This is a genomic window from Massilia sp. P1_C10 (assembly GCF_056406475.1).
This window is the reverse complement of record NZ_JBFUAC010000006.1, coordinates 1-225,550: the sequence shown is the minus strand read 5'-3', so window position 1 is coordinate 225,550 and position 225,550 is coordinate 1. Positions and strand designations below refer to the sequence as shown.

212 protein-coding genes, 2 tRNA genes, 1 other RNA gene and 4 pseudogenes (1 of these 219 cut by a window edge) are annotated in these 225,550 nt (G+C 63.9%); 113 read left to right on the top strand and 106 right to left on the bottom strand.

Annotated features, from left to right (window positions below; genetic code table 11):
* Together groL and groES are read right to left on the bottom strand one after the other, a co-directional pair.
* On the bottom strand, nt 1-1,419 hold the 5' portion of the coding sequence (gene groL / locus AC1D02_RS15295; protein ID WP_477318300.1) for a chaperonin GroEL. The gene continues 228 nt to the left of window position 1, outside the view; 1,419 of the gene's 1,647 nt are visible here — the first part of the coding sequence; the start codon lies at nt 1,417-1,419; its stop codon lies off the left edge, out of view.
* A gap of 39 nt (nt 1,420-1,458) precedes the next feature.
* Nucleotides 1,459-1,749 (bottom strand): co-chaperone GroES, encoded by a 291-nt coding sequence (gene groES / locus AC1D02_RS15290; RefSeq protein ID WP_477318298.1) that lies wholly within the window; start codon nt 1,747-1,749, stop codon nt 1,459-1,461.
* A gap of 368 nt (nt 1,750-2,117) precedes the next feature.
* Here groES and AC1D02_RS15285 point away from each other — a divergent pair, with 368 nt between their 5' ends.
* The 8 genes from AC1D02_RS15285 to AC1D02_RS15250 all read left to right on the top strand — a co-directional run bounded on the left by AC1D02_RS15285 (nt 2,118) and on the right by AC1D02_RS15250 (nt 7,516).
* Nucleotides 2,118-2,351: a hypothetical protein gene (locus tag AC1D02_RS15285; protein WP_477318296.1), complete on the top strand. Its 234-nt coding sequence runs from the start codon at nt 2,118-2,120 to the stop codon at nt 2,349-2,351.
* Entirely contained in the window at nt 2,348-2,659 is a 312-nt protein-coding gene (locus AC1D02_RS15280; RefSeq protein WP_477318294.1) for a cell division protein ZapA, read from the top strand. The genes AC1D02_RS15285 and AC1D02_RS15280 overlap by 4 nt, the downstream gene beginning before the upstream one ends.
* 46 nt (nt 2,660-2,705) lie before the next feature.
* A non-coding RNA gene (gene ssrS / locus AC1D02_RS15275) (6S RNA) lies at nt 2,706-2,886 on the top strand.
* Between the two features lie 89 nt (nt 2,887-2,975).
* A complete protein-coding gene (locus tag AC1D02_RS15270; protein ID WP_477318292.1) occupies nt 2,976-3,452 on the top strand; it encodes an EVE domain-containing protein in 477 nt (158 codons plus the stop codon).
* Nucleotides 3,453-3,612: 160 nt separating this feature from the next.
* The gene (locus tag AC1D02_RS15265) at nt 3,613-4,155 is read left to right on the top strand and encodes a hypothetical protein (RefSeq protein ID WP_477318290.1); all 543 of its coding nucleotides are present in this window, start codon (nt 3,613-3,615) and stop codon (nt 4,153-4,155) included.
* On the top strand, nt 4,155-4,622 hold the full coding sequence (locus AC1D02_RS15260; protein ID WP_477318288.1) for a glycine zipper family protein: 468 nt from the start codon (nt 4,155-4,157) through the stop codon (nt 4,620-4,622). The genes AC1D02_RS15265 and AC1D02_RS15260 overlap by 1 nt, the downstream gene beginning before the upstream one ends.
* 322 nt (nt 4,623-4,944) lie before the next feature.
* Nucleotides 4,945-6,609 (top strand): methyl-accepting chemotaxis protein, encoded by a 1,665-nt coding sequence (locus tag AC1D02_RS15255; protein WP_477318286.1) that lies wholly within the window; start codon nt 4,945-4,947, stop codon nt 6,607-6,609.
* Between the two features lie 88 nt (nt 6,610-6,697).
* The gene (locus AC1D02_RS15250) at nt 6,698-7,516 is read left to right on the top strand and encodes a sulfite exporter TauE/SafE family protein (RefSeq protein ID WP_477318284.1); all 819 of its coding nucleotides are present in this window, start codon (nt 6,698-6,700) and stop codon (nt 7,514-7,516) included.
* A 219-nt stretch (nt 7,517-7,735) separates the two neighbouring features.
* On the opposite strand, the gene lgt is transcribed toward AC1D02_RS15250, so the two are convergent.
* Together lgt and AC1D02_RS15240 are read right to left on the bottom strand one after the other, a co-directional pair.
* Entirely contained in the window at nt 7,736-8,578 is an 843-nt protein-coding gene (gene lgt / locus AC1D02_RS15245) for a prolipoprotein diacylglyceryl transferase (protein WP_477318282.1), read from the bottom strand.
* Nucleotides 8,572-9,468, bottom strand: a complete 897-nt coding sequence (locus AC1D02_RS15240) for a LysR family transcriptional regulator (RefSeq protein WP_477318427.1) — start codon at nt 9,466-9,468, stop codon at nt 8,572-8,574. Before AC1D02_RS15240 ends, lgt begins: the two co-directional genes overlap by 7 nt.
* Nucleotides 9,469-9,593: 125 nt before the next feature.
* Here AC1D02_RS15240 and ilvD point away from each other — a divergent pair, with 125 nt between their 5' ends.
* A complete protein-coding gene (gene ilvD, locus AC1D02_RS15235; protein WP_477318280.1) occupies nt 9,594-11,279 on the top strand; it encodes a dihydroxy-acid dehydratase in 1,686 nt (561 codons plus the stop codon).
* A gap of 61 nt (nt 11,280-11,340) precedes the next feature.
* Here ilvD and AC1D02_RS15230 read toward each other — a convergent pair whose 3' ends face one another.
* On the bottom strand, nt 11,341-11,568 hold the full coding sequence (locus tag AC1D02_RS15230; RefSeq protein ID WP_477318278.1) for a TIGR04438 family Trp-rich protein: 228 nt from the start codon (nt 11,566-11,568) through the stop codon (nt 11,341-11,343).
* A gap of 184 nt (nt 11,569-11,752) precedes the next feature.
* Here AC1D02_RS15230 and AC1D02_RS15225 point away from each other — a divergent pair, with 184 nt between their 5' ends.
* Nucleotides 11,753-12,061: a c-type cytochrome gene (locus AC1D02_RS15225; protein WP_477318276.1), complete on the top strand. Its 309-nt coding sequence runs from the start codon at nt 11,753-11,755 to the stop codon at nt 12,059-12,061.
* A gap of 296 nt (nt 12,062-12,357) precedes the next feature.
* Here AC1D02_RS15225 and AC1D02_RS15220 read toward each other — a convergent pair whose 3' ends face one another.
* The 6 genes from AC1D02_RS15220 to folD all read right to left on the bottom strand — a co-directional run bounded on the left by AC1D02_RS15220 (nt 12,358) and on the right by folD (nt 18,016).
* On the bottom strand, nt 12,358-13,500 hold the full coding sequence (locus AC1D02_RS15220; protein WP_477318274.1) for a branched-chain amino acid ABC transporter substrate-binding protein: 1,143 nt from the start codon (nt 13,498-13,500) through the stop codon (nt 12,358-12,360).
* 223 nt (nt 13,501-13,723) lie between these two features.
* Nucleotides 13,724-14,005: a hypothetical protein gene (locus tag AC1D02_RS15215; RefSeq protein ID WP_477318272.1), complete on the bottom strand. Its 282-nt coding sequence runs from the start codon at nt 14,003-14,005 to the stop codon at nt 13,724-13,726.
* Nucleotides 14,002-14,427: a DNA polymerase III subunit chi gene (locus AC1D02_RS15210; protein WP_477318270.1), complete on the bottom strand. Its 426-nt coding sequence runs from the start codon at nt 14,425-14,427 to the stop codon at nt 14,002-14,004. Before AC1D02_RS15210 ends, AC1D02_RS15215 begins: the two co-directional genes overlap by 4 nt.
* A gap of 7 nt (nt 14,428-14,434) precedes the next feature.
* Entirely contained in the window at nt 14,435-15,049 is a 615-nt protein-coding gene (locus tag AC1D02_RS15205; RefSeq protein WP_477318268.1) for a DUF4124 domain-containing protein, read from the bottom strand.
* Between the two features lie 11 nt (nt 15,050-15,060).
* Nucleotides 15,061-17,145, bottom strand: coding sequence for a M3 family metallopeptidase (locus tag AC1D02_RS15200; RefSeq protein ID WP_477318266.1), 2,085 nt, complete (start codon nt 17,143-17,145; stop codon nt 15,061-15,063).
* Nucleotides 17,146-17,173: 28 nt separating this feature from the next.
* Nucleotides 17,174-18,016, bottom strand: coding sequence for a bifunctional methylenetetrahydrofolate dehydrogenase/methenyltetrahydrofolate cyclohydrolase FolD (folD, locus tag AC1D02_RS15195; RefSeq protein ID WP_477318264.1), 843 nt, complete (start codon nt 18,014-18,016; stop codon nt 17,174-17,176).
* Nucleotides 18,017-18,371: 355 nt separating this feature from the next.
* On the opposite strand from folD, the gene aceE reads away from it, so the two are divergent.
* From aceE to lpdA, 3 genes are all read left to right on the top strand, one after another.
* Nucleotides 18,372-21,068, top strand: coding sequence for a pyruvate dehydrogenase (acetyl-transferring), homodimeric type (aceE, locus tag AC1D02_RS15190; RefSeq protein WP_477318262.1), 2,697 nt, complete (start codon nt 18,372-18,374; stop codon nt 21,066-21,068).
* Between the two features lie 85 nt (nt 21,069-21,153).
* Nucleotides 21,154-22,791, top strand: a complete 1,638-nt coding sequence (gene aceF, locus AC1D02_RS15185) for a dihydrolipoyllysine-residue acetyltransferase (protein ID WP_477318260.1) — start codon at nt 21,154-21,156, stop codon at nt 22,789-22,791.
* 12 nt (nt 22,792-22,803) lie between these two features.
* Complete coding sequence (gene lpdA, locus AC1D02_RS15180) at nt 22,804-24,576, top strand: dihydrolipoyl dehydrogenase (protein WP_477318258.1); 1,773 nt, start codon at nt 22,804-22,806, stop codon at nt 24,574-24,576.
* A 142-nt stretch (nt 24,577-24,718) separates the two neighbouring features.
* Here lpdA and AC1D02_RS15175 read toward each other — a convergent pair whose 3' ends face one another.
* Nucleotides 24,719-25,369, bottom strand: coding sequence for a TetR/AcrR family transcriptional regulator (locus tag AC1D02_RS15175; RefSeq protein WP_477318256.1), 651 nt, complete (start codon nt 25,367-25,369; stop codon nt 24,719-24,721).
* A 112-nt stretch (nt 25,370-25,481) separates the two neighbouring features.
* Between AC1D02_RS15175 and AC1D02_RS15170 the strand changes: the two genes are divergently transcribed.
* The 7 genes from AC1D02_RS15170 (at nt 25,482) to AC1D02_RS15140 (ending at nt 34,572) form a co-directional block, all read left to right on the top strand.
* The gene (locus AC1D02_RS15170; RefSeq protein ID WP_477318254.1) at nt 25,482-26,603 is read left to right on the top strand and encodes an HlyD family secretion protein; all 1,122 of its coding nucleotides are present in this window, start codon (nt 25,482-25,484) and stop codon (nt 26,601-26,603) included.
* A 9-nt stretch (nt 26,604-26,612) separates the two neighbouring features.
* A complete protein-coding gene (locus AC1D02_RS15165) occupies nt 26,613-28,217 on the top strand; it encodes a DHA2 family efflux MFS transporter permease subunit (RefSeq protein WP_477318252.1) in 1,605 nt (534 codons plus the stop codon).
* A gap of 20 nt (nt 28,218-28,237) precedes the next feature.
* Complete coding sequence (locus tag AC1D02_RS15160) at nt 28,238-29,704, top strand: efflux transporter outer membrane subunit (RefSeq protein ID WP_477318250.1); 1,467 nt, start codon at nt 28,238-28,240, stop codon at nt 29,702-29,704.
* A gap of 101 nt (nt 29,705-29,805) precedes the next feature.
* Complete coding sequence (locus tag AC1D02_RS15155) at nt 29,806-31,545, top strand: dipeptidyl-peptidase 3 family protein (protein ID WP_477318248.1); 1,740 nt, start codon at nt 29,806-29,808, stop codon at nt 31,543-31,545.
* Nucleotides 31,546-31,706: 161 nt separating this feature from the next.
* The gene (locus tag AC1D02_RS15150) at nt 31,707-32,408 is read left to right on the top strand and encodes a hypothetical protein (RefSeq protein WP_477318246.1); all 702 of its coding nucleotides are present in this window, start codon (nt 31,707-31,709) and stop codon (nt 32,406-32,408) included.
* 132 nt (nt 32,409-32,540) lie between these two features.
* Nucleotides 32,541-33,653 (top strand): BON domain-containing protein, encoded by a 1,113-nt coding sequence (locus AC1D02_RS15145; protein WP_477318244.1) that lies wholly within the window; start codon nt 32,541-32,543, stop codon nt 33,651-33,653.
* Between the two features lie 79 nt (nt 33,654-33,732).
* Nucleotides 33,733-34,572 (top strand): HDOD domain-containing protein, encoded by an 840-nt coding sequence (locus AC1D02_RS15140; RefSeq protein ID WP_477318242.1) that lies wholly within the window; start codon nt 33,733-33,735, stop codon nt 34,570-34,572.
* Nucleotides 34,573-34,615: 43 nt separating this feature from the next.
* Here the strand turns inward: AC1D02_RS15140 and AC1D02_RS15135 are convergent, their stop codons facing one another.
* Nucleotides 34,616-37,741, bottom strand: a complete 3,126-nt coding sequence (locus AC1D02_RS15135; RefSeq protein WP_477318240.1) for a hybrid sensor histidine kinase/response regulator — start codon at nt 37,739-37,741, stop codon at nt 34,616-34,618.
* A gap of 251 nt (nt 37,742-37,992) precedes the next feature.
* Between AC1D02_RS15135 and AC1D02_RS15130 the strand changes: the two genes are divergently transcribed.
* Complete coding sequence (locus AC1D02_RS15130; RefSeq protein WP_477318237.1) at nt 37,993-38,334, top strand: type II toxin-antitoxin system TacA family antitoxin; 342 nt, start codon at nt 37,993-37,995, stop codon at nt 38,332-38,334.
* On the top strand, nt 38,322-38,852 hold the full coding sequence (locus AC1D02_RS15125) for a GNAT family N-acetyltransferase (protein WP_477318235.1): 531 nt from the start codon (nt 38,322-38,324) through the stop codon (nt 38,850-38,852). The genes AC1D02_RS15130 and AC1D02_RS15125 overlap by 13 nt, the downstream gene beginning before the upstream one ends.
* Nucleotides 38,853-38,915: 63 nt before the next feature.
* Here AC1D02_RS15125 and AC1D02_RS15120 read toward each other — a convergent pair.
* The 4 genes from AC1D02_RS15120 to AC1D02_RS15105 form a co-directional block, all read right to left on the bottom strand.
* A tRNA-Lys gene (locus tag AC1D02_RS15120) sits at nt 38,916-38,991 on the bottom strand.
* A 65-nt stretch (nt 38,992-39,056) separates the two neighbouring features.
* Entirely contained in the window at nt 39,057-40,865 is a 1,809-nt protein-coding gene (gene tfpB, locus AC1D02_RS15115; protein ID WP_477318233.1) for a type IV pilus assembly ATPase TfpB, read from the bottom strand.
* A 24-nt stretch (nt 40,866-40,889) separates the two neighbouring features.
* Complete coding sequence (locus tag AC1D02_RS15110) at nt 40,890-41,672, bottom strand: spermine/spermidine synthase domain-containing protein (protein ID WP_477318231.1); 783 nt, start codon at nt 41,670-41,672, stop codon at nt 40,890-40,892.
* Nucleotides 41,673-41,747: 75 nt separating this feature from the next.
* Nucleotides 41,748-42,272 carry a glycine zipper 2TM domain-containing protein gene (locus tag AC1D02_RS15105; protein ID WP_477318229.1) on the bottom strand — a complete coding sequence of 175 codons (525 nt, stop codon included), beginning with the start codon at nt 42,270-42,272 and terminating at the stop codon, nt 41,748-41,750.
* 379 nt (nt 42,273-42,651) lie between these two features.
* On the opposite strand from AC1D02_RS15105, the gene AC1D02_RS15100 reads away from it, so the two are divergent.
* The 5 genes from AC1D02_RS15100 (at nt 42,652) to AC1D02_RS15080 (ending at nt 47,751) form a co-directional block, all read left to right on the top strand.
* Nucleotides 42,652-43,050 (top strand): barstar family protein, encoded by a 399-nt coding sequence (locus AC1D02_RS15100; RefSeq protein WP_477318227.1) that lies wholly within the window; start codon nt 42,652-42,654, stop codon nt 43,048-43,050.
* Nucleotides 43,051-43,157: 107 nt separating this feature from the next.
* Entirely contained in the window at nt 43,158-43,742 is a 585-nt protein-coding gene (gene purN / locus AC1D02_RS15095; protein ID WP_477318425.1) for a phosphoribosylglycinamide formyltransferase, read from the top strand.
* A 23-nt stretch (nt 43,743-43,765) separates the two neighbouring features.
* Complete coding sequence (locus AC1D02_RS15090; RefSeq protein ID WP_477318225.1) at nt 43,766-45,088, top strand: RsmB/NOP family class I SAM-dependent RNA methyltransferase; 1,323 nt, start codon at nt 43,766-43,768, stop codon at nt 45,086-45,088.
* Nucleotides 45,089-45,106: 18 nt separating this feature from the next.
* On the top strand, nt 45,107-46,435 hold the full coding sequence (locus AC1D02_RS15085; RefSeq protein ID WP_477318223.1) for a mechanosensitive ion channel family protein: 1,329 nt from the start codon (nt 45,107-45,109) through the stop codon (nt 46,433-46,435).
* Between the two features lie 122 nt (nt 46,436-46,557).
* Nucleotides 46,558-47,751, top strand: coding sequence for a DesA family fatty acid desaturase (locus tag AC1D02_RS15080; RefSeq protein WP_477318423.1), 1,194 nt, complete (start codon nt 46,558-46,560; stop codon nt 47,749-47,751).
* 140 nt (nt 47,752-47,891) lie between these two features.
* Here AC1D02_RS15080 and AC1D02_RS15075 read toward each other — a convergent pair whose 3' ends face one another.
* Together AC1D02_RS15075 and AC1D02_RS15070 are read right to left on the bottom strand one after the other, a co-directional pair.
* Nucleotides 47,892-48,269, bottom strand: a complete 378-nt coding sequence (locus AC1D02_RS15075; protein WP_477318221.1) for a hypothetical protein — start codon at nt 48,267-48,269, stop codon at nt 47,892-47,894.
* Nucleotides 48,270-48,341: 72 nt separating this feature from the next.
* Complete coding sequence (locus AC1D02_RS15070) at nt 48,342-50,063, bottom strand: DUF418 domain-containing protein (protein WP_477318219.1); 1,722 nt, start codon at nt 50,061-50,063, stop codon at nt 48,342-48,344.
* Between the two features lie 160 nt (nt 50,064-50,223).
* On the opposite strand from AC1D02_RS15070, the gene AC1D02_RS15065 reads away from it, so the two are divergent.
* Nucleotides 50,224-52,578 carry a penicillin acylase family protein gene (locus AC1D02_RS15065; protein ID WP_477318217.1) on the top strand — a complete coding sequence of 785 codons (2,355 nt, stop codon included), beginning with the start codon at nt 50,224-50,226 and terminating at the stop codon, nt 52,576-52,578.
* A gap of 106 nt (nt 52,579-52,684) precedes the next feature.
* Here the strand turns inward: AC1D02_RS15065 and rpmG are convergent, their stop codons facing one another.
* The 3 genes from rpmG to radC all read right to left on the bottom strand — a co-directional run bounded on the left by rpmG (nt 52,685) and on the right by radC (nt 53,907).
* A complete protein-coding gene (gene rpmG / locus AC1D02_RS15060; protein WP_197422130.1) occupies nt 52,685-52,855 on the bottom strand; it encodes a 50S ribosomal protein L33 in 171 nt (56 codons plus the stop codon).
* 10 nt (nt 52,856-52,865) lie between these two features.
* Complete coding sequence (gene rpmB / locus AC1D02_RS15055; protein ID WP_305505671.1) at nt 52,866-53,102, bottom strand: 50S ribosomal protein L28; 237 nt, start codon at nt 53,100-53,102, stop codon at nt 52,866-52,868.
* Nucleotides 53,103-53,232: 130 nt separating this feature from the next.
* The gene (radC, locus tag AC1D02_RS15050) at nt 53,233-53,907 is read right to left on the bottom strand and encodes a RadC family protein (protein ID WP_477318215.1); all 675 of its coding nucleotides are present in this window, start codon (nt 53,905-53,907) and stop codon (nt 53,233-53,235) included.
* A 196-nt stretch (nt 53,908-54,103) separates the two neighbouring features.
* Between radC and AC1D02_RS15045 the strand changes: the two genes are divergently transcribed.
* The 7 genes from AC1D02_RS15045 (at nt 54,104) to AC1D02_RS15015 (ending at nt 61,386) form a co-directional block, all read left to right on the top strand.
* Nucleotides 54,104-54,559, top strand: coding sequence for an FKBP-type peptidyl-prolyl cis-trans isomerase (locus AC1D02_RS15045; RefSeq protein WP_477318213.1), 456 nt, complete (start codon nt 54,104-54,106; stop codon nt 54,557-54,559).
* 11 nt (nt 54,560-54,570) lie between these two features.
* Nucleotides 54,571-55,515 (top strand): 4-hydroxy-3-methylbut-2-enyl diphosphate reductase, encoded by a 945-nt coding sequence (ispH, locus tag AC1D02_RS15040; protein WP_477318211.1) that lies wholly within the window; start codon nt 54,571-54,573, stop codon nt 55,513-55,515.
* A 263-nt stretch (nt 55,516-55,778) separates the two neighbouring features.
* Nucleotides 55,779-56,708: a branched-chain amino acid ABC transporter permease gene (locus AC1D02_RS15035; protein WP_477318209.1), complete on the top strand. Its 930-nt coding sequence runs from the start codon at nt 55,779-55,781 to the stop codon at nt 56,706-56,708.
* Between the two features lie 14 nt (nt 56,709-56,722).
* Complete coding sequence (locus AC1D02_RS15030; RefSeq protein WP_477318207.1) at nt 56,723-57,931, top strand: ABC transporter permease subunit; 1,209 nt, start codon at nt 56,723-56,725, stop codon at nt 57,929-57,931.
* A 23-nt stretch (nt 57,932-57,954) separates the two neighbouring features.
* The gene (locus tag AC1D02_RS15025; RefSeq protein WP_477318205.1) at nt 57,955-58,728 is read left to right on the top strand and encodes an ABC transporter ATP-binding protein; all 774 of its coding nucleotides are present in this window, start codon (nt 57,955-57,957) and stop codon (nt 58,726-58,728) included.
* The gene (locus tag AC1D02_RS15020) at nt 58,725-59,447 is read left to right on the top strand and encodes an ABC transporter ATP-binding protein (protein WP_477318203.1); all 723 of its coding nucleotides are present in this window, start codon (nt 58,725-58,727) and stop codon (nt 59,445-59,447) included. The genes AC1D02_RS15025 and AC1D02_RS15020 overlap by 4 nt, the downstream gene beginning before the upstream one ends.
* Before the next feature lie 154 nt (nt 59,448-59,601).
* A complete protein-coding gene (locus AC1D02_RS15015; RefSeq protein ID WP_477318201.1) occupies nt 59,602-61,386 on the top strand; it encodes a hypothetical protein in 1,785 nt (594 codons plus the stop codon).
* A 99-nt stretch (nt 61,387-61,485) separates the two neighbouring features.
* Here AC1D02_RS15015 and phaP read toward each other — a convergent pair whose 3' ends face one another.
* Nucleotides 61,486-62,055, bottom strand: a complete 570-nt coding sequence (gene phaP, locus AC1D02_RS15010; RefSeq protein ID WP_477318199.1) for a TIGR01841 family phasin — start codon at nt 62,053-62,055, stop codon at nt 61,486-61,488.
* A gap of 353 nt (nt 62,056-62,408) precedes the next feature.
* On the opposite strand from phaP, the gene AC1D02_RS15005 reads away from it, so the two are divergent.
* From AC1D02_RS15005 to pbpG, 3 genes are all read left to right on the top strand, one after another.
* Nucleotides 62,409-63,314 carry a DMT family transporter gene (locus AC1D02_RS15005; protein WP_477318197.1) on the top strand — a complete coding sequence of 302 codons (906 nt, stop codon included), beginning with the start codon at nt 62,409-62,411 and terminating at the stop codon, nt 63,312-63,314.
* 8 nt (nt 63,315-63,322) lie between these two features.
* Entirely contained in the window at nt 63,323-64,018 is a 696-nt protein-coding gene (locus AC1D02_RS15000; RefSeq protein WP_477318195.1) for a nitroreductase, read from the top strand.
* A gap of 152 nt (nt 64,019-64,170) precedes the next feature.
* Nucleotides 64,171-65,223, top strand: a complete 1,053-nt coding sequence (gene pbpG, locus AC1D02_RS14995; RefSeq protein ID WP_477318193.1) for a D-alanyl-D-alanine endopeptidase — start codon at nt 64,171-64,173, stop codon at nt 65,221-65,223.
* A gap of 96 nt (nt 65,224-65,319) precedes the next feature.
* On the opposite strand, the gene AC1D02_RS14990 is transcribed toward pbpG, so the two are convergent.
* Complete coding sequence (locus AC1D02_RS14990) at nt 65,320-66,099, bottom strand: IclR family transcriptional regulator (RefSeq protein WP_477318191.1); 780 nt, start codon at nt 66,097-66,099, stop codon at nt 65,320-65,322.
* A 126-nt stretch (nt 66,100-66,225) separates the two neighbouring features.
* Between AC1D02_RS14990 and AC1D02_RS14985 the strand changes: the two genes are divergently transcribed.
* The 8 genes from AC1D02_RS14985 (at nt 66,226) to AC1D02_RS14950 (ending at nt 72,729) form a co-directional block, all read left to right on the top strand.
* Nucleotides 66,226-66,612: a diacylglycerol kinase gene (locus AC1D02_RS14985; protein ID WP_477318189.1), complete on the top strand. Its 387-nt coding sequence runs from the start codon at nt 66,226-66,228 to the stop codon at nt 66,610-66,612.
* 99 nt (nt 66,613-66,711) lie between these two features.
* Nucleotides 66,712-67,272, top strand: a complete 561-nt coding sequence (locus AC1D02_RS14980; RefSeq protein WP_477318187.1) for an RBBP9/YdeN family alpha/beta hydrolase — start codon at nt 66,712-66,714, stop codon at nt 67,270-67,272.
* Between the two features lie 23 nt (nt 67,273-67,295).
* On the top strand, nt 67,296-67,934 hold the full coding sequence (locus AC1D02_RS14975) for a peroxiredoxin (RefSeq protein WP_477318185.1): 639 nt from the start codon (nt 67,296-67,298) through the stop codon (nt 67,932-67,934).
* A gap of 133 nt (nt 67,935-68,067) precedes the next feature.
* Nucleotides 68,068-68,841: a sulfite exporter TauE/SafE family protein gene (locus tag AC1D02_RS14970; RefSeq protein ID WP_477318183.1), complete on the top strand. Its 774-nt coding sequence runs from the start codon at nt 68,068-68,070 to the stop codon at nt 68,839-68,841.
* Between the two features lie 111 nt (nt 68,842-68,952).
* Nucleotides 68,953-69,807 carry a sulfate ABC transporter permease subunit CysT gene (gene cysT, locus AC1D02_RS14965; protein WP_477318181.1) on the top strand — a complete coding sequence of 285 codons (855 nt, stop codon included), beginning with the start codon at nt 68,953-68,955 and terminating at the stop codon, nt 69,805-69,807.
* The gene (gene cysW, locus AC1D02_RS14960; RefSeq protein ID WP_477318179.1) at nt 69,804-70,724 is read left to right on the top strand and encodes a sulfate ABC transporter permease subunit CysW; all 921 of its coding nucleotides are present in this window, start codon (nt 69,804-69,806) and stop codon (nt 70,722-70,724) included. Before cysT ends, cysW begins: the two co-directional genes overlap by 4 nt.
* Nucleotides 70,721-71,794, top strand: a complete 1,074-nt coding sequence (locus tag AC1D02_RS14955) for a sulfate/molybdate ABC transporter ATP-binding protein (RefSeq protein WP_477318177.1) — start codon at nt 70,721-70,723, stop codon at nt 71,792-71,794. The genes cysW and AC1D02_RS14955 overlap by 4 nt, the downstream gene beginning before the upstream one ends.
* Nucleotides 71,791-72,729: a CysB family HTH-type transcriptional regulator gene (locus tag AC1D02_RS14950; RefSeq protein ID WP_477318175.1), complete on the top strand. Its 939-nt coding sequence runs from the start codon at nt 71,791-71,793 to the stop codon at nt 72,727-72,729. Before AC1D02_RS14955 ends, AC1D02_RS14950 begins: the two co-directional genes overlap by 4 nt.
* Here AC1D02_RS14950 and AC1D02_RS14945 read toward each other — a convergent pair whose 3' ends face one another.
* The 5 genes from AC1D02_RS14945 to AC1D02_RS14925 form a co-directional block, all read right to left on the bottom strand.
* The gene (locus AC1D02_RS14945; RefSeq protein ID WP_477318420.1) at nt 72,730-73,776 is read right to left on the bottom strand and encodes an aldo/keto reductase; all 1,047 of its coding nucleotides are present in this window, start codon (nt 73,774-73,776) and stop codon (nt 72,730-72,732) included.
* Nucleotides 73,776-74,816 (bottom strand): quinone-dependent dihydroorotate dehydrogenase, encoded by a 1,041-nt coding sequence (locus AC1D02_RS14940; protein WP_477318173.1) that lies wholly within the window; start codon nt 74,814-74,816, stop codon nt 73,776-73,778. The genes AC1D02_RS14945 and AC1D02_RS14940 overlap by 1 nt, the downstream gene beginning before the upstream one ends.
* A 35-nt stretch (nt 74,817-74,851) precedes the next feature.
* Nucleotides 74,852-75,580 (bottom strand): arginyltransferase, encoded by a 729-nt coding sequence (locus tag AC1D02_RS14935; RefSeq protein WP_477318171.1) that lies wholly within the window; start codon nt 75,578-75,580, stop codon nt 74,852-74,854.
* A 63-nt stretch (nt 75,581-75,643) separates the two neighbouring features.
* Nucleotides 75,644-76,372, bottom strand: a complete 729-nt coding sequence (aat, locus tag AC1D02_RS14930; protein ID WP_477318169.1) for a leucyl/phenylalanyl-tRNA--protein transferase — start codon at nt 76,370-76,372, stop codon at nt 75,644-75,646.
* Between the two features lie 3 nt (nt 76,373-76,375).
* On the bottom strand, nt 76,376-76,957 hold the full coding sequence (locus tag AC1D02_RS14925; RefSeq protein WP_477318167.1) for an NUDIX hydrolase: 582 nt from the start codon (nt 76,955-76,957) through the stop codon (nt 76,376-76,378).
* Nucleotides 76,958-77,128: 171 nt separating this feature from the next.
* On the opposite strand from AC1D02_RS14925, the gene AC1D02_RS14920 reads away from it, so the two are divergent.
* Both AC1D02_RS14920 and AC1D02_RS14915 read left to right on the top strand, forming a co-directional pair.
* Nucleotides 77,129-77,205 (top strand) — tRNA-Met (locus tag AC1D02_RS14920).
* A 76-nt stretch (nt 77,206-77,281) separates the two neighbouring features.
* Nucleotides 77,282-77,593, top strand: coding sequence for a hypothetical protein (locus AC1D02_RS14915; RefSeq protein WP_477318165.1), 312 nt, complete (start codon nt 77,282-77,284; stop codon nt 77,591-77,593).
* A gap of 297 nt (nt 77,594-77,890) precedes the next feature.
* On the opposite strand, the gene AC1D02_RS14910 is transcribed toward AC1D02_RS14915, so the two are convergent.
* From AC1D02_RS14910 to AC1D02_RS14825, 18 genes are all read right to left on the bottom strand, one after another.
* Nucleotides 77,891-78,766: a DNA-3-methyladenine glycosylase 2 gene (locus AC1D02_RS14910; protein WP_477318163.1), complete on the bottom strand. Its 876-nt coding sequence runs from the start codon at nt 78,764-78,766 to the stop codon at nt 77,891-77,893.
* A complete protein-coding gene (locus AC1D02_RS14905; protein ID WP_477318161.1) occupies nt 78,766-79,656 on the bottom strand; it encodes a DMT family transporter in 891 nt (296 codons plus the stop codon). Before AC1D02_RS14905 ends, AC1D02_RS14910 begins: the two co-directional genes overlap by 1 nt.
* 80 nt (nt 79,657-79,736) lie before the next feature.
* Nucleotides 79,737-80,747, bottom strand: a complete 1,011-nt coding sequence (locus AC1D02_RS14900) for an XdhC family protein (protein WP_477318159.1) — start codon at nt 80,745-80,747, stop codon at nt 79,737-79,739.
* A gap of 99 nt (nt 80,748-80,846) precedes the next feature.
* Nucleotides 80,847-82,055, bottom strand: coding sequence for a M48 family metalloprotease (locus AC1D02_RS14895; RefSeq protein WP_477318157.1), 1,209 nt, complete (start codon nt 82,053-82,055; stop codon nt 80,847-80,849).
* A gap of 16 nt (nt 82,056-82,071) precedes the next feature.
* Complete coding sequence (dut, locus tag AC1D02_RS14890) at nt 82,072-82,530, bottom strand: dUTP diphosphatase (RefSeq protein ID WP_477318155.1); 459 nt, start codon at nt 82,528-82,530, stop codon at nt 82,072-82,074.
* 13 nt (nt 82,531-82,543) lie between these two features.
* A complete protein-coding gene (coaBC, locus tag AC1D02_RS14885; protein WP_477318418.1) occupies nt 82,544-83,764 on the bottom strand; it encodes a bifunctional phosphopantothenoylcysteine decarboxylase/phosphopantothenate--cysteine ligase CoaBC in 1,221 nt (406 codons plus the stop codon).
* Between the two features lie 23 nt (nt 83,765-83,787).
* Nucleotides 83,788-84,306, bottom strand: a complete 519-nt coding sequence (gene lspA, locus AC1D02_RS14880) for a signal peptidase II (protein ID WP_477318153.1) — start codon at nt 84,304-84,306, stop codon at nt 83,788-83,790.
* Between the two features lie 22 nt (nt 84,307-84,328).
* Nucleotides 84,329-87,214, bottom strand: a complete 2,886-nt coding sequence (gene ileS, locus AC1D02_RS14875) for an isoleucine--tRNA ligase (RefSeq protein WP_477318152.1) — start codon at nt 87,212-87,214, stop codon at nt 84,329-84,331.
* A gap of 64 nt (nt 87,215-87,278) precedes the next feature.
* A complete protein-coding gene (locus tag AC1D02_RS14870; protein ID WP_477318150.1) occupies nt 87,279-88,250 on the bottom strand; it encodes a bifunctional riboflavin kinase/FAD synthetase in 972 nt (323 codons plus the stop codon).
* Between the two features lie 152 nt (nt 88,251-88,402).
* Complete coding sequence (locus AC1D02_RS14865) at nt 88,403-89,623, bottom strand: tetratricopeptide repeat protein (RefSeq protein WP_477318148.1); 1,221 nt, start codon at nt 89,621-89,623, stop codon at nt 88,403-88,405.
* 69 nt (nt 89,624-89,692) lie between these two features.
* Nucleotides 89,693-90,127, bottom strand: coding sequence for an ExbD/TolR family protein (locus AC1D02_RS14860; RefSeq protein ID WP_305505602.1), 435 nt, complete (start codon nt 90,125-90,127; stop codon nt 89,693-89,695).
* 69 nt (nt 90,128-90,196) lie between these two features.
* The gene (locus AC1D02_RS14855; protein WP_477318145.1) at nt 90,197-90,625 is read right to left on the bottom strand and encodes an ExbD/TolR family protein; all 429 of its coding nucleotides are present in this window, start codon (nt 90,623-90,625) and stop codon (nt 90,197-90,199) included.
* 3 nt (nt 90,626-90,628) lie between these two features.
* Complete coding sequence (locus AC1D02_RS14850) at nt 90,629-91,567, bottom strand: MotA/TolQ/ExbB proton channel family protein (protein ID WP_477318143.1); 939 nt, start codon at nt 91,565-91,567, stop codon at nt 90,629-90,631.
* 82 nt (nt 91,568-91,649) lie between these two features.
* Entirely contained in the window at nt 91,650-92,309 is a 660-nt protein-coding gene (locus AC1D02_RS14845) for an energy transducer TonB (protein WP_477318141.1), read from the bottom strand.
* A gap of 486 nt (nt 92,310-92,795) precedes the next feature.
* Nucleotides 92,796-94,322 (bottom strand): SpoVR family protein, encoded by a 1,527-nt coding sequence (locus AC1D02_RS14840; RefSeq protein WP_477318139.1) that lies wholly within the window; start codon nt 94,320-94,322, stop codon nt 92,796-92,798.
* A gap of 7 nt (nt 94,323-94,329) precedes the next feature.
* Nucleotides 94,330-95,598, bottom strand: a complete 1,269-nt coding sequence (locus AC1D02_RS14835) for a YeaH/YhbH family protein (RefSeq protein WP_477318137.1) — start codon at nt 95,596-95,598, stop codon at nt 94,330-94,332.
* Between the two features lie 77 nt (nt 95,599-95,675).
* Nucleotides 95,676-97,598: a PrkA family serine protein kinase gene (locus tag AC1D02_RS14830; RefSeq protein WP_477318135.1), complete on the bottom strand. Its 1,923-nt coding sequence runs from the start codon at nt 97,596-97,598 to the stop codon at nt 95,676-95,678.
* 238 nt (nt 97,599-97,836) lie between these two features.
* On the bottom strand, nt 97,837-98,229 hold the full coding sequence (locus AC1D02_RS14825; RefSeq protein WP_477318431.1) for a hypothetical protein: 393 nt from the start codon (nt 98,227-98,229) through the stop codon (nt 97,837-97,839).
* Here AC1D02_RS14825 and AC1D02_RS14820 point away from each other — a divergent pair.
* Both AC1D02_RS14820 and AC1D02_RS14815 read left to right on the top strand, forming a co-directional pair.
* Complete coding sequence (locus tag AC1D02_RS14820) at nt 98,173-99,180, top strand: adenosine deaminase (protein ID WP_477318133.1); 1,008 nt, start codon at nt 98,173-98,175, stop codon at nt 99,178-99,180. The two genes, AC1D02_RS14825 and AC1D02_RS14820, sit on opposite strands and share 57 nt — an antisense overlap.
* A gap of 6 nt (nt 99,181-99,186) precedes the next feature.
* A complete protein-coding gene (locus AC1D02_RS14815) occupies nt 99,187-101,718 on the top strand; it encodes an ABC transporter permease (RefSeq protein WP_477318131.1) in 2,532 nt (843 codons plus the stop codon).
* Here the strand turns inward: AC1D02_RS14815 and AC1D02_RS14810 are convergent.
* Nucleotides 101,715-102,533 carry a response regulator gene (locus AC1D02_RS14810; RefSeq protein ID WP_477318129.1) on the bottom strand — a complete coding sequence of 273 codons (819 nt, stop codon included), beginning with the start codon at nt 102,531-102,533 and terminating at the stop codon, nt 101,715-101,717. The genes AC1D02_RS14815 and AC1D02_RS14810 overlap by 4 nt on opposite strands.
* 144 nt (nt 102,534-102,677) lie before the next feature.
* On the opposite strand from AC1D02_RS14810, the gene AC1D02_RS14805 reads away from it, so the two are divergent.
* The 4 genes and pseudogenes from AC1D02_RS14805 (at nt 102,678) to AC1D02_RS14790 (ending at nt 107,282) form a co-directional block, all read left to right on the top strand.
* The gene (locus AC1D02_RS14805) at nt 102,678-103,067 is read left to right on the top strand and encodes a group II truncated hemoglobin (RefSeq protein WP_477318127.1); all 390 of its coding nucleotides are present in this window, start codon (nt 102,678-102,680) and stop codon (nt 103,065-103,067) included.
* Nucleotides 103,068-103,069: 2 nt separating this feature from the next.
* Nucleotides 103,070-104,323: a DNA recombination protein RmuC gene (locus tag AC1D02_RS14800; RefSeq protein ID WP_477318125.1), complete on the top strand. Its 1,254-nt coding sequence runs from the start codon at nt 103,070-103,072 to the stop codon at nt 104,321-104,323.
* Nucleotides 104,324-104,338: 15 nt separating this feature from the next.
* Nucleotides 104,339-105,877, top strand: a pseudogene (locus AC1D02_RS14795) (acyl CoA:acetate/3-ketoacid CoA transferase); the annotation flags it as partial.
* 76 nt (nt 105,878-105,953) lie between these two features.
* Complete coding sequence (locus AC1D02_RS14790) at nt 105,954-107,282, top strand: hypothetical protein (RefSeq protein ID WP_477318123.1); 1,329 nt, start codon at nt 105,954-105,956, stop codon at nt 107,280-107,282.
* 38 nt (nt 107,283-107,320) lie between these two features.
* On the opposite strand, the gene moeA is transcribed toward AC1D02_RS14790, so the two are convergent.
* From moeA to AC1D02_RS14770, 4 genes are all read right to left on the bottom strand, one after another.
* The gene (gene moeA / locus AC1D02_RS14785; RefSeq protein WP_477318121.1) at nt 107,321-109,198 is read right to left on the bottom strand and encodes a molybdopterin molybdotransferase MoeA; all 1,878 of its coding nucleotides are present in this window, start codon (nt 109,196-109,198) and stop codon (nt 107,321-107,323) included.
* A gap of 7 nt (nt 109,199-109,205) precedes the next feature.
* Nucleotides 109,206-110,315 carry a GTP 3',8-cyclase MoaA gene (gene moaA, locus AC1D02_RS14780; RefSeq protein ID WP_477318119.1) on the bottom strand — a complete coding sequence of 370 codons (1,110 nt, stop codon included), beginning with the start codon at nt 110,313-110,315 and terminating at the stop codon, nt 109,206-109,208.
* Nucleotides 110,308-110,475, bottom strand: coding sequence for a hypothetical protein (locus AC1D02_RS14775; protein ID WP_477318117.1), 168 nt, complete (start codon nt 110,473-110,475; stop codon nt 110,308-110,310). The genes moaA and AC1D02_RS14775 overlap by 8 nt, the downstream gene beginning before the upstream one ends.
* 261 nt (nt 110,476-110,736) lie before the next feature.
* Nucleotides 110,737-113,730: an Rne/Rng family ribonuclease gene (locus AC1D02_RS14770; RefSeq protein ID WP_477318115.1), complete on the bottom strand. Its 2,994-nt coding sequence runs from the start codon at nt 113,728-113,730 to the stop codon at nt 110,737-110,739.
* A 639-nt stretch (nt 113,731-114,369) separates the two neighbouring features.
* On the opposite strand from AC1D02_RS14770, the gene AC1D02_RS14765 reads away from it, so the two are divergent.
* Genes AC1D02_RS14765 through AC1D02_RS14750 form a run of 4 tightly spaced genes read left to right on the top strand, consistent with a single transcriptional unit; the run spans nt 114,370 to nt 117,507 of the window.
* Nucleotides 114,370-115,401 (top strand): RluA family pseudouridine synthase, encoded by a 1,032-nt coding sequence (locus AC1D02_RS14765; protein WP_477318113.1) that lies wholly within the window; start codon nt 114,370-114,372, stop codon nt 115,399-115,401.
* Nucleotides 115,402-115,459: 58 nt separating this feature from the next.
* A complete protein-coding gene (locus AC1D02_RS14760) occupies nt 115,460-116,119 on the top strand; it encodes an HAD-IIIA family hydrolase (RefSeq protein ID WP_477318111.1) in 660 nt (219 codons plus the stop codon).
* A complete protein-coding gene (locus AC1D02_RS14755; RefSeq protein ID WP_477318109.1) occupies nt 116,119-116,520 on the top strand; it encodes a Rieske (2Fe-2S) protein in 402 nt (133 codons plus the stop codon). The genes AC1D02_RS14760 and AC1D02_RS14755 overlap by 1 nt, the downstream gene beginning before the upstream one ends.
* A gap of 6 nt (nt 116,521-116,526) precedes the next feature.
* Nucleotides 116,527-117,507: a S49 family peptidase gene (locus tag AC1D02_RS14750; protein WP_477318107.1), complete on the top strand. Its 981-nt coding sequence runs from the start codon at nt 116,527-116,529 to the stop codon at nt 117,505-117,507.
* Between the two features lie 303 nt (nt 117,508-117,810).
* Here the strand turns inward: AC1D02_RS14750 and AC1D02_RS14745 are convergent, their stop codons facing one another.
* A complete protein-coding gene (locus tag AC1D02_RS14745) occupies nt 117,811-118,140 on the bottom strand; it encodes a hypothetical protein (RefSeq protein ID WP_477318105.1) in 330 nt (109 codons plus the stop codon).
* A gap of 227 nt (nt 118,141-118,367) precedes the next feature.
* On the opposite strand from AC1D02_RS14745, the gene AC1D02_RS14740 reads away from it, so the two are divergent.
* From AC1D02_RS14740 to AC1D02_RS14645, 20 genes are all read left to right on the top strand, one after another.
* Nucleotides 118,368-119,078 carry a pseudouridine synthase gene (locus tag AC1D02_RS14740; RefSeq protein ID WP_477318103.1) on the top strand — a complete coding sequence of 237 codons (711 nt, stop codon included), beginning with the start codon at nt 118,368-118,370 and terminating at the stop codon, nt 119,076-119,078.
* A 511-nt stretch (nt 119,079-119,589) separates the two neighbouring features.
* Nucleotides 119,590-122,034: an SLBB domain-containing protein gene (locus tag AC1D02_RS14735; RefSeq protein ID WP_477318101.1), complete on the top strand. Its 2,445-nt coding sequence runs from the start codon at nt 119,590-119,592 to the stop codon at nt 122,032-122,034.
* Nucleotides 122,035-122,088: 54 nt separating this feature from the next.
* Entirely contained in the window at nt 122,089-123,285 is a 1,197-nt protein-coding gene (locus tag AC1D02_RS14730) for a GumC family protein (protein WP_477318099.1), read from the top strand.
* Between the two features lie 83 nt (nt 123,286-123,368).
* The gene (gene tviB, locus AC1D02_RS14725; RefSeq protein ID WP_477318097.1) at nt 123,369-124,643 is read left to right on the top strand and encodes a Vi polysaccharide biosynthesis UDP-N-acetylglucosamine C-6 dehydrogenase TviB; all 1,275 of its coding nucleotides are present in this window, start codon (nt 123,369-123,371) and stop codon (nt 124,641-124,643) included.
* 90 nt (nt 124,644-124,733) lie between these two features.
* Entirely contained in the window at nt 124,734-125,783 is a 1,050-nt protein-coding gene (locus AC1D02_RS14720; RefSeq protein WP_477318095.1) for a Gfo/Idh/MocA family protein, read from the top strand.
* A 55-nt stretch (nt 125,784-125,838) separates the two neighbouring features.
* On the top strand, nt 125,839-126,423 hold the full coding sequence (locus AC1D02_RS14715) for an acyltransferase (RefSeq protein ID WP_477318093.1): 585 nt from the start codon (nt 125,839-125,841) through the stop codon (nt 126,421-126,423).
* Between the two features lie 6 nt (nt 126,424-126,429).
* Complete coding sequence (locus tag AC1D02_RS14710; protein ID WP_477318416.1) at nt 126,430-127,527, top strand: DegT/DnrJ/EryC1/StrS family aminotransferase; 1,098 nt, start codon at nt 126,430-126,432, stop codon at nt 127,525-127,527.
* Nucleotides 127,528-127,534: 7 nt separating this feature from the next.
* A complete protein-coding gene (locus AC1D02_RS14705) occupies nt 127,535-128,836 on the top strand; it encodes a glycosyltransferase (RefSeq protein ID WP_477318091.1) in 1,302 nt (433 codons plus the stop codon).
* A gap of 1 nt (nt 128,837) precedes the next feature.
* Nucleotides 128,838-129,857, top strand: coding sequence for a glycosyltransferase (locus tag AC1D02_RS14700; protein WP_477318089.1), 1,020 nt, complete (start codon nt 128,838-128,840; stop codon nt 129,855-129,857).
* Nucleotides 129,854-130,270, top strand: coding sequence for an acyltransferase (locus tag AC1D02_RS14695; RefSeq protein ID WP_477318087.1), 417 nt, complete (start codon nt 129,854-129,856; stop codon nt 130,268-130,270). Before AC1D02_RS14700 ends, AC1D02_RS14695 begins: the two co-directional genes overlap by 4 nt.
* Nucleotides 130,267-130,929, top strand: a complete 663-nt coding sequence (gene hisH / locus AC1D02_RS14690) for an imidazole glycerol phosphate synthase subunit HisH (RefSeq protein WP_477318085.1) — start codon at nt 130,267-130,269, stop codon at nt 130,927-130,929. The genes AC1D02_RS14695 and hisH overlap by 4 nt, the downstream gene beginning before the upstream one ends.
* A complete protein-coding gene (locus AC1D02_RS14685) occupies nt 130,922-131,722 on the top strand; it encodes an AglZ/HisF2 family acetamidino modification protein (protein WP_477318083.1) in 801 nt (266 codons plus the stop codon). The genes hisH and AC1D02_RS14685 overlap by 8 nt, the downstream gene beginning before the upstream one ends.
* A gap of 7 nt (nt 131,723-131,729) precedes the next feature.
* Nucleotides 131,730-132,869 carry an N-acetyl sugar amidotransferase gene (locus tag AC1D02_RS14680; RefSeq protein ID WP_477318081.1) on the top strand — a complete coding sequence of 380 codons (1,140 nt, stop codon included), beginning with the start codon at nt 131,730-131,732 and terminating at the stop codon, nt 132,867-132,869.
* The gene (gene wecB / locus AC1D02_RS14675) at nt 132,866-133,954 is read left to right on the top strand and encodes a non-hydrolyzing UDP-N-acetylglucosamine 2-epimerase (RefSeq protein WP_477318079.1); all 1,089 of its coding nucleotides are present in this window, start codon (nt 132,866-132,868) and stop codon (nt 133,952-133,954) included. Before AC1D02_RS14680 ends, wecB begins: the two co-directional genes overlap by 4 nt.
* The gene (locus AC1D02_RS14670) at nt 133,954-134,253 is read left to right on the top strand and encodes a hypothetical protein (protein ID WP_477318077.1); all 300 of its coding nucleotides are present in this window, start codon (nt 133,954-133,956) and stop codon (nt 134,251-134,253) included. Before wecB ends, AC1D02_RS14670 begins: the two co-directional genes overlap by 1 nt.
* Nucleotides 134,254-134,261: 8 nt before the next feature.
* A complete protein-coding gene (locus AC1D02_RS14665; RefSeq protein WP_477318075.1) occupies nt 134,262-135,515 on the top strand; it encodes an O-antigen ligase family protein in 1,254 nt (417 codons plus the stop codon).
* A gap of 107 nt (nt 135,516-135,622) precedes the next feature.
* A complete protein-coding gene (asnB, locus tag AC1D02_RS14660) occupies nt 135,623-137,584 on the top strand; it encodes an asparagine synthase (glutamine-hydrolyzing) (protein ID WP_477318073.1) in 1,962 nt (653 codons plus the stop codon).
* Nucleotides 137,581-138,771, top strand: coding sequence for a glycosyltransferase family 4 protein (locus AC1D02_RS14655; RefSeq protein ID WP_477318071.1), 1,191 nt, complete (start codon nt 137,581-137,583; stop codon nt 138,769-138,771). Before asnB ends, AC1D02_RS14655 begins: the two co-directional genes overlap by 4 nt.
* Before the next feature lie 425 nt (nt 138,772-139,196).
* The gene (locus AC1D02_RS14650; protein ID WP_477318069.1) at nt 139,197-140,480 is read left to right on the top strand and encodes an MraY family glycosyltransferase; all 1,284 of its coding nucleotides are present in this window, start codon (nt 139,197-139,199) and stop codon (nt 140,478-140,480) included.
* Nucleotides 140,481-140,714: 234 nt separating this feature from the next.
* Nucleotides 140,715-143,519: a YjbH domain-containing protein gene (locus tag AC1D02_RS14645; protein WP_477318414.1), complete on the top strand. Its 2,805-nt coding sequence runs from the start codon at nt 140,715-140,717 to the stop codon at nt 143,517-143,519.
* A 98-nt stretch (nt 143,520-143,617) separates the two neighbouring features.
* On the opposite strand, the gene AC1D02_RS14640 is transcribed toward AC1D02_RS14645, so the two are convergent.
* Nucleotides 143,618-143,974: a diacylglycerol kinase gene (locus AC1D02_RS14640; protein WP_477318067.1), complete on the bottom strand. Its 357-nt coding sequence runs from the start codon at nt 143,972-143,974 to the stop codon at nt 143,618-143,620.
* Between the two features lie 93 nt (nt 143,975-144,067).
* The gene (locus tag AC1D02_RS14635) at nt 144,068-144,289 is read right to left on the bottom strand and encodes a hypothetical protein (RefSeq protein WP_477318065.1); all 222 of its coding nucleotides are present in this window, start codon (nt 144,287-144,289) and stop codon (nt 144,068-144,070) included.
* A gap of 326 nt (nt 144,290-144,615) precedes the next feature.
* Between AC1D02_RS14635 and flhB the strand changes: the two genes are divergently transcribed.
* The 4 genes and pseudogenes from flhB to AC1D02_RS14615 form a co-directional block, all read left to right on the top strand.
* A complete protein-coding gene (gene flhB / locus AC1D02_RS14630) occupies nt 144,616-145,794 on the top strand; it encodes a flagellar biosynthesis protein FlhB (protein WP_477318063.1) in 1,179 nt (392 codons plus the stop codon).
* Nucleotides 145,791-147,902, top strand: coding sequence for a flagellar biosynthesis protein FlhA (gene flhA / locus AC1D02_RS14625; RefSeq protein ID WP_477318061.1), 2,112 nt, complete (start codon nt 145,791-145,793; stop codon nt 147,900-147,902). Before flhB ends, flhA begins: the two co-directional genes overlap by 4 nt.
* Nucleotides 147,903-148,059: 157 nt before the next feature.
* Nucleotides 148,060-148,314, top strand: a complete 255-nt coding sequence (locus AC1D02_RS14620) for a hypothetical protein (protein WP_477318059.1) — start codon at nt 148,060-148,062, stop codon at nt 148,312-148,314.
* A 56-nt stretch (nt 148,315-148,370) separates the two neighbouring features.
* Nucleotides 148,371-148,792 (top strand): annotated as a pseudogene (locus tag AC1D02_RS14615) (sugar nucleotidyltransferase); the annotation flags it as partial.
* An 82-nt stretch (nt 148,793-148,874) separates the two neighbouring features.
* Here AC1D02_RS14615 and AC1D02_RS14610 read toward each other — a convergent pair.
* The 3 genes and pseudogenes from AC1D02_RS14610 to AC1D02_RS14600 all read right to left on the bottom strand — a co-directional run.
* On the bottom strand, nt 148,875-150,071 hold the full coding sequence (locus AC1D02_RS14610; RefSeq protein ID WP_477318057.1) for a glycosyltransferase: 1,197 nt from the start codon (nt 150,069-150,071) through the stop codon (nt 148,875-148,877).
* A gap of 14 nt (nt 150,072-150,085) precedes the next feature.
* The gene (locus AC1D02_RS14605) at nt 150,086-151,618 is read right to left on the bottom strand and encodes a lipopolysaccharide biosynthesis protein (protein ID WP_477318055.1); all 1,533 of its coding nucleotides are present in this window, start codon (nt 151,616-151,618) and stop codon (nt 150,086-150,088) included.
* Nucleotides 151,619-152,239: 621 nt separating this feature from the next.
* Nucleotides 152,240-152,433: pseudogene (locus tag AC1D02_RS14600) on the bottom strand (FHIPEP family type III secretion protein); the annotation flags it as partial.
* A gap of 3 nt (nt 152,434-152,436) precedes the next feature.
* Between AC1D02_RS14600 and AC1D02_RS14595 the strand changes: the two are divergent.
* The 11 genes and pseudogenes from AC1D02_RS14595 to AC1D02_RS14545 form a co-directional block, all read left to right on the top strand.
* Nucleotides 152,437-153,092 (top strand): annotated as a pseudogene (locus AC1D02_RS14595) (FHIPEP family type III secretion protein); the annotation flags it as partial.
* A 266-nt stretch (nt 153,093-153,358) separates the two neighbouring features.
* Nucleotides 153,359-154,426, top strand: coding sequence for a dTDP-glucose 4,6-dehydratase (gene rfbB / locus AC1D02_RS14590; RefSeq protein WP_477318053.1), 1,068 nt, complete (start codon nt 153,359-153,361; stop codon nt 154,424-154,426).
* Nucleotides 154,423-155,316 (top strand): glucose-1-phosphate thymidylyltransferase RfbA, encoded by an 894-nt coding sequence (gene rfbA / locus AC1D02_RS14585; RefSeq protein ID WP_477318051.1) that lies wholly within the window; start codon nt 154,423-154,425, stop codon nt 155,314-155,316. The genes rfbB and rfbA overlap by 4 nt, the downstream gene beginning before the upstream one ends.
* A gap of 26 nt (nt 155,317-155,342) precedes the next feature.
* The gene (gene rfbC, locus AC1D02_RS14580) at nt 155,343-155,888 is read left to right on the top strand and encodes a dTDP-4-dehydrorhamnose 3,5-epimerase (protein WP_477318049.1); all 546 of its coding nucleotides are present in this window, start codon (nt 155,343-155,345) and stop codon (nt 155,886-155,888) included.
* On the top strand, nt 155,885-156,757 hold the full coding sequence (rfbD, locus tag AC1D02_RS14575; protein ID WP_477318047.1) for a dTDP-4-dehydrorhamnose reductase: 873 nt from the start codon (nt 155,885-155,887) through the stop codon (nt 156,755-156,757). The genes rfbC and rfbD overlap by 4 nt, the downstream gene beginning before the upstream one ends.
* A 204-nt stretch (nt 156,758-156,961) precedes the next feature.
* A complete protein-coding gene (gene flhF / locus AC1D02_RS14570; RefSeq protein ID WP_477318045.1) occupies nt 156,962-158,254 on the top strand; it encodes a flagellar biosynthesis protein FlhF in 1,293 nt (430 codons plus the stop codon).
* Nucleotides 158,247-159,059, top strand: coding sequence for a MinD/ParA family ATP-binding protein (locus tag AC1D02_RS14565; protein WP_477318043.1), 813 nt, complete (start codon nt 158,247-158,249; stop codon nt 159,057-159,059). The genes flhF and AC1D02_RS14565 overlap by 8 nt, the downstream gene beginning before the upstream one ends.
* 12 nt (nt 159,060-159,071) lie before the next feature.
* Nucleotides 159,072-159,800 carry an RNA polymerase sigma factor FliA gene (locus AC1D02_RS14560; RefSeq protein WP_477318041.1) on the top strand — a complete coding sequence of 243 codons (729 nt, stop codon included), beginning with the start codon at nt 159,072-159,074 and terminating at the stop codon, nt 159,798-159,800.
* Nucleotides 159,782-160,528, top strand: coding sequence for a flagellar motor protein (locus AC1D02_RS14555; RefSeq protein ID WP_477318039.1), 747 nt, complete (start codon nt 159,782-159,784; stop codon nt 160,526-160,528). The genes AC1D02_RS14560 and AC1D02_RS14555 overlap by 19 nt, the downstream gene beginning before the upstream one ends.
* A gap of 2 nt (nt 160,529-160,530) precedes the next feature.
* Complete coding sequence (motD, locus tag AC1D02_RS14550) at nt 160,531-161,280, top strand: flagellar motor protein MotD (RefSeq protein ID WP_477318037.1); 750 nt, start codon at nt 160,531-160,533, stop codon at nt 161,278-161,280.
* A 138-nt stretch (nt 161,281-161,418) separates the two neighbouring features.
* On the top strand, nt 161,419-161,937 hold the full coding sequence (locus AC1D02_RS14545; protein ID WP_477318035.1) for a hypothetical protein: 519 nt from the start codon (nt 161,419-161,421) through the stop codon (nt 161,935-161,937).
* Nucleotides 161,938-162,004: 67 nt separating this feature from the next.
* On the opposite strand, the gene AC1D02_RS14540 is transcribed toward AC1D02_RS14545, so the two are convergent.
* The 4 genes from AC1D02_RS14540 to flgA all read right to left on the bottom strand — a co-directional run bounded on the left by AC1D02_RS14540 (nt 162,005) and on the right by flgA (nt 164,882).
* Nucleotides 162,005-163,090: a M35 family metalloendopeptidase gene (locus AC1D02_RS14540; RefSeq protein WP_477318033.1), complete on the bottom strand. Its 1,086-nt coding sequence runs from the start codon at nt 163,088-163,090 to the stop codon at nt 162,005-162,007.
* 214 nt (nt 163,091-163,304) lie between these two features.
* Nucleotides 163,305-163,772 carry a flagella synthesis protein FlgN gene (locus tag AC1D02_RS14535; protein ID WP_477318031.1) on the bottom strand — a complete coding sequence of 156 codons (468 nt, stop codon included), beginning with the start codon at nt 163,770-163,772 and terminating at the stop codon, nt 163,305-163,307.
* Nucleotides 163,773-163,779: 7 nt separating this feature from the next.
* Nucleotides 163,780-164,082 carry a flagellar biosynthesis anti-sigma factor FlgM gene (gene flgM, locus AC1D02_RS14530; protein WP_477318029.1) on the bottom strand — a complete coding sequence of 101 codons (303 nt, stop codon included), beginning with the start codon at nt 164,080-164,082 and terminating at the stop codon, nt 163,780-163,782.
* A gap of 104 nt (nt 164,083-164,186) precedes the next feature.
* Nucleotides 164,187-164,882 carry a flagellar basal body P-ring formation chaperone FlgA gene (flgA, locus tag AC1D02_RS14525; RefSeq protein ID WP_477318027.1) on the bottom strand — a complete coding sequence of 232 codons (696 nt, stop codon included), beginning with the start codon at nt 164,880-164,882 and terminating at the stop codon, nt 164,187-164,189.
* Between the two features lie 184 nt (nt 164,883-165,066).
* Between flgA and flgB the strand changes: the two genes are divergently transcribed.
* The 11 genes from flgB to flgL all read left to right on the top strand — a co-directional run bounded on the left by flgB (nt 165,067) and on the right by flgL (nt 175,746).
* Nucleotides 165,067-165,486, top strand: coding sequence for a flagellar basal body rod protein FlgB (flgB, locus tag AC1D02_RS14520; protein WP_477318025.1), 420 nt, complete (start codon nt 165,067-165,069; stop codon nt 165,484-165,486).
* Nucleotides 165,487-165,488: 2 nt separating this feature from the next.
* Nucleotides 165,489-165,890: a flagellar basal body rod protein FlgC gene (gene flgC, locus AC1D02_RS14515; RefSeq protein WP_477318023.1), complete on the top strand. Its 402-nt coding sequence runs from the start codon at nt 165,489-165,491 to the stop codon at nt 165,888-165,890.
* A 19-nt stretch (nt 165,891-165,909) separates the two neighbouring features.
* Nucleotides 165,910-166,599, top strand: coding sequence for a flagellar hook assembly protein FlgD (locus tag AC1D02_RS14510; RefSeq protein WP_477318021.1), 690 nt, complete (start codon nt 165,910-165,912; stop codon nt 166,597-166,599).
* Nucleotides 166,600-166,636: 37 nt separating this feature from the next.
* Complete coding sequence (locus AC1D02_RS14505; RefSeq protein ID WP_477318019.1) at nt 166,637-168,175, top strand: flagellar hook protein FlgE; 1,539 nt, start codon at nt 166,637-166,639, stop codon at nt 168,173-168,175.
* A gap of 28 nt (nt 168,176-168,203) precedes the next feature.
* Nucleotides 168,204-168,944: a flagellar basal-body rod protein FlgF gene (gene flgF, locus AC1D02_RS14500; RefSeq protein ID WP_477318017.1), complete on the top strand. Its 741-nt coding sequence runs from the start codon at nt 168,204-168,206 to the stop codon at nt 168,942-168,944.
* Nucleotides 168,945-169,009: 65 nt separating this feature from the next.
* Entirely contained in the window at nt 169,010-169,792 is a 783-nt protein-coding gene (gene flgG, locus AC1D02_RS14495; RefSeq protein WP_477318015.1) for a flagellar basal-body rod protein FlgG, read from the top strand.
* Entirely contained in the window at nt 169,789-170,433 is a 645-nt protein-coding gene (locus AC1D02_RS14490; RefSeq protein ID WP_477318013.1) for a flagellar basal body L-ring protein FlgH, read from the top strand. Before flgG ends, AC1D02_RS14490 begins: the two co-directional genes overlap by 4 nt.
* An 11-nt stretch (nt 170,434-170,444) precedes the next feature.
* On the top strand, nt 170,445-171,548 hold the full coding sequence (locus tag AC1D02_RS14485) for a flagellar basal body P-ring protein FlgI (RefSeq protein WP_477318011.1): 1,104 nt from the start codon (nt 170,445-170,447) through the stop codon (nt 171,546-171,548).
* A gap of 2 nt (nt 171,549-171,550) precedes the next feature.
* The gene (flgJ, locus tag AC1D02_RS14480; protein WP_477318009.1) at nt 171,551-172,444 is read left to right on the top strand and encodes a flagellar assembly peptidoglycan hydrolase FlgJ; all 894 of its coding nucleotides are present in this window, start codon (nt 171,551-171,553) and stop codon (nt 172,442-172,444) included.
* Between the two features lie 71 nt (nt 172,445-172,515).
* Complete coding sequence (gene flgK / locus AC1D02_RS14475; RefSeq protein WP_477318007.1) at nt 172,516-174,513, top strand: flagellar hook-associated protein FlgK; 1,998 nt, start codon at nt 172,516-172,518, stop codon at nt 174,511-174,513.
* Between the two features lie 12 nt (nt 174,514-174,525).
* Nucleotides 174,526-175,746, top strand: coding sequence for a flagellar hook-associated protein FlgL (gene flgL, locus AC1D02_RS14470; protein ID WP_477318005.1), 1,221 nt, complete (start codon nt 174,526-174,528; stop codon nt 175,744-175,746).
* Between the two features lie 67 nt (nt 175,747-175,813).
* Here the strand turns inward: flgL and fliR are convergent, their stop codons facing one another.
* The 13 genes from fliR to fliF form a co-directional block, all read right to left on the bottom strand.
* A complete protein-coding gene (gene fliR, locus AC1D02_RS14465; RefSeq protein WP_477318003.1) occupies nt 175,814-176,629 on the bottom strand; it encodes a flagellar biosynthetic protein FliR in 816 nt (271 codons plus the stop codon).
* Between the two features lie 6 nt (nt 176,630-176,635).
* Nucleotides 176,636-176,905, bottom strand: coding sequence for a flagellar biosynthesis protein FliQ (gene fliQ / locus AC1D02_RS14460; protein ID WP_477318001.1), 270 nt, complete (start codon nt 176,903-176,905; stop codon nt 176,636-176,638).
* A 10-nt stretch (nt 176,906-176,915) separates the two neighbouring features.
* Entirely contained in the window at nt 176,916-177,656 is a 741-nt protein-coding gene (gene fliP / locus AC1D02_RS14455; protein WP_477317999.1) for a flagellar type III secretion system pore protein FliP, read from the bottom strand.
* Nucleotides 177,646-178,179, bottom strand: a complete 534-nt coding sequence (gene fliO / locus AC1D02_RS14450; protein WP_477317997.1) for a flagellar biosynthetic protein FliO — start codon at nt 178,177-178,179, stop codon at nt 177,646-177,648. The genes fliP and fliO overlap by 11 nt, the downstream gene beginning before the upstream one ends.
* Entirely contained in the window at nt 178,176-178,592 is a 417-nt protein-coding gene (gene fliN, locus AC1D02_RS14445; RefSeq protein ID WP_477317995.1) for a flagellar motor switch protein FliN, read from the bottom strand. The genes fliO and fliN overlap by 4 nt, the downstream gene beginning before the upstream one ends.
* Nucleotides 178,593-178,640: 48 nt before the next feature.
* Nucleotides 178,641-179,618 (bottom strand): flagellar motor switch protein FliM, encoded by a 978-nt coding sequence (fliM, locus tag AC1D02_RS14440; RefSeq protein WP_477317993.1) that lies wholly within the window; start codon nt 179,616-179,618, stop codon nt 178,641-178,643.
* A gap of 7 nt (nt 179,619-179,625) precedes the next feature.
* Nucleotides 179,626-180,108, bottom strand: a complete 483-nt coding sequence (fliL, locus tag AC1D02_RS14435) for a flagellar basal body-associated protein FliL (RefSeq protein ID WP_477317991.1) — start codon at nt 180,106-180,108, stop codon at nt 179,626-179,628.
* 165 nt (nt 180,109-180,273) lie between these two features.
* Nucleotides 180,274-181,587, bottom strand: a complete 1,314-nt coding sequence (locus AC1D02_RS14430) for a flagellar hook-length control protein FliK (RefSeq protein WP_477317989.1) — start codon at nt 181,585-181,587, stop codon at nt 180,274-180,276.
* Between the two features lie 26 nt (nt 181,588-181,613).
* A complete protein-coding gene (gene fliJ / locus AC1D02_RS14425; RefSeq protein WP_477317987.1) occupies nt 181,614-182,054 on the bottom strand; it encodes a flagellar export protein FliJ in 441 nt (146 codons plus the stop codon).
* Between the two features lie 33 nt (nt 182,055-182,087).
* Complete coding sequence (fliI, locus tag AC1D02_RS14420; RefSeq protein WP_477318412.1) at nt 182,088-183,488, bottom strand: flagellar protein export ATPase FliI; 1,401 nt, start codon at nt 183,486-183,488, stop codon at nt 182,088-182,090.
* Entirely contained in the window at nt 183,485-184,147 is a 663-nt protein-coding gene (locus tag AC1D02_RS14415; RefSeq protein ID WP_477317985.1) for a flagellar assembly protein FliH, read from the bottom strand. Before AC1D02_RS14415 ends, fliI begins: the two co-directional genes overlap by 4 nt.
* Nucleotides 184,140-185,135, bottom strand: coding sequence for a flagellar motor switch protein FliG (fliG, locus tag AC1D02_RS14410; protein WP_477317983.1), 996 nt, complete (start codon nt 185,133-185,135; stop codon nt 184,140-184,142). Before fliG ends, AC1D02_RS14415 begins: the two co-directional genes overlap by 8 nt.
* Nucleotides 185,128-186,801 carry a flagellar basal-body MS-ring/collar protein FliF gene (gene fliF / locus AC1D02_RS14405; protein WP_477317981.1) on the bottom strand — a complete coding sequence of 558 codons (1,674 nt, stop codon included), beginning with the start codon at nt 186,799-186,801 and terminating at the stop codon, nt 185,128-185,130. The genes fliG and fliF overlap by 8 nt, the downstream gene beginning before the upstream one ends.
* A 233-nt stretch (nt 186,802-187,034) precedes the next feature.
* Between fliF and fliE the strand changes: the two genes are divergently transcribed.
* On the top strand, nt 187,035-187,394 hold the full coding sequence (gene fliE / locus AC1D02_RS14400) for a flagellar hook-basal body complex protein FliE (protein WP_477317979.1): 360 nt from the start codon (nt 187,035-187,037) through the stop codon (nt 187,392-187,394).
* A gap of 51 nt (nt 187,395-187,445) precedes the next feature.
* Here fliE and AC1D02_RS14395 read toward each other — a convergent pair whose 3' ends face one another.
* From AC1D02_RS14395 to AC1D02_RS14335, 13 genes are all read right to left on the bottom strand, one after another.
* Nucleotides 187,446-187,736: a type II toxin-antitoxin system RelE/ParE family toxin gene (locus tag AC1D02_RS14395; RefSeq protein WP_477317977.1), complete on the bottom strand. Its 291-nt coding sequence runs from the start codon at nt 187,734-187,736 to the stop codon at nt 187,446-187,448.
* Nucleotides 187,737-187,738: 2 nt separating this feature from the next.
* Nucleotides 187,739-187,960, bottom strand: a complete 222-nt coding sequence (locus AC1D02_RS14390) for a TA system antitoxin ParD family protein (protein WP_477317975.1) — start codon at nt 187,958-187,960, stop codon at nt 187,739-187,741.
* 80 nt (nt 187,961-188,040) lie between these two features.
* On the bottom strand, nt 188,041-190,716 hold the full coding sequence (locus tag AC1D02_RS14385) for a molybdopterin-dependent oxidoreductase (RefSeq protein ID WP_477317973.1): 2,676 nt from the start codon (nt 190,714-190,716) through the stop codon (nt 188,041-188,043).
* Nucleotides 190,717-190,730: 14 nt separating this feature from the next.
* A complete protein-coding gene (locus AC1D02_RS14380; RefSeq protein WP_477317971.1) occupies nt 190,731-191,960 on the bottom strand; it encodes an NAD(P)/FAD-dependent oxidoreductase in 1,230 nt (409 codons plus the stop codon).
* The gene (gene nirD, locus AC1D02_RS14375; RefSeq protein ID WP_477317969.1) at nt 191,957-192,304 is read right to left on the bottom strand and encodes a nitrite reductase small subunit NirD; all 348 of its coding nucleotides are present in this window, start codon (nt 192,302-192,304) and stop codon (nt 191,957-191,959) included. Before nirD ends, AC1D02_RS14380 begins: the two co-directional genes overlap by 4 nt.
* Nucleotides 192,305-192,320: 16 nt before the next feature.
* Nucleotides 192,321-194,855, bottom strand: a complete 2,535-nt coding sequence (gene nirB / locus AC1D02_RS14370) for a nitrite reductase large subunit NirB (RefSeq protein WP_477317967.1) — start codon at nt 194,853-194,855, stop codon at nt 192,321-192,323.
* 11 nt (nt 194,856-194,866) lie between these two features.
* Nucleotides 194,867-196,168, bottom strand: a complete 1,302-nt coding sequence (locus AC1D02_RS14365; protein WP_477317965.1) for an MFS transporter — start codon at nt 196,166-196,168, stop codon at nt 194,867-194,869.
* 259 nt (nt 196,169-196,427) lie between these two features.
* Complete coding sequence (locus AC1D02_RS14360; protein WP_477317963.1) at nt 196,428-197,054, bottom strand: ANTAR domain-containing response regulator; 627 nt, start codon at nt 197,052-197,054, stop codon at nt 196,428-196,430.
* A gap of 40 nt (nt 197,055-197,094) precedes the next feature.
* A complete protein-coding gene (locus tag AC1D02_RS14355) occupies nt 197,095-198,252 on the bottom strand; it encodes an MFS transporter (RefSeq protein ID WP_477318410.1) in 1,158 nt (385 codons plus the stop codon).
* Between the two features lie 98 nt (nt 198,253-198,350).
* On the bottom strand, nt 198,351-199,004 hold the full coding sequence (locus AC1D02_RS14350) for a response regulator transcription factor (protein ID WP_477317961.1): 654 nt from the start codon (nt 199,002-199,004) through the stop codon (nt 198,351-198,353).
* A gap of 62 nt (nt 199,005-199,066) precedes the next feature.
* Nucleotides 199,067-199,675: a L(+)-tartrate dehydratase subunit beta gene (gene ttdB / locus AC1D02_RS14345; RefSeq protein WP_477317959.1), complete on the bottom strand. Its 609-nt coding sequence runs from the start codon at nt 199,673-199,675 to the stop codon at nt 199,067-199,069.
* Nucleotides 199,672-200,571, bottom strand: a complete 900-nt coding sequence (gene ttdA / locus AC1D02_RS14340; protein ID WP_477318408.1) for a L(+)-tartrate dehydratase subunit alpha — start codon at nt 200,569-200,571, stop codon at nt 199,672-199,674. The genes ttdB and ttdA overlap by 4 nt, the downstream gene beginning before the upstream one ends.
* A gap of 46 nt (nt 200,572-200,617) precedes the next feature.
* A complete protein-coding gene (locus tag AC1D02_RS14335) occupies nt 200,618-201,919 on the bottom strand; it encodes an MFS transporter (RefSeq protein ID WP_477317957.1) in 1,302 nt (433 codons plus the stop codon).
* A gap of 138 nt (nt 201,920-202,057) precedes the next feature.
* Between AC1D02_RS14335 and AC1D02_RS14330 the strand changes: the two genes are divergently transcribed.
* Nucleotides 202,058-202,981 (top strand): LysR family transcriptional regulator, encoded by a 924-nt coding sequence (locus AC1D02_RS14330; RefSeq protein WP_477317955.1) that lies wholly within the window; start codon nt 202,058-202,060, stop codon nt 202,979-202,981.
* A gap of 16 nt (nt 202,982-202,997) precedes the next feature.
* On the opposite strand, the gene AC1D02_RS14325 is transcribed toward AC1D02_RS14330, so the two are convergent.
* The 8 genes from AC1D02_RS14325 to AC1D02_RS14290 all read right to left on the bottom strand — a co-directional run bounded on the left by AC1D02_RS14325 (nt 202,998) and on the right by AC1D02_RS14290 (nt 210,197).
* Nucleotides 202,998-203,756, bottom strand: coding sequence for a flagellar brake protein (locus AC1D02_RS14325; protein ID WP_477317953.1), 759 nt, complete (start codon nt 203,754-203,756; stop codon nt 202,998-203,000).
* 20 nt (nt 203,757-203,776) lie between these two features.
* Nucleotides 203,777-204,103, bottom strand: coding sequence for an EscU/YscU/HrcU family type III secretion system export apparatus switch protein (locus AC1D02_RS14320; RefSeq protein ID WP_477317951.1), 327 nt, complete (start codon nt 204,101-204,103; stop codon nt 203,777-203,779).
* Complete coding sequence (gene fliK, locus AC1D02_RS14315) at nt 204,096-205,232, bottom strand: flagellar hook-length control protein FliK (RefSeq protein WP_477317949.1); 1,137 nt, start codon at nt 205,230-205,232, stop codon at nt 204,096-204,098. Before fliK ends, AC1D02_RS14320 begins: the two co-directional genes overlap by 8 nt.
* A 64-nt stretch (nt 205,233-205,296) precedes the next feature.
* Entirely contained in the window at nt 205,297-205,623 is a 327-nt protein-coding gene (locus AC1D02_RS14310) for a flagellar protein FliT (RefSeq protein WP_477317948.1), read from the bottom strand.
* On the bottom strand, nt 205,620-206,099 hold the full coding sequence (fliS, locus tag AC1D02_RS14305; protein ID WP_477317947.1) for a flagellar export chaperone FliS: 480 nt from the start codon (nt 206,097-206,099) through the stop codon (nt 205,620-205,622). The genes AC1D02_RS14310 and fliS overlap by 4 nt, the downstream gene beginning before the upstream one ends.
* Nucleotides 206,100-206,128: 29 nt before the next feature.
* Nucleotides 206,129-208,147 carry a flagellar filament capping protein FliD gene (gene fliD, locus AC1D02_RS14300; RefSeq protein ID WP_477317945.1) on the bottom strand — a complete coding sequence of 673 codons (2,019 nt, stop codon included), beginning with the start codon at nt 208,145-208,147 and terminating at the stop codon, nt 206,129-206,131.
* Between the two features lie 89 nt (nt 208,148-208,236).
* Nucleotides 208,237-208,608 (bottom strand): flagellar protein FlaG, encoded by a 372-nt coding sequence (locus AC1D02_RS14295; protein ID WP_477317943.1) that lies wholly within the window; start codon nt 208,606-208,608, stop codon nt 208,237-208,239.
* A 74-nt stretch (nt 208,609-208,682) separates the two neighbouring features.
* Complete coding sequence (locus AC1D02_RS14290; protein WP_477317941.1) at nt 208,683-210,197, bottom strand: flagellin N-terminal helical domain-containing protein; 1,515 nt, start codon at nt 210,195-210,197, stop codon at nt 208,683-208,685.
* 309 nt (nt 210,198-210,506) lie between these two features.
* Here AC1D02_RS14290 and AC1D02_RS14285 point away from each other — a divergent pair, with 309 nt between their 5' ends.
* On the top strand, nt 210,507-211,580 hold the full coding sequence (locus AC1D02_RS14285) for a glycosyltransferase family 2 protein (RefSeq protein ID WP_477317939.1): 1,074 nt from the start codon (nt 210,507-210,509) through the stop codon (nt 211,578-211,580).
* Between the two features lie 47 nt (nt 211,581-211,627).
* Here AC1D02_RS14285 and AC1D02_RS14280 read toward each other — a convergent pair whose 3' ends face one another.
* The 4 genes from AC1D02_RS14280 to AC1D02_RS14265 all read right to left on the bottom strand — a co-directional run bounded on the left by AC1D02_RS14280 (nt 211,628) and on the right by AC1D02_RS14265 (nt 215,644).
* Complete coding sequence (locus AC1D02_RS14280) at nt 211,628-213,187, bottom strand: GGDEF domain-containing protein (protein ID WP_477317937.1); 1,560 nt, start codon at nt 213,185-213,187, stop codon at nt 211,628-211,630.
* A gap of 121 nt (nt 213,188-213,308) precedes the next feature.
* Nucleotides 213,309-213,956: a response regulator gene (locus tag AC1D02_RS14275; protein WP_477317935.1), complete on the bottom strand. Its 648-nt coding sequence runs from the start codon at nt 213,954-213,956 to the stop codon at nt 213,309-213,311.
* Nucleotides 213,953-215,044, bottom strand: a complete 1,092-nt coding sequence (locus tag AC1D02_RS14270) for a sensor histidine kinase (protein WP_477317933.1) — start codon at nt 215,042-215,044, stop codon at nt 213,953-213,955. The genes AC1D02_RS14275 and AC1D02_RS14270 overlap by 4 nt, the downstream gene beginning before the upstream one ends.
* Before the next feature lie 3 nt (nt 215,045-215,047).
* On the bottom strand, nt 215,048-215,644 hold the full coding sequence (locus tag AC1D02_RS14265; RefSeq protein ID WP_477317931.1) for a hypothetical protein: 597 nt from the start codon (nt 215,642-215,644) through the stop codon (nt 215,048-215,050).
* A 93-nt stretch (nt 215,645-215,737) separates the two neighbouring features.
* Between AC1D02_RS14265 and greB the strand changes: the two genes are divergently transcribed.
* On the top strand, nt 215,738-216,304 hold the full coding sequence (greB, locus tag AC1D02_RS14260) for a transcription elongation factor GreB (RefSeq protein WP_477317929.1): 567 nt from the start codon (nt 215,738-215,740) through the stop codon (nt 216,302-216,304).
* On the opposite strand, the gene AC1D02_RS14255 is transcribed toward greB, so the two are convergent.
* A complete protein-coding gene (locus AC1D02_RS14255; protein ID WP_477317927.1) occupies nt 216,280-216,783 on the bottom strand; it encodes a DUF2726 domain-containing protein in 504 nt (167 codons plus the stop codon). The two genes, greB and AC1D02_RS14255, sit on opposite strands and share 25 nt — an antisense overlap.
* A gap of 220 nt (nt 216,784-217,003) precedes the next feature.
* Here AC1D02_RS14255 and AC1D02_RS14250 point away from each other — a divergent pair, with 220 nt between their 5' ends.
* Nucleotides 217,004-217,432 carry a YciI family protein gene (locus AC1D02_RS14250; RefSeq protein ID WP_477317925.1) on the top strand — a complete coding sequence of 143 codons (429 nt, stop codon included), beginning with the start codon at nt 217,004-217,006 and terminating at the stop codon, nt 217,430-217,432.
* Between the two features lie 173 nt (nt 217,433-217,605).
* Here the strand turns inward: AC1D02_RS14250 and AC1D02_RS14245 are convergent, their stop codons facing one another.
* From AC1D02_RS14245 to AC1D02_RS14225, 5 genes are all read right to left on the bottom strand, one after another.
* A complete protein-coding gene (locus AC1D02_RS14245; RefSeq protein ID WP_477317923.1) occupies nt 217,606-218,277 on the bottom strand; it encodes a nucleotidyltransferase domain-containing protein in 672 nt (223 codons plus the stop codon).
* Between the two features lie 19 nt (nt 218,278-218,296).
* Entirely contained in the window at nt 218,297-220,540 is a 2,244-nt protein-coding gene (locus tag AC1D02_RS14240; protein ID WP_477317921.1) for a RelA/SpoT family protein, read from the bottom strand.
* A gap of 74 nt (nt 220,541-220,614) precedes the next feature.
* Nucleotides 220,615-220,818 carry a DNA-directed RNA polymerase subunit omega gene (gene rpoZ / locus AC1D02_RS14235; protein ID WP_017878950.1) on the bottom strand — a complete coding sequence of 68 codons (204 nt, stop codon included), beginning with the start codon at nt 220,816-220,818 and terminating at the stop codon, nt 220,615-220,617.
* A gap of 42 nt (nt 220,819-220,860) precedes the next feature.
* Nucleotides 220,861-221,505 (bottom strand): guanylate kinase, encoded by a 645-nt coding sequence (gene gmk, locus AC1D02_RS14230; RefSeq protein WP_477317918.1) that lies wholly within the window; start codon nt 221,503-221,505, stop codon nt 220,861-220,863.
* Between the two features lie 101 nt (nt 221,506-221,606).
* Complete coding sequence (locus AC1D02_RS14225; protein WP_477317916.1) at nt 221,607-222,494, bottom strand: YicC/YloC family endoribonuclease; 888 nt, start codon at nt 222,492-222,494, stop codon at nt 221,607-221,609.
* Nucleotides 222,495-222,588: 94 nt separating this feature from the next.
* Here AC1D02_RS14225 and AC1D02_RS14220 point away from each other — a divergent pair, with 94 nt between their 5' ends.
* The 4 genes from AC1D02_RS14220 to AC1D02_RS14205 all read left to right on the top strand — a co-directional run.
* A complete protein-coding gene (locus AC1D02_RS14220) occupies nt 222,589-223,569 on the top strand; it encodes a serine/threonine protein kinase (RefSeq protein ID WP_477317914.1) in 981 nt (326 codons plus the stop codon).
* Nucleotides 223,570-223,584: 15 nt separating this feature from the next.
* Nucleotides 223,585-224,529 (top strand): PP2C family protein-serine/threonine phosphatase, encoded by a 945-nt coding sequence (locus tag AC1D02_RS14215; protein ID WP_477317912.1) that lies wholly within the window; start codon nt 223,585-223,587, stop codon nt 224,527-224,529.
* 21 nt (nt 224,530-224,550) lie between these two features.
* Nucleotides 224,551-225,279 carry a ribonuclease PH gene (gene rph, locus AC1D02_RS14210; protein ID WP_477317910.1) on the top strand — a complete coding sequence of 243 codons (729 nt, stop codon included), beginning with the start codon at nt 224,551-224,553 and terminating at the stop codon, nt 225,277-225,279.
* Between the two features lie 77 nt (nt 225,280-225,356).
* On the top strand, nt 225,357-225,550 hold a 194-nt coding region (locus AC1D02_RS14205; RefSeq protein ID WP_477317170.1), incomplete at its 3' end, for a transposase.

Genomic DNA, 225,550 nt, shown 5'->3' with positions numbered 1-225,550 from the left:
GCCCGAACCGGCCAACACTGCTGCAACCACCACCGATGGCTCTTCGCCGGCGTTTTGCACGATCATGCGCAGCGGCTCTTCCATCGCGCGCAGCACGATCTTGATGCCGGCTTCCTGGTCAGGGTTGTCGCCCTTGACGCTGATGTTGGCGCGAGCGCGCAGCAGGGCAACGCCGCCGCCTGGCACGATGCCTTCTTCAACGGCCGCACGGGTTGCGTGCAGTGCGTCTTCAACGCGGGCCTTCTTCTCTTTCATCTCGACTTCGGTGGCTGCGCCGACCTTGATCACTGCAACGCCGCCTGCCAGCTTGGCAACGCGCTCCTGCAGCTTCTCACGGTCGTAGTCCGAGGTCGCTTCTTCGATCTGCACGCGCACTTGCTTGACGCGCGCTTCGATCGATTCCGCCTGGCCTGCGCCGTCGATGATGATGGTGTTTTCCTTGCCCACTTCGACCCGCTTGGCCTGGCCGAGTTCTGCCAGCGTGACCTTTTCGAGGGTCAGGCCGACTTCCTCAGCGATGACCTGGCCGCCGGTCAGGACAGCGATGTCTTCCAGCATGGCCTTGCGACGGTCGCCGAAGCCCGGGGCCTTGACGGCGCAGGTCTTCAGGATGCCGCGGATGTTGTTGACCACCAGGGTCGCCAGCGCTTCGCCTTCGATGTCTTCGGCGATGATCAGCAGCGGACGGCCAGCCTTGGCCACTTGCTCGAGGATCGGCAGCAGGTCGCGGATGTTCGAGATCTTCTTGTCGCACAGCAGGACGAACGGATTGTCCTGGATGGCGACTTGCTTGTCCGGGTTGTTGATGAAGTACGGCGACAGGTAGCCGCGGTCGAACTGCATGCCTTCGACGATGTCGAGTTCGTCGTTCAGCGACTTGCCGTCTTCCACGGTGATGACGCCTTCCTTGCCGACTTTTTCCATCGCTTCAGCGATGCGCTCGCCGATCGAGTAGTCGGAGTTGGCCGAGATCGCGCCGACCTGGGCGATTTCCTTGGTGGTGGTGCATGGCTTGGAGATGATCGCCAGTTGCTCGACGGTGGCCGAGACTGCCTTGTCGATGCCGCGCTTCAGGTCCATCGGGTTCATGCCGGCGGCAACGAACTTCATGCCTTCGCGCACGATCGCCTGCGCCAGCACGGTCGCGGTGGTGGTGCCGTCGCCGGCGTTGTCGCTGGTGCGCGAAGCGACTTCCTTGACCATCTGCGCGCCCATGTTCATCAGCTTGTCTTTGAGTTCGATCTCTTTCGCGACCGAGACGCCGTCCTTGGTGACGGTCGGCGCGCCGAACGAACGCTCGAGCACGACGTTGCGGCCTTTCGGGCCGAGGGTGACTTTAACGGCGTTGGCGAGGATGTTGACGCCTTCGACCATCTTGGAGCGAGCGCTGTCGCCGAATACTACGTCTTTAGATGCCATGTTGATTCTCCGTTCTTGGGATTTGTCGGAATTCGGGGATTACTTGACCAGCACGGCCATGATGTCTTCTTCGCGCATGACCAGCAGCTCTTCGCCATCGACCTTGACGGCCTGGCCCGAGTACTTGCCGAACAGGACGCGGTCGCCGACTTTCACTTCCAGCGCGCGCACTTTGCCGTCGTCCTGCACCTTGCCGTTACCGACGGCGAGGATTTCGCCCTGGTCCGGTTTTTCGGCGGCTGCATCAGGGATGATCAGGCCGGAGGCCGTTTTGGTTTCCTGGTCGAGACGCTTGACGATGACGCGATCGTGCAAAGGGCGAAGGTTCATGTAAAACTCCTTTATTTTCAATGGGTTGAATGGCTTGCCGGGATGTCCGGCCGCCGATCCGGTACTGCGGGATGCCGCGCCGGGAAGCTGGCGCGGCTGAAAAGGGTTGTTAGCACTCTCAACTAACGAGTGCTAATTATAGGGACGATAGGGGCGTATTTCAAGCTGCTTCTTTTAACTGATTGACTTGAACGGCTCGGTTGGCCTGTTTTGCCGTGCCGCAATTTGGGGTCAGACCACGGGGGCAGACCAGTTGCCCGGACACCAGTGCGGTCATCGGAAGCTTTCTTCGCAGTATCTGCATCAAAAGTCGGCGCTAACGTCCTGAATCTGTTGACGGAAATTCCTTCCGGGTTCTATAGTTACGGATGATTTCCGAATTCCAAGACCTCTCCGACAAAATCGACCGCCTGGCCGAGATGACGGCCGCGCTGCGCCGCGAAAATGCCGGCTTGCGCCACGCCAACGCGCAGCTCGCCGCCGAGAACGCCAACTACGTCGCGCTGCTCGACGAAGCCAAGCGCCGCGTCGCCGGACTGATCGCGCACATGCCCGCCCCCGAGGCCGATTCCACCGCCACCGACGACGAGGCGCAGCAATGATCCAGCTCGATGTGACCATCATGGGCAACCCCTACCGCCTCGCGTGCAAGGAAGGCGAGGAGCGCACCTTGAAGGAAGCGGTCGCTTACCTCGACGCCAAAATGTGCGCGCTGCGCGACTCCGGCAAGGTCAAGGGCAACGACCGCATCGCGGTGATGGCCGCGCTCAGCGTGGCCGCCGAATTCCTGTCGGTGAAGGCGCCGCAAGGCCCGCTGTCGGACATGTCGATCCTCGACGTCAAGCAGAAAATCGCGGCGATGAACACGGTATTGGACAGCGCGCTGACGCCGCAAGAAAATCTGTTCTGACAGGCCAAATTCGTTTGACTTGTCGGTTCATCGGAGTAAACTCCGTTCCACCCTGCGGTGTTCGCGATTGCCATATATTCCTTGAACCATTTATGTGCACCGGTTGCGGGATTTTGTTCGATGGGAGTGAGCGTCGCTAGTCCGACGAACCCGAAATTGAACTAACTGTGACCACCTTGAACCGTTTGGTTCGGGATGCCGGCGAAAACGGCACAGGCGGGGCTGTATTCCCTAAAAAGCGGTTGTTCGCATTTATGCGCAACCGTTTTTTTTCGCGCGCGTTTTCATGCGCGCTTATATTCCAGGAGCCGCGCGCATGCAGTATTGGTTAATGAAATCCGAGCCCGATGAGGTCAGTTTCGACGACGTTCTGGCCGCGCCAGGGCAGACGGTCGCCTGGTTCGGCGTGCGCAATTACCAGGCGCGCAATTTCATGCGCGACCAGATGCAGCCCGGCGACGGCGTCCTGTTTTATCACTCCAGCTGCGCCGAACCGGGCGTGGCCGGCATCGCCGAAGTGGCCAGCGGCGCTTATCCCGACGAATCGCAATTCGACCAGGACGGCAAATACTTCGATCCGAAAGCGACGCGCGAACAGCCGCGCTGGATTTCGGTCGACGTGCATGCGCTGGAGCAGGGCCGTTATCTGCCGCTGGCCGAAATGCGCACGATGCCGGAACTCGAAGAGATGGTGCTGCTGCAAAAAGGCAGCCGCCTGTCGATATCCCCGGTCAGCGCCGGGCAGTGGAAAGCGGTGCTGAAAAAGGTCCGCCAAAAAGCCGCGAAAGCGTAAATACGGCACAACCGCCAGATCTCGACAAGCCTCTGCCACGGCTCGCTCGATTGAGCCACATCAAAGTTCCTTCAATTAGTGCGGCGTAAGCTGAAAGCTTGATGGCGACGATGCGCCGGTCAGGGTTCACGCTTTCGGCCACGCCGCGGGGAGTTCTGCGATGAGCGTACTGGTTCGTCTTGGCGCAATGATGTTGGCGTGGTTGCTTGCGTGCGCGTGGCCGGCTGCGCTGGCCCAGGACCGCCACGGGCAAGGCCAGGGTCGCGGCTACGGCCACGGCTACGGGCGCGGCGACTCCCGTCACGGTGGACCGGGTGGCCAGCACTACGGCGGCCACCGCGGCGGCGGCCAATATTACGGCGGCCAGCACGGCGGTGGTTCGTACTACGGCGGCTCGCCGCATTGGCGCGGCGACTACGGCCGGCTGCGGGGGAACGACTGGGCCGGCTGGCGCGGCGGCCATTGGCACCACGGCTATCACGGCGGCAGCCTCGGCTGGTGGTGGATCGTCGGGCCGACCTGGTATTACTATCCTCAAGCTGTGTATCCCTATCCCGGGCCGTGGGCGGCGCCGGCGCAGTACTGGTATTACTGCCCGTCGTCGCGCATCTACTATCCCTACGTTCCGCTGTGCCCGGGATGGCAGCAGCTGCCAGTCATGCCCGATGCGCGGGTGCTGGTGCCGATTCCGCAGGTGCCGTGATGAACTTCCTGTTCCGCTTGATTCGCGCGTTCCTTGTGCTGGGCGTGCCGACCTTGCTGGCTGCCTGCGTGCAGATGCCGGCGGGGCCGACCGTCGCGGCGATGCCCGCGCCGAACAAACCATTCGAAGCCTTCGTCCAGGATGATCAACTGTGTCGAAACTGGGCCGCCAGCGCGAGCCGGGGCGGACGCGAACCGGGCGACGCGCTGCTCGCCTCGACCGTGACCGGCACGCTGATCGGCGCGGCGGCGGGCGCGCTGACGGGCGACCGCCACGGCGCCGGCGCCGGTGCGGCCTTCGGCACCATGGCGGGCGCCGGCTATGGGTCGGAGCAGAGCGCGGCAACTGCGTATAGTGCGCAGCGTCGCTACGACATCGCTTATCAGCAGTGCATGTACGCGAAGGGCAATGTCATTCCTGGCTACAACCCGTATCCGGCGCCCCCCATGCCGCCCCGTCCCGGCTGAGACCGAGGCGCAACAGGCATTGAAGAGGGCGGGAAGTCTCCTTTCTGCGACAACGGGGCTCAGGCGTGCCGTTCGGATGGGCGCGTCGCGACAAGAAATTGTTGCCATGGGAAAACTTAACCCCTATCATTCATTCATAACTTGAAGAGAACCGGATTGTTGTCCCGAACAGCCGCACACGCCATTCTCTGTAAGCAGTTTGAAGGTTTTCCGCCGACCGCGTGCTGACCTCGTCCTGCAGTGAGGCCGCCAAGGCCTTTGCCAAGTTCCCATTTCCGCCGGCTCCATCCCCGCCCTTTCCTGTTGTCGTCAAGGACCTCTCATGTTCAGCAATCTCACTATTGGCCGGCGCCTCGGTCTCGGGTTTTTATTCATCATCGCCTTGCTGTTGGCGATCGCCGCGCTGTCGATCGTTCGGCTGCAAGGCCTCAGCGACGAAGTGCACGCTCTCAACAGCGATCGCTATCCGAAGACCGTGTTGATTCATTCGGTCAAGGACGAGCTCAATGAAACGGCGCGCCACGTGCGCAACCTGCTGCTGTTTACCGACGCCGCAGAACTGGACAAGACGTACGCCAGCATCGAGCAGAATAGCCGCAACAATACCGAGGCTCTGGCCAAGCTGGACAAGATGATCAAGTCGCCGCAAGGGCGCGCCATGTTCGACGCTATTTCCGTGCAGCGCGCCGCCTTCAACACCGAGCGCGCCGCGTTCATCGATATGGTGCGCGGCCAACGCCGTGAGGAAGCGTTGACGCAACTGACGTCGCGCCTGCGGCCGGTGCAGTTGACGTACATGACCGATCTCGACAAGCTGATCGCCTGGCAGTCGGACATGATGGTCAAATCCGGCGCGCAGTCGGAAGAAACGGCCGCTTCCGCGCGCCTGATGGTGCTGGTGCTGGCGCTCGCCGCCGCTGCGCTGAGCATCGTGATCGGCATCATCGCTACCCGCAGCATTACGGGTCCGCTGTCTGAAGCGGTCGGCGTGGCGCGCCGCGTCGCCAGCGGCGACCTGACCAGCACCATTGTGGTCACCAGCAACGATGAAACCGGGCAGCTGCTGCAGGCCCTCAAGGAAATGAACGCCAGCCTTCAGCGTATTGTCGGCGACGTGCGCAAGGGCACGGACACGATCGCCACCGCGTCGAGCCAGATCGCGGTGGGCAACATGGATCTCTCCGCACGCACCGAGCAGCAGGCTGGTGCGCTGGAGGAAACCGCATCGTCGATGGAAGAGCTGGCGTCGACCGTCAAGCAGAACGCCGACAACGCGCGCCAGGCCAATCAGATGGCGCAGAGTGCCTCGGAAATCGCGCGCAAGGGCGGCGCGGTGGTGTCGCAAGTCGTCGGCACGATGGGTTCGATCAATGGTTCGTCGCGCAAGATCGTCGACATCATTTCCGTCATCGACGGCATAGCATTCCAGACCAACATCCTGGCGCTGAACGCCGCAGTCGAAGCGGCGCGCGCCGGCGAGCAGGGCCGCGGCTTCGCCGTCGTGGCGAGCGAGGTGCGCAACCTGGCGCAGCGCTCGGCGACGGCGGCCAAAGAAATCAAGACGCTGATCAACGACTCGGTCGCGCAGGTCGATATCGGCACCACACTGGTTGCGCAGGCGGGCGCCACGATGGAAGAAATGGTGACCAGCGTGCAGCGGGTCACCGACATCATGGGCGAGATCAGCTCGGCCAGCCACGAGCAGGAAGCGGGCATCCAGCAGATCAACCAGGCGGTGGCCGACATGGACTCGGTGACGCAGCAAAACGCAGCGCTGGTGGAAGAAGCCGCGGCGGCCGCGTCGTCGCTGCAGGAACAGGCGACGCAACTGGCGGCGGCGGTCGGCGCGTTCAAGCTGGACCACTCGGCAGCTCAGCTCAAGGCCGTGGCATCGGCGCCAACGCGACGCGTTGCGATCGCCGCTCAGCCACGCAAGCCGGCCAAGCTGGCCACTGCCGGCGGCAACGACAGCTGGGAGGAGTTCTAAGCAAAATGGCCGGTCGGCAACGGCAAAACGGGTGAGGCGGTAAAATGGCCTGACCCGGGCGCGGCCCGATCGACTGGACACGGATGCAATGAGCTGGACCCTGGTAGCGGCGCTGTGCGCGATGGGCATTTTCGGCGGCTTCGCGGCCGGCCTGCTTGGCATTGGCGGCGGCATGATCCTGGTGCCGTTCATGACCATGATCTTCGAGTCGCTGCGGGTGCCGCCGCAGCTGATCGTCCACATGGCGATCGCCACCTGCCTGGCGACGATCCTGTTTACCTCGATTTCCTCGGTGCGCGCGCATCACCTGCAAGGGGCGGTGCAGTGGCGCATCGTGCGCCTGCTGTCGCCGGGCATCCTGGTCGGATCGTGGATCGGGCCGTGGATTGGCAAGCAGATGAACACGATGGTGATGGCGCTGTTTTTCGGCGTCTTCGTGGCCGTGGCGGCGACGCAGATGCTGATCGAGACCAAGCCGGCGGCGCACCGCGACCTGCCGGGGCCGGGCGGGATGTTCGCGGCCGGCGGCGTGGTCGGCGTGCTGGCCGGGCTGGTGGGGGCGGGCGGCGGCTTCGTGTCGATCCCGTTCATGACCTGGTGCAACGTTCGAATTCACAGCGCGGTAGCGACCAGCGCGGCGCTCGGATTCCCGATCGCGCTGGCAGGCACACTGTCGAACATCTACTTTGGCTGGGGCGAGGCGGATCTGCCGAAGTATTCGTTCGGCTTCATTTATCTGCCGGCGCTGGCGGTGATTGCGACGGCCAGCGTGCTGATGGCGCCGCTGGGCGCGCGCACCGCGCACAAGTGGCCGGTGCAGCGCCTGCGCAAGGCGTTCGCGTTCATCCTGTATGCGCTGGCGATCTACATGCTGTGGAAGGGAGTCGTTCTGGCCCGCGCCAAATAAAACCCGGGTCAGACCCGGTTTTTATTTTGTGCAATCTGCACTTCGCAAGATAACCAACGGGTCTGACCCCGCGTTTTTATTTAACCGGTATGGGCTGGCGATCCGCATGCTGCGGGAAGGCGCCGCTCTGGTGCGCGCCAAATAAAATCCGGGTCAGACCCGGTTTTTATTTTCCCAATCCAGGGCTTCGCAAGATAACAAACGGGTCTGACCCCGCGTTCAAGCCACCGCGGTACGCTTGCCTTGGCGCGAATACGTCCACGCCAGGATCACCAGCGCGCCGATGATCATCGGCAGCGACAGCATCTGCCCCGACGTGATCGGCACGCCGGCCACGTGCACTTCCCAATCCGGCACGCGGAAGTATTCGGTGAAGAAGCGCGCGCACCCGTACAGCAGCGTGAACATCGCGCCCACCGCGAGCCGCGGCCGCGACTTGCGCGCGAACAGCCACAGGATCACGAACACCAGCAAGCCATCGACCAGCATTTGATAAATCGGCGACGGATGGCGCAAGCCTTCGAGGAACACCGGCACCGGATGCAGTGGATAGCGCGTATCCGGCCATTGCATCGCCCAAGGCAGCGCGGCGTCTGCGACGCGTCCCGGCAGTTCGGCGTTGATAAAGTTGCCCAGGCGGCCGGCCGCGTAACCGAGCGGCACCAGCGGCGCGATGAAGTCGTACACGTCGAGCAGGTTGCGCTTGGCCTTGCGCGCCCACAGCGCCATTGCGATGACGACGCCGAGGAAGCCGCCGTGGAACGACATGCCGCCATGCCAGACCTTGAGGATCTCCAGCGGATCGCGCAAGAACATCTGCGGCGTGTAGAAGAACACTTCGCCGAGGCGCCCGCCGATGATCACGCCGAGCATCCCGTAGAACAGCATGTCGTCGAGGTCCTCGTTCTTCCAGCCTTGCGCTGCGATGTGCGGCTGCTTCACGCGCACGCGTCCGAGCGCGATGAACAGCGCGAATGCCAGCACGTACATCAGGCCGTACCAGTGCACGTCGATCGGGCCAATCGAGAACGCCACGGGATCGGGCATCGGGTGAATCAGCATAGTGTGTTTTTCCTTAGTAGATCCAAAAAGCCCCGCAGCACCGGCGAGTCGTTGTCGCGGCGCCAGGCGCAGCCCGTCTCCACAAGCGGAGTCGGCTCGCGCAACGCCCGGTATTCTACGCCCGGACGCATCAGGTTAGCCACGGATTGTGGCACAAGCGCCAGGCCCATGCCGGCCGAGACCAGGCTGACGATGGTTTGCATCTGTATCGCCTGCTGGCCGATCTCCGGCGTGATTCCGGCCGCGCGGAAGCAGGCGAGGATGGCGTCGTGCAGCGAGGGCGCGATCGGGCGCGGGAAAATAATCAGCGGCAGCGCCGGCAAATCCTTTAGCGAGACGGCGCCGCCAGGCGCCAGCAGGCCGTCCGGCACGGCCAGGATCAGCGGCTCGTCGAGCAGCTTCATGTAATCGAGGTCGGCGCGCGCCTTGTCGGACAGCGGCGGAATCAGCAGGCCGGCGTCGACCCGGTGGTGCAGCAGGTCGTCGACCTGCACGTCCGATGTTGCTTCCTGCAGGCCGATCTGCACGTGGGGGAACGCGACGCGGTAGCTGCGCAGGAAGGGCGGCAGCACGCTGTAATCGGCCGAAGAGACGAAGGCAAGCGCGATGCGCCCGGTTTCGCCGGCGGCCGCGGCGCGCACCAGTTCCGGCAGACCGGCGCCCTGGGCCAGCATGCGGCGCGCTTCGGGCAGCAGCGCGGCGCCCGCCGGCGTCAACTCGACGCTGCGGCGGGTGCGCAGGAACAGCGCGGCGCCCAGCAATTCCTCGAGCGCCTGGATCGTCTGAGACAGCGGCGGCTGCGTCATGTGCAGGCGCGCGGCGGCGTGGCCGAAGTGCAGTTCTTCGGCGACGGCGACAAAATAGCGCAGCTGGCGCAGTTCCAGGTTCATCATATGCGTTTCGTTTACTCTCTATGCCTTTGATATGTTTTGCGACTCACAGCAACGTGCATCATATATTTGACTTGGGGTTGTCGGCAAGGCATTCTGGAGCGATCGTTCGATAGGAGTTCACCATGGCCGACCAGCCCCGCTACAACCGCCGTTCCCGCAATATCACCGAGGGCGTCTCGCGCAGCCCGAATCGCTCGATGTACTACGCGATGGGCTACGAGGCCGAGGATTTCAACAAGCCGATGATCGGCGTGGCGAACGGGCACTCGACCATCACGCCATGTAACTCGGGCCTGCAGAAGCTGGCCGACATCGCCATCTCCACCATCAAGGCTGCGGGCGGCAATCCGCAGGTGTTCGGCACGCCGACCATCTCGGACGGCATGTCGATGGGGACCGAGGGCATGAAGTTCTCGCTGATCTCGCGCGAAGTGATCGCCGACTGCATCGAGACTTGCGTCAACGGCCAGTGGATGGACGGCGTCGTCGTCATCGGCGGCTGCGACAAGAATATGCCGGGCGGGATGATCGCGCTGGCGCGCACCAACGTGCCGAGCATCTACGTCTACGGCGGCACCATCAAGCCGGGCCACTGGAAGGGCAAGGACCTGACCATCGTGTCGGCGTTCGAGGCGGTCGGCGAATTCACCGCGGGGCGCATGAGCAAGGAAGACTTCGACGGCATCGAGCGCAACGCCTGCCCGTCGGCCGGCTCCTGCGGCGGCATGTACACGGCGAACACCATGTCGTCTTCGTTCGAGGCGCTCGGCATGGCGCTGATGTACTCGTCGACGATGGCCAATCCGGACGACGAGAAGGTCGGCTCGGCGGCCGAATCGGCGCGCGTGCTGGTCGAAGCGGTCAAGCGCGACCTCAAGCCGCGCGACATCATCACCCGCAAGTCGATCGAGAACGCGGTCTCGCTGATCATGGCAACCGGCGGCTCGACCAACGCGGTGCTGCACTACCTGGCGATCGCGCATGCGGCGGAAGTCGAATGGACGCTGGACGACTTCGAGCGAGTGCGCCTGAAAGTGCCGGTGATCTGCAACCTCAAGCCGTCCGGCCAATACGTCGCGACCGACCTGCACAAGGCCGGAGGTGTGCCGCAGGTCCTCAAGCTGCTGCTCGACGCCGGCATGCTGCACGGCGACTGCATCACCATCACCGGCCGCACGCTGGCCGAGGAGCTGGCCGAGATTCCGTCGGTGCCGGCCGAAGGGCAGGACGTGATCCGCACCATCGACAAGGCGCTGTACAAGCAGGGCCACCTCGCCATCCTGAAGGGCAACCTGGCGCCGGAAGGCGCGGTGGCCAAGATCTCGGGCCTGAAGAATCCCGTGATCACGGGGCCGGCGCGCGTGTTCGACGATGAGTACACGGCGATGGATGCGATCTTGGGCGACAAGATCCAGCCGGGCGACGTGCTGGTGATGCGCTACCTGGGTCCGAAGGGCGGGCCGGGGATGCCGGAGATGCTGGCGCCGACGTCGGCGCTGATCGGCAAGGGGCTGGGCGAGTCGGTCGGCCTGATCACGGACGGGCGCTTCTCGGGCGGCACCTGGGGCATGGTGGTCGGGCACGTGGCGCCGGAAGCGTTCGAGGGCGGCACCATCGCGCTGGTGAAGGAGGGCGACTCGGTGACGATCGACGCGCACCAGCAGCTGATCCAGCTGAATGTCGACGATGCCGAGATCGCGCGGCGGCGCGCCCAGTGGAAGCAGCCGGCGCCGCGCTACACGCGCGGGGTGCTGGCCAAGTTTGCGGCGCTGGCGTCGTCGGCCAGCAAGGGCGCTGTGACGGGGTAACGTTTACACCTGGGTCTGACCTGCGGGACTACGCGTCCCCGTCAGACCCATTCAAGCCACATCACTTGCGCTTGTTGTCGAAGGTCGACTTGATGCGGTCCTTGCGGCGCTGCTCGTCGACGTTGTGCTCTTTTTTCTTGTCGAGGCCGAGTGCCTTTTCGATGAATTCGAACCAGATGAAGGCGAACGCCATCGCGGCGGCGACCCACCACCAGGACATCTCGGCGAAACGCCAGACCTCGAAATAGCGCAGGCCAATCAGTAGTGCGATGATGATAATCAACGGCATGGGAAACTCCTTTTCGTCCTGCATCTTACAAACAAACTAGTGCCGTAGGGCAAAAAAACGCAAAACCGTTGGAGATACTGTGGTCAACGCGCCTCACGCGCCAATCGTTATCGAATGTAACGCCTAATTGATAGAGCGCGAAACACGGTAGAATGGATTTTGCTAGTTATCTTTGGAGAAATAGATGAAACGCTCACTGATGTTGTGCATGGTGTTGTCGGCCCTGGCCTCGACCAGCGCCATGGCCAATGCCGACTTGGCGAAGGCGAAAAATTGCATGGCTTGCCACGCGGTCGGATCGAAGCTGGTCGGCCCGGCCTATAAGGATGTCGCGGCAAAATATGCTGGCCAGAAAGATGCCGAAGACAAGCTCGTGGCCAAAGTCATGAAGGGCGGCTCGGGCACCTGGGGCGCCGTACCGATGCCGGCCAATCCGCAGGTGACGGAAGCTGAAGCTCACACGCTGGTCAAGTGGGTGCTGTCCCAGAAATAAAAGAGAATAGCTCAACGAAAAAGCGCGCTGCCATCGGCGCGCTTTTTCACGTTCGCGGCCAAATAACATTGGGGTCAGACCCGCTTTTAATTTGCTGCATCACGCGAATGGCCGTAAAAAAACGGGTCTGACCCTGATTTTCTTTTCAACGCAACAGCGCGCTGTCATCCTCGCGCTTTTTTACGTTCGCGGCCAAATAACATTGGGGTCAGACCCGCTTTTAATTTGGTGCATCACGCGAATGCGCGTAAAAAAACCGGGTCTGACCCCGGTTTTTCTGGGCTGGGCCCGCGTGCTTAGCGCACTACTTCCATCTTGGTCTTTTTGCCGCCCTTGTAGGTGAACAGGGTTAGCGAGCCGTCCTTGATGTCGCCCACCGGATCGAACTGGATCGTGCCGGTCACGCCCTGGTACTTGATTTTCTTCAGCTCAGGCAGGTACTTGGCAGGATCGGCCGACTTGGCGTTCTGCATCGCGGTCGCCATCACCATCACCGCGTCGTAGACGTACGGCGCGTAGATCTGCACGTCGGTGTTGTACTTCTTCTTGTAGCGCGCGACAAAGTCGGTCATGACTTTCTCCTGCGCGCCCGAGACGCCGCCCGCTTCGGCGCAGGTCACGTTGCCTTCGCCGATGCCGTCGCCCGCCAGGCGCGCCAGCGCTTCGGTGCAGACGCCGTCGCCGCCCATGAACTTGGCGTTGATGCCCAGCGCCTTCATCTGCTTGAGCATCGGGCCACCCACCGAATCCATGCCGCCGAAGAAGATCAGGTCAGGCTTCTTGGCCTTGATCGAGGTCAGGATGGCGGTGAAGTCGGTCGCGTTGGCGTTGGTGAATTCCTTGCCGACAATTTTCACGCCCGGCAGCTTGGCTTTGGCGCCCTTGACGAATTCGTCCGCCACGCCCTGGCCGTAGGCGGTGCGGTCGTCGATCACGGCGATGCTCTTGGCGCCCAGCTTGTCGACCGCGTATCGGCCCAGCGTGCCGCCCAGCTTGTTGTCGTTGGCGACGACGCGGAACGCGCCCTTGAAGCCTTGCTTGGTGTACTGCGGCGTGGTGGCCGATGGCGAAATCTGTGGAATGCCGGCATCGTTATAGATGCGCGAAGCTGGCACCGTGGTGCCCGAGTTCAGGTGCCCGATCACGCCGTTGACGTGGGCGTCGACCAGCTTCTGGGCGACGGCCGTGCCTTGCTTCGGATCGGCGGCGTCGTCTTCGGTCAGCAGCTGCAACGTGACTTTCTTGCCGTTGATCATGAAACCCTTGGCGTTCAACTCTTCGATCGCCATCTTGGCGCCGTTTTCGTTGTCCTTGCCCAGGTGCGCGCTGGCGCCGGAGATAGGCGCGACGTGACCGATCTTGACGACCTCTTGCGCACTGGCATTAGCGGCGAAGGCCAGGGCGATGGCAAGAGGAATCAGCTTGGTGGTGAACTGCATGGACATTCTCCAAAGGTTGATGTTCAGAATTTTGCGTAGGGCAAAAGGTACAACAAATTGCTGGCTTAGCAAAGGGGTAAACGTGCCGGAGCGTCGATGGGTGCACCGGGTCGGGCGGGAGAATTGTAAGGGGATGCAAGCAGCAGGGCCTGTCACGCGGCGGCGACAAGGGCGGGGTCAGGTCCGCCGGACCTGACCCCTGGTGTTGGTCGGCGGCGCCGAATTACTTGCTTAGCGACTTCAGTTGCGCCACTTCCGCCGCGACGGCCTCGGCCACTATGCGGGGCAAACTATCTCGGAGTTCCTCTTGCAGTCGCTGCATGATCCGTTCGACCAGCCGCTGTTCCAGCATCTCCCACTGCGGATCGGCTTCCTCGACGATCGTCGCAGGTTCCGAAGACGGGGGCAGGTCCGCGGGACCAGCCCCCGGGGCCAAGACCGGCTGCTCCTTGAATACTTCGGTCAACACCGGGATACTCGGATCGAAGGTCGGGCCATTGCTCATGATTTTCCTGCGACGAAGTGGGTCAGTGGGTAGGACTGCTGCTTGTAGGCGACGTAGCGCTTGCGGCCGGCCGCCGCATCGTCCTCGTCGGTCGAGATGATCTCGAACACGCGCTGGAAGCGCTCGACGTGGGCCGGCGCGCGCCGCGTCAGGTTGACCAGCATGTCGCCATGCGGCAGCTCCGCTTCGTCACTGTCGGTGACGATGATCGGCGTCTGCGCCGCGAGCGGATCGGCCGCCATCACGTGCGGCAGGAAGTCGGTCTCCGACAAGGTCCACAGCGCCTCGTTCAGCGCGCTGGCCTGGGCGGCATCCTGCGCCAACAGCACCAGCTTGCCGCCGGCCGAATAGGCCTTGCGCGCCAGCCGGCATGCGTAGGTGAGCTTGTCGGGAATATTGGTATGGAAGTCGATCCGCGTCATGGGGTCCTTAAAACTTGAAGCCGGGCGGCGTGGTCGGCAAAGGCGCCGGTGGCTTGGCCGGCGGCGCGGCAGGCTCGATATCGCGCGCCAGCGGATGCTCCTGGACCGGGGCCGGCGGCGCGGCCGGCGCCGCGGCCGGATTGCGATAACCCGCCGGCAGCCGGCGCTGGGCCGGATACGCGGCAAGGGTCAACGCCTCGTTCCACGCGCCGGCTTCGAAGCCCACGCGCTTGGCGCCGCCCACCAGCAGCAACGGAAACTGCCCGCTGCCATCGGCTTCCCTCACTTTTTTCTGGTCTTCGGCGGTGTTGACCGTCTTCTCGGCGAACGGAATGCCGCGCTGGTTCAGCAGCGCGCGGCCCTGGTCGCAGGCCGCGCAATCGCTGGTGGTGTAGAGCACCACGGGACTGCGCCGCACCGCCTGCGCCAGCGCGTAGGGCAGGGCGGCATCGCTCGCGCCGCGGTCGATGGACTTCTTCTCGACCTTGATGGCATGGTCCGGCGGCGGCTGGTCGCTGAAGTGCACGACGCCCTTCGCGTCCTTCCACTTGTACATCTGCGCGTTGGCGCTCGCCGCAAACAGCAGCAGCGCAACGCCGGCCAGGGTCGTACTCAACTTCATGCGCTCTCCGCTCAGGAACTCATTCCACTATGGCGCAGCAAGGCGTCGATGCTCGGTTCGCGGCCGCGGAAGGCCTTGAACGATTCCAGCGCGGAGCGCGAGCCGCCGACTGCGAGAATCTCTTGCTGGAAGCGCTTGCCGGTTTCCGCCGACAGGTCGCCGCCGCCCGCCGCCACCGCTTCTTCGAAGGCGGCGTAGGCGTCGGCGGACAGCACTTCCGCCCACTTGTAGCTATAGTAACCGGCAGCGTAGCCGCCCGCGAAAATATGTCCGAACGAGTGCTGGAAGCGGTTGAACGCCGGCGGCATCATCACCGAGAACTTCTGGCGCACGTCGTTGATCAGCTCCTGCACCGTCTGCGCGCTGGCCGGATCGTAGTCGTAGTGAAGGTGCATGTCGACCAGCGAGAACTCGACCTGGCGCAGCGTCTGCATCCCGGACTGGAAGTTTTTCGCGGCCAGCATCTTGTCGTACAGCGCGCGCGGCAGCGGCTCGCCGGTCTTCACGTGCGCCGTCAGGTTCTGCAGCACTTCCCACTCCCAGCAGAAGTTTTCCATGAACTGCGACGGCAGCTCCACCGCATCCCATTCGACACCCGAAATGCCCGACACGCCGATCTCGTCAACCTGCGTCAGCATGTGATGCAGGCCGTGTCCGAATTCGTGGAACAGCGTGGTCACTTCGTCGTGCGTGAACAGCGACGGCTGCTCGACGCCATCGACGGTGGCCGGCGGCGTGAAATTGCAGGTCAGGTAGGCGACCGGGGTTTGCAGCTGGCCGCCCGTTTCCAGGCGCCGGCCGCGGGCGTCGTCCATCCAGGCGCCGCCGCCCTTGCCGCTGCGCGCGTACAGGTCGAGGTAGAACTGGCCAACCAGCTTGCCGGCGCGCTCGATGCGATAGAAGCGCACGTCCGGATGCCACACCGGAGCGCTGTCTTCCTTGATCGTCACCGAGAACAGCGACTGCACCAGCTTGAACAGGCCGTCGACCACTTTCGGCTCGGGGAAGTATTCCTTCACTTCCTGCGCCGAGAAGGCGTAGCGCTGCTCGCGCAGTTTTTCCGACGCGTAGGCAAGGTCCCAGGCTTCGAGCTGGTCGATGCCCAGATTGTCCTTGGCGTAGGCGCGCAGTTCGGCCAGGTCCTTTTCCGCGTACGGACGCGCGCGGCGCGCCAGGTCTTCGAGGAATTCGATCACGTGCTCGGGGCTCTGCGCCATCTTCGGCACCAGCGACACTTCGGCGAAGTTGCGGTAATCGAGCAGCTTGGCTTCTTCGTCGCGCAGCTTCAGCAGGGTCGCGATGTTGGACGTGTTGTCCCACTTTTCCAGCTCGCTGAACACGCTGCCCATTTCGGACGCCTTGGTCGCGCTGGCGCGGTAGATCGTCTCGCGCAGGCTGCGCTTGTCGGCGAATTGCAGGATCGGGAAGTAGGACGGGAAATGCAGCGTGAACTGGAAGCCCGGCTTGCCGTCCTTCTCGGCGGCGGCGCGCGCGGCCTGCTTCACGTCGTCCGGCAGGCCGGCCAGGTCGGCTTCGTCCTCGACCTGCAGCTTGTAGTCGTTGGTCGCGTCGAGCACGTTCTCGGAGAAGCGCGTCGACACGGCGGCATGCTGCTCCTGGATGTCGGCGAAGCGCGCCTTCTTCTCGGCGGGGAGCTCGGCGCCGCCCAGGCGGAAGTCGCGCAGCGCGTTCTCGATGATTTTTTTGCGGGCCGGCGACAGGTTCACATATTCCGGATTGGCCTTCAGCGCCTTGTACTTGGCGAACAGCGCCTCGTTCTGCGCCAGCGCGGTCCAGAACTCGGTGACCTTCGGCTGGTTCTCGTTGTAGGTCGCGCGCAGTTCGGGCGTGTCGACGACGTTGTTCAGGTGGTTCACCACGCCCCAGGCGCGGCCCAGCTTCTCGGTCGCGTCTTCCAGCGGAATGGCGAACGAGTCCCAGGTCACGTGCTCGCTCGGCGCCTCAAGCTGCGCGACGACGGCGCTGGCGTTGGCGATCAGCTGCTCGATCGCGGGCGTGACGTGTTCCGGCTTGATCGTGTCGAAGCGCGGCAGGCCGGAGAAGTCGAGCAGGGGATTCGTGGTGTCGGTATTCATAAGCTCTCTTCCAGTAAAGGGTTCGGGATCAGCGTTCGGCCGCTTCCACGGTGTTCATCAGCAGCATGGTGATCGTCATCGGCCCGACGCCGCCCGGCACCGGGGTGATGTGCGACGCGATTTCGCGCACGCCGGCAAAATCGACGTCGCCGCACAATTTGCCGTTGTCGTCGCGGTTCATGCCGACGTCGATGACGATGGCGCCCGGCTTGACCATGTCGGCCGTCAGCGTGTTGCGCCGGCCGACCGCGGCCACGACCACGTCGGCCTGGCGCGTGTGGTAAGCCAGGTCCGGCGTCGCGCTATGGCATATGGTGACGGTGGCGTTCGCTTGCAAGAGCAGCAGGGCCATCGGCTTGCCGACGGTGTTGCTGCGGCCGATCACGACGGCGTGTTTGCCGCGCAGGTCGAAGCCGGTGGACTCGATCAGCTTCATGCAGCCGTACGGCGTGCACGGGCGGAAGCCGGCCAGGCCGGTCATCAGCTCGCCGGCCGACAGCACCGAGTAGCCGTCGACGTCCTTGGACGTGGAGATGGCCTCGATGACTTTATGGGGATTGATGTGGCGCGGCAGCGGCATCTGCACCAGGATGCCGTGGATCGCCGGGTCGGCGTTGAGCGCGGCGACGCGCTCGAGCAGGGAGGCTTCGGACAGGTCGGCGTCGTATTTTTCCAGGGTCGAGTGGAAGCCGACGTCGGCGCAGGCCTTCACCTTGTTGCGCACGTAGACCTGGCTCGCCGGGTCTTCACCGACCAGGATCACCGCCAGTCCCGGCTGTTTTCCGCGCGCAGTCAGGGCGGCGGCCCGGACGGCGATCTCGCTGCGCAGTTGTTGGGAAAGGGCGACTCCATCGATCAATTGTGCGGGCATGGCGGATAGGCTAAGAGCAGAGGGGAACCGAGATTATATGACGTTGGTGTCAGGTCCTGCGCGACCTGACACCATTTTGGAACGCGACGCGGCCAAAACGCAGGCGCGATAAAGCCGGCGGCGGCGACAAAAAATGGAGTCAGGTCGGGCGGACCAGACCCCTGCGGCAACAGCCATTTCCCTACGAGAAAATACGTCAATTCCACACTATGAAATCATATATCGTAATTTGAAATTAGCCCAAAACACTGTTAAAATCCTCACACACGCGCAAAGTATTAGTAAATAATCAGCAAAAACGTCCGCCGCCGATCGACGAATCTGGCAGGGCGCCCCACCACAAGGAGACGCATCAATGTCAGCTCAACTCGACCAGTTGACGGCCCAGGCCGCCAACGATCCGGACACCCTCGAAACCACAGAATGGCTCGAAGCGCTCGAAGCCGTCATTGAAAATGAAGGTCCGGAACGGGCCCACTACCTGATGGAGCGCCTGGTCGACCTGGCTCGCCGCCGCGGCGCGCAGATCCCGTTCTCCAGCAACACCGCATACGTCAACACCATCCCGGCGCACCAGGAAGCGCACTGCCCGGGCAATCTCGAATATGAAGAGCGCCTGCGCTCGTGGATGCGCTGGAACGCGATGGCGATGGTGGTCAAGGCCAACCGCGCCGACGGCGACCTCGGTGGCCACATCTCCTCGTTCGCCTCGCTGGCGAACATGCTGGGCATCGGCTTCAACCACTTCTGGCACGCCCCGACCGAAGACCACGGCGGCGACCTGCTGTACATTCAGGGCCACTCCTCCCCCGGCATCTACGCGCGCGCTTTCCTCGAAGGCCGCCTCTCCGAAGAGCAGCTGCTGAACTTCCGCCGCGAAGTCGACGGCAAGGGCCTGTCCTCGTACCCGCACCCGAAACTGATGCCGACCTTCTGGCAGTTCCCGACCGTGTCGATGGGTCTGGGCCCGCTGATGGCGATCTACCAGGCGCGCTTCCTGAAGTACCTGCACGCCCGCGGCATCGCCGACACCGGCAACCGCAAGGTCTGGGTGTTCTGCGGCGACGGCGAGATGGACGAGCCGGAATCGATGGGCGCGATCGGCATGGCCGTGCGCGAACGCCTCGACAACCTGGTGATGGTCGTGAACTGCAACCTGCAGCGCCTCGACGGCCCGGTGCGCGGCAACGGCAAGATCATCCAGGAACTCGAAGCGGACTTCCGCGGCACCGGCTGGAACGTCGTCAAGGTCGTCTGGGGCCCGGGTTGGGACGAGCTGCTGGCCAAGGACAAAAACGGCATCCTGCAGCGCGTGATGATGGAAACCGTCGACGGCGAATACCAGAACTACAAGGCCAAGGACGGCGCCTACGTGCGCAAGCATTTCTTCGGCAAGGATCCCGAGCTGCTCAAGATGGTCGCCAACATGACCGACGACGACATCTGGCGCCTGACCCGCGGCGGCCACGATCCGCACAAGATCTATGCCGCCTTCAAGAACGCGCAAGAGAACAAGGGCACGCCGACCGTGCTGCTGGTGAAGACCGTCAAGGGCTTCGGCATGGGCAAGTCGGGCGAGGCGCGCAACACCGCGCACCAGACCAAGAAGCTCGATGACGAGGCGATCCGCGAAATGCGCGACCGCTTCGCCATCCCGATCCCGGACGACAAGCTGGCCGAGATCCCGTTCTTCAAGCCGTCCGACGACGCGCCTGAAATGAAGTACCTGCACGAGCGCCGCGCGGCCCTCGGCGGCTACCTGCCGCAGCGCCGTCCGAAGGCGGACGAGCAGCTGGTCGTGCCTGAACTGTCGGCGTTCCACAACGTGCTTGACGCCACCGCGGAAGGCCGCGAGATCTCGACCACGCAAAGTTTTGTCCGCATCATCTCGACACTGCTGCGCGACCCGAGCCTGGGCCAGCGCATCGTCCCGATCCTGGTCGACGAATCGCGCACCTTCGGCATGGAAGGCCTGTTCCGCCAGATCGGCATCTTCAACCAGCAGGGGCAGTTGTACGAGCCGGTCGACAAGGACCAGGTCATGTACTACCGCGAAGACAAGGCCGGCCAGATCCTGCAAGAGGGTATCAACGAAGCCGGCGGCATGGGCTCGTGGATCGCCGCCGCGACCTCGTACTCGACCAACAACCGCGTGATGATCCCGTTCTACACCTTCTACTCGATGTTCGGCATGCAGCGCATCGGCGACATGGTGTGGGCGGCGGGCGACATGCGCGCACGCGGCTTCCTGATGGGCGGCACCGCGGGCCGCACCACGCTGAACGGCGAAGGCTTGCAGCACGAAGACGGCCATAGCCACATCTTCGCCGCGACCATCCCGAACTGCATGCCGTACGACCCGACCTTCGCCCACGAAGTCGCGGTGATCGTGCACGACGGCCTGCGCCGCATGGTGACCAACCAGGAAGACGTGTTCTACTACATCACGCTGATGAACGAGAACTATCCGATGCCTGGCCTGCGCCAGGGTTCGGAAGAGGGCATCCTGAAGGGCATGTACCTGCTGCAGGAAGGCGCTGCAGAATCGAAGATCCGCGTGCAGCTGATCGGCTCCGGCACCATCCTGCGCGAGTCGATCTTCGCCGCCGAACTGCTGGCCAAGGACTGGGGTATCGCAGCCGACGTCTGGTCCGCTCCGTCGCTGACGATGGTGGCCCGCGACGGCGCCGACTGCGAGCGCTGGAACCTGGTCAATCCGACCGCCGAACCGCGCGTGCCATATGCGACCCAGCTGCTCCAGAACACCAGCGGCCCGATCGTCTCGACGACCGACTACGTGCGCCTGTTCTCCGACCAGATCCGTCCGTACGTGCCGAAGGGCCGCACCTTCACCGCGCTGGGCACCGATGGTTTCGGCCGCTCCGATTCGCGCGTCAAGCTTCGCGAGTTCTTCGAGGTGAACCGCTACTACGTCACCGTCGCCGCACTGAAGGCGCTGGCCGACGACGGCACGATCGACAAGTCGGTGGTCGCAGAAGCGGTGGCCAAGTACGGCATCGATCCGAACAAGCCGAATCCGGTAACGCAGTAATCAGCCTGTCGAAAATGGGGTCAGGTCCGCCGGACCAGACCCCGTTGCGCTCTCTCGCTAAAACGAATAACAACGGAGTCATGCCATGAGCATTGTCGAAGTCAAGGTCCCGGATATCGGCGACTTCAAGGAAGTGGAAGTAATCGAACTGATGGTCAAGCCAGGCGACACCATCAAGGTCGACCAGTCGCTCGTCACGGTCGAATCGGACAAGGCCAGCATGGAGATCCCGTCCAGCCACGCCGGCGTGGTCAAGGAAATCAAGATTAAAGTCGGCGACAAGGTCGCCGAAGGTTCGCTGGTACTGCTGCTTGAGACGGCGGACGCCGCCGCGCCGGCGCCTGCCGCCGCACCTGCGGCGGCGCCTGCGCCAGCCGCGGCGCCTGCGCCGGCCGCCGCACCTGCACCCGCTGCAGCGGCGGCGGGAACCACCAGCATCGTCGAAGTGAAAGTGCCGGACATCGGCGACTTCAAGGAAGTCGAAGTCATCGACCTGATGGTCAAGCCGGGCGACACCATCAAGGTCGACCAGTCGCTGATCACCGTCGAATCGGACAAGGCCAGCATGGAGATCCCGTCGTCGCACGCCGGCGTGGTCAAGGAAATGAAGGTCAAGGTCGGTGACAAGGTCGCCGAAGGCTCGATCGTGCTGCTGATCGAGACGACGTCCGCCGGCGCACCAGCCGCAGCCGCACCTACGGCTGCACCTGCCGCGGCTCCAGCATCCGCACCTGCGGCCGCTGCTCCGGCAGCCGCGCCGGCCACGTCGGCCGCCGCACAAATCGACGCATCGAAAGCGCACGCATCGCCATCGATCCGCAAGTTCGCCCGCGAACTGGGCGTGGACCTCGGCCGCGTTGGCGGCAGCGGTCCGAAAGGCCGCATCACGCAGGAAGACGTGCAGAAGTTCGTCAAGGGCGTGCTGGCCGAGTCAAGCGCGCCGACCGCCAAGCCAGCCGGCGGCGGCACCGGCGTCGGCCTCGACCTGCTGCCATGGCCTTCGCTCGACTTCAGCAAGTTCGGCCCGACCGAACTGCAGCCGCTGTCGCGCATCAAGAAAATCAGCGGTCCCAACCTGCACCGCAACTGGGTGATGATCCCGCACGTGACGCAGTACGACAAGTCCGACGTCACCGACCTCGAACAGTTCCGCGTCGATTCGAACGCCGCGCTGGCCAAGGCCAAGTCGACCGTCAAGCTGACCATGCTGGCCTTCGTCATCAAGGCCAGCGTCTCGGCGCTGAAGAAATTCCCGGCGTTTAACTCGTCGCTGTCGGAAGACGGCGCGAACCTGATCCTGAAGCAGTACTACAACATCGGCTTCGCGGCCGACACGCCGAACGGCCTGGTCGTGCCGGTGCTGAAGGACGCGGACAAGAAGTCGGTTTCGCAGATCGCCACCGAAATGGGCGAGCTGTCCGCGCAGGCGCGCGACGGCAAGCTGAAGCCAACCGACATGCAGGGCGCAAGCTTCACCATCTCGTCGCTGGGCGGCATAGGCGGCACCTACTTCACGCCGATCATCAATGCGCCTGAAGTGGCGATCCTGGGACTGTCGAAGACCGCCATGGAACCGGTATGGGACGGCAAGGAGTTCCAGCCGCGCCTGATGCTGCCGCTGTCGCTGTCGTACGACCACCGCGTGATCGACGGCGCCATGGGCGCGCGCTTCACCGCTTACCTGGCCGACGTCCTGGCCGACCTGCGCAAAACCCTGTTGTGATTGGAGCGCACGATGAGCACAATTGAAGTGAAAGTCCCGAATATCGGCGACTTCAAGGAAGTTGAAGTGATCGAGGTGATGGTCAAGCCGGGCGACACCATCAAGGTCGACCAGTCGCTGGTCACGGTCGAATCGGACAAGGCCAGCATGGAGATTCCTTCCAGCGCCGCCGGCGTGGTCAAGGAGATCAAGGTCAAGGTCGGCGACAAGGTGGGCGAAGGCTCGCTGCTGCTGATGCTGGACGAAGCCGGCGCCGCGGCGCCTGCGCCCGCCGCAGCCGCGCCGGCTCCGGCCGCTGCGCCGGCATCGGCTGCCGCGCCTGCCGCCGTCTCCGTCCCTGCCGGCAGCTACACCGGCAAGGTCGACGTCGAATGCGAAATGATGGTGCTGGGCGCCGGTCCCGGCGGCTACTCCGCCGCCTTCCGTTCGGCCGACCTGGGCATGAACACGGTGCTGGTCGAGCGTTATTCGACCCTGGGCGGCGTGTGCCTGAACGTCGGCTGCATTCCGTCGAAAGCGCTGCTGCACGTGGCCGCGATGATCGACGAGGCGGCCGCGATGGCCAAGCACGGCGTCACCTTCGCCAAGCCTGAAGTGAACATCGACGAGCTGCGCGGCTACAAGGAAAACGTCATCAAGAAGATGACCGGCGGCCTTGCCGGCATGGCCAAGGCGCGCAAGTGCACCGTGGTGCAGGGCGTCGGCAAGTTCGTCAGCCCGAACCACATCGAAGTGACCGCGGCCGACGGCAGCAAGAAAGTCATCGCGTTCCAGAAGGCGATCATCGCCGCCGGATCGTCGGTGGTGAAGCTGCCGTTCGTCCCGGAAGATCCGCGCATCGTCGATTCGACCGGTGCGCTGGAGCTGCGCGCGGTGCCGAAGAAGATGCTGGTCATCGGCGGCGGCATCATCGGCCTCGAGATGGCGCACGTGTACTCGACGCTGGGCGCGCGCATCGACGTCGTCGAAATGCTCGACGGCCTGATGCAGGGCGCCGACCGCGACATGGTCAAGGTCTGGCAGAAGTTCAACGAGAAGCGCTTCGACAAGATCATGACCAAGACCAAAACGGTCGGCGTGGAAGCGCTGCCCGAGGGGATCAAGGTCACGTTCGCCGCCGCGGAAGAGGGCGCAGCCGCGCCGGAACCGCAGCTGTACGACATGGTGCTGGTGGCTGTCGGCCGCAGCCCGAACGGCGGCAAGATCGACGCCGGAAAGGCTGGCGTGACGGTGACCGATCGCGGCTTCATTCCGGTCGACCGCCAGATGCGCACCAACGTGCCGCACATCTTCGCGATCGGCGACCTGGTGGGCCAGCCGATGCTGGCGCACAAGGCGGTGCATGAGGCGCACGTCGCGGCCGAAGCTGCGCACGGCGAGAAGGCATTCTTCGACGTCAAGGTGATTCCGTCGGTGGCTTACACCGATCCGGAAGTGGCATGGGTCGGCATCACCGAAGACGAGGCCAAAGCCAAGGGCATCAAGCTGGAGAAGGGCCACTTCCCGTGGGCCGCGAGCGGACGTGCTGTGGCCAATGGCCGCGACGAAGGCTTCACCAAGCTGCTGTTCGACGCCGAGACGCATCGCATCGTCGGCGGCGGCATCGTCGGCACGCATGCGGGCGACATGATCGGCGAGATCGCGCTGGCGATCGAGATGGGCGCCGACGGCGTCGACATCGGCAAGACGATCCACCCGCACCCGACGCTGGGCGAATCGATCGGCATGGCGGCGGAAGTGTACGAAGGCGTGTGCACGGACTTGCCGCCGGTGCGCAAGCGCTAAGGCGAAGTTGTCGCAAAAACGGGGTCTGGTTCCTGCGAACCAGACCCCGTTTTCTTTTTCACGCGTCGCGGCCCAAGGTCCGGGGTCAGGTCCGCCGGAGCGACGGGGACGCCGAGTCCCCGGGTCTGTCGCCGCCGCGTGATTACTTGAGCACGCCGCGGTAGAACAGGTCGAGGCGCTGCTCCAGCTCGCGCATCACCTGCGCACGCGAGACCTTCACCGGCGCGAACAGCCAGCGGCTGAACCGGTCGCCCTCGATGCAGCTGAGCAGATGCACCGCCAGCATGTCGATATCGAGATCGTCGCGCAGCTGCGCGCGGATATCCGGACGCGAGAAAAACCGCACCAGCATGTCGCGTGTCTGCTTCGGCCCCGCTTCGAAAAAGGTCTGCGCCAGCTCCACATTGCCGGGCGCGTCGGCGATCACCATGCGCTGCATGCTGATCGCTTCCGGCATCGTGATCAGGTCGAGGAAGTGCACCGCGAAGTCGTGCACGATGTCCTTGAATGGCCGCTGGTCTTCGTCCAGGTCGTGCGTGTCGAAGAAGCGCTCGCGGTTGGCCACCAGCACGGCGTTGAGCAGCCCGGCCTTGCCGCCGAACTTCACGTAAATGGTGCGCACGGCGACGTGGGCTTCGCGCGCCAGCATTTCCAAACTGACATTGCGATAGCCGTGTTTCAGGAACAGCTGGCCCGCCGTGTGGATGAGTTCCTGCGTGCGCGCCTCGCGCTCGCTGCTGCGCGGACGGCCGGCGCACTTGGCGGCGGCGATGATGGAAGATTCGTTAGACATGCGCCCACTGTAAGCCAAAATAAAATGAAATGCAATCGTTTCATTTCTTGACTTCCAATCGTACCTGACCAATAATGCGCTACTACCCAATCTCATTTTCTGGAGTTGTTCCATGTCCGCCACGCCCAACAAGGTCGATCACAAGCCGCTCGCCGCCGTCGACGCCGCAGCATCCGCGCCCGCCGCCACGCCGCCGAACAAGCGCGTCATCGGCATCGTCGCGGTGATCGCGCTGGTGGCCCTCGGCGTGGGCGGGCGCATGTGGTACCGCAGCCATTTCTACGTCGAGACCGAGAACGCCTTCATCGCCGGCCACGTGACGCCGGTGTCGGCGCGCGTGCCGGGCGTGGTCACCCGCGTGCTGGTCGAGGACAACCAGAACGTCAAGGCCGGCGACGTGATCGCCGAACTCGATCCGGCCGACCAGCACGTGAAGGTCGAGCAGATCCAGGCGCAGATCGCCAGCGCCGAACAGCAGGTGCTGCAGTCCGACGCCACCGTCGCCCAGGTCAAGGCGCAGGCCAGCGCCGCGCAGGCCCAGGTCGCGCAGGCCCAGGCCGCGCTGGTGCGCAGCAAGCAGGACGCCGACCGCTATAGCCAGTTGTACAACACCACCATGAAGGCCGTCTCGAAGGCCGAGCTGGATGCGGCCAACGCCGCGCGCGCCGGCGCCACCGCCGACGTCGCCGCGCGCCGCGACAACGCGCTCGCCGCCCAGGCCCAGATCAGCGCCGCCGGTTCGGCGCGCGACGTGCTCAAGGCGCAGGTCAAAGTGCTGCGCACCCAGTTGAAGGACGCGCAGCAGCAGCTCGGCTACAACAAGATCGTCGCGCCGGTCGCCGGCCGCATCGGCAAGCGCAGCGTGGAAGTGGGCGCGCGCGTCCAGCCGGGCCAGCAGCTCGCCGCCATCGTGCAGGACCAGGTCTGGATCACCGCCAATTTCAAGGAAACCCAGCTGGCCGGCATCGTGCCGGGACAGGAAGTGCACGTGGTGGTCGACGCGATGCCGGACCATCCTCTGGTGGGCAAGGTCGACAGCTTCTCGCCGGCCTCGGGCAACCAGTTCGCGCTGCTGCCGGCCGATAACGCCACCGGCAACTTCACCAAGATCGTCCAGCGCGTGCCGGTCAAGATCACGCTGCGCCAGGAAGACGTCAAGCAGCTGGGCGGACGCCTGGTGCCGGGCATGTCGGCGCTGGCTGAAATCAAGCTTAATCAAACCGCCGCCAAATAAGCCAGCGCGATGTCCAGCACCACACACACGCCGCGCGGCGCCATCGTGCCCGCCCTGGCGGGACAGAAGGTCGACCTGCGCACCTGGATCGCGGTCGCCGCCGGCATGCTCGGCGCGTTCATGGCCGTCCTCGACATCCAGATCACCAACTCGTCGCTCAAGGACATCCTCGGCACGCTGTCGGCCACGCAGGAAGAGGGCTCGTGGATCTCCACCGCCTACCTGTGCGCCGAAATCGTCGTCATTCCGCTCACCGCGCTGCTGGTGCGCGTGTTCGGCATGCGCGGCTACATGATGGGCACCACCGCGCTGTTCCTGCTGTTTTCGACCTTGTGCGGCGGCGCCTGGAGCCTGTCGTCGATGATCGTGTTCCGCATGATGCAGGGCTTCACCGGCGGCGCCCTGATCCCGATGGCGATGACGCTGGTGATGGCCAAGCTGCCGCCGTCCAAGCGCGCGATCGGCATGGCGGTATTCGGCCTGACCGCGACGCTGGCGCCGACCATGGGCCCGACCCTGGGCGGCTATCTGTCCGAGCTGTACGGCTGGCCGTCGATCTTCTACATCAACTGGGTGCCGGGCCTGCTGCTGATCTTCGGCGTCTGGTGGGGGCTGGACAAGGAAAAGGTCCACCTCGAATTCCTCGCCAAGGCCGACTGGATCGGCATCGCGCTGATGGCCATCGGCCTGGGCAGCCTGACCATCTTCCTGGAAGAGGGCAATTCGAAAGACTGGTTCGACTCCGAGTTCATCATCACCTTCGCCGGCCTGGCGCTGTTCGGCATCGTCGGCTGGGTCGCTACGAGCCTGACGCGCGCCGAGCCGTTCGTCAACCTGCGCCTTTACGGCGAGCGTAACTTCCTGGTCGCGACCGCGCTGTCGGCCTGCGTCGGCATGGGGCTGTACGGTGCCTCCTTCCTGCTGCCGCTGTACCTGGGCCAGATCGCCGGCTACACGCCGATGCAGATCGGCGAAGTGATCATGTGGGCCGGCCTGCCGCAGCTGTTCGTGATGCCGTTCGCCGCCGCGCTGTCCTCAAAGGTCGACAACCGCATCCTGTGCTCGATCGGCCTGGCGATGTTCGGCGTGTCGTGCCTGATGAACGCGAACCTTGACGCCACCACCGGCTACGACCAGCTGCTGTGGTCGCAGGTGATCCGGGCGCTCGGCCAGCCGTTCATCATGCTGACGCTGTCGAACTTCGCGATGCAGGGCATCTCCCCGCAGAACATGTCGTCGGCGTCGAGCCTGTTCAACATGACCCGCAACCTTGGCGGCTCGGTGGGCATCGCGCTGCTGTCGACCGCGCTGACCAACCGCGAGCACTTCCACTCGGCGCGCCTTGGCGAGTCGATTTCCAGCTACGCCGCGGCGACGCAGCAGCGCATCGAGCAGATGACGCAGGCCTTCATGGCCAACGGCGTCGACCAGGTCACTGCCGGCAACCAGGCGCTGGCCGCGCTGGACCGCATCGTGCGGCGCGAGTCTTTCATCATGGCCTACAACGACGGCTTCGTGATCATGGGCTGCGTGCTGATCGCCTGCATCGTGGTCCTCTGGTTCGCCAACAAGGTCAAGTCGCCATCGGGCGCGAGCGGCGCCGGCGCCCACTAATCAAGAATATGAGAATCGCTATGACACCACTGTTTGTTCGCGGCGCGCTGGCGCTGTCGTTTGCCGCCTTTGTTACCGGCTGCGCCACTACCGTCGGTTCGGAATTTTCGGCGCCGGCCACGCCGGCCGGTGCGGCCTACCGCCACGCCGATGCCGCCAGGGTCGATACCGCGCGCCTGCCGGCGGAGTGGTGGACCGTGTTCAACGATCCGGCCCTGAACGCGCTCGAACAGCGCGCCGTGCGCGACAACCCGGGCGTGAAGGCGAGCGCGCAGCGGTTGCTGCAGGCGCAGGCGCAGCTCGGCGTGTTTCGTGCGGGGCAGGCGCCGACCGTCAGCGTCGGCGCGCAGGTGTCCAACTCGCGCAGTTCCGCCGAAACATCGCAGGGCCTGGCGCTGGGGCATCGCTCGATCAAGGGCAACAACTACGCGATCGGCGGCTCGTTGTCGTACGAGCTCGATTTGTGGGGCCGCGTGCGGCGCGTGGTCGAAGCGGCCGATGCGCAGGCGCTGGCGGCGCAAGACGATCGCGACGGCGTGATCCTGCTGCTGTCGGCGCAGGTGGCCACCAACTACTGGCAGCTGCGCGGGCTCGATGCGGAAATGGCGATCCTGAAAAATGCGCTGGGCACCCGGCGCGAGTCGGAGCAGCTGGTCGAGGCGCGCTTCAACGGCGGCCTGTCGAATGAGCTGGACCTGTCGCGCGCGCGCGTCGAGCGCGCCAACGCGGAGGCCGACCTGCATGAAGTGCAGCGTCAGCGCAACCTGCTCGAACACAGCTTGGCGACGCTGGTCGGCGTGTCGCCGTCGGCGCCGCTGATCGCATCGCTGGGCAATGCCGACCTGCCGCTGCCGCCGGCAATTCCGGTCGGCCTGCCGGCCAGCCTGCTGGCGCAGCGTCCCGACCTGGCGTCGAGCGTGGCGCAACTGCGTTCGGCCAACGCGCAAGTGGGCGTGGCCGAAGGCGCGTTCTATCCATCGCTGAGCCTGACCGGGAACTTCGGCTATGCGTCCGAAAGCCTGCGCAACCTGGCCGATGGCAGCGCGCGCCAGTTCTCGGTCGGTCCGCTGGCGCTGTCGCTGCCGATTTTCGACGGCGGCAGGAACAAGGCCAACCTGGCGGTGGCGAAAGCGCGTTACGAAGAAGCGGTGGCGAATCACGAAACGCGCCTGCTGACGGCGCTGCGCGAAGTCGAGGATGCGCTGTCGGACGTGCAGGAGCGCCAGCAGCAGGGCGACGCGCAGGCGCAGGCGCGCCAGGCAGCGGCGCGCGCGTACCTTGTGGCGCAGGCGCGCTACGACCGCGGCGTGTCCAACTATCTGGACGTGACCGATGCGCAGCGCAGTTCGCTCGCTGCCGACCGCGCGGCGGTGCAGATTCGCACGCAGCGGCTGCTGGCAGCCGTTGCGGTGGCGCGTTCGCTCGGCGCGGGCTGGACCCAAGGGGCGCCACTCGCTACCATCGCGCAGGCGCCGGCCGCCAAATAAAAAATGGGGTCAGGTTCGGCGGACCTGACCACGCGGTTGTTCGTTAGCGGTTCCTTAAGGATTACAATGCGTTCGTTGTTATCCAAACATCCAAGGGACCCATGAAGAATATCCTCGCTCCTGTCATCCTGATGGTCGCCGCCGGCGCTGCCGGCGCGGCTGATTCCCCCAAGCCCGCCGCCGCGCCGACCGTCGCCACCGCCGCGCAACTCGATGCGATGGCCAGCCGCTTCGCGCCAGTCGACCTGACCGCCGACACCTCCAAACTCTCCGCCGGCGACAAGGCCGCCATCGCCAAGCTGATCGAAGCGGCGAAGATCGTCGACACGCTGCAGCTGCGCCAGCGCTGGTCCGGCAACGAGGCGCTGTGGGCCGCGCTGAACAAGGACCGGTCGGCGCTGGGCAAGGCGCGCCAGCGCTACTTCTGGGTCAACAAGGGCCCGTGGTCGATCATCGACGACAACCTGTCGTTCATGCCGTCCGAATACGCCGGTATCAAGATCCCCGCCAAGAAGCCTGACGGCGCCAATTTCTATCCAGCCGGCGCGACCAAGGAATCGCTCGAAGCGTGGATCAATGCGCTGCCCGCCAAGGACAAGGAGCAGGCGCAGTGGTTCTACACTGTGATTCGCCAGGGCGACGACGGCAAGTTCAAGACGGTGAAGTATTCCGACGAGTACAAGCCGGAACTGGAGAAGCTGTCCAAGCTGCTCAAGGAAGCGGCGGCATCGACCGACAACGCGTCGCTCAAGAAATTCCTGAGCCTGCGCGCAGACGCCTTCCTGTCGAACGATTACCTGGCGTCCGATTTTGCGTGGATGGACCTCGACTCGCCCGTGGATGTGACGATCGGGCCTTACGAGACCTACAACGACGAGCTGTTCGGCTACAAGGCGGCGTTCGAGGCTTACGTAAACGTGCGCGACCAGAAGGAGACCCAGAAGCTGGACTTCTTCGGCAAGCACATGCAGGAGCTGGAAGACAATCTGCCGGTCGACAAGCAGTACCGCAATCCGAAGGTCGGTGCGCTGGCGCCGATGGTGGTGGTGAACCAGGTGTATGGCGCCGGCGACGGTAACATGGGCATCCAGACCGCGGCCTACAACCTGCCGAACGACGAGCGCATCATCAGCCAGCGCGGCTCGAAGCGCGTGATGCTCAAGAACGTCCAGCAGGCGAAGTTCAAGTCGACCCTGCAGCCGATCGCGAAAATCGTGCTGCGCCCGGAAGCGCAGAAGGACCTCGATTTCGACTCCTTCTTCACGCACATCCTCGCGCATGAAATCACGCACGGCCTGGGCCCGCACATGACCAAGGTCGGCGGCAAGGCGTCGACGCCGCGCCAGGATCTGAAGGATACCTATTCGACCATCGAGGAGGCGAAAGCCGACGTCACCGGCCTGTGGGCGCTGCAGTACATGATGGAGAAGGGCCAGCTGAAGGACGCGCTGGGGCAGGGCGAGGCGGCCGAGCGCAAGCTGTACAACACCTTCCTCGCGTCGGCCTTTCGCACGCTGCATTTCGGCCTGACCGATTCGCACGCGCGCGGCATGGCGATCCAGTTCAACTACATCATGGACAAGGGCGGCTTCGTGTCGCACGGCGACGGCACCTTCTCGGTCGACTTCAAGAAGATCAAGCAGGCGGTGATGGACCTGGACCGCGAGTTCCTGACCATCGAGGCGACCGGCGACTATGCGCGCGCCAAGGCCTTGATGACCAAGTACGTGGTGATTGGGCCGGACGTGCAGAAGGCGCTCGACAAGATGAAGAAGTCGGTGCCGAACGATATCCGGCCGGCGTTTGCGACGGCGGATGCGCTGTTGAAAGCAGCAAAGTAAAGGCAACACCTGGGTCTGACCCATGTGGTCAGACCCTTGGCACCCGGTCAACACCGCGCAGTTGCAATTCGTTCCACACAGAAATATAAATCCCCGCGACGTGGTTCAGTCCCCTAAAGAAGTGCCGTTAGGCATTTATGGACTTAGGGAGGAACCACTCCATGCTCAAGCAAATTTTGTTGTCGTCGCTGTGCCTCATGTTTACCTCCGCCCCGGCCTTCGCCGAGGCCACCCTCACTGCCGCGGAGACGCGCTGGCTGACCGCCGCCGGCCCTGTGCTGGCATATTCGCAACGCCTGAAGCTCCCGATCGACATCATCGTCCAGCCCAAGTCCGGCGCGGGCGACGTGCCGATGGCGATGGGTTTCGACGGCAAGCGCTGTAAGCTGGTGCTGTCGATGCGCGGCAATCCCGACGCCGAGAGGATCCTGGAGTCTGTGCCGGAAGCGCAGCGCCCGCTGCTGATCGAGGCGATGGCCGCGCACGAAGTCGGCCACTGCTGGCGCTATGCGCAGGGCGTCTGGCATGCGCTGCCGGCAGGCTTCGTCGAGACCGGCGAGGAGCGCGCAGACGACGTCAGTCTGCTGGCCGAAGCGAAGGCGCAGCGCGAAAGCCGGCGCGAGGAAGGCTTCGCGGACCTGGTGGCGCTGTCCTGGATCGCGCGCACGCATCCGGACAGCTACGGCGCCGTGTTCGACTGGTTCAGGAGCGTGCGCGGCGCCGGCACGCCGACGGCGCGCAGCGCCCACCACACCCTGGTCTGGGTGCAGCTGGCGCGCGAGCCGGCCGCGCTGGCACTGGGCGCCACGCCGTTCGACGATGCGCTGCCGCTGTGGCGCGAGGGCCTGCTGCGGGCGGATTGATGTTTCCGTTGAGGAAACGATTTGTGTGCATAAAGTGGTTTCTTCGATAAGTGTACGGTGACGCACAGATTGGGTTTGTTGTTACAGCGTTAAATATGGCTACTTACAACAATCACCCAAAGGGACCTCACCATGAAGACTACGTTCATCGCCACCTTGCTCGCTACCGCCGTCAGCTCGAGCTTCGCCGCGGCGCCAACCGCCAACCTGAACCACGACCCTGCGACCTACCGTAACGTGACCCAGAAGGTCGCCGCCGACTACAAGATGGCCGCTGCAAAGTGCACCGGCATGAGCGGCAGCGCCAAGTCGATTTGCATGGAAGAGGCGAAGGCAGTGCGCGCGCATTCGGAAGCCGACGCCATCGCCCAGTACAACAACACCGCCGCCGGCCGCGCCAAGGCGCGCGCCGCCGTCGCTGACGCCGACTTCTCGCTGGCCAAGGCCAAATGCGCCGACATGACCGGCGCCGACAAGGACAGCTGCATCGCGACCGCGACCTCGGTGCACACCGCGGCCCTGGCCGACGCCAAGGCTGACCGTACCGCGACCAGCGCCGCCGTCGATACCGGCCCTGTGACCACGACCGCCGCCGCTTCGCGCGACGCCACCAAGGCTGCCGCCATCGACAAGTGCGCGCAGGTTGCGGGCGGCTCGAAAACCGGATGCCTGATCGACAACCGCACCGGCGCCACCACCGTCATCGGCGCCACCACGCCGGCCACGACCACCACCACGACTACCGGTGTCGCTCCGGTCGTCGCCAACCGCACCGCCGCCGCTGTCGACAACGCCGCGGACAACACCCGCAACGCAGCCGCTGTCGCCGCCGACAAGACCCGCAACGCAGCCGCTGTCGCCGCCGACAAGACCCGCAACGCCGCCGCAACGGCCGTCGAAAAGACCAAGGAAGTCGCTTCCAACGTCGCCGACAAGACCCGTAACGCCGCAGCTGTCGTCGCTGGCCGTACCGAAGTCGCCGCCGACCGCGCCGAAGTGAAGTCCGAAGTCGCCGCACGTAAATCGGGCGTGGTCGTCGCCGACTCGGTGATCACCACCAAGGTCAAGGCCGACATCTTCAAAGAGCCGGAACTGAAGTCGATGGCGATCCACGTCGAGACCGAAAAAGGCGTTGTCATGCTGAGCGGCTTCGTCGACACCAAGGCAGATGCCGACAAGGCAGTGCGCCTGGCCAAGAGCGTCGAAGGCGTGACCAGCGTGAAGAGCGCAATCAAGGTCAAATAAATAGCGGAACCTGGATCTGGCCGCCAGGCCAGATCCTTTACTCGCGGGCGCAGCCGTCTTTGCGAGTATAATTTTTCGGGTGAACAGACTCGAAACCTTTGGACTTATCGCCGCCCAGGCAGAGCGTGGCGAAATCATCTTCCCGACCAGCGTGAATGCGGCCTTGCGCCTGCAGCTTGCGCTGGACGATCCCGACTGCCACATCGAAGACGCCATCAAGCTGGTGCTCGGCGAGCCGCAACTTGCGGCGCGCACGGTTGCGCTGGCCAATTCGGCCGCGTACAACCGCACGGGCGAAGCCGTGACCAATGTGCGCGCGGCGGTCATGCGGATCGGCTACCGTAGCCTGCAGACGCTGGTCGCCAGCCTGGTCGTGCGCCAGTTCGGCGCGCGCATCGTCGACCCGCAGCTGCGCGCCAAGGCCGCACAACTGTGGGAGCACACGGCCCATGTCGCAGCACTGTCGCAAGTGCTGGCACGCCGCGTCACCTTCATCAACCCCGACACCGCCATGTTTGCCGCCATCGTCCACGAAGTGGGCGGCTTCTACCTGCTGTCGCGCGCCGACGAATTTCCGGGATTGCTGGACGAGGATCCGGAGAACTGGATCTCGCTGTGCGAGGAGGTGGTCAGCCGCGAAGTGATGCGCAAGCTGTCGATTCCGGAGCCGGTGATGGACGCGATCCAAAACTTGCGCAACGGCCTGCTGAATATGCCCCCGAGCACCTTGCTCGACACCTTGCTGCTGGCGAACCAGTTTGCGCCGGTGGCGTCGCCGCTAGCGCTGCCCGAGACTGCCCCGGCGACGCCGCACGAAGACAGCGCGCTCGACTTCGTGGTCGACAAGAGCACGCTCGAAGACATCCTGCGGGAGTCGGCCGATGAAGTGCAGTCAATGAGCGCCGCGCTGCTGGTTTAAGCACTTGGGATCTGGTCCTGCGGACTTGACCCCATCTAGTTCGTCACCGTAGCAGCACCTTCTGCAATGCGACGTTGAGCGCATCCATGTCGTATGGCTTGAGCAGATGGACCGCGTTCTTCACGTCGCTTTCGCTCGCCCGCCCCGATGCCAGTACCACGCCCATGTCGGGCGCCAGCAACCTGACGCGCTGCGCCAGTGCTTCGCCCGACATGCCGGGCAGCGTGAGGTCGGTGATCAGCACGTCGGCCGACAATATCGACGGCAGCGCGAGCGCGCCTTCCGCATCCTCGGCCTGCGCGACCGAATGGCCGAAGTGCTCCAGGATTTCCGTCGTAATGGAACGCAGGGCCTCGTCGTCTTCGACCAGCACGATTTTCAGCGCCGATCCCGCCGGCCTGCGCGGCGACGTGGCTTCGAGCTCGTGTCTCTTCTTTTCTGCCTCGATGCGCTGCTTCTGGTTGGCCAGCACGTGGCGAATCTTCTGCGACAGGGCCGCACGCGTGTACGGCTTGCCGAGCAGTTCGACACCGGCGTCGAGCCGCCCGCCATGCACGATCGCGTTTTCGGTATAGCCCGACGTGAACAGCACCGCCAGATTCGGCAGCAGTTCGCGCGCCTTGCGCGCCAGGTCCGGGCTGCGCAACGGCCCGGGCATCACCACGTCGGTGAACAGCAGGTCGATCGGCATGCCGCTCGCGATGATCGCCATCGCGCTGGAGGCGTCGTTCGCCTTCAGCACGCGGTAGCCCATTTCGCCGAGCAGGTCGACCACGGTTTCGCGCACAGCGTCGTCGTCCTCGGCGACCAGGATGGTTTCGGTGCCGCCGGTGATGGGCCGCACGGTCGCGAGCGGCGTGGCGTCCTCCGCTTCCTGCGAACGGGGCAGGTAAATCTTCACCGACGTGCCGCTTCCCACTTCACTGTAGATCTTGATATGGCCGCCGGACTGCTTGACGAAGCCGTACACCATCGACAGGCCAAGGCCCGTGCCTTTTCCCTCCGGCTTGGTCGAGAAGAAGGGCTCGCACGCCTGCTGCAGCACCTCAGGCGTCATCCCGCTGCCGGTGTCGCTGACGGCGATCATCACGTACTGGCCGGGCACCACATCGACATTGTTGCTCGCGTAGGCGTCGTCCAGCGTGGCGTTGCATACTTCGATCGTCAGGCGGCCGGCGCCATCCATCGCGTCGCGGGCGTTGATGCACAGGTTTAGCACCGCATTTTCGACCTGCGCGGTATCGGCGAGCACGTTCCACAAGCCGGCCGAGATCACCGTCTCCAGCTCGATCTCTTCGCCGATGGTCCGGTGCAGCATGTCGTCCATCGCGGCGACATAGCGGCTGATCTTCACTACCCGGGGCTCGAGCGCTTGGCGCCGGCCGAAGGCGAGCAGCTGGCTGGCCAGCTTGGCGCCGCGCATCACGCCGCCGATCGCGTTTTCGACACGGCGCAAAGCGCGCGGATTGGTCTCGACATCGGACAGCAGCAGGTGCAGGTTGCCCGAGATGACCTGCAGCAGATTGTTGAAGTCGTGCGCCACGCCGCCGGTCAGCTTCCCGATGGTCTCCATCTTTTGCGACTGCTGCAGCGCATGCTCGGTGCGCCGCATCGCTTCGGCGGCTTCGCGTTCGCTGGTGACGTCACGCCCCACCCCATGGACGAAGCCCGCATCCGGCGCAGCGGACCAGGCCAGGATGCGGTAGCTGCCGTCGTGGTGGCGGTAGCGGTTCTCGAACTGGAAGGTGGTCTTGCCGATCCCCAGTGTCGCCATTTCCGCCAATGACCCCTCCCTGTCGTCGGGATGGATCAGGTCGATGAACGAAGTGCCTACCACTTCGGACTCGCGCCAGCCAAGCAATGAGGTAAATGCCGGATTGACAGCGACGATGTTGGCTTCCATGTCGGCCACCAGCATCAGGTCGCTCGACAGCAGCCACATGCGATCGCGTTCGGCGGTGCGCTGGCTGACCTCGAGCGCGAGGATCGCGTTCATGTTCGACATCACCTTCGCCGCCAGTTTTTGGTCTTCGATGTCGGTGTTGGTGCCCACCCAGCGCAGTACCTCGCCGTGTTCGTCCTTGATCGGCAATGCGCGCGCGATGTGCCATCGGTAGGCGCCGTCGGATCGGCGCAGGCGAAATTCGATCTCGTACCCCGCGCCCGAGCTGGTGGCCGCTTCCCACGCCTGCGCGGCGGCGGCGATGTCGTCCTCATGGACGATGGCGGCCCAGCCGCCGTCATCGAGGTCGCCCGGCGCGGCGCCGGAATAGGCGTAGACGCGGTCGTTGAACCAGTCGAGCACGCCGTTGGGAGGGGATGCCCACACCTGGTTCGGCAGCGCCTGCGCCAGGGTGCGGAAGGTGTTGTCGCTTTCGCGCGCGGCCATCTCCGCCAGGATGCGGTCGGTGACGTCGGAGCCTTGCACGAAGATGCCGAATACCTCGTTGTCGTCGTTGCGCAGCGGCTGATAAATGAAATCGAGGTAGCGTTCGCGCGCGGGCGACGTCGCGGTCGCGGCGGACTTGAACGGGATAGCGCTGCCGGAGAACGACTCGCCGGACGTGTAGAGGCCGTCGAGGAGGTCGATAAATCCCTGTTCGGCCGCTTCGGGCAGGGCGTCCACGGCGGCCTTGCCGATGATTTCGCGATGTCCGACCAGGTCGAAGTAGGCTTCATTGGCCAGCGTGAATACGTGGCGCGGGCCGGTCAGCATGGTCATGAAGCCGGGCGCCTGCGCGAACATCGCCTTCATGCGCGCGGTCTCGCCGGCCAGGTAGCGCTCGGCGCGTACTTTCGACGTGGTCTCGGCGACGATGCCGATCACGCCGATCGGCACGCCATCGTCGCCGATGATGGGCGAATAATCCAGGTTGAACCAGGCCTGCTGCGTGCTGCCGTTGCGGGTCAGCGCGAACTCCTGGTCCGCGAACGAGAGCGTCTTCCCGGCCATGCCCGTGGCGACGACTTGCGCGTTGAACTCGGCCGCCTCGGTCCAGACGTCGGTGACCTTCATGCCGAGCATCTGGGGATGCTTGTCGCCGGAGATGTCTGCGTAGGCATTGTTGTAGACCATGACGCCGTCCGCGCCGAACATCATCGCGATCGCCAATGGCGAGCGCAGTGCGAACGCGACGATCGCGCGCTGGCTCTGCGACCAGGTGCTCATTTCGCCCAGCGAAGTGGAGGCCCAGTCGAACCGGGAGACAAGGTCCGCGAGTGTGTCGCGAGCGGGCAGGGAAGAGGGGGCTTCGGAGGGCTGGAGATCGCTGGTCGGCATAGGTCGGTAAAGTCGCGCCGGCGAGGGACCGATTGGTGCCGGAAAGGGATAGATTATACGGCAGGGAAATATATCGGCGCGCCGCGCTGCAGTGCGCGAGCGTGTTGACACTGTAGATACGACGGGCAGATAATCCAGGCATGTCCAAGTCGCGCGCGCCAAATTCCGATCATGACGACCCGGCACCAATTGCTGTTGCCGAGCGATCTGCTGCGTCCGAAGTAAAAGGTAGTATTAACCTTCGGATCGACGCCGCTACCCGACGGTTGATCGATGATGCCGCAGCGATCCTTGGCAAGTCCCGCACCGAGTTCATGATCGAAAGCGCTCGCAGGGAAGCGGTTGATGTTCTGCTGGATCAGCGGCTGTTCACACTCAATCCCGACTATTACGACGCTTTTATCGAAGCGCTCGACAATCCTCCGGAGCCAGGGCCGAAGTTGCGATCGCTGCTGCGACGAGTTCCTGCATGGAAACGGTAGGAGGTTCTTCGGAACCACCACCATCGCCGCTATCGCCTCCGGTTCCCATCACAGCGGACCATGATCTTTCGCGATTCGATTGCGGCGAACCGGCGTTGAATGAGTGGTTGCGTCAGCGCGCCCTAAAAAACGAAAGTCGGTTTGCCCGCACCTATGTGGTTTGTCGAGGCAAGCAAGTGGTCGGGTTTTACTGCATCGCGGCTGGCGCGATCGCGCGTGAGTCCGCACCCGGCAAAATTCGGCGCAACGCGCCGTCAACCGTCCCGGTGTCTGTCATCGGTCGGCTAGCGGTAGACAGCGCCTATACGGGCAAGGGACTAGGGGCGGAAATGCTCTCGGATGCTTTGCGGCGCATTGCGATCGCCTCGTACAGCATTGGAATCGGAGCGGTGCTGGTTCATGCCAAAGACGACAAGGCCAAACGCTTCTATTTGCGATGCGCAGAGTTTATTGAGTATCCGGCGGACAGTCGCATCATGTTCTTACCTATCGAAACGGTCTTTGCGGCGTTTACCTGAAAAGCAAGCATGCAGAAAGCAAAAAGCCCACGAACGTGAATTCGTGGGCTTCGTGCTTGTTCTTGGTAGGCCGTGCGGGATTCGAACCTGCGACCAACGGATTAAAAGTCCGCTGCTCTACCAGCTGAGCTAACGACCCAAGGGAGGCAGAATTATAGCCGAGGAATTTCGATTCCGCTAGGGTCAAAATTTGAAAAATGCAAATTACGACAGCGCGGCCGTCACCTTCAGCACTTCTTCGGCTGTCGTCACGCCTTCCACCACCTTCAGCGCGCCGGCGATCCGCAGCGGCTTCATGCCGTCGGCCACGCCTTGCTGGCGCAGCGCCTGCAGGTCGGTTTCCTCGTCGATCAGCTTGGTGAAATCCTCGGTCACCGTCACCAGCTCGTAAATTCCGGTGCGTCCGCGGTAGCCGGTCTGGCGGCATTCGGGACAGCCGACCGCGCGGTAAATGGTGGCCGGCTTCGGGATGTTCCAGGCGCCGCCGATGCTGTGCCACACGTCGTCGTTGATCTCGCCGTCGGGCGCCTTGCAATGCACGCACAGGGTGCGCACCAGGCGCTGCGCCAGGATGCCGATCAGCGTCGCCTCCAGCAGGTAGTAGGGCACGCCCAGCTCCAGCAGGCGCATCACCGCCGACGGCGCGTCGTTGGTGTGCAGCGTCGACAGCACCAGGTGACCGGTCAGCGCAGCCTGGATCGCCATCTCCGCCGTGCCCAGGTCGCGGATCTCGCCGACCATGATGATGTCCGGGTCCTGCCGCATCAGCGCCTTGACGCCGTCGGCGAACGACAGGTCGATCCCGGGCTGCACCTGCATCTGGTTGAACGAGGCTTCGACCATCTCGATCGGGTCCTCCACGGTGCAGACGTTCACCTCGCTGGTCGCCAGCGCCTTGAGCGTGGTGTACAGCGTGGTGGTCTTGCCGGAGCCGGTCGGCCCGGTCACCAGGATGATGCCGTGCGGGCGCGCGGTGAGGCTGTCCCAGCGCCGCGCGTCGTCGATCGGGAAGCCCAGTTCGGGCAGCGTCTTGACCACCACATCGGGATCGAAGATACGCATCACCAGCTTCTCGCCGAACGCGGTCGGCATGGTCGACAGGCGCAGCTCGACTTCCTGGCCGCCCACCGTGCGCGTCTTGATGCGGCCGTCCTGCGGGCGGCGCTTTTCGATCACGTCCATCCGTCCCAGCAGCTTGATGCGCGCGGTCATCGCGATCATCACGATGGCCGGCACCTGGTAGACCTGGTGCAGCACGCCGTCGATGCGGAAGCGGATCGTGGCGACGTCGCGCTTCGGCTCGAGGTGGATGTCCGAGGCGCGCTGCTCGAAGGCGTACTGCCACAGCCAGTCGACGATGTTGACGATGTGCTGGTCGTTGGCGTCAAGCGTCTTGTTAGACTTGCCAAGTTCGACCAGCTGTTCGAAGTTGTTGCGCAGCGCGAGGTCCTGGCCGGTCGACTTGTTGGCCCCCTTGATCGACTTGGCCAGCGCGAAGAACTGCGAAATGTACTGGGCGATGTCGAGCGGGTTGGCGATCACCAGCCGGATCTTGCGGCGCGAGATCTTGGCGATCTCGCTTTCCCATTCGAGCGCGAACGGGTCGGCCGTGGCCACCACCAGCGTGGTCGCGGTCAGCTCGAGCGGCAGGATGTTGAAGCGCGCGGCGTAGCTGGCCGACATGACGTCGGCGACCTGGGTGAAGTCGACCTTGAGCGGATCGATGCGCGCGAATTTCAGGCCGACCTTCGGCGCGACCCACTCGCACAGGGCGTCGAGCGTCATCACGCGCTGGGTTTGCGCCGACACCAGCTTGCACTGCGCGACCGCGACGATCGGCGCGATGGCTCCGCCGGCGTTTTTCAGGATCCCCTGCGCCTCGGCGAAGTGGGCCTTGACGCCGGCCTTCTGGACGATGCCGTCGGCCAGCAGCCAGGAAAACAGGGTTTGCAGATCGAGCGACTTCGGATGCGCCGCCTTGGTGCTGCTTGCTGCCGTTGCATGTGCATTCAAAGCCGGGTCTCCGTCGCTACTGGTTTATTGTGCCGCCGCGATGCCCTTGACCCAGGACTTGGCGGGCAGCTTGGTGGCGGCGACGATCGCCTTCGCGCGCTCGGCGAGGGTGGCGTCGTCGACGTCCGGCTTGTCCTTGAAGCACAGCGCGACGACATTGCCGTCGTGGACTTCGGGCAGGCAGATCACGTGATCGAAGCCATACTTCATGGCCTTGATGTTCTTCGCGAAGCTCGGATGGTCGCCGAACAGGTTCACCGTCATCACGCCGCCTGGCGCCAGGCACGCGCAGCAAGACTGGTAGAACTCGGGCGTGTCGAGCACCGGGCCCTTGGCCGTGGCGTCGTACAGGTCGCACTGCAGCACGTCGAAGGCGCCTGCGTTAGCCGGGTCGTCGACGAAGTCGAGCGCGTCCATCTCGAGGATGGTCAGGCGCTCGTCGTCCTGCGGGAGCTTGAACATCGATTCGCAAATGGCGATCACCGACGGGTTCAGTTCGACCGCGGTGACCCGCGCTTCCGGAAAGGTGCGGTAGCAGAATTTGGTGAGCGTGGCGGTGCCCAGGCCCAGCTGGGCGATCGCGCGCGGCTGCTCGACGTACAGCATCCAGGCCATCATCTGCTGGGCGTATTCGAGCTCGGGCCAGTCGGGTTTGCGGATGCGCATCGCGCCTTGCACCCATTCGGTGCCGAAGTGCAGGTAGCGCACGCCGTCCTGTTCGGACAGGGTGACGGGGGCGAATTTTGGCTTGCGCGCGGGACGGCGCGAGGACTCGACTTGTTCGATGGATTTTCTTCTGATAAGCATAGGGCGACCTGAATAGATCGCCCTATTATCGTTTGAGGGGTTCCCGTAGCGCAAGCGGAACCCTCGGTATTGCGATTACTGCATCTGGTCCGGCTCGACCGACACGCGCAGGCGCACGCGCTGGCCCGGGTCGCGCGCCATCACGCTGGTGTAGTTACGGCCGCGGTAGTCGTAGGTGACGTCGTAGCCGACGGTGCGCGACTCGTACGATTCGACGGTGCGGCACTGGCGCACGGCCTGCTCTTGCGTCATCGGCTGGCCGACCGGACGGCCGTCGTTGTCGACGCGGTCGCCGATCACGGCGCCGGCGATGGCGCCGGCGGCGGTCGCCGCGGCGCGGCCCGAGCCGCCGCCGACCTGGTTACCGACCAGCGCGCCGGCGATGCCGCCGATGATCGAGCCGCCGGCGCTGCGCTGCTGCTGCGGCGCAACCTGGGCCTGGACGTATTCGGTGCGGCATTCCTGGCGCGGCTGGCGGATCTGCTCGACGCGCGGCTGCACGCGCACGACGCGGCCGTAATCTTCGAACTCGACAGCGTGCACCAGCGGCAGGGCGGTCAGGCCCAGTACGGTCATCATCAACTTTGCTTGCATGTTCATCTGGGGGCCTCGTTAGGAGTTTGCTGCGTGAATTAGGTTAGCCAATTTGGCCATGTTCGTATACTACCGCGCCGCGTCCGCTGGGTTGATCCACAAGGCAACAATTTGTAACAGGACGTCATGACAATCGGCGGCGCGCCCGAAAATCGTGAAACCGCATCTTTTATCGTAAAACCTTCTGTTTTTTTACAAATATTTCGTCTCTGATCACATTCGGGTTGATTCAGTTACCACAAAACGTTACCCTTACAGAAAATTATCGGGCGTATTGGCGCCAAGCAACGACAATCAGGAGAAATGCGCCCGTCGACGGGCGCGATGCCCAGGCAAGAACCGAACATAAAAACCACCGGTAGCTACAGGTCGATTTGAGGGAAAAATGAGTTTGTTGATAACAGTGCCGCCTAACCTTGTGCAATCCATTCGCGCGTTCCGTGTCGTGGAATTGCAGGAGGAAGCCGTTCGCCTTGGGCAGCATTTCCTGTACGCCCACTGCGCCGACGCGCTGACCAAGCAGCAGGTGTGCGCCCGTATCGGCGAGAACTTTCATTTTCCCAAGCCTTGCAGCAAGAATTTCGATGCGCTGCGGGAGTGCCTGACCAATACCATCAACGCCGCCGGCGCGCAGCCGGGCTTCATCGTCGTGCTCGAGCAGTTGCCCAATACCCAGAAGTTCGACAAGGAAGCGCGCGAGACCCTGCTCGACGTGTTCCGCGACGCGGCCGATTTCTGGGCCGAAAAGAAAGTCCCGTTCCGCGTATTTTATTCATTCGAATAGGCGCATGCGTCAAAGGCGGGAACCAGGCGTCCCCGTCGGACGACGTACCTGACCCCAGCATCCGCGCAATCGCATGTTGCACCGCAACATGACGTATAATGCGCGCTATGAAAAATATCGTGATCCTGATTTCCGGCGGCGGCAGCAACATGGCGGCGATTGTGCGCGCAGCACAATCGGAGCAATGGCCGGCCCGGATCGCAGCGGTCATCAGCAATAAGCCCGACGCCGGCGGCCTGGCATTCGCCGAAGCGAACGGCATCGCCACCGCCGTGGTTCCCAGCAAGGAATTCGCGACGCGCGAGGAATTCGACGCCACGCTGCGCTCGGTCATCGACATGTACGAGCCCGACCTGGTCGTGCTCGCCGGCTTCATGCGCATCCTCACCGCGCCGTTCGTCGAGCATTACGCCGGCCGCATGCTGAACATCCACCCGTCGCTGCTGCCGCATTTCCCCGGGCTGCACACGCACCGCCAGGCGCTCGCCGCGGGCCACCAGCGCCACGGCGCCACGGTCCACATCGTCACCGCCGAGCTGGACCACGGCCCGGTGCTGGGACAGGCCGAAGTCGAGGTCCTGCCGGGCGACACCGAAGACACGCTGGCCGCCCGTGTGCTGCAACAGGAACATATTCTGTATCCTCGCGTCATCCGCAGCTTCATCGAACACGGCGCGCCGGCTCAGTACTAATACGTAGTTAACCAAGGAATATCATGAGATTGCCTCCAGCGATCCTCGGCAATACTGAAGAAGTATTGCGCGAGATCTTACGTTTTTCGGCGCCTGCCGACACCACTTTGTCGCGTTACTTCAAGGACCACCCGCGCCTTGGACCGCGCGAACGCGGCGCCGTCGCTGAAGGCATCTACGCGATCCTGCGCAACAAATCCTTCTTCACCGACTTCGCCGAAGCCGGCCAGGAGTCGACCATGCGCCGCCTGACCATCATGGGCCTGGCCGAGGCGATGGGCGCCGATGCGCTCGCCGGCCTGACCGAAGAGGAAACCGCCTTCCTCGAGCGCATCAAGCAGATCGACCGCAAGCTGATGCCGGTGCAAATGCGTTCGAACCTGCCGAAGTGGCTGTTCGACAAATTCGTCGCCCAGTACGGTGAAGCCGAGACCCTGGAACTGGCGAACGCGCTGAACCAGCCGGCGCCGCTCGACCTGCGCGTCAACACCATCAAGGCCACGCGCGACGACGTCGTCGCCAAGCTGGCCGAAGCGCCGATCGCCGCCGTGCCGACGCCGTTCGCGCCGCAGGGCCTGCGCGTGATCAAGAAGCCGTCGCTGCAGAACCTGCCGCTGTTCAAGGAAGGCGCGATCGAAGTGCAGGACGAGGGCAGCCAGATCCTGTCGCAGATCGTCGGCGCCAAGCGCGGCGAAATGGTGGTCGATTTCTGCGCCGGCGCCGGCGGCAAGACGCTGGCCCTGGGCGCGCTGATGCGCAACACCGGCCGCCTGTACGCCTTCGACATTTCCGAGAAGCGCCTGGCCAAGCTCAAGCCGCGCATGGCGCGCAGCGGCCTGTCGAACGTGCATCCGGTGCAGATCGCCCACGAGCGCGACGCCAAGGTCAAACGCCTGGCCGGCAAGATCGACCGCGTGCTGGTCGACGCGCCGTGCTCGGGCCTCGGCACCCTGCGCCGCAATCCTGACGTCAAATGGCGCCAGAAAGTCGAAGCCGTCGCCGAGATGCAGGAAAAGCAGGCAGCGATCCTCGACAGCGCCGCGCGCCTGCTCAAGGGCGGCGGCCGCCTGGTGTACGCCACCTGCAGCCTGCTGACCGAAGAGAACGACTTCATCGTCGAGCAGTTCCTCGCCGCGCATCCGGAGTTCGACCTGGTGCCGATGAACAAGGTGCTGGCCGAGCAGAAGATCGACCTGGAAATGGGCGACTACCTGAAGCTGCTGCCGCACAAGCACCAGACCGACGGCTTCTTCGCCGCAGTGCTGGAACGCAAGCCGCTGCCGCCGCGCGCGCCGAAGGCCAAGCCGGCCGACGACGACGCCGAAGTTCCCGCAGAAGAAGCGTAATCTCACCGACGAGCGCCCATGCACCTGCCAAAACTGCTGTCCGACCTGATTGACGACCTTCGCGAACCAGGCATTCTCTGGCAGGCAGGCGCCATTGTTCTGAGTGTTGCGGTGGGGTGGTGGCTGGCGCGCTTCATCCGCGACCGTTTCCAGCGGCGCGCCGAAGGCGTCGATGCCGGCCGGGTGCGCCGTCTCAGCGTGGAAAGTTTCGCGCGCGTGCTCGGGCCGCTGCTGATCGTCGGCCTGCTGGTTCTGTCGCGCAATATCCTGGCGCGCTACCAGCACGTCAACCTGCTGCATGTGGCCGTGCCGCTGTTCACCTCGTTCGCCCTGATCCGCATCGCCTTTTATATGTTGCGGCGCGTGTTCGCGCGTCACGGCCAGCTGGGCGCGGCCTTCCAGACCTTCGAGAAGATCTTCGCCGTGGTGGTCTGGGCGGCGGTCGCGCTGTACATCACCGGGCTGTGGCCCGACATTTACCGCTATCTCGACAACACGCTGCTGCCGATCGGCCGCCACAAGGTGTCGCTGATCGACATCCTGCAAGCGGCCGCGTCGGTGGTGGTGCTGCTGATGCTGGCGCTGTGGGCCGGCGCCGCGCTGGAAGAGCGCCTGATGGGCGTGCAGGGCATTCACTCGTCGCTGCGGGTGGTGATGGCGCGCCTTTCGCGCGCGGTGCTGATCGTGGTCGCCGTGCTGGTCAGCCTGTCCATGGTCGGCATCGACCTGACCGTGCTGTCGGTGTTCGGCGGCGCGCTCGGCGTCGGCCTCGGTCTCGGCCTGCAGAAGATCGCCAGCAACTATGTGTCGGGCTTCGTGATCCTGCTCGAGCGCAGCCTGTCGATCGGCGACATGATCACGGTCGACAAATACAGCGGCAAGGTCAGCCACATCAACACGCGCTACACCGTGCTGCAGGGGCTGGACGGCGTCGACACCGTACTGCCGAACGAAATGCTGATTTCGTCGGTGGTGCAGAACCAGTCGCTGTCGAGCCATTCGGTGCGCGTGGCCACCACGCTGACGGTGGCCTACGGCAGCGACCTGAATGTGGTTATTCCCCTGCTCGAATCGCTGCCGGTAGGCGTGGCGCGGGTGCTCGACATGCCCAAGCCGGGCGTGTCGCTCAACAAGTTCGGCGCCGACGGCTTCGAGCTTGAACTTGGTTTTTGGATCACCGATCCGGAAAGCGGGCGCGGCAGCGTGGTGTCGGATGTGAACAAGAAGATTTATGCCCTGGTGCAGTCGGGCGATATCAAGCTGGCACTGCCATCGGCCGATCCGCGCATATTCGATGCCCAGATGGCACTGGCGCGCGAAAAAATCTCACAAAGTGTCACCAATTGACGTGCGTAAAGTGTGCGCGGAACATGGAACCGCGTAAAATGTGTGGTTGGCCGACTGCTTCGTAGAAGGCGGCGGCAAGACAAAACAGCCACATTGGAGAGGTAATGAATTTGTTAAGTAGCATGTTGGAAGCGGTGCTTGGATTCCTCGACGGCGGTATCGTCGGCCTGTCCGCGTGGCAGGTGGTGTTCTACACGCTTGCCGTGACGCACATCACGATCGCCAGCGTCACGATCTACCTGCACCGCCACCAGGCGCACCGTGCGCTGGAGCTGCACGCCATTCCGAGTCACTTTTTCCGTTTCTGGCTGTGGCTGACGACCGGCCAGGTCACCAAGGAATGGGCGGCGATTCACCGCAAACATCATGCGAAGTGCGATACCGAAGAGGATCCGCACAGCCCCGTCACGCGCGGCATCAAAAAGGTGTTCTTCGAAGGCGCCGAGCTGTACCGCGCCGAGTCGAAGAACAAGGAGACCATGGAGAAGTACGGCCATGGCACCCCGACCGACTGGATCGAGCGCAACCTGTACACGCGTTTCTCGTGGCAGGGCGTGGTGCTGCAGCTGATCGTCAACGTCGCGCTGTTCGGCGTCATCGGCGTGACCATCTGGGCGATCCAGATGATGTGGATTCCCGTGATGGCCGCCGGCGTGATCAACGGCATCGGCCACTGGTGGGGCTACCGCAATTACGATTGCGCCGACGCCGCGACCAACATCATCCCGTTCGGCATCCTGATCGGCGGCGAAGAGCTGCACAACAACCATCACACGTTCGCGACGTCGGCCAAGCTGTCGTCGAAGTGGTACGAGTTCGACATCGGCTGGCTGTACATCCGCATCCTCGAGACGCTGGGCCTGGCGAAGGTGCGCAAAGTGGCGCCGGAGCCGAAGTTCGAGCACGGCAAGCTGGTGGCCGACTTCGACACGCTGCAGTCGGTGATCGCCAACCGCTACGACGTCATGGCCAAGTACGCCAAGTCGTTCAAGCACGCCTGGCATGAAGAAGTGCTGCACCTGCGCGCCAAGCCGGAGCTCGAGTCGCGTTTCCTCAAGTCGTCGCGCAAGCTGTTGCAGCGCGAGCCGGCCAAGCTGGAAGCGCCGCAGAAGCAGCAACTGGTCGAGCTGTTCCAGCACAGCAAGGCGCTGGAAACGATGCACCACATGCGCGTCGAACTGGGCGCGATCTGGGAGCGCTCGCACTTCACCCGCGACCAGCTGCTGCATCAGCTGCAAGACTGGTGCGTGCGCGCCGAAGCGTCGGGCATCAAGTCGCTGCAGGAGTTCTCGCTGCGTCTGCGCAGCTACGCGTAAGTTCTGGCGCTTGCAATAGAAAAAGGCTCCCTCGCGGAGCCTTTTTTACGTTGGTGGATCTGCGTGTGCCGCGTCCCAAGGTCTGGGGTCAGGTCGGCCGGACCTGACCCCGGGGTGTCGCCACCGCTTGCGGCTATTTGTCACTTGTCGATCCCGTCCAATTTCAGCGTGTTCTGGCAAAACCGTTTCGCAGCCGCTTTTTCTGTCGGCTCGATGGCAGACGCGAATTCGCCCAGCTTCGCCGTCACTGTCTTGCTGGCGCGATATTTCTTCTTTAAGGCGGCAAGCTTTGCGTCGGTGCCGGTACATGCGTCGCAAATGGACCTGTCTATCTCGGCCTGGCGCTCCTTGTCGAATCCGGGCTCGCCGCGCCAGTGGTCACAGGATTCGCGCTCTTCGACGAAAGTCGCGACATCCTTAGGGAGCACTTGCGTTTCGGCCCACCCGCTGAAATGGACGGCTCCCAACAGCAAAGCAGCGGTGATGGTCTTCTTGGCATAGGAGAAGTCGAAAGGCAAGGATCGGATTTTGCGCGCGGCGGCGACAAAACTGGGGTCAGCTCCGGCGCGGATCTGGCCCCTTGTTCGACTCTAGCCAAGCTGCGCCTGCATGCCGCCGGTCGATGGCTCGATGCGCATCGCCGGAATCTTCATGTAGGTGATCGCGCGCCACAGCCATTCCGCAGGACCGTAGCGGAACTTCGACAGCCACCAGTGGCTGAACACGACCTGCACGCCGCAAAGCACCAGGGCGAACACCAGCTGCCACGCGCGGCCCAGTCCGTACCACGCCAGGCCATGGCCCATGAAGAACAGCGACATGACCAGCGATTGCGTCAGGTAGTTGGTCAGCGCCATGCGGCCGAACGGCGCCAGCACCTTGACGTTGGAGAAGATCGACCGGCTGTTGAGCATCAGCACGATCATGCCAACGTAGCCCAGGCAGGCCGGCAGGTTGCCCAGCATAAGAAGGCCGCTCGACAGCATGAAGCCGTCGTGCTCGGCGCCTGGCAAGTGCGAGGTGGCGATCATACTGCCGGCGATGCCCATGCCGATGCCGAGCGGCAGGCAGATAAACGCGAACTTGCGGAACAGCGGCAAGTGCGCTGCAGTGTTTTCCATCACGCCCGAGCGGATGAACCAGGTACCCAGCAGGAACATGCCGATCAGGACGCTCGCAAAGCCCGACTCCATCGGCGCATGCTCGGCGAACTGTTTGGCACGCATCTGGACCAGTTCGGCATAACTGCCGCTGCTCATCACCCTGGTCTCCATCTTGACTTTCTCAGCCTGCTCCTTCAGCCGTTTCTCACGCTCCGCGGCCACCTTGGCCTTCTTTTCCGCCTCGGTTGGAGCGGCCTTGGCGTCGACTTTTTTCGGCTCGGCTTTGGCAACGACCGCAGGCGCTGTGGCGGTCGCCGCCGGGGCGGTGGCGACTGCTTTTACTGGCGCTTCAGGCGGCGTGAAGTAGTCGACCAGGCCACCGATCGTCAGCATCGTGAACGACAGCAGGTAGATCGCCGCGCCGGCGCGCCATGGGCGTGCTTCGATCGGATTGCGATATTTCTGGGCAAGGACTGCGAGGATCAGGAACAGCACCGAAGCAGCGGTGGCGGGACCGCGCGGCTCGCTCGGCACGCCCGGGACCAGCCAGAACACCGCCGCGGCAATGGCGGCGATGAGCGAGACGGCGCACAGCATCGCCGACATCAGTGACAGGCCCCAGGCTTTCTTTTCGGCGCGCATGTAGATCGCGACAATGCCGGAGAAGGCCATCACGCCGGCCGCCGAACCGGCGCCTGGGCCGAATCCCGGAATGAAGGCCAGGCCGATGGCGACCGCGATCGCCGCCAGCAGCCATTTCCAGTTCGCGTACAGCACGATCAGCAGATACACGGCCGCGACCGCATAGCTGAACAGGATGTCGCCGGCGAACAGGAAGATATGGTGCGCGGCGCCGAACGCGGCGAGCGCGGCGATGCGCCGGATGTAGGGCTTGAGGAAGTCGCGGCCGGCGCGCTCGGCGCGGGTCAGCATGACGGCGAAGCCCATGCCGAACAGCAGCGAGAAGATGGTCCAGAACTTGCCGGCAACGAAGTAGGCGACAAAATAGGAGGCCAGCCAGTCGATGCCGGTCAGGCCGACCGGCATGCCGGTGCCCAGCGTGGCGTGGGCGCGGTTGAAGAACTCGATGTTCATGACGCAGATGCCGAGCAGGGCAAAGCCGCGTACGGCGTCAAGCGCGGTGATGCGTTGGCCGGCCTGCACTGGGGCCAATTCCGTCTTTTCAGGTGATTCCGTCAGGGTATGCATGTTTTTATAATTCCCATTAATTAAAGTTATGGCTTAACTATCTTAGTAGTCTGGCGGTCGAAAAGCCAAAAAATGCGACGAACTGCGGAAATGGCGTCACCAAGCGCCGATTAGTGGACGGCGAATGTGTTTATACTTCCGCAACCATAACTTGTCGAGAATGCCGATGAAGCGCCTGTTGCCGTCCCTGCTGTCGATCCTTTTTGCCGGCGCCGCCGTGGCCGCCCCCGAGCAAACCATCAAAGTGGCCGGCCTGGCGCAAGGCGCGGAGATCCTGGTCGACAAGTGGGGCGTGCCGCACATCTATGCGCAAAGCCAGGACGACGCCTTCTTCGCGCAGGGCTTCAACGCCGCGCGCGACCGGCTGTTCCAGATCGACCTGTGGCGCCGCCGAGGGCTGGGCGAGCTGTCGTCGGTGTTCGGCCCCACTTATATAGAGCAGGACAAGGCGACCCGGCTGTTCCTGTACCGCGGCGACATGCAGAAGGAGTGGGCGTCGTACGGCAAGGGCGCGCAACGTATCAGCGAGCGCTTCGTGGCCGGCATCAACGCCTATGTCGATTACACGGCGCAGAATCCGGCGGCGCTGCCGTTCGAGTTCCGCCAGCTTGGCTATGCGCCTGCGAAATGGAAGGCCGAGGACGTGGTGCGCATCCGCAGCCACGGCCTGACCCGGAACCTGACGCTGGAAGTGGCCCGCGCCGGCGTCGCCTGCAAGGCGGGACTGGCGGCCGACCAGGTGCGCAGCACCCTGCAGCCGGCGTGGAAGACCGAGATGCCGGCGGGCCTCGATCCCTGCCTGCCGGCCGGCTTGCTCGACGTATTCAAGCTCGCCACGGACAACGTCTTCTTCGGCAAGGACACGACGCTGGCCGCGCTGGACCACGAGCAGCGCATGGAAGGCAGCAACAACTGGGTGGTGGCGCCGTCGAAATCGGCGACCGGCCGGCCGATCATGGCCAACGATCCGCACCGCGCCTATTCGGCGCCGTCGCTGCGCTACATCGCGCACCTGAACGCGCCCGGCATGAACGTGATCGGCGCCGGCGAGCCGGCGCTGCCGGGCATCTCGATCGGCCACAACGGCACCATCGCCTTCGGCCTGACGATTTTCAGCATCGACCAGGAAGACCTGTACGTCTACGAGACCAACCCGGCCAACCCGATGCAGTACAAATACCGCGGCCAGTGGGAAGACTTCAAGGTGCTGAGGGAGAGCATCCCGGTCAAGGGCGGCGCGCCGGCCACCGCCGAGATGGTGTTCTCGCGCCACGGGCCGGTGATCTTTACCGAGGCGGCCAGGCATCGCGCGTTCGCGGTGCGCTCGGGCTGGCTGGAGGCGGGCATGGCGCCTTACTTCGGCAGCATCGATTACATGAAGGCGCAGAATTTCGAGCAGTTCAAGAAGGCGATGCTGAACTGGGGCGCGCCTACCGAGAACCAGGTCTACGCGGACACCAGCGGCAACATCGGCTGGGTGGCCGGCGGCCTGACGCCGATCCGCCCGAACTGGGACGGCCTGCTGCCGGTGCCGGGCGACGGGCGCTACGAGTGGAATGGCTTCCTGACCGGCGACAAGCTGCCGTCGAGCTTTAACCCCAAGCAGGGCTGGTTCGCCTCGGCCAACGAGATGAACCTGCCGGACGGCTATCCGGTGGCGAAGTACAAGCTCGGCTTCGAGTGGCCGAACAACGCGCGCCATACGCGCATCGGCGAAGTGCTCGATGGCAAAGCGAAGGTGTCGATCGAGGATTCGATGCGGCTGCAGAACGACCTGGTGTCGATCCCGGCGCGGCGCATGATGGCCTTGCTGGCGCCGCTGAAGTCGACCGAGCCGAAGGCCAGCGCCGCGCTGGCGCTGCTGCGCGGCTGGGACGCGGTCGAGTCGAGCCAGTCGCCACAGGCCGCCTTGTTCGAAGTGTGGTGGTCGCGCCACCTGAATCAGGCCTACGTGCGCGCGGTGGCCGATCCGAAAGCGGCGCCGCTGATCGCCACGGCCGACATCACGGCGATGATGAACGCGCTCGAGCGGCCGTCTGCGCGCTTCGGCCGCGCCGCCAGGGCCAGGCGCGACGAGTTGCTGCTGACCAGCCTGGGCGCCGCATATGCCGAGCTGGAGCGGGCGGGCGGTCCGGATCCGAAAGCGTGGCAGTGGGGGCGCCTGCACTACAGCTACTATGCGCACCCGATGAGCATGATGAGCAATTCCTTGCGCGCCAAGCTGAACGTGGGGCCGTTCCCGGCGCAGGGCGGGGCGAACACCGTGAACCAGTCGAGCTACCGGCCGACCGACTTCCTGAAGACCAACGGGCCGTCGTTCCGGGTGGTGGTCGACGTGGGCAACTGGGACAATTCGCGGGCGATGAACACGCCGGGGCAGTCGGGCGACCCGGACAGCGTGCATTACCGCGACCTGGCGGCCAGCTGGGGCAAGGGCGACTATTTCCCGCTGCTGTATTCGCGCAAGCTGATCGAAGCGGCGACCGAAACGACCATCAAGCTGCTGCCAAAGTAAGGCGGCCGGTCGGGGTCTGGACCTGCGGACCTGACCCCGTTTTGTTCGAGGCAACAAAAAAGCCGCGCACTTGCGTGGGCGGCTTTTTCAGGAAAGCGAGACCGGATTACTTGATCTTGGTTTCTTTGTACATGACATGCTTACGTGCCTTAGGATCGAACTTCATGATCTCCATTTTGGCAGGCATCGTGCGCTTGTTCTTGTCGGTGGTGTAGAAGTGACCCGTACCCGCGGTCGATTCCAGCTTGATTTTGTCGCGGCCAGTTTTTGCCATGATAGCTCCCTAATTAAACTTTTTCGCCACGGGCGCGCATGTCGACCAGGACGGCATCGATGCCGACTTTGTCGATGACGCGCAGACCGGCGTTGGACAAGCGCAGGGAGACCCAGCGGTTTTCCGATTCCACATAGATACGACGGTTCTGCAAGTTAGGCAGGAAACGACGTTTCGTTTTGTTATTAGCGTGGGAGACGTTGTTGCCAACCATCGGACCCTTGCCAGTTACTTGGCAAACACGTGCCATAGCGCACTCCTTCAGTAAACTTCCGCAATCGGGAAAAACGAGAGTATAGCGTGAAAAGCATCGCGGAATCAATGACTTGTGAAAAACAATTGTGTCTTGTGCGACTGCGTGAATTTAACAATTGGCCAAGCTAAATTTGACCATGTTCGGCGAAGGAATGAACCTGCGGGCCGGCGACGACGAAATGGTCGAGGATGCGGACGTCGACCAGGGCCAGTGCCTGCACCAGCGCGCGCGTCAGCAGCAGGTCGGACTCGCTCGGCTCGGGCGTGCCGGACGGGTGGTTGTGGGCCAGCATCACGCTCGCCGCATTGTGTTTCAGCGCCGCTTTGACCACTTCGCGCGGGTACACGCTGGTGTGGGTGAGGGTGCCGCGAAACATTTCGTCGCACGCGATCAGGCGATTTTTGACGTCCAAAAACAACACCACGAAGGATTCGTGGGTTTGCTGGCTCATCTTCATGCGCAGATAGAGCTTGACCGCCTCGGGCGAGCCGAGCGTGTGGCCGGCCTGCAACTGCTCGCCGATAGCGCGCTGGGCCAGTTCCATCACGGCCTGGAGTTGGGCGAACTTGGCGGGGCCGAGGCCGTGCAGCCCGGAGAACTCGGCCAGGCTGGCGCCGAACAGGGCGTTGATCGAGCCGAAGTGCTTGAGCAGGTTCTCGCCGAGCTGGACCGCGTCCATGCCCTGGACGCCGACGCGCAGGAATACTGCCAGCAGTTCGGCGTTCGACAGCGAACGGGCGCCGTCGGCGATCAGGCGTTCGCGCGGGCGCTGCTGGGCCGGCCAGTGATTGATTCCCATTGTTGAAAAAATCCCTTGCCTAGAAACCGTCGTTCCAGCGGAGGCTGGAACCTATACTGAATACGCTCAGCATGGGTTCCAGCCTCCGCAGGAACGACGCTCGTTAAAGATAGTTGATTAGTCAAGTATCCTGGCTGGCGCAGCCGTTTGGCCGCCAGTGGCTTACAATATCGGTTTGCACGCCAGAACCTTCACCATGACCCAAGCGTCTCCAGCCGTCGTCACCGACTCGGCCTACCTCACCCTGCATTATCGGCTCGCCACCGCGGACGGTACTGATATCGTCACTACCTTTGCCGGAAATCCCGCCACGCTGATGCTGGGCCAGGGCCAGCTCGCGCCATTCCTCGAGCAGCGCCTGCTCGGCATGGCCGAAGGCGCCCACCAGACCTTTGAGCTGGCCGCCGGCGAAGGCTTCGGCGCGCGCAATCCGGACATGATCCAGGCCGTCTCGCGCGCGACCCTCGACGACAATTCCGCGCCCGGCGCCGAATACAAGGTCGGCGACCTGGTCGACTTCGCCGCGCCCGGCGGCGGCCGCTTCGCCGGCGTGCTGCGCGAACTGACCGACAGCGGCGCCATCTTCGACTTCAACCATCCGCTGGCCGGCAAGCCGCTGCTGTTTGAAGTCAAACTGATTTCCGTGTTGTAAACAGGATCCCCATGGACAGCGAAATTCTCTTAGCCCAGCCGCGCGGTTTCTGCGCCGGCGTCGACCGCGCCATCGAAATCGTCGAGCGCGCCCTGCAGCAGTTCGGCGCGCCGATCTACGTGCGCCACGAAATCGTCCACAACGCCTACGTCGTCGCCGATCTGCGCGCAAAAGGCGCGATCTTCATCGAAGACCTCGACGATGTCCCGGCCGGCAACACGCTGGTGTTCTCCGCCCATGGCGTGCCGAAATCGGTGCGCGCCGAGGCGGCCGCGCGCGGCCTGTCGATTTTCGACGCTACCTGCCCGCTGGTGACCAAGGTGCACGTGGAAGTGGCCAAGATGCGCAAGCAGGGCTGCGAAGTGGTGATGATCGGCCACGACGGCCACCCGGAAGTCGAAGGCACCATGGGCCAGGCGGAGGAGGGCATGCACTTGGTCGAGACGGTCGCTGACGTCGCCGGCCTGCAAGTCGGCAACCCGGACCAGCTCGCCTACGTGTCGCAGACCACGCTGTCGGTGGACGACACCGCCGAAGTCATCGCCGCGCTGAAAGCGAAGTACCCGAACATCATCGAGCCCAAGAAGGGCGACATCTGCTACGCCACCACCAACCGCCAGGAAGCGGTCAAGTTCATGGCGCCGCAGGTGGAGCTGGTAGTCGTGGTCGGCAGCCCGAACAGCTCGAACTCGAACCGCCTGCGCGAAGTGGCCGAAAAGATGGGAACGCCGGCCTACATGATCGATAACGCGTCGCAAATCGACCCGAAGTGGCTCGAAGGCAAGCTGCGGATCGGCGTCACCGCCGGCGCCTCGGCCCCGGAAGTGCTGGTGCAGGCCGTAATCGACCGCCTCAAGGAACTGGGCGCGCGCAGCGTGCGCACCCTCGAAGGCGTCGAGGAACATGTGACTTTCCCGTTGCCAAAAGGGCTGGACGGTGCCAAACCCCTGGTATAGCCTCAGGTTTTATACATACATCTACAAATATAATTTGGGGGAGTTGCGATTTCCCGATATTAGTTTTATCAAAACTTCGCTATCATTGCTGCGCTCGGACGGCACACCATGTGCCGTCGCGGTATGACCATGTAACACCTTGCGTTGCGCTGGGTTGGCAATGATGGAGTTTGTGAATTACGGCGCAGGCCAGGAGCGGCACCTCGGGGGACGACCCCGGGTGCCGTTTTTGTTAGAACGAAAAGAAAGAGACAACAAATAATATGGATACATTTATCCAACAGATCATCAACGGCCTCGTGCTGGGCAGCATGTACGCCCTGATCGCGCTGGGCTACACGATGGTGTACGGCGTGCTGAACCTGATTAACTTCGCCCACGGCGACGTCCTGATGATCGGCGCGATGGTCGGCCTGACCATCCTCAAGCTGCTGGAAGTGTTCGCGCCCGGCCTGCCTGGCTACGTCGACCTGTTCATCGCGATCGCCGGCGCCGTGCCCGCCTGCATCCTGGTCAACATCATCATCGAGCGTGTCGCCTACCGCCGCCTGCGCAACGCGCCGCGGCTGGCCCCGCTGATCACCGCGATCGGCGTGTCGATCCTGCTGCAGACTTTCGCGATGATGATCTGGGGCCGCAGCCCGCTGCCGTTCCCGCAATTGCTGGCGACCGAACCGATCATGATCGGCGGCGCCCTGATTTCGCAGACCCAGCTGCTGTTGCTGGTGCTGGCCGCGCTGGCGATGGTCGGCCTGGTCTACCTGGTCGAAAAAACCAAGATGGGCCGGGCCATGCGCGCCGTGGCTGAAAACCCGCGCGTCGCCGGCCTGATGGGCGTCGACTCGAACATGGTGATCGTCGCCACCTTCGCCATCGGCGCGGCGCTGGCCGCCGTCGCCGGCGTGATGTGGGGCGCCAACTACGCGTCGATCGCGTTTGCGATGGGCACCTTGCCCGGCCTGAAGGCGTTCTGCGCCGCGGTGCTGGGCGGCATCGGCAACATCTACGGCGCGATGGTCGGCGGCATCCTGCTCGGCATCATCGAGAGCCTGGGCGCCGGCTACATCGGCGACCTGACCGGCGGCTTCCTCGGCAGCCACTACCAGGACATCTTCGCCTTCGTGGTGCTCATCATTGTCCTGACGATCCGGCCCTCCGGCATCATGGGCGAACGCGTGGCCGACCGCGCCTGAACGGGAGATACGACATGGCACTGCTTAACTTCAACGTCCAGGAAAATCCGCGCAAGGCCTACGCCAGCATGGGTATCCTGCTGATCGGCCTGATCGTCTTCCCGTTCCTTGCCGCCCAGTTCGGCAACTCGTGGGTCCGCATCATCGACATCGCGCTGCTGTACATCATGCTGGCGCTGGGACTGAACATCGTGGTCGGATTCGCCGGCCTGCTCGACCTCGGCTACATCGCGTTCTTCGCGGTGGGCGCCTACCTGACCGGCCTGCTGGCGTCGCCGCAATTTGCCGCGCTGCTCGAATCGGTGGTCAATTACAACTCGACGCTGGGCAACGCGCTGATCTCGGTCATGGGCCCGGACATCACCCAGAACGGCATCCACCTGTCGGTCTGGATCATCGTCCCGCTCGCGGCACTGGTGGCCGGTTTCTTCGGCGCCTTGCTCGGCGCGCCGACGCTGAAGCTGCGCGGCGACTACCTGGCGATCGTCACGCTCGGTTTCGGCGAGATCATCCGCATCTTCATGAACAACCTGAACGATCCAATCAATTTCACCAACGGTCCGCAGGGCATCAACCTGATCGACCCGATCAAAATCTTCGCCGTCAACCTCGCCGGCGAGCCCGGCTCGCGCGCCAATGTGGTGTTGGGCGGCTTCTCGATGCCGTCGGTGAACGCCTACTACTTCCTGTTCCTGCTGCTGTGCATCGCGATCGTGTTCGTCACGACGCGCCTGCAGCACTCGCGCCTGGGCCGCGCCTGGGTCGCGATCCGCGAAGACGAAATCGCCGCCAAGGCGATGGGCATCAACACCCGCAACATCAAGCTGCTGGCGTTTTCGATGGGCGCCTCGTTCGGCGGCGTCGCCGGCGCCATGTTCGCCTCGTTCCAGGGCTTCGTGTCGCCGGAATCGTTCTCGCTGACCGAGTCGATCGCCGTGCTGGCGATGGTGGTGTTGGGCGGCATCGGCCACATCCCGGGCGTGATCATGGGCGGCGTGCTGCTCGCGGCGCTGCCCGAAGTGCTGCGCCACGTGGTCGAGCCGGTCCAGATGGCCGTCTTCGGCAAGGTCGTGATCGAGTCCGAAGTGCTGCGCCAGCTGCTGTACGGCCTGGCGCTGGTGCTGATCATGCTGAACCGCCCGGCCGGCCTGTGGCCGTCGCCGAAACACGAAGACCGGCCCGAAGCGGCTGAAACCAACAAGGGCGAAGCGTTCCCGGCCTGATGGCCGAGCGCGAGGATTAGCACATGAGCGAACAGATCATTCTCAACATCGCCGGCGTGAACAAGCGCTTCGGCGGCCTGCAGGCGCTGACCGACGTCGGCGTCAAGATCACCAAGGGCCAGATCTACGGCTTGATCGGCCCGAACGGCGCCGGCAAGACCACCTTCTTCAACGTCATCACCGGCCTGTACCAGCCGGACACCGGCACCTTCGAGCTGGCCGGCAAGCCGTATTCGCCGTCGGCGCCGCATGAAGTGGCCAAGGCCGGCATCGCCCGCACCTTCCAGAACATCCGCCTGTTCGGCGAGATGACCGCGCTGGAGAACGTCATGGTCGGGCGACACGTGCGCTCGCGCCAGGGCGTGTTCGGCGCCGTGTTCCGCCACAAGGCGGCGCGCATGGAGGAGGCGGCGATCCGCGCCCGCGCGCAGGAGCTGCTCGATTTCGTCGGCATCGGCGCGTTCGCCAACCGCACCTCGAAGTTCCTCTCGTACGGCGACCAGCGCCGCCTGGAAATCGCGCGCGCGCTGGCGACCGACCCGCAGCTGCTGGCGCTGGACGAGCCGGCCGCCGGCATGAACGCGACCGAGAAGCTGGCGCTGCGCGAGCTGCTGGTCAAGATCAAGGCCGAAGGCAAGACCGTGCTGCTGATCGAGCACGACGTCAAGCTGATGATGGGCCTGTGCGACCGCATCACCGTGCTCGAATACGGCAAACCGATTGCCGAAGGCTTACCGGCAGACATACAAAAGAACCAGGCTGTGATCGACGCCTATCTCGGAGGCGCGCATAAATGAGCGACAACATCCTTAAAGTAGCAGGGCTGAAAGTCGCGTACGGCGGCATCAAGGCGGTCAAGGGCATCGACCTGGAAGTGAACAAGGGCGAGCTGGTCACGCTGATTGGCGCAAACGGCGCCGGCAAGACCACCACGCTCAAGGCGATCACCGGCACCCTGCCGCCATGCAGCGTCGAAGGCACGGTCAGCTACATGGGCCAGCCGCTGAAGGGCGTGCACTCGCACCAGATGGTCGAGCGCAAGCTGGCGATGGTGCCGGAAGGGCGCGGCGTGTTCACTCGCATGACGATTCACGAGAACATGCAGATGGGCGCCTACACGCGCAACGACAAGGCTGGGATCGACGCCGACATCGAGAAATGGTACGCGGTGTTTCCGCGCCTGAAGGAACGCGCGCCGCAGCTCGCCGGCACCTTGTCGGGCGGCGAGCAGCAGATGCTGGCGATGGCGCGCGCGCTGATGAGCCACCCGAACCTGCTGCTGCTCGACGAGCCGTCGATGGGCCTGTCGCCAATCATGGTCGAGAAAATTTTCGAAGTGATCCGCGACGTATCGAAGCAGGGCATCACGATCCTGCTGGTCGAGCAGAACGCGCGGCTGGCGCTGGAAGCGTCGCACCGCGGCTACGTGATGGACTCGGGCGCGATCATCATGACCGGCAACGCGGCCGACATGCTGCACGATCCGCGCGTGCAGGCGGCCTACCTCGGCGAATAGAGAAGCCCATCGCAAACGGAAAATGCCTCGCTTGTCGCGGCATTTTTTTTGCCGAACCGCGGCGCGCCCACGCGGGAAGAAATTTGCCACCATGACAACTCGCTTGTTATCATAGGTGAAATTAACCCAGGTTCGACTCTTTAGCGGAGCTTCCGTGCGCCCATTTGCGATCTCTTCCAGGACGTGGCTGGCCTGCCTGCTGGTGTATGCATTTATAGCGCTGGCGCTCGATGGATGGGCAATCGCGCGCTGGGAGCGCCGGGTCCTCCCCGACGTCGCCGGGACCTTGGGCGTGCAGCTTGCGCTGCTCGATGCGCACTATCGCTATCCCATTCGGGCCTTGAGTCCGGACTCGCCGCTGATCGCGGCCGGCGCGCGGATTGGCGATACGATCGTGTTCGATACGCCATCTGACCGCAGCCGCTTTCTGGCCAAAACCGACCAGATTGGACTGACGCTGTTTCGCGACGGGACGGGCCGGCATCTGCACGTGAGCGCTTCCGCCGACAATCCGAATCGGGAAACCGCCAGGTCGTTTGTGCTGAACTGGGCAGGCAATTTGATCGCCGTCTTCTGCGGCATCCTGATCGCGGTACGCCGCCCCGAAGCCGGGCCGCATCGCCTGCTGGCCCTGATGCTCGTCACGGTCGGATACGGTTCGGAATTACGTATCTTGCCGCACCCGATGGAGGATGTGGTGCTGCGGTTCGCAGCGCCGGTCTTGTGGATGATGGGGTGGCAGTTGTTCATCGTCTTTTCCCTGGTCTTCCCAACCGACGCTCCGCTGTTCCGGCACACTTGGGTGCGTCGCGCTTACCCGGCGCTGCTGGGCTCGGCAGTGGCGCTGGCGATTGCCCAGCTGGCGATTGGCACCGGCCTGATGCCTAGCGCCGCGTTGCCGTGGATTTCAATTGGTGCGTGGATGAACTTCAATGCCAACGGCTGTGTCTTCGGTGGCTTGGCGGCACTGCTGTACTCCTGGTGGCGCAGCACGCACGTGACACGCGAGAAAGTGATGTGGATTACGCTCAGCCTTGGCATGTTCTACCTGAGCTGGATCTTTGCGGAAGTCAATGTTGCGCTCGGCAGCCCGCTGCCTCCGCTCGCGCTTTACGAGACGCTCACGGTCGCCCGCTGCGGCGCCGCAATGCTGCTGGCGTATGCGCTGCTGAGCCGCCGGGTGTTCGATGCCGGCTTCGCACTCAACCGCGCGCTGGTGGTGACAATCATCAGCGCGGCGCTGCTGGTGGTGTTTGCGGTAACCGAATTTGCGGTCGACAAGCTGTTGCATTTTCATGGGCGCGAAACCAATGTGATCATCGACGCCGCGGTGGCGCTCGGTGTGATCCTGTGCTTTCATCGCATCCAGCACTGGGTCAATCACCAGGTCAATCATTTCTTCTTTCACCACTGGCATGAAGCGGCGGAAAGGCTGCGCACCTTCATGCGCAGCGCGATGCATGTGTCGGATGCCGATGCGCTCCAGCAGAAGTTCATCGATGCGGTGCAGCGATTCGGCGGCGGCGCCGGCGTTGTCGTTTATCTGCGGCGCGGCGAGGGCGACTTCGTAGCCGGCCACGGTTCGCTGGCCGATGCTCCCGATCGCCTGGATCCGAACGACGACCTGGTCATTCAGTTGCGTCACGAACGCGATGCGGTAGAGCGTGAGCAGGCGATCGCATTTCCGATGATCGTGCGCGGCACCCTCAGCGGCATCGTGCTGGTCGGCGGAAAATGCAGCGGCCAGCCGTATCGGCCCGACGAAATCGGCTTGTTGAAGAAAGCGGCGCAGCAGCTTGGCTCCGACCTGGAAAGCCTGCGCGTGGTGGCGATCGAGCGCGAACTGGCCTACGCCGACCAGACGCAGCGCACGTTGCGCGATCGCTGCGAAACGCTCGAGCGCGTGTTGGTCGACAACCTGGAGAGGTCGCGCGCATAAGTCGACGCGCCGAAATAAAAATGCCCCGACGAATCGGGGCATTCTTTTGGTCTGGACCCCAGGATCTGACCCGATGGGGTCGGACCCTGGTGTTGACTTTTACTTCTTCGCAGCAGCCTTCGGCGCAACCTTGGCAGCAGCCTGGGTGAACTGGCTGACGGCGGCGCTCATGTTCGACTCGATCGCCTCGACCGCTTGCTTGGTGGTCTTGGTGAACTGCTCGTAACCGGCGTTGGCGTTGCCTAGGGTGGCCTTGAATGCGGCAACGACGTTCTCCGAACCGGCAGGCGCGTTCTTGCTGACTTCGTCGACCAGCGAGATGACCTTGCGGTTGGTCTCGGCGATCTGGGTCTCGGCGGCCTTGGTGAACTCAGCCTGGGTGCCGGCGGCGATCGCAGCGACTTGCTTGCTGTACGAAATGGCTTTCTCTGCGGTTGGCTGGGCTTGCGCGGCGCTCAGCGCGAAGAATTCTTGTGGATCCTTGGCCGACAGCAGCTGGCGCGTGGCGAACGACGACTCTTCCAGCGATGCCTTGGCGGCGGTGATGTTCAGGTCCACCAGCTTTTCCATACCTTCGAATGCTTTGGCGGTCAGCGACGAAAACATCGCGAACTGCGCTTCGAAGTTGGCTTTGGTGGCGTTCGAAAACTGCTCAGGGATTGCAAACATGTGATTCTCCAGGGTGTGTTGAATAGCGTTAGCGAATGTTGCTGTGATCGGTGAAGCAGGTGAACCGAGAACTTCTGGCGGGCGATGTATTGTGCGCCGCAACAATTCCTATTCTACTGAGTTTTCCACGCGCGTCAAGCACTTTTGGTGCAGCGCACAAATTAAAATATTGTTATCGTTTGACAATAGTTAAATTTCCTATGCGGCATAGCATACTCACCTCTGTCGACCCTAGGGAATGTGAGGCGGAAACGTCAATTTCTCCAGCATGCTATGCTGACAGCATCGCGCTTTCCTGCCTGCCGGTCCGGCGCATCGGCTGATAACTCATGTCTCGAATGCGCAACTGATTCATGCCCGATACCTCCATCCATGCTGCGGCGCGCCAGGGCGCCCCCTGGCTGTCGCCAATTCCCATCTTTTTCGTTTTGCTGTGGAGCAGCGGGTTCATCGTCGCCAAGTTCGGCCTGCCGTACGCGCCGCCGCTGACCTTTCTGATCCTGCGCTGCGCCTGCGTGCTGCTGGTGCTGGTTCCCTGCGTCATGATCTGGAAGGCGCCATGGCCCGAACGCCGCGCGATCGGCCACATCGCCGTCGCCGGCTTGCTGTTGCAGGCCGGTTACCTGTCCGGCGTGTGGTGCGCCATCAAGCTGGGCATGCCGGCCGGCCTGTCGGCGCTGATCGTCGGCATGCAGCCGATCTTGACGGCCGCCGCGGCGCCGCTGATCGGCGAAAAGGTGCGGCCGCGCCAGTGGCTCGGCTTCCTGTTCGGTTTCGTCGGTGTGGCCCTGGTCGTCGCTGCTAAAATCAACCTGATTGGGCTTTCGGCGACGGCGATCGTGCTGTGCCTGCTGGCGCTGCTGTCGATCACCGTCGGCACGATGTATCAGAAGCATCACTGCCCGCGCTTCGATCTGCGCACCGGCACCGTGATCCAGTTCGCGGCGACGGTGCTGGCTCTGCTGCCGGTGGCGATCTGGCTGGAAGGCTTCGATTTACAGTTCAGTTCGGTGGCGTGGACGCCGCGCTTCATCGGCGCCTTGCTGTGGTCGGTGTTCGCGTTGTCGATCGGCGCGATCTTCCTGCTGTTCAAGCTCTTGCGCCGCAGCGACGCGACCCAGGTCACCAGCTTGCTGTACCTGACGCCGCCGACGACGGCGATCATGGCCTGGCTGATGTTCGGCGAAGTGTTCAGCCTGATGGGCATGGTCGGGATGGTGGTGGCGGTGCTTGGCGTGGTGTTTGTCGTGAAAAAATAGAGGAGACGATGATTTCAACAGAACAACAACAGATGGTGGACGAGGCGATCGCCTCGCGCCGCTCGATCCGCGCTTTCCTGCCGACCCCGGTGGCGCGCGAAGACATCGAAGCGATCCTGCAGGTCAGCGCGCGGGCGCCGTCCGGCACCAATATCCAGCCGTGGCGCGTCACCGTGCTGACCGGCGCGGCCAAGGAGCGCCTGTCGGACGCGATCCTGAAGGTGTATCACGACAAGGAGGCGGCCAGCGCCCACACCGAGGAATACGCCTACTATCCGCGCCAGTGGGTGTCGCCGTTCGTCGAGCGCCGCCGCAAGGTCGGCTGGGACCTGTACGCGCTGCTCGGCCTGACGCGCGACGACAAGGCCGGCATGGCCGCTCAGCACGGGCGCAACTACCGCTTCTTCGACGCCCCGGTCGGCCTGATCTTCACGATCGACCGGGTGCTGGAGCAGGGCTCGTGGCTCGATTACGGCATGTTCTTGCAGAACATCATGGTCGCCGCGCGCGGCCGCGGCCTCGACACCTGCCCGCAGGCGGCGTTCACGCAGTTCCACCGTATCATCAGCGAACAGCTGGGCTTGCCTGACAACGAGACGGTGGTCTGCGGCATGGCGCTGGGCTACGCCGATCCGGCGAAAATCGAGAATTCCTTGATCACGGAGCGCGTTCCTGTTGGCGAATTTGTACGGTTTCTCGACTAAAGGCGTACACTATATGGACGCGCTGTCACATCGCTGTGACCGTTGCGCTAGTGCATAAGTAATTGCTTTGAAGGTTAAATTTGCTTGCCATTGACGAGTGGTTTGCTACACTGCAACGAGACAATCTTCAGTTCGCTTCAAAGGATTTACAGATGTATAAGCTCGCGCTGGGCGCCATCGTTTCACTGCTGTTCATCCTGTCGCCGGTCGCCGAGGCCCAGGCGGCCGGACGCCCGCACGCATCGGCGAAGAAACACACCGTCAAGAAGGTCAAGCGCAGGGACGCCGGCGACGCCGTCGCGGCCGGCAAGCCGCGCATGGTGCGCCAGGTGTCGGTGGTGCGCGGCAAGCGCGTCGTCACTTTCCGGCCTGTGCGCAGCGCCAATTTCATCGTCGCGCCCGTCCCGCGCAGCGCCGGCGACGCGGCCGGCCTGAACCTCACGCGCGATCCGCTCGCGCTCGCTTCGAACGTCGCGCTGGTGCTCGACCAGACCAGCTCCGAAGTGCTGTTCGAAAAGAACGCCAACGTCGCCTTGCCGATCGCCTCGATCACCAAGCTGATGACCGGCCTGGTCGTTGTCCAGGCCCAGCAGGACATGAACGAAATGCTGACGGTGACCGAGGAAGACATCGATCACGAAAAGCACACCCATTCGCGCCTGTCGGTGGGATCGCGCATGACGCGCGGCGACCTGTTGCACATCGCCCTGATGAGCTCGGAGAACCGGGCCGCGTCCGCGCTGGGCCGCAACTATCCGGGCGGCATCACCGCTTTCGTCGCGGCCATGAACGCAAAGGCGAAAGAACTCGGCATGCACGACACGCGGTATGTCGATTCGAGCGGGCTGTCGAGCCGCAACGTCGCCAGCGCGCGCGACCTCGCGAAGCTGGCCATCGTCGCGCACCAGGAACCATTGCTTCGCGAATACTCGACCGACCCGAAGACCGAAGTCGACGCGGGCGGACGCATCATGCACTACTCCAACACCAACCGTCTCGTCGCCAATCCCGACTGGGATATCGGCTTGCAGAAAACCGGCTTCATCAATGAAGCTGGGCGTTGCCTGGTGATGCAGGCCATGATCCAGGGACGCGCGGTGATCATGGTGTTCCTCGATTCCAAGGGCAAGCTGTCACGCACCGCGGACGCGGGACGCATGCGCAAGTGGCTCGAAGCGCTCAAGCAGCCGCCAGGGATCGGCTGACTTTGTAGTCAGACCGGGTCGTTTCGAATAAGTTCAGACTAATTCGCGTGGCGCGTGCAAGACCGGGGCAGGGCCGATGGACCTGGCCCCATTTTTTTACGGCGCCGGCGAATAGCCCAGCGTCGCCGAGATGCTGTTGGCAGTCTGCACCAGGTCCTCGAGCCACTCTTCCTGCAAGCGGTCGGCCGGCGCCGAAATCGACAGGCCGGCGATCAGCTTGCCGCTGTCGTCATGGATGCCGGCGGCCATGCAGCGCACCCCCAGCTCCAGTTCCTCGTTGTCGCGCGCATAGCCGCGCGCACGCACCAGGCTCAGCTCGCGCTCGAGGCGCGCCAGGTCGGTGATCGAATTCTTGTTGTGCCCGGCCAGCCCGGTGCGGGTGGCGTAGGAGCGGATCGCCTTTGGATCGTCCACCGACAGGAACAGCTTGCCGGTCGAGGTCAGGTGCAGCGGACCGCGCCCGCCGATCGCGCGCACCACCTGCATCCCCGACCGCTCGGAGAAGGCGCGGTCGATGTAGACGATCTCGTCGCCCTGGCGCACCGACAGGTTGATGGTCTGCTGGGTTTTTTTGTGCAGTGCACGCATGAAATCGAGCGCGGCCTCGCGCACCGACAGCCGGCTCTTGACCACATTGCCCAATTCCAGCAGCCGCATGCCGAGCCGGTAGGTGCCGGGCTCGACCCGGTCGACGAAGCGCGTGATGACCATGTCGTTCAAAATCCGGTGCGCCGTTGAAGGGTGGAGGCCGGATACCTTCGACAATTCCTTCAGGCTGACCGGGTCGCTGTAGGTCGCCAGCGCGTCGAGCAGGGCGACCATGCGCTCAATCACTTGAATCGAGGTTTTGGCGGTTTCGATCGGTTCAATTTTCATGATGTGGTTGGTGCAGTGCGGTATCGGTTGCAGTCTTTATACCATAATGTGAAAATGCTTGGCAATCTTCCCATGCATTGTCGCGCCAGCGCATAATGGCGCATCGTCACTCATTCACTGCATCCCATGACCCGACCCGTCAGCGAGTTCAAAAGCAAAAATGGCATCAAGCGCATCTTCGCGGCATTCAGTTATTCGGTCGACGGTTTCAAGGCCGCCTGGCGCTACGAGGCGGCATTCCGGCAGGAACTGGTGATCGTGGTCATCGGCACCATCGTGGCGCTGAGCCTGCGCGTGTCGGCCTTCGAGAAGCTGATGCTGGTCGCGCTGATGATCTTCGTGCTCATCGTCGAGCTGATCAATTCGGCGATCGAGACCGTGGTCGACCGCATTTCGCTCGACCCCAATCCGCTGTCGAAGAACGCCAAGGACATGGGCAGCACGGCGGTGGCCTTGTCGATTCTCATTTCTGTGGCGGCGTGGGCGACCGTGCTGTTCAACCGCTTCTACTGACCGCATCTGCAGATTTATTCAACGCGCGCATAAGCTTGCGCCGAACGATTCCTTCCTTTTCGCCCGCGCCCGCCGTAAGCTCGGAGTCAAGGAGGCAACATGGCGCAGCAGCTTTATCCCGAATTTCACGTCATCGTCGTTCCCGGCCTGCACGATAGCGGACCGGGGCACTGGCAGACCCTGTGGCAGCAGCGTCATCCGGAATTCGACCGCGTTCGACAACACGACTGGAACACGCCGGACCTGCTCGCATGGGCGGCGCGGGTGGACCAGGCACGCGCGCGCGATCCGCGGCCCGCGCTGTTCATCGCGCACAGCTTCGGCTGCCTGGCGGCGATGTACAGCATCGCGCGCAATCCGGCCAGGGTCGCAGGCGCCTTGCTGGTCGCCCCGGCCGATCCGGACAAGTTCGGGGTGGCGGCGCTGTTGCCGCGGCAGCCGCCGGCGTGCGCCACGGTGCTCGTGAGCAGCCGCGACGATCCCTGGATGCGCGCCGAGCACGCCGCGCGCTGGGCCGCGCGCTGGGGCAGCCTGCTGATCGACGCCGGCGCGCGCGGCCACATCAACGCCGAATCGCTACTGGGACACTGGCAGTTTGGACAGGAGGCGTTGCATTTATTGTACGAACGGGCGCACAATCATTATCCGGCACTGGCCTGATTCACTCATCTCTGGAGACCACCATGACCTTACGCTTGGGCGACACCGCCCCCGATTTCGAGCAGGATTCTTCGACTGGCAAGATCAAATTCCACGAGTGGGCAGGGGACTCGTGGGTCGTGCTGTTTTCCCATCCGGCCGACTTCACGCCGGTCTGCACCACCGAGCTGGGGCTGACGGCCAAACTCAAGCCCGAGTTCGACAAGCGCAACGTCAAGGCGCTGGCGCTGTCGGTCGATCCGGTCGACTCGCACAAGCAGTGGATCGGTGACATCGAGGAGACCCAGAAGACCGTGGTGAACTTTCCCATCATCGCCGACGCGGACCGCAAGGTGGCCACGTTGTACGACATGATTCATCCCGAGGCCTCGGCCACGGCGACGGTGCGCTCGCTGTTCGTCATCGATCCGCAGAAGAAAGTGCGGCTGATGATCACCTATCCGATGAGCTGCGGTCGCAATTTCGAAGAGGTGCTGCGGGTGATCGACGCGCTGCAGGTCGCCGACAAGTACACGGTGGCCACGCCGGGCAACTGGAAGCAAGGCGACGACGTGATCATTCCGCTGACGGTGCAGGATCCGGAAGTGATCAAGCAAAAGTATCCGGGCGGCTACAAGGCTGAGCGGCCGTACCTGCGGCTGACGCCGCAGCCGGGCAAATAAACTTGACTAATCAAGTATCTGGGGCCGATCCGGCGGATCTGGCCCTAACCCCGCGCGCATAAGCAAATAAGATCTCGGTCGTTTGCCATATCGCTCAGTTAGCTTACTCTCGACGCTAACTTGAGGGATTTGTATGCTATTGACCTATGTACTCTCCGGCTTCGCGGTCGGCTTGCTGGTCGGCATGACGGGCGTGGGCGGAGGCTCGCTGATGACGCCGCTGCTGACCCTGCTGTTCGGCGTGCCGCCTTCGGTCGCGGTCGGCACCGACCTGGCGTTCGCCTCGATCACCAAGGGTTTCGGCACCTTCACCCACCGCCTGCGCGGGACCGTGCGCTGGGACATCGTGCGCCGGCTGTGCGCCGGCGCGCTGCCCGCGGCCGTGCTCGCCACGCTCGCGCTGAAGCAGTACGGCGCCCTCGACGCACACATCGGCCAGGTGATCCGCTATTCGATCGCCGGCTCGGTGCTGCTGACCGTGACCGCGCTGCTGTTCAAGGCCAACCTGCTGGCCTGGGTCAACGCCAAGCCCAGCCGCCAGCTGCACGGCCGCGCGCTGACCGCCGCGACCGTCGTCGCTGGCGCCGTGCTCGGCATCCTCGTCACCATTTCGTCGATCGGCGCCGGCGCCATCGGCGCGACCCTGCTGGTGATGCTGTATCCGCGCATGAGCTCGGCCGAAGTAGCCGGCACCGACATCGCCTACGCCGTGCCGCTGACCGCGATTGCCGCCTTCGGCCATTGGTGGCTCGGCTCGATCGACTGGACCCTGCTCGGCACGCTGCTGCTCGGCTCGGTGCCGGGCATCACGCTGGGCTCCTGGGCCGCGCGCGCCATCCCGGAGCGCTTCCTGCGCGGCGTGCTCGCCACCACCCTGACCGCGGTGGCCGCGAAGTTGATTTCCTGATCCGGCTTAATAGCTGTTTGATCTATGCAAATGAGAAATGCTTCGTTTGCGTTATGAGTTTCAGGTGCGATTATCGAGTTCTGATAGAAGAATCCGTAATAAGAGGACCGAATGCCCGCAGTCACCCTTCCCACGCCGCGCGCCGCACCGTTCCGGGTCATGCCCGGCTTCGGGCTTTCGCTCGGCTTCACCGTGTTCTACCTGTGCCTGATCGTTTTGATTCCGCTGTCGGCGGTGTTCGTCAAGACCTTCACCATGACCTGGGAAGCGTTCTGGCACGCCGTCACGTCCGAGCGCGTGGTCGCATCGTACAAGCTAAGTTTCGGCGCCTCGCTGATCGCCGCGGCGATTAACGTGGTGTTCGGCGGCGTCGTCGCCTGGGTGCTGGTGCGCTATAAATTCCCCGGCAAGCGCTTCGTCGACGCGCTGGTCGACCTGCCGTTCGCGCTGCCGACCGCGGTCGCCGGCATCACGCTGACCGCGCTGTATTCGCAGAACGGCTGGATCGGCCGCTACCTCGAGCCGCTCGGCCTGAAGATCGCGTTCACGCCGGTCGGCGTGGTCGTTGCGCTGACCTTCATCGGTCTGCCGTTCGTGGTGCGCACGGTGCAGCCGGTGCTGGAAGAAGCCGAGCGCGAACTAGAAGAAGCGGCCGCCAGCCTTGGCGCCAGCTCGCTGCAGATCTTCCTGCGCGTGGTCTTCCCCACCATCATGCCGGCGCTGCTGACCGGCTTCGCGCTGGCCTTCGCGCGCGCCACCGGCGAATACGGCTCGGTCATCTTCATCGCCGGGAACATGCCGATGGTGTCCGAGATCACGCCGCTGTTCATCATCACCAAGCTGGAACAGTACGACTACGCCGGCGCTACCGCGATCGCGGTCGTGATGCTGCTCGCGTCCTTCCTGATGCTGTTGGCGATTAACCTGCTACAGGCCTGGTCGCGCAACCGGGCGGGGAAAAAATGAGCGCCGTTCTCGATACCCCGATTCCGGCGGCGGCGCCGCGCCGCGGCGAACTGCCGGTCATGTCCAACGTGTTCGAGCCGCCGTGGGTGCGCATCGCGCTCATCACCGTGGCGCTGGGCTTCCTGACCTTGTTCCTGTTCGTGCCGCTGGTCGCGGTGTTCGCCGAGGCCTTCAAGAAGGGCTGGCAGGCCTACCTGGCCGCGATCACCGATCCGGACGCGGTTTCCGCCATCAAGCTCACCTTGATCGCCGCCATCGTGTCGGTGCCGTTGAACCTCGTGTTCGGCGTCGCCGCCTCGTGGGCCATCGCCAAGTTCGAATTCCGCGGCAAGAGCATCCTGCTCACGCTGATCGACCTGCCGTTCTCCGTGTCGCCGGTGATCTCGGGCCTGATCTACGTGCTGCTGTTCGGCGCGCAGGGCTGGTTCGGGCCGTGGCTGCAGGCGCACGACATCAAGATCTTGTTCGCGGTGCCGGGCATCGTGCTGGCGACGGTGTTCATCACTTTCCCCTTCGTCGCGCGCGAGCTGATTCCGCTGATGCAGTCGCAGGGCACCGAGGAAGAAGAGGCCGCTCTGGTGCTGGGCGCCTCGGGCTGGAACACCTTCCGCCGCGTGACGCTGCCGAACATCAAATGGGGCCTGCTGTATGGCGTGATCCTGTGTAACGCCCGCGCGATGGGCGAGTTCGGCGCGGTGTCGGTGGTGTCGGGCCACATCCGCGGCGAGACCAACACCATGCCGCTGCAGGTCGAGATCCTCTACAACGAATACAACTTCGCGGCCGCCTTCGCGATCGCCTCGCTGCTTGCCTTGCTGGCGCTGGTGACCCTGGCGCTCAAGTCCTTCATCGAATGGCGGCTGCATCAACAACAATCCGTCGAAGCCGACGCGCGCATTTTGGAGCTTACAGCATGACCATCGAAGTCCAGCATATCCGCAAGCAGTTCGGCCAGTTCACCGCGCTCGACGACGTCTCGCTGCAATTCCCGGCCGGCGAGCTGACCGCGCTGCTGGGACCTTCCGGCTGCGGCAAGACCACGCTGCTGCGCATCATCGCCGGCCTCGAACATCCCGATTCCGGCAAGGTGCTGCTGGACGGCCAGGATGCGTCTGCGCGCCACGTGCGCGAGCGCCAGGTCGGCTTCGTGTTCCAGCACTACGCGCTGTTCAAGCACATGACCGTGTTCGAGAACGTCGCCTTCGGCCTGCGCGTGCGGCCGCGCAAGGAGCGTCCGAGCGAGGAGGCGATCCGCGACAAGGTGCGCAGCCTGCTCGAACTGGTGCAGCTCGACTGGCTGGCCGATCGCTATCCGCCGCAGCTGTCGGGCGGCCAGCGGCAGCGCATCGCACTGGCGCGCGCGCTCGCGGTCGAGCCGCGCGTGCTGCTGCTCGACGAGCCGTTCGGCGCGCTCGACGCCAAGGTGCGCAAGGAACTGCGGCGCTGGCTGCGGCGCCTGCACGACGACCTGCACGTGACCAGCATCTTCGTCACCCACGACCAGGAAGAGGCGCTGGAAGTGGCCGACCAGGTGGTCCTCATGAACAAGGGACACGTCGAGCAGCTTGGCACGCCCGATTCGGTGTACAACCACCCGGCTTCGCCGTTCGTCTACGGCTTCCTCGGCAACGTCAACCTGTTCCACGGCCGCGTGCACGAAGGCGTGCTGGCCAGCGGCGACGCCAACTTCCACGTGCCCGACCACGCCGCAGTCCAGAACAGCAACGGCATCGCCTACGTGCGGCCGCACGACCTCGAAGTGGATCGGTATGTGCCGGGCGCCGAAGGCATCGTGGTCAAGCTGCGCCGCTCACACGCGATCGGGCCGCTGGCCCAGCTCGACCTCGAGCGATCCGACAATGCGGAGCTGATCGACGCGGTGATTCCGAACGATCGCTTCCGCGAGCTGGAGCTGAAGGACGGCGAGACGCTGGTGGTGCGGCCGCGCCGCATGCAGGTGTTCGTCGACCAGGGAGCGGCGATATGAATTTTCAGCAGCTGCGTTCGATCCGGGAAGCGGCGCGCCGGAACTACAACCTCACCGAGGTGGCGAACGCGCTGTTCACGTCGCAGCCGGGCGTGAGCCGGCAGATCCGCGAGCTGGAAGATGAACTGGGCGTGGTGATCTTCGAGCGCAACGGCAAGCGCCTAACCGGCCTCACCGACCCGGGCAAGGGCATCCTGAAGATAGTCGACCGGCTGCTGGTGGAAGCGGAGAACCTGCAGCAGGCAAGCGCCGAATACTCCGGGCAGAAAAGCGGCACGCTGACGATCGCGGCGACCCACACGCAGGCGCGTTATGCGCTGCCGAAGGTGGTGCAGTCGTTTCGCGCGGACTTCCCCGAAGTGCGCATCGCGCTCCAGCAAAGCGCGCCCGACCACATCGCCGAGTGGATCTTGTCGGGCAAGGCCGATTTCGGCATCGCGACCGAAGGCCTGTCGCAGTTTCCCGACCTGGTGTCGTTCCCGTGCTATCGCTGGAGCCACCTGATCGTTGTGCCGGATGGGCATCCGCTGCTGGCGCATTCGCCGATCAGGCTCGAGGACCTTGGGCGCTACCCGCTGATTACGTACGACGTGGGATTTACCGGCCGCGGACATATCGACGCGGCGTTCGTCGATGCGGGCGTCAAGCCCGACATCGTGCTGACGGCAATGGACTCGGACGTCATCAAGCAGTACGTGTCGCTGGGTCTGGGCGTGGGGCTGGTGGCGTCGATGGCGTTCGATCATGGCCGCGACAAGGGGCTGCGCGCGATCGGGGCGTCGCACCTGTTTGCGCCGAACGTGACGCGGCTGGCGGTGCGGCGCGGCGCATATCTGCGGTCGTTCGCTTATCACTTCATCGAGCAGTTTGCGCCGGAGTTGACGCGGGCGGAGATCGATCGCGCGATGAATGCCGCGATCGACACCACCAGCTGATTACTGGCCGGGATTCGGCAGGCGCGCGTGGATGGCGTCGATTGCGGCGACCAAATGGTCCGGCAGCACGGTGTTCGCAGCGTCGATGTTTTCCTTCAGTTGCGCCAGGGTGGTCGCGCCGATGATCGTGGAAGCCACGAACCAGCGCGAATAGCACCACGCCAGCGCCATCTGCGCCGGGGTCATCCCGTTCTCGCGCGCCAGCTGCGCGTAGTCCTTCACCGCCGCCAGCACCGTCGGCCGCAAATAGCGCGGGCTCCAGGTCGGCGGGAAAATCGTCAGCCGGCCGTGCGCCTTCGGGTTGTCGATGTACTTGCCGCTCAACTGGCCGAACGCCAGCGGGCTGTACGCCAGCAGCCCCACATTCTCGCGGTAGCAGGTCTCATCCAGCAGGCTGGTTTCGAAGCCGCGCGCGGTCAGGTTGTACAGGTTCTGGATCGTCGCGATGCGCGGCAGGCCCTTCGCTTCGGCCTGGCGCGTGAATTCGCACACGCCCCACGAGCTTTCGTTGGACACGCCGATGTGGCCGATCTTGCCGGCGTCGACCAGCTTGCCCAGCGCCGCCAGCGTGTCTTCGATGGCCACGCTGCTGCGTTCGTTTTTTGGATCGAACTGGCTCGCGCCGAAGATCGGCAGGTTGCGGCTCGGCCAGTGCAGCTGGTACAGGTCGATGTGGTCGGTCTGAAGGCGCCGCAGGCTGGTCTCGACGGCGGCCTGCAGGCTGGCCGCATCGAGGTTCTGCTTGCCGCCGCGGACCCAGTGCAGCGCCGGATTCGGGCCGGCCGCCTTGGTCGCCAGAACGACGTCGTTGCGCTTGCCGGTTTTCTTGAGCCACGAGCCGATGAAGCGCTCGGTCGATCCCTGCGTCTCGGCGCGCGGCATCACCGGGTACATTTCGGCCGTGTCGATGAAGTTGATGCCGCGCTCCAGCGCGTAATCGAGCTGGCTGTGGGCGTCGGCTTCGGTGTTCTGTTCGCCGAAGGTCATCGTGCCCAGGCAGACGTTGGATACGCGCAGATCGCTGGTTCCGAGCAGTGTGGTCTTCATCATGCGCCTTTCAGCGCGCGCGCGCAGTCGCGTACCAGCGCGGGGCCGGCGTAAATCAGGCCGCTGTACAGCTGCACCAGCGAGGCGCCGGCGTCGAACTTGGCCTTGGCGTCGGCGCCGCGCATGATGCCGCCCACGCCGATGATCGGCAACTCGTCGCCGAGTTCGGATTTGAGCTTGCGGATCACGATGTTCGACAGTTCGAACACCGGCGCGCCCGACAGGCCGCCCGCTTCGGCGCCATGTTCCATGCCTTCGACCGCAGTGCGCGACAGCGTGGTGTTGGTGGCGATGACGCCGTCGATCTTGTGGCGCAGCAGGGCGCCGGCGATGTTCCGGGCCTGCTCGGTGTCGATGTCAGGCGCGATCTTCAGTGTGATCGGCACGTAGCGCTTGTACTGGTCGGCCAGGCGCGACTGCGCCGCCTTCAGCTGCGACAACAGCGCGTCGAGTTCGGAGGCGCCCTGCAGCTGGCGCAGGTTCTTGGTGTTCGGCGACGAGATGTTGACCGTCACGTAGCTCGCGTACGGGTACACCTTTTCGAGGCAGTGCAGGTAATCCTCGGCGGCGCGCTCGATCGGGGTGTCGGCGTTCTTGCCGATGTTCAGGCCCAGCACGCCTTCCTTATTCTGGTAGAACTTCGACGCCTGCACGTTGGCGACGAAGGCGTCGACGCCCCCGTTGTTGAAGCCCATGCGGTTGATGATGGCCTTCGCCTGCGGCAGGCGGAACATGCGCGGCTTCGGATTGCCGGCCTGCGGGCGCGGCGTCACGGTGCCCACCTCGATCGAGCCGAAGCCCAGCGCGGCGAGACCGTCGATGTAGGCGCCGTCCTTGTCCAGCCCCGCGGCCAGGCCGACCGGGTTGGGGAAGCTGATGCCCATGACGGTGCGCGGATCGGCTTCCGGACTGGGGAAGGCGCGCGTGAGGCCGAACGCGGCGGCGCGGTTCAGCGCGGGCAGGGTCAGGTTGTGGGCCGCTTCGGGATCGAGCGAAAAAAGAAGGGGGCGCGTAAGGGCGTACAGCAGTTTATCGGACATGGCGGGCAGGGGTTGGTGCAGACCGCTCATTTTACCTACTTGTCGAGCAGCCCCCAAGCGCCATTGATGCGCGCCTCGAGCGGCCGGAAGTTAACCTTGTAGGCCATCTTCGGACTTTGCTCGATCCAGTAGCCCAGATACACGTAGGGCAGGCCCAGTTCGTCGGCCTGGGCGATCTGCCACATCACGTTGTAGGTGCCGAACGAGGCGCCCGGCACGTCCGGGTCGAAGAAGGTGTAGACCGACGACAGGCCGTCCGACAGCACGTCGATGATCGACACCATGCGCAGGGTGCCGTCCGGCTCGCGGAATTCCACGAGGCGGGTATTGACGCGGCTTTGCAGCAGGAACTGGGCGTACTGGTCGCGGCTGTCCTGGTCCATGCCGCCGCCGACGTGGCGCGTGCTTTGGTAGCGCAGGTAGAGCGCGTAGTGCTCGTCCGAGAAGCCGAGGTTGGCGACGATCGCAGCGAGCGAGGCGTGGCGCTTGGCGGCGCGGCGCTGGCCGCGGCTGGGCGTGAATTCGGCGGCGCGCACCCGCACCGGGATACAGGCGTGGCAGCCGTCGCAATACGGGCGGTAGGTGAAGATGCCGCTGCGGCGAAAGCCGCTCTTGACCAGTTCGGAGTAGACGTCGGCGTTGATCAGGTGCGAAGGCGTGGCCACCTGGGAGCGCGCCTGGCGAGCGTCGAGGTAGCTGCACGGGTAGGGCGCCGTAGTGTAGAACTGCAGCGTCGAGAAGGGCAGGTCGTTCAGGTGCGTCATGCGGAGCTCGCGGAGTGACGGTTGCGCTACGATTGACTCTATTCTATCGAAAGTTTGGACTTGTCACCGCACCGATTCCAACGGTGGCACGGGGCGCCAGCCGGTGATTTCGGGCTCGTGGATAGCGCGCCGCACGTGGTCCAGGAAAGCGGCGCGCGGAATCGGCGCCGCGCCCAGCGACGCCAGGTGCCCGGTCTCCTGCTGGCAGTCGATCATCGCCACGCCGTGGCTGCGCAAAAAGGCGACCAGGTAAGCGAGCGCGACCTTGGAGCCGTCGGTGACGCGGGCGAACATCGATTCGCCGTAGAACATGTGGCCGATGCAGACGCCGTAGGCGCCGCCGACCAGTTCGCCGTCGAGCCACAGTTCGGACGAGTGCGCGTGGCCCATCGCATGCAGGCCGGTGTAGCCGGCGATGATGTCCTTCGAGATCCAGGTGCCGGGCCCGTCGCGGCGCGGTGCGGCGCAGGCGCGCATCACCTCCTCGAAGGCGCTGTCGAAGCGCACCTGCCAGCGGCCGCCCGGTTCCATGCTGCGCTCGACCTTGCGCAAGGTCTTGCGCAGGCTGTCGCTGACGCGAAAGGCGTCGGTGCGCAGCACCATGCGCGGGTCGGTGCTCCACCACAGGATGGGCTGGCCTTCGGAGAACCACGGAAAGATGCCGTGCTGGTAGGCTTGCAGCAGGCGCTGCGGCGACAAGTCGGCGCCCGCGGCCAGCAGGCCGGGCGCGTCGATCGTCAGCGCGTGCGAGACGTCGGGAAACGGGGTGTTCGATTCGAGCCAGGGAATCATGGCTCAGTCGGGCGCGCCTGACGAGCGCATCGGGCGCACGATGTCGTGGCTGTGGAAACCGTAGCTGCCGCCTTCGCGCACCTTGCGGCGGTCGGCGAAGAACAGCTCGAGCGTCGTGCGGATGGTGGGGAAGGCGAGGTCGTCCCACGGGATGTCGCGCTCGCTGAACAGCTGCACTTCGAGGCTTTCGATGCCGGGCGCAAAGTTCAGGTCGCGCAGGCGCGCCAGGTAAAACAGATGCACCTGATGAACGTGGGCAACGTTGAGCAGGGTGTACAGCGGGCCCAGCTCGACGTTGGCGCCGGCTTCCTCTTCGGTTTCGCGGATGGCGGCTTCGGCGGTCGTCTCGTTGTTTTCCATGAAGCCGGCCGGCAGGGTCCAGTAGCCGTAGCGCGGCTCGATCGCGCGCTTGCACAGCAGCACCTTGATGTCGCCGTCCTGTTCCCACACCGGCAGCGAACCGATCACCAGCTTGGGATTTTCATAGTGGATTGCGTCGCACTGGCCGCAGACGTAGCGAGGCCGGTTGTCGCCCTCGGGGATCGCCAGTGCCACCGGATGGGCGCATTCGGAACAAAATTTCATAGGTAGCCGGAAGAATGGTATTTCGCTTACTTTACACCGAATGAGGGGCACGCGCCGCAGTGGGCGGGCGGTAAAAAGGCTGCCGCGCCGTACATTGGATGCTGCAATCGCACATCCACTGTGGATTAATATTGCCTAAATCGGCCGAAGCCCCTATAATGATTGCACAGACGCGGGGTGGAGCAGTCTGGCAGCTCGTCGGGCTCATAACCCGAAGGTCACAGGTTCAAATCCTGTCCCCGCAACCAGAATTCAGCAAACAAGCCGTCGGTTCGAAAGAACTGGCGGCTTTTTTGTTCTTGGTTCTCGGTTTGACATGCGCCCATGGTTGCGGGTGCCCAAATCGGCTGGGGCGAACGGACGTATAATGTTCGTTCACCCGCTGCCCATGTCCCCAACGATATGAAAAAGCAAAACCGTGCCGTAGAGTCTTCCACTGCGACACAAAATTCCTCAGACGCTGCGCCAACCATTTTGAATGGCGAGCCTATCCCTCCTTTGCAACTTCCAGAGGGCTTCGACTTCACATACCACCTTAAAGTTGTGGCCGCCGGCAAGGTTAAGCCTACAACTCATGAAGAATTCCAGCAATTGATCGCCGAACTGAAGTCGTCGAAAAAAATTGGTTCGGTTTGATACCAAGTCGGACGCGCGATTTCGCTCGAGCCTGGACGATTTTGGGAGCGATGCAGCTATCGATGTCTTGAGCTGTCTCGACGAAATCGCACAACTCGGCCTTGGTTGGGATGAATTCAAGCGAACCTATGGTTGGATGCCGGTAAAAGTGGTAGGTGAGCAAGACCTATCCTGGCGCATTGGAATTGCATCGCTTTTATATCGCGTCTCGCTCTGGAAGTCGATTTCAAGTCGTTGGCTACACGTATGAAAACGTCGTAGTCGTTTGCGCGATCGCGTTGCGAAATTAAGCTGTTTTCATTGGTCTTGCAGGCTGGCCCAAAGATGGGCAGCCGCCATCGTGCGATGCGGCTTGTAGCGCTCGAGCAGGGCTTCGGTGCGCGGCATGTCGGGCTTGGCGGCTTCGCCCAGCAGGTGCTGCAAGGCGGCGCGGATTGCAACGTCGCCATGAAGTGAGCAGTCGGCGTAGCCGTATCCCCGTAGCAGCGCGTAGTTGACCGTCCATGGGCCGATGCCCTTCACTGCCAGCAGAGCCGCACTCGCATGTTCGATGTCGTCGGCGCGGTCGAGCCGCAGCTCGCCGGCCGCCACCAGTTTCGCGAGGCGCAGCAAGGTTTCGGCCTTCGCGCCGGAGAATTTTCGCGAGGTGAGATCGGCCAGTGCCAGCGCCGCCACCTGTTTCGCTTCGGGATAACACCACACTCCGCTGCTGTGCTGCACGCCCGCCTGCAGGATGAAGGTGCGGCGCAGCGCGATGGCGAAGGTCAGGTTGATCTGTTGGCCGATAATCGCCCAAGTCAGCGCTTCGAAGATCGTGGCCGACTGCACGATGCGCAAATGCGGGCGGCGGCGCGCTACGTCGCCCATCAGGTCGTCATCGCTGGCCAGCTTGAGAAAAGGCGCCGGATCGATGCGCAGCCCAAGAATGTTCAGCAGCGCTTCCTGCACCATCTGCTCGGCCTTTGGCGTCAGCGCGCCATCGGCATGGACGTCGCACAGCGCCTCGAACGGCGTCAGCGCCACGTCGAACAGCACCGGCACGCCGTCGAGCAGCACGCCCTTGAGGATCCGATCTTCGGTGACCTGCTCGGCCACGCCCTCCGCATCGCGGCTGTGAAAGGCGAGGACGTCGGCGCTCTGGTAGCCGGCGGGGAGCGCGATCGTTACCTGCATCACTGCGCGGATGCCGCGGCCCGTGCGCCGAAGCGCGGCACGAAGCCGGTCACCAGCGCGGTGCCGGTGATAACGATGGCGGCGCCGGCGGCGGTGTACCAGCCGACCGTCTCGCCGAGGAACAGCACGCCCCACAGGATGCCGAACAGCGGATTGAGGAAGGTGACCGTCAGGGCCGAGGTCGGGCCGACTTCTTCGATCAGCTTGAAGTAGATGATGTAGGCGATCCCGCTGCACATCACGCCGAGCGCCAGCGCCGCGCCCATGATGCCGAGCGTCGGTTCGGCCGGCGCGGGAAAGAAGGGCAGGGCGGGAATCACCAGCAAGGTCGCGGCCCACATGCTGCCGTGCGCGTTGGCGAACGGCTCGATCGAGCGGGCCTGGCGCGCGTACGCGCTGGCGACGCTGTAGCTGAAGGCGCCGCCCAGCGCAGCGACGACGGCCAGCGCGGCGCCTGGCTTCTTGGTCGCATGGTCGAAGCCGACCAGCAGGGCGACGCCGAGCGTCCCAAGCACGAGGCCGAACGCGGTGCGCGCGGTGATCTTCTGGCTTGCCCACACGGCGCCGATCAGCGCGCCCCACATCGGCGCTGTCGCGTTCAGCACCGACAGCACCGAGGCCGTCAGCGTGCTCGCGGCGTATGCGAACAGCAGGAACGGCAGCGCGGAATTGAAAAAGCCCAGCATCAGGTAGTGCTTCCAGTTGGCGCGCAGGTCGAGGCGCTTCTTCAGGAAGAAGCCGACGATCGCGAGAAACACCGCGGCGAAGGCGACGCGGTATTCGATCAGCACCGCGGGGCCGAGCACCGGCGCGCTGATGCGCATGAAGAGGAAGGAACTGCCCCAGATCGCCGCGAGCAGGACTAGACGAAGGAGGTTTGCTGTGTTCATTTGACGATCCGATGAGATAAAACGATAGGGTAGGCTGCGTCCCGTTGCGAACGAAACCTGATTCTTGCGATTGAATCCGGCTAGTCGCGCATGCAGGCGTTGGTGCCGGGCGGGGTGAGGGCGGCGGCGTGGCTCAGCTGCTGCGCGGCGGGCACGCCGTTCTTCACGGCGGTCATCTCGGCCAGGATCGAGATGGCGATTTCGGCCGGCGTCTTGCTGCCGATGTAGAGTCCCACCGGCCCGTGCAGGCGCGCCAGCTGTTCGTCGCTGAGGTCGAATTGCTTGAGCCGCTCGCGCCGTTTGGCATTGTTCAGGCGCGAGCCGATCGCGCCCACATAGAAGGCATCGGACTTGAGCGCCTCCATTAGCGCCAGGTCGTCCAGTTTCGGGTCGTGGGTCAGGGCCAGCACGGCGCTGCGGCTGTCGAGGCGCGCTTCCAGCACGAGGTCGTCGGGCATCATGTGCACAGGCGTCACGCCCGGGACAGTCCATCCGCTGCGATACTCTTCGCGCGGGTCGCACACGGTCACGTGATAATCCATCGCCATGGCGACCTGGGCGACGAAGCGCGACAACTGGCCGGCGCCGATGATGAACAGGCGCCAGCGCGGGCCGTGGATGGTGCACAGCATGTCGCCTTCGACATGCTGGACGGCGCCCGCCCGCGCGCTTGTCATGCTCACCGCGCCGGTGCGCAGGTCGAGCCGGCGCGCCACCTGCTCGTGCCGGTCGAGGCGCGCGAGCAGCTCGGCGATGGCGCTGTTTGGGGAAAGTGGCTCGATCGCCAGTTCGATGGTGCCGCCGCACGGCAGCCCGAAGCGGTGCGCTTCGTCGGCGCTGATGCCGTAGCTGACGATGTCGGGGACAGTGCGTTCGATGCCGTGCAGGCGAACCTGCTCGATCATGTCGTCTTCGATGCAGCCGCCGGAGACCGAGCCGACGACCTGGCCGTCCTCGCGGATCGCCAGCATGGCGCCGATCGGACGCGGGCTCGAGCCCCAGGTCTTGACGACCGTGACCAGCTGGCAGCGTTGGCCCGCGGCGACCCAGCCCGCGCAGGTCTTCAGAACTTCAAGGTCGATGCTGTCCATGGGATCGAATATACTGGCGCCTTCAACTACGGCGCGGTAAATTAAACATGACCCATGATACAAAAAAAGACGACGGCTCGCCGAAGTTCGGCCGTTTGCTTATTGTGCTGGTGGCGGTGGTGGCGTTTTGCGGGTTGCTGACTTACGTGATGGGGACGTTTTTTCCGAACTTCCCGAACTTTTAGCGGTCGGCGCAGCAGCGGCAGCCGGCGCCGCGGCCACGGCGGCATCGGGCACCAGCGCCTTGCGGTCCTTCTTCTTTGCTTCGACTTCCGCCACGGCCTTGTCGATCGCGGCCGCGCGCGCCGAAGTGGCGGGGTGGTTGGCCACATAGCCGTTCAGCACCGACGCCGGATAGGTTGAGGCGAGACGCTTCCAGAACGGGGCCGCGCCATCGAGGTTGTAGCCGGCGCGCGCCAGCAGGTACACGGCCAGGCGGTCGGCCGCGGCGTCGACTTCGGCCGGCATCGCCTTGACGCCGCCGCTGCCGATCAGCATCGACTGGTCGGGGTTAACGGTGACGAGATTGTCGATGATGCCGCCCACGGTGCCGGCATAGCGCTGCGAGGTATGGTGGCCGAGCATGTTGTGCGCCATGCCTTTGGCGAGCAGGTAAGCCAGTTCGTCATCGCTGCGGGTGAAGTTGATCATGCCGCGGGTGACCATCACGCGCGAGCCATCGGCGTAGGAATTAATGTTGTCCGAGTTGCCCAGCTCGATGCCGAAACCGCAGGCGCGCGTGACCGGGATGGTGAGCTGCTTGTTGTTGCCATCGCGTTCGACGCCCATCGGCAGCGACGGGTGGGCCGCCAGCAGCGGCCCGAACACGGCGCCGGCCATGGTCGATGCATTCGGTCCGCTTGGTAAGGGCTTGCCGCCCGCGGTGACGAGGCGGTCGCCGCGGCGCAAGCCGGCCTGCGAGGCGCCGCTGCCGGCCAATACGCCGGTCACTTGCAGCCGTTCGCCCATGCCGAAGGCGACGTGCGCCGCTTCGTTGTAGTCGCCGGGATAGGAGTAGCGGTTCTTGGCGGTGAAACCGAGCAGGTTGCGCGCCTGGGACTTGCACAGCTCCGCGTTGTTGATCAGGAGCGGCGCTGCGACGCGGTACAGGCGGTCCTGCAGCGCCGCCATCCTGGTGAGCTGTTCGGCTTCGGCCGCCATGCGCGGCGTCAGCACCGGTGCTTCTGGTTCGGCCGCGCGCGACGGCGCGGAGGGGACGGGGCCTTGCTGGAGTGGGGTGCGGGTGGCACAGCCAGACATCAACAACGCCAGCGTCAGGGCCGGCCACAGAGCATCGATGCGCTTCATTTGAGTTCCTCGTTTATTATTGTTTGCCGGTGCTGCCGAAGCCGCCAGCACCGCGTTCGCTTTCCTTGTCCGAGTCGAATTCGTCGACGACGATAAAGCCCACCTGCACGACCGGCACGACGATCAACTGCGCCAGCCGCTCCATCGGGTTCAGCGTGAATGCCTGCTGCCCGCGGTTCCAGGTCGAGACCATTAACTGGCCTTGGTAATCGGAGTCGATCAAGCCTACCAGATTACCCAATACGATGCCGTTCTTGTGACCCATGCCGCTGCGCGGCAGGATCATCGCGCAGTAGCCGGGGTTGGCCACGTGGATGGCGATCCCGGTCGGGATCAGCACCGTGGCGCCGGGTTCGATGGTGATCGCCTCGTCGATGCAGGCGCGCAGGTCGAGGCCCGCGCTGCCTTGCGTGGCGTAGGCCGGCAGCATGTCCTTCATGCGCTGGTCGAGGATTTTTACGTCGATGGTTTTCATTGGTCCTTGTGAATCAGGTGAGCAGCGAACGCTGCTCGATGCGCTTGGCGATTTCGGAGATCAGCTGGCGCGCCAGCGTGAGCTTGTCGGCGCGCGGCAGCACGGTGTGGCCGTCCTCGTCGAATAAAATCACGGTGTTCTCATCCTGCCCGAAAGTTTGTGGGCCGATATTGCCCACCAACAGAGGAATGCCCTTTTTCTCGCGCTTGATGGCGCCGAATTCGACCAGGTTCTCCGATTCGGCGGCAAAGCCGACACAGTAGGGCCAGCCGGACACCGAGGTGGTGGCGGCGACCGAGGCGAGGATGTCGGCGTTCTGGGCGAATTCGAGCTGCGGCGGCGTGCCGCCATCCTGCTTTTTCATCTTTTGCTCGCTGGCGTTGGTGACGCGCCAGTCGGCCACTGCGGCGACGCCGATGAAGACGTGCTGGCCGCCGATCGCCGCCATCACCGCGTCATGCATCTGCTGGGCGCTCTGGACGTTCTCGCGGCGCACGCCGTGCGGGGTCGGCAGTGTGGTCGGGCCTGACACCAGGACCACGTCGGCGCCGGCTTCGCGCGCCGCGCGCGCCACCGCATAGCCCATCTTGCCCGACGAAAGGTTGGTGATGCCGCGCACCGGGTCGATCGCTTCAAAGGTCGGGCCGGCGGTGATCAGGACGCGCTTGCCCGCCAAAACCTTGGGCTGGAACGAGGCCACCAGTTCTTCCAGCAGTTCGTCCGGCTCGAGCATGCGCCCGAAGCCGGTCTCGCCGCAGGCCTGGTCGCCGGCGGCCGGGCCGAACACGCACAGGCCGTCGGCGCGCAGTTGCGCCACGTTGCGTTTGGTGGCCGGGTTGTCCCACATTTCGACGTTCATGGCCGGGGCGATGTGCAGCGGCACATGGCGCGGACGGGCCACGCACAGCGTCGAGAGCAGGTCGTCGCAGGCGCCGTGCGCCAGCTTGCGGATGAAGTCGGCGGAGCAGGGCGCGACCAGGATCGCATCGGCGCCTCGGGTCAGGTCGATGTGCGCCATGTTGTTGGCGATGCGCGGATCCCACTGGTCGGTGTGGACCGGATTGCCCGACAGCGCCTGCATGGTGACCGTGCCGATGAAGTGCGTCGCCGCCTCGGTCATCACGACCTGCACAGAGGCGCCTTCCTTGACCAGCGAGCGGCACAGGTCGGCCGCCTTGTAGCATGCGACCCCGCCGGACAGGCCGAGGACGATTTTCTTGCCCTTCAAATCCATCGTCATGCTGGAGCTCCTGGTAATCAGTTCTTGTTCACGCGGCGCAGTTCGTCGTAGATGAACAGGATGGCGCCGAGGGTGATGGCGCTGTCGGCGATGTTAAAGGCCGGGAAGTGGCCCACGCCGGCCAGGTGGAAGTCGAGGAAGTCGATCACGTGGCCGTACAGCAGGCGGTCGATGACGTTGCCGATGGCGCCGCCCATGATGAGCGCCAGCGCCCAGCAGAACATGCGCTGGCCCGCGTGCTTGCGCAGCAGGTAGACGATGAACCCGACCGCGGCCACGCCGATCGCGGTGAAGAAGTAGCGCTGCCAGCCGCCCTGGTTGGACAGGAAGCTGAAGGCGGCGCCGCGGTTATATGCCAGCACCAGGTTGAAGAACGAGGTGATGACCTTTTCTTCGCCCAGGGTGAACAGCTTGGTGATGGAGATCTTCGACAGCTGGTCGCACAGGATGACGATGGCCGCGATGCCCAGCCATGGCGCCATGCTGCCGCGGTTTTTCGAGGAGGTGGAGAACGTCGTTGTTTTTTTGGTTGCCATGGATGGTCAGGTCAGGTTGATATCAGGCGAAGACGCGTTTTTCGCCGGCGCCGAACAGGTTGCTCACGCAGCGGCTGCACAGTCCCGCGTGCTCGGCGTGGGTGCCGACGTCGGCGCGGTAGTGCCAGCAGCGCTCGCACTTCGGGGCGGTCGACGCGGCCACTTCGATCGCCTCGGCGGCTTCGTCGGCGACCTGCTCCACCTTGGCCTGCGAGGTGATGAAGACGAAGCGCAGGTCGTCGTCCAGGCTGGCGAGCAGCTTGTACTTCTCCGGCGCGGCCTTGACCGTCAGTTCGGCCTGCAGCGACGAGCCGATGGCGCCGGAACCGCGCAGCTCTTCGAGCTCCTTGGTGACGTCGGCGCGCACCGCGCGCAGCGCTGTGTACTTGTCGAGCAGGGCGGCGGCGCCCGGCACTTCCGGCAGGGTCCAGTAGGTCTGGGTGAAGATGGTTTCGTCGCTGGCGGCATACGCCTCGGCGCCGGCGAACACCGCCCACGCTTCCTCGGCGGTGAACGACAGGGTCGGCGCCATCACGCGCAGCAGGCTTTGCGCGATGTGCCACAGCGCGGTCTGGGCCGAGCGGCGCGCGTGCGAATCGACCGCGGTGGTGTACAGGCGGTCTTTCAGGATGTCGAGGTAGAAGCCGCCCAGGTCTTCCGAGCAGTAGTTCTGCAGACGTGCGATCACCGGATGAAATTCGTAGCGCTCATAGTGCGCCAGGATGTCGGCCTGCAGCGCGGCCATGCCGGCGATGGCGTACTGGTCGATCTCGAGCAGTTCGGCGACCGGCACGGCGTTCGCCTTCGGATCGAAGTCGGAAGTGTTCGCCAGCAGGAAGCGCAGGGTGTTGCGGATGCGGCGGTACGATTCGGTCACGCGCTTGAGGATCTCGTCCGAGATCGACAGCTCGCCGGTGTAGTCGGTGGAGGCGACCCACAGGCGCAGGATGTCGGCGCCGAGCGTATCGGAGATCTTCTGCGGCGCCAGCGTGTTACCGAGCGACTTGGACATCTTCTTGCCTTCGGCGTCGACGGTGAAGCCGTGCGTCAGCAGCGCCTTGTAGGGCGGGCGGCCGTTCAGCATCGAGGAGGTCAGCAGCGACGAGTGGAACCAGCCGCGGTGCTGGTCCGAGCCTTCGAGGTACAGGTCGGCCGGGAACGCCGATTGCTCCTTGTGCGAGCCGCGCAGCACGGTCTGGTGGGTCGCGCCGGAGTCGAACCAGACGTCCAGCGTGTCCTTGTTCTTGACGTACATGTCGGCGTCGTCGCCGAGCAGGTCCTTCGGCTCCAGCGTCTGCCAGGCGTCGATGCCGTGCTGCTCGAACAGCTTCGCGACCTTCTCGACCAGTTCCGGCGTGTTCGGGTGCAGCTGGCCGGTTTCCTTGTGCAGGAAGAAGGCCATCGGCACGCCCCACTGGCGCTGGCGCGACAGGGTCCAGTCCGGACGGTTGGCGATCATGCCGTGCAGGCGCGCCTGGCCCCAGTCCGGAAAGAACTTGGTCTCTTCGATGCCTTTGAGCGCGGTCTCGCGCAGGGTCGGGCCGCCGTCCGCAGGCAGGGTGTCCATGCCGGCGAACCACTGCGATGTGGCGCGGTAGACGATCGGGGTCTTGTGGCGCCAGCAGTGCATGTAGCTGTGGTCGAACATCTTCAGCTCGAACAGGGCGCCGGCGGCGGTCAGCGCGGCGCAGATCGGCTTGGACGCTTCCCAGATGGTCAGGCCGCCGAACAGCGGCAGGGTCGATGCGAAGCGGCCGTCGCCCATCACCGGGGTCAGGATCTCGTCGTCCTTCATGCCGTGCGCCTTGCAGGAGATGAAGTCGTCCAGGCCGTAGGCCGGCGCCGAGTGCACCACGCCGGTGCCGCTTTCGGTGGTGACGTAATCGGCCAGGTACATCGGCGAAATGCGGTCATAGAACGCGTCGGCCTGGTACAGCGGATGGTGGAAGCCGATGCCCTCCAACGCGGCGCCGAGGCAGGTGGCGACCACTTTGCCTTCCAGCTTGTAGCGCTGCAGGCAGGCCTCGACCAGGTCGGCGGCCAGGATCAGAAGCAGCGGTTTGCCGTCGCGCGCAGTCTCGACCAGCGCATAGGTGATTTCCGGATTGACGTTGAGCGCCTGGTTCGACGGGATGGTCCACGGGGTGGTGGTCCAGATCACGATGAAGCCGTCGCCGGCCGGCAGCGCCGGCAGGCCGAATGCGGCCGCGAGCTTTTCAGGCTGGGCGAACGGGAAGCCGACGTCGATCGCCGGGTCGCGCTTGTCCTGGTATTCGACTTCCGCTTCCGCCAACGCGGAGCCGCAATCGAAGCACCAGTTGACCGGCTTCAGGCCGCGGTAGACGTAGCCCTTTTCCAGCAGGGTGCCGAGCGCGCGCAGTTCGTCGGCCTCGTTCCCGTAGGCCATCGTCAGGTAAGGGTTGTCCCACTCGCCCAGCACGCCCAGGCGGATGAAGCCGGCGCGCTGGCGGTCGACCTGCTCGAGCGCATAGGCGCGCGCCTTGGTCAGCACCTCGGCGGTCGGCAGGTTCTTGCCGAACTGTTTTTCGATCTGGATCTCGATCGGCATGCCGTGGCAATCCCAGCCCGGCACGTAAGGCGCGTCGAAGCCGGCCAGGGTGCGCGACTTGACGACCATGTCCTTGAGGATCTTGTTGACCGCGTGGCCCAGGTGGATGTCGCCGTTGGCGTACGGCGGGCCGTCGTGCAGGATGAATTTCGGACGGCCGGCAGCGGCCTTGCGCACGCGTTCGTAGATCTTCTTGTCCTGCCACTGCTTGACCCAGCCCGGCTCGCGCTTGGCGAGGTCGCCGCGCATCGGGAACGGGGTGTCGGTCATGTTGACCGGGTATTTGGACTCCGGCTTCTTGCCTGCCTTCGGGTTTGCTGGTTTGCTGGTATCGGACATATTCTTCTTCAAAAGGTGATGTTCTGCGGGGCGATGGCCGGGCAGGCCGGTGGCGCGGTCCGCGTCAAATTCGGTCGGTGGCGGTGAGGGCGCCGGCGCGGCTGGAAAAATAGCCGCGGGCGTGGCGCGCATCGTTGTCGATGGCGGCGGTCAGGGTCGCCAGGTCGTCGTACTTTTCCTCGTCGCGGATCTTTTCGAGGAACTCGACCCGCACCAGCTTGCCGTAGCAGGACTGGGCGAAGTCGAACAGGTGCACTTCGAGCAGCACGCGGCCGGAGTCGTCGACGGTCGGGCGCACGCCGATGCTGGCCACCGCCGGCAGCGCATGATCGGCCAGGCCGTGCACGCGCACGACGAAGATCCCGGACAGGGCGGGGCGGTGGGCGACGCGCAGGTTCAGGGTCGGGAAGCCGAGGGTGCGGCCCAGTTTCTGGCCGTGGATCACGTGGCCGGAAATCGCGTAGCTGTGTCCCAGCAGGTGGCGCGCCTGTTCGAAGTCGCCGGCGGCCAGCGCGGTGCGCACGGCCGACGAGGAGATTCGCTCGGCGCCGTGCATCACGGTGGGCAGCGTCTCGACGTGGAAGCCGTGGCGCTCGCCCGCCTGCTTGAGCATGGCGACCGTGCCGGCGCGCTTGGCGCCGTAGCAGAAGTCGTCGCCCACCATCAGCCATTTGACGTGCAGGCCCTCGACCAGCACGCGGCTGGTGAATTCTTCCGGCGCCATCGACGCGAAGTGGGCGTTGAAGTGCTCGACGATGACGCGGTCGATGCCGGCGCTGGCGAGCGATTCGAGCTTGTCGCGCAAGTTGGCGATGCGCTGCGGGGCGCGTGCCAGGTCGCCGGCGCGCGCGGCGAAGAATTCGCGCGGATGCGGCTCGAACGTCATCACCGCCGCTTCCAGGCCCAGCTGCGAAGCGGCCGCGCGCACGCGCGCCAGCAATGCCTGGTGGCCGCGGTGGACACCGTCAAAGTTGCCGATCGTGAGCGCGCAGGGCGCGCGCGCCCTGTCGTTGGGAAGTCCCCGGAATACCTTCATAGCTGTGCGGTGGGTAAAACTGTGTGCGAAATACAGGATTATACGGTCAAGTTGCCGCTTTCACACCCGGACCATGCCGGGCGGCGGCGCCATAAGAAAAAAGCGCCGCCCGCGGGAGCAGGCAGCGCTTTTCGAGAGGAGGCTCGGGCCGATCAGTTCATCGGGTGATTGATGGCCATGATCCAGTAGCGCGCCAGGTCGGCCGTGCCGTCCTTGCCGCCGACCGATTTCAGGGTCGAAATCGCCTTGTCCTTCTTGCCCGCCGCCGCATAGGCTTCGCCCAGGTGCAGCTTGGCGTCTTCCGGATTGCGCAGGCCGCCGGCCTTGATCGCGTCGTTCATCATCGCCAGGCCCTTGTCGGCCTGGCCGGCTTGCACCATGCCGTAGCCCATGGCCAGCAGGCCGTCGTTGTCCTTGGCCTTGACCAGGGCTGCCTCTTCGGTCGCCTGGGTCTTGGTGTTGTCGGCCAGGGTCTTCTCGGCCAGGTCCTTCAGGCGCTGGTGGCGCGGCGCTTCGGCGCCGACACCCAGCACGCCGGCCTTGTAGCCCTTGTCGATGACTTTGATCGCTTCAGCCGGCGCCCTGGCCTGCAGAACCAGCTGGGCCATTTCGACGAACTCGCTCGGCTTCTTCAGCAGGCCGTTGGCCAGCTTCAGGCGGTAGACGTCGACCGTCAGGCGGTTCGAGTAGCCTGGCTTGGTGACCACACGGTTCAGCAGGTCGGTCCAGTACGACACTTTCGGATAGGACGCCGCCAGCTTTTCGATGGTGTTGACGTAGCCTTCCTTGTCGCCCTTCTTGAGCTGGATGTTGGCCATCAGGCCGAGCTGGTCTTCGTTCAGCGTGCCCATCTGCTTCAGTTCCGATTCCGCCGCCGAGTAGTTGCCCTGGCTGTAGTAGTTCTGCACCAGGTAGGCGCGCAGTTTCGGATCGTTGTGGTCTTTCAGCAGGCGGTTGATGACGGCGTTGGCCTTGCCGAAATCGCGCGCGCGCATGTGGATGCCGACCAGGCCTTCGGTGAATTTCTCGCGCTCGCCGGCGGACAACTTGCCGGAGTTGATCAGCGCCTCGAACGCCTTCGCCGCAGTGTCGTTGTCGCCCGCGGCCGATGCGGCGGCGGCGCGCACGCGCTCGATGGTGTAGCTTTCGTTCGCGGTCTTGTTGCTGGCGCGATCCGCTTCGTTGACCTTGGCCAGCGCTTCCTTGTTCTTGCCCTGCTTCATCAGCGCTTGCGCCTGCTGCAGCGGGTTGCCGATTTCCGGACGCATCGTCTCAGCCGCGAACGCGGTGGACAGGCCGAGAACCGGGGTTGCTGCCGTGAAGCCGAGAGCGGCCATGACGAAGCCGAGGTGTGCGAGACGGAATTTTGACATTATTGGAATTCTTTCTTCAAAATGAGAAACGGCAGGGGATGCCTGCCGTGTTCGTCTTACGAATTGCGATTACTGGAACTGCTCGTTGCCGACCATGCCGATCTTGGTCACGCCAAGACGCTGGGCCGACGCCATCACGCCAGCAACATACTTGTACGACACCAGCTTGTTCGGACGCAGGTGCACTTCCGGCTGATCGGCCTGGGCTGCCACATTGGCCAGCTTGGCTTCCAGCGCTGCACGGTCCGGCACCTGGACGTTGTCCCACAAAATGGTACCGTCGAAGTCGACGTCGATGGTGACGACGACCGGCTCGGTGGTCGGTGGCGGTGGATTGCCAACCGGCATGTTCAGATTGACCGAATGGTTTTGCTTCGGAATCGTGATAATCAACATGATAATCAAGACCAACATCACGTCGATCAAGGGTGTCATGTTCATTTCCATCATTGGTTCCGGATCAGCGTTTTTGCTGCCGGAGCCTGAACCGACGTTCATACTCATGGTGTTTCCTTTTCAAATGTCGGGATCCCCGCGCCGGCCCGTGCTGCTGGGCCGGCGGCGGGGAGGGGATTAGCCCTTGTCAGGCGGTTCGGTAATGAAACCGACCTTCTGAACCCCAGCACGCTGTGCCGTGTAAATCACCTTGCCGATGTACTCGTACTTGGTTTCTTGATCGCCACGTACATGCACTTCTGGCTGCGGCAGCTTCACCGACTCTTTTTTCAGGAACTCGAACAGTTCGTCCGTGTTCGCAAGCTTCTTCTGGTTCCAGTACATATCGCCGTCTTTGTTGACCACGATATTGACGTCTTCCGGCTTGGTCTTGGCAGCCTGGTTGATTTCGGTTGGCAGGTTAATCTTCTGCAACTTCAACACGACCGGGCTGGTAATCAGGAAGATGATCAGCAGAACCAACATGATGTCGACAAGCGGCGTCGTGTTGATCTCTGACATGACTGCATCTTCTTCTCCGCTATCGGAGCCGACGCTCATCGACATGATTTATCCAATCTTCTTGGCGCCGGCACCAGCAGCACCCAGACGGCCAGCTTCGCTGGTCGACATTGCGCCGGAGATCAGGACCGAGTGAACGTCAGCCGAGAACGAACGGACGTCTTCCATGGCCGACTTGTTGCGGCGCACCAGCCAGTTGTAACCCAGAACCGCTGGAACTGCGACGAACAGACCGAAAGCGGTCATGATCAGCGCTTCACCGACTGGACCCGCAACCTTGTCGATCGATGCGTTACCGGTCATACCGATGTTGGTCAGCGCGCCGTAGATACCCCACACGGTACCGAACAGACCGATGAACGGTGCGGTCGAACCGACGGTTGCCAGGAACGACAGGCCGTCTTGCAGACGCGACTGGACTTTTTCAACAGCGCGCTGGATCGACATCGTCACCCAGGTCGACAGGTCGATCTGCTCGAGCAGGGCGCCGTCGTGGTGCTGGGTAGCCTTGGTGCCGGTTTCAGCGATGAAGCGGAACGGCGAGCCTTCTTTCAGCGATGCCGAACCGGCAGCGATCGACGAAGCTTTCCAGAACTTGGCCGAAGTCTCTTTCGACTGCTTGAAGATCTTCATCTGGTCGAGCAGCTTGGTGATGATGATGTACCACGAACCCATCGACATCAGCGACAGGATCACCAGGGTAGCGCGTGGCACGAAACCACCGGCCCAGACAGCGGCGAAGCCAAACGGGTTTTCGACTTCTTCCTTGGTGCCGGCTGGCGCGGCGGCGGCAGGCGCTGCTGCTGCGTCGGCTGCTGGCGCAGCGGCAGCGTCGGCCGCTGGTGCGCTCGCTGCTGGAGCGGCGGCTGCGGCGGACGCGGATGCAGGGGCGTCAGCGAATGCAGGTGCGGAAACCAGGGCGGCGGCCGCGGTTACCGAGAACAGGACAGCCGCCAGGACAGCGGACAAACGGGTATTCTTAAACATGCTTCCTCCAAATATATAAAATAATCAGTTCGCTGAACGTAATGACAACGAAAAGTCACAGGTTGGGACCTTGGGTCCCGGGTTATTCCAGCGTCCAGACGTACTGCATTTGCATCCACGCTTTTTCCGGCTTGCCGTCGGTGGTGCCCGGCTTGAAGCGGCATTTGCTGATGCCGGTGACCGCCGCCTTGTCCAACTCACGGAAGCCACTGGATTTCAAGATCTTCGAATCGGCGACGCGGCCATCTTCGGCGATCAGGAATTGCAGGGTGACGGTACCGGTTTCCTCATTGCGCAGGGAGGCTTTCGGCCACTCTGGTTTTGCGCAGGTGTTGAAATCGGCGACCGCTGCCACTTTGACCGGATTGGCGTTGCCAACAGGCGCTGCCGGTGCGGCCGGTGCTTGCGGACGGGCCAGCTCGTTCGTTGCCGGCTTGGCCGTCGACGATACCGCAATCGCGCTTTGCTGCGGCGGCGGCTGCTGCACGTTCACCTCGACGGGCGGAATGAACGGTGGCGGCGGCGCTTTCATCTCAGGCGGCGGCGGCGGAGGCGGAATTTCCTTCGGTGGAGGAGGTGCCTTCTCCTCGATAATCTTGGTCTCCACTGCTTCAGCCATCTTGGTGACCATGCGCTTGCCGAGACCGGTAATGACCCCATAGGCGACTAGTGCGTGCAAGAGGATGACAATGGTGATGCCGGTGTAGTTCTTCCCGGCCGGTTTATCATGCGAAAAATTCATGCCTGCTTTCTCCAATACCAACTCTTTTTGTAGCTACTTAAACCCACAAAACACGACAAAAGCCAGGGCCGCATTCGGGACATCGGCGAATTATACCTACGAATTCTTTTTTGCACATACATTTTTCATACCCCGAACGTCGGTCATTTCACTGTGAAAATGATGCATTCACGACCATATTTCGCGTTCGGAGCGTCAGAATGAATAGCGATCAATGCTTAATGAAATGGTAAGGCCCGGGCGCGGCAAACGGGCCAACGCCGGGCGGCGCCACGCTTCCCTAAACAAGTGCCATGGCAATTTACCAATAGGCAAATTCCATTCGGTGGGGCATGGTGATTATGCTAACTATATACAGGTTCGCAGAACAGGGGCGTTCGCTTGAAACTGCGCAGCGCCAGAAGCGCGTCCTGCCATCATATAGCAAAAAGTGATGGGATGCGCATGTCTTTGTATATGTTAGCAGAGGCGCGCCGCGAGGGGCGCTTAATTGCGGTTGCGCTTTTCGCGGCGGCATTCCAGGCTGCTGACGACATTGCCCTGCGGGTCGACGGTGTCGAGGTGGACGTCGAAACCCCACAGCCGCGCCACGTGGCGCAGCACTTCCTGCGCCTGCTGGTTCAGCGGCCGGCGCTGGAACTGGGTGTGGCGCAAAGTGAGCGCGCGGTCGTCGCGCGTATTTACCTGCCAGACCTGGATGTTGGGCTCGCGGTTGCCCAGGTTGTACTGCTCGGCCAGCTGCTGGCGCACGTAGCGGTAGCCGCGTTCGTCGTGGATGGCCGAGATCTGCAGCTTGTCCTTGCGGTCGTCGTCGAGCACGGCGAAGAAGTGGAAGTCGCGGATCAGCTTGGGCGACAGGTACTGGGCGATGAAGCTTTCGTCCTTGAAATTGCGCATCGCAAAGTCGAGCGTCTTGCGCCAGTCGCTGCCGGCGAACGAGGGGAACCATTCGCGGTCCTCGTCGGTCGGGTCTTCGCAGATGCGGCGGATGTCGCTCATCATCGCAAAGCCGAGCGCGTACGGGTTGATGCCGTTGTAGTAGGGGCTGGTGGCCGAGGGCTGGAACACCACGTTGGTATGGCTTTGCAGGAACTCCATCATGAAGCCGTCGCCGACGATGCCCTCTTTATATAGTTCGTGCAGGATGGTGTAGTGCCAGAACGTGGCCCAGCCTTCGTTCATCACCTGGGTCTGGCGCTGCGGGTAGAAGTATTGCGAGATCTTGCGCGTGATGCGCACCATTTCGCGCTGCCAAGGTTCGAGCAGCGGCGCGTACTTCTCGATGAAGTACAGCAGGTTCTCTTCGGGCTCGGGCGGGAAGCGCAGCGGCGGCGCATCGGCCAGTTCCTCGTCGCGCCGCGGCACCGTGCGCCACAGGGCGTTGACCTGCGACTGGGCGTATTCCTCGCGCTCCTTCTGGCGCGCGTTCTCCTGCGCCAGCGACAGCTTGGCCGGGCGCTTGTAGCGGTCGACCCCGTAGTTCTGCAGCGCGTGGCAGGAATCGAGGATCTGCTCGACCGCGTCGATGCCGTGGCGCTGCTCGCACTCGGCGATGTAATTCTTGGCGAACACCATGTAGTCGACGATGGCGTCGGCATCGGTCCAGGTGCGGAACAGGTAGTTCCCCTTGAAGAAGGAGTTGTGGCCGTAGGCGGCGTGCGCGATCACCAGCGCCTGCATGGTCAGGCTGTTCTCCTCCATTAAATAGGCGATGCAGGGATTCGAGTTGATGACGATCTCGTAGGCCAGGCCCATCTGGCCGCGCTTGTAGCTTTTTTCGGTCGACAGGAAGTGCTTGCCGAACGACCAGTGGTTGTACGACACCGGCATGCCGACCGAGGTGTAGGCATCCATCATCTGCTCGGCGGTGATGATCTCGAGCTGGTTGGGGTAGGTGTCGAGCCCGAAGTTGCGGGCGACACGGCGGATTTCCTCGTGCGCCTGTTCGATCAGGTCGAAGGTCCACTCCGACTGCTCGGGCAGGGCGCGCGGGTTTTTCGGGTCTCTGGGCATGGCAATCTCACTTCGGCTGCTTCTTGAACAGTTCCCGGAACACCGGATAGATGTCGGCCGGCGTGACGATCTTCTGCATCGCGAAATTCGGATGGTGGTCGCCCACTTCGGCGTACTGTTCCCACAGGTTCTGTTGCGGGCCGTCGGTGATTTCCACGTAGGTGTAGTACTGCACCGCCGGCATGATGGTGTTGATCAGGAGCTGCTTGCACAGCACCGAGTCGTTGTCCCAGTTGTCGCCGTCGGAGGCCTGGGCCACGTAGCTGTTCCATTCGCCGCTGCCGTAGCGCTCGCTGATGATCTTCTGCAGCAGGTGCAGCGCCGACGACACCACGGTGCCGCCCGATTCGCGCGAATGGAAAAATTCGTTCTCGTCGACCTCGGCGGCGGCGGTGTGATGGCGGATGAACACCACCTCGATCTTGTCGTAGGCGCGCTTGAGGAACAGATACAGCAGGATGAAGAAGCGCTTGGCGGTGTCCTTGCGGCTTTCGTCCATCGAGCCCGACACGTCCATGATGCAGAACATGACGGCCTGGGTGGTCGGCTTGGGCACCTTGATGCGGTTGCTGTAGCGCAGATCGAACGGATCGATGAAGGGGATCGCCAGCAGCCTGGTGTGCAGGTGGTGCACCAGCTTCTTGAGTTCGACGACGCGCGGATCGTCGAGCGGGGCGCCTTCCTCCAGCAGCCGCGCCAGGTCGTGCTCGGCTTCGGTGAGGCGCTTGCGCGAACTGCCGCCGACGGCGATGCGCCGCCCCAGGGCGCCGCGCAGGGAACGCAGCACGTGGATGTTGGACGGCGTGCCGGAGATGTTGTAGCCGGCGCGCTGGTTCTTGAATTCGGTGGTTTGCGTCAGCTGCGTCTTGACCATGTTCGGCAGCTCGAGGTCCTCGAAGAAGTAGTTCATGAATTCTTCGCGCGACAGTTCGAAGATGAAGTCGTCCTCGGTGGTCTGGTCGCTGTTGCCGGCCTTGCCGCGGCCGGAACCGCCGCCGCTGCGCGGGCGGTTGAACTGGTCGCCCTTTTGATATTCCTTGTTGCCGGGGTTAACCGTTTCCCACACGCCGCCATGGGCGTGGCCGAAATTCGGTTCGTTGACGTCCTTGACGGGAATGGACACCTTCTCGCCATTTTCGATGTCGGTGATCGAGCGACCCTTGATCGCGCGCCCGACAGCATCCTTGATCTGGCTTTTGTATCGCCGGAGGAAGCGCTCTCGGTTGATCGCAGACTTGTTCTTGCCTTGCAAGCGTCGGTCGATGAGGTAAGTCAAAACGTGCCTCCTGCTCAAAATCCGCGGCGGGCCGGCGGCAAAACCGCCAAGCCCACTTCTATCTTAACCCTTTCTGGTCAAGACGACTTCCGCACGCGCAGATACCACTCGCACAGCAGGCGGACCTGCTTGGCCGTATAGCCTTTTTCCACCATGCGCGCGACAAAATCGGCGTGCTTGTTGGCGTCCTCGGCCGAGGCCTTGGCGTTGAACGAAATCACCGGCAGCAATTCCTCGGTGTTCGAGAACATCTTCTTCTCGATCACGGTGCGGAATTTTTCGTAGCTGGTCCAGGCCGGATTCTTGCCGCCGTTGGTGGCGCGGGCGCGCAGGCCGAAGTTGACGATTTCGTTGCGGAAATCCTTCGGATTCGAGATGCCGGCCGGCTTCTCGATTTTTTCCAGCTCGCTGTTGAGCGCATCGCGGTCGAACGATTCGCCCGTGTCCGGATCGCGGAACTCCTGGTCCTGGATCCAGAAGTCGGCAAACGTCACGTAGCGGTCGAAGATGTTCTGGCCGTATTCCGAATAGCTTTCCAGGTAGGCGGTCTGGATTTCCTTGCCGATGAAGTCGACGTAGCGCTGCGCCAGGTGCTCCTTGATATAGGAGAGGTAGCGCTGCTCGGTTTCGGGCGCGAACTGCTCGCGCTCGATCTGCTGCTCGAGCACATACAACAGGTGCACCGGATTGGCCGCCACTTCGGTGTTGTCGAAGTTGAAGACCTTCGACAGGATCTTGAACGCGAAGCGGGTTGACAGCCCGTTCATGCCTTCGTCGACGCCGGCATAGTCGACATACTCGTGCATCGACTTGGCTTTCGGATCGGTGTCCTTCAGGTTCTCGCCGTCGTACACCAGCATCTTCGAGAAGATCGACGAATTCTCCGGATCCTTCAGGCGCGACAGAATCGCGAACTGCGCCATCATCTTCATCGTTCCCGGCGCGCACGGGGCGTGCTCGAGCGAGGAGTTGCGGATCAGCTTGTCGTAGATCTTGATCTCGTCGGACACGCGCAGGCAGTACGGCACCTTGACGATGTAAATACGGTCGAGGAAGGCCTCGTTGTTGCGGTTGTTGCGGAAGGTCTTCCACTCCGACTCGTTCGAGTGCGCCAGCACGATGCCGTCGAAAGGGATGGCGCCGAAGCCCTCGGTGCCCTTGTAGTTGCCTTCCTGGGTCGCGGTCAGCAGCGGATGGAGCACCTTGATCGGCGCCTTGAACATCTCGACGAATTCCATCAGGCCCTGGTTGCCCAGGCACAGGCCGCCCGAGTAGCTGTAGGCGTCCGGATCGTCCTGGGCATAGTCCTCGAGCTTGCGGATGTCGACCTTGCCGACCAGCGAGGAGATGTCCTGGTTGTTCTCGTCGCCCGGCTCGGTCTTGGAAATCGCGATCTGCTTGAGCATCGACGGGTAGCGCTTGACCACGCGGAACTTGTTGATGTCGCCGTTGAACTCGTGCAGGCGCTTGACCGCCCACGGCGACGGAATCGTGCGCAGATAGCGCCGCGGGATGCCGTAGTCCTCTTCCAGAATGGTGCCGTCCTCGTCCTCGTTGAACAGGCCCAGCGGGGACTCGTTGACGGGCGAGCCCTTCAGGCAGTAGAAGGGCACCTGTTCCATCAGCGACTTGAGCTTTTCGGCGATCGACGACTTGCCGCCGCCGACCGGGCCGAGCAGGTAGAGGATCTGCTTGCGCTCCTCGAGGCCCTGGGCGGCGTGGCGGAAGTAGGACACCACCTGCTCGATGACCTCCTCGGTGCCGTAGAAGTCCTTGAAGGCGGGATACAGCTTGATGACCTTGTTGGCGAAGATGCGCGAGAGCCGGGTGTCGTTGCGCGTGTCGACCAGGGTCGGCTCGCCGATCGCGGCGAGCATGCGTTCGGGCGCCGTGGCGTAGGTCAGCGGATCCTTCTTGCACAGCGCCAGATATTCAGTGAGAGAAAATTCCTCTTCCCGGGTACGCTCGTAGCGAGCCGCGTAGTTGTCAAAAATGGTCATTTGAATGTCCTTTAATGTGCTTACACTGGTCACTATGCTGGCAGGCATCTAGCCGCCCAGGCCTGGTCGCTGGCGTCTCCCCTTTTATGTCGACAAGAACGTTTCCTGGTCCAAACTTCTGAAACAAAAACGGCTATCGATGGATGTTTTTTTCGCCGGTTATTCCCGGCCGATTGCGCGTGCTGACAACGTCTTCTTACGCCTATGAAATTTATTATGTGCCTAATGAAAGGAGAAGTCAAAGCAATGAAGCGTGATCGTGCGTAACTATTTCAAGTGCTTGTTTTGTAACGAAAAAGAAGCGTTCTATACAGGTGATTTCTGTCGCACTGTCGACTCGTCCGCGCCCAATTTTATCGATTCGATCACGCTTTTCGCGCCCCATTTTGCGCGCGATTTCTGCACCGACTTTCGGTTCCGCGGGCGCGCCCGGATCGATAACCCAGCGGTGCACCGGCATGGGGCGGATGTCACACTTTTTCCTTTGCGAATTAATCGGTCGCGGAACCCATCGGGCGCCTTGCGCTACACTGTTTGCATCACGCCGCGCCGGCCGCACACCCTGGAGAAAAAAATGCCCCAAAAACAGTTGCAGGATGTTTTGCAGCAGATGCCCAAGGCAGAATTGCACATACACATCGAAGGGTCACTCGAACCCGAACTGATCTTTGAGTTGGCTCAAAGAAATGGGGTCGCGCTGGCCTACGAATCGGTCGACAGCCTGCGCAAAGCGTATGCGTTCGACAATTTGCAGTCTTTTCTCGACATTTATTACGCCGGCGCCAGCGTGCTGCTGAAAGAGCGGGACTTCTACGACATGACGATGGCGTACCTGCAGCGCGCAGCGGCCGACAATGTGCGCCACGCCGAGATCTTCTTCGATCCTCAGACCCACACCGCGCGCGGCGTGCCGTTCGAGACCGTCATCAACGGCATCTGGCGCGCCTGCCAGGACGGGCCGATCAGCGCGAGCCTGATCATGTGCTTCCTGCGCCACCTGCCCGAAGCCGACGCCATCGCCACGCTTGAAGAAGCGCTGCCGTTCCGCGACAAGATCATCGGCGTCGGGCTCGATTCGTCCGAGGTCGGCCATCCGCCGGAAAAATTCTGCCGCGTGTTCGAGCGCTGCCGCCAGCTCGGACTGCACCTGGTCGCCCACGCCGGCGAGGAGGGGCCGCCGGAATACATCGAGACCGCGCTCGACCTGCTCAACGTCGAGCGCATCGACCACGGCGTGCGCTGCCTCGAAAGCCCGGTGCTGACCGAGCGCCTGGCGCGCGAGCAGATCGCGCTGACCGTGTGCCCGCTGTCGAACATCAAGCTGCGCGTGTTCGATCACATGGGCCAGCACAACCTGCTCGAGCTGCTCGACGCGGGGCTGGCCGCCACCGTCAACTCGGACGACCCGGCCTACTTCGGCGGCTACATGAACGATAACTTCCTGGCCGCGTTCGACGCGCTGCCGCTCGGGCTGTCGCACGCGCACCGTCTGGCGCGCAACAGCTTCAACGCGTCCTTCCTCGAACCGGAGGCCAAGCGCGCCTTCGTCGAGGAGCTGGACGCCTTCTTTGCCAAGGTCTAGATCCGCATGCTGCTTCAATCGTTCCGTATGACCGCGCGCGACTGGCGCGCGGGAGAGCTGCGCTTCCTGCTGGTCGCCCTGATCATCGCAGTCGCCTCGCTGTCGGCGGTCGGCTTCTTTATCGACCGCATGCGCAGCAGCCTGAATCGCGACGCGCACCAGCTGCTGGGCGCCGACCTGCTGGTCAACGCCGACCAGCCGGTGCGCGCCGAGTGGCGCGCCGAGGCGCTGCGGCGCGGCCTGGTGCTGGCCGACACGGTGACCTTCCCCAGCATGGCGCAGTCGGGCGAGGGCGAACAGTCGCAGGCGCAGCTGGCGTCGGTGAAGGCGGTCAGCCAGGGCTATCCGCTGCGCGGCCAGGTGCGCATCACCACCAGCGTCGATGAAGCCAATGCCGCGCGTGGGGTGAAGACCGCGGCCACGCCGGCGCCCGGCACGGTGTGGGTGGACCCGAACGTGTTGAGCGGCCTGAAGACCACCATCGGCGCGCCGCTCAAGCTGGGCGACAAGACCTTCACCATCGCCCAGCTGATTTCGGCCGAGCCGGATCGCGGCCCGTCGTTCGCCAATTTCGCGCCGCGCGTGATGCTGTCGACGGCCGACCTGGCCGCGACCGGGCTGGTCGACAACGGCTCGCGCGTGACCTACCGCATGCAGGTGGCGGCGCCGTCGAACAACGACCTGGCGCGCGTGAAGCAGTACGAGCAGTGGCTCAAGGCGCGCATCGCCGCGGAGAACATCAAGGGCGTGCGCATCGAGTCGCTGGAAAACGGCCGGCCCGAAATGCGCGCCACGCTGGACCGGGCCGACCGCTTCCTGTCGCTGGTCGGCCTGCTGTCGGCGATGCTGGCGGCGGTCGCCGTCGCCATGGCGGCGCGGCGCTTCATGCTGCGCCATCTCGACGCCTGCGCGATGCTGCGCTGCCTGGGGCTGTCGCAGAACCAGGTCACCGCGCTGTACCTGACCGAATTCGTGCTGGTCGGCGTGGCCGGCAGCTTGCTTGGCGTGCTGGTGGGCTTCGGCGCCCATTACGTGCTGCTCGAGCTGATCGGAAAATTCATCAGCACCGATTTGCCGCCGGTGTCGGCGCTGCCGGCGCTGCAGGGCATCGCGACCGGCATGCTGCTGCTGGTGGGCTTCGCGCTGCCGCCGGTGCTCCAGTTGCGCAACGTGCCGCACAACCGCGTGATCCGGCGCGAGCAAGCGCCGCCGCGCGCGATGGCGCTGGCGACTTACGGCCTGGGCGTGTGCGCGTTCGTCGCGCTGCTGCTGTGGCAGGCCGGCGACGTGCAGTTGGCAATGCTGACCGCGGCGGGGTTCCTCGGCGGCTTCGCGCTGTTCGCGCTGGCCGGCTGGCTTGGGCTGCTGTCGCTGCGCCGGCTGCGCGGCGCGATCGATCATCAGTCGTGGCGCTTCGCGGTGACGGCGCTGCAGCGGCGCCCTGGCGCGACCATCATCCAGGTGGTGTCGCTGGCGCTCGGCCTGATGGCGCTGCTGCTGCTCACTGTGGTGCGCGGCGACCTGATGACGGCATGGCGCAGCGCCACGCCGGCCGACGCGCCGAACCGCTTCGTCATCAACATCATGCCGGACCAGAAGGATCCGGTGGAGCAGCGCCTGGGCGCCGCGCGTGTCAGGGACGTGGTGCTGTATCCGATGATCCGCGGCCGCCTCACGGCCATCAACGGCAATGCGATCAACGCGGCTAACTACCCGGACGACAACGCGCGGCGCCAGGTCGACCGCGAACTGAACCTGTCGACCATGAAGGACATGCAGCCGTCCAACCAGCTGGTGGCCGGCAAGTGGTACGCCGATGCGCCGGGCCAGGCCGAGGCGTCGGTGGAGCAGGGTATCGCCAAGTCGCTCAAGCTGAAACTGGGCGACGTGATGCGCTTCGACGTGGCGGGACAGATTGTCGAGGCGCGCGTGACCAGCCTGCGCAAGCTCGAATGGGGCTCGATGCGGGCGAACTTCTTCGTCATCATCAATCCGCGCGCGATGGCGGCGATGCCGCAGACGTACATGACCGCGTTCCGGCTGCCTCCGGCCGACAGCGCGCTGACCAATGCGCTGACGCGCGAATTCCCCAACCTGACCGTGATCGACGTCAGCGGCATCATCGGCCAGCTGCAGGAAGTGCTGGACCAGGTAGTCACGGCGGTGGAGTTCCTGTTCCTGTTCACGCTGGCCTCGGGCGTTCTGGTGCTGTACGCGGCGCTGATGGGATCGCAGGACGAGCGCACCCGCGAGGCGGGCCTGCTGCGCGCGCTGGGCGCCACCCGCAAGCAGCTGTCGCAGGCGCAGTGGATCGAATTCTCGCTGGTGGGCGGCCTTGCAGGAATGCTGGCAGCGTCCGGCGCCGCGGCGCTGGGCTGGGCGCTGGCGACCTACCAGTTCAAGTTCGAGTGGAGCTTCAGTCCCGTGGTGTGGCTGGCGGGCCTCGCGGTGGGCGTGGCGTGCGCGATTGCGGGCGGCTGGCTCGGGCTGCGCAACGTGCTGAAACAGCCGCCGCTGCAAACCCTGCGCGAGGGCTAGGCCTCGAACAGCGCCCAATAATAGGATTGGGCGCCTTCGCAGACGCTGGCCGGCTCGCAGTACCGGTACCAGCGCTCGCCGACGGATGCGTCGTACATGCCGTCGCCATTGCGGAACCACGGCACGATGCAGCGCGCGTCGATGGCGTCCAGCAGCGAGGGCGGCGCGCCGCTGTCGCGTGCGACTTCGTGGTGCGCCCGCATGCCGCCGGCGGTCTCGATCACCATCAGCCGCGCGGCTCCGGCGGCGTCGATCAGCATCAAACCGGACGGCGCGGCGTGCAGGTAATGTTCGACCACACCGTGCCGCGCGCTCAGTTCGCGCACCAGACGCGCCACCGCGTCGTCGCCCAGGAAGCTGTATTCGTCCAGCGCCGCGGGCGAAACCACCGCATCGGAAAGCTCCAGGAAGAACTGATGGCGCAGCGCCGCGATCGCGCGTGCCAGTTGGTCCAGCGCGTCGCCGTCGCTCTTGCAGATGGCATGGTCGATCAGCTTGCGGTTGAACGCGTCGATGGTCGCCCGCTCGTCACCCGGGCCGGTCAACAGGATCTTCTTGCACGGCTGTCCGGCCAGCGCGGTGCAAAACTCGACGCCGGTCATGCCCGCAATACGCTGGTCGACCACCACCACCGCAGGGGCCATGTGGCGGCCGACGCAGACCTGCTGGCGCAGCCATTCCAGCGCCACGCGCGGCTCGCTGAACGTTTCGGTGGCGCTCGCTTCGCCCAGTTCGTGCCGCAGCCGCGCCAGGAATGCTTCGCTGTCGTCGACCAGCACGGTGACGCTGGGGTGCTGGATGATCGGGAGGCGCATCGGGTCTGCTTCGGAAATGAGGGTTGATCGAGATCAATAGCATGATCTCGCACAAGCGGCCTCTGCCGTTTGATCTACATCAATCCCAACAATGGTGCGGATTTCACAGATGCTCCGCGCGCCGCCGTGCGTTATGATGGCGCAATGACACAATCCAACACTTTGTACGAGGTCTTCGGCGGCGAGCAGCGCGTGCGCGAACTGGTCGACCGTTTCTACGACCTGATGGAACTGGAGCCGGAATTTGCCGGCATCCGCGCGATGCACCCGCCCACCACCGAGGGCTCGCGCGAGAAGCTGTTCATGTTTTTGTCCGGCTGGATGGGCGGGCCCGACCTGTTCGTCGAGCGCCACGGCCACCCGCGCCTGCGCGCACGCCACCTGCCGTTTGCGATCGGCAGCAGCGAGCGCGATCAGTGGCTGCGCGCGATGGCATGGGCAATGGAAGACATCGGCATCGATGAAGCGCTGCGGTTGCGCCTGATGGAGTCGTTCTACCAGACGGCCGACTGGATGCGCAACAAGGCCGACTGACGATGACGAATAACGAATTCATGATTCTCGCCGCGCTTGCGGCCGTCGTCGTGGTGCTGCAGATCGTGCTGCTGTTGCGCGGACGCGGCAACCAGGACGGCCAGTTCGAGCGGCTCGAGCGCGCGCTGCAAGGCACGGCGCAGGCGACGCGCCAGGAGCTGGCGCAGCAGCTCGATTCGATGCGCCAGCAGATTCACCTGCAAGCCGTCAGCGGCCGCGAAGAGCAGGCGGCCACTCTGAAGCGCTTCAGCGACAGCTTCGGGCAGCGCATGCTGGAGGTGCGCGCGACGCTGGAGACCAAGATCCGCGAGCTGCAGACCGATAACGGCGCGCGCCTGGAAGAGATGCGCAAGACCGTCGACGAGAAGCTGCACGCGACGCTCGAGACGCGCCTGACCGAGTCGTTCAGGCAGGTGTCGGAACGGCTGGAAAAGGTCCACCAGGGACTGGGCGAGATGCAGCAACTGGCGATCGGCGTGGGCGACCTGAAACGGGTGCTGACCAACGTGAAGACGCGCGGGACCTGGGGCGAGGTGCAGCTGGAGATGCTGCTCGAGCAGGTGCTGACGGTGGACCAGTACGCGAAGAACGTCGAGACGATTCCGGGCAGCGGAGCGCGGGTGGAATTTGCGATCAAGTTGCCTGGAGCGGCCGACGACGGCGCGCCGGTGTGGCTGCCGATCGACGCCAAATTCCCGAAGGAGCAGTACGAGCGCCTGGTGGAAGCGGCCGAGCGGGCCGATGCCGACGGCGTGCTCACGGCGGGACGCGAGCTGGAACGCGCGGTGCGCGGCGAGGCGAAGACGATCTGCGAGAAGTACCTGTCGCCGCCGCTAACGACCGACTTCGCGATCCTGTTCCTGCCGACCGAGGGGCTGTATGCGGAAGTGATGCGGCGTCCCGGACTGGCGGACGATCTGCAGCGCACCTTGCGCGTGTCGATCGCGGGGCCGTCGACCTTGTCGGCCATCCTGAACAGCCTGCAGATGGGTTTCCGCACGCTGGCGCTGGAGAAGCGCTCGTCCGAGGTGTGGCAGGTGCTGGGCGCGGTAAAAACGGAGTTCGGCAAGTTCGGCACGGTGCTCAGTAATACGCGGCTGACGCTGGAGAAGGCAGCCAAGAGCATCGAGAGCGCCGAGGTGCGCAGCCGGCAGATGGCGCGCAAGCTGAAGTCGGTGGAGGCGCTGCCTAGCGAGACGGCGGAGCTGATGCTGGGGACTGAAGCCGATTCCGACCTGGATCCGGAGATTTTGTAACCCTTTGGAGGCGCGATGCGCGACAAGGTCGTCACGGCAGCAGAGGCAGTGCAGCGCATCCGCGACGGCGACACCGTCGCCACCGGCGGTTTCGTCGGCGTGGGCTTTGCCGACAACATCGCGGTGGCGCTCGAGCAGCGCTTTACGTCCACCGGCGCGCCGCGCGGCCTGACGCTGGTCTACGCCGCCGGGCAAGGCGACGGCAAGCTGCGCGGCCTGAATCACTTCGGCCACGAAGGCATGGTCCGGCGCGTCATCGGCGGCCACTGGGCGCTGGCGCCGGCGCTCCAGAAGCTCGCCATCGACAACAAGATCGAGGCGTACAACCTGCCGCAGGGCGTCATCAGCCAGCTGTTTCGCGATACCGCCGCCGGCAAGCCGGGGCTGGTGTCGTCGGTGGGCCTGGGCACGTTCGTCGATCCGCGCTTCGGCGGCGGCAAGATCAATGCGCTGGCGCGCGAGGACGTCGTCTCGCTGATGGAAATCGAAGGACAGGAATACCTGTTCTACAAAACGCGCCCGATCCATGTGGCGATCATCCGCGGCACCTCGGCCGACCACGCGGGCAATGTGACGATGGAGAAGGAAGCGCTGACGCTGGAGGCGCTGGCGATCGCGATGGCGGCGCACAATTCGGGCGGCATGGTCATCGTGCAGGTCGAGCAGGTGGTCGGGAACGGCACGCTGAACGCGCGCCAGGTGAAGATACCCGGCATCCTGGTTGACTGCGTCGTGGTCGCCGAGCAGCCCGAATATCACATGCAGACCTTCACCACCGCGTACAGCGCGGCCTACGCCAGCGAGCATCGCGTGCCGCTGTCGTCGCTGGCGCCGATGCCGCTGTGCGAACGCAAGATCATCGCGCGGCGCGCGCTGATGGAGCTGTCGGAAGGCGACGTCGTCAACCTCGGCATCGGCATGCCCGAAGGCGTGGCGCAGGTGGCTGCCGAGGAGGGCATGCTGGAATCGATTACGCTGACGGCGGAGGCGGGCGTGATTGGCGGGATGCCGGCCGGCGGCCTCGATTTCGGCACGGCGACCAATGCCGACGCGGTCATCGACCAGCCTTACCAGTTCGACTTCTACGACGGCGGCGGCCTCGATGTGGCGGTGCTCGGGCTGGCGCAGGCGGACCGCGAGGGTAACCTGAACGTCAGCAAATTCGGCGCGAAGCTGGCCGGCGCCGGAGGCTTCATCAACATCAGCCAGAACGCGCGCAAGGTGGTGTTCGTCGGGACCTTCACCGCCGGCGGGCTGGAAGTCGCAGTCAGCGAAGGGCGCCTGAAGATTGTCAGGGAAGGGGCGACGCGCAAGTTCGTCGAGCAGGTCGAACATCGCACCTATGCCGGCAGGTTCGCCTATGCGCGCGGGCAGGAGGCGCTGTACATCACCGAGCGCTGCGTGTTTCGCCTGGCGGAATCGGGAATCGAAATAACAGAGGTAGCGCCGGGGATCGACATCGAGCGCGACATCATGGCGCAGATGGATTTCCGGCCGGAGGTCAGCGGCCAGTTGACGACCATGGATGCGCGCATCTTCACTGACCGGGCGATGGCTGTTACAAAAATAAAGCCGTAAACATCACACATTGGCCTAGAATTGCATTGCTTTTTACTCAACAAGGAACGCAATGGACAAGCCGATATGGGTGGGCGTAATGGCGACTGGGCTGCTGGCCGTCGCATTGCAGGCGCAGGCCGGGATCACCTTCCAGGTCGCCGTCGCCACGCATTTTCAGCCCGGCCCAGGAAGCCAGAACCTGCCCCCGGACGATACAGTGACCAGCCAGGTGCTGCTGGACGCACGCAGCATTTCCGTCACTACCTCGGGCCGCGCGGCGGTGTTCGATTTCGCAGGCCGGCGCCGCTACGATGTCGACCTGAAGGCCGGAACCTACGTCGACTATTCGCTGTTCGACACCGTTGGTTTCCGCGTGATGGAGGCGCAGAGCCGCGCCAACATGCGCAAGATGCTGGCCGCGGCGAAGGTCGACGCGCCGGCGTTCGATCCGGTATTCGATGAGCAGTCGCTTTCGATTTCGTCACAACAGGGACGAGCGTTGACCGAGGCGGCCGACGGCGCCGACACGGTCTTTTCGGTCGATGGCAAGGCGCTGCTGCGCTTTGGCGCGGGCGGCGCACCGGTCGGCGCCGATGACGCGGCCGCTTTCACACGCTACCTGCGATATCAGTTCGGCGGTCACCCGCTTGTGCTGGCGAAGCTCGCCAGCCTCGGGCGCGTGCCCGACAAATTCGTCATGTATTACCGCGAGGTCGGAGGCTCCCAGACGCGCACCTTTACGATCTCGGGGCTGAAGCCATCGGCGGCGCCCGCGTACGATCTGGCGCCATACAAGGAACGTGTCGGCGGCGCCGATGAAATCGATCAGCTGCTCGATCGGGCGCGTGCAACGCGCGCCCCGAGCGATGCCGACCGCATCAAGTTCGAAGCGCAGCAGGATGCCGCGTTCGCCGACAAGCGCGGTCTCGATGCGATGCTCGGCGCGGTGGAATGGACGTTGATGACCGGCGCCCGGATGAAGCCATTCTCGCCGGATCGGCAGGCCGTGTTGCAGTCCGATCCCGCAGTACGCATAGTGTCGGGCGCGATGCAGCCGCGCGACAAGGCGAGTCTCGCCTCCGCGGCGCAAGTGATGAAGACGATGCAGGCGCAAACCATGAGCAAACGGCATGTACTGCAGTTGTTTGAAGCGAACGACCGCATGCAGCTGGGTGAACGCACGGCGGCGCTGCCGCTGTTCGCCAGCGTGCTGCGCGCGAATCCCGCGCTGGCGGGGGCGTACAAGGATATGGGCGATGCGTTGATCGTCGGTTTCGACATGCCGCGCGGCTGGCGCAGCTGGGACCAGGGCCGGCGCATCGCGCCTCAACTCAATCTGTTCGATCCCATCAATCAGTTCGAGCAGAAGCTGGTGCGGGAGCATCCGGAGTGCTTCTGAAGATGGGGTCAGGTCCGCGGGACCAGACCCCGGCAGGACTAGACGAGGCCTTCGAACAGCATGACGTCGACCATGTCGCCGGGGTCCACGTTGCCCATCTCGTCGTGCAGCACCACCATGCAGTTCGCTTCCGACATCGAGCGCAGGATGCCCGAACCTTGCGAGCCGGTGATCGCTACCTGCTGCTGGCCGTTCGCATCGACCGACAGGATGCCGCGCTGGTATTCGGTGCGGCCCGACTTCTTGCGGATCGCGCCGGCCGACTTCACGCGCAGCAGCGGCAGCGGCGCGTCGGCGCCCATCATCGCCAGCAGGGCGTTGCGGGCGAAGAAGTAGAACGACACCATCACGGCGACCGGATTGCCGGGAAGGCCGAACAGGAAGGCGCTCTTGCCGTTCGAGTTGATCTTGCCGAAGGCGAGCGGCCGCCCCGGACGCATGCCGATCTTCCAGAACGTGACGTCGCCCAGCTTGGCCATGATCTCGCGCGTGTAGTCGGCCGCGCCGACCGACACGCCGCCCGAGGTGACGATGGCGTCGGCGTTTTCGCAGGCGTTGCGCAGCGCGTCTTCCAGCGCCTGCGGATCGTCGCGCACGATGCCCATGTCGATGATGTCGCAGCCGAGCCGCGTCAGCATGCCGTACAAGGTGTAGCGGTTGCTGTCGTAGACGCAGCCGGCGTCCAGCGGTTCGCCGATCGAGCGCAGTTCGTCGCCGGTCGAGAAGAACGCCACGCGCAGGCGCCGCTGCACCGGCACTTCGGCAATGCCGAGCGAGGCGAGCAGGCCGAGGTCGGCCGGGCGGATGATCTTGCCTTTCCTGAGCGCGGGACTGCCGGCCTTCAGGTCTTCGCCGGCGAAGCGGCGGTTGTCGCCCGTGCGGATGGCGCCGGTGTCGATGGTGATTTCGGCGTCCGAGATCGCGGCCACATGCTCCTGCGGGATCACGCTGTCGCAGCCGTCCGGCATTACGCCGCCCGTCATGATGCGCACGCACTCACCGGCGCTTGGCACCGCGTCGTTCGGGCGTCCCGCGAACACGGTGGCGATGACCTTCAGCGTGGTGGGACCATCGGCTTGCAGGTCGGCGCCCCGCAGCGCGTAGCCGTCCATCGCCGAGTTGTCGTGGGCCGGCACGTTGATCGGCGAGACGATGTCGGCCGCCAGCACGCGGTCCAGCGCGGAGCGCAGCGCGACTTTTTCGACCGAGCGGACGGGCGTGACGAAGTCGCCGATGATTTTCTGCGCGTGGCGCACCGGCAGCGCATCGGGATCGTAGTCGGACAGGCAGCTGACCACGTCTTTCAGGCGCGGGGCGCGCGACGTATCGAGGCTGTGCAGTTCGTCGAGCGTGTTGATGTTGCGGAAGGCGTCGCCGTCCTCGAACAGCACTTCGGCCACGTTCAGATCCGGGTACCAGCCGTCCATCTTGCGGCCGCCTTCGGCCAGGTACCGGGACAGCACCGGCAGCAGCGACGTTTTGACCAGGCAGAAAACGGGATGCGGCTGCTTGCGCATGCCGGCTTCCTGCGTGACCGCCAGCGCGATGTCGGCACCCTGCGATTGCAGCGCGTCGAACAGACGCGCGGCCAGATCAAGCGGCACGAAGGGCGAGTCGCACGGTGCGGTGACGAGGTAGGGTGCATCGCAATGCCGCAATCCGGCTTCGAGTCCTGCCAGCGGACCAGCGAAGCCAGTGGTTTCGTCGGGCCACACCGGCGCGCCGAATGCGGCGTACGCATCGAGGTTCTGGTTGGCGTTGATGGCGATGCTGCCCACTTGCGGCGCCAGGCGCTCGAGCACGTGCTGCACCATGGTCGTGCCGCGGAACGGCTGCAGGCCCTTGTCGACGTGTCCCATGCGCGAGCCGCGCCCGCCCGCCAGGATCAGTGCGCTGATCTGTTCATTCTTGTTCATGCTTGATTTACCCGCCGATGTAAGACATTTCGACCCGCTTGGGGCCGCGTTCGATGCCTGTGGTGTTGATTGTGCGTGTGTCGGAGTAGCGGTCGGCGCGCGCGCGCCACAGCTGCGCCACCGCGCCGGAGATTTCGGCGTCGCTGCGGCCGCTGCGCAGCAGGCCGCGCAGGTCGTGGCCGCGCGTGGCGAACAGGCAGGTGTAGAGCTGACCCTCGGTCGACAGGCGCGCCCGCGTGCAGTCTTTGCAGAACGACTGCGTGACGCTGGAGATCATGCCGACCTCGCCGCCGCCGTCGACGTAGCGCCAGCGCGCGGCGGTCTCGCCGGTGTAGTTGGCGCCAATGGGTTCGAGCGACATGTCGGCCGAGATGCGGCGCACCACGTCGGCGGACGGGATCACTTCGTCCATGTTCCAGCCGTTCGACGCGCCCACGTCCATGTATTCGATGAAGCGCAGGATGTACGGCGTGCCCTTGAAGTGGCGCGCCATCGGGACGATTTCCTGGTCGTTCATGCCGCCCTTGACGACCATGTTGATCTTGATCGGTCCCAGGCCGACCTGGTGCGCGACGTCGATCCCGTGCAGCACATCGCCGACCGCGAAGTCGACGTCGTTCATGCGCTTGAAGGTGGCGTCGTCGAGCGAGTCGAGCGACACGGTGACGCGGTTCAGGCCCGCGTCCTTCAGTGACTGCGCCTTGCGGGCCAGCAGCGATCCGTTGGTGGTCAGGGTGAGGTCGAGCGGACGGCCGCTCGGCGTGCGCAGCTCGGCCAGCATGCCGACCAGCTTCTCGACGTTCTTGCGCAGCAGCGGCTCGCCTCCGGTCAGGCGGATCTTCTCGACGCCGTGGTTGACGAAGATGGTGGCGATGCGGGTGATTTCTTCGAACGACAGCAGCGAGGTGTGCGGCAGGTACTGGTAGTCCTTGTCGAACACCTCCTTGGGCATGCAATACACGCAGCGGAAATTGCAGCGGTCGGTGACGGAGATGCGCAGGTCGTGCAGCGGGCGCGCGAGAGCGTCGTCCACGCGGCCGGTGGGCGCTTCGAGGACGGCGGGAACGGCCAGCTGCGGCCTGCGCTCGTCGTTGAGCATGATGATTTTTTCAGCCATGCCAATACGATAGCACGAGGCCGGCAACTGCACAGGCGAAGATCAGTTTGATGGTGCCCACTTTGAAGCGGAATAAGGCGATAAAAGCCAGCGCGCCGATGCTGATGGCGGCGATATTCAGCAGGCCATGTTCGAAGAATACGTGGCGGCCGAAGAACACGTCGCACGGCGATCACGCCCGGGTCGCCGCATCGTTGGATGCTCGCGGTGCTGTCGGTGCTGGCGAAGGCGGGGATCGCGTGGACCACCGTGCCGATGGCGATGATCGATGGCTGCGGCTGAGAATGGACGCGCCGCGGCCCAAGGGCTGGGGACTCGGCGTCCCCGTCGCTCCGGCTGACCTGACCCCGGTTTTGTCGGCGCCGCGGATAAAAAAAGGGAAGCACGCGGCTTCCCTTTTTTGTCAGTCTAACCGCACCTATTACTGGCGGGTGTCGATCTGGATCAGCGGCTCGTCCACCGGCGGCGGCAAAGGCTTGCGCTCGCGCGGCACGCGAACCGGAGGCGCTACCTTGGCTGCCGCTTCCTGGGCTGCACGCAGCTTTTCAGGATCGGTCGCTGCCAGGACCAGGCCAGCCGAACCGAGCATCTCGTTCAGGTCGGCAACCGGCGCCGGCGCTGCTGCGACTGGCGCTGCTGCTACTGGCGCCGGTGCAGGTACCGGAATCAGCGATGGAGCGACTGCGGCCGGCTCGGGCTGCGCCACTGGCGCTTCCTCGACCGCAGGCGCAGCTACTTCTTCCGGAATGGTCTGCACGGCGACGGGTGCGGCCACCACGCGCTCTTCGGCGACTGGCTCGGCGGCAACCGGCGCTTCGGCGGCGAACAGCGGCGCTTGCACTGGTGCAGGCGCTGCGACCGGGGCTTCTGCGACGACCGGCGCTTCGACTTTCGGTTCCGGCGCTGGCGCTGGCGCTGGAGCGATCTCGATGGCTTCGGCGATCACGTACTCCGACACTGGTTCCGGCTCGGCAACTGCGGCCGCGGCCATTTCGTGGTCCGCGACCGGGGTGAACGCTGGCGCAGCGACGGCCGCGACCGGCGCTTCTTCACCTTCGGCCATCTCGCCTTCGACGCCATCGACGCCCTCGACCTGCTCGCGGTCGCGGCGATTGCGGTTGCGGCCGCCACGACGGCGACGGCGGCGCGGCTCATCGCCACCGGCTTCGACTTCGATCTCTTCGCCGTTCGGGCCGATGGTGGTGACCATCTTGACCGGCTGCGGCGCGGCTTCCTGGATGCCTTCCGGACCTTGCACTTCTACGGTCGGTGCGACCAGCGCCTCGCCGGCAACCACTTCCTCGGCCTTGGTATCGGCCACGACGGCGCGGTAGTCGGCGCGTTCGCGTGGCGCGCGCACCGGGCGCTCGCCGCGGTCAGGACGCTCGCCGCGCTCGGCGCGCGGTGCGGCCGGCGCGGCGCCTTCCACCTGCTCGCGCGGCTCGCGTGGCGGACGTGGCTCGCGCGGCGGACGCGGTGGACGCGCGGCGCGGCTTTCGCCTTCGGCCGCTTTCGCGGTCTCGTCGGCTGCACCCGGCCTGGCTTCACGCGGCTCGCGCTCTTTCTTGTCGCCACGGTTGCGGCCACGCGGGCCACGGCCGTTGCGGTCGCCGCCACGGTCGGACGAAGCGGCCGGCTTGGACGGCGTCGCCACCGGGGCAGGGGCGGCAACGACTGGCGCCGCCTTCTTGCCCATGAAGAAGTTGATGATCTTGTCGAGGAAGCTTTCCTCAGCCGGCGCGGTCAGCACCGGAGCGGCGGCGACGGCGGGCGCCTTGACCGGCTCGGAGCGGTCGACGATAGGCGCAGGCTGGGCCGGGGTAATCGTCTTGACGACGGCTTCCTGGCGCGGTTTGACGTCTTCTTTCTGGCGCTTGCTGTAGGCCATGTCGGTGTCGGCCTTCTCGGCCAGGTTGTAGCTGGCCTGGCTGTCTTCGAGGCGCGGATCGTCATGCTTGATGCGCTCGAGCTTGTAGTGCGGGGTGTCGAGGTGCTTGTTCGGGATCAGGATCACGCCGATGCGGTGGCGGTTCTCGATCTTCAGCACTTCGCCGCGCTTTTCGTTCAGCAGGAAAGCGGCGACGTCGACCGGCACCTGGACGTGGATGGTGGCCGAGTTCTCCTTCATCGCCTCTTCCTGGATGATGCGCAGGACTTGCAGGGCGGACGATTCGGTGTCGCGGATGTGGCCGGTGCCCGAGCAGCGCGGGCAGGTGACGTGGGAGCCTTCGGACAGCGACGGACGCAGGCGCTGGCGCGACAGTTCCATCAGGCCGAAGCGCGAGATCTTGCCCATCTGGACGCGGGCACGGTCATGGTGCAGCGCGTCTTTCAGGCGGGTTTCCACCTCGCGCTGGTTCTTCGCCACTTCCATGTCGATGAAGTCGATGACGATCAGGCCGCCCAGGTCGCGCAGGCGCAGCTGGCGGGCCACTTCCTCGGCCGCTTCGCAGTTGGTGTTGAAGGCGGTGGTTTCGATGTCCGAGCCGCGGGTCGCGCGCGCCGAGTTGACGTCGACCGAGACCAGCGCCTCGGTGTGGTCGATCACGATGGCGCCGCCCGATGGCAGCGGCACGGTGCGCGAGTACGCGGTTTCGATCTGGTGTTCGATCTGGAAACGCGAGAACAGCGGCACGTCATCCGAGTAGCGCTTGACGCGGTGCACCATGTCGGGCATCACGTGGCTCATGAACTGATGGGCCTGCTCGTAGATGTCGTCGGTGTCGATCAGGATCTCGCCGATGTCCGGCTGGAAGTAGTCGCGGATCGCGCGGATCACCAGCGACGATTCCTGGTAAATCAGGAAGGCGCCCTTGCCCTGGGTGCCGGCGCCTTCGATCGCGCGCCACAGCTGCATCAGGTAGTTCAGGTCCCACTGCAGCTCTTCGACGTTGCGGCCGATGCCGGCGGTGCGGGCGATCACGGACATGCCTTGCGGCAAGTCCAGCTTGTCCATGGTTTCGCGCAGTTCCTGGCGCTCTTCGCCTTCGACGCGGCGCGATACGCCGCCGCCGCGCGGATTGTTCGGCATCAGGACCAGGTAGCGGCCGGCCAGCGAGACGAACGAGGTCAGGGCGGCGCCCTTGTTGCCGCGCTCTTCTTTTTCGACCTGGACCATGATTTCCTGGCCTTCGCGCAGGGCATCCTTGATCGACGCGGTGCGCACGTCGACGCCTTCGCGGAAGTAGGTGCGGGCGACTTCCTTGAACGGCAGGAAGCCGTGGCGGTCTTCGCCGTAGCTGACGAAGCAGGCCTCGAGCGAAGGCTCGATGCGGGTGATGACACCCTTGTAAATGTTGGATTTGCGCTGTTCGCGCCCGGCGGTTTCGATATCGATGTCGATCAGCTTCTGGCCGTCGACGATTGCCACGCGCAGTTCTTCTTGCTGCGTAGCGTTAAACAACATACGTTTCATTTTTATAAGCTCCACGGCACGAGGCCGTTCCAGGCCGCTTTGTCAGGGCGGCAAAAGATCACGGGATGTACGCGGAGGGGAGAGCTGGAGGGTGGGTATGCCTTTACGCACGGCGCAGCAACGACTGCGTTGCGGCCGCAACAGGGCGCTGTGGGGTCGATCGACATGCCGAGTGCACGCATCACCTGCAACTGTCCCGATTGCTGCCCGGATCGAACCGGGGCACAGGACCAGCCAGGCGGTGGGCAAATCAACGAGCCAAACCGTAGCCAGCGAACAACCTAAGACTTCGAACCACAGGCGATTGGTTCCGCCATTATTCTCAAGCCTTTGGGATGAGGCTTACATCGGGTCGGGCGAAAACGACAAGCGTTATCGACGCCATCAACCGGCGAGCTGGCCACTGGGGACAGCTTGCCGGTACTTATCCTTACAATTCCAAGCAATCCATTCCGGCACCCTTGCGCGTTATCCGATTACAACAACGGTGCAACCTTGATTCGCGCAGGGATGTGCGTACACGATTTTCCATCGAATTTGCAATTTGGCGAGGCCGATGGAGACGCCCCTGTGTAAAATATCGTTTTAATTCTTACACCAGCAGAGGTTTGACCGCCGCCTGTCGATTATATATTCAAAATGAAGGACTTAGAGAGAATTTCTGGGAAGACAGGACAAATGAAGATGCAAAGCGATGTTGTTCCCCCTTCATCGGGCAATCAGCCCCAGGCGCAGTTTGTGACAATCACCGAAGAAGAGGCCGGCCAGCGGATCGACAACTACCTGCTGCGCGTCTGCAAGGGCGTGCCGAAGAGCCACGTCTACCGCATCCTGCGCTCGGGCGAGGTGCGGGTCAACAAGGGCCGGATCGACCAGCTGTACCGCTTGGAAAGCGGCGACGTGGTGCGCATTCCGCCGGTGCGGATCGCCGAAAAGACCGCCCCCACGGCGCCCGGCGCCGAATTCGCGATCCTGTACGAGGACGCCCACCTGCTGGTGATCGACAAACCGTGCGGCACCGCGGTGCATGGCGGCTCGGGCGTGTCGTACGGCGTGATCGAGCAGCTGCGCGCGTCGCGCCCGGACGCCAAGTTCCTCGAACTGGTGCACCGGCTCGACCGCGAAACCTCCGGCGTGCTGATGCTGGCGAAAAAGCGCTCGGCGCTGACCAACCTGCACGAGCAGATGCGCGACGGCCTGACCGACAAGCGCTACCTGACCGCGGTGGGCGGCGACTGGAAGAACGCGCGCCAGCACGTCAAGCTGCCGCTGCACAAGTACACCACGGCCGAGGGCGAGCGCCGGGTCTGCGTGCAGGCCGGCGGCATGGAGTCGCACACGGTGTTCACGCTGCTGCGCAAGTGGCCGCAGTTCGCCCTGCTCGAAGCCGAACTGAAAACCGGGCGCACCCACCAGATCCGGGTGCACCTGGCGTCGTCGGGCTTTCCGATCCTGGGCGACGACAAGTACGGCGATTTCGCGCTGAACCGCCAGCTGCTCAAGGCCGACGCCACGCGCGGGGCGCTCAAACGGATGTTCCTGCACGCGCACCAGATCACGTTTACCCACCCGGAATCCGGCAAGCAGGTGACCGTCAACGCGCCCTTGCCGGCAGAATGCGAGCGTTTCTTGGTAAGCTTGGGGAAACCGCTTAGTATTGCGCAGCGCTGACACGGCGCGCATCAAACAATCCCTGGAAGGAGCCGGCCGCCACAAGCGGCCGCAAAACATGGCAAGAAAGCAATTTGACCTGATCGTATTCGATTGGGACGGCACCCTGATGGACAGCACGTCGACGATCGTCAAGAGCATCCAGGCGGCGGCGCGCGACCTCGGCCTGCCGGTGCCGCGCGACGACCAGGCCTCCCATGTGATCGGGCTGGGACTGCACGAGGCGATGCAGGCGGTGATGCCTGGCCTGGAGCCGTCGCTGTATCCGAAGATGGTGGAGCGATATCGCTACCATTACCTGACGAAGGACCCGGAACTGGTGCTGTTCGACGGCGTTCGCGACATGCTGACGGAATTGTCGCAGCGCGGCTACTTCCTGGCCGTGGCCACCGGCAAGAGCCGGGTCGGCCTGAACCGGGCGCTGAACGCGGTCGGCCTGCTGTCGCTGTTCCACTCGACGCGCTGCGCCGACGAAACGTTTTCCAAGCCGCACCCGGCGATGCTGCAGGAGCTGACCCGCGAGCTGGGCCAGGACCTGAGGCGCACCGCGATGATCGGCGACACCACCCACGACCTGCTGATGGCCAACAACGCCGGCGCGGCCGGCATCGCGGTCGAGTACGGCGCCCATCCGGTCGACCAGCTGCAGTCGTGCAAGCCGCTGTTTTCGGCGCCGACCGTGGCGCGCCTGCACGAGTGGCTGAGCGAGAACGCCTGATGACGGGTGAGGCGGCCGGCCAGCTGTTCATTTGCGAGGGCGACGCCGTGCTCGAAGGCGGGCGCGGGGTGCGCTTCGCCGTCACCGCGTTCGGCGACGAGGCGACCGGCTTCGTGGTGCGCTACGACGGCGCCGTGTACGGCTACCTGAACCGCTGCGCCCACGTGCCGATCGAGCTGGACTGGGCCGAGGGCGAGTTTTTCGAATCGAGCGGGCTGTTCCTGATGTGCTCGACGCATGGCGCCATCTACGTGCCCGAGACCGGCCAGTGCGCCGGCGGGCCGTGCAAGGGCGGGCGGCTGCGGCCGATCGCCGTGCATGAAGAGCTTGGCAAGATTTACTGGCGGCCGGACGAGTTCATCCAGCCGCCGCGCACCATTCCCATTCACCCAACCACCTGACGATCTATGAGCGACAACACGAGCAGCACTCCGCCGGGCGAGCCGATCAACGCCAACTGGGAGCGCGAAACCCTGGAAAAGCTGCTGTTTGCCACCGTCAAGGAGCAGCGCGCGGCGCGCCGCTGGGGCATCTTCTTCAAGCTGCTGACCCTGGGCGCGATCATATTCGCGCTGTGGGCGTATTTCGATTTCAGCACTGGCTCCGACATCGAGGCGCTGGGGCGCCACACCGCGCTGATCGAGATCGACGGCAGCATCGAATCCGAAGGCAGCGGCTCGGCCGACAACGTGATCCCGTCGCTGAACAAGGCGTTTTCCGACGCCGGCTCGGTGGCGGTGGTGCTGCGGATAAACAGCCCGGGCGGCAGCCCGGTCCAGGCCGGCATGATCGTCGACGAGATCCTGCGCCTGCGCAAGGGCTACCCGAGCAAGCCCTTGTACGTGGTGGTCGACGAAATCTGCGCCTCGGGCGGTTATTACATCGCCGCCGCGGCCGACAAGATTTACGTCAACAAGGCCAGCATCGTTGGATCGATCGGCGTGCTGATGGACGGCTTCGGCTTCACCGGAACGATGGAGAAGCTCGGCGTTGAGCGGCGTTTGCTGACGGCCGGCGAAAATAAGGGCTTTCTCGATCCGTTCAGCCCGCAGTCGGACAAGCACAAGGCGCACGCCCAGGCGATGATCAACGAGATCCACCAGCAGTTCATCGGCGTGGTGCGCAGCGGGCGCGGCAAGCGCCTGAAGGAAACCCCGGAAATGTTCTCCGGCCTGTTCTGGAGCGGCGCGAAGGCGATCGAGATGGGGCTGGCGGACGGCTACGGCAGCGTCGACAGCGTGGCGCGCGACGTCGTCCGGGTCGAGGACATCGTCGATTACACCGCGCACGAAGGCTTGCCGGAGCGGGTGCTGAAGAAATTCGGCGCCGCGGTCGGCGCCGGCGCGGTGAAGTCGGCCTACCACGGCGCGAAGCCGGCGTTGCGTTAATCGCAACGGCAATTTTCTCCTTGTAAGTTCAGGCAATTGTTCTATATTGAACCCGTAGTTCATTCAAGGGGGCCAATATAACAAGTTTAGTAAGTCTTAATCATATATTCGAACCGAACTACTAACCGCATCGCTGATGCGGCATCGAGAGAATTTCAATTCCTCAGAGAATGACTCCTTAGGGGGTATGGAACGGCGGCGCAATGCCGCCGTTTCCTTTTTGCGCCGCTGAACGAATTGATGGCGTGTCCTGCGTGCGCCGGCAGGCGCCAATGCCGGGATGCGGGCATGGGGAGGGCGGAATCAGGCGGCGGCGGACGGGATGTCAGAAGCGGCCGGGTGCGCAGTGTAGCCGTCCAGCGTGTACATGGTCGGCGCCAGGTCGGCGCAATCGTCGGCGTATTGGGCGAAGCCGCCGCGCCCCAGCCATTGCTGGAAATCGTGCTGGGCCTGGGCGTACCAGTCGGCCTGGGCCAGGGGCGGCGCGCCGGCGGCATTGGCCCAGCGCGCGATCGCCAGGCGGGCGGCGAACAGCGCCGACTGCTCGAGGGCGACGCGGGAATGGGCCTCGGCATGCGGGGCGGAGGAAGCATGGAACTGGTCATCCCCGCCGCAGTGATTGTCGATGGTCATGTCGTCCTCGTGATGGTTGCCAGGTTAAGTTGTCCTAGCTGAGCTAGGGAATTTACTGAGTTGCCGTTAGGCCGATTCCTAATGAGATTTCACTGTACCAACGGACGGGGTCGCAAGCTTGATCTTTGTCAAAGGTGTGTCGTGCGCCGCATCACTCACGCTGTTGCCGACCCGCATTGCGACGCCTGGGCTGACGCGGCGCAAGCGCTTCTGGTAAAGTGCCGCGCATGAGCAAATTATCCCTGGACCGCATTCTTCAATCCCAAGGTTTCGGTACCCGTAAATACTGCCGCGCGCTGATCGAGGACGGCGAAGTTGCCGTCAACGGCGCGCCGCACACCAACTACAAGACGACGTTTGATACCGATCGCCTGATATTGACGGTGTTTGGCGAGGAATGGGCGTATCGCGCCCACGTCTACATCGCCCTGCACAAGCCGGCCAATTTCGAATGCTCGCGCAAGCCTAGCCATCATCCGGGCGTGCTGACGCTGCTGCCCGAGCAATTTACCTGGCGCGAAGTGCAGCCGGTCGGCCGGCTCGACCACGACACCACCGGCATGTTGCTGATGTCCGACGATGGTCCCTTTATCCATGCGCAATCGTCGCCGAAGCGCCACGTTCCGAAAATTTACCAGGCCACCACGCAGGATTCGGTGACCCAGGACCTGGTCGACCAGTTGCTGGCCGGCGTCAAGCTGCACGACGAGCCGGCGCCGCTGGCGGCGCTGACCTGCATTCCGCGCGGCGAGCATCAGCTCGAGATCGTGCTGGAGCAGGGCAAGTACCACCAGGTCAAGCGCATGCTGGCGGCGGCGGGCAATCACTGCGTGGCGCTGCACCGCTCGGCGATCGGCCAGCTGACGCTCGAATCGCTGGGCTTGGCGGAAGGAGAGTGGTGCTATCTCAACCAGGCGCAGCTGGAGTTGCTGGCCTAAGCGTCCCCAGAATTTTCGCCGAGGAGAGTCGGCAGCACTGCGTAAGCGCATTGGTACAAATAATTACAAAAAAATCGATCGTTCGTGACATTGCGTGACAATTTCCTTCGAGAACTCTGTCAAACTTCTAACTCTTTCGGAAAGGCGTAGTGACGATCAATCCGCGTCATTGACTGAGTGTCTTAATCGCTTAGCCGCGCGGTACCTTGTCTTTCCGGAATCGCTGTCGTTTTATCGGTAAATTGTATTGTGGAATCCACACCAAACACTGCAGGTTGCTGGGTCATACCTCATTCCTCCTGTAGAATTGCGAGTTGCCCTTTTGCAGGAGGGCGGGAAGTTAGGGGGCTGGCTCCCTGCCTGTCATCGTGAAGAAGTGCATCTCGTCGATCCATGCCGAGAAATTGCTTGTTCTTCATTTCGGATAGGCGACTTATACGAAGCGCCTCTTGCCGTGAGGGTGAAGCTGAGTTGAGCTGGCATCTTCGAACCCTTTTCACTGAATCTTTCAATGCCAAAAATTATCCGTCAACTCTTCGCTGCCCTGATGGCCGCAGCTTCTGTTGCCGCTTTTGCCCAAGACGCCGGCAAAACCGACTCGTTCGATCAGCCCGTCACTTCTTTGGGGGCGAGCAACGTGCCATCTAATGGATCGGCACCACGACGCGTTTCGATTACCAATGCGCCGGTGTCGGGAGTCGACCTGGATACAGCGGCGGTGCCGGAGAGTGAGCCTGGTCGTCGTGCCCTCCAGCGTCAGCAGCAGGGAGCGATCCCGCAAGGCGTCGTGCGGCGCACGCCTGTGATCACCAGCGAATTCCAGAAATTTATCGCCGAAAGCACCGGCGAACTCCTGCCAATTTTCGGCGCGGAATTTTTCGCCAATGCGCCCTCTACCTTTACCCCCATCTCCGGTGCGCCGGTGCCGGCGGATTACCCGCTTGGCGCCGGTGATGAGCTCCAGATCCGCGGCTGGGGGACCATCGATATCGACTATCGCGCCACCATCGACCGAAACGGCCTGATCTCGATACCTACCGTCGGCTCGGTTGCGCTTGCGGGTGTCAAGGCGGGCGATGCGGAAGCGGTTATTCGCGCCGCGGTCGCCAGGCTGTACAAGGGCGTGACGATCAGCGTCAATTTCGGAAAACTGCGCGCCATCACTGTGTATGTCGTCGGTCAGGCGAAGCGCCCGGGCACCTATACGGTGTCGAGTCTGTCGACCCTGGTGACGACGCTGTTTGCCAGCGGCGGCCCGAACCTCAACGGCAGCATGCGCCATCTGCAGGTGAAACGCGGTGGTAAGGTGGTGGCCGAGCTGGACCTGTATGCGTTCATCGCCAAGGGCGACAAGTCTGCCGACATCAAGCTGCAGGACGGCGACTCGATTTACATCCCTGCCGCCAGCGGCTACGTGGCGCTGGTCGGCATGGTCAACAAGCCTTCGATTTTCGAATTGCGCTCTCCGACCGACACGGTCGCGTCGGTGCTCGAGTTGGCAGGTGGATTGCCGGTCGTCGCCGATCCCCGTCGGGCCTACCTTGAGCGGATCGACCCGAGCCGCACCCAGCCGCGCAGCGTGGAGCAGTTCGCGCTCGATACCGCGGGATTGAACCGCACGTTGAAGAACGGCGACGTCTTGAACATTTCGTCCATCACCCCTGATTTCTCGAACGCGGTCATCCTGCGCGGCAATGTCGACCATGCGGTTCGTGCGCCTTACCGGGCTGGAATGCGCATCAGCGACCTGATTCCGAACCGCGAATACTTGATTACCCGTAGCTCGATCAGGCGCCAGAACAACGCGATCGCCACCAGCAACCGCCTTGGCAATGGCGAGCGCCGGACCGCCACCGCAAACGGCGGCATGCCTGGCGAAATCGAAGACGAGCGAAATGTCGATGGCGCCGGCAGGCCGGTCGAGCAGGTCGAAGGTGAAAAAGCGGACACTATTGCCTCCCGCATCGGTGGTTTGATCGATGAAATCAACTGGGATTACGCGGTGGTGGAGCGGATCAACCGGACCGACCTGACGGTCGTGTTGATTCCTTTTAATTTGGGGAAAATTTTTAGCAATCCGGCCGGTCCCGACAACGTCTTGTTGCAGCCCGGAGATACGGTCACTATTTTTTCGCAGAAAGATGTCACTGTGCCAATGGACAAGCGGCGGGTATTTGTCCGGGTTGAAGGCGAGGTCAACGTTCCAGGCGTCTATCAGATGACTGCCGGCGAGACCTTGCAATCGCTGATGGCGCGTGCCGGCGGCCCGACCACGAATGCCTATCTCTTCGGCACCGCCTTTTATCGCGAGCAAGTGCGCAAGGAGCAGGAAGCGAATTTGCAGAAAGCCGCCGACCGCCTCGAATCTCAGCTGCGCAACGAACAGTCAAGATCGATCGCCAACGTGCGCGGCACCACTGACGCCCAGGTGGCCGAAGCGAAGCGCCAGGCCGACCTGCTGTCGGCCAAGGAAGCCGTGGCGCGCCTGCGCAATCTGAAACCGACCGGCCGCATCGCGTTCGGCATGAATCCAGCCGAAAAGTCGTTTGCCCGCCTGCCGCAGTTGAAATTGGAGAACGGCGACCGGCTGGTCGTGCCGGCGCGTCCGGAATTCGTGCACGTGTTTGGCGCCGTCAATTCCGAGTCCTCGCTGTTGTGGCGTCCGGGTGCGCGGATCAAGGATTACATCAATCTGGCGGGCGCCAGCCGTGATGCCGACCTTGAAAATGCGTTTATTTTGCGCGTCGACGGCAGCGTGGTTTCCCGTGAATCTGGCAACTGGTTCCTGGGCGGATTTGGCGGGTCCGAGGTCATGCCCGGTGACAGCATCGTGATCCCCGAAAAGCTGGACAAGGAAACGGCCTGGACCAAATTCACGCAGGGCACCCGCGAATGGGCGCAGATTTTCGCCAACTTTGGACTGGGTGCCGCGGCGATCCAGACGCTGCGCAATTAATGCGGAACAGTGCTGCTCTGCACGCGAACCTCTATCGAAGAAGCGGAAAAACGAATGAATGTAGTGGATAGCAAGGTCGACGTCGCCATGACTTCCGGTGACGCCGCGGTCGGCGCGATCGATCTGATGATCGCTCTGGCGAAGCACAAGAAAAAGCTGATCGCTTTCCCCTTGGTCGCCGCGATCGTTGCCGGCGCGATCAGTATGATGCTGCCCGACGTGTTCAAGGCAAGCGCAAAGTTGCTGCCGCCGCAGCAAGCGCAATCCGGGGCGTCCGCGCTGTTGTCGCAACTGGGAGGCGTCGCCGGCGTCGCGGCCGGTGCCTCGGGCTTGAAGAATCCGAGCGACCTGTACATCGCGATGTTGAAAAGCCGCACGGTGGCGGATCGAATGATTGCCAAATTCGATCTAAAAACGGTCTACCAGACGCCGTCACAGGAAGCCGCACGCATGTTTCTTGAAGGCGCCACCTCGGTGAGTGCCGGAAAGGACGGCCTCATCGTGGTTGAAGTGGAAAGCGCTGATCCGCGCCGCGCCGCGGCGATGACCAACGGTTATGTGGATGAGTTGCTTGGTTTGACGCGGAATATGGCGCTTACCGATGCGGCGCAAAGGCGCGTGTTTTATGAAAAGCAACTCGAGCAGGCCAAGAACCGGCTCGCGTCGGCCGAAGTCACGCTGAAACGGACGCTCGACGCGCGTGGCGTGATCAGCGTCGATAGTGAAAGCCGTGCCTTGGTCGAGACAGGCGCGCGCCTCAAGGCGCAAATTTCCGCCAAGGAAATTGAGTTAAACTCGCTGAAGGCGTTTGTCACACCCAGCAACCACGAGTACCGGCAGGTTGACGAGGCGTTGCGCAGCCTGAAGGCAGAATTGGTGAAATTGGAATCCGGCGGATTTTCCGATGCGGCCGGGGCGCTTAAGCCGGCGCCGGGCGGCATGGAAAGTGTCAAACTGATGCGCGACCTGAAATATTATCAAATGTTGTACGAAGTATTGGCCAAACAATACGAAGCGGCCCGCCTGGAAGAAGCGAAAGATCCGTCTGTTGTGCAGGTGCTAGACGCGGCCCAGGAACCTGAACGCAAGAGCCGTCCGAAGCGCTTGCTGATTGTGTTATTCGCGGGGATCTTCGGCTTGTTCGCGGCGCTGACGACGGTGTTTTTCGCGGAACTCAGGAATCGTGCTGCGACATCGCCGGAAACGGCGCGCAAGTGGTCAGAACTGACGCGCGCGCTTCGGTTCAAGTAAGCGGCCGGGGGGCGCGCGATTGCTGCGCGGTCTGGCCGAATTAGACGCATCAACCTCACCATCAATTAATAGGTATTGGACTAATGAACTTAAAAGACATTCGGCTCGGCATTATCGGGCTTGGATACGTTGGTTTGCCGCTGGCGGTCGAATTCGGCCGCCAGCGCAGCGTGATCGGATTCGATATCAATGCAAAGCGGATTGGCGAACTGCGCGCGGGCGTCGATGTCACTCTCGAGACGACCGCCGAGGAGCTGAACGCCGCCTCCTTGCTGGCGTATTCGACCGATGTCGAGCAACTGCGCCAGTGTAATTGTTTCATCGTCACCGTCCCGACCCCGATTGACGAGCACAAGCAGCCCGACCTGACCCCGCTGCTGCGCGCCAGCGAAACGGTGGGCAAAGTTCTGAAGAAAGGCGATATCGTCATTTACGAATCGACCGTTTATCCAGGCGCGACGGAAGAAGACTGCGTGCCAGTGCTGGAGAAAGTGTCCGGCCTGAAGTTCAACGAGGACTTTTTCTGCGGCTACAGCCCGGAACGCATCAATCCAGGCGACAAGGAGCACCGCCTCGTCAATATCAAGAAAGTGACGGCCGGCTCGACCCCGGAAGTGGCCGACCTGGTCGACGCGCTGTATAACCAGATCGTGACTGCCGGCACCCACAAGGCCGAGACCATCCGCGTGGCGGAAGCGGCCAAAGTGATCGAAAATACCCAGCGCGACCTCAACATCGCGCTGATCAACGAACTGGCATTGATCTTCAACAAGATGGGGATCGACACCGAAGCGGTCCTGAAGGCGGCGGGCAGCAAGTGGAATTTCCTGCCATTTCGCCCGGGCCTGGTCGGCGGCCATTGCATTGGCGTCGACCCGTATTACCTGACCCACAAGGCGCAGTCGATCGGCTATCACCCGGAAATCATTCTCGCCGGCCGTCGCCTGAATGACAACATGGGTTCGTACATCGTCTCGCAGCTGGTCAAGGCGATGACCAAGCGGCGCATCCATGTCGATGGCGCGCGCGTGCTCGTCATGGGCCTGACGTTCAAGGAGAACTGTCCTGACCTACGCAACACGCGCGTGGTCGATATTGTCGGCGAGCTCAAGGAGTACAACTGCCAGGTCGACGTCTACGATCCGTGGGTTGCGGCCGATGAGGCGCAGCACGAGTATGGCATCGCGCCGATCGCGCAGCCGGATCCCGGCACCTATGATGCGGTGATCCTGGCCGTCGCCCACAACGAGTTCCGGGCGATGGGGGCTGAAGCGATCCGCGCGCTTGGAAAAAGCGTTCACGTACTGTACGACCTGAAATACGTATTGAATTCCAAGGAGTCGGACCTGCGACTGTGATCGGTGATCCGATCCTGTCCGCTGCTGCAGGGCACGACAGCGCGCATCGCGCTGTCCCACAGATTTCGTAGAAATTATTAAGAGGATGGTATGAAAGCCCCAATATTAACGAGAAAAATTCGCATCGCGGTTGTCGGTTGCGGCCGCATTTCGAAGAGTCACTTCGGCGCGATCGAGAGCCATGCCGCGAATCTGGAGCTGGTGGCAGTCTGCGACACCGACCCGACGGTGCTCGATGCGCACGTCACGACGCACGGCGTGCCTGGATACGACCAGCTGGAAACGATGCTCAAGACCGAGAAGCTGGACGTCATCGCGCTGTGTACGCCGAGCGGGGTGCACCCGGACCAGGCGGTGCTCGGGGCCAAATACGGCGTCCATGTCATCACCGAAAAGCCGATGGCGACGCGCTGGCAGGATGGCGTGCGCATGGTCAAAGCCTGCGACGACGCCGGCGTGCACCTGTTGGTGGTCAAGCAGAACCGCCGCAATACCACCTTGCAGCTGCTGAAGCGTGCGGTCGACGAAAAGCGCTTTGGCAAGATTCACATGGTGCACCTGAACGTGTTCTGGACCCGTCCGCAGTCCTACTACGACCAGTCGAAGTGGCGTGGCACCTGGGAATTTGATGGCGGTGCATTCATGAACCAGGCGAGCCATTATGTCGACTTGCTCGACTGGCTGATCGGGCCGGTCGAACGCGTTCAGGCAATGATGAGCACGACGCGCGATATCGAAGTCGAAGACACTGGCGTGTTGAACGTCAAGTGGCGCAGTGGCGCGCTCGGTTCGATGAGCGTCACCATGCTGGCATACCCGAAGAACCTGGAAGGCAGCATCACGATCCTCGGTGAAAAAGGAACGGTGCGCATCGGCGGCGTCGCGGTGAACGATATCCAGATGTGGGAATTTGCCGAGTCCAAGGAATACGATCAGCAGATCACCGCCGCTAACTATGAGACGACGTCGGTGTACGGCTTCGGCCATCCGCTGTATTACAGCAACGTCGTCGATGTCATGCGCGGCGTGGCGGAACCGGAAACCGACGGGCGCGAAGGGTTGAAATCGCTGGAACTGCTGGTTGCCGCCTACCTCGCGGCGCGCGACGGCAAAACGATTTCGCTGCCGCTCGAGTATTAAACAAGGTTCAGGTTCGGGCTACGTTCCTGCTCGCTGCACTACTTTTTGAGGACACATGAAAAATATCACGATTCATCCAACCGCCATTGTCGACGAGGGCGCGACCCTCGGCGAGGGGACCAGCATTTGGCACTGGGTCCACGTCTCGGCCAAGGCGCGGATCGGCGCGCGCTGTTCGTTTGGCCAGAACGTGTTCGTCGGCAATGACGTGGTGATCGGCGACAATTGCAAGGTCCAAAACAATGTCAGCGTGTATGACGCGGTGACGCTGGAGGACGACGTTTTTTGCGGCCCCAGCATGGTGTTTACCAATGTGTTCAATCCGCGCTCGGCGGTCACACGCAAAAGCGAATACCGGCGCACGCTGGTTCGGCGCGGGGCCACGCTGGGCGCCAATTGCACTATCGTGTGCGGCGTAACCGTCGGCGAGTATGCGTTCGTTGGCGCAGGCGCGGTTGTCAACCGCGACGTGAAACCCTATGCGCTGATGGCGGGTGTGCCGGCCCGGCAAATCGGCTGGATGAGCCAGTTTGGCGAAAAGCTCGACCTCCCGGTCGGCGGCGATGGCGCAACCGTGTGCCCGCACACAGGGGTCAAATATGTCCTGCGTAACGGCGTTTGCAGTGTGGAGAAAGAATAAATGAAAATGATGGAATTTTGCGATCTGAAGAGCCAGTACGCCCGCTTGAAATCGGAAATTGATGCCGGCATCCAGGGTGTGCTGAACCATGGACAATATATCCTGGGACCGGAAGTCGCCGAGCTGGAAACGCAGTTGATCGCCTATACGGGCGCAAAATACTGCATCACCGTGGCCAACGGCACCGACGCCCTGCAGATTGCCCTGATGGCGTTTGGCATCGGGCCTGGCGACGAGGTGATCACTCCAGGCTTTACCTATATCGCGACCGCGGAAACGGTCGCGCTGCTGGGTGCAAAACCGGTCTACGTCGATATCGACGCACGCACCTACAACCTCGACCCGGCGTTGCTGGAAGCGGCGATCACGCCACGTACCAAGGCCATCGTTCCGGTCAGCCTGTACGGTCAGTGCGCCGATATGGATGCGATCAATGCGATTGCCGCCAAGCATGGCATTCCCGTCATCGAAGACGGCGCGCAGAGCTTCGGCGCGACCTACAAGGGCGTCCAGAGCTGCAATCTCAGCACCGTCGGCTGCACCAGTTTCTTCCCGAGCAAGCCATTGGGTTGTTATGGCGATGGCGGTGCGATTTTTACCAGTGACGACGAGCTGGCCAAAGTCATGCGTCAGATCGCGCGCCATGGTCAGGACCGGCGCTATCATCACATCCGGGTGGGCGTCAACAGCCGGCTCGACACGCTCCAGGCGGCGATCCTGCTGCCGAAGCTGCGGATCTTCAAAGAAGAGACGGCCCTGCGCGATGCCGCCGCGGCGCGCTATTCCCGCCTGTTCGGCGCCGCCGGCGTCGCCGGCACGCCAGTGCTGGAAGCACATAATACCAGTGCATGGGCCCAGTACACGGTGCGGGTGGGCGCGCGTGAGCAGGTCCAGGCGCAGCTGAAGGAAGCGGGCATCCCGACCGCAGTCCATTATCCGATTCCGCTGAACCGGCAGCCAGCGGTTGCCGATGCCGCGGCCGTGTTACCTGTCGGGGACAGCGTCGCCGAACAAGTGCTGAGCCTTCCGTTGAGCGCCTACATCACGCCGGCCGACCAGGAACGTGTGGTGGCAGCGCTCGCTGCCGCGACGGCTGCCGACTGATTTCAACATGTCCCGTCCTTCCGTACTAATCATCACCTATGGTTTTCCCCCGCACATCAAGAGCCTGGGGGGGGCCATCCGGATGCTCAAGCTGGCCGAATACCTGCAAAACCGGGGGTGCAAGGTGCACGTATTGTGCGCGCGCACCGCGCATCACGACACCTTCGGCTACGACGCCTTGCTGGCGTCGCTGACCGTCACCTACGTGGACGATCCGGTTGCCGTGGCCGGCGCGCGCGTGTTCAAGCACGCTGCGCGCTCTGCCGACACCGCCGCCCCGGCCAACGCGGGGATCAAGGCGCGGCTCAAGCGCCTTGTCATCGATGCGCTCACGCCCGATACCGCAATGCTGACCGTGCGCCGGATGGAGCGGGCGGCGATGGCCCTGCTCGGCGCCGAGCCCGCAATGACCGTGATTACCTCCGGTCCGCCGCACAGCATGCACCTGGTCGGTTACCGCCTGAAGAAGCAGGTGCCGGCGATTCAATGGATCGTGGATTACCGCGATAGCTGGAACGGCTCGTCGCTATTTCGCAAACGTCACGCGCTGCTGCAACGGCTCAATGAGTTCTTCGAGCGCCGTGTGCTCGCGCGTTGCGACCAGTTTACCTATATCAGCGCGCCGATGATCGGCAAGGCCTCCCGTCTGGGGGGGGCGCAACTGCCTGGCAAGGCACGGCTGGTGGCGAACGGCTTCGACCTGGCGTTGCTCGATACGCTGCCGCGCGCGCGCCCGCAGCCGGGACCGCTGCGCGTGGGCTACTTCGGTGCGATCGACAATGCGCCGAACAGTTACCGTAACCCGGAAGCGCTGTTCGAGGTGGTTCGCCAGCGTCCCGAGCTCGATATTCGCATCGAGCTGTATGGAAGCATCAATATTTCGTCGGACTGGCAGGAGAAACTTGGCGCCCGGCTGATGATCGGGCCGCGGCTATCGCACCAGGAGGCGCTTAACACCATGGCGGGCATGGACGCCTTGCTGCTGCTGCACACCCGCGCCGACGGCGCCGACGAAGTCGTTACGGGCAAAGTGTTCGAATATGTCGCCACCGCGCGCCCAATTATTTCGATCGGCCCCAAGGCGATGGCGGTGAACGACCTGCTGGCGGGCGACCCTTCCTTTTTCCAGGCCGAACATACTTCGGCAGGGGATATGGAGGCCGTGCTGACGAAGCTGGCGCGGGCCAAGTCGAACGGCACACTGTGTCTGCGCGAGCGAGACCGGCTCGCGTCGTTTAGCCGCGAAGGACAGTTTGCCAGTTTCCTCGAAATGGTCGGCAACCGTTTGCCGGCGGCGCACGGTGAATAAGATGCAGACGAATCCACACCGTTCCCCGATCCAGCTCAGTGTCTGCGTCATCGGCAAGAATGAAGGACGCCACCTGCCCGCATGCGCCGCATCGCTCGCGCAACTTGCTGCGGCCGGAATTGCCTACGAGAGCATCTTCGTCGATTCCGCCTCCACCGATGGATCGGTGGACATCGCGATCGGACTGTTTGACCGGGTCGTGTCGCTCGTTGCCAGTCCATTCTTGAACGCCGGCGCCGCGCGCCGCATCGGCACCGAGCACGCGGCGGGCGACTGGGTGTTGTACATGGACGGCGACATGGAACTCGCCCCCGAAGTGCTGCAACCCATTTGCAGCCTGATCAAATCGGGCGACCTGGCGCGCGGATTGTGCGCGTTCACCGAGAACCTGTTTCCGGACGGGACTCGCTCGCTGATCCAATTTCGCGGCAACCACGACGGGGCGCCTTGCCGGATGTTCGGCGGCGCGGTCCTGTTGCCCCGCCAGAAAGTGTGCGAAGCAGGCAACTGGTCGGCTCATCTGTATGCCTACGAAGAAGCCGAGCTCAATGCGCGCTTGGGCGGAGCCGGTGTCGCCGTGATCTGGCACGATTGCCGCATGGTGATCCACAAGACGCCGCAGGTGCCATTCTTGCGCAAGCTTGTCGGGGCAGTCGTGCCTTACCGTTCGTATCTCGGCAAGAAATTCTATGGCGCGGGGCAGGTCACCCTGTTGACTTTGCAAAACGGTCATTTCTTGCGGTTCGCCCAACGTAAGCCCGAGGCCTATGCGATGTTGGCGGCCTGGCTGATCATGCTCGGCGCCTGGCCCCTGGCGGGCGCGTATTCGGCGCTGCCGCTGCTGATCGTATTTGTGACGAATCTGGTCCGCTCTGGCCCGCGGGCGGCGGTCAACTACGCTTGTTTCCAAGTGCAGGTCGTGTTCGGCATGTTCAAGCTGCACCGCGAATTTACGCCTGGCATCGCGCAGGTGTTCACAGGCCGGCCACCTCGCGGCCTGGCAACGGGCGCGATCGGATGAGCCACTCGATCGGACGCAAGGGGGCGATCCTGCTGAAAGGATCGGTGCTGGCGCAAGGCTTGCCTTTGCTCGCCGCGCCTTTACTGGCCAGCGCGAACCTTGGCAACACTGATAACCGCAAGCCTCTTGCGTGCGCTCCGGTCCGAATTGGTGCATACTGCTGGATTGGCGCTCACGCCGCCATCCTGCCCGGCGTTTCGCTCGGCTCCTACAGGATAGTCGGCGCCGGCGCCGCGGTCCCCAAGTCGTTTGACGCCGGTTATCAAGTAATCGCCGGCAATCGGGCCAGAGTAATTCGCAGCCTCAATCCTGCCAAATGCATTTGGCATCGCAGCGAAGAGGAATTTCACGGCGACGTTGCCGCCGCCGACTTCCCAAAACATCGCCAGGCCCATCTGGCAACGCTTCAATGACTCAGACTTTACCCATCATTACCATTGTCGACTACGGTGTCGGCAACCTCAATTCGGTGGCGAACATGATTCGCCGGTCTGGCGCCGAGCCGCGGTTTGCGCGCACCCCGGCCGAAGTGCTCGAGGCCGAGCGCCTGGTGCTGCCCGGCGTGGGCGCCTTCGACTCCTGCCGCCGCGCACTCGACAAGGTCGAGGGCCTGGAAGGCGCGTTGCGTCTCGCCGTCGAGCGGCGCATCCCTCTGCTCGGCATTTGCGTCGGCATGCAGATGCTCGGCACCGGCAGCGAAGAGGGCGTCCTGCCGGGGCTCGATCTGATTCCAGGGCGCGTGCGCCGCTTCGATCCGGCGATCAGCGTCGCCGACCCGTCGTTGCGCGTGCCGCACATGGCGTGGCGCACTGTTGTGCCGCGCGGACCGGCGACGCTGTTCCAGGGCGAGCTGGGCGAATTGAACCGTTTTTATTTCGTGCATTCGTATTACTTCGACTGCGCCGATCCCGCGACCAGTGTAGGGGTCGCCTGGCACGGCCACGAGTTCACCGCCGCGATCCAACGCGGCCGCGTGTTCGGCGTCCAGTTTCATCCGGAAAAGAGCCACCGCTTCGGCATGGCCCTCTTCCGCAATTTTGCTTCCCTGCCGCTCGAGCCTGACCATGCGTGACGTCGATACCGCCTTCAATCCGTTTCGGATCATTCCGGTGTTGCAAGTCGAGCGCGGGCGGCTGGTCAAGACGACCGCCTATCGGAATCCGAGTTACGTCGGCGACTTGATCAACAGCCTGCGGATTTTCAACGAGAAAGAGGTCGATGAGATCGCCGTGCTCGATATTTCCGCCACGCGCGACCGGCGGGGGCCGGATTTCGCCCTGATCGAAGAAATGGCGAGCGAGTGCTTCATGCCGCTCGCCTACGGGGGCGGCATTTCCAGCGTCGCCGAGATCGAGCGCATTATCCAGCTCGGCGTGGAAAAAGTCATCCTGAACACGGCCGCCCTGGAAAATCCCGACCTGGTGCGCGCCGCGGCGGACGCGGTGGGCAGCCAAAGCATTGTCGTCAGCGTGGACGTGAAGAAGTCGTGGCTCGGCGGTTACCAGGTCTATACGCGCTCGGGCACCAAGCGCAGCGCTACTAGCCTGTTCGATACGATCGACTCCATCACTGCCACCGGTGCGGGCGAATTGCTGCTCAACGCGATGAGTCGGGACGGCACGCTGGAAGGATACGACCACCAGTTGATCGCGGCGGTCGCGGCGCGTACCACGCTGCCGGTCATTGCCTCCGGTGGCGCGAAAGATTCCGCCGATTTTGTGCGCGCCGTGCAGCAATCGGGCGCCTCGGCCACCGCCGCTGGGGCCCAGTTTGTCTACCGCGGCCCCCATCGGGCGGTGTTGTTAAGCTATCCGAGTCCGCGCGACATCCGCGCCCACCTTAAACCAATCCACGTAATTTCTTAAGACTACAATGCGCGATTATCAAATTTGCACTAACTGTGTCATGGACACGACCGATGAAGAAATTCACTTCGACGCTGCGGGCGTCTGCAACCATTGCATTGATTTTGAAACGCTGCAGAAACCGCAGATACTGAAAGGTCAGTCCGGCGCCTTGGCGCTCGGGGCCTATGTCGACCAAATGAAAGCGGAAGGCAAGGGCAAACCGTACGATTGCATTGTCGGCCTGTCGGGCGGTGTCGACAGTTGCTATGTGGCGCACCGTGTGATTGAACTGGGCCTGCGTCCGCTCGCGGTCCACGTCGATACCGGCTGGAACTCGGAGCTTGCCGTCAGCAATATCGAGCGGATTGTCGAAAAGTTGGGCATCGACCTGTTTACCACAGTAATTGATTGGGACGAAATGCGCGATTTACAATTGGCGTTCCTGAAGTCGGGCGTGGCAAATTGCGATGTGCCTCAAGACCATGCGTTCGTGGCGGTCCTCTTCAAACTGGCGGCAAAAAAACGCATTCGCTGGATTATCAGCGGGCATAATCTGCAGACCGAATCGATCATGCCCGAAAGCTGGGGCTATACCAGCATTGATTCGCGCCATTTGCGCGCCATCCACAAGCGATTTGGCATGCGGAAGCTGAAGACGTTTCCGATCTATTCGCTGTTGGAATACACCTTCTGGTGGCCGTATGTGCGCAAGCTGAAAGTCGTGAAGATGCTCAATTTCGAAGATTACCAAAAAGACGACGCCAAGCGGATGCTCATGGAACAATATGGCTGGCGTGATTACGGCGGCAAACACTACGAGTCGCGTTTCACCAAATTTTTCCAGTCGTATTATCTGCCGACTAAATTTGGTTTCGACAAGCGGCGCGCGCATTTGGCGAGCATGGTGGTATCGGGCGACATGACGCGCGAAGCTGCGCTGCAGCAAATGAGCAGCGCGCCGTACGCGCCCGAGCAAGCCAGGGAAGACAAACAATTTATTGCCAAAAAGCTTGGTGTCGGGGAACAGGAGTTCGATGCGATCTTGGCAGGCGAGCGCAAAACCTATCTGGATTACCCATCGAATGCCGCGCGGATCGAATTATTGTTGAAGATTAAATCCCGCCTTAGCGCCCTGGTGCGCGGTGAGAAGGTAGCGCAAGCATGAAGAAAATCCTCACCGTCGTGGGGGCACGCCCACAATTCGTCAAGGCTGCAATGCTCAGCCGCGCGTTGCGCGCCGAAGGCTGCTTCGACGAGGCGATTGTCCACACCGGCCAACATTACGATCCCGGGATGTCCGATGTTTTCTTCGAGCAACTCGAGATCCCCGTGCCGCGTCATGCGCTCGGCATCGCTGGGGGCGGGCACGGCGACATGACGGGCCGGATGCTGTGCGCTCTCGAACCGGTATTGCAGGCGGAAAAGCCAGACGTGCTTTTAGTGTACGGCGACACCAACTCCACCCTGGCCGGCGCCCTTGCGGCGGCCAAATTGCATATTCCGATTGCCCACGTGGAAGCGGGACTGCGTTCGTTTAACCGCCGGATGCCCGAAGAGATCAACCGGATCATGACCGATCATCTGTCGAGCCAGTTGTATTGCCCGACCGAGCAGTCGGTGAACAATTTGGCCAACGAAGGCATCCGCAACGGCGTCTTCGAAGTCGGCGACATCATGTACGACGCGGCGCTGCATTTCGGAAACGCCGAAAAATTTCCGGTGAAGCCGTCGGGACTCAGTCGCTTGGCCATCGGCCAATACGTCCTGGCCACCGTGCATCGCCAAGAAAATACCGACGATCCGGTAAAGCTCGCCCGCATCATCACGGCGCTCAACGCGCTGTCGCGTGACATTCCCGTTGTGCTGCCGCTGCATCCGCGTACCCGTGCCAAGCTCGACGAATGCGGACTCAGTGCGACCTTGCTTCCTGGTATCGATGTGGTTTCCCCGCTGGGTTATCGGGAAATGCTCGCCATGGAGCGGAATTCGTCGCTGATCGTCACCGATTCGGGCGGGGTACAGAAGGAAGCCTATTTCTACAAAGTTCCTTGCCTGACCTTGCGCGACCAAACCGAATGGGGTGAGTTGGTCGACCTTGGCTGGAATCGCCTGGTGAACGTCTTGAACGATGACATTCTCGACGCCGCGCGCATGGCGCTCGGTTCGAGTGGCGATACGTTGGCTGTCCCTTACGGTCGCGGCGATACTGCCGAGCGCATCGTTCGATGCATGCGTGAAGTACTGCGTTGATGCAGTCGCGCCTCGAATTGCGCAATTCTCTGGAAGCGGATAGCTTGTCATTGAGCGTGGAGCGCGCGCGTCCGGGCTACATCGGCAACGATGGTTGGAAATACCAAAGGGCGCTGGGGCACTTTTGGACCCGGATCGGCGAGGGGACCGCCATGGCAGCCCAACCCGTGGTCAATCATTCTTTCGAGCAGCAGGCCAGGCTGCGCGGCATTCCGGCGCGCGTGATTTCGTCGAAAAGCGCTATCGCCTCGTTGAACGACGGTGCCGGCGCTTGTGCGCTGCGCATGAGATTTCAATAAGCTCTGCCATGGCGCAAACGCAACGCTTCAGGTTGTTCGGCGGGCCCCTGTGGATCTGGTTCGTCATATTCGTTCCAGGCCACATGTTCAATTGGGCTCTCGAATGGGTGTGGCTCGTGGTGCAACTGCTAATTTCCTTGGCGTGGCTGTTTAGTGCGCGCGGCAAGCTTTTGCCCGTCGCTGGGATTGCTCCCCGCGTCTGGACAGGATTTTTCATGATCCTCACGGCGGCGGGCGTGTGGGCGTCGATCTATGGCGCGACTGCGATGAATCTGCAAATTTCGACGGCTGACATGTCGGATTTCTTCCGCTTCCTGCTGTTCATTCCGCTCGCGTTGTTTATCGGTTCGGCCACCGACCGGCATGCCGCACTCGGCCTTGGGGAAATATTCAAGGTCACGATCCTGTTCAATTTGGCGACCGTGGTAATCCTGTTGCTGAACATCCCGGTTCTGGCCGACGCGGTGATGCTGGTGTACGAAGAGGCCAAAGTCCAGATCGATTATGGTCATATCCGGATTGGCATTCCATTCACCAATCCAAATTTCGCGGCATTGATATTCATCCTGGCGTTATCGTACTTTGCATTCTTCCGCAAATCCGCGCTGTTTGTGTTGCTCACGATTTGCTCCATTTTTCTGACCGGCTCGCGATCCGGCATGCTCGCGGCTTTGCCGATCATTTTGGTGGTGTATGGCCTTTTCCTGGCGCGCGCCGTCCACAATGCCAAAGTGCTGCTCGTGTTGGTGCTGGGCCACCTTGCCATCTTGATTTGGCTGTCGAGCGCGCTCGAAGCCGTGGACGACTTGGGACGCGTCGTCGAATTGTTCGATGCGATCCAGGCCGGCGACCTAGGCCAGGTCGATACCGCTGCGATCCGATTCGACCTGATCCATTCGGCGCTCGGTTTCATCGAACGGTCGCCTTGGTTCGGCATTGGCCCCGGACGCAGTTATGGCCTGGATATCACCGATTCGCAGCTAGTGGCGTGGCCTGTGATGTACGGCATTCCGTTGGCGCTCATGCTGTATTTTTTCTTCGCTTGGATTTTTGTCGGAACGATTCGCGTTGCCAAGTCGCGTGAACATACGCTTGGCTTGCTCGCCACGGCGCTGGCCTTTTTCCTAATGCTGGCGACGGGCGACTTCATGAAGAACTATCGCGTGTTTTTCATCACAGTGCTGTTTGCGCACTGCATGAATTTAGTAGTGGCCCATGCACGGTCGGCAGGCATTGGTGCCCCGAGTGCGCCAGGCGACTAGCCACACCGTGCCTGGGCCAACGTCCGACCTGGCTGCCCCTGGCGGCCGAATTGCCGGTGCATCCGGTCAATGCAGGCTGCGCCTAAAGATAGAGAGATCGTAAAACAATGTGTGGATTGATAGGTTTTTTTGGCGGCGCGCCCGCTCCCGCCGCCGAGCTTGAGGCCACTGCGACGCGCATGGCCAGCGCATTGGCGCATCGCGGTCCCGATGGCGCCGGCGCTTGGGTTGACGCCGCCGCGCCGATCGCGCTCGGCCATCGCCGACTCGCAATCGTCGATTTGTCGCCGGCAGGGTTCCAGCCGATGCATTCGGCCCTTGGTCGCTATGTGATCGCCTACAACGGTGAAGTCTACAACCACATGTCCCTGCGCGCCGAACTCGACGCGGCCGGCCTGGCCCCGCAGTGGCGCGGCCATTCGGATACCGAAACGCTGTTGGCGGGATTCGCCGCATGGGGCATTGCCGCGACCATCGCCCGCGTCGTCGGGATGTTTGCCTTCGCCCTGTGGGATACCGAATTGCAAACCCTGACCCTGGGGCGCGACCGGCTGGGCGAGAAGCCGCTGTATTTTGGATGGCAGGGGGAGGGCGCGCAGGAAACTTTCCTGTTCGGGTCCGAACTGAAAGCGCTCAAGCAGCACCCGAGCTTCTCTGCGCAGGTCGATCGCGACGCTTTATGCCTGTTCTTGCGCCATAACTATGTCCCGGCGCCGTTTTCGATCTACCGCGGCATTTCCAAGCTTCAGCCTGGTTGTCTGCTAACCCTGGCGCGCGGTGAGCGCACGCCGACGATCACCCCGTACTGGTCGGCGGCTGCGGTCGCGGCCAGCGGGGCGCGGCGCCGCTTCGACGCGAGTCCGGTGGAAGCGGTCGACCAGTTCGAGAAACTGATGCTCGATGCGGTAGGGCAGCAGATGATGGCGGACGTGCCGCTGGGCGCGTTTTTGTCGGGCGGAGTCGACTCGTCGACGATCGTGGCGCTGATGCAGGCGCAGTCGGCGCGTCCGATCAAGACGTTTACGATCGGCTTTAACGAAGAAGGATTCAACGAAGCGGTGCACGCAAAAGCCGTTGCCCGGCACCTCGGCACCGAACATACCGAAATGTACGTGTCGCCCGCCCAGTCGCTCGAAGTGATCCCCGCCTTGCCGTCGATGTTCTGCGAACCGTTTGCCGACTCTTCGCAGATCCCGACTTTTCTGGTGGCGCAACTGGCGCGCCAGAACGTGACCGTCGCCTTGTCCGGGGATGGCGGCGACGAGCTGTTTTGCGGCTATAACCGCTACCTGATGGCCGACAAGATGTGGAGCAACTTGTCCAGGCTGCCGCGCAGCGGACGCCGCCTCGCCGCCCGCGGCCTGACCGCCCTGTCTCCCGCCACTTGGAACCGGGTGGTGGCGCCGATCGACAAGATGTTGCCGATGTCGTGGCGCCAGGCGCAGGTCGGCAACAAGCTGCACAAGGCGGCCGCTGTGCTGGCGGCGCGCAGTTCCGACGAGTTGTACCGGGGACTGGTGTCGTACTGGAACGACCCGGCCGCGGTGGTAGTGGACGGGGCGGAGCCGCCGACTGTGCTGACCGGCGGCGACCCGCGGCTTGGGTCCCTGAACCCGATCGAGAAGATGATGGCGCTCGATACCCTGACTTACCTGCCCGACGATATCCTGACCAAGGTCGATCGCGCCGGCATGGCCGCGTCGCTCGAATCGCGCATGCCGTTCCTCGATCACCGGGTGGTCGAGTTCGCCTGGGAGTTGCCGCGCGAGCTCAAATTGCGCGAAGGGCAGGGAAAGTGGATCGTGCGCGAGTTGCTGTACCGCCACGTCCCGAAGGAACTGATCGAGCGGCCCAAGATGGGCTTCGGCGTGCCGTTGGCGGCTTGGCTGCGCGGCCCCCTGCGGCCGTGGGCGGAGGCTTTGCTGGACGAGGCGCGGATCAGGCGCGAAGGGTATTTCCATCCGGAGGCGATTTCCCGGAAATGGCGCGAGCACTTGTCCGGCGTGCGCAACTGGGATCAGCACTTGTGGGGCGTATTGATGTTTCAAGCGTGGCTGGAGCAGCAATGAACACGTCGCCTGGGAAAAAAAAGATCCTGATCGCATTGAACGCGGCCTGGAACCTCGTCAATTTCCGCGCGGGCCTGATCGCCGCGTTGGTCGAGGCTGGCTACGAGGTGGTGGCGGTCGCACCGGATGATAAGTACGCCGCCCGGCTCGACGCGCTCGGTTGCCGGTTCGTCCCATTGCAGATGCAAACCAGCGGTACCAATCCGGTGCGAGATCTCGCCTTGCTGGTGCGCTTCGTGCTGCTGTTCTTGCGCGAGCGGCCGGACGTCTATCTCGGCTATACGATCAAGCCGAATGTGTATGGATCGATTGCCGCGGCGGTCTGCGGGATTCCGGTGATCAACAACATCGCCGGCCTGGGCGCGGTCTTCATCAAGGACGGCTGGCTGGTCGGCATGGTGCGTCAGATGTACCGGCTCGCCCTGCGGCGGTCCAGCACTGTGTTTTTTCAGAATCCCGACGACCGCCGCTTGTTCGTCGAGGGCGGGCTGGTCGCATCGGCGCGCACTTCCTTGTTACCAGGTTCGGGCATCGACCTCGGCAAATTCAGCGTGCCGCCGCCATTGGCGTCGCCCGGGCCGCAACGCAAGTTCCGGTTTTTGCTGATCGCGCGGATGTTGCGCGATAAGGGGGTGGGCGAATTCGTCGACGCCGCCCGCCAGTTGCGCGCGCGCTGGCCCGATTGCGATTTTTGCTTGCTCGGTTTCCTTGACGTGGATAATCCAGCGGCTATTTCCAGCGCGCAGATGAGCGAATGGGTCGCCGAGGGTTGCATCCAATATCTGGGCGTCAGTGATGATGTGCGCATCCAGATCGCCACGGCCGACTGCGTGGTGCTGCCGTCTTACCGCGAGGGTACGCCGCGAACCCTGCTCGAGGCGGGCGCCATGGGGCGGCCGTTGATCACGACCGATGCAGTCGGATGCCGGGAAGTGGTCGACGATGGTCAAAATGGCTTCCTGTGCGAAGTGCGCAACGCTGACGATCTGGCGGCGAAAATGGAATGCATGTTGCGGCTGCCAGCCGCAGAAATTGACGCGATGGGAGCGCGCAGCCGCAGCAAGGTCACCAGTGAATTCGATGAGAAAATTGTGATCAGGAAATATTTGGCGGCCATTGATCAAGCGCTTCCCCAGCTTGGCACTGCCCCGGAATCGGTGCCGCAGTCGAAAAAACGCGCTTCTTAGCGCCGTTACGGTGCGCGGCCGGCGCCGCGGCCTGCCGATTGCGACGCCGGTGTGCCGCATTGGCTCGTATTCTGTTCATCTTTACGCAAACAATTGGCACGCTTGCCATTCTGACTACGTCGCCGCGCGCAGTGACTTATCAATCACGCATTCAAATTTCTTTGAATACACTTAACCCGCAGCGATATTATCGGTCGTAATGGGATTCTGCTGATGTTATCGCCACTTTTCGCGTCGGGCTCGATATTTTGAGGAAAAGTTTCGCGAAATTGTCACAAATTGTAATGCACCTTGTTAGTATGCCGTACGCCACAAAACGTTGATTCGGTAGGCTTTTTTATTGAGACGGCATATTGCTTCGTGATAAAATCTTGCGTTATTGCTGTTAAAGAACATGAAATTCTAACCGGGCCGTGAAGTTGTCTATGAACCTGTCTTCGTTCGAAAATATCGCTTGGGTAGTGGGATTGCTGGTGTCGTTTATCTGTTCCATCGGATTGGTCATCACCACCCGTTGGCACGGCAAATTCTCCCTTGACGGTACCGCCGGGATTCAGAAGTTCCATGCCGTCCCGACACCCCGCATTGGCGGCGTGGCGATTTTTCTCGGCTTGATGTGCGCCTGGCTGGCGTCCGACGACGCCCTGCAGGATCTGTTCGGCCCGATTCTGATCGCCGGCCTGCCGGCATTCTGTTTCGGCGTGGCCGAAGACCTGACCAAGAAGGTATCCGTCCGCACCCGTCTGGTCGCAACCATGGCCAGCGGCACGCTGGCGTGGGCGCTGACGGGCGCGAGCATCGTTCATACCGGCATTGTCGGCGTCGATGTGGCCTTGGCCTGGGTGCCTTTTTCAGTCCTGTTTACCGCCTTTGCGGTCGGTGGCGTGGCCAATGCGGTCAATATCATCGACGGATTCAACGGGCTCGCTGGTGGTACGGTGACGATTTGCCTGGTTGCGCTTGGCCTGATCGCCCAGAATTGCGGCGATGTCGAACTGGCGAAACTGTGCTTTATCGTTGGCGCGGTCACGGTCGGCTTCCTGATGGTCAATTTCCCCTTCGGCAAACTATTCCTTGGCGACGGCGGCGCCTACCTGCTGGGGTTTATCCTCGCGTGGCTGGCCGTCTCCCTGGCCTACCGCAACCCGGCCGTCTCGGCCTGGGCGCCTTTGCTGGCCTGTGCCTATCCGATCTTTGAAACGCTGTTCACCATTGTGCGCCGGGTATGGGCCCGCAGCCATCCGGGCGAGCCGGACAGCCACCATTTGCACAGCCTGATCAATGTCTCGGTGTCGGCCCGGTTGTTCCCGAACTTGCGCGCCGACCTGCGCAATGCGTCGGTGTCGCCGATCGCATGGGTGATTGCAGCCATTCCTGCAGCGTTTTCCGTCCAGTTTGCCGGCCGCAACAGTGCACTGGTCCTGTGCGGTCTGTTCAGCTTTATGATCTACCTGACCTGCTACTTCCTGGTGTCGTCTTCGAGCCGGGTGCGCAAGCAGAAGGCTGCCGAGCAGGACAACCTCGCGGCGATCCTCCCAGCCATGCCGAGCAATATTATTCCGATGGTTCCCAAGGCGGCGACGCCGGCGCGCGGCGGCCACGGCGGCGCGCAGGCGCAAGGCGGATCGACGGCGATTCGCGGGGGCGCCCGGCGCATGAGCTCAGATGGAGCCCTTGCGCGCGCGGAGCGCTATCAGGAAGTCGACTAGGCTCCTGGCGGACCGATTGCTCCGGCGCGTGGGCGTGGCGGGTCGCTACTGAAAGCGTATCGCCGCGCGGCCGGCGCCACATCTTGCTGCTAGAATGGCGCCTTTTGTGGCCCGGCAGCGCCGGCCGACTATCTGCCGTCACCTACCTCCAGCGGCGGGGGACGGCCCTGACCTCAGGACCTCTCCTTGCTAACGTTCCTTCGCAATACCATCAAAATCTCGTGGTGCGGCTGTGTGGTCTTTGGGTTCGCCCAAGCCAGCGCCGCGACGCCGAGCCTCAACGGCCAATCGGGCTATGTCAACATGCCCAATGCTGCGGTCGAGCGCGATGGAACGCTCACCACCGGCTATAGCTACGACAGTCCTTACGGTTCAGTTTGGGCCACTGCGACGATTCTGCCGTTTCTGCAGGTGACCGGACGCTATGTGTCGATCAATGGCATCGCCGGGTTTACCGACCTGCCGGGCCAATACGGCAGCGAATACGGGCGTTTCAAGGACAAGGTGTTCAATGCCAAGGCGCTGCTGTTGAATGAGACGGCGTGGCTGCCCGCGGTAGCGCTCGGTGCGACCGATTTGCAAGGCACCGAGCTGTTCAAGGGCCAGTTCGTGGTGGCGACCAAGACCTTCGGCGCAGCCAAGAATGTCGAAGTGAGTGTCGGCTACGCCCACCGGAGGCCCGACGGGGCCTTCGGCGGCGCGCGCTGGACCCCGGTGTCCGTGCCGAATTGGTCGGTGGTGGCGGAGTACGACGCGATCGATTACGCGCGCGATTTCCGGGCAACGGAAACGTATGCCGGTCAACGCAAGGCCGGGGCCGTCGTCGCACTGGAATACCGCAGAGGCTGGCTGGGTGCGCAAATTGCCCGCCATCGCGACCATTTCAGCGCCAACGCCTACGTCACGATTCCCTTGTCACAACGCGAGTTCCTGCCGAAGCTGAAAGAGCCGAAGGCGTTCGAACAAAAAGATGCACCTGCGCGTGCCTCGATGGCGGCCTGGCTGAAGGATGGCACGCCGGGAGCGGCGCTGGTGCAGGCATTGGCGCAGCAGGATTTCAAGAACATCCGGATCGAGTTCGACGGCGGCATCCTCAAGATGACGCTGACCAACAACCGGATCGCGAACCTCGGGCGCGCCGTGGGGCGCGCCAGCCGGACCGCGCTGGCGTTCGCGCCGGCCGGCACGCGGGCACTGCACATCACCTATACCAAGAACGAGCAACCGGTTGCGACCTACGAGTTCCTCGACCTATATGCGCTGAGTTACTATCTGGGCGGCGCGATCGACCGCGCGGCCTTCCTGAAGACCGTGGCGATCCGGCCGGGCGAGCCGTACGATCAGCTCTCCATCGGGGATCATTCCGGCATGCTCGCCGGACTGAACGAGGACGTGCGGATCGGCGTCGATCTGGGCCACGATGGCAATGCGGTGCAATTGCGGTCCGAAGACCGAGAAAGCAATCGTTTGCGCATTGCGCCCAAACTTGGTTTGTTCTTCAATGACCCGAGTGGCGCGCTGCGTTATGAAGTCAATGCGGCCGCGAACTACGACCGGCGGCTGTCGACCGGTCTGTACTTGAATGCGGGCCTGACCGCCAAGGTCATCGAAACGGTGTCGGGCGTGACCCAGGAGTCGAACAGCGTGCTGCCCCATGTGCGCACCGACATTGCCGAATACAAGCGCGGCGCCCGCGTCAAGGCCAACAAGTTGATGCTTAATCAGTACGCGATGCCGGCCGCCCACTGGTATGGACGGCTGTCCGGCGGCTTGTACGAAGAGATGTTTCGTGGCGCCGGTGGCCAGTTGCTGTATGCGCCAGACGACACGCGCTGGGCGGCCGACGTTTCGGTGGACGCGCTGCAGCAGCGCGGCTACAAAGGCTGGTTCGATGCGCGCGACTACCGAACGGTCACCGCGATCGGCGCGCTGCATTACCGACTGCCGTCGGATATTACCGTGACGGCGCGGGCCGGGCGCTTTCTGGCCAAGGATGCCGGGGTGCGGATGGAATTCAAGCGCCGCTTCTTGTCCGGCATCGAAATCGGCGGGTGGTACACAAAAACCAACGGCCGCGACATCACCAGTCCGGGCTCGCCGGCCAATCCGTACCACGACAAGGGGGTGTTCATCAATATTGCGCTGAACAGCATGCTGCTGAGCGACACCCAGGCCAACGCGAACATCGCCATTTCGCCTTGGACGCGCGACGTCGGTCAGCTAGTCGCCAGCCCTGGCGACCTGTACGAGATGATCGAAAAGCCGCGCCGCGACATGTCGATCGCCGACGGTCTGGGCAACCTGGGCGAGCGTCCCGACGAGCAGGCCCTGGCCGCGCTGTACATGGACCCCAAGCCGCTGAGCAGCCCGTGGCCGGCGTTCCGCCTGCGCCTGGACCAGGCCGCGGCGTCGACGCCGACCTTGCCGGACTGGATCAAGGGCGGCGCCCTGGCCGCCGGCGCGGTGCTGGCCGGCGCAGCCGTGGACAAGCCGGTCGACCGCTTCGTCAAGCGGCACCAGGAAAACGCCACGATGCGCGGCCTCGGCAACTTCGGCAAGGCAGCGCCGATCGTGCTGGTGGGCGCGGCCGGCGCGGCGATGGCGTTCGGCGACGACCGCATGCAGAATATCGGGCTGATCTCGCTCGAGTCGGTCGCCGGCGCCATCGGCGTGACCACGCTGGGCAAGTACGCGGTCGGCCGCGCGCGTCCCGGCGAGGAGCTGGGCGCGTTCGCGCATACCGGCGGCAAGCGTTCGGACGCCTCGTTCTCGTCCGGCCACAGCGCGGTGGCGTTCGCCGCCGTGACCCCGTTCGCGCAGGAATACGATGCGCCGTGGCTGTATGGCCTGGCCGCGCTCAGTTCGGCGGGCAGAGTGGCGGCGCGCCAGCACTTCGTGTCGGACACCGTGGCCGGCGGCCTGATCGGCTATGCGGTCGGCAGCTGGCTGTGGCAGGCGCAGCGCGAAAACCGCGGTTCCTTCCTGTCGATCAATCCGGGACCGAAGGAAATCGGCGTGTCCTGGCGCGGTACTTATTGACCGCACTGGCTGGGTGAAATAATGGGGTCCCTGCTTACGCGAGGACGACGTGATATATTCGTCGTCCTCGCGCAAGCGGGGACCCCATTGCGTTTGAATTACAGTCGGAAACTGTCGGCCAGGAAGGCGGCAAACACGGCCGCCGCTGTCAAACTCAGCACCAGCACGGCGCCGGCGGCGCAATCCTTGGCAATCCGGATCGCGTCGTGGCGTTCCGGATGCAAGTGGTCGAGCGCCGCCTCCAGCGCGCTGTTGAACAACTCCGCCGCCATCACCATCCCGCACAGCATCAGGAGCAGTACCCACCATACTAACGGCGGCCGGCGCCACGCCAGCATGGCGATCACGCCCAGCGCGGCGCAGCACTGAGTGCGGAAACTGGCCTCGTTGCGCCAGGCCGCCGCGATGCCTTGGAGGGCGAAGCCGAGGCGGCGGTAAAAGGACTGGTTCTTCATGGCGCGAAATTCTGAAAAAGTGAGCGGGCATAAAAAACGGCCGAACGAATCGGCCGATTTCGGTACCACTGCGGCGCCGGGGCGCCGACCAAATTAATGGTGGGTGGTGGTGCTGTTGCTATCCGAAACTGCGACTGCGACTGCAGCAACAGCGACGGCGATCACGACAGCGGTAGCGACTGGCACGCCAGCGATGGTGCCCGACATCAGCGGAGCTGGTGCAGTCGGTGCTGGTGCTGGGGTCTCGGTGGTCTGAGCGAAGGCTTGAGCCGAAACCAGGCTCAGGATTGCGGCAGTAGCGAAAATCTTTTTCATTTGTTTAATTCCTTGTGATCAAAAATTGAAGGCACGGTATTCAGTGTTGCTTTCGTATTATAACCATGAAAAGCAAGACAAATGCAACATTCTGGCAATCGCGCGAAGAATGCTCTAATACGTGGGTTATACGCGACATAATGCCTTCAATATATTACATACTGTTACACCTCTATGGCACGGGACTCTCGGTCGCCGCTTTCGCCGTGCGCAGAGCTGATTAGACCGGCCTTTGCACCCCTGTTCAAGGGATAGCCCCAGAGCAATACCTCGCATAATGTCCGCTGTCGTCACCCTCTGTGGGAGAGGGCGCAACCGGAGTGGACATGGCAGAAGACAGCGACGCAGAAAAGACCGAAGCCGCGTCAGCCAAGCGATTGGAGCAGGCCCGTGAAGAAGGCGACGTGCCCCGATCGCGCGAATTGGCAACCTTTGCAGTATTGATGACCGCCGGCGCCGGCCTCTGGCTGACCGGCGGCAGCGTCGTGCGCAGCCTGAACGCCGTGATGGTGTCCGGCCTGGCGCTCGACCGCGCCCAGATTTTCGACGCCGACGTGCTGATCCGCCGTGTCGGCGTCGACATCGGCCACGTGCTCCTGACCTGCCTGCCGCTGGCGGTGGCGGTGATGGTGGTCGCGCTGGCCTCGCCGCTGCTGATCGGCGGCTGGCTGTTTTCCTCCAAGTCCTTCATGCCCAATTTCGGCAAGCTCAACCCGATCCGCGGCGTCACCAACATGTTTTCCACCAATTCGCTGGTCGAGCTGGCCAAGGCGGTCGCCAAGACCGTGGTGGTCGGCGCGGTGGTCTACCTGGTCATCCTGAGCAAGAAGGACGCCGTGATGGGCCTGGCCGTCGAATCGGTCGGCGCGGGCAGCGCCCACCTGGTCGACCTGCTCGGCACCACCTTCCTGTTCATCGTGGGCGGGCTCGGCTTCGTCGCCGCCATCGACGGTCCCTACCAGGTCTGGCATTACGCCAACAAGCTCAAGATGACGCGCCAGGAAATGATCCAGGAGCACAAGGAATCGGACGGCAACCCGCAGATGAAGGGCAAGATCCGCCAGATGCAGCGCGAGATGGCCAAGGGCCGCATGATGGCCGCGGTGCCGACCGCCGACGTGGTGATCACCAACCCGACTCACTACGCGGTGGCGCTGAAGTACGCCGACGGTGAGAAAGGGGCGCCGCGCGTGGTTGCCAAGGGCGCCGACGAAGTGGCGGCGAAAATCCGCGAGCTGGCGCGCGAGAACGGCGTCGCGCTGCTCGAGGCGCCGGCGCTGGCACGTGCGCTGCACCGGCATACCGAAATCGACGACGAGATTCCCGAGGCGCTGTACTCGGCGGTGGCCGAAGTGCTGGCCTACGTGTTCCAGCTGCGCGCCTTCAGCAAGGGCGGCGGCAAGTATCCGGACCGTCCGACCAGGCTGCCGGTGCCGCCCGAGCTCGACCCGCACAACCCCGCATCGCAAAAAAAGCCTGACACGAATAACGGAGCCACACCATGAACAGCATTCAATTCCCCACCTGGATGAGCGGCCTCGCCGGCCGCGGCGGCAGCGCGCTGGCCGCGCCGCTGATCATCATCTTGCTGCTGTCGATGATGATCCTGCCGCTGCCGGCCTTCGTGCTCGACCTGTTCTTCAGCTTCAACATCGCGCTGTCGGTGATCGTCCTGCTGACCAGCTTGTATACCGTCAAGCCGCTCGACTTCATGGCGTTCCCGACCATCCTGCTGGTGTCGACCATGCTGCGCCTGTCGCTCAACGTGGCCTCGACCCGCGTGGTGCTGACCGAGGGCCACACCGGCGGCGCGGCGGCGGGCAAGGTGATCGAAGCGTTCGGCCACTTCCTGATCGGCGGCAATTACACGGTCGGTATCGTGGTGTTCATCATCCTGACCATCATCAACTTCACCGTCGTCACCAAGGGCGCCGGCCGGATCGCCGAAGTGGGCGCCCGTTTCGCGTTGGACGCCATGCCCGGCAAGCAGATGGCGATCGACGCCGACCTGAACGCCGGCCTGATCGCCGAGGACGTGGCGCGCGCGCGCCGCACCGAAGTGGCCCAGGAAGCCGAGTTCTACGGCGCGATGGACGGCGCCAGCAAGTACGTGCGCGGCGACGCGGTGGCCGGCATCATGGTCACCGTCATCAACGTCGTCGGCGGCCTGCTGGTTGGCCTCTTGCAGCACGACCTCGGCTTCGCCCAGGCGCTGCAGACCTACACGCTGCTGGCGATCGGCGACGGCCTGGTCGCGCAGATTCCCTCCCTGATCATCTCGGTGGCGGCCGGTATCGTCGTTTCGCGCGTCGCCTCCGACCAGGACATCGGCGCCCAGCTGACCAATCAGCTGTTCGCCAAGCCGCAGGTGCTGTACATCACCGGCGGCATCATCGGCGGCATGGGCCTGATCCCGGGCATGCCGAACCTGGTGTTCATCCTGCTGGGCGGCCTGCTGATCGGCTCGGCCTACATGATCAACAAGCGCCGCCGCGAAGCGCCGGCCCAGGAGGAGGCCGCCGCGGCAGCCGCCGCCGGCGCGGCCGCGCCGGCCGCCAATCCGGAGCAGGAAGAGGCCAGCTGGCAGGACATCATGCCGGTCGACACGCTGGGCCTGGAAGTGGGCTACCGCCTGATCCCGCTGGTCGACAAGGCCCAGGGCGGCGAGCTGCTCAAGCGCATCAAGGGCATCCGCAAGAAGTTCGCCCAGGAAGTCGGCTTCCTGGCGCCGCCGGTGCACATCCGAGACAATCTCGAACTCAAGCCCTCGGCCTACCGCATCCTGCTCAAGGGCGTCGAGATCGGCAGCGGCGAGTCGCTCAACGGCCAGTTCCTCGCGATCAACCCGGGCATGGCCAGCGGCACCTTGCCGGGCCTGGTCACCACCGATCCGGCGTTCGGCCTGCCGGCCACCTGGATCGATGCCGGCCTGCGCGACGAAGCGCAAAGCATGGGCTACACCGTGGTCGACGCCGGCACCGTGGTGGCGACCCACCTGAACCACCTGATCACCACCCACGCGTCGGAACTGCTGGGCCGCTCGGAAGTGCAGGCGCTGCTCGACCATATCGCCAAGGACGCGCCGAAGCTGGTCGAAGACCTGGTGCCGAAGATCGTCTCGCTGTCGACGCTGCAGAAAGTGCTGCAGAACCTGCTCATCGAAGGCGTGCACATCCGCGACATGCATTCGGTGATCGAGACCCTGTCCGAGCACGCGGTGCACACCCAGGATCCCAACGAGCTGACTGCGCTGGTGCGCATCGCGCTGGGCCGCGCCATCGTGCAGCAGCTGTTCCCGGGCGCCGCCGAGCTGTCGGTGATGACCCTCGACAACCGCCTCGAGCGCCTGCTGCTGCAGGCGATGGGGGCGGGCGGCGACGGCACCGGCATCGAGCCGGGCCTGGCCGACACCATCGCGCAGCAGGCCGGTCAGGCCGCCGCGCAGCAGGAGGCGATGGGCCTGACGCCGGTGCTGCTGGTGCCGGCACCGCTGCGCGCGCTGCTGTCGCGCTTCCTGCGCCGCGCGCTGCCGCAACTGAAGGTGCTGTCGCACAGCGAGATCCCGGAGACCAAGACGATCCGCGTGACTAGCCTGGTTGGCGCGACGAGTTAATCGCTTGGATGATGGGGCACCGCCCTCGCGAGGACGACGCTTATCGGAGCGCGGTATGAGCAATAATCGCCGTAGTCCTCGCGAATGCGGGACCCCATGCCGCCATCGCAGCGATAGCTCGTGTAACATTCGTTCACGACTATTTCGACCCAAATTCATGGTCCTAGTTAATGGTAGTGCTGGCTTTATCGCCAGTCTAGACCATGATCCGCGCCATATCTTCGTGCAGTGCGACGTCAGCGAAAGCGCACGAATCGACGCATTGCCGCCGCTAGCAGTCGACGCCAGCAAGATCGCGCGCGATCTGGGCTGGAAACCCGCTCGCAGCTTCGACAGCGGACTGTGCGCCGTCGAATGGTATCTGGCAAACCCCCAGTGGCTCCACGACATTCAGGAAAAGCTGGACCCATGATCGCGTCCGCGCCCGTTCGAAAGCGCATCATCTTGGCCGGCGGAACCGGCACGCACTTGATCGGGCGCGATTTCCTGGGCGGCGGGCCATCGGCGCTGATCTTGGGCGATAACATTTTTTACGGCCATGAGTTCGAGGCGCGGCTGCGCGCCGCGTCGGAACACGCTTCGAGCGCGACGGTATTTGCCTACCATGTGCGCAATCCGCAGCGCTAAGGCGTGGTGGAGTTCGCCGTAGCCCGCCGCGCGGTCAGCATCGAGGAAAAGCCGTTGACGCCGAAATCCCATTATGCCGTCACCGGGCTGTACTTCTACGATGGCCAAGTCGCCGATATCGCCACCGCGATTACGCCTCCCGCGCGCGGTGAACTGGAGATCACCGACGTCAATCGCGCCTACCTGGAGCGCGCCAGCTCAACGTCGAATTGATGGGGCGTGTCATGGCCTGGCTCGATACGGGATCGCCCGAATCGCTGCTAATATACTAGAGAAGCGCTGATTTATTCCGCCGGCTTCGGTCCCGATGGCCGGCAAGACTTTGCGAGAATAGCCACATGGTTATCACGGTTTAGTCGCGCATGCCTCTTTGTCGGACGAGCGATATCCGCTCACGGCCTTTTCATATATGGCACTGGCGTCGCGAACGAACGAGCCCTCACCAAAATGGGATTTTGCGTACTCTCGAACTGTTGCGCGCGGGAAGGCGTCTGAGGACGAGATGAATATTTGAACCATGGCGGCGGCCAACTCGTCTTCGCGGCCTACGCCCACCAAAATCCCGTTTTTAGCGGTGACAATGTCCTCAGGTCCTCCTGACCGGGTCGCGACCAGCGGCAAACCGGACGCCATTGCTTCGATGAGAACAACGCCAAAAGTTTCAAAATTGCTTGGAAGGACAAAACAGTCGGCCTGGCGCATTTCTTCCCGAACCGCTTCTCGAGGTATTTGGCCCAAGAACTTTATCTGGCTCGCTATCCCCAGCTCTGCAGCAAGCGACTTCAAGGTTTCCTTCAGCGGTCCATCGCCGGCGATCCGGAAAGTCGCACGGCGTCCCTTGAATTCTTTTGCAAAGGCGCGGAGTGCGAGGGCCTGATTTTTATTTTCGTCCAGCGACGCCACGTTCAAAAAAACGAAGTCATCGCCCTCGGGGTGTTTCAGTTGCGTGTCGAAGAAGGAACCATCCACGATGTTATGCAATACTTCGAACGAGAATCCAAGTTGTTCCTTCAATATTGATTGGAACGAATGGCTCACACAACTCAACGCTTTTGCGCTTACGCAGACCGATTTTGCCCGAACCAGCAATTCCGGGGGAATGAATCCTCGCGCGTACGCACTGCTATGTTCGGTGAGCACATACGGAATGGCGTAATGATCTGACAGGTACTTCGCGATGAATCCAGCGTAGAAAACGTTGTGCGCATGAATTATGTCGGGTCTGCCATGTCGTTTGAGATATAAAGCGAATACCTTAAGAAAAAGCTGAATGTTGCGTCTTTCGACGAGCTTCGGACCCAAAAAGCGTTGCGGCAAATAACTTTTTTGATATCGCCGCAAAATGTGCAAGTTTCCGTTATTTTGTTCGCGCTGATAAGGGTAACATTCAAGCACATTACGGAAATTGTGAAATCCGACCGATATCACGCCCACTCGATTGGTAGCTTTCGATAGCGCGATCGCCTGATCATATTGAAAGATGCCAGCAAGAGGCGCTATTTCGGTGACGAAATGCTCCGAGGGAATTATGAGAACGTGCATAGTGATAAATATGTTTATTTTTTTGAAAATAATCGGAACATGCCGATCAGCTGCGGCTTGAATTTCATTACAATCAACAACAAAATAAGCCCCCAGAATGAATGGAGAATCAGGCGAGAGTCAGGGGGGCAAAAGGCCGAGGCCAGACTCAGCGCCAAAAGGCCCGTCACGTAAGCGTACAATTCGAGTCTGGGTGAACTGCGCCATATGCGGTTTGACACTTCTGTCTGAAATATGAAATAGGCCGTGAACGCGACGGCGTTTGCAGAAGCGGCGCCGGCTGCGCCATGGAGTGGGACCAATGCCCACGCGGCGACGACGGTAATAAAGAAGGCTGCAAAAGTGTTGATCAACGAAAAATATGTCTTGCGTCGAATGTTTATTCCCATTGATGTGGTTTCCGTCAAAATATAGAGCAGCGGAGGGAGCAGCAAGCACGGTAATAAAAACTCGACCTTCTTGTAATGGGCGGGCAGGAACAAGGTGCATAACCATGACAAACTCCCGCAGACAGCGATCAGGGCGCAAACGAACGCAAGGACTTGTTGCGAGGTTTGGTCTATTACGCTCATGTCTTTTTCATTGGCTAACCATTTGTAGACTAGAGGCGCCCAAATAACGGAGAAAATTGATTGAAATACAACCGCGACACTGGCAAAGCTGTTTCCGACCGAGAAGATTGCCAGCTCGTCGAGAGTAGACCACCGGCTCAACGACATTGTGCTGGTGGCAGTGAGCCCCCAATATGCAAGGCCAGAAAAAACCAGTGGTATGCTAAACGGCATCAGCGCCTTTAATTTTGCATAGTCCATTTTCTTTCGAGCAGCACCCAGCAACTGTCGCCGGGTCATCCACGCCAACGCTATCAGCATGGCGAGTGACGATAAAACAGTGCAAAGCAGGAGATGTATAAATTCCTTATGAAATGGATAGGATGCAAGCAAGACAATGGCAGCGGTGTATACAAGCTTGGGAATAAGCTGGCTTACCGAGTAAGCCCAGCCATGCTCCTCCATTCTTAACGTAAGCGAAAGGAATCGACACACATGGCCGATATAGAACAGGATCAATGTATAGACGAATAACGACACATTGGTATCGGCGTACAACAAGCTGGATATTTGGGGCGCGAAAAGGGCTGCCGCCCCGCCCGATATCACAAGCAGTAGAAATCCTGGCGCGAAACAGATGAGCAATAGCTGTTCCTTGTCTTTTGCCTCATGATGTTCGCGCACATATGCCTGGTCCAAACCAAGCACAGATGATAGTAACGCGAACGACATGGCGACTTGCATGATATTCAGTCTGCCTAAGTCTGCAGGGGAAAAAACCCATGCTGCAAGCGGTACAGTAACAAGGCCCAAAACCGCAGAACTCACTGGTCCAAAAACAAAACCGATAATATTTTTAAGCTGCATTGTTATACTTGCCGGGCCTTTGGCCAATTGGAGAGATTTGGGATAAAAAGGAATGCGCCGGGGTAGAATTTTGCTCTTGTGTGCGCTTGGCAAATATTCGCGCTTTGTTGAATTCACCACTCTTGGCATGTAGATGTTGTTGCCGGGTCGAGAAAAAAATCCGATTTTTCAACCGCCCTGTACATCGCTGAATATCCACTTTTCACTTGCATACCGCCGATTCGGTAGCTGGCGCTGACCGGCCTACCACTGTTGCGAGGCATAAGCGTGACAACGACTGCCTATTGTACGCACTGGTAACGATTTGGTCTATACACGGGGCCTTCACCGCAGCAGACACTGATTCTTCCTGCGCAATGGCTTCAGCAACCCAATGCGCCGTGGACTCCGGCACGCGTTTTGAACAGTTGCCTTCAACGATAAGGCTATTCTTGCCGGCTGCAACCATGATATCGCCTTGCAAAACGATATCCGGTTACTTACGGCGGGCGGGGCGAACAGCCCGGAATCGGGCTAGGGTACTGACGCGCGAAAACCCGCTGTTTGATCGCCAGGCACCCCGCGGGCAAGCCGCATCGGCTGGCTCAGGCTGCGTACGGTGGCATTTTGGGTCTTCACCCCGTCCTGTCTTTCGCTATGATCCTTGTTATTAATGGTGCCGACCCGGCCGGCTGGAATTGCGTGCTGCCGGGCGATGCGCCGGCAGTTGCCCGGTTGTCGGCATCAAGATCCTGCTGACCGGGAAAACGCGCCGTTGCCGATCTCAACGCCCTTGAGCAGGATGCGGTCGGCCGAGGGCTTGAGTTCGACGTTGTCGCGAATGTGCACCGGCGGCGCCAGGAAGCCGACTTTCGGCGCGGACTTCTTGCGGATGCCCTTGATGCGCTTGAGCAGTTCGCCGCCCGGGTCTTGTCGACCAGCGGAATGAGGCGATAGCCCACTTCTGCTACACCGTGTTCGACGGCAGGACTGTGGTGACGACCCACCTGAACTACCTGATCACCACCCACGCGTCGGAACTGCTGGGCCGCTCGGAAGTGCAGGCGCTGCTCGACCATATCGCCAAGGACGCGCCGAAGCTGGTCGAAGACCTGGTGCCGAAGATCGTCTCGCTGTCGACCCTGCAGAAAGTGCTGCAGAACCTGCTCATCGAAGGCGTGCACATCCGCGACATGCATTCGGTGATCGAGACCCTGTCCGAGCACGCGGTGCACACCCAGGATCCCAACGAGCTGACCGCGCTGGTTCGCATCGCGCTGGGCCGCGCCATCGTGCAGCAGCTGTTCCCGGGCGCGGCCGAGCTGTCGGTGATGACCCGCGACAATCGCCTCGAGCGCCTGCTGCTGCAGGCGATGGGGCGGGCGGCGACGGCACCGGCATCGAGCCGGGCCTGGCCGACACCATCGCCGAGCAGGCCGGCCAGGCCGCCGCGCAGCAGGAGGCGATGGGACTGACGCCGGTGCTGCTGGTGCCGGCGCCGCTGCGCGCACTGCTGTCGCGCTTCCTACGCCGCGCGCTGCCGCAGCTGAAGGTGCTGTCGCACAGCGAAATTCCAGAAACCAAGACGATTCGCGTGACCAGCCTGGTGGGGGCGCCCGGTTAAATCGCCGGTAGGCTCGCCGGCGCGAGAAAAGTTAAACCTTGGCAAAAAATTAGGTGCTTTAGCAGCGAGTTCGCGTGCGCTTTCATTGCCGCCGGGTATAATCCCGCTCAACTCGCGATGACCCGCGTGCGCCCGTTGTTCCCTGAGTATTGCCTCGCCTGTCCAGCGGGGTAGCCGTCGCTTCCCATCATCCGAGACGCTCGCGAAGTACTGCGCGCCGCTGCGATCAGGAAAGTGCCGGCCTTTCATGTTGATGCCGACAACCTATGATTATCGTTACTGGTGGTGCCGGATTTATCGGATCGAATTTCGTGCTGGACTGGCTGGCCCGGTCCGATGAACCCGTCATTAATTACGACAAGCTCACTTACGCTGGCAACCTGAATAACCTGGCCAGTCTGGCGGGCGATCCGCGCCACGTCTTCGTGCAGGGCGACATCGGCGACACCGCCAGGCTCGCCGCCCTGCTGGCCGAGCACAAGCCGCGCGCGATCGTCCACTTCGCCGCCGAAAGCCACGTCGACCGCTCGATCCACGGCCCGGCGGCCTTCATCCAAACCAACGTCAACGGCACCTTCGGCCTGCTCGAAGCGACGCGCGCCTACTGGTCGGCGCTGGCCCCGGCCGACAAGGCCGCGTTCCGGTTCCTCCACGTCTCGACCGACGAGGTCTACGGCTCTCTGGGCCCGAACGATGCGCCGTTCACCGAAACCACGCCGTACGCGCCCAACAGCCCGTATTCGGCGTCCAAGGCGGCATCCGACCACCTGGTGCGCGCCTACCACCACACCTACGGCCTGCCGGTGCTCACTACCAATTGCTCGAACAATTACGGTCCGTATCACTTTCCGGAAAAACTGATCCCGCTGATCATCACCAACGCCCGCGCCGGCAAGCCGCTGCCGATCTACGGCGACGGCCAGCAGGTGCGCGACTGGCTGTACGTCAGCGACCACTGCGCGGCGATCCGCCGCGTGCTGGCCGACGGCAAGCTCGGTGAGGTGTACAACGTCGGCGGCTGGAACGAAATGGCCAACCTCGACGTCGTCCACACGCTGTGCGATATCCTCGACCAGCTCGATCCGAAAGCGGGAGGCAGCTACCGCGACCAGATCACCTACGTGCAGGACCGGCCCGGCCATGACCGCCGCTACGCGATCGATGCCCGCAAGCTCGAGCGCGAATTGGGATGGAAGCCGGCGGAAACCTTCGATACCGGTATCCGCAAAACCGTCCAGTGGTACCTGGACAACCAGGAATGGGTGCGCGACGTGCAGTCGGGCGATTACCTGAAGTGGCTTGATAAAAACTATTCGCAGCGGGAGCAATCATGAGCGCACCGATTCAACGCAAAGGCATCATCCTGGCGGGCGGCTCGGGCACGCGCCTGTATCCGGTAACGATGTCGGTTTCGAAACAGCTGCTGCCGGTATACGACAAGCCGATGATCTACTATCCGCTCAGCACACTGATGCTCGCCGGGATCCAGGATATCCTGATCATCTCGACGCCCCAGGACACGCCGCGTTTCAAGGAACTGCTGGGCGATGGCAGCCAATGGGGCATCCGCCTCAGTTACGCGGTCCAGCCGAGCCCGGACGGATTGGCGCAGGCCTTCATCATCGGCCGCGAATTCGTCGGCGACGCCCCGTCGGCGCTGATCCTCGGCGACAACATCTACTATGGCCACGACTTCGAGAAGAAGCTGCGCGCCGCCTCGGGCAACACCCGCGGCTCGACTGTGTTCGCCTACCACGTCACCGACCCGGAGCGCTACGGCGTGGTGGAATTCGATGCCGACCGGCGCGCCATCAGCATCGAAGAAAAGCCTCCGAAGCCGAAGTCCAGCTACGCCGTCACCGGCCTGTATTTCTACGATGCGCAGGTGTGCGACATCGCCGCCAGCATCAAGCCATCGGCCCGCGGCGAACTCGAGATCACCGACGTCAACCGGGTCTACCTCGAGCGCAACGAGCTGAACGTCGAAATCATGGGGCGCGGCATGGCCTGGCTCGATACCGGCACCCATGAATCGCTGCTGGAGGCGGGACAGTTCATCGCCACCATTGAAAACCGCCAAGGGCTGAAGGTGGCGTGTCCGGAAGAGATCGCCTATCGCAAAGGTTATATCGACGCAGTCCGGCTCGAAGCGCTGGCTCAGCCGCTGAAGAAAAACCGTTACGGACAATATCTGTTGCGTGTTCTGAATGAAAAGATTTATTGATCGTCACCTTCATTGTTAGCGAATTCATGCAGATTCAAGCCACTTCCATTGCCGACGTTGTCATAATCGAGCCGACAATGTTCGGCGACGATCGCGGATTCTTCTACGAGAGTTACAACGCGCGCAAGTTCGAGGAGCTGACCGGCGTTGCGCCCAATTTCGTGCAGGACAACCATTCGAAATCCGCCCAGAATGTGCTGCGCGGCCTGCATTACCAGCTGCAGCAGACCCAGGGCAAGCTGGTGCGCGTGGTCGCCGGCGAAGTGTTCGACGTCGCCGTCGACATCCGCAAAAGCTCGCCCACCTTCGGCCACTGGGTCGGCGTGGTGCTGTCGGGCGAGAACAAGCGCCAGCTGTGGGTGCCGCCGGGCTTCGCGCACGGCTTCGTGGTGACCTCCGAATCGGCCGAGTTCCTGTACAAGACGACCGACTACTGGGCGCCGGAGTTCGAGCGCAGCATCCTGTGGAGCGACCCGGCGATCGGCATCGAATGGCCGGCCGGCCTCACGCCTTTGTTGTCGGGCAAGGACCAGCAAGGCAAGCTGCTGGCTGACGCCGAGGTGTTCGCATGAAGATTCTGTTGACTGGAAAGAGCGGCCAGGTCGGCTACGAGCTCGAACGCAGCCTGCAGGGCCTCGGTGAAGTCATTGCCGTCGACCGCAGCCAGATGGACCTGTCCGACCTGGACCAGGTGCGCGAGGTGATTCGCCGCGTCAAGCCGGACCTGATCGTCAATCCTGCCGCCTATACCGCTGTGGACAAGGCCGAAAGCGAGCCCGCGCTGGCAATGCGCATCAACGGCGAGGCGCCGGGCGTGATGGCCGAGGAGGCGAAGAAGCTGGGCGCCGGCATCATCCACTACAGCACCGATTACGTCTTCGATGGCAGCAAGGCAAGCGCCTACCTCGAAACCGACCCGACCTGCCCGGTGAATGTCTATGGCGCCACCAAGCTTGCCGGTGAACAGGCGATCCAGGCTTCCGGCGTGCCGCACATCATCCTGCGCACCAGCTGGGTGTATGGCATGCGCGGCAAGAATTTCCTGCTGACGGTAATGCGCCTGGCGGGCGAGCGCGACGAACTGCGCATCGTCGGCGACCAGTTCGGCTCGCCGACCTGGTGCCGCACCATCGCCGACACCACCGCGCAACTGGTGGCGCGGCTGGACGCCGGCGGCGGCGCCGTCGCGGCGATGGCGGGGGAGCGGGGCGGGATTTACCATCTGACATCGTCGGGCCGCACCTCGTGGCACGGCTTCACCGAGGAAATCGTCAAGCACGCGTCAGTCGCGGTGAAGCCGACAGTGACGGCGATCCGCACCGAGGAATATCCCTTGCCGGCCAAGCGGCCGCACAATTCGGAATTGTCGTGCGAGCGCCTGCGTTCCCTGAACCTTTTCCTGCCGCACTGGCAACACGCGCTGGCGCTCTGCCAGGGCTGATTTGCCCCCGATTTGCGGTATTTCGACGGCGCGCCCAGGTTCGATCCTGGCGCGCCGTTCTCATTGCCGCGCCTGGCGCGGGAATAGCACCCCAATCACCCGCCTTTTCACTCGATGGTTTCTTTGCGGCATCGTCAATAATTGTCACTGTTAGAAACGAGGTGGCTCATGTGAGCCGGATGCTGGACCCCAGGAGCTTGATCGATGAACGTCAAAAAATTTACCGCCGCCACCTCGCGTGAAGCCTTGCGCAAAGTGCGCGACGCACTCGGTCCCGATGCCGTCATCCTGTCGAACCGCCCGGTCGACGGCGTGGTCGAAATCCTCGCGCTCGACAACGACGACGTCGCCTCGATCTCGGCGCCGCCGCACGGCAGCGAAATGGCCCAGCCGGCGCCGGCCCTGCACGTGCCCGAAACCTACGCCAACCGCCGCGCCGCCGCGCCGCAGCAGGACAACGCCGACATCGCCGCGATGCAGGCGATGATGGCCGCCGCGATCGCCAACGCCAAGGATTCCGCCGCCGCCGAGATGTCGGCCATGATGAACGAAGTGCGCGCCATGCGCGGCCTGATGGAAACCCAGCTGGCCGCGATTTCTTGGGGCACCACCCAGCAGCGCGAGCCGGAAAAGGCCGCCGTGCTGCGCCAGATGCTGGCCGCCGGCTTTTCCGCCACGCTGGCGCGCTACCTGGTCGAGAAAATGCCGTCCGGTAAAAACGAAGCCGAGAGCACGCGCTGGATCAAGACCGTCCTCGAACGCAACCTGACCAGCATGGCCGACGAAGACGAAATCCTCGACAAGGGCGGCGTGTTCGCCCTGGTCGGCCCGACCGGCGTCGGCAAGACCACCAGCACCGCCAAGCTGGCGGCGCGCTGCGTGATGCGCCACGGCCCGGAAAAGCTGGCCCTGATCACCACCGACGCCTATCGTATCGGCGGCCACGAGCAGCTGCGCATCTACGGCAAGATCCTCGGCGTGATGGTGCACTCGGTCAAGGACGAAGCCGACCTGCGCATCGCCCTGAAAGAACTGCGCAACAAGCACACCGTGCTGATCGACACCGTCGGCGTGTCGCAGCGCGACCAGATGGTCACCGAGCAGGTCGCGATGCTGTCCGAGACCGGCGCCGATGTGAAGCGCCTGCTGTGCCTGAACGCCACTTCGACCAACGAGACGCTGAACGAAGTGGTGCGCGCCTACCAGGGCAGCGGCCTGGCCGGCTGCATCATGACCAAGATGGACGAAGCGGCCTCGATCGGCAACGTGCTCGACGTCGTGATCCGCCAGAAGCTGCGCCTGTTCTACATTTCCAACGGCCAGCGCGTGCCGGAAGACCTGCACCTGGCCGACAAGGCGATGCTGGTCGACCGCGCGTTCCGCCTGACGCGCGACCAGGCCGCCACCCAGTACGCCGACAGCGACCTGCCGCTGCTGATGGCGCAGGCCGGCAACGTCGCCAGCGACCGCAGCCTGCGCGAGGTCTCCCTTGGCTAACTTCGACTTTGACCAGGCCGAGGGCCTGCGCCGCATGCTGGCGGGCCCGCGCCCGCGCATCGTCACTTTTCTCTGCGCCACCCCCGAAGACGACAAGGGCGCGATGCTGGTCAACCTCGGCGCCTCGCTGGCGCGCGCAGGCAACGACGTGCTGATCGTCGACGCCTGCCAGCGCGACTACGGCGTGGCCCAGCGCCTCGGCCTGGCGCGCGGCCCCGGCCTGCTCGGCGTGGCGCGCCAGCAATGCGCGCTGAACGAAGTGATTCACGCGGCGCCGCAAGGCTTCAACGTCGCGCGCATGCAGCGCGGCGCCGGCGCCGACGAAGCGCGCCGCCTGGCCAAGAGCTTCGACGTGCTGGTGCGCCAGACCGGCATCGTCATCGTCGACGCCGAATTCGGCGCCGACGACAGCTTCCCGGTGCCGGTGATGGACAGCGCCGAAATCGTCGTGCAGGTCGGCACGTCCGCCGCCTCGATCACCGCCGCCTACAGCCTGATCAAGCGCCTGTCGCAGACCCTGGGCCGGCGGCCGTTCGGCATCCTGGTCACCGGCGCGACGGAAGCCGAGGCGAAGGTGGTATACGATAATATGTGTTCCGCGGCAAGCCGCTACCTCGCAGTGAACCTGACGTCGATGGGCTCGGTCCCGGCCGACGAATACCTGCAGCGCGCCGCGCGTCTCGGTCGCGCGGTGGTCGATGCCTTTCCGCTGGCGGGCGCGTCGGTCGCGTTTCGCCGCCTGGCCGGGCGCTTTGCCCTGCCGGGAATGCCTCAGCTTGGGGGAAACACCCGTTTTGGCTCATAACAAGAACTGATCATGTACACGGTCAAAGGGAAAGCGGACAAGAACCAGCTGCTGACGGATCACATGCCGTTGGTGAAGCGGCTCGCGCACCACATGAAAGCCAAGCTGCCGCCGAGCGTCGAAGTCGACGACCTGATCCAGGCCGGCATGATCGGCCTGCTCGACGCCATCAGCCGCTATGAAGAGACGCATGGCGCCCAGTTCGAGACCTATGCGGTGCTGCGCATCCGCGGCGCCATGCTGGACGAGCTGCGCAACAGCGACTGGCTGCCGCGCTCGATGCGCCAGAACATGCGCAAGATCGAAGCGGCGATGAGCACCCTGCAGCAGAAGCTCGGCCATCCGCCGACCGAGTCGGAAGTGGCCAAGTCGCTCAAGATGTCGCTGGCCGACTATCAGGACATGCTGTCCGACGGCGGCGGCCACCAGCTGGTGTACTACGAAGATTTCCACGCCGACGAGGGCAGCGACAGCTTCCTCGACCGCTACGCGGTGGACGACGACGATCCCTTGCGCGGCCTGATGGACACCGGCTTCCGCCAGGCCGTGATCGACGCGATCGACGCCTTGCCGCCGCGCGAGAAGATCCTGATGGGCCTGTACTACGAAGAAGAGATGAACCTGAAGGAAATCGGCGCCGTGATGGGCGTGTCGGAATCGCGCGTGTCGCAGCTGCATACGCAGGCTGTGGCGCGCTTGCGCGCAACGTTACGGGAGCAGGCGTGGACTGGGCCAGCTTAATCGGGCTCGCGCTGGCGCTGGCCGGCGTGCTGCTCGGCCATGGCCTCGACGGCGGCAAGCTCGCCTCGCTGGTGCAGCCGGCCGCCTTCGCGATCGTCGTCATCGGCACCGCCGGTGCGGTGCTGCTGCAGACCGACACGCCGACGTTTGTGCGCGCGATGAAGATGCTGCGCTGGGTATTCCAGCCGCCGTCCAGCCAGCGCCAGGCGCTGGCGCGCGACATCGCGATGTGGAGCAGCCACGCGCGCCGCGACGGCCTGCTGTCGCTCGAGCAGCACATGCTCGACACGCGCGACCCCTTCGTCCAGAAGGGCCTGCGCCTGATGATCGACGGCATCCACCCGGAGAAACTGCGCGGCCTGATGGAAGCCGAAGTGACGGCTTACGAATTCGCCCAGCGCCAGGCGGCCAAGGTGTGGGAATCGGCGGCCGGCTACTCGCCAACCATCGGCATCCTGGGCGCGGTGCTGGGCCTGATCCACGTGATGGAAAACCTGAGCGACCCGTCCAAGCTGGGCGCCGGCATCGCAGTGGCCTTCGTGTCGACGGTTTACGGCGTCGGCCTCGCCAACCTGTTCTTTTACCCGGTCGGCAACAAGCTGAAAAGCATCGTGGCCGAGACGGTGACGCAGTATGAAATTCTCACCGAGGTGTTCTACGACATCTCCAGCGGCGACCATTCGCGCGTAATCGACGAGCGCGTGGCGAGCCTGCTGTCGCGGCCCTGACCATGGCGCGCAAAAAATACGACGAGACCACCGACAACCACGAGCGCTGGCTGATCTCGTACGCCGACTTCATCACATTGCTGTTCGCGTTCTTCGTCGTGATGTACGCGATCTCGGTGGTCAACGAAGGCAAGTACAAGGTGTTTTCCGACGCGCTCGGGAACGCCTTCGGCGGCCGGATCGCGCCCAGGTCGACCACCGAAATCCAGGGCGCGATCTCGCTGCCGAACATCGTCGCCAAGCGCCGCGCCGAAGCGCTGCGGCGCGAGCGCGAGCGCCTGACCACGCTGGCGCGCGACCTCACTTCCACATTGGCGCCGCTGGTCAAGGAAGGCAAGGTGAGGGTCACGCAGAACAGCCGCGGAGTCAGCGTCGAGATCAACGCGAGCGTGCTGTTCGATTCGGGCAATGCGACCCTGACGGCCGATTCGCGCGAGGCGCTGCAGGCGCTGGCGGTGCTGCTGCGCGACGATCCGCACACCTTGCAGGTCGAAGGGCACACCGACAACCTGAACATCCGCAATCCGGTGTTCCCGTCGAACTGGGAACTGTCGGCCGCGCGGGCCGGCGCGGTGGTGCGGCTGTTCATCGACAGCGGCGTGGCGCCGGAGCGCATGACGGTGGTCGGGCACGGCTCGAACATCCCGGTGGCGTCGAACGACGAGGCCGAAGGGCGCGCGCGCAACCGCCGCGTGGCGGTGACGATCCTGTCGGCATTGCCCGACGCGACGACGGAAATTCCGACCCGCTAGCGCCCGTGCATTGCGCGTGGTCAAACGCCGCGCGCCTTTCCTTTGTAACTTTGCGCAAGTGCGCTTGGCGAACGCCATGGAGCGGCGCACAATCGCGCCAATTCTTTTCGGACGATTCTTTTTATTTTGGAGCAGGTGATGGGCAGGGCAGCAACAAAGAGTATTCTGGCGGCATTGCTGGGCGCGGCCTGCGTGGCGGCGGTGGTCGTCGCCGGCGGCAGCGCCAGCGCACGGGACGGCATGATGAATCCGGTCAGCGAAAAAGTGCAGGTCGAGTCGCGCGACGGCAAGGTGCTGGTGCGCCTGACCATCGACAACCAGAGCGACCGCACGGTGTGGGTCGCGCGCTCGGTGGCGACCGAGCAGGAGCTGTTCGGCAACTGGTTCGAAGTGCGCGACAGCTCGAATGGCGATCCGCTCGACTATATCGGGCCGACCGTCAAGCGCGCGCCGCTGGGCAAGGCCGACTATGTCGCCGTCAAGCCGCACAGTCAGCTGAAGAACACCATCGACATCACCCGCGCCTACGCCTTCATGCAGGGGCGCCATACCTACCAGCTGAACTACAGCGGCAGCTATCTGGCCGACGTGAAGAAGATTGCGGACGCCACGCCGGTCGAGCCCGACTCGGCCATGTTCGCTCACATCGGCAAATAAAAAATGCACCAAATTGGTGCATTTCAACGATGGGGACCCGCCTGTGCGAGGGCCCCATTTTTCCTTGTTACTGCAGCGTCGGCGTATTCTCGCCGAAATACTCGTGCGAGTCGGCGTTGTCGATCGCCTTCGATGGATCGCTGATCGCCAGGCTGGCCGCGCCGGACTGGCCATACACCCAGTCGTCGGTGCCGGCTACCACGTTGAAGTGGCTCATCTCGTGCACCAGGGTGCCGCCCTTCGAATCGGTGCCGGTCATCGGCGCGGTCCAGAACGCCTTGCACACATAAATCACGTAGGGCTGGGTCGGATACACGTAGGCGTAGTAGGTCTTCTTGCAGCCGCAGTCGACCGTCACCGGCTTGTTGGCGAACGCATCCTTGAGCGCGACGAAGTGGGCCTTGACGGTGTTGGCACGCGCCGAATCGTTGGCGCCGAACCACTTGACGTAACGCGAGCCGATCGTGCCGCGCTGCATGTAAGCGTCGCCGTCGCTGGCCATCCCCGACCCGGCCGCCAGTGCCTGCGTCACCGTGGTCTGCTGTTCGGCCGTGCACTTGTTGAACGCCAGCCCCTGGCCGCCCTGCGCTGCGCGCATCTCGTCGATGGTCGCGCCTTTCGACAGGGTGCCGCGCGGCTGCGCGCCGTCGATCCAGATCGTCAGCGGCGCCGAGGTGATTTCGCCGATCTCGCGCGGCGCGCCCTTGCCAGCCAGCTCGGTGCTGAACAGCTGCAGCGATTTAGCGTTGTAGCTGACCTGGTAGTCGCCGGTGATGCTCATGTCGTACATCGACGACAGCTCGACCTTCATGCTGTGCGCGGCGCCGGGCTTGAGCAGGTAGTAATCGGCCGCAGTCGGCGCCTGGCGCTTGTAGTGGGCGCCGAGGTAGGGCACGGGCAGGCCGTCGCGCGTGACCTTGAACAGCGACTCCTCGATTTCGCCGAACGGCGTGTGCCACTTCAGCACGTATTGCGGGCTGGCCGAGGTGTTGGTGATGGTCACGTTGACCACCACGGCGTCGGTCTTGCCGAGCGAATGCTTGTCGGTGGCGAGCGTGGCGGTGACGCCGTTCGAGGTGGCGGCCTGTGCGCCGATGCTCAGCGCGCACGCCAGCGCGGCGAGTCCTGTCCTGCAGATCTGGTTCCAGTTCATGCTTTCTCCGTATCAAGTTTTTTGCTCTATGGGAACAGAGTCCGCGCCGCGCGAAAATCACCTGATGGGTTGGCGAAAACTCATGAAATGATGATCCGGCAAGGCCGCGAACTTGTAAACACAAATCGGCGCGGTGTTGCGGACGGTCGCGACAATTCGCGCCGCCGCAATTGTGCGCGGAAAAAGCTGTGTTACGGAAATTAAACGGAGGGGGTCAGCCGACCACGAAGCGGCGCGACGGGCCGGAGGCGGCGGCCTGGCCGCTCGGCCCATAAACGGCGCCGTCAGCGCCGCCGGCCCGCATGCGCATGGCGTTGAGCGCCACTTGCGTATGATTCATCTGCTTGTTGATCAGCATGCCGTTGACGCGGTTCAGTTCCTTGGCGTCGGCGGTGCGCGCCAGCAGTTCGCGCCATTCGCCGCGGGTCGGCTCGTCGCCGTGCGCCGCCATCCACGTCACCATGCCGCTTTCGTTGGCGGCAAACCCGGCTGCGGCCAGCGCCTGGTGGCGCCGCACCGACAACGCGGCCATCTGCTGCACCAGCTCGGCCTTGTGCGGGGTCAGGTCCGACAAGCCATCGCTGTCCGCGCGAATCAGGAAAGCTTGTTCCTGTTGCATCGTGTCGATCAGGGAGGCGATCAGTTGCTGTTCGTCGCGCAGGGTGGTGGCAGGGCTGGTCATGAAAAATCTATCGTTTGCGGGAATGCAACAGGTCGCGCACTGTTTCCAGCAGGCCGTCCGCTACTTTCTCTGAATTGACGGAGAACTGGCCATCGGCGATGGCCATCTTGATGCGTTCGACTTTCTTGGCGTCGAACACGGCGCCGGCGCCGACGGCGCCAGCCAGTGCCTGGCCCTGCGACGACAGGCGCACGCTGTCGGACGGGGCCGGCGTCGCGCCGGCGGCCCGCTCCGCACCCTTGGCGCCAGCCGCAGGCGTATTCGCCGCCGGCAGGCCAGGGCTTGTCTTGAGGGTATCGTTAATTTTCACAGCATCTTCCTTCTCTGGCCAGAGCAACTACTCCTTGATATGCGTAAGTAACGGCCCGCGGGCTGCAAACTTTAGCGCACATCAATGGCATTCCGAACAAGTGTTCAGATCGCCACTTCGACCAAACCTCCTTCTTTCGCCACGCCGCTCAGGATCTTGCCCGCCGGCGTACGCACCTGCACCACCTGGCCTTCGCTGGCGTTGCCGATCGCTTTCGCCTCGGCCGACACGGAAAATCCGGCGCCGGTCGACACCACGCGCACCGCCTGGCCCTGTTGCACCACGGGCTTGCTTTTCAACCCATCGAGGCGCAAGGGCGCGCCGGCCTGCACCGACACCGTGCTGCTGCGTCCGACCGCCTGGGCCATGTCGGTCAGCACGCCGTTCGGCAGCGCCGCCAGGTCGCCCTGCATCAACACCAGCTGCGATTGCTCGATCGGCTGGCCCTGCGCCAGCGGCACCGCGGCGGCGACGTACTCGCCCTGGACCGCCACCTTGGCTTGAATATACACTTTCCACGCGGTCGGCGCCGCACAGCGCACGCCCACCGTGGTGTTGCCCCAGGCGCGCGCGCCTGGCTGCAGGAACGCTTCCGGCGCCGGGCAGGCCGCCAGACTCATGCGCGCGTCCAGCGGGCGCACCTCGACCGACACGGTGCCGGGCAGGCCGGCGCCCTGGACCTTCAGAAAATCCACCACGACGCTTTGCAGCGCCTTCAGATCCTGCCGCGGGGCGGCCGCCTGCTGGGCAAGCGCCAGCGGCGAGGCGAGGAGAAGGGCGGCGAGCAATGTGGTTTTCATGGGATGGCGGTGTGCGGGAATGATGCCATCTTAGGCCTCATGATTCTTTGGCGAAACATCGAATAGCCGCGCTTTGACTGTCCTTATCCTTCGATTGAGCCCTTGCACCGGGCCGTATGATCGATCCTGTCATAACAAGATCATTGCCGCCAACCCTGGCGACAAGGACCCACCTGGAGCTGACATGATTGGCAAACTCGACGATTACCTGCGTTTTAACGAAGCCGCGCTGAGCCTGCGCTCGCAGCGGCAGCAATTGCTCGCATCGAACATCGCCAACGCGGACACGCCGAACTTCAAGGCGCGCGACATCGACTTTGCCAGCGCGCTGCAGGCGACCATGGCGCGCACCGCGCCCCCGGCCGGCCAGCTGGCCGCGACCAGCCCGGCCCACCTGGGCGGCGCGCCGGACGGCAACATGCTGCCGGACGGCACCCAGGTGCAGTACCGCAATGTGGCGCAGGGCGCGGTCGACGGCAACACCGTCGACATGGACGTCGAGCGCAACCAGTTTGCCGACAACGCCGTGCGCTACGAAGCCGGCATCACGATGATCAACCATCAAATCCGCAGCCTGATGGCGGCCATCCAGGGAGGACAATAATCATGTCGCTGTTTAATATCTTCAACGTGTCCGGTTCGGCCATGAGCGCCCAGGCGCAGCGCCTGAACGCCACCGCCAGCAACCTGGCCAACGCCGACAGCGCCACCTCGGCCAGCGGCCAGGCCTACCGCGCCAAGCAGGTGGTGTTCGAGGCGGTCCCGCTCGAAGCGGGCGGCACCGCGGTCAAGGTGGCCCAGGTGATCGAGGACCCGAGCCCGCTCAAGCAGGTGTACGACCCCAAGCATCCGATGGCCGACGACAAGGGTTACGTGGCCATGCCGAACGTGAACGTGGTCGACGAGATGGTCAACATGCTGTCGGCCTCGCGCTCCTACCAGACCAACGTGGAAACCATGAACGCGGCCAAGACCCTGCTGCTCAAGACCCTGACGCTCGGTCAGTAACCTACTTCTGAAGCTCACTATGGCACTGAACACCATTTCCCAGACCGTCTCGCCGGACCTGCTGGCCACGGTCAATCCGAAGAAGACCACGGTCGCCGACGGCAGCGTCGAGGCCGACACCAACAAGTTCCTGACCCTGCTGGTCACCCAGCTGAAGAACCAGGATCCGATGAACCCGCTCGACAACGCCCAGATCACCAGCCAGCTGGCCCAGCTGTCGACCGTCACCGGCGTCAACAAGCTCAATACCACGCTCGAGTCGCTCAAGACCAGCTACCAGTCGTCCGAGGCGATGGCCGCCACCAACATGATCGGCCACGGCGTGCTGGTCGAGGGCGGCGACGTCCAGCTGTCCGGCGGCAAGGGCATCATGGGCGTCGACCTGGCCAGCCCGGCCGACAGCGTCAAGCTGATCGTCACCGACCCGACCACCGGCAAGGACGTGCAGACCATCGACATGGGCGCCCAGCAGCCGGGCACCACGCCGATCGCCTGGGACGGCATGCCGGACGGCGCGGCCGAGGCGCTGAAGGACGGCAAGTACCTGATCCGCGTCGTCGCCACCCGCAACGGCGAACAACTCAAGGATGCCAAGGCGCTCTCGTTCGACAGCGTCGCCAGCGTCACCACCAGCGCCGCCAACGGCGTCAAACTCAATTTGCCCACCCGGGGCCAGGTGTCGATGAGCGACATCAAGCAGATTCTGTAAGCCCGGACCGCGACCACACTTTTACCAGGAGAACACCATGTCTTTTCAACAGGGACTTAGCGGCTTGAACGGCGCTGCAAAATCGCTCGACGTCATCGGCAACAACATCGCCAACGCCAGCACCGTCGGCTTCAAGGGTTCGCAGGCGCAGTTCGCCGACGTCTACGCCAACTCGCTCAACGGCGCCGGCGGCGGCCAGGCCGGCATCGGCACCAAGGTGTCGCAGATCGCCCAGACTTTCTCGCAAGGTAATATCGAATCGTCCAACAACCCGCTCGACATCGCCATCAACGGCGCCGGCTTCTTCCGCACCTCGCTCGGCGGCGTGACCCAGTATTCGCGCAACGGCCAGTTTTCGCTCGACAAGTCCGGCTTCATGGTCAACGCCCAGGGCGCCCAGTTGACCGGCTACGCGACCGGCCCGAACGGCACCATCCTGGCCGGTTCGCCGGTGCCGATTCAAATCAGCACGGCCGACCTGAAGCCGGTCGCCACCGGCAAGGTGGACCACGAGATCAACCTCGATTCGGGCGCCGACGTGCCGCTGAACCCGAATTTCGACGCCAACGATCCGACCAGCTACAACAAGCAGACCCCGATCGACGTCTACGATTCGCTGGGCAATTCCCACGTGCTGTCGACCTTCTACGTGAAGACCTCGGCCGGCCACTGGGACGTGTATGCGGCCAACGACGGCACCGAGATCAATAACCTGAAGGTGGCCGCGGCCGCCCAGGGCAGCGGCGGCGCCTTCACCGCCGTCAACACTGCCCGCGACGCCTGGGTGGTCGCGAACGCCGCGGTGCCGCCGAATCCGGCCGCCGCCAGCGCGGCCCTGGCCACCTATGCCGCCGCGGCGAATGCCATGGTCGGGGCCGCTGCCGTCGCCGCCGGCGCCACGCCGGCGCAGGTGGCCGCCATCACCGCCGCCGCCACCAGTTCGGGCAACACCGTCGGCAATACGCCGGCGATCGTCGACAAGGACATCGCCGCGGCGGTGTCGGTGAAGTCGGTGCGGATCGGTCACCTCGACTTCGACGGCAACGGCGCGTTGTCGAACGCGGCGATGGCGCCGCAGACGCTGCCGCTGACCGTGGCCCTGCCGATCTTCCCGCCGACCGGCGCCCAGGGCACCCTGACGGTGCAGATGGGCTTTGCCGGCAGCAGCCAGTACGGCGCCGCCACCAGCGAGAAGAAATCGACCCAGGACGGCTACACCGCCGGCCACCTGCAACGCTTCTCGGCCGGCGCCGACGGCACCATCCTCGGCCAGTACAGCAACGGCCAGTCGCAGGCGCTGGGCCAGATCGTGCTGGCCAACTTCGCCAACCCGAACGGGCTGACGCCGCTGGGCAACAACGCCTGGGCCGAAACGTCGAACTCGGGCGTGCCGCTGATCGGCGCGCCGAGCTCGGGCAGCCTGGGCGTGCTGCAGTCGTCGGCGGTCGAGAACTCGAACGTCGACCTGACGGCCGAACTGGTCAACATGATCACCGCGCAGCGCGTCTACCAGGCCAACGCGCAGACCATCAAGACCCAGGACTCGGTGCTGCAGACCCTGGTCAACCTGCGTTAATGCTTTCGTCGTCGCCTAAAGGAAATTCATGGACCGTCTGATCTACACCGCCGCCAGCGGCGCCAAGCACATCCTGGAACAGCAGGCGACGACTTCGCACAACCTGGCCAACGTCAGCACCACCGGCTTTCGCGCCCAGATCGATTCGTTCCGCGCGGTCCAGGTCGAGGGCGGCACCTTGCCGACCCGCGCCTTCGTCGTCAATTCGACCGTCGGCGCCGACTTCTCGTCCGGCCCGCTGCAGGCGACCGGGCGCGACCTCGACGTGGCGATCAAGGGCAAGGGCTGGATCGCCTTGCAGATGCCTGACGGCAGCGAAGCCTACACCCGCAACGGCGCGCTGCAGATGAACGAGAACGGCCTGTTGACCGGCACCGGCGGCAACGCCGTGGCCGGCGACGGCGGCCCGATCTCGGTCCCGCCGGACGTCACCGTGGCCATCGGCGGCGACGGCACCATTTCCACCATCGCCGCCGGCACCAAGCCGGGCACGCCGACCGTGCTGGGACGCCTCAAGCTGGTCAATCCGCCCGAAGCGGACCTGGTTCGCGGCGACGACGGCCTGTTCCGTTTGAAGGATGGCAAGGCCGCGCAAGCCGATCCGCTCGTGTCGGTGGCCGGCGGCTCGCTCGAGGGCAGCAACGTCAGCCCGGTCGACATGATGGTCAACATGATCTCTTTGGCACGTTCTTTCGAAACTCAAATGAGCTTGCTGAAGAACGCCGAGAATAACGCCACGAAAGCAACCCAGATCCTCGCTTTGGGTTGACGCCTGTGACTCCATAATGATCGTGTGCATGGCGGTATTCGCCGGCCTCGTTAGTGGAGAAGCAAATGATTCGTTCCCTGTTCATCGCCAAGACCGGCCTGGAAGCACAGCAGACCAACCTTGACGTCATCACCAATAACCTGGCCAACGTCAGCACCAACGGCTTCAAGCGTTCGCGCGCCGTGTTCGAGGACCTGCTGTACCAGAACGTGCGCCAGCCCGGCGCCCAGTCGTCGCAGCAGACCAGCCTGCCGTCCGGGCTGCAGATCGGCACCGGCGTGCATGCGGTCGCCACCGAACGCATCTTCACGCAAGGCAATCCCCAGTCGACCGGCAATTCGAAAGACGTGATGGTCAACGGCTCGGGCTTTTTCTCCGTGCTGATGCCCGACGGCACCGCCGCCTACACCCGCGACGGCTCGTTCCAGAGCGACGCCAACGGCCAGCTGGTGACCGCCTCCGGCTTCGTCGTGCAGCCTGCCATCACCGTGCCGAACAACGCGCAATCGATCACCATCGGCCGCGACGGCACCGTCTCGGTCACCGTGCCCGGATCGAGTGCGCCGACCCAGATCGGCACGCTGCAGCTGACCACCTTCGTCAATCCGGCCGGCCTCGAGTCGAAGGGCGAAAACCTGTATGTCGAGACGGGCGCCTCCGGCAGCCCGAATACCAACACCCCCGGCACCAACGGCGCCGGCGTGCTGATGCAAGGCTATGTCGAAACCTCGAACGTCAACATCGTCGAGGAAATGGTCAACATGATCCAGACCCAGCGCGCCTACGAGATCAACAGCAAGGCGATCACCACGTCCGACCAGATGCTGCAGAAACTGTCCCAATTATGAAAAAGCTCGCTTTCCTCGGGTTGCTGGCGCTGGCCGGCTGCTCGACCACCCCGACCTCGATCGTCCAGCGTCCGACCAGCAGCCGCCCGGCGCTGGTCGAAGCCGCGCCGCCCTCCGAAGGCGCGATCTTCCAGGCGTCGACCTACCGGCCGATGTTCGAAGACCGCCGCGCGCGCCACATCGGCGACATCCTCACCATCCAGATCACCGAGAAGACCGCCGCCGTCAAGGCCGGCGCCAGCTCGGGCAACAAGACCGGCTCGGTCAGCTTCGCCGCGCCCGGCATCGCCCAGGGCCGCCTCGGCGCCACCGTGGCCGCCAACGGCGCCACCAAGTTTTCCGACGGCGACAACCAGAGCGCCAGCAACACCTTCACCGGCACCATGGGCGTGACCGTGACCGAGGTGCTGGCCAACGGCAACCTGATCGTCGCCGGCGAGAAGCAGGTCGCCATGAACAAGGGCGTCGAATTCATCCGCTTCTCCGGCATGATCAACCCGGACACCATCCAGTCGGGCAACGTGGTGTCGTCGACCCAGGTGGCCGACGCGCGCGTCGAGTACCGCACCAACAGCCAGATCGACCGCGCCGAGATGACCGCGATGGCCTCGCGCTTCTTCCAGTCGCTGCTGCCGTTCTGATCGGGATGACGATGCGCTTCTCCAAACCTCTCATCGCCCTGTGCGCCGCGCTGATCCTCGCGCCGGCCGCGCAGGCCGAACGCCTGAAGGACCTCGCCAGCATCGGCGGCGTGCGCCAGAACCAGTTGTCCGGCTACGGCATCGTCGTCGGCCTCGACGGCACCGGCGACCAGACCACCCAGACGCCGTTCACCGTGCAGTCGATCGTCGCGATGCTGCAGCAGAAGGGCGTTAACCTGCCGGCCGGCACCAGCCTGCAGCTGAAGAACGTCGCCGCGGTGATGGTCACGGCTTCGCTGCCGGCCTTCGCCCAGCCCGGCCAGACCATCGACATCACGGTGTCGTCGATCGGCAACGCCAAGAGCCTGCGCGGCGGCACCCTGGTGATGACGCCGCTGCAAGGCGCCGACAACCAGGTCTACGCCATGGCCCAGGGTAACGTGCTGGTGGGCGGCGTCGGCGCATCGGCCGGCGGTTCGCAGGTGCAGGTCAACCACCTTTCGGTCGGCAAAATTTCCGGCGGCGCCACCGTGGAGCGCGCGGTCGCCAACAGCCTCGGCGCCGGCAACCAGATCAAGCTCGAACTGAACACCACCGACTTCCTCACCGCCAGCCGCGTGGTCGAAGCGGTCAACAACCATTTCGGCCCCGGCATCGCCACCGCGCTGGACGGCCGCGTGATCCGCGTGATGACGCCGTCCTCGTCGGACCAGCGCGTCGCCTTCCTCGGCATCCTCGAGGGCCTCGAAGTGTCGCCGGCCGCCTCGGCCGCCAAGGTGATCATGAACGCGCGCACCGGCTCGGTCGTGATGAACCAGGCCGTGACGCTGGAGCAGTGCGCGATTTCGCACGGCAACTTGTCGGTGACGATCTCCAACGAGCCGCAGGTCAGCCAGCCGAACGCGCTTTCGAAAGGCAAGACCGTGGTCACGCAGTCGGCCCAGATCGAAGTCAAGAAGGATCCGGGCAAGGTGGTGCTGGTCAAGGGCGGCGCCAACCTGGCCGAAGTGGTCAAGGCGATGAACGCGATCGGCGCCTCGCCGCAGGACCTGCTGGCTATCCTGCAGGCGCTCAAGGCCGCCGGTTCGCTGCGCGCCGAACTCGAAATCATCTGACCATGGCCATCCAATCGAACGACCTCACCAGCCGGCTCGCCTTCGACGCCAACGGCGTCGCCGGCCTGAAGCAGTCGGCCAAGGCCGGTTCGCCCGAGGCGTTGAAGCAGGCCGCGACCCAGTTCGAGGCGATGTTCATCAACATGATGATGAAGAGCATGCGCGACGCCACGCCGCAGGACGGCATGCTCGACAGCCAGCAGACCAGGACCTTCACCACCATGCTCGACCAGCAGATGAGCCAGAACCTGGCCAAGCGCGGCGTCGGGCTGGCCGACGTGCTGGTGCGCCAGCTGGGCGCCAACGCCGCCAACGCGCAGGCGCTGGCGATCGGCGGCGAGCAGGGCGTCCAGCCGGCTGCGCTGGCGCTGCCGGCGGCGGCGTCCGCGCCGGTCAAGTCGGCCGAAAGCGTTTCCCCGGTCTCGTCGAAGAACCAGGCGCCGCACATCCGCTCGTTCCAGGAAAAGCTGGGCGCCGACGCCGAACTGGCCAGCAAGGCGACCGGCATCCCGGCCAAGTTCATGCTGGGCCAGGCCGCGCTTGAGTCGGGCTGGGGCAAGCGCGAAATCAAGCACGCCGACGGCAGCGCCAGCCACAACCTGTTCGGCATCAAGGCCGGTCCTGGCTGGAAAGGCAAGGTTGTCAATGCGGTCACCACCGAGTACGTGGGCGGCGTGCCGCAGACCCGCGTCGAGAAATTCCGCGCCTACGATTCCTACGCCGACAGCTTCAAGGATTACGCCAGGATGTTGTCGAACAATCCACGCTACGAGAAGGTGCTGGCCAGCGCCGGAGATGCGTCGAAATTCGCCCACGGCCTGCAGAAGGCCGGCTACGCGACCGATCCGCACTATGCCGCAAAGCTCAGCCGGATCATCACCCATTCGCTGGCTTGACGTTTCGTCAAGTCAAGTTTTGGCGGAATCTGCCGTAGAGTAGATACCGCAGCATAGAAAGCACAACGATCATGGCTGGAAATCTCCTCAATATCGGCAAGACCGGACTGTACGCCGCGCAGGCGGGCCTGGCCACGACCGGCCACAACATCGCCAACGCCAACGTCACCGGCTACAGCCGCCAGACCGTCGTGCAGTCGACCAATACCGCGCAGGACCAGGGCTACGGTTTCGTCGGCAGCGGCACCCAGATCGCCGAGATCAAGCGCTTTTCCGACGATTTCCTCAACGCCCAGGTGCGCAGCGCCCAGGCGGCGACCAGCGCACTGAACTCCTACAACGCCCAGGCCAGCCAGGTCGACAACCTGATGGCCGACACCACCACCGGCCTGTCGCCGGCGATGCAGGATTTCTTCCGCTCGGTGCAGAGCATGACCGCGAACGCGGCCTCGACGCCGGCGCGCCAGGCATTCCTGTCGAGCGCCGAATCGCTGTCCTCGCGCTTCCAGGGGCTGAACGGCCAGCTGCAGGACATCCGCGCCGGCGTGAACGGCCAGATCAGCTCGAACGTCACGCTGATCAATTCCTACGCGAGCCAGATCGCCAAGCTGAATGACCAGATCAGCACGCTCACCAACGCCACCGGCAACGCCCCGAACGACCTGCTCGATTCGCGCGACCAGCTGGTGCTCGACCTGAACAAGCAGGTCAAGGCCACGGCAATGCCAGGCGATAACAACACGCTGACCGTGTCGATCGGCGCCGGCCAGCCGCTGGTGGTCGGCGCCAAAGCCTTCCAGCTCGCCGCGGTGCAGGCGCCGGGCGACCCGTCGCGCATCGAAGTGGCCTACGTCAGCGGCCAGAAGACCACCATCCTGGCCGAGTCGTCCGTCAGCGGCGGCGAACTGGGCGGACTGCTCGATTTCCGCAGCCACACCCTCGACACCGCCCAGAACGCCCTCGGCCGGATGGCGATGGTGCTGGGCGCGACCTTCAACGCCCAGAACCACCTGGGGCAGGACAGCACGGGCAAGCTGGGCGGCGACCTGTTCGCGCCGGCGGCGCCGGCCTTCGGCGTCAACGCCAACAAGCTGCCGGCGGACCCCAGCGCGCCGAGCGTGGTGACGGCGACGCTGGTCGACCCGAGCCAGCTGACCACCAGCGATTACCAGGTCAGTTTCGACCAGGCCACGTCGAAGTTTTCGGTCCAGAAGCTGTCCGATCCGCATGCGCCGCCGACCGTGCTGGGCGCCTACACCCAGCCCGGGCCGCAGAGCGTCGTGATCGACGGCCTGGCGTTCACCATTTCCGGCAAGCAGCAGCCGGGCGACACCTTCCTGGTGCGCCCGACCGCCAACGGCGCCGCCCAGTTCACCGTGGCCGCGCGCAGCATTGCCGATATCGCCGCCGCCGGCCCGATCATGACCTTGCCGGGCGCCGCCAACAACGGCAAGGCGAAGATCAGCGAAGGCTCGGTCGATGCGACTTTTCCGGCCGCGGCGGCCGGCTTCACGCCGTCCACGCTGACCTTCAAGGGCGCCACCGGCGAGCTGACCGGCTTTCCGGCCGGCCAGACGGTGACGGTCACGACGCCGGGCAATCCGGCCACCACCGCCAGCTACACCGCGGGCGCGGCGACGATTCCGTTTGTCGACGGCGCCAGCTACGCCTTCGGCGGCGTCACGGTGGCGTTTACCGGCACGCCGGCCGACGGCGACAAATTCACCGTGGCGCGCACCGCGCTCGGCGTCAACGACAACCGCAACCTGCTGAAGATGGGCGAGCTGCAGACCAAGCCGATCCTCGACAACCATCAAAGCACCTACCAGAGCGCCTTCGCCCAGATCGTCAGCACGATCGGCAACAAGGCGCGCGAAGTGCAGGTCAATGGCGAAGCGAGCGCGGCGATGCTGGCGCAGGCGACCAATGTCCAGCAGAGCGTGTCGGGCGTGAACCTCGATGAAGAGGCGGCCAACCTGCTCAAGTACCAGCAGGCCTACCAGGCGGCCGGCAAGGTGATGCAGATCGCCAGCACCATGTTCGACACGCTGCTGTCGCTCGGACGATAACCAAGGATTCCCATGCGTATCAGCACCAACACGATTTATTCGCAGTCGAGCAGCCAGGTCGGCACCTTGCAGAGCCAACTGGCGCGCACCCAGCAGCAGCTGTCGACCAACCGCCGCATGCTCAGCGCGGCGGACGATCCGATCGCCTCGGCGCGCGCGCTGGAAGTGACCCAGTCGCAGGCGGTCAACGCCCAGTACGGCGACAACCGCGCCAACGCGCGTTCGGCGCTGGCGCAGCAGGAAGTGGCGGTGACGGGCGTGCAGAACCTGATCCAGGACGTGCAGACGATCGCGGTGGCGGCCGGCAGCGGCGCCAATTCGGCCAGCGACCGCGCCACCTACGCCAACGAACTGCAGGGCCGGCTGGAGGACCTGGTCGCGCTGGCCAATTCGTCGGACGGCAACGGCGGCTACCTGTTCGCCGGCTATCGCTCCACCACCATGCCGTTCGTCAACAACAACGGCAGCGTCGATTACCAGGGCGACCAGGGCCAGGTGCAGGTGCAGGTGTCGTCGTCGCGCAAGGTGGCGATCAATGAAGCCGGCAGCGCGATCTTCATGGGCATCCCGACCGGCAACGGCACCTTCGCCACGTCGGTCGGCGCCGCCAATACCGGCAAGGCCACGATCTCGGCCGGGGTGGTCAGCGATCCGGCCCAGCTCGACAATCACACTTACAGCATCGCCTTCAGCGTCGTGGCCGGCAATCCGACCACCTACACGATCACCGACCAGACCACCGTGCCGCCGAGCCAGGTGGTGGCGGTCGCGCCCTACACCAGCGACGCCCCGATCACGGTCGCCGGCATGCAGTTCAACATTGCCGGCGCCCCGTCCGACGGCGACACCTTTGCGGCGCAGCCGAGCCAGCGCCAGTCGCTGTTTACCACGCTGAGCAACCTCATCTCGACCTTGCGCGCGCCGGTCGTCACGTCCGCCGACAGGCAGGCGCTGGGCAACGGCATCTCCGAGGCGATCGGCAACCTCGGCGCCGGTCTGGACAACGTGCTGTCGGTGCGTTCGTCGATCGGCGCGAGCCAGAAGGTGCTCGACACGCTCGACACCATCGGCAGCGACGCCGACGTGCAATACGCGGCAACGCTGTCGACGCTGCAGGACCTGGACCTGGTCAAGACGATTTCGCTGTTCTCGCAGCAGCAGGCCACGCTCGAGGCGGCCCAGAAGACGTTCAAGTCGGTCACCAGCCTGTCGCTGTTCAACTACATCGGCTGATTCGACATCCGGGTCTGACCCGTCGGACCAGGCGTCCGCGGTCGGACCCTTACCCCACGACGACAAGCTAGCGGTTCGGAACGGCGGGCGGCGCCACGCGCGCGGCGCCGCTGCGCGGCAGCAGGCGCGCAGCTTCGATCCCCTGGTTGAACAGGTTCTGGATCGGCGTAGCCAGGTAGGGCAGCGACAGGCTCACCAGCAGCAGGCCCACTCCCAGCGTGATCGGGAAGCCCAGCGCGAACAGGTTCAGCTGCGGCGCGGCGCGGGTCAGGATGCCCAGCGCGATATTCGTGATCAGCAGGGCGGCGACGATCGGCAGCGACAGCTGCAGTCCTGCCGAAAAGATGCGCGCGCCCCAGCGCGCCAGTTCCAGCGGCGCGCCGCCGGCGATCGGCGTGGCCGCCACCGGCATCGTCATGAAGCTTTCGGCCAGCGCCTGCAGCAGCACCAGGTGGGCGTTGGCGGCGATGAACACCATGGTCGCCACCAGCACCAGGAACTGGCTCACCGCCGAGGAGCGGCCGGCCGTCAGCGGATCGAAGAAGCTGGCGAAGCCCAGGCCCATCGTCATGCTCGCCACTTCGCCCGCCATTTCGATGGCGGCGAACACGATGCGCATGACGATCCCCATCGCCAGGCCGATCAGCAGTTCGCGCAGCAGGATCATGAAACCGGCCAGCGACATCGGGTCGGCCGCCGGCAGGGCGGGGATGGCCGGCGCGATGATCATCGCCAGCAAAATGCCGAGCACGGCCTTGACCGACACCGGCACCGCGGTATTGCCGAACAGGGGAGCGGTGGCGATCAGGCCGAGGATGCGCGTGAGCGGCCACAGCAGCGCGGCGATCCAGGTGTTCATTTCGCCGCTGGTCAGCGTCAGCATGCGTGCTTAGCCGATCATGCCGGGAATGCCGGTGAAGACCTGGCGCATGTAGTCGAGCATGACGGACAACATCCACGGCCCGGCCACCACCAGCGCGACGAAGATGCCGACCAGTTTCGGGATGAACGACAAGGTCGCTTCGTTGATCTGGGTGGCGGCCTGGAAGATGCTGACCACCAGGCCGATGATCAAGGCCACCAGCAGCATCGGCGCGGCCACCATCAAGGTCACTTCCATCGCGTTGCGGCCCATCGTCATGACGGTTTCGGGAGTCATCGCGCGCTCCCTAGTAGAAGCTCTGCGACAGCGAGCCGAGCAGCAGCTGCCAGCCGTCGACCAGCACGAACAGCATCAGCTTGAACGGCAGCGAAATGACCGCCGGCGACATCATCATCATGCCCATCGACATCAGCACCGACGCCACCACCATGTCGATGATCAGGAAGGGGATGAAGATGGCGAAGCCGATCTGGAACGCCGTCTTCAGCTCGCTGGTGACGAAGGCCGGGATCAGCACGCGCAGCGGAATGTCTTCCGGCCCCTGCAGCGCCGGCGAGCGCGAAATCTTGACGAACAGCGCCAGGTCCGACTGGCGCGTCTGCTTGGTCATGAAGGCTTTCAAGGGCTGCACGCCTTTTTCCATCGCCTCGGCCATCTGGATCTTGTTTTCCTGCAACGGCAGGTAGGCCTCGGTGTAGATCTTGTCGAAGGTGGGGCCCATCACGAAGAAGGTCAGGAACAGCGCCAGCCCGATCATCACCTGGTTGGGCGGCGCCGACTGGGTGCCGAGCGCCTGGCGCAGCAGGCCGAGCACGATGATGATGCGGGTGAAGCCCGTCATCATCAGCAGCGCCGCCGGCAGGAACGTCAGCGCCGTCATCAGGATCAGCGTCTGGACCGGCAGCGAGTAGGCGGTGCCGCCGCCCGGGGCGGGCGCGCTGGTGAAGGCGGGGATGCCCTGGGCGGCCATGGCGAAGGCCGGCATCGCGAAGGCGGCCAGCGCCAGCAGGAGTTTCTTATTTCGCATTGCGTTTGTCGATCGTCTGTTTGAGCCAGTCGGAAAAGCTCGATGCCGGCGGCTGGTGCGGATGCAGCAGCGCGGCCGGTTCGGCCTCTTGCTGGCGCGGCATGGTCGCCAGCGCATTCACGCGGCCGGGCGAGGCGCCCACCACGATCCACTGGTCGCCCACTTCGACCACCATGATGCGCTCGCGTCCTCCCAGGTTGAGGGCGCCGACCAGGCGCACGTTGGCCGAACCGGCTACGGCCCTGGGGCCGTAGCGTTTCATGAACCAGGCCAGCACGGCCAGCAGGCCAAGCACCAGGCACAGCGCGGAGATGGTTTGGAGCAGGCTGCCGGCGGCAGTAGGACCGGCGGGCTGCGGCGCCGGCGCGGCCGGCCTGGCGGCGACCAAGGCGGGGTCAGGTCCGGCGGACCTGACCCCAGGTTCGACTACCGCCGGCGCGGGCGCCGGCTGCTGGCGCGCCTCGGCCGCGCCGCCCGCGAGACAGGCGGCGAGCGCGAGGGCGGGCAGGAGGCGCGCCATCATTTATTGAGTTTTCGGATCCGTTCCGACGGCGTGATGATGTCGGTGAGGCGAATGCCGAACTTGTCGTTGACCACCACCACTTCGCCCTGGGCGATCAGGCAGCCGTTGACCAGCACGTCCATCGGCTCGCCGGCCAGGCCGTCGAGCTCGACCACCGAGCCCTGCGCCAGCTGCAGCAGGTTCTTGATGGCGATCTTGGTGCGCCCCAGCTCGACCGTCAGCTGCACCGGGATGTCGAGGATGAAGTCGATGTCGTTCGGCGTGTCGGTCTTGGTGCTCTTGCCGGAAAAGTCCTTGAACACGGCCGCGCTGGCGGCCTGGTTCTGCAGGGCGGCCGCTTCAGCGCGGGCCTGTTCGGCAATCGCCGCGCCCCAGTCGTCGTCCATGCTTTGGTCGTCTTGATTATCGGCCATGTTGCTCTCCTGTGTTGCAATGGTGCGGCGCCGGGCGCCGCCGTGAAATTATTTGGAATCGGTGTTGGCGAGCAGCTTCTCGACCTTCAGCGCGTATTGTCCGTTGAGCACGCCGTAGGTGCAGTCCATCACCGGCACCCCGTCCACCGTGGCCTGGATCTGCTCCGGCACGTTGAGCGGAATGATGTCGCCCACCTTCATGTTCAGGATGTCGTCGAACGAGGCCTTGCCGGTGCCCAGCGTGGCGACCAGCTCGACCTCGGCGACCTGGATCTGCTGCGTCATCAGGCGGATCCAGCGCTTGTCCACTTCCAGCGCCTCGCCCTGCAGGCTCGAGGTCAGGGCGTCGCGGATCGGCTCGATCATCGAGTACGGCATGCAGAAGTGGATCTGGCCCGACACCGAGCCCAGCTCCACCGTGAAGGTCGACGACACCACCACCTCGTTCGGCGTGGCGATATTGGCGAACTGGGTGTTCATCTCGGAGCGGATGTATTCGAACTCGACCGGGAACACCGGCTCCCACGACTTGGTGTAGGCCTCGAACACGATGTCGAGGATGCGCATGATGATGCGCTGCTCGGTCTGGGTAAAGTCGCGGCCCTCGACGCGGGTGTGGAAGCGGCCGTCGCCGCCGAACAGGTTGTCGACCAGCAGGAACACCAGGCCCGGGTCGAACACCATCAGGGCGGTGCCGCGCAGCGGCTTCATGTGCACCAGGTTCAGGTTGGTCGGCACCACCAGGTTGCGGATGAATTCGCTGTACTTGGACACCCGCACCGAGCCGACCGACACTTCGGCGCTGCGGCGCAGGAAGTTGAACAGGCCGACCCGCAACAGGCGCGCGAAGCGCTCGTTGATGATCTCGAGCGTCGGCATGCGGCCGCGCACGATGCGTTCCTGGGTCGCCAGGTTGTAGGTGCGCACTCCCGTCGTTTCTTCAGGCGCAGCCGTGTCGTCCTGATCGCCGTTGACGCCCTTGAGCAGGGCATCAACTTCTTCCTGGGAGAGGAAATTATCGGCCATGGTGTTCTTACTGAATGATGAATGCGGTAAACAGCACGTCGCTGACGTGCTGCGGCTCGCCCTTGTCGACGAACGGCTGGTTCACGGCGGCCAAGATTTCCTTCGACAGCAGCTTCTTGCCGTCCACCGAGGAAATTTCCGAGGCCTTGTGGCCAGACAGCAGCAACAGGATACGGCTGCGAACCTTGGCCATGTTGGCCTTGATGACTTCGCCATCTTTCTGGGTCGGCACTTGCAGCGTGAAGGCGATCTGCAGGTACTGCTCGCCGTTCTCCGGCTGCAGGTTGACCACGAATTGTTCGAGCGGCACGTATTCGGGCGGCTCGGCCTTGGCGACCTTGTGTTCGGTGCCCGCCTCATGTGGGCGCAGGAAATACCAGGCGCCGCCGCCGCCGAGGCCGACCACCAGCGCAGAAATGGCGATCAGGAGCACAACTTTCTTGGTCGAGGCCGGTGCCGCGGAGGGTTCTGCCTTCGTATCAGCTTTCATTTTTGCGTTTGCTTTCAAGGTACTCTGCCTGAATTCATGGATTGCGCCGTCATTATGTCATTATCGGGAATAAGTGCGCGGCCTCATGCGTTGAAAAGAGGGAACAAGCGCTCCCACCTCGTCGTTTTTGCGAGGCGGCAAGCGCTCCAAGCGGACCGGCGCCCCTTACGCGAAGGTATCGACCAGCCCCAGGCCGCCCCCGTTGCGCAGGAGTGTGGCCCCGCTCCGCGCTTCCGGCTTGGCGTCCACGCCGAAGCGGGCGTCCGGGCGGTTGCCGCGCGGCGACTCGCCCTGGGCCTGCTGCTGGTTCGGCGAACCGGCATCGACCGTGGCGTTGCCCAGCGCAATGCCGGACTGCCCCAGCATCTCGCGCAGCTTCGGCATCGCGTTTTCCAGCGCCTGGCGCACTTCCGGCTGGGCCGCGCTGAAGGTAACGCTGGCCTGGTCGTTGTGCACGTTCAGCACCACCTGCATCGGTCCCATGTCGGGCGGGTTCAGCGTCAGCGTCGCGCTCTGGTCCTTGCCTGCCACCATCCAGATGATCTTCTGGCCAACCTGGTTGTCCCAGGCCGGCGTGCCGACCCGCGCGGCGATGCGGTCGGCTGCAGGCGCGCCGTGCACCGCCTGCGCCAGCGTCAGCGCCGCCTGCTGCACGGGCGCGGAAACCGGCGCGGCCGGCGCCTGATCCTTGAGGACTGCGACGTCGGCGTCGCGCACCCGCGGCGCCGGCTCGGCGTGCAGTGGTGCCGCGGCCGGTTCGGCCTGTGCGTGGCGCGGCGCGGCTGGCGCATCGGCCAGGTCGGCTTTGGGCGCGCCCGCGGCCAGCAGATCCCGGGTGTGCGCGGAATTGGCAGCGTGTGCCGCAACCGGTTCGCCGGCCTGCGGGCGCGCTGCCTTCGCGGCGGCGCCTGCCAGTTCCGTCACCGAAAAGCGCGCGGCGCCTTCGATGGCGGCGACGGCGTCCTTCCCGCCGGGAGCAATCGCCCCATCGGCGGGCGGCAGCGCCGGCGCCTTGCCAGGCGCGGCGTCGGGATCGGCCTTGAGCTGCTTGCCCATGCCGCTGGCCGCAATGGCGGCCGCCGCCTCGGCCGCGACCGGATCGTCCGCCGGCGCGCTTGCCGCGGGCGCCTGGTTGAAGCTGGCCATCATCGCCATCAGTTCCGCCACGGGGGTGACGGCCGCGGCGTCGGCGCCGTCGTCCCGCGTCTCGTCCTTGCTGGCGCTGGCCGGCTTGGCGTCGTCGGTTTTGGCGCCCTGTGGTTTTGCCTCGTTTGTTTTTGCGCTCGCCGGCTTCGCTTGCGCCGGCGCGGGGGCGGCCTGCGGCCTGGCCGCGGCGGGCGCCGGGCTGTCCTGGCGCTGCGCCATTTCGCGCGACAGCGCCTGCGAGAACTGCGCGTTGTCGGCCTGCGGCGCGGCGTTCGCGCGCTGCGGCGCCGGGCTTGGGGTCGATACCTGGATCGGGAGTGAAGTGGTCTGCATGTTCGTTCCGGTTGCCGTTGACCGGGTCAACGTTTGTAATAAGCCTGGCGGGCCGCGTGTTCGTCCATCGCCTTCTGGTCGCGCTTGTTTTCGACGCGCAGCGTTTCGGCCGCCGCGCGCTCGGACAGGGTGCGGTAGGACAGCCGCTTGCGCTCGCTGGCCTGCCACGCGGTCTTGGCCGCCGCCGCCTTGTGGTGCGCGTGCTTGACGACTTCGCGCTGGCCGTTCACCGCGTTATCGAGCTTGCCCATGAAGGCGACAAAATTGTGGTACGCCTGCGGCGTGATCCCGGCCATCTGCGCCGCTTCCAGCTTCTTCGCGTATTCCTCGCGATAGTTCATCAGCATCTGCAGCTTCTGCTCGGTTTCCTCGGCCGCCAGCAGTGCCGCGCCCAGGCGCTTGGCCGCGTCGTCGGTGTCGCGCTGGGCCAGTTCGATCAGGGTGTCAAGTGCGGAAGGTGCGGCCATGTTCGGATTATAGGGGGGCGCTGCGCGGCCCTATCAGCCGAACAGAGAGGTAAGTTGGCCCAAGCTCTGGAGCATGTCTTCCTTGTCGTGGATTTCCTGGCACAGGAAGGCCTCGATCTTTTCGTGCAGCGCGATGGCCTGGTCGAGCACCGGATCGCTGCCCGGCGCATAGGCGCCCACGCTGATCAGGTCGCGCGAGCGCTGGTAGCGCGAATACAGCTGCTTCAGTTTGCGCGCCGCCTGCTGGTGCGCCGTTGACGTAATGCCATGCATGGCGCGGCTGATCGACTGCTCGATGTCGATCGCCGGGTAGTGTCCGGCTTCGGCCAGGTGCCGGTCCAACACGATGTGGCCGTCGAGGATACCGCGCGCCGCGTCGGCGATCGGGTCCTGCTGGTCGTCGCCCTCGGACAGCACGGTGTAGAAGGCGGTGATCGAGCCGCCGCCTTCGAGGCCGTTGCCGGCCCGTTCGACCAGCACCGGCAGCTTGGCGAACACCGACGGCGGATAGCCCTTGGTGGCCGGCGGCTCGCCGATCGCCAGCGCGATCTCGCGCTGCGCCATCGCGTAGCGGGTCAGCGAGTCCATGATCAGCAGGACATTCTTGCCCTGGTCGCGGAAATGCTCGGCGATGGCGGTGGCGTAGGCGGCGCCCTGCAGGCGCATCAGCGGCGGGCTGTCGGCCGGCGCCGCCACGACGGCCGAACGCGCGCGCCCGACCGGGCCCAGGATCTGCTCGATGAATTCCTTGACCTCGCGGCCGCGCTCGCCGATCAGGCCGACGACGATCACGTCGGCCGTGGTGTAGCGCGCGATCATCCCGAGCAGCACCGATTTGCCGACGCCGGTGCCGGCGAACAGGCCGAGGCGCTGGCCGCGGCCGACGGTCAGCATCGCGTTAATCGCGCGCACGCCGACGTCGAGCGTTTCGGTGATCGGCGCGCGGTCGAGCGGATTGACCGGGCGTGCGTTGATCGGCGCCATCTCGTCGCTGCCCAGCGGGCCGAGGCCGTCGAGCGGGCGGCCGGCGCCGTCGACCACGCGTCCCAGCAGTTTTTCGCCAACGGGCAGGTGGCGCGCACGGTCGCTCGGACGGCGGCGCGGATGCGCCACCGTGCCAGGGCGCGGCACCGAGGCCTCGACCGGGAACACGCGCGAGCCGGGCACGATGCCTTCGACGTCGCTTTGCGGCATCAGGAACAGTTTGTCGCCGTCGAAGCCGACCACTTCGGCCTCGACGCGCACGCCGTTGGCCATCGGGATGGTGCAGGCGCTGCCGACCGCCAGGCGCAGGCCGACGCACTCCATCACCAGGCCGGCGACGCGGGTCACGCGGCCCGACACCTGCATCGGCTCGACGAAGTTGACCAGCGAATCGCAGTCGCGCAGGTAGGCTTTCCAGCGCGCGGTGTGGCGGTCGGCGCCGGCCGTCATGGCCCGAGCCACTCCGTGTTCTTGCCCAGCGCGTGGGACAGGCGTTCCCAGCGCGATGCCACCTGGGCGTCGATCTGGTTGGTGGCGGTATCGACCTTGCAGCCGCCGCGCGCGATGGCCGGATCCTTGACCACGCGCCAGCCGCCCTTGTCGAGTTCCTCGCCGAGCGCCTCGCGCACGATCTCGGCGTCGGCCGGGTTCAGGATCAGGAGGGCGGGCTGCTGCAGCACCGGCAGGTATTCGATCGACTCGCGCACGATCGGCAGCACCAGCTCCGGCTTGATTTCCAGCGCGCTGCGCAGCATGGTCCTGGCCAGGTGCAGCGCCAGGTCCAGCACTTCGGTGGCGATGGTTTCGTCGGCGTGCGCGACGGCGCCGGAAAATTCGAGCGCGATCGACTGCAGGTGTTCGAGCTCCTTGGCCGCTTCGGCGCGCCCGATCGCCAGGCCGTCGGCATAGCCGGCGTTGTGGCCTTCGTCGTGGCCGGCAATACGTGCCTGTTCGCGGATCGCCGCCAGTTCTTCTTCCGTCGGCCCCTGGAACGCCGGCGCGGCCTGTTCCGGCGCGCGCCGCGCGACCGCGCTCGGGCGATCGTCGCCGAACGAATTCATCTCCCAGCGCTGGTAGGCGCTTTGCAGCTCTTTCGGGGTATCAGACAAACGAATCCTCGCCTTTTCCGCCCAGGACGATCTGGCCTTCGTCGGCCAGGCGGCGGACGATCTGCAGGATCTGCTTCTGCTGGGCCTCGACTTCCGACAGGCGCACTGGGCCCTTCGATTCGAGGTCCTCGCGCATCATCTCGCTGGCGCGCTGGCTCATGTTGCGGAAGATCTTCTCGCGCAGGTCCTGCGAGGCGCCCTTGAGCGCGATGATCAGCATCTCGGACTGCACTTCGCGCAGCAGCAGCTGGATGCCGCGGTCGTCGATGTCGATGATGTTATCGAACACGAACATCTCGTCCATGATCTTCTGCGCCATGTCGTTGTCGTAGTTCTTGATGTTGTCCATCACCGAGCCTTCCTGCTCGCCGCTCATGAAGTTGAGGATTTCGGCGGCCGCGCGCACGCCGCCCAGCGTGGACTTCGTGATGTTCTCGTTGCCCGACAGGAGCTTGGTGAGCACGTCGTTCAGTTCGCGCAGCGCGGCCGGCTGCACGCCGTCGAGCGTGGCGATGCGCAGCACCACGTCGTTGCGCAGGCGGTCGGTGAAGTGGCCGAGGATCTCGCAAGCCTGGTCGCGCTCGAGGTGGACCAGGATGGTGGCGATGATTTGCGGGTGCTCGTTGCGAATCAGTTCGGACACCGACGAGGCGTCCATCCACTTCAGGCTTTCGATGCCCGACGCGTCCTTGCCGCCCAGGATGCGCGACAGCAGCACCGAGGCCTTGTCGTCGCCCAGCGCCTTGGTCAGCACCTGGCGGATGTACTCGTCCGAGTCGAGGCCGACGGTCGAATTGAGTTCGGTCTGCTTGCGGAACGAGTCGAGCACCACCACCACCTGCTCGTGCTGCACGCTTTTCATGGTGGCCATTGCGGCGCCCAGTTTGAGCACTTCGCGCGGGCCCAGGAACTTCATCACTTCGGCCGCTTCGGTTTCGCCGATGGCGAGCATCAGGATCGCCGCTTTGTGGATGCCGTTATCATTCATTTGCGCCTACCCATGCCTTCACTACGTTTGCCACGACCCGTGGATCTTCCTTCGAGAGCAGCTTGGCCATCTGCAGGTTCTCGCGGTAACCCTGCGCCTGGTGCGCCTCCATTTCTTCGAGCTGGGTGCGTTCGATGATCGCGCGCTCTTCTTCTTCCGGACTGGCGACCCGCACCGGCGCGGCCGGCACCGCGGTGATCTGGTCGAGTTTGCGCAGAACGGGGCGCATCAGCGGACGCAGCACGCGGAAGAACAGGTAGCCCAGCACGATCACGGCCAGCGCGATCTTGCCGATTTCCTTGACCAGGGCGATCGTGTCCGGGTCGTTCCACCACGGGACCGCCGCCGGCGGATCGACCGGTTTGTCGACGCCGTCGAACGGCGCGTTGGTCACGTTGACGGTGTCGCCGCGCTCTTTCGAGTAGCCCATTGCCTCCTTGACCAGGTCGTTGATCTGCGCGATTTCGGCGGCCGTCAGCGGCTTGATGGTGACCTTGCCGGTTTTCGGGTCGATTATGCGGCGGTAGTTGACCACCACGCCGACCGACATGCGCTTGATCCCGCCCATCGGCTTCTGCTCGTAGCGCACCGTCTTGTCGACTTCGTAATTGGTAGTGCTGTCCTTGCGGGCCGGGCCGGCGCCGGGAGCGGCGGCAGGGGCGCCGGCACCGGCGGTGATCGGCGCGGTGGCACTGCCCGGCGGCTGGTTCGACAGCGCACCCGGCACGCCGCTGGCGGCGGCGCCCGGCGGGGCCGCTTCGGACGACTGCTGGCTGCGGATGGCCGACGGCGCCGGCGGCGAGTTCGGCTTGAACATTTCGGCGGCCGTGTCGACTTGGGCGAAGTCGACGTCGGCGGTCGCCTCGGCGCGCACGTTGCCCTGGCCAACCAGCGGCGCGATCAGCGATTCGACCTGGCGCACCACGCCTTGCTGGAGCTGGGTGACGTATTTGAGCTGGTTCGGGTCGAGCGCTTTCGGGCCGTTCTGCTTGCTCGTGTCGGACAGCAGGTTGCCGGCCTGGTCGACCACGGTGACGTTCGACGGCGGCAGTTCGGGCACGCTGGAGGCGACCAGGTGGACGATGGCGCTGACCTGGCCCGGTTCGATGGTGCGGCCGGTCTGCAAATTAAGCAACACCGAGGCAGTGGGCTTTTGTTGGTCGCGCACGAACACCTGCGGTTTCGGCAGCGCCAGGTGGACGCGCGCGGAGCTGACCGCGGCCAGCGACTGGATCGAGCGCGCCAGTTCGCCTTCGAGCGAGCGCTGGTAGTTGACCTGTTCGAGGAACTGCGACACGCCCAGCTTCTGGTTTTCCATCAGCTCGAAGCCGACGTTGCCGCCTTTCGGCAGGCCCTGGGCCGCCAGCTTCAGGCGAATGTCGTGGACCTGGTTGGCCGGCACCAGGATGGCGCTGCCGCCCTCGGAGAATTTGTACTTGACCGCCATCTGGTCGAGCGAGGCGGTGATGGCGCCGCCGTCGCGATCGGTGAAATTGGCGAACAGCACGCGGTATTCAGGCTGCTGGCTCCACATCCACACCGCCACCATGACCGCGACCACGATCGCCGCGCCGACGCCCAGCACGATGTTGCGTCCAAACGAAGTCTGGAGGAACGTCTTCTGTTCGATGGTGGTGGTGGTGACCAGGTTATCCGCTGCTGCCATGTTGATTTTTCGAGAAGTACTCGCCGAAGGTGTGAATTTTTCCCAGTCCCTGGACAAGGAGTGGGGCTTAACCACAAGTATGGCGGCGCCGGGCCGGAATCAATCGGTCGATAAGAAGCGGGTTTGGTGCCCTGCTCGACGGGAAATGCGGGAGGCGCGGTGCTATTGTGACAGCCTGAGTCTGCTTGTACGCACATTGTACCCGTGTGCGGCGCAGCATAAAAGGAGCGAATATGAGCATAGGCGGAATCGGCGGCATCGACAGCAGCCGCATCCAGGCGATGATGGAACAGATGAAGGCGGCGGCGACCCGGCCGGCCGCCAGCCCGGTCGCGCCGACGGGCGTCGGCGAGGCGCCGTCGGCGACCAAGGTCAACTTTTCGGATGCGCTGAAGTCGTCGCTGGAGTCGGTCAGCAGCAGCCAGATCAAGGCCGACGAGATGGGCAAGGCGTTCGCGATGGGCGACGACAAGGTCAACCTGTCGGACGTGATGATCTCGATGCAGAAGGCCAGCATTAACTTCCAGGCAACGGTGCAGGTGCGCAACAAGCTGGTGTCGGCGTATCACGACATCATGAACATGCAGGTTTGATAACGATGCGCGAGGCGCGGCCTTGCCGTCGGCGCTCCGCAATTGCATTCCCTAGATCCGGCGTTTCAGTTCAGCGTAAAAATTCTCGTGCGGCCCGAGGCTGAGCAATAGCACGGACAAGGGCGATATCTTGTCCGGATGAAGCTGATAAGCCAACAACACTTCCTGTTTGTTGATCTTGAATTTGTGGACAAAAATTCCTGCCAGGTCGCCTTTTTTTTCGTCGCCAATCGATGGGTCGCCAGCAATTGCTTTGACAGCCTCGTCAACAACACGTTTGTCTTTGGTGTGTAATTTTTTGACTGCCCTTGTAAACGTTGGGGTAACAAGGATAGCCAACACGGTCAGCTTCCGAACACGTATGGCTCAAGCATTCCAGCTTTTGCTTCCTGCGCAGCTAAAAGAGTGTCCTTGATGAACTGGACCGGCAGATCTGGATTGTCATCAACTGCCTTGCCGAGCCGAGCCCAATACTCGATTTGTTTGGGGATGGAGCGATGCTCTGCAGCTGCATGTGGCTTCGCCATTTCAATCAGTTCATCGGATAATTTCAAGGCCGTGGGCATGTTTACACCTCATTAATGTGGGGTTTAGTATGCTGCCACTTGCAACCTTTCGCAACCGGTTCGCTCGGTTCGGCTGATCGTCAAACGCTCTGGAGCGCCTCGGCCAGCAGTTGTGTCAACTCCGGCACGCAGGAGCCGCAGTTGCCGCCGGCTTTGACACAGGCCGTGATGGCACCCACGCTGGTCAGGGCGTTGTCTCGGATCGCCGAACAAATCGTGTTGCGGCCGACGCCGAAGCAGGAACACACCGTCGGCCCCGCATCGACGCCTTTTTCGATCGGCTGCCCGCTCAATAATCCCACCCGGTCTGTCAATCCCAGTCGCTCCTTGCCGAACAGGCTGGCCAGCCAGGCGCGCGAGGGCAGGTCGGGTCGCGGCGAGACGAACACGCATTGCTCGATGCGGTCGTCCACCAGGTGCACCGCCCGGTACACGGCGCCGCCCTTGTCTTCGTAATCGAGCCAGTCGACGTCATCGCCTTCGGTCACGCCCAGCATCGCGCGCGCCCACGCGGCATGATCCGCGATCGCGCCGCGCCCGGCCAGCTCGTACCTGGCGAAGTGCTTGCCCTGAATGCGCGTCCAGTGCGCCACGTTTTCCAGCGCGAGCTCGCTGCGGGAGAGCACAAATCCGTGCCAGGACACGCCAAACCGTTCGACCTTCACCGGCGTGTGCTTGAACTCCGGCTCGCCCGACACCGGGTCCACCGCCGGATTGACCACGGTGCCGACCCGCGCGTCCGACGCATTCTGCCCGCTCCAGTGAATCGGGATGAACACGCCGCCGCGCGCGATGCCGCCCCCGTGCTGCACCCGCGCCACCATCGCGCCCCACTTGCTGGTCACGCGCGCCAGTTCGCCTTCGCGCACGCCGCACAGCAGCGCGTCCTGCGGATGCAGATCGATGAACGATTCGGCGGTGTGGTCGGCCAGGCGCGCGGCCTTGCCGGTGCGCGTCATTGTGTGCCACTGGTCGCGCACGCGGCCCGTGTTGAGCGTGAGCGGATACTCGTCGTCGGGCATGTGCACCGGCGCGCGCGGCGGCGTGGCGATGAAGCGCGCCTTGCCGTCGGCATGGGCGAAGACGCCGTCGCCGAACAGGCGCGCGCCGGCCCACTGCACCGGTTCGAGGTCGTCGTAGGCGCGCGCATCCAGGCCGGCCAGCGGCGCCAGGTCGAAGACGCGGGTGGTCTCGCCGGCGTTGCGATGGGCCGACAGGCGTGCGTGCTCGTCGAAGATTTCGTGCACGCCGGCGTAGTCGAAGCCGGCGAAACCCATGCGCCGCGCTACGTCGCAGATCGTTTTCCAGTCGGCGCGCGCCTCTCCCGGCGCGGCCAGGAAGGCGCGCTGGCGCGAAATGCAGCGCTCCGAGTTGGTCACGGTGCCGTCCTTCTCGCCCCATCCGAGAGCCGGCAGCAGCACGTGCGCGAAGCCGTTGGTGTCGGTGCCGATGACGATGTCGCTGGCAACCACCAGTTCGCATTTCTCGAGCGCGCGCTGGACCTGGTTCGCATCCGGCAGGCTGACCATCGGATTGGTGGCGATGATCCACACCGCCTTGACCTTGCCCGCTTCGATGTCGCGGAACAGGTCCACCGCCTTCAGCCCCGGCCTGCTGGCGATGTGCGGCGACTTCCAGAAGCCCTGCACGATATTGCGATGCGCGGCATTGTCCAGCTCCATGTGCGCGGCCAGCGTGTTGGCAAGGCCGCCCACTTCGCGCCCGCCCATCGCGTTCGGCTGGCCGGTCAGCGAGAACGGCCCCATGCCCGGATGGCCGATGCGCCCCGTCAGCAGGTGGCAGTTGATGATGCTGTTGACCTTGTCGGTGCCGGCCGACGACTGGTTCACGCCCTGCGAGTAGGCGGTGACGACCTTGCGCGTGGCCGCGAAGCCGCGGAAGAACGCCAGCAGCTTGTCGGGATCGACGCGGCAGGCCTTGGCCACGGCCAGCGGATCGGCGCAGTCCACTTCGGCAGCCGCGAGCGCGTCGTCGAAGCCGGCGGTGTGGGCGGCCACGAAGGCGTCATCGGCGGCGCCGTGCCGCGCGAGGTAGCACAGCAGGCCGTTGAACAGCCAGACGTCGGTGCCCGGCTTGACCGGCAGGTGCAGGTCGGCCAGCTCGCAGGTGGCGGTGCGGCGCGGGTCGATGACGACGAGCTGCAAATCCGGCCGCGCCTCCTTGATGCGGGTGATGCGCTGGAACAGGATCGGATGGCACCAGGCGGTGTTGGAGCCGGCCAGCACGATCATGTCGGCCTGCTCGAAATCTTCGTAGCAGCCGGGGACGATGTCCTCGCCGAACGCGCGCTTGTGGCCGGCCACCGAGGACGACATGCACAGGCGCGAGTTGGTGTCGATGTTGGCGCTGCCGATGTAGCCCTTCATCAGCTTGTTGGCGACGTAGTAGTCTTCGGTCAGCAGTTGGCCCGACACATACATCGCCACCGAATCCGGCCCGTGCTCGGCGATGATGTCGGCGAAGCCGCGCGCGACCTTGTCGAGCGCCGCGTCCCACGACACGCGGCGCAGCTGGCCGTCTTCTCGCACCGTCGGATACAGCAGGCGGCCGTCGAGCCCCACGGTGTCGCCCAGCGCCGAACCCTTGACGCACAGGCGTCCGGCGTTGGCCGGATGACTGCCATCGCCGACGATGTCCACCGTGCCGTCGCCGCTTGGGGTGGCCGTGACGCCGCAGCCCACGCCGCAGTATGGGCAGGTGGTGCGCACCGAAAGGGGAACGGGGGCCATGTTCATGATGATATTCCTCGTCAGGCGGCTTGGGCGCACAGCGCCTCGCCGAACAGCAGGTGGTGGCGCATGGCGGAGATGTCGGTGCGCTTCTGGATCAGGTCGAAGTACCACGGCCCGTCCTGCACGTCTCCGTACAGCACCGCGCCGGCGATGCGGTTGCCGTTCAGGACCAGGCGCTTGTAGATGCCGCGGCGCGGGTCGCGCAGCACCAGGTCTTCGCTGTCCTCGCCGCCGATGAAGTCGCCCACCGAGTACAGGTCCACCCCGGTCACTTTGAGCTTGGTGGCCGTCGCGGTCTGCACGTAGCGGCGATGGCCCTTGTTCGCCAGGTGCGCGCCGCACACCTTGGCCTGGTCCCAGATCGGCGCGACCAGTCCGAACGTTGCGCTGCGGTGCTGCACGCATTCGCCTACCGCGTAGACGCGCGGATCGTAGGTCTGCAAGGTGTCGTCAACCACGATGGCGCGTTCGCAGTGCAGGCCGGCCTCCTGCGCCAGCGCGATGTTGGGACGCACGCCGGCGGCCATCACCACCAGGTCGGCCGGGATCTCGCTGCCGTCCTTGAAGCGCACTGCCTGCACGCGCTTCTTGCCGGCGATTTCGACGGTGTGCGCGTCGAGCAGGAAGCGCAGGCCCTTGGCCTCCAGCGCGGTCTTGAGCAGCAGCGCGGCCGGCTTGTCGAGCTGCTGGTTCATCAGGCTGTCCATCATGTGCACGACGGTCACCTGCATGCCGCGCCGGAGCAGGCCGTTGGCCGCTTCGAGTCCCAGCAGGCCGCCGCCGATAACCACCGCGTGGCCGCCGGCGCGCGCCGCTTCCAGCATGGTGTCGACGTCCTGGATGTCGCGAAAGCCGATCACGCCAACGAGCTTGTGGCCGGGCACCGGGACGATGAAGGGCGTCGAGCCGGTGGCCAGCAGCAGGCGGTCGTACCAGACTTCGCGGCCCGATTTCGAGCGCACCATGCGGCGCCGGCGGTCGATGTGGACTACCGGGTCGCCCGCGAATAATGTGATACGGTTTTCGGCATACCATTGCCTGGTATGTATCATAATGTCGTCCACATTTTTTTCGCCGGCCAGCAGCGGCGAGAGCAGGATGCGGTTGTAGTTCCCGTGCGGCTCGGCGCCGAACACGGTGATGTCGTACAGCTCGGGCTCGAGCTTGAGCAGCTCCTCGACCGTGCGCATGCCGGCCATGCCGTTGCCGATCACGACCAGCGACTGCCTGGCGGCCGGCGCGTTCATGCGCCGACCCACACCTTGCCGTCGGCGATGCGCGCCGGGAAGGTGCCCACCGAGTGCTGCGGCGCTTCCAGGCATTCGCCGGTCTGCAGGTCGAAATGGTGCTTGTAGATCGGCGAAGCGACGACGATGCGCTCGCCCAGGTTGCCGATCAGGCCGCGCGCCAGCACCGAGGCGCCGGAGTTGGCGTCGTAGTTCCCGATCGCGAACACGCGCTGGGCGCCGTCGTCGACGTGGAACACCGCCACCTGTTCGCCATTGAGCAGGGCGCACACGCCGGTGTTTGGCATGATCTCGTCGATCGCGCAGACTGGAATCCATTGTTCGAGTTTCAGGTCGCGGTGCATGGTGTTCTCCTTGGGGTCAGGCGGTGCGCGCCGCGATCGGGATGATCTTGCGCTGGCGTTCTTCGAATGTGGCCGGACGAATCTGGCCGCGCTCGGACATGAAAACGACGTTCTGGTCCGGCTCCGGGCTGTTGACGAAGTGGCGAAAGCGCTTGCGCGTTTCCGGGTCCTCGACCGCGGCCTTCCACTCGCAGGTGTAGGTGTCCACCACGCGCTGCAGGTCCGCTTCCAGTTCGGCGGCGATGCCCAGCTTGTCGTCGACGATCACCTGCTTCAGGTATTCGAGGCCGCCTTCGAGGTTGTCGCGCCAGACGCTGGTGCGCTGCAGGCGGTCGGCGGTGCGCACGTAGAACATCAGGAAGCGGTCGACGTAGCGCACCACTGTGGCCTCGTCCAGGTCCGACGCCAGCAGCTCGGCGTGGCGCGGCTTCATGCCGCCGTTGCCGCAAACGTACAGGTTCCAGCCTTTTTCGGTGGCGATCAGGCCGACGTCCTTGCCCTGCGCCTCGGCGCATTCGCGGGTGCAGCCGGACACGCCGAACTTGATCTTGTGCGGCGCGCGCAAGCCCTTGTAGCGATTCTCCAGCGCGATGCCGAAGCCCATGCTGTCGCCCACGCCGAAGCGGCACCAGGTCGAGCCGACGCAGGACTTCACCGTGCGCAGCGACTTGCCGTAGGCGTGGCCGGACTCGAAGCCGGCCGCGATCAGCTCTTCCCAGATCAGCGGCAGCTGGTCGACGCGGGCGCCGAACAGGTCGACCCGCGCGCCGCCCGTGATCTTGGTGTACAGGCCGAACTTCTTGGCGACCTGGCCGACCGCGATCAGGCCGTCGGCGGTGACTTCACCGCCCGGCATGCGCGGCACCACGGAATACGTTCCGTCCTTCTGGATGTTGCCGAGGTAGTAGTCGTTGGTGTCCTGCACCGCCGCGTGCACCGGCGTGAGCACGAATTCGGCCCAGGTCGAGGCGAGGATGCTGGCGGCGGCCGGCTTGCAGATGTCGCAGCCGAGGCCCTTGCCGTGCTGCGCCAGCAGCTCGGGGAAGGTCTTGATGCCGCCCACCCGCACCAGGTGCGCCAGTTCCTGGCGCGTGAAGGCGAAGTGCTCGCAGATGTGGTTGTTGACGGCCAGGCCCTGCTTCTTCATTTCGGCCTTCATCACCTGCGTCACCAGCGGCACGCAGCCGCCGCAGCTGGCGCCGGCCGAGGTGCAGCTTTTCAGCGCGCCGACCGTCGTCGCGCCGTCGCGCACGGCGACGCAGATGGCGCCTTTCGAGACGTCGTTGCAGGAGCAGATCTGGGCCGCGTCGGGCAGGGCGTCGACGCCGAGCATCGGGCGCGCGGCGCCATCCGCCTGCGGCAGGATCAGGAACTCGGGCGACTCCGGCAGCGCGATCCGGTTCAGCATCATCTGCAGCAGGGTGCCGTATTCGGCGGCGTCGCCCACCAGCACGCCGCCCAGCAGGTAGGTGCCGCAGCTGGAGACGACGATCTTCTTGTAGACCTGCTTGCGCTCGTCGGTGAACTGATAGCAGCGCGCGCCTTCGGCGGTTGCGTGCGGGTCGCCGATGCTGGCCACGTCGACGCCCATCAGTTTGAGCCTGGTGCTCATGTCGGCGCCCGTGAATTCGGCTTGCGTGCCGAGCAGGTGGCGGGCGCAAGTGCGCGCCATGTCGTAGCCCGGCGCGACCAGGCCGTAGACGTTGCCGTTCCAGGCGGCGCATTCGCCGATCGCGTAGACGTCCGGGTCGGAAGTCAGGCAGCTGTTGTCGATGACGATGCCGCCGCGCGCGCCGATGGCCAGCCCGGCTGCGCGCGCCAGTTCGTCGCGCGGGCGGATACCGGCCGAGAACACGATCATGTCGGCGTCGAGGTGGCTGCCGTCGGCGAACCGCATGCGGTGCGTGCCTTCCTCACCGTCGACGATCTCCAGCGTGTTCTTCTGCGTGTGGACGGTGACGCCCAGGTCTTCGATCTTCTTGCGCAGCACGCGCGCGCCGCCGTCGTCGACCTGCACCGCCATCAGGCGCGGCGCGAATTCCACCACGTGGGTGGCCAGGTTCATGTCGCGCAGCGCCTTGGCACACTCGAGTCCCAGCAGGCCGCCGCCGATCACCACGCCGGTCTTCGAGCGGTTGCCGCATTCGAGCATCGCTTCGAGGTCTTCGATGGTGCGGTAGACGAAGCAGTCCTGGCGGTCCTTGCCGGGCAGCGGCGGCACGAAGGGATACGAGCCGGTGGCGAACACCAGCTTGTCGTAGGCCAGCACTTCGCCGGTCGACACGGTCACTTTTTTCGCGGCGCGGTCGACGGCGACGGCGCGCGCATTCAGCTTGAGCAGCACGTTGCCGTTGTCGAAGAAGCCCGGCGCCACGAGAGAGAGGTCGTCGGCCGATTTCCCGGCGAAGAATTCGGACAGGTGGACGCGGTCGTAGGCGGGGCGCGGCTCCTCGCACAGCACAGTCACTTCGAGCTGCGGTGCACCGTCGAGGGCCAGCGTTTCGAGCAATTTGTGGCCGACCATGCCGTGGCCGATGACGACGATTTTCATGTGAATTCTCCTTATGCCGCCGCGGCGGCCGGTGCGGCGTCGGCGGCGGTGTCGATCGTGAAGCGGGCCGCGATGGCGCACATGGCCGAGATGATCACCAGCGCGCTGAGGATCGCCAGGGTCTGCTGGATGTTGCCGGTGCCTTTCATCAGGAAGCCGGCGGCCACCGCGCCGACATTGCCGCCGGCGCCGATGATGCCGGCGACGCCGCCGAGGGCCTTGCCGTCGATGAAGGGCACCAGCGCGTAGGTCGCGCCGCAGGCCATGTGGGTGAACAGGCCGAACACCAGCATCGCGATCACCGCGTAGGTGACGGTGCCGGCGTTGGCGAACCACAGCAGGCCGAGGCCCTCGCCGATCATCATCACGAACAGCACGGTGACGCGGCTATTCAGGTTGCCGCCGGCGGCGCGCTTGTCGGACAGCCAGCCGCCGAGGGCGCGGGCGAACAGGGCGAGCAGGCCGAAGCTGCCGGCGGCAAAACCGGCGGCTTTTAGCGACAGGCCGAAGTGGTCGACGTAGTACACGGCGGCGATGTTGTGGATAAAGATCTCGATGCCGAAGCAGGCGCCGTAGGTGACGAACAGCAGCCACACGCGGTAGTTAGCGCTGGCGGCCTTGAAGCTCGCCCAGCCCCCTTTCTTACCGCCGTCGATGGCGATGCCGGCCTTGCGCAGGTCAGCGTAGTTCCCTTGCGGGCAGTCCTGGGTGTAGCGGTAGTAGACGCCGGCCATGACGATCATCAGCACGCCCGGCACCAGCAGGGCGGCGCGCCAGCCGAGGGTCTCGGAGACGCCCAGCATGATCATCGCGGCCATCAAGAGCGGCATGATCGCCTGCGCGGCGCCGCCGCCGGCATTGCCCCAGCCGGCTGCGGCGGCGTTGGCGGTGCCGACCACGTTCGGCGCGAACATCACCGAGGTGTGATACTGGGTGATGACGAAGGACGCGCCGACCGCGCCGATGCCGAGGCGGAAAATCAGGAAGCTCTCGTAGCTCTGGGCCATGGCCACGCCCAGCACGGGAATCGCGCCGAGCAGCAGCAGGCCGGTGTAGGTCTTGCGCGGGCCGAAGCGGTCGCACATCGGGCCGATGATCAGGCGGACCAGGATCGTGATGGCGACGGCGGCGATGTTGATGTTGGCGATCTGCGCGACGCTCAAATGGAATTCGCCCTTGATGACCGGCATCAGCGGGGCGCAGGCGAACCAGGCGAAGAAGCAGACGAAGAACGCCATCCAGGTCAGGTGGAAGGCGCGCATCGGCGCGCTGGAGAAGGAGAACAGCTGAATCTTGCTTGCTTTGGTGGCCATGTCGAATCCCTTGAAAACAAAATGGCGTCCGCGCAATCCTGGCCGGGTGACCAGGTTGGGCGGACGCCGTTGTCCGTGTAATGTCCGTCGTTGGACCAGCGTTGCTGTAATTCGGTGGGATCGCCGTTGACCCTTGCTTGGGTATGAGCAGGAAGCGTGCCAGAGCGTCCAGCCCGTGCGGCCGTGACAATTGCGCTGTATTTGCATCATGGCGGGGCGTGCGTGCACGAAAATGATGCGGTGCAGCGAAAAAACGGGATCAGCCCAGCAGGTCTTCGACGTCCAGAATCCGCTGGGCAATGTCGGCCAGCTTCATCTTCTTGTTCATCGCCATGCTGCGCAGCTTCTGGTACGCCTGCTCTTCGTTGATGTGCTGGCTGGCCATCAGCACGCCCTTGGCGCGCTCGATCACCTTGCGTTCGGCCAGCTTGTGGCGCGTGTCGGCCAGCTCGTCGAGCAGCTTCTGTTCCTGGCGGAAGCGCGCCATCGCGACGTTGAGCACCGGCTGCACGCGCTCGGCCTGCAGGCCGGCCACGATATAGGCCGACACGCCGGCCGCCATCGCCGCTTCCATGCTGGCCGGCGCGGCGTCCTCGGTGAACATGACGATGGGGCGGCGCTCGTCGCGGCTGGCGATGACGATGTGCTCGAGCACGTCGCGCGCGTCGGACTCGGCGTCGATGATGATCAGGTCGGGCTGCAGCTGGGCGATGCGCTCGGGCAGGAACATGTCGGCCGGCAGGGTGGCGATGAGGTCGTAGCCCGCTTCGAGCAGGCCGATGCGCAAGGCCGTGCCGCGCCGCTGCTGGGCGGCGACGGTGGCGTCATCGGCCTCGCCCGGGTGGGCGACGCTGGTGGCGACGACGATGCGTAAGGGAGTGTTCATGCCCTTCGGAATGCAATTTCCGTGCCGGGCGATGGCGCGCTCACTGCGAGCGCTCTGTGTCCTTGAACGAACGCCAGATGGCGAGATCGTAGGCGATTTTCAGCGCGCCGCACACCACCAGCGGAGCGGCCAGGTAGCCGGTCGCGAACAGCCCGGCGCCGATGACGGGGCCGGCGGCGGCTGCCAGGCTGCGCGGCACGGCGGTGAAGCTCGCGGCCGCGGTGCGCTCGGCCGGCGTTACGACCGACATGACGAACGCGCCACGCGCCGGTACGTCCATCGACGACAACAGCGCACGGACCAGCATCAGGCCGAGGGCGAGCGGCAGCGAGGACGAAAAAGCGGCGCCGATCAGGCACAGGCTGGCAGGGATGTGGGTGAACACCATCGTGTTGACCAGGCCGATCTTCCTCGCCAGCGGCGGCGCCGCGAGTTGCGACGCGGCCGCGCACAGTCCCGACCAGAAGAAGAACTGGCCGGCGGAAGCGGCCGACAGGTGAAATCGCTGGAACAGCCAGAGCGCCAGCAAGGCGTTGACGACCAGCCCGCCGGCGAACGAGTCGACAGAGAACAGGGCCGCCAAACGGACCACGGTGGGGCGCGACTGCTCGAGCGCGGCCCTGGGCCCGGGAGCCGCGTCGCGGGAAACGGGAATGGATCGATACAGCATCCACACCGCACACCCGACCATCCCATACAGGACGAACATGCAGCGCAAGCCATCGAGCGCCGTGAGTCCGGCGGCCGTCGAAATGTGGGAAGGAAGGGCGGCGCCCAATGCGCCCAATGCGGCCGAGAGCGAGCCGACCAGGCTGTATCGGGCGAACAGCGAGGTGCGTGCATCCCCGTCGGCCGACTCGGCCAGGCTGGCATGCTCGAGCGGCAGGAACACGCTGACGTCGCCGGAACTGGGATTGAGCGTTCCGACGAAGGCGATCAGCAGCAGCGGCCAGAAATGCGAGGCCAGGCCGAAGGCAAAGCCGGTAACGGCCATCAGCGCCGCCGCACCCAATATAAGGCGGTGGTGGTGCAGGCGGTGGCCCCACGCGCCCACGGCGATCGTCGCGCACGCCGAGCCAAGCAGCGTGGCGGTCGCCAGCACGCCCACTTCCCATGCGCCGAATCCCAGCGCGAGCAAGTACACGGGCAACAGGACCGCCACATAACCGTCGGCGAACGCCCGCAGCGCGCGCGCCATGAGAATCGGCAGCGCGGAGGAATGGGTTCCTTGCGGAAGAAGCAAACGGGCGACGATCAAGGCGCAGGCGATCCGTAAATGACATGGATGCGGTGGTATTACCGCAAGCCATTGTAATCGGCGGCCATCTGCGCGACATTTTTCACGCTGAGTTTTTCCTGCAAATGCGCCCGATGGACTTCGATGGTGCGGGGCGACAAGGTCAGCAGCCGAGCGATTTCCCGATTCGTGCAACCGTCCATCAGGTAGCGAAAGACCTGGCGTTCCCTGCCGGTCAGGGACTGGAACCTGGTTTGCCGCTGGCGCTGGGAAGCGAACGATGCTGGGGAGGGCGCGAGCGCCTGGATTCCTTGCAGTGCCCCGACCAGGCGCTGATCGCCGAACGATTTATCCAGCACGTCGACAGCGCCGGCCCTGAAGCAGCGCCTGAAAAATTCGGTCGATCCGTTTGCGCACACGGGAATGACCAGCGCCTGCCGCAGATGGAAGATCAGTTCCTCCACGATGTCCGCGCCTTTTTCCAGTTCGGCCGCCACGTCGACGATGACGATTGCGCGGGACCCGTCAGTGGGAGATTCCAGCAATTTTCTCAAGGTCGACACTGGCCGCACGCGGAACCCTAGCCCGTTGAGAAACAGTTGAAACCGGTGATCCAGCGCCTGCGTGTAGAGCAAGTCGATGACCGGTACGCGCGGCAATGGCGGCCGGCAGGGCAGGGGAGCGTGCATCTTGATCGAAGTGGAAGCTGGCATCGCATGATTGAGTGGGGGAAGGCGCGACGGCCGACGCAGCATCGTGCGTCGCGCTTCCCCGGCTACTTGATGAAACTGAGCTGCTTGCTGATGCGTTCGAGGACCGGCTTCTTCTTTTCGTTGAAGCCGACCTTGTTCTGCGCGATCAGGTTGTTTCCCTTGGTGTCGATCGAGATGATCAGCGGGCCGAATTCGCGCACGCGGTTCACCCACAGTGTTTCCGGCATCCCCAGATCCTGCCAGTGCGCATCTTCGATCTCTTCCACCAGCGTCGCCGCCAGCACCGCGCAGCCGCCCGGAAAAATAGCGTGCACGGCAACGTTCTCCTGGCACCCGGCGGCCGTTTCAGGCCCCATGCCCCCCTTGCCGACGATCAGCTTGACGCCGGTCTGCTTGATGAATTCGCGTTCGAATTTTTCCATCCGCATGCTGGTGGTCGGGCCGATCGACACCATCTCGAAGTTGCCGTCGTCCTTCTTGCGCACGATCGGTCCGGCATGGAAGATGGCGCCGCCTTCCAGGTTGACCGGCAATTCGCGGCCCTGCTCGATCAGGCGGCGGTGCGCCACGTCGCGGCAGGTGACCAGCCGGCCGGTGAGATACACAACGTCGCCGACGTTGAGCTCTTGCAGGTCTTCGTCCCTGATGGGCGTAGTCAGAATTTTTTTCACAGCACCACTCCTTCGTGGGACAGGATTTCGTAGGACATATCGGCGTTGATCTGGATCTTGCCGCGGCGATGCGCCCAGCAGCCGGTGTTGACGGCAACGCCGATGGTCGATGGATGGCGCGCGGACGATTCGATATTCACGCCCATCACGCTGTTGTTGCCGGTCAGGCCTTGCGGACCGATGCCGATCTCGTTCAGTCCCTGCTCGAGCAGGTCTTCCATCAGCGCCGCCTTGGCGTTGGGGCTGCGCGAGTCGACCGGACGCAGAATCGCCAGCTTGGAAAGGCGCGCCGCGGTTTCGACCGAGGTCGACACGCCGACCCCGACCAGCAGCGGCGGGCAGGCGTTCACGCCGCGCTCGGTGATGACATCCATCACGAACTCGGCGACACCCTCGTAGCCTTGCCCCGGCATCAGCACCTTGGCGGCGCCGGGCAGGGTGCAGCCGCCGCCAGCCATGTAGACGTCGATGACGCAGCTGTCCGATGCGGACGTGATGCGCCAGTCCAGCCAGGGAATCTGGGTGCCGGTGTTGGTGCCGGTGTTCTTCTCGTCGAAGGTTTCCACGGCATTGTGGCGCAACGGACCCATTTCGGTGGCGCCGATGGTGGCGTCGGTGAGGATCTCTTCCAGTTCGGCCAGCAGGGGGAAGTTGGCGCCCGCTTCGATGAAGTACTGAATGACGCCGGTGTCCTGGCAGCTTGGACGGTTCAGCCGATCCGCCGCCTGCTGGTTGCCGTGCATGGAGTCGTAGATCGATTTGGCCAGCGGGTTGGTTTCCATCGTGCGCAGTTCCGCCAGCTTGACCTTCACGTCCTTCGGCAAGCGCTTGCCGATGTAGGACGTGAATTTCGCCATGGTGTCCGTCAGGGACTGGATGGACGCGTCCTTGTCCATCGTTATTGCTTCGGTGTTCATGCGTATTCTCCTAGAAATATTTCGATCAAAGGGCCGCCACTGCGGACGGCGCCACCTTGGTTTTTTGCGAGCGGGCCAGCAGCAGCGTGGTGCATGCCGAAACCACCAGCAGGCCCGAGACAAAATAGAGTCCGCCATCGAAGCTGCCGGTGCGGTCCTTGATCCATCCGATCATGGCCGGACCGACGAATCCGCCCAGGTTGCCGAGCGAATTGATGGCGGCGATGCCGGTCGCCGCCGCGGCGCCGCTGAGAAAACTGGTCGGCATGCTCCACAGCGGCGGCTTGGCGCAGCTGATGCCGACGTTGACGACCGTCAACGCAAGGATCAGCCCGGCGATACTGTGGGCCCCGGTGGCGAAGGCGAGTCCCGCCGCGGCGGTCAGGCATGCCAGGATGACGTGCCAGGTGCGCTCGCCGCTGCGGTCCGAATGGCGCGACCACAAGACCATCGCCACCACCGAGACGACCGGCGGGATGGCGTTCAGGTAGCCGACGGTCAGCGACGACACGCCAAGCTGCTTGATGATTTGCGGCGCCCAGATACCCAGGGTGTAGAGTCCCGCCGACGTTCCGAAATAGATCAGCGAGAGCGCCAGTACCTGCGGGTTCGCCAGCGCCTTCAGGATGCTGTGGCTGGCTTTGCCGGCCTTGCCGGCCGCTTCCGCGTTCATGGTCTTGACCAGCCAGGCTTTCTCGTCGTCCTTGAGCCAGCTGGCGTTTTCCGGCCGATCGGTCATGTAGAAGAACACGACGAAGCCCAGGATCACGGCGGGCACGGCTTCGAGGACGAACATCCACTGCCAGCCGGCCAGGCCCATGACGCCGTTCATCTCGAGCAGGGCTGCCGACAGCGGCGAGCCGAGGGCGGTCGAGATCGGCGCGGCAGCCATGAAAAACGCCGTCACGCCTGCCCGGCTGCGCGCCGGGAACCAGTAGCTGAGGTAAAGAATGATGCCAGGGAAGAATCCGGCCTCCGCGACGCCCAGCAGGAAGCGCATGATGTAGAAGCTGTTTGGGCCGGTGACGAAGGCCATGCCGGCGGAAATGATGCCCCAGGTGATCATCACGCGGGTGATCCAGAGTCGCGCCCCGACCTTGTGCAAGATAATGTTGGAGGGAACTTCGAAGATGAAGTAGCCCCAGAAGAAGATGCCGGCGCCAAATCCCAGGATCGACGCGGTAAATCCCAGGTCGCTTTTCATCGACAGCGCGGCGAAACCGATGTTCACCCTGTCGATGTAGGCGATGAAGTACAGCAGCATGATGAACGGCACGATGCGCCAGGTGATTCGCCGCAAGGTCCGCTGTTCGATATCGTTTTCCATGTTGTCTCCAGGTTTTGTCAGTCAAAGTCTTTGACGAGTCGCCGTCTTGCGCGGCGTGTCAGCCAGGGCAAAGATTAAGGGTTTGGCCAAAAACATGAATCGATATAAACTGAATTCATTGTTGCGGAAAACTTACTAATGAGCGTCGATTCCGAGCTGGCTTTCTTCTGCATGCTGATCAAGCATGGCAGCCTGTCGTCCACGGCGCGTGAGCTCAACCTCACGCCCCCGGCGGTCTCGCGCCGCTTGTCGCAGCTGGAAGAACGGCTAGGCGTCAGGCTGCTCAACCGGACCACGCGGCGGATCAGCCTGACCAGCGAAGGCGAGGTCTATTTCGAGAGTGCGCAGCGCATTCTCAGTGACATCAGCGACATGGAGCGACGCGTGTCGAGCAGCAGGGCGGCGCCGAAAGGATTGTTGCGGGTCAATGCGCCGCTGGGGTTCGGCCGGTCCTACATCGCGCCCGCGATTTCAGCGTTTTCGAAAAAATACCCGGACGTCGACGTTCAGTTGCACCTGACGGACCGCCCCGTGGCGCTGCCCGACGAGGCGATCGACGTGTCGATTCGTTTTGGCGATATGCAGGATTCGCGCCTGATCGCGAAGAAAATCGCCGCCAACCGGCGCCTCTTGTGCGCGTCGCCGGCCTACCTGCGCAGCGCCGGCGAACCGGTCCATCCGCATGACCTGACGCAGCATCAATGCATCTTGCTGCGCCAGAACGAATCGGCCTACGGCAATTGGCGGCTTAGCCGGGGCAGGCAGTCCGAGACTGTCAAGGTACGCGGCAAACTGAGCACCAACGATGGCGAGGTGGCCCTGAACTGGGCGCTGGAAGGGCACGGCATCCTGATGCGTGCGGAGTGGGATTTGGCCAAGTACTTGCGCAGCGGCCGGCTGCTACGGGTCCTGCCCGATTTCGAGACGCCGCCGGCCGACGTGTACGCCGTCTACCTGGAGCGCCTCAATCTGTCGGCCAAGGTCGCCTACTTCATCGAGCACCTGCGTTGGTATCTCGATCAGCATGTGGATCGTCCGGGGCCGGACCAATCCAACTGGTAAGCGCGCCGCGGAGGTATCAGCTCAGGCCGGCGATCCGGGCGTTGCGCTCGCGCTCGAGCTTGGTGATGTAACGCTGCACCATCGCCAAGTTGGCGCGCGAAATGTTGACGAAAGAGCAGCCCAGGCGACGATTGGTTTTGTTGTTCAGAAGCGTCAGTTCGACCGAGTTGCGCACCTGCAGCGTGGTGGTGACGGTGCCGATTTCGGGGAGGTCGATGCGGACGTTCTCGTAATCGGCGCCGATGGTGTTTCCGAGCACCAATTTGTTGTCCAGGATAGCGATGCCGCCGCAGCTGATGTCGGCCAGCGGGAAAATCGCCGTGCCGCCGCCCATTTCCTCTGGCATCGGCACGATCGCGCGCACCGGATTGCTCACCGGCGTGGCCATCCGGTAGAACTCGCGCCGCTGCAGCCGGATCATCGTCACGGGCAGCGCCATCTTCAGCGCCGCGCCGTTTTCGAACGTGGCCTCGGAGATGTCGTCGCTGGCGAACAGGATGCGGATCTTGTCGAGCGAGGTTTCGAAGGAGATGCGCTGGGCGCGCACGATGCGCTCGTTCTGCTCGCGGTTGATCGAACGGTCGAGGATCACGGTATCGGTGTCGGGATCGACGTCCAGGATCGAGGTCACGCAGACGTCGGACTCGCCCTGGATCAGCATGCGGATGAGCTGGTTCTTGTCGCGGATATTGCGCAGCAGCGCGATGATTTCGCGGCGCGAGCCGATCTCGAAATCGTGCCAGTTTTCCAAACTCGTATCGTTAGTTGCTTGCATCTGTCCTGGCCAAAATTTCTCTAAGATTCGATGAGTCGGCTTGCATCCGGCGCAGGAGGCGTTGGTTTGCCGTTTACTTGCGCTGATTCAACATGATATAGCCAGGCCAGCAGTTCCGCAATCGCCCGGTACAGGGCTGGCGGAATCTGGCTGTCGAGGTCGATTTGCATCAGCAGCGCCACCAGTTCCTTCGACTCGTGGACGAACACGCCGGCCTCCTGGGCGCGCGCGATGATGTGCGCGGCGACCATGCCGTTGCCCTTGGCGACCACCTTGGGCGCGCCGTCGCCTTCCAGGTAGGCCAGCGCGACCGCGCTTTGCTGCTTGCGGCTGGCGGCGTCAGTCATGGCCGGCGTGGATGGTGAGCGAGGACAGCGGCGACCCGGCCGCGTCGAGCGCGTCGGTCAAGGTGGCGGCATGCGCGCGCAGAAGGGTTTCGATGTCCTTGCTGCCGGCCTGCACCTGGAAGTGCAACTCGCCGCCCGCCATCACGACGTTGGCGGCGATCTCGCCCAGCAGGGGAAAGCGGAAGCGCACGCTGCTGCGCCAAGCCGGCTCGGGCGCGGCGCCGCCGGGGCGCCGTTCGGGGGCGTCGCGGCTCACTTCCCATTGCAGCGGCTGGCCCGGCCACAGTTCGCCCTGCCAGGCGACGCGGCCCTGCTCCTGGCTGGCCAGCTGCAGGTTGATGAACTGGGCGGTGGCGGGGTCGCTCAGGGCGGCGCCCGGCTTGGCGGCGGCGCCGTCGAGCAGCTTTTGCATCTGCGGCTCGCGCGCCAGGTCGGCCAGCGGGCGCGCGCCCTCGGACCATTCGCGCAGGTGCGATTCGTAGAACAGGCCGCTGCTGTCGATGGCATGCTTGAGCGCGCCGGCCAGTTTGGCGGGATCGGCCGCGGGACGCTCCAGCAGCGGCGCCGGCGCATTGACCGCAACTGGCGCGTGGGGCGCCTTCATCGCCGTCGCCAGCACGCCGGTGATGACTTTCGCGGCCTCGCTCAGCGTCGCGTGCGGCGTGTCGGCATCGGCCGCCGCCGGCGGCACGGACGTGGCCAGCGCCGGGTTGGCGCGCAGGGCGCCCTGGGCGTAGGCGCGCAGCGGCGTGCCGAAGGGCGCGCCCTCGGGCAGCGGCGCGGCCAGCGCTTCGAACGTGGCGGGGGCGGCAGGGCCGGGAGCGGCGCCAGGCAGGGCGGTGGCCTGGAAGGTGGGGCGGGGCGACAACGATACCAGCGTGAGCGGCACTTCGGCTCCTGGCTGGGCGCCGGGCGGGAGCATCATGCGCGCCGGGTTGTCGGCCACGCGCACCAGGAAACTGCCGTCCGCCAGACGGGCCAGCACCGCGGCCTGCATGGTCTTGCCGACCTGGCCGGACAGCGCGCGCTGGAATTCCTGCTGGCGCAGGTCGCCCACCGCTTCGGCGGCGGGCGTCGCGGCGATGCGGCCGACTGGCCCCACGGTGATGCGGTCGGCGCCGGGAATCATGCCGTCAGCTTGAACCGCCCGCCGGCGTCAGTGAGCGCACTGGCGGGCATGGGATGGCGGCCGGTCAGGCGCCGTAGGCAGCCGACAGCTTGCGCGAGGTGCCGGTGCTGTTGATCAGGGCCGACAGCTCCGCCATCCAGGGCGTGGTCAGGTCGCGGATCTGGCGGTCGTGCTTGAGGATCTGGTGGATGATCGCGACCTTGCGCGCGCGCACCGGGCCGGTCAGCGCGACCACTGGTTCGCCGTCCTTAAGGCACTGGATATGGCTGGCGCAGTGCGACTCGAGCTCGGCGAGGTTTTCCCAGTCGCGCTCCTGGGCGGCGACCAGCATCTTGCCGGTCAGGTCGGACACCGTCTGGTACAGGGAAATCACATCATCGCTATTCATCATCCGGCGCTCACGAAAGAAGGGGCACGAGGGGCAAGGCTGTCGTAGGCAGGCATGACGCGCGGCATTGGCGCGGCAGCGGGAGCTTCGGTCTTGCCGATCATTTCCCATGTGCCTTTCAGATCGGCCAGCAAGCCAAGCACCTCGTCAAGGATGGCGACGTCATTGCTCAGATTGGCTGTGGTCAGGCGCCGGCCCATGTAGTCATACAGCGCGTCGAGGTTAACGGCGATCTGGCCGCCGGCTTTTTTGTCGAGGCTGGCGCGCAAGCCGTGCTGGATGATCATGATCGCTTTCGAAATGGCGTTGCCCTTCTTTTCGATCTCGCGGGCCTTCATATGCACGGCCGCGGATCGGATGGCGACCATGGCGCCGTCGAACAGCATTCCGATCAATTGGTGTGGGCTGGAGGCGACCACGCCGGTCTCCAGCCCAACCTTGGCGTAAGCGCCTGCTCCTCTTTGCGACGATCCAAACATGGGCGTTCCTTTCGTTTATCTGTTACTGCTTACTGCGTATTCATGGCCGCTATCTGCGCCAGCTGCTGGCTCAAGTAGGTGCTGGTGGTGCTCATCTTGCTGATGGTGACGTCAAGGGCCGTGAACTGCGCGCGGTAGCGCTTCTCGGTCTCGGCCAGGCGCGCGTTCAGTGCGGTCTGCCGCTGCGTCAGCAATTTGATCGATGCGTTGATACCGTCGGTTCGCGCCGCCAGCGCGCCCCCGACGCCGAGCATCGCAGTGGCCATCTTGTCGAACTGGTAGGCGTAGCCTTGCGAATAGTTGACCGTGCCGCGCGCGCCCAGCGCGCCGGCAGAAACGGTCAGCGCCAAGCCGGTCGAATCGCCGGACGCGCTGGTGAGCGACTGGCCGTTACCGGTGGCGGCAGCGCCGTTGATCGTGCCGGCGACATCGACGCCAGCGAGCTCGGTCGGGCCGCCGGTGGCGAAATTCAGGTTGGTCTGGCCGTTGCCGCCGGTGATCGATACCCTCGAGGCCGATCCGAACCTGGTCGACGTCACCGTCAGCACGCCTCCCGATTCGGTCACTGCGGCGGTGGCGTCGTTCGACGAAAATTCGGTGGCGCCATTGATCCTCGACTGCAACTCGGTCGCCAGTTCGGCGGCGCTGGCGTACGATTTCTGCGTCAGCCTGATGGTGGCGGTCAGGCCGTTGAGCATGACGTTGACCGTGTCGTTGGTCGCGTCGATGACGGTGCCGGCCGGCGCGGTGGCGGTGCTGCTCCCCTTGGTGGCCAGCTGGGTCACATTCACCGCATAAGCGCCCGGCTTGGTCGCCGTGGTGAAACCCGTGTAGCTGACCAGGCTGTCGCTGCTTTTCCCCGCGGCGGCGAACAGGCCGGCGAAGCTGCTGAAATTGGTGCTGATCGCCTTCGACAGCTTGGCACTGTCGACCGCCAGGCTGCCGTCCTTCTGCACCGCCACACCGATATCGGACAGGCGCGCGAAGTCGCCCGCGCCGCCGGCCACTGCCTGCATCAGGACGGCACGGATCTGGGTCTGCATCGAACGCACTGTCGCTTCGCCGTTCAGGATCGCGGCCTGCTTGGTGGTCGGGTTGTAGGCGGCGGCGTCGATTAGCGTCTGGTTGATGTCGTTATATGCCTTGACGAATGCGTTAACCGAGGTGGTGACCGAAGCGGTGTCGCGCGTGATGGACACATTGGTCGCAGTGTCCGGATTGGTCTTGAGCAGGTTGAGCGTGACACCCGTGAGGACGTCGCTGACAGTGTTGCTCGGTTTGGAGATCTCGATGCCGTCGATGTTGAACTTGGCGTTCTGCGCCGCGCTGGTCTGGGTTAACGCCTGGGAGCCAGCTGGATCCTGGTTCAGCAGCGCCGACAGGCCGGTGTCCGGCGCCGTATCGGCGACCGAAATCTTCATGCTCGATGGAGCGCCGGTCGCGGTCGACGTCAACGTCAGGCGGTACGGGCTGCTGCCGCCGTCGTTGACGATGGTGGCCGAAACGCCGATGTCGGCCTTGTTGATGGTGTCGCGAATGCCCGCCAGCGTGTTGTTGCTGCTGTCGATGGTGATGCTCTTGAGACCCGCGCCAGCGCTGGTGAAGCTGGCGCTGCTGTATTTGCCGGTCGCCGGGTCGAGCGTGCCGCCGGCCACGGTGCCGAAGTCGATGCGGATGACGCCTTTGCCGATCGGCGCGGCGTCGCTGGCGACGCCGGTGGCGACCAGCTTCTGGGCCTGCGCCAGTTGGCTGACCTTCAGCGCGTAATTGCCCGGCGCGGCAGATGCGCCGGCGCTGGCGCTGGCAATCGTGGCGTCGCCGGTGCTGGCTTTCACGCTCTGGAACTTGCTAATGTCGGACAATCCCTTGACCGCGGTCTGGAACGACGAAATCGCGCCTTTCAGCGTGCCAAACCCCGACAGCTTCGCCTGATAACTGGCCGCTTGCGATGTCAGCTTCAGCAGCGGTTGTTGCTCAACCGACATAAGCTTGCTGACAATGCCATCGACATCCAGATTCGATCCGATACCGGCTGAGGAAAGACCCACTTTTTGACTCCCGCGAAAGACTAGAATATATCTTGTTATCGGCCCGATCTAACCGTACTTTAGACAGGGAAATACCCGTCTGTTCGGGTTCAGGCGCTCTGGCGGATCAGCATGCTTTGCAGCCGGTCTAGCGCCTTGGCGATGTCCAGCGCTTCCCGGGTCGGCATCTGCCGGATCACTTCGTGGGTCTTGGTATCGACCACCTTGACGATGGTGCGCTCGCTGTCGTGGTCGACCGAAAACTCAAGGTCGGGCGAGCGCGACTGCAGCAGGGCGTTAATGCTCTTGAGCGCCTGGGTGACTTCCTCGGCGTGCGGCTTGGGCGCCGGGCCAGCGCCGGAGGCGGGCGCGGCATCGGCCTCGCTCGTCCGGCCGGCTGCTTGCAGGACGGGATCCGGCTGGGCGCGTTCGACGGGCTTCGGCAGGGCGGCGGGGCTGTTGCCAAACGGGCGGACATCCATATTTTCTCCTTAAACGAAAAAACCTGGCCCGGAAGGTCCGGGCCAGGTTAGGACGTGATTAGAACGCGGCTGGATTAGCCGCGCAGCAGGGCCAGCACGCCGTTTGGCAGCGAGTTAGCCTGTGCCAGCATGGCGGTACCTGCCTGTTGCAGGATCTGGCCGCGGGTCAGCGCGGCGGTTTCGTGCGCGAAGTCGGTGTCCTGAATACGGCTACGGGAAGCCGACAAGTTTTCCGAAGAGGTCTGCAGGCTGGTCACAACCGAAGCGAAACGGTTCTGATAAGCACCCAGCGAAGCACGCGAGCTGTTCACTGCGGTCAGGGCCGAATCGATCGAGGTCAGCGCAGCGGACGAACCGGCAACCGAGCTGATGTTGATCGCCGAGATAGCCACGCCGGTGGCGCTCGCCGCCTTGTTGCCCATGCTGATGCCGACGTCGGCGGCGGAGGTGCCGCTGCCGCCCGAAGCCAAAGTGAAACCGCTGTTCGAGGTCGACGACAGCGTGAAGGTGCCGGCGTAGGTGCCTGCGGTCAGACCGGTGCGGTTAGTGGTGGCGGTGCCGGCCTGGCCGATGGTGATATTGCGGCCATCGGCGGCGGACAGCGTCAGCGCGCCGGTGGTGGCGTCGGCCGTCGCGGTGACGCCGGTTGCTGCGGACTGGGCGGTGATCGCGGTAGCGAGCGCCGAGCCTTGTGCGGCAGCGGAGCCGGCAGCGGTCACTGCACCGATGTTCACGCCGTTTATGGTCAGATCGCCGGCGGCGATATCGTCGGTGGTCGCCGTGAACGCGCTTGCGCCGACGCCGCTTTTCGAGTTTGAATTGACGGTTGCGGTCACGCCGGTCGAAGCGGCGTTGATCGCTGCTGCCTTGGCGATCGCGCTGCCTGCCGCGTTCGAGGTGGACTTGGTGTCCATCGCCGCCGTCGAGGCGCCAACTGCCACGCCGTTGATCATCAGGGTGTCCGCGGCAAAAGCGGTGGTGTTCGGCGACGACGAGGTGGCCGAAGCGCTGTAGCTGGCGCCGAGGGCCGAAGTACGCGAGCTGCCGATGTTGGCGATGGTGATCTTGTCGTTCGCGGTGTTGTTCGCGCCGATCTGGAAGGTCTGGTTCGAGAACGTACCGTCGAGCAGTTTGACACCGTTGAACGACGAGCTCGAAGCAACGCGGTCGATTTCCTGACGCAGTTGGTCAACTTCGTTTTGCAGCGCGGCGCGGTCGCTCGAGCTGTTCGAAGCGTTCGACGACTGAACCGTCAGTTCACGCATACGCTGCAGGTTCGAACCGATCTGGGCCAGATCGCCCTCGGCCGTTTGAGCCAGCGAGATGCCGTCGTTGGCGTTGCGTGCTGCCTGGTCGCTACCGCGGATCTGCGACGTCATACGCTCGGAAATTGCCAGGCCGGCGGCGTCGTCTTTTGCGCTGTTGATGCGCAGACCGGACGACAGACGCTGCAGCGACGTGGCCAGTGCGCCTTGCGACGAATTCAGGTTACGTTGTGCGTTCAGCGATGCGGTGTTGGTGTTGATAAAAGCTGCCATGATATTTCTCCAAAACTTGTATTTCGAGGTGGGCGACGTGCCGCGGTTCACCTTGGTCTGCTTCCCTGTTACGAAGCAATCAGACCGCAGTTGAGTCTGGTAACGGTGGGTGTTCCCAAAAGTTGATGGTGAGAATCGCTTATAAATTCATTTATTTGGTCTTCAATTTAGCGGCGGCGTCCCGCTAGACGGCCGATTTTTTTCTTTCTTTAGGGCGAAAAAAATTTTAATTTCATGGTCGGGCGTGGTCCTGAAGAGTAGGCTTTTTGATACTTTAGTGTTACCGTGGCAACATAAAGCCACGGCCGCCACCTGAAGGCACTCCATGCCGGCCCGAACCATGTCATCTTTATGAGACTTATGCGCAGTACAGACACACAAGCGATTGTCGACATTGCCTTGGTGGTCATCGCGCGCGATGAAGCGCGTTGCATCGAGCGCTGCCTGCAGTCGGCTAAAGGATTTATCGACCAGATGATCGTGCTCGACACCGGCTCCACCGACGCTACCGCAGAGATCGCCATACGCGCTGGAGCGCAAGTCGCGCATTTCGTCTGGAACGATGATTTTTCAGCGGCCCGCAACGCTGCGCTCGACTGCTCGACCGCGCGCTGGAACTTGGTGCTCGATGCCGATGAGTGGATCGACCCGGCGGCCGTCAACAGTGTCCTGCGCAGCGCCATCGCCCGGGCGGCGCCGTTTCTCGGCCTGCTGCCCATCGCCAGCCAGTTCGACCTGCACGGCGGCGTCGACGTGGCGTCGTCGTGGATCCCCCGTCTGCTACCGCGGGGCGTGCGCTACGAAGGGCGCATCCACGAACAGCCGGCTTCCGGCTTGCCTCGCCGCCGGCTGCAACTGCCGATCATGCACGATGGCTACCGGCAGCATTTCCTCGACCAGAAAGCCGGACGCAACGAGGCGCTACTGCTGAAGTCGCTCGCCGAGGCGCCGGGCGATACCCACCTTCTGTACGAGCTCGGCAAGAACTACGAGGTCTACGAGAACTATGAACTGGCGAGCGTCCGCTACCAGGAGGCGCTGGCGGTGTCGGGTGCCGGCGATGCATGCCGCCATGACCTGGTGGTGCGGGCGATTTTTTCCATGAAAAAAGCGCAACAGCATCAAGCGGCCATTCATCTGGCCGAAACGGAGATGCCGAACTGGCAGCACTCGCCCGATTTCTTCTTCGCGCTGGGGGACCTGCTGCTCGACTGGGCCAATCTGAACCCGGCCAGCGAGGTGGAGGAATTGCTGATCATGGTCGAAGCGAGCTGGCTGCGCTGCCTCGAGATCGGCGACCAGCCAACCTTGAGCGGCTCGGTCGTCGGCCGCGGCAGTCACCTGGCGGCGCATAACCTCGCCGTGTTCTATCGCTGCCTCGGCGATACGGCGCAAGCGGACCGCTACCAAACGATGTCGGCACGTTCAGCGTAAGCCCGGGTCTGACCCGCACTACGGGTCGGCGCGGTGTCCGTGTCGGATCACTCGGCCACGACCACGCGGTTCTTGCCGCTCGTCTTGGCCTGGTACATCGCCTTGTCGGCGCGCCCGATCAGCGCCGCTTGCTGCTCGTTCGGGATGCGCAGCGCGACCCCGGCCGAGAAGGTGATCAGAAGCTTCTCGTTTTCGTGCAGGAAGAAGTGCTTGGTCAGCTCGCGCTGCAGGCGCGTCATGGTCTGGGCCGCGGCCTCGATCGTGGTCTCGGGCAGCAGGATGACGAATTCCTCGCCGCCGAAGCGGGCGATCACGTCCATCGAGCGCAGCGTCTCCTTGACGATCTTGACCAGGTGGCGCAGCGCGCCGTCGCCGGCCAGGTGGCCGTGGGTGTCGTTGAGGCGCTTGAAGTCGTCCAGGTCGAGCAGGGCGACGCACAGCGGCGTGCCGCGCCGGTCCGAGCGCGCCGTTTCGCGCTCGAACACGTCGTCCAGGCCGCGCCGGTTCAGGCTGCCCGTCAGCTGGTCTTCGCGCACCAGTTCGCTCATGTGGCGCAATTCGGCCTCGAGCGCGGCAATGCGGCCCTCGGCTTCCTCAACTTCCTGGCGCGCGGCGACCATGCGGTCGCGCGCGGTCAGCGCCTCGGTCTGCACCAGGCGGGTTTCGCGCAGCACCTCGGCGACGACGTCGTTGAGGTCCTCGATCTTGTCGGCGCGGCTGATGCGCTCGGAAAAGCCGCCGATCTTTTCGTGGAAGTCGCCGGTGCTCGCGGCCACCGAGCCGAGGCGGTCGATGAAGGTCATCATCATGTTCTTGACGGTGACCTTGACGTCCGACAGGCTGTGCTTCAGCTTGCTCTGCTTATAGATGACGTCCTTCAGGCTGCGCGTGGCGTCCTCCAGCGAGCGCTGGTCCATCGGGCCGGCGATCAGCTCCTGCACCGATTCGATCTGGCCGCGCAGCCAGCTGTCGTCGTCGAGCAGGCCGCTGACGTTCTCCAGCAACAGCTTGAACAGGCGCAGCAGCAGCTCCTGCTGCTCGGCCACGTCGCCGCCCTTGATCTCGATCTGGTAGCACAGCTGCTTGAGGCGCAGCGCGATCTCGCCCAGCGCCTCGTCGGTGTGGGCCAGCTTGACGGCCGCGCCGAGCGACTCGGCCTCGGTGACCAGCGCCGGATGGCCGCCCAGCAGCGAGGCGACGGCGAAGGTCAGGGTGCGGCTGAGCAGGTCGCGCAGCGCCTTCGATTCGGCGTTCTCGTCGCCCGCCACTTCGATCGTGCTGGCCTTGCGGAAGTGCTTCTCGACCAGCTGCGACAGGCCGCGCGCGTAGCCGTCCCAGTCGCGCACCTTGACGGCGCGGTTGAAGCGGCGGCCGAAGTCGGCCAGGTCGCCCGGGGTGCCGGTCAGCTTGTCGGCGAAGCCGGTCAGCACCAGCTCGGCGCCGCCGGTTTGCTCCACCACAGGCGCGGGCGCCGGCGCGGCAGCCACGCCGGCGATCTCGTTGTAGATGTCGCGGTAGGCGTCCGGCGTCGGAGCGATGCGGCGCGTGGCAAGGCTGCGAAAGGCTTCGCGCGCGATGTCGGCGGGATTGGGCAGCGGGGTGGACATGTTGGAACAGACGGAAAGCAATTTGATGAAGGAATGATAATCGACTTCATCAAAAGTCATCGTTCGGAAAGGGATGGGAAAAGCCGCCTACTTCAACGCATTGAAAACGTTGGTCGAAATGTCACTCGATTAGCTGGTTCTTGATCGCATAGTGGGTCAGTTCGGCGCTGTTCTTGAGCTTCATCTTCACCAGCAGGCGCGCGCGGTATTCGCTGATGGTCTTGACCGACAGCTTGAGTTCCCCGGCGATCGCGCTGACCGTCTTGCCCGACGCGATCATGGTCAGCGTCTGGTACTCGCGGTCCGACAGCGCCTCGTGCGGCGCCGCCTCGTGGCCGTCGCCCAGCTGGCTGGCCAGTTCCTGCGCCAGCGCGGCGCTGACGTATTTCTGGCCGGCGGCGACCTGGCGGATCGCGTCGACCAGCTCGCGCGGCGCGCTCTGCTTGGTCAGGTAGCCGGCCGCGCCGGCCTTCAGCGAGCGGATCGCGTACTGGTCCTCGCGGTGCATCGACAGCATCAGCACCGCCATTTCCGGATGCTCCTTCTTGACCTGCTTGAGCACCTCGATGCCGCTGCGGTCGGGCATCGAAATATCGAGCAGCATCACGTGGCACTTGGCCTTGCGGAACAGCTTGATCGCGTCCAGCCCGTTTTCTGCCTCGCCGGCGACGACGATGTCGCGCGAGTCGGCCAGGATCTGCTTGAGACCCTCGCGCACGATGGCGTGGTCGTCGGCGATGAAAACGCGGATGGTGGATTTTTCGGTCATTGTTGCGGTTCCGTAGCCGGCGGGGCGAGCTTGATCTTGATGGCCACCATGGTGCCACCTCCGGGCGCCGCCGACAAGGCCATTGTGCCGCCCAGCGCGCGCGCACGCTCGCTCATGCCGCGCAGGCCGAACGAGCCGGGTTTGATGCGGTCGGCCTGGGCGACGCCGGCGCCGTTGTCGCAGATTTTCAGCGAAATGTGCTGGCGCTGGCGCTGAAGCGACACCGTCACCTGGCTCGCGCGCGCGTGCTTGGCGATGTTGGTCAGCGCTTCCTGGAAGATGCGAAACAGCGCGATCGCGTGGTCGGGCGACAGCTCGATGTCCTTCTCGTTGGTGCTGAAGCCGCAGGCGATGCCGTTCTGCTTTTCGAATTCGCGCACCTGCCATTCGAAAGCGGCGACGATGCCGAAGTCGAGCATCGGCGGGCGCAGGTCTAGCGAGATGCGGTGCACCGCCTCGATCGTGCGGTCGACCAGCGAGTCGACGTAGGCGGCCTTGTCGGCCAGCTGCGGCTGGTCCGGCGGCAGGCGCTTCGACAGCATCGCCAGCGCCATCTTGATGGCCGTGAGGTTGCCACCCAGGTCATCGTGGATCTCGCGCGCGATGCGGGTGCGCTCCTGCTCCTTGACCTCCTCGATGTGTGCGGTCAGCTCGGCCAGGCCGGCGCGCGAGTTGGCCGCCTCTTGCTGCTCCAGCTTGCCCGAGGTGATGTTGGTCATGATGCCGTCCCAGCGCACGCCGCCCTCGGCCGGGTGCGGCGTGGCGCGCAGGTTGATCCACTTGACGTCCTTCCAGGCGTCGATCCAGATCCGGCCTTCCCAGTTCCAGGCCGAGAGCGCGGCGGCCGAGGCCTGCATCGAATCGAGGTAGCCCTTGCGGTCCTCGGGAAGGATCAGGCGCAGGAACAGGCCGGGGTCCCGCTGCAGTTCCGCCGCGGACAGGCCGAGCAGTGCGGCGCAGCCTTCGCTCAGGTAGGGGAAGGAGACGGCGCCGGCGCCGTCCTGCGCCAGCTGGACCACCATGCCGGGCATGTGGCCGACGATGGCGTTGAAGCGGGCTTCGTAGTCGATGGCGGAATTGGTCGTCATGGGTCAGCGCCGCCGTGCGCGCCAGATCGCGATAAAACGGCGCAGCATGCGCGCCGGCCGGCTCGCGGCGCGCGCGCCAAATTTGACGCGCGGACGCAGGCGGGCGAAGGCGGTCCGGATCGCGCCGCGCATCAGCGCAGACAGCATGCTGGCGCGGCGATAGGCGTCGGTCGCCTTGAGGGTCGCGATCCAGCGGTCGCGCACGTCGATGAAGCGGCTGTGCCAGCGCTCGAACCAGGCCAGGGTGAGCAGGGTGGGGCGGGTCAGGAAATAGATGCGCGCCACCAGCGCGGCGCCGCCGATCTTGGCGACGACGATGACGGCGATACCGGAAATCGGGTGGCCGCTGGCGATGGCGACCAGCGCGAGAATTTTGACCGGCAGCAGCAGCAGTGCCGGCAGCACGAAGGCGGCCAGTGCGGCGTAGGGAGGCAGCGCGGCGACGTGGCGCTCGATCGCCTTGAGCGGCGGCCAGCTGGCGACCAGGCGCACCAGGCGCAAGCCGACGTCCCAGAACCATTCTTCCAGCAGCAGGATCAGCGCGCCCAGGTAGACCAGGGGCGAGAGCAGCCGGTTGCGCAGTGTGCGGGATCGTTTCATTGCGGCCATCATACCTTAACAGGGCGGCCGCACAGCGGGGTCCGGTCCTGCGGACCTGACCTCATTTTGCGGCGACCCGCTACAATACCCCTTATGAATAAAGCATTTGTCAAAGAGTCCGACGACGAGGACGAAGCGGAAGCGCTGGCCCTGGCGCAGGCGATTCCCGCCGGCGCCAAGAACTACATCACGCCGGCCGGCTACCAGCGCATCAAGGACGAGCTGCTGCAGCTGATCGACGTCGAGCGGCCGGAAGTGGTGAAGGTGGTGCACTGGGCGGCGTCGAACGGCGACCGCTCGGAGAACGGCGACTATATCTACGGCAAGCGGCGCCTGCGCCAGATCGACGGCCGGATCCGCTTCCTGACCAAGCGCATGGACTCGGCAGCCGTGGTCGATCCGACCGTCCATCACGGCAACGACCAGGTGTTCTTCGGCGCCACCGTGCACTACCAGAACGGCGCCGGCCAGCAGCACACCGTGACCATCGTCGGCATCGACGAACTCGACCCGCTCAAGGGCAAGATCAGCTGGGTGTCGCCGGTGGCGCGCGCGCTGACCAAGGCGCGCGAGGGCGACTTGGTGACGCTGCAGACCCCGCTGGGGACCGAAGAGCTGGAAATCCTCGGCGTCAGTTACCCGGCGCCGGAGCCGGACTGAGCGGCGGGTGAGCCGACCAGTGAGTCGAGGATCTCGGACGTTGCCGGCTTCGCTTTGGAGGTCCAGCGCATGACGCGGTAGCCGGCCTGCTGCAGCATGGCGTCGCGTTTCGCGTCCTTTTCGGCGTTGTGGGTACGGTCGTCGAGTTCGATGATCGCCACGATCTGGCCGTTGTCGCGCCGCTGGGCGACGAAATCGACGATCTTCTGACTGAACATGCCGCGCGCGCGCATGTATTCGCGGCCATTCAACTTCTTCGCGATCGCCGGCTCCAGCAGGGCGCCCATGGCAACCTGCGCGTGGAAGCGGTATTCGGGCACCGCGCGTTCGAGCCGGCCGAGGAATTCGAGTTCGTTCGCAGTGAGCATGGGCCGGGCCTTGAACGCGGTGGATTGTCGCCCCGCGGCGCCCTTCGCTGCCATTACGAGCGCGGCCATCACAACGGCGGCGAAGCAGGTCAGGAGTAGGGTCATGGACATGATATTTCCTTAAGGGTAGATGTATAAACAATACGCTCTTTTTCCTTATGGAAACTATTCAATTGTCACTGTCGCTTTTTTGTCGAAACGCGATGAGCGTTCGCCACACCCATACTCAAGTCTTTCAGATGGCCGCGCAGTCGGGGTCTGGTCCGCCGTCGCCGCAACAGCGAAAATATGGTAATTTCGATCACCCATACCCTCACAAACGGAGACCGCGATGCGATTCATGATTTTGCTGAAAGCCGACAAGGATACCGAAGCCGGCGTGATGCCTACCGAGCAGCTGCTGGCCGACATGGGCAAGTACAACCAGTCGCTGATCGACGCCGGCATCATGCAGGCGGGCGAGGGCCTGCACCCGACCTCGAAGGGCGCGAAGGTGCATTTCGACGGCGGCAAGGTCAGCGTAACCGAAGGCCCGTTCCCGTTGACCGGCGAACAGATTGCCGGCTTCTGGCTCTGGAAGTGCAAGTCGAAGGAGGAGGCGATCGAGTGGGTCAAGAAGGTGCCGATGCCGATGGCCAGTGGCAAGGCCGACATCGAGATTCGCCAGATATTCGAGGCGGAGGACTTCGGCGCCGAGTTCACGCCGGAACTGCGCGAGCAGGAAGAGCGCCAGCGCGCCCAGGTTCAATCGCAACAATAACAGCGGGGGCTGGTCCTGGGACCAGCCCCCCGGCGATCAGGCAATCCCAGCGGACGTAATTGCTCGCGCTGCGGTAATCAAGGCATCGAATTGGTCAATCAGTTCAAGCGCACAGGAAACGCAATCTCGCCGAATATGAGGGCGATCTTGATGTCAGGACGGGTTTTCTGGCGTCAAACGGTTCCGCCTTGAGCTTGCCGATGCGTTCCAGGTTCGTCAGTGCCGCCGATTCGGGCGATGCCATCTTCAGTCCCCTTTACAAAGAGTTTCGGCTGCTCCAGAACGCGCGCAATGAAGGATCGGCCATCGCGCACGCGCTGCGCAAACTCCTCCGAAGTATACAACGTCGGATTGACTACCCGGCCCAATTGCGCAGTTGCTGGCAGCAGGGCTTCCAGCAACTGCGCGTTCGACTGCAGCGATCCAATCACCATCAGGTCGACGTCGCTGCCGGCATGTTCGGTGCCTTTGGCGATCGACCCGTAGACGAAGGCCGCATCGATGAGAGGCCACAGTGGCTGAAGCGCAGCGCGCAGCACATCCGTCACACCAGACGTCTTGAGTACGATTGAACGTAGCTCCGCAAAGATCGGTGCGGCGTGGTTTGCCTGGTAATGTTTCTGGTTGCCGACCCAATGTACGCTCACCAGCGCAGCCGCTTCCAATCGGGCTAGTTCTCGCTGCACGGCCCCGGACCCGGATGCCGCCAAAGCGATTATTTCATTGGCGTAGAAAGAGCGTTCGGATTGACCAAACAACACCGCCAGCACGCGCTGTTGTGTCTTCGTGAATAATGCATCAGCGTAAATACCCATAAAAGGTATGTTAATACCCAAAATGGGCATGTGTCAACCGCGCTGCCGATTAGGCCCGCTCGCGCTCGACCCGCGTTACGCCGGCCACGCGCCGCAGATTGCGGATCAGGTGCGCCAGGTGTACCCGATCCTTGACCTGGATGGTGAAGCGCAGCTGGGTCATGACGTGTTCGAGGTCCTCGTCCATGCCGACGTAGCTGATGTTGGCGTCGGATTCGCCGATCTCCGCGGCGACCCGCGCGAGAATGCCTTTTTCGTTGTTGATCAACACCCGGATCCGGCAGTCGAAGCGGCGGTTCAGCTCCGCTCCCCACTGCACCGCGATCCAGCGGTCCGGCTCCTTGATGCGCAGGCGCTTGGCCGGCATGCAGTCGCTGGTGTGCACGATCAGGCCCTGGTCGCGCCGCAGCTGGCCGATGATCTGGTCGCCCGGGATCGGCAGGCAGCACGGCGCCAGCTGCACCGACACGCCTTCGCTGCCGTAGATCGTCACCGGGTCCAGCTCCGCCGGGATCAGGTGGTGCTCGGACGGCAGGTTGCCCTGGTCGTCGTCGATCAGGCCGAAGATGTGGCGCGCGACCAGCGCGGCCATGCGCTTGCCGATGCCGATTTCCGCGTACAGGTCTTCCATCGACTTGGCCGACGATTCGTTGAGCAGCTTTTCAATCGTCGCCTGCGGCAGCTCGGGATTGATATTCAGCGCGGACAGCGCCTGGGCCAGCAGTTCCTGGCCCAGCTCGACCGACTCGCCCAGGTTCACCGTGCGCAGGTGGTGGCGGATCGCCGATCGCGCCTTGCCGGTGCGGACAAACGCCAGCCAGGTCGGGCTCGGGCGCGACGACGGGTCGGTGACGATTTCGACGATGTCGCCGTTATGCAGCTCATTGCGCAGCGGCGCCGGCTCGTTGTTGATCTTGACCGAGACGGTGTGGTCGCCGATGCCGGTGTGAATCGAGTACGCGAAGTCGAGCGCCGTGGCGCCGCGCGGCAGCGCGATGATCTTCGATTTCGGCGTGAACACGTAAACCGAATCGGGGAACAGGTCGACCTTGACGTGCTCGAGGAATTCGGCCGAGTCGCCGGTCTGCTGCTGGATGTCGAGCAGCGACTGCAGCCAGGTGTGGGTCTTCTGCTGCAGGTCCGACAGGTTCGACTCGTTGTTCTTGTACAGCCAGTGCGCGGCCACGCCCGATTCGGCGGTGCGGTGCATTTCCTGGGTGCGGATCTGGAATTCGACCGGCGTGCCGTACGGGCCGATCAGGGTGGTGTGCAGCGACTGGTAGCCATTCAGCTTGCGGATCGCGATGTAATCCTTGAACTTGCCCGGCATCGGCTTGTACAGGCCGTGCAGGGTGCCCAGCGCCACGTAGCACTGGGCGAAGCTGTCGACCACTACGCGAAAGCCATACACGTCGAGCACCTGCGAGAACGACAGGTGCTTGGTGCGCATCTTCTTGTAGATGCCGTACAGGGTCTTTTCGCGGCCGTAGACTTCGGCCGGAATCTCGGCCACCGCCAGCGTGGTCTTGACCGACTCGAGGATCTTCTTGACCACTTCGCGCCGGTTGCCGCGCGCCGCCTTGACGGCCTTGGCCAGGGTCCGGTAGCGCATCGGGTACAGGTGCGCGAACGACAGGTCCTGCAGCTCGCGGTAGATGGCGTTGAGGCCAAGCCGGTGCGCGATCGGCACGTACACTTCCATCGTCTCGGCGGCGATGCGGCGCTTCTTGACCGGCGCCATGTGCTCGAGCGTGCGCATGTTGTGCAGGCGGTCGGCCAGCTTGATCAGGATCACGCGCACGTCCGACGCCATCGCCAGCAGCATCTTGCGGAAGTTCTCGGCCTGCGCCTCGATCAGGCTCTGGAATTCGATTTTCTCGAGCTTGGACAGGCCGTCGACGAGGGTGGCGACCGGCGCGCCGAAGCGTTCGATCAGCTCTTCCTTCTTGACGTCCTGGTCTTCCATCACATCGTGCAGCAGCGCGGCCATGATGGCTTGCGCGTCGAGCTTCCAGTCGGCGCAGATTTCGGCGACGGCGATCGGATGGACGATGTAAGGCTCGCCCGACTTGCGGACCTGGCCCAGGTGCATCTCGTCGGAAAAACGATAGGCTTCCTTGACCTTCTTCAGTTCGGCGGGGGTGAGGTATTCGGACAGCCGGGCAGACAGCGCGGTGAACGAGGCGACCGCGGGCGCGGCGGCCCGTTCGGTTTCTTGCGGCTTCGACGCCGAGCGCCTGTCTCGGGTCTTGGGGGTGCCTGAATGTGTCGAATCCGGGGTAGTCAGGTTCATACGCTTGGTCAATCAGCCGCAGTGTGATGAAAGGATACCAGAATGGCGGGTTGACACATTAGGCGGAGCGCCTGTTACATCGGCACCTTTTTCAGCATTTCGATGCCCACCTTGCCGGCGGCGATTTCGCGCAGCGCGACCACGGTCGGCTTGTCCTTGGCGTCCACTTTCGGAGTATGGCCCTGCAGCAGCTGGCGTGCGCGATAGGTCGCGGCGAGGGTCAGCTGGAAGCGGTTAGGAATATTCTTCAAGCAATCTTCAATGGTAATACGGGCCATAGTTACTCCAAATAGTGTGAATTTGCCGGGGCTGAGAGGGGATTACGACTGCTGCGCATGGATGCCCAACTGGGCAAATAGCGAGGCGTTACGCGCGGCTTGCTGAGGAAACCGGGCACGTGTCGCTTTGACAATCGCACTCATCTCGGACAAGGCGACGTTGAACTCTTCATTAATAATAGCATAGTCGAACTCGGGAGCGTGAGCGATCTCGCCGCCGGCGGCCAGCAGGCGCTTGGTGATGACGTGCGGTTCGTCCTGGCCGCGCTTGTACAAACGCTCTTCCAGCGCGGCGATCGAGGGCGGCAAAATGAAGATGCCGACCGCCGACGGGAACTGCTTGCGCACCTGGCGTGCGCCCTGCCAGTCGATTTCCAGCAGCACGTCGGTGCCGGCCTTCATGTCCTTTTCGACCACCAGGCGCGAGGTGCCGTAGTAATTGCCGTGCACCTCGGCCCACTCGAGGAATTCGCCGGCGTCGGCGCGCGCGACGAAGTCCTCGGGCGTGGTGAAGTGGTATTCGCGGCCGTCCTGCTCGCCCGGGCGCGGCTGGCGCGTGGTGGTCGAGATCGACAGCTTGATGGCCGGCTCCTGGGCCAGCAAGGCGTTGACCAGGGTCGATTTGCCGGCGCCCGACGGCGCCGCGACGATGAACAGGCTGCCGGCGAAGGCGGTATGGGTATTCATGATAAAAAAATCCTAAGTGTTAATCCTACGGCCAGCGGCGGCGTCAAAACATGGGGTCAGGTCCGGCGGACCTGAGCCCGTTCTTGTCGGCGCCGCGGTTTTTATTCGAGGTTCTGCACCTGCTCGCGCATCTGCTCGATCAGCAGCTTCAATTCCATCGAGGCGTCGGCAAGTTCCTTGACCGAGGCCTTGGCGCCCAGCGTATTCGCTTCGCGATTCAGTTCCTGCATCATGAAGTCGAGGCGCTTGCCGACCTGCCCGCCTTTTTTCAGGATGTGGCGCGTTTCGGTCAGGTGGGCGGTCAGGCGCGACAGCTCTTCCGAAACGTCGATCCGGATGCCGTACAAGGTCACTTCCTGGCGGATCCGCTCGAACGCTTCCTGGCGCGACAGGGTCGACGGGGCGCCGTGGCCGGCCAGGCCCAGCGCGTCCTGCATGCGCTCGATCGCCTTCTGCTGGAACTGCGCGATCACCTGCGGGATCAAGGGCGTGATGCGCTTGACAATGACGTCCATCGCGTCGATGCGCGACTCCAGCATGGCTTGCAGCGCCGCGCCTTCACGCTGGCGGCTGTCGACGAAGGCGGCGACGGTGCGCGCGGTGAGGGCGGCGACGTCGGCCTGCAGCGACTCCTGGCCGACTTGCGCTTCTTCGATCACGCCGGGCCAGCGCAGCAGCTCGGCCACCGTCATGACGGGCGCCGAGGCGAAGTGGCGGGTGACTTCCTCCTGCAGGCGGGCCAGGTCGGACAGCAGCGACGCGTTCAGCGCCTGCGAGCCGCCGGCGACCTTGCGGCCGAAGCTCAGGCGCGCTTCAACTTTGCCGCGCGTGATGGCGGCCATGATTGCCGCGCGCAGGTCCGGTTCGAGTGCGCGCAATTCGTCGTTGATGCGAAACTGCAGGTCGAGAAAGCGCGAGTTGACGCTCTTGATCTCAATCGTCAGTGTTCCTGCCGCGCCTTCGCTGGTCGCGACCGCATAGCCTGTCATGCTTGAAATGCTCAATGGAGTCCCCGGTTTTTATCTTTTCTTTACAAAGCTGTGATTTATCCACACAATCGCCGTGTTAAGCAAGGAACCCTTCATGGCTGCACAAAACAACGCCCCATTGCCCGATGGGCTGGAAATTGCTGGATATCGCATTGTAAAGAAAATTGCGTCCGGTGGGTTCAGTATTGTTTACCTGGCGTATGACGGCGAGGGCAACGCGGTGGCCATCAAGGAATACCTCCCGAGCGCCCTCGCGCTGCGCCAGCCGGGCGAGCTGATTCCCGTCATCGAACGCAAGAACCTGCCGGTTTTCCGCATCGGCCTCAAGTGCTTTTTCGAAGAGGGCAGGGCGCTGGCGCTGATCGCCCATCCCAACGTGGTGCGGGTACTGAACTTCTTCCGCGCCAACGAGACTGTCTACATGGTGATGGCCTACGAATCGGGCCATTCGCTGCAGGAGCACATCGCGCGCCTGAACGCCAAGGGCAGCAAGGTGGGCGAGGCGTTCGTGCGCCAGGTCTTCACCGAGGTATGCAGCGGCCTGCGCGAAGTTCACGCCAACAAGCTGCTGCACCTGGACCTGAAGCCGGCCAACATCTACCTGCGCACCAGCGACGGCAGCCCGATGCTGCTCGACTTCGGCGCCGCGCGCCAGACCATCAACGCCGACGTGCCCAAGCTGACGCCGATGTATACCCCCGGCTTCGCGCCGCCGGACCTGTATTCGAAGGCCGCGGCGCTGGGGCCTTGGTCGGACATCTACAGCATCGGCGCCTCGATGTTCGCCTGCATGGCCGGCCAGCCGCCGCAGCCGGCCGACCAGCGCAAGACCGAGGACAAGATGGAGCCGCACTACGCCAGGCTGGCGCCGCATTACTCGCCCGAGCTGGTGGCGATGGTGCGCTCCTGCCTGGAGCTCGATCCGCTGGCGCGCCCGCAGAGCGTGTTCGCGCTGCAGAAGCTGCTCCAGGCCCCGATGCCGGCAGCGGCCCCGGCCGCGGCCGACACCTTGTCGGGCCAGCTGCGCACTCTGGTCGGGCGTTTGGGCGCCATCGGCCGCAAGAAAATCAACTGATCCCGGAGCGCGCAGATGCAATTTTCCGTCTACCAGCAAAGCCATATCGGCGGCCGCAAGGTCAACCAGGACCGCATGGGCTACAGCTTCACCCGCGACGCGCTGCTGCTGGTGCTGGCCGACGGCATGGGCGGCCACCTGCGCGGCGAAATGGCCGCGACGATCCTGATGCAGACCATGTCGGCGCTGTTCCAGAAGCAGGCCACGCCCTACGTGAAGAAGCCCGAGCGCTTCCTGGAGGAGGCCTTCCTCGAAGCGCACCACGAGATCCATCGCTACCGTGCCGAGAACAACATGCCGGACACGCCGCGCACCACCGCGGTGGCCTGCCTGATCCAGCACAACACCGCGATCTGGGCCCATTGCGGCGACTCGCGCCTGCTGTGGATGCGGCGCGGCCAGGTGCTCGGGCGCACGCGCGACCATTCGCACATCGAGCACCTGATTGCGCGCGGCCTGGCCGATCCGTCCGAGCGCGCCACGCACCCCGACCGCAACAAGCTGTATAACTGCATCGGCGCCTCGTCGCTGCCGAAGGTCGACGTGGCGCGCCAGGCGAGCCTGCAGCCGGGCGATGTGATCCTGCTTTGCTCGGACGGCCTGTGGGGCCCGCTCGACGAAGAGGAAATCACGAACCGGCTGGCGACCCAGACCATCGTGCGGGCGATTCCGGAGCTGGTCGAACTGGCCGTGTCGGTCGGCGGCCCGACCTGCGACAATACGACCGCGCTTGCGATCATGTGGCAGGGCTCGGATGCCGACGCCGCCTCGCCGCTGTCGGGCGAGCCGACCGTGATCACCACCGACATGCTGCCCGATAACCTGGTCAGCACCACGATCCAGGCCGAGCCCGAGCCGGCCGCGGCGACCGAGGTCGACGCCTTCAACGACGACGAAATCGAGAAGGCGATCGCCGAGATCCGCGGCGCCATCGAGCGCTCCACCCAGATACTCAAATAACAATTCACTTCAAGGACTTCCATGACTTTTGCAAATCGCCCGAGCGGGCGCGCCGTCGAACAGCTGCGCGAGATTCGCCTGACCCGCCAGTACACCAAGCACGCCGAAGGATCGGTGCTGATCGAGTGCGGCGACACCAAGGTCATTTGCACCGCCAGCATCGAAGACAAGGTGCCGGGCTTTTTGAAGGGCAAAGGGCAGGGATGGATGACGGCCGAATACGGCATGCTGCCGCGCTCGACCCACACCCGCATGGACCGCGAGGCCGCGCGCGGCAAGCAGTCCGGCCGCACCCAGGAGATCCAGCGCCTGATCGGCCGTTCGCTGCGCGCCGCGTTCGACCTCGAAGCGTTCGGCGAGCGCACCTTGCACCTCGACTGCGACGTGATCCAGGCCGATGGCGGCACGCGCACCGCGTCGATCACCGGCGCGATGGTGGCGGCGTACGACGCCTTCCGCCAGCTGCAGCAGCGTGGCATGATCGCCGAGATCCCGCTGAAGAGTTTCGTCGCCGCGATTTCGGTCGGCGTGTACCAGGGCATGCCGGTGCTCGACCTCGATTACGTCGAAGACTCGGGCTGCGACACCGACATGAACGTGGTGATGACCGAGGCCGGCCACTTCATCGAAGTGCAGGGCACGGCGGAAGGCGCAGCGTTCGACCGCGCCGGCATGAACCGCCTGCTCGACCTGGCGCAGGCCGGCATCGCCGACCTGATCAAGCTGCAGAAGCAGTCGCTCGGTATCTAAACGGAACGCGGCGCCGGAATATCGGGGTCTGGTCTGAAGTGCCACCTAAAAGTTGGACGCCAACTTTTAGGTGGTTTATGACAAAGTATGACGAGCAATTCAAGCTGGCCGTCGTCCGTCAGTATCTTGATGGCGATATAGGCTACAAGCAGCTGGCCAGGCAGCGCGGGCTTGCGCATTCGATGGTCCATCGTTGGATTAGCTGGTTCCAGGCTCATGGCACGTTCATCGCGGGCAATCAGGTCGGCCCGTATAGCGCCGACTTCAAGCT

Coding starts and splice junctions, on each gene's coding strand:
- groES (WP_477318298.1), bottom strand. CDS start 1,749: ATGAACCTTCGCCCTTTGCACGATCGCGTCATCGTCAAGCGTCTCGAC.
- AC1D02_RS15285 (WP_477318296.1), top strand. CDS start 2,118: ATGATTTCCGAATTCCAAGACCTCTCCGACAAAATCGACCGCCTGGCC.
- AC1D02_RS15280 (WP_477318294.1), top strand. CDS start 2,348: ATGATCCAGCTCGATGTGACCATCATGGGCAACCCCTACCGCCTCGCG.
- AC1D02_RS15270 (WP_477318292.1), top strand. CDS start 2,976: ATGCAGTATTGGTTAATGAAATCCGAGCCCGATGAGGTCAGTTTCGAC.
- AC1D02_RS15265 (WP_477318290.1), top strand. CDS start 3,613: ATGAGCGTACTGGTTCGTCTTGGCGCAATGATGTTGGCGTGGTTGCTT.
- AC1D02_RS15260 (WP_477318288.1), top strand. CDS start 4,155: ATGAACTTCCTGTTCCGCTTGATTCGCGCGTTCCTTGTGCTGGGCGTG.
- AC1D02_RS15255 (WP_477318286.1), top strand. CDS start 4,945: ATGTTCAGCAATCTCACTATTGGCCGGCGCCTCGGTCTCGGGTTTTTA.
- AC1D02_RS15250 (WP_477318284.1), top strand. CDS start 6,698: ATGAGCTGGACCCTGGTAGCGGCGCTGTGCGCGATGGGCATTTTCGGC.
- lgt (WP_477318282.1), bottom strand. CDS start 8,578: ATGCTGATTCACCCGATGCCCGATCCCGTGGCGTTCTCGATTGGCCCG.
- AC1D02_RS15240 (WP_477318427.1), bottom strand. CDS start 9,468: ATGAACCTGGAACTGCGCCAGCTGCGCTATTTTGTCGCCGTCGCCGAA.
- ilvD (WP_477318280.1), top strand. CDS start 9,594: ATGGCCGACCAGCCCCGCTACAACCGCCGTTCCCGCAATATCACCGAG.
- AC1D02_RS15230 (WP_477318278.1), bottom strand. CDS start 11,568: ATGCCGTTGATTATCATCATCGCACTACTGATTGGCCTGCGCTATTTC.
- AC1D02_RS15225 (WP_477318276.1), top strand. CDS start 11,753: ATGAAACGCTCACTGATGTTGTGCATGGTGTTGTCGGCCCTGGCCTCG.
- AC1D02_RS15220 (WP_477318274.1), bottom strand. CDS start 13,500: ATGCAGTTCACCACCAAGCTGATTCCTCTTGCCATCGCCCTGGCCTTC.
- AC1D02_RS15215 (WP_477318272.1), bottom strand. CDS start 14,005: ATGAGCAATGGCCCGACCTTCGATCCGAGTATCCCGGTGTTGACCGAA.
- AC1D02_RS15210 (WP_477318270.1), bottom strand. CDS start 14,427: ATGACGCGGATCGACTTCCATACCAATATTCCCGACAAGCTCACCTAC.
- AC1D02_RS15205 (WP_477318268.1), bottom strand. CDS start 15,049: ATGAAGTTGAGTACGACCCTGGCCGGCGTTGCGCTGCTGCTGTTTGCG.
- AC1D02_RS15200 (WP_477318266.1), bottom strand. CDS start 17,145: ATGAATACCGACACCACGAATCCCCTGCTCGACTTCTCCGGCCTGCCG.
- folD (WP_477318264.1), bottom strand. CDS start 18,016: ATGCCCGCACAATTGATCGATGGAGTCGCCCTTTCCCAACAACTGCGC.
- aceE (WP_477318262.1), top strand. CDS start 18,372: ATGTCAGCTCAACTCGACCAGTTGACGGCCCAGGCCGCCAACGATCCG.
- aceF (WP_477318260.1), top strand. CDS start 21,154: ATGAGCATTGTCGAAGTCAAGGTCCCGGATATCGGCGACTTCAAGGAA.
- lpdA (WP_477318258.1), top strand. CDS start 22,804: ATGAGCACAATTGAAGTGAAAGTCCCGAATATCGGCGACTTCAAGGAA.
- AC1D02_RS15175 (WP_477318256.1), bottom strand. CDS start 25,369: ATGTCTAACGAATCTTCCATCATCGCCGCCGCCAAGTGCGCCGGCCGT.
- AC1D02_RS15170 (WP_477318254.1), top strand. CDS start 25,482: ATGTCCGCCACGCCCAACAAGGTCGATCACAAGCCGCTCGCCGCCGTC.
- AC1D02_RS15165 (WP_477318252.1), top strand. CDS start 26,613: ATGTCCAGCACCACACACACGCCGCGCGGCGCCATCGTGCCCGCCCTG.
- AC1D02_RS15160 (WP_477318250.1), top strand. CDS start 28,238: ATGACACCACTGTTTGTTCGCGGCGCGCTGGCGCTGTCGTTTGCCGCC.
- AC1D02_RS15155 (WP_477318248.1), top strand. CDS start 29,806: ATGAAGAATATCCTCGCTCCTGTCATCCTGATGGTCGCCGCCGGCGCT.
- AC1D02_RS15150 (WP_477318246.1), top strand. CDS start 31,707: ATGCTCAAGCAAATTTTGTTGTCGTCGCTGTGCCTCATGTTTACCTCC.
- AC1D02_RS15145 (WP_477318244.1), top strand. CDS start 32,541: ATGAAGACTACGTTCATCGCCACCTTGCTCGCTACCGCCGTCAGCTCG.
- AC1D02_RS15135 (WP_477318240.1), bottom strand. CDS start 37,741: ATGAGCACCTGGTCGCAGAGCCAGCGCGCGATCGTCGCGTTCGCACTG.
- AC1D02_RS15130 (WP_477318237.1), top strand. CDS start 37,993: ATGTCCAAGTCGCGCGCGCCAAATTCCGATCATGACGACCCGGCACCA.
- AC1D02_RS15125 (WP_477318235.1), top strand. CDS start 38,322: ATGGAAACGGTAGGAGGTTCTTCGGAACCACCACCATCGCCGCTATCG.
- AC1D02_RS15110 (WP_477318231.1), bottom strand. CDS start 41,672: ATGCTTATCAGAAGAAAATCCATCGAACAAGTCGAGTCCTCGCGCCGT.
- AC1D02_RS15105 (WP_477318229.1), bottom strand. CDS start 42,272: ATGAACATGCAAGCAAAGTTGATGATGACCGTACTGGGCCTGACCGCC.
- AC1D02_RS15100 (WP_477318227.1), top strand. CDS start 42,652: ATGAGTTTGTTGATAACAGTGCCGCCTAACCTTGTGCAATCCATTCGC.
- purN (WP_477318425.1), top strand. CDS start 43,158: ATGAAAAATATCGTGATCCTGATTTCCGGCGGCGGCAGCAACATGGCG.
- AC1D02_RS15090 (WP_477318225.1), top strand. CDS start 43,766: ATGAGATTGCCTCCAGCGATCCTCGGCAATACTGAAGAAGTATTGCGC.
- AC1D02_RS15085 (WP_477318223.1), top strand. CDS start 45,107: ATGCACCTGCCAAAACTGCTGTCCGACCTGATTGACGACCTTCGCGAA.
- AC1D02_RS15080 (WP_477318423.1), top strand. CDS start 46,558: ATGTTGGAAGCGGTGCTTGGATTCCTCGACGGCGGTATCGTCGGCCTG.
- AC1D02_RS15070 (WP_477318219.1), bottom strand. CDS start 50,063: ATGCATACCCTGACGGAATCACCTGAAAAGACGGAATTGGCCCCAGTG.
- AC1D02_RS15065 (WP_477318217.1), top strand. CDS start 50,224: ATGCCGATGAAGCGCCTGTTGCCGTCCCTGCTGTCGATCCTTTTTGCC.
- rpmB (WP_305505671.1), bottom strand. CDS start 53,102: ATGGCACGTGTTTGCCAAGTAACTGGCAAGGGTCCGATGGTTGGCAAC.
- radC (WP_477318215.1), bottom strand. CDS start 53,907: ATGGGAATCAATCACTGGCCGGCCCAGCAGCGCCCGCGCGAACGCCTG.
- AC1D02_RS15045 (WP_477318213.1), top strand. CDS start 54,104: ATGACCCAAGCGTCTCCAGCCGTCGTCACCGACTCGGCCTACCTCACC.
- ispH (WP_477318211.1), top strand. CDS start 54,571: ATGGACAGCGAAATTCTCTTAGCCCAGCCGCGCGGTTTCTGCGCCGGC.
- AC1D02_RS15035 (WP_477318209.1), top strand. CDS start 55,779: ATGGATACATTTATCCAACAGATCATCAACGGCCTCGTGCTGGGCAGC.
- AC1D02_RS15030 (WP_477318207.1), top strand. CDS start 56,723: ATGGCACTGCTTAACTTCAACGTCCAGGAAAATCCGCGCAAGGCCTAC.
- AC1D02_RS15025 (WP_477318205.1), top strand. CDS start 57,955: ATGAGCGAACAGATCATTCTCAACATCGCCGGCGTGAACAAGCGCTTC.
- AC1D02_RS15020 (WP_477318203.1), top strand. CDS start 58,725: ATGAGCGACAACATCCTTAAAGTAGCAGGGCTGAAAGTCGCGTACGGC.
- phaP (WP_477318199.1), bottom strand. CDS start 62,055: ATGTTTGCAATCCCTGAGCAGTTTTCGAACGCCACCAAAGCCAACTTC.
- AC1D02_RS15005 (WP_477318197.1), top strand. CDS start 62,409: ATGCCCGATACCTCCATCCATGCTGCGGCGCGCCAGGGCGCCCCCTGG.
- AC1D02_RS15000 (WP_477318195.1), top strand. CDS start 63,323: ATGATTTCAACAGAACAACAACAGATGGTGGACGAGGCGATCGCCTCG.
- pbpG (WP_477318193.1), top strand. CDS start 64,171: ATGTATAAGCTCGCGCTGGGCGCCATCGTTTCACTGCTGTTCATCCTG.
- AC1D02_RS14990 (WP_477318191.1), bottom strand. CDS start 66,099: ATGAAAATTGAACCGATCGAAACCGCCAAAACCTCGATTCAAGTGATT.
- AC1D02_RS14985 (WP_477318189.1), top strand. CDS start 66,226: ATGACCCGACCCGTCAGCGAGTTCAAAAGCAAAAATGGCATCAAGCGC.
- AC1D02_RS14980 (WP_477318187.1), top strand. CDS start 66,712: ATGGCGCAGCAGCTTTATCCCGAATTTCACGTCATCGTCGTTCCCGGC.
- AC1D02_RS14975 (WP_477318185.1), top strand. CDS start 67,296: ATGACCTTACGCTTGGGCGACACCGCCCCCGATTTCGAGCAGGATTCT.
- AC1D02_RS14970 (WP_477318183.1), top strand. CDS start 68,068: ATGCTATTGACCTATGTACTCTCCGGCTTCGCGGTCGGCTTGCTGGTC.
- cysT (WP_477318181.1), top strand. CDS start 68,953: ATGCCCGCAGTCACCCTTCCCACGCCGCGCGCCGCACCGTTCCGGGTC.
- cysW (WP_477318179.1), top strand. CDS start 69,804: ATGAGCGCCGTTCTCGATACCCCGATTCCGGCGGCGGCGCCGCGCCGC.
- AC1D02_RS14955 (WP_477318177.1), top strand. CDS start 70,721: ATGACCATCGAAGTCCAGCATATCCGCAAGCAGTTCGGCCAGTTCACC.
- AC1D02_RS14950 (WP_477318175.1), top strand. CDS start 71,791: ATGAATTTTCAGCAGCTGCGTTCGATCCGGGAAGCGGCGCGCCGGAAC.
- AC1D02_RS14945 (WP_477318420.1), bottom strand. CDS start 73,776: ATGAAGACCACACTGCTCGGAACCAGCGATCTGCGCGTATCCAACGTC.
- AC1D02_RS14940 (WP_477318173.1), bottom strand. CDS start 74,816: ATGTCCGATAAACTGCTGTACGCCCTTACGCGCCCCCTTCTTTTTTCG.
- AC1D02_RS14935 (WP_477318171.1), bottom strand. CDS start 75,580: ATGACGCACCTGAACGACCTGCCCTTCTCGACGCTGCAGTTCTACACT.
- aat (WP_477318169.1), bottom strand. CDS start 76,372: ATGATTCCCTGGCTCGAATCGAACACCCCGTTTCCCGACGTCTCGCAC.
- AC1D02_RS14925 (WP_477318167.1), bottom strand. CDS start 76,957: ATGAAATTTTGTTCCGAATGCGCCCATCCGGTGGCACTGGCGATCCCC.
- AC1D02_RS14915 (WP_477318165.1), top strand. CDS start 77,282: ATGGTTGCGGGTGCCCAAATCGGCTGGGGCGAACGGACGTATAATGTT.
- AC1D02_RS14910 (WP_477318163.1), bottom strand. CDS start 78,766: ATGCAGGTAACGATCGCGCTCCCCGCCGGCTACCAGAGCGCCGACGTC.
- AC1D02_RS14905 (WP_477318161.1), bottom strand. CDS start 79,656: ATGAACACAGCAAACCTCCTTCGTCTAGTCCTGCTCGCGGCGATCTGG.
- AC1D02_RS14900 (WP_477318159.1), bottom strand. CDS start 80,747: ATGGACAGCATCGACCTTGAAGTTCTGAAGACCTGCGCGGGCTGGGTC.
- AC1D02_RS14895 (WP_477318157.1), bottom strand. CDS start 82,055: ATGAAGCGCATCGATGCTCTGTGGCCGGCCCTGACGCTGGCGTTGTTG.
- dut (WP_477318155.1), bottom strand. CDS start 82,530: ATGAAAACCATCGACGTAAAAATCCTCGACCAGCGCATGAAGGACATG.
- coaBC (WP_477318418.1), bottom strand. CDS start 83,764: ATGGATTTGAAGGGCAAGAAAATCGTCCTCGGCCTGTCCGGCGGGGTC.
- lspA (WP_477318153.1), bottom strand. CDS start 84,306: ATGGCAACCAAAAAAACAACGACGTTCTCCACCTCCTCGAAAAACCGC.
- ileS (WP_477318152.1), bottom strand. CDS start 87,214: ATGTCCGATACCAGCAAACCAGCAAACCCGAAGGCAGGCAAGAAGCCG.
- AC1D02_RS14870 (WP_477318150.1), bottom strand. CDS start 88,250: ATGAAGGTATTCCGGGGACTTCCCAACGACAGGGCGCGCGCGCCCTGC.
- AC1D02_RS14865 (WP_477318148.1), bottom strand. CDS start 89,623: ATGTCAAAATTCCGTCTCGCACACCTCGGCTTCGTCATGGCCGCTCTC.
- AC1D02_RS14860 (WP_305505602.1), bottom strand. CDS start 90,127: ATGAGTATGAACGTCGGTTCAGGCTCCGGCAGCAAAAACGCTGATCCG.
- AC1D02_RS14855 (WP_477318145.1), bottom strand. CDS start 90,625: ATGTCGATGAGCGTCGGCTCCGATAGCGGAGAAGAAGATGCAGTCATG.
- AC1D02_RS14850 (WP_477318143.1), bottom strand. CDS start 91,567: ATGTTTAAGAATACCCGTTTGTCCGCTGTCCTGGCGGCTGTCCTGTTC.
- AC1D02_RS14845 (WP_477318141.1), bottom strand. CDS start 92,309: ATGAATTTTTCGCATGATAAACCGGCCGGGAAGAACTACACCGGCATC.
- AC1D02_RS14840 (WP_477318139.1), bottom strand. CDS start 94,322: ATGCCCAGAGACCCGAAAAACCCGCGCGCCCTGCCCGAGCAGTCGGAG.
- AC1D02_RS14830 (WP_477318135.1), bottom strand. CDS start 97,598: ATGACCATTTTTGACAACTACGCGGCTCGCTACGAGCGTACCCGGGAA.
- AC1D02_RS14820 (WP_477318133.1), top strand. CDS start 98,173: ATGCCCCAAAAACAGTTGCAGGATGTTTTGCAGCAGATGCCCAAGGCA.
- AC1D02_RS14815 (WP_477318131.1), top strand. CDS start 99,187: ATGCTGCTTCAATCGTTCCGTATGACCGCGCGCGACTGGCGCGCGGGA.
- AC1D02_RS14810 (WP_477318129.1), bottom strand. CDS start 102,533: ATGCGCCTCCCGATCATCCAGCACCCCAGCGTCACCGTGCTGGTCGAC.
- AC1D02_RS14805 (WP_477318127.1), top strand. CDS start 102,678: ATGACACAATCCAACACTTTGTACGAGGTCTTCGGCGGCGAGCAGCGC.
- AC1D02_RS14800 (WP_477318125.1), top strand. CDS start 103,070: ATGACGAATAACGAATTCATGATTCTCGCCGCGCTTGCGGCCGTCGTC.
- AC1D02_RS14790 (WP_477318123.1), top strand. CDS start 105,954: ATGGACAAGCCGATATGGGTGGGCGTAATGGCGACTGGGCTGCTGGCC.
- moeA (WP_477318121.1), bottom strand. CDS start 109,198: ATGAACAAGAATGAACAGATCAGCGCACTGATCCTGGCGGGCGGGCGC.
- moaA (WP_477318119.1), bottom strand. CDS start 110,315: ATGGCTGAAAAAATCATCATGCTCAACGACGAGCGCAGGCCGCAGCTG.
- AC1D02_RS14770 (WP_477318115.1), bottom strand. CDS start 113,730: ATGAAACGTATGTTGTTTAACGCTACGCAGCAAGAAGAACTGCGCGTG.
- AC1D02_RS14765 (WP_477318113.1), top strand. CDS start 114,370: ATGAAGGACTTAGAGAGAATTTCTGGGAAGACAGGACAAATGAAGATG.
- AC1D02_RS14760 (WP_477318111.1), top strand. CDS start 115,460: ATGGCAAGAAAGCAATTTGACCTGATCGTATTCGATTGGGACGGCACC.
- AC1D02_RS14755 (WP_477318109.1), top strand. CDS start 116,119: ATGACGGGTGAGGCGGCCGGCCAGCTGTTCATTTGCGAGGGCGACGCC.
- AC1D02_RS14750 (WP_477318107.1), top strand. CDS start 116,527: ATGAGCGACAACACGAGCAGCACTCCGCCGGGCGAGCCGATCAACGCC.
- AC1D02_RS14745 (WP_477318105.1), bottom strand. CDS start 118,140: ATGACCATCGACAATCACTGCGGCGGGGATGACCAGTTCCATGCTTCC.
- AC1D02_RS14740 (WP_477318103.1), top strand. CDS start 118,368: ATGAGCAAATTATCCCTGGACCGCATTCTTCAATCCCAAGGTTTCGGT.
- AC1D02_RS14735 (WP_477318101.1), top strand. CDS start 119,590: ATGCCAAAAATTATCCGTCAACTCTTCGCTGCCCTGATGGCCGCAGCT.
- AC1D02_RS14730 (WP_477318099.1), top strand. CDS start 122,089: ATGAATGTAGTGGATAGCAAGGTCGACGTCGCCATGACTTCCGGTGAC.
- tviB (WP_477318097.1), top strand. CDS start 123,369: ATGAACTTAAAAGACATTCGGCTCGGCATTATCGGGCTTGGATACGTT.
- AC1D02_RS14720 (WP_477318095.1), top strand. CDS start 124,734: ATGAAAGCCCCAATATTAACGAGAAAAATTCGCATCGCGGTTGTCGGT.
- AC1D02_RS14715 (WP_477318093.1), top strand. CDS start 125,839: ATGAAAAATATCACGATTCATCCAACCGCCATTGTCGACGAGGGCGCG.
- AC1D02_RS14710 (WP_477318416.1), top strand. CDS start 126,430: ATGATGGAATTTTGCGATCTGAAGAGCCAGTACGCCCGCTTGAAATCG.
- AC1D02_RS14705 (WP_477318091.1), top strand. CDS start 127,535: ATGTCCCGTCCTTCCGTACTAATCATCACCTATGGTTTTCCCCCGCAC.
- AC1D02_RS14700 (WP_477318089.1), top strand. CDS start 128,838: ATGCAGACGAATCCACACCGTTCCCCGATCCAGCTCAGTGTCTGCGTC.
- AC1D02_RS14695 (WP_477318087.1), top strand. CDS start 129,854: ATGAGCCACTCGATCGGACGCAAGGGGGCGATCCTGCTGAAAGGATCG.
- hisH (WP_477318085.1), top strand. CDS start 130,267: ATGACTCAGACTTTACCCATCATTACCATTGTCGACTACGGTGTCGGC.
- AC1D02_RS14685 (WP_477318083.1), top strand. CDS start 130,922: ATGCGTGACGTCGATACCGCCTTCAATCCGTTTCGGATCATTCCGGTG.
- AC1D02_RS14680 (WP_477318081.1), top strand. CDS start 131,730: ATGCGCGATTATCAAATTTGCACTAACTGTGTCATGGACACGACCGAT.
- wecB (WP_477318079.1), top strand. CDS start 132,866: ATGAAGAAAATCCTCACCGTCGTGGGGGCACGCCCACAATTCGTCAAG.
- AC1D02_RS14670 (WP_477318077.1), top strand. CDS start 133,954: ATGCAGTCGCGCCTCGAATTGCGCAATTCTCTGGAAGCGGATAGCTTG.
- AC1D02_RS14665 (WP_477318075.1), top strand. CDS start 134,262: ATGGCGCAAACGCAACGCTTCAGGTTGTTCGGCGGGCCCCTGTGGATC.
- asnB (WP_477318073.1), top strand. CDS start 135,623: ATGTGTGGATTGATAGGTTTTTTTGGCGGCGCGCCCGCTCCCGCCGCC.
- AC1D02_RS14655 (WP_477318071.1), top strand. CDS start 137,581: ATGAACACGTCGCCTGGGAAAAAAAAGATCCTGATCGCATTGAACGCG.
- AC1D02_RS14650 (WP_477318069.1), top strand. CDS start 139,197: ATGAACCTGTCTTCGTTCGAAAATATCGCTTGGGTAGTGGGATTGCTG.
- AC1D02_RS14640 (WP_477318067.1), bottom strand. CDS start 143,974: ATGAAGAACCAGTCCTTTTACCGCCGCCTCGGCTTCGCCCTCCAAGGC.
- AC1D02_RS14635 (WP_477318065.1), bottom strand. CDS start 144,289: ATGAAAAAGATTTTCGCTACTGCCGCAATCCTGAGCCTGGTTTCGGCT.
- flhB (WP_477318063.1), top strand. CDS start 144,616: ATGGCAGAAGACAGCGACGCAGAAAAGACCGAAGCCGCGTCAGCCAAG.
- flhA (WP_477318061.1), top strand. CDS start 145,791: ATGAACAGCATTCAATTCCCCACCTGGATGAGCGGCCTCGCCGGCCGC.
- AC1D02_RS14620 (WP_477318059.1), top strand. CDS start 148,060: ATGGTCCTAGTTAATGGTAGTGCTGGCTTTATCGCCAGTCTAGACCAT.
- AC1D02_RS14610 (WP_477318057.1), bottom strand. CDS start 150,071: ATGCACGTTCTCATAATTCCCTCGGAGCATTTCGTCACCGAAATAGCG.
- AC1D02_RS14605 (WP_477318055.1), bottom strand. CDS start 151,618: ATGCCAAGAGTGGTGAATTCAACAAAGCGCGAATATTTGCCAAGCGCA.
- rfbB (WP_477318053.1), top strand. CDS start 153,359: ATGATTATCGTTACTGGTGGTGCCGGATTTATCGGATCGAATTTCGTG.
- rfbA (WP_477318051.1), top strand. CDS start 154,423: ATGAGCGCACCGATTCAACGCAAAGGCATCATCCTGGCGGGCGGCTCG.
- rfbC (WP_477318049.1), top strand. CDS start 155,343: ATGCAGATTCAAGCCACTTCCATTGCCGACGTTGTCATAATCGAGCCG.
- rfbD (WP_477318047.1), top strand. CDS start 155,885: ATGAAGATTCTGTTGACTGGAAAGAGCGGCCAGGTCGGCTACGAGCTC.
- flhF (WP_477318045.1), top strand. CDS start 156,962: ATGAACGTCAAAAAATTTACCGCCGCCACCTCGCGTGAAGCCTTGCGC.
- AC1D02_RS14560 (WP_477318041.1), top strand. CDS start 159,072: ATGTACACGGTCAAAGGGAAAGCGGACAAGAACCAGCTGCTGACGGAT.
- motD (WP_477318037.1), top strand. CDS start 160,531: ATGGCGCGCAAAAAATACGACGAGACCACCGACAACCACGAGCGCTGG.
- AC1D02_RS14545 (WP_477318035.1), top strand. CDS start 161,419: ATGGGCAGGGCAGCAACAAAGAGTATTCTGGCGGCATTGCTGGGCGCG.
- AC1D02_RS14540 (WP_477318033.1), bottom strand. CDS start 163,090: ATGAACTGGAACCAGATCTGCAGGACAGGACTCGCCGCGCTGGCGTGC.
- AC1D02_RS14535 (WP_477318031.1), bottom strand. CDS start 163,772: ATGACCAGCCCTGCCACCACCCTGCGCGACGAACAGCAACTGATCGCC.
- flgA (WP_477318027.1), bottom strand. CDS start 164,882: ATGAAAACCACATTGCTCGCCGCCCTTCTCCTCGCCTCGCCGCTGGCG.
- flgB (WP_477318025.1), top strand. CDS start 165,067: ATGATTGGCAAACTCGACGATTACCTGCGTTTTAACGAAGCCGCGCTG.
- flgC (WP_477318023.1), top strand. CDS start 165,489: ATGTCGCTGTTTAATATCTTCAACGTGTCCGGTTCGGCCATGAGCGCC.
- AC1D02_RS14510 (WP_477318021.1), top strand. CDS start 165,910: ATGGCACTGAACACCATTTCCCAGACCGTCTCGCCGGACCTGCTGGCC.
- AC1D02_RS14505 (WP_477318019.1), top strand. CDS start 166,637: ATGTCTTTTCAACAGGGACTTAGCGGCTTGAACGGCGCTGCAAAATCG.
- flgF (WP_477318017.1), top strand. CDS start 168,204: ATGGACCGTCTGATCTACACCGCCGCCAGCGGCGCCAAGCACATCCTG.
- flgG (WP_477318015.1), top strand. CDS start 169,010: ATGATTCGTTCCCTGTTCATCGCCAAGACCGGCCTGGAAGCACAGCAG.
- AC1D02_RS14490 (WP_477318013.1), top strand. CDS start 169,789: ATGAAAAAGCTCGCTTTCCTCGGGTTGCTGGCGCTGGCCGGCTGCTCG.
- AC1D02_RS14485 (WP_477318011.1), top strand. CDS start 170,445: ATGCGCTTCTCCAAACCTCTCATCGCCCTGTGCGCCGCGCTGATCCTC.
- flgJ (WP_477318009.1), top strand. CDS start 171,551: ATGGCCATCCAATCGAACGACCTCACCAGCCGGCTCGCCTTCGACGCC.
- flgK (WP_477318007.1), top strand. CDS start 172,516: ATGGCTGGAAATCTCCTCAATATCGGCAAGACCGGACTGTACGCCGCG.
- flgL (WP_477318005.1), top strand. CDS start 174,526: ATGCGTATCAGCACCAACACGATTTATTCGCAGTCGAGCAGCCAGGTC.
- fliR (WP_477318003.1), bottom strand. CDS start 176,629: ATGCTGACGCTGACCAGCGGCGAAATGAACACCTGGATCGCCGCGCTG.
- fliQ (WP_477318001.1), bottom strand. CDS start 176,905: ATGACTCCCGAAACCGTCATGACGATGGGCCGCAACGCGATGGAAGTG.
- fliP (WP_477317999.1), bottom strand. CDS start 177,656: ATGCGAAATAAGAAACTCCTGCTGGCGCTGGCCGCCTTCGCGATGCCG.
- fliO (WP_477317997.1), bottom strand. CDS start 178,179: ATGATGGCGCGCCTCCTGCCCGCCCTCGCGCTCGCCGCCTGTCTCGCG.
- fliN (WP_477317995.1), bottom strand. CDS start 178,592: ATGGCCGATAATCAAGACGACCAAAGCATGGACGACGACTGGGGCGCG.
- fliM (WP_477317993.1), bottom strand. CDS start 179,618: ATGGCCGATAATTTCCTCTCCCAGGAAGAAGTTGATGCCCTGCTCAAG.
- fliL (WP_477317991.1), bottom strand. CDS start 180,108: ATGAAAGCTGATACGAAGGCAGAACCCTCCGCGGCACCGGCCTCGACC.
- AC1D02_RS14430 (WP_477317989.1), bottom strand. CDS start 181,587: ATGCAGACCACTTCACTCCCGATCCAGGTATCGACCCCAAGCCCGGCG.
- fliJ (WP_477317987.1), bottom strand. CDS start 182,054: ATGGCCGCACCTTCCGCACTTGACACCCTGATCGAACTGGCCCAGCGC.
- fliI (WP_477318412.1), bottom strand. CDS start 183,488: ATGACGGCCGGCGCCGACCGCCACACCGCGCGCTGGAAAGCCTACCTG.
- fliG (WP_477317983.1), bottom strand. CDS start 185,135: ATGAATGATAACGGCATCCACAAAGCGGCGATCCTGATGCTCGCCATC.
- fliF (WP_477317981.1), bottom strand. CDS start 186,801: ATGGCAGCAGCGGATAACCTGGTCACCACCACCACCATCGAACAGAAG.
- fliE (WP_477317979.1), top strand. CDS start 187,035: ATGAGCATAGGCGGAATCGGCGGCATCGACAGCAGCCGCATCCAGGCG.
- AC1D02_RS14390 (WP_477317975.1), bottom strand. CDS start 187,960: ATGCCCACGGCCTTGAAATTATCCGATGAACTGATTGAAATGGCGAAG.
- AC1D02_RS14385 (WP_477317973.1), bottom strand. CDS start 190,716: ATGAACATGGCCCCCGTTCCCCTTTCGGTGCGCACCACCTGCCCATAC.
- AC1D02_RS14380 (WP_477317971.1), bottom strand. CDS start 191,960: ATGAACGCGCCGGCCGCCAGGCAGTCGCTGGTCGTGATCGGCAACGGC.
- nirD (WP_477317969.1), bottom strand. CDS start 192,304: ATGCACCGCGACCTGAAACTCGAACAATGGATTCCAGTCTGCGCGATC.
- nirB (WP_477317967.1), bottom strand. CDS start 194,855: ATGAAAATCGTCGTCATCGGCCACGGCATGGTCGGCCACAAATTGCTC.
- AC1D02_RS14365 (WP_477317965.1), bottom strand. CDS start 196,168: ATGGCCACCAAAGCAAGCAAGATTCAGCTGTTCTCCTTCTCCAGCGCG.
- AC1D02_RS14360 (WP_477317963.1), bottom strand. CDS start 197,054: ATGAACACTCCCTTACGCATCGTCGTCGCCACCAGCGTCGCCCACCCG.
- AC1D02_RS14355 (WP_477318410.1), bottom strand. CDS start 198,252: ATGGCGCGCGCGCTGCGGGCGTTCGCCGACGGTTATGTGGCGGTCCTG.
- AC1D02_RS14350 (WP_477317961.1), bottom strand. CDS start 199,004: ATGCCAGCTTCCACTTCGATCAAGATGCACGCTCCCCTGCCCTGCCGG.
- ttdA (WP_477318408.1), bottom strand. CDS start 200,571: ATGGACAAGGACGCGTCCATCCAGTCCCTGACGGACACCATGGCGAAA.
- AC1D02_RS14335 (WP_477317957.1), bottom strand. CDS start 201,919: ATGGAAAACGATATCGAACAGCGGACCTTGCGGCGAATCACCTGGCGC.
- AC1D02_RS14330 (WP_477317955.1), top strand. CDS start 202,058: ATGAGCGTCGATTCCGAGCTGGCTTTCTTCTGCATGCTGATCAAGCAT.
- AC1D02_RS14325 (WP_477317953.1), bottom strand. CDS start 203,756: ATGCAAGCAACTAACGATACGAGTTTGGAAAACTGGCACGATTTCGAG.
- AC1D02_RS14320 (WP_477317951.1), bottom strand. CDS start 204,103: ATGACTGACGCCGCCAGCCGCAAGCAGCAAAGCGCGGTCGCGCTGGCC.
- fliK (WP_477317949.1), bottom strand. CDS start 205,232: ATGATTCCCGGCGCCGACCGCATCACCGTGGGGCCAGTCGGCCGCATC.
- AC1D02_RS14310 (WP_477317948.1), bottom strand. CDS start 205,623: ATGATGAATAGCGATGATGTGATTTCCCTGTACCAGACGGTGTCCGAC.
- fliS (WP_477317947.1), bottom strand. CDS start 206,099: ATGTTTGGATCGTCGCAAAGAGGAGCAGGCGCTTACGCCAAGGTTGGG.
- AC1D02_RS14295 (WP_477317943.1), bottom strand. CDS start 208,608: ATGGATGTCCGCCCGTTTGGCAACAGCCCCGCCGCCCTGCCGAAGCCC.
- AC1D02_RS14285 (WP_477317939.1), top strand. CDS start 210,507: ATGCGCAGTACAGACACACAAGCGATTGTCGACATTGCCTTGGTGGTC.
- AC1D02_RS14280 (WP_477317937.1), bottom strand. CDS start 213,187: ATGTCCACCCCGCTGCCCAATCCCGCCGACATCGCGCGCGAAGCCTTT.
- AC1D02_RS14275 (WP_477317935.1), bottom strand. CDS start 213,956: ATGACCGAAAAATCCACCATCCGCGTTTTCATCGCCGACGACCACGCC.
- AC1D02_RS14270 (WP_477317933.1), bottom strand. CDS start 215,044: ATGACGACCAATTCCGCCATCGACTACGAAGCCCGCTTCAACGCCATC.
- AC1D02_RS14265 (WP_477317931.1), bottom strand. CDS start 215,644: ATGAAACGATCCCGCACACTGCGCAACCGGCTGCTCTCGCCCCTGGTC.
- greB (WP_477317929.1), top strand. CDS start 215,738: ATGAATAAAGCATTTGTCAAAGAGTCCGACGACGAGGACGAAGCGGAA.
- AC1D02_RS14255 (WP_477317927.1), bottom strand. CDS start 216,783: ATGTCCATGACCCTACTCCTGACCTGCTTCGCCGCCGTTGTGATGGCC.
- AC1D02_RS14250 (WP_477317925.1), top strand. CDS start 217,004: ATGCGATTCATGATTTTGCTGAAAGCCGACAAGGATACCGAAGCCGGC.
- AC1D02_RS14245 (WP_477317923.1), bottom strand. CDS start 218,277: ATGCCCATTTTGGGTATTAACATACCTTTTATGGGTATTTACGCTGAT.
- AC1D02_RS14240 (WP_477317921.1), bottom strand. CDS start 220,540: ATGAACCTGACTACCCCGGATTCGACACATTCAGGCACCCCCAAGACC.
- rpoZ (WP_017878950.1), bottom strand. CDS start 220,818: ATGGCCCGTATTACCATTGAAGATTGCTTGAAGAATATTCCTAACCGC.
- gmk (WP_477317918.1), bottom strand. CDS start 221,505: ATGAATACCCATACCGCCTTCGCCGGCAGCCTGTTCATCGTCGCGGCG.
- AC1D02_RS14225 (WP_477317916.1), bottom strand. CDS start 222,494: ATGACAGGCTATGCGGTCGCGACCAGCGAAGGCGCGGCAGGAACACTG.
- AC1D02_RS14220 (WP_477317914.1), top strand. CDS start 222,589: ATGGCTGCACAAAACAACGCCCCATTGCCCGATGGGCTGGAAATTGCT.
- AC1D02_RS14215 (WP_477317912.1), top strand. CDS start 223,585: ATGCAATTTTCCGTCTACCAGCAAAGCCATATCGGCGGCCGCAAGGTC.
- rph (WP_477317910.1), top strand. CDS start 224,551: ATGACTTTTGCAAATCGCCCGAGCGGGCGCGCCGTCGAACAGCTGCGC.